The following is a 230,686-nucleotide window of genomic DNA, read 5'->3' on the forward strand; positions in this document are numbered from 1 at the left end:
GCGTACGAGTGAGGCGCCTGTCGAGTTCGTCGTGCGTCGACCTGGGTTCGCGCCGAAAGCCGTCTCAGGAAGAGAAGTTTTTTTCAGTGCTAGCTCCGCGTCCTCGGGCGACGCCGCGCGGAGGGTGGCGTCAAGCCACTTGTAAAAGATTTCTGGGTGCCACAGTACTCGTCGGCCGATACTTACCGGCCTTGGCAACTCACCTAAGCTAACGAAAATTTCGACTTGTCGAACGGAGCAGCCGATGGCTTCTGCGACGTCCTGTTTGCTCAATGGTTTAAACGGCGTGATGTTTTGGGTCATGTTGTTCGCTGAAGTGGATTGTAGGTTTGGTTCGCATTGGGGTTCCTTTCTGAACGTGGATGAATGTGAGATAGCCCGAGGGCTAGTTTGTTAGCGCTAGAGTTCAGCGCTGAAATTCATAGGGTCGCGACGGTGTGTCGAGGCACGTAGCGTGACCTGAAAGCCGCAGACGATTTCAGCGCTGAAATCTTTGATAGCTGTGAGTCGGCCTTAGTTCGTCCGCATGGTAGAAGCGGTCAAACGGGGATTCCTTCACGCGGATGATAGAGCTGTCGGCGCCGGGGCCCCTGCGAAGTACTTCGTCTAGAACCCTATCGGTGCAAGGCAAAATTTCTACTCTCTCGAAGCTGCCGTCCTTCATGCGGTCGGGCCAACCAAACCAATAATTTTCTTCTTGAGGTTCTATCGGGTGGAAGGCCCAGATTGGACCAGCGGCACCGACTGCAATGCAAGCTCCATTAAGTTGTGGTCTGGTTTGCACGTAGTGTTTGTATAGGCTTGTGAGCGTTTCGTAGTCCGAGAGCGCGCTATATGCAGCCGCCCTTTCTTGCCTGTCGGCGAGGCTTTCATTGACTTCTCGCCAAACCTCTATGGAGAAAGTCTCCTCAGATAGGAATGGAGCCTCGAGCGTGAGGCATTGGAGGCGGTCGCCGTAGTCATGGCCAAACACTAGGTGCCATAAAATTTCGTACTCTAATTTCATTGAATTCCTTCGAGTGTGCATGTTGAATGGTTAGAGCGTTATCAGTAATGGTCACTCGTTCGGGTGGGAGGGCACAGGCTGAAATTCCAAACGGTTTGTTCGATTTCAGCGCTGAAATTCCCCCCCCCAGTTGAGTTGCCCGGGTGGAGTTGAGTAAGACGTTCTGAGGCACATTGCAGCACCGTCATCCCAAGCTAAGGCCAATTTACAATCGTCATTTCAGCGCTGAAATCGTACGGAGCACGCAAACGCGGGCTCCGGGCATATCTGGCGGTGTACGTGTGTCGGTGTGACGTGGTGTCTACTGGTGCAATCCTGGAACAGCGGACGCATCCATTTCCGTTGTAAGCGAGGAAGTGAACTGCATGCTCGGATTTCAGCGCTGAAATGTCCTGGGTTTTGTGTCCCAGTGTCTGGTCGACTAAGTCGAGTGAGGTGGGACTCAATCCCGAGTAAAGAGCGGTTGAAGGTGTTCTTGGCTGATGAATCGCCGGGGCTGAAAATCGCTGCCGCAAAGCTCGAGTCATTAAGGTCGACAGTGCCAGCCGCTCGCCATGTGCGCTATTTTTCATGGCATCGACTGCTACATTTGCGCTTTGCTCTGAGTTTGCTTTTAGGACGGAGGCAATTTCAGCGCTGAAATTGTGCTTAGCTTTGATGGTGTTCTCTCCTAGCCGCAGCTCTATCTCAGACCGTCTATGACTTGCAGTGCGAGCACCCGCAGTAAGCGAGAAACGCAGCCGCTGTTTGCGACCCTCACACCATGCTGTTTCAATCAAATAGCAGGGAAGTAGATGGTCTTTGCAAAGTGCTTCGCTGCCTCGTATGAGCACGCAGGTGAAGAGGTTTTCGATGGCGAGAGCAGTACAGGGGGCAACAGGCTGCGGACGAAATGGAACTGCGGGTCGTTTTCGCCGTCTTCAAAGTGTCCTAATAAGACCAGTGCGCTGCCGACGCCGCCGAGGAATACTCGCTCGTCTGGTGCATATCCGACACTGTGCCCGAGAAACGTTCCCTGTTCATCTAGCCCTAGGTTGAACGAGTGTCCTTGAGACAGGATTGGAGAAACCTCCAAAGCATGCAACGCGCAGCCCAATTGGTAACCGCTAGAGGTGGCGAATATCTCTTCGTCGTCGTTGTACAGGCTCGCTACAAGAGCGCGAGAGGAGTTGCGGGACATACTCAGTTTGATGTGATTCACGTTCATATTGTTCCTTTGTTTGTTCTAAATTTTTAGTTAAGTGGGGGGCCAATTGCATCGGCTAGAACAGCGGATGCAGAGGAATTAAAATGCGTGGGGTAATGGTGCTGGCCCGTACTGGATGCGCTGACGAGCACGGCAAGTGAGCACCGTCTACGCGGTCTGGTCAAGGTGAGGACCAGCGTAAGGCGGTCACGCGTTGGTTCTAGTTGGGGATTTCAGCGCTGAAATTGTACGGCGCTTGAAGTAGGTGGTTCTGCAAAGGGGAGCTCTTTGTTCATTTGGAGCGATACGTAGCGTCGCATGATACAGCTAATTTTTCGACGAAGAGGTGCACGCATTGCAACTCAGCTGCTGTCACAGAGTGGACGCTTCGAGTGGGAACGGCGACATTTCAGCGCTGAAATCGCAATCGTTCCTTCGCTGAATTTAAGCTTGGCCTGTTTCCTGGGCGTGGTCCAGGAACGTTGACGCTGCCTCTGCGCCAGTGACGCAGTACCCGTCATCCATGCATCCTGTAATCTCCCCCAGGGCCAGAGCCCATCGGTCGTGGAATCGTTCCATGTCGCTCGTCTCAAGATTTTCCAAGAATTCGTGGAATGCTTTTTTGGAGGAGAACACAGTTTTGACCCATGTGTCGCTATCAATGCAACCTGCCTCGGCGGCTGCGCTCAGCGCGTCGAGCACCTCCCAGTGCTGATATTCGCCTTTGAATTTGATGAATTTTTTCTTCGTTTCGTCGAAACCCATGCCTCGGACCAGTGGAGTCAGGGCACGCAGTTTTGGGGTGTAAGGGGTGATTGTTGGCATATTGATTCCTTAGATGAATGTAGTAATTTGTTGTGCCCGCGCTCGTTCGCAGGGCGTGTTTTTTCCTGGCGGGCACGCCGCCAGATTGCGATAGTTAAGCGCCTGTTTTGGCGCTACGCCGTCGGTAAAGCATCAAATTGTTAAAGAGCGAAAAAGCAAATTGGGAATCGAATACAGCGGGCGCAACTTGGCTGCTGTTTTTAAAAGTAGGTGCTCAGGGCAAGCCTGGCTATGTGATGTGGTCAGCGTGTAGCTGATTCCTGAATAATGCCGTATGGAAATTCTATTGTCAAGGGGTAAGGAAAGCATTTTCCAGTGTGGAATCCACCGGCGTGGGCCACAGCTGCTGTGTCGATGTCGGAGAGGGGCGCAAAGTCCCGACTTGCGTCGCGAAGTAAGGGTTTTTTGGCCAGAATTGAAAATTCACCATTATTCTCATGATGGTGAAAATCCATTCCCACTTAAACGCTGTCGTATCCGTTTCTGAGATAGAACGTGTCCTTTCGCTGGGGAGGAGTATTAGCCATATTGTCGTCGTCGAGTGCACTGCATCGCGTCGTCAAGCTGTGGAAACCACGACCCAAGGTTGTATCTGGTGACACCAACACCGCTGCACTCATGACTTGGAGGCAGGGCTCTAACGCATGCCAACAAAGGCGATGGCCTTCGTTCTCACCGCTGTTGCTAGTGTACAATTAGACCCAACTTCAAGGCCGGTATTCCGGCTTTTTTCATTCTAGGCGAAACCGATAAACTGGTACCGCCAACCGTCTTTTAGAGATTGTGGAAATGGCAACTAAACTTACTCTCGAAGCGCTCGAATCATGGCTGTGGGAATCCGCAAATATCCTGCGCGGTTCCATCGACTCATCGGATTTCAAGAACTACATCTTCGGCCTGTTGTTCCTGAAGCGCTTCAACGACGTATTCGACGAGCGGGTCACCCAGTTGATGCAGCACGACGGCCTGAGCGGCAAGGAAGCAGAGGAAGAGGTCGTAGACAAGTGGGGGCACTTCCCACTGAGCGCCCGCTGGCCTGACCTGATTGCCCGTACAGAGAACATCGGTGAGGCGCTGGACAAAGCCTTCGCCACCATCGAGGCAAACAACCCTGAACTGCAACATGTGCTCACCGCCACCCAGTACGGCGATAAGCGCGTGCTGTCGGACGCCACCTTGCAGCGCCTGCTGCGACACTTTAACCAGTACAGGCTGGGTAATGCCGACCTGTACAAAGCCGACATGCTGGGTGACGCTTACGAGTACCTCATCAAGCAGTTCGCCGACGACGCTGGCAAGAAGGGCGGCGAGTTCTACACGCCCAAGGCGGTCGTGCAACTGGTCGTGGAACTAATTGACCCGCGACCGGGGCATGCCGTGTATGACCCGACCTGTGGCAGCGGGGGCATGCTGGTGGAGAGTGCGCACCACATCGCAAACCTGCCGGACGGCACTATCATGGGTAAGCCGAATGTACTGCTGTTTGGTCAGGAAAAGAACCTCGGCACTTGGGCCATCGCCAAACTGAATCTCTACCTGCACAACATGCGGGCCGAAATTGAACGGGGCGACACGCTGGTCGAACCCAAGCACCTTGATGGCGATTACCTGAAGACCTTTGACCGAGTGATTGCCAATCCGCCGTTCTCCGCCAAGTCATGGTGGTCACCGTTGGAACTAGCCAACGAAGCGGAGCAAGAAGGCGACAAGAAGGCCAAGGCCCCCAACTACAAGCAGGTCAACGACCCATATGGTCGCTTTCTCTATGGCATCCCACCACGTGGGTATGCCGACCTCGCCTTCGCCCAGCACATGCTAGCTAGCTTAAAGGCTGACGGACGCATGGGCATCATCCTGCCGCATGGGGTGTTGTTTCGTAGTGGTGAAGAAGGGAAAATTCGTGAGGGACTGCTGTTCGGTACCGACGCCTCCTGTGGCAACCAGCCTGGCGACCTAATTGAAGCCATCGTCGGGCTGCCGTCGGCGCTGTTCTATAACACGGGCATTCCAGCCTGCGTACTAATTCTGAATAAACAGAAGCCGACAGCCCTCAAGGGTAAGGTAATCATCATTGACGCCAGCCGCGAATACCTTGAAGGCAAGGTGCAAAACAGCCTGCGCACCGAAGACATTACTCACATTGTCAGCACGCACAAGGCGGCGTACGAGAGGCAGACCGAGGTGGACAACTACTGCCGTGTGGTTTCGTTGGGCGAAATCCGCAGTAAAGACGGCAACCTCAACATTGCACGCTACATCGACAATGGCGAGATGGAAGAAATTGTCGATGTGAATGGTACCTTGACGCAACTGGCGGCGCTGGCCGAGGAAGAAGCACAAATTGACGCGCGACTTAACAGCTATCTGGTGGAGTTAGGGCTGCTGGAGGCAGAGGTATGAGCGTTGTGAGCAAGAAGGGTTACAAGGAAACGACGATTGGGTGGATACCATCCGAATGGAGTTTCTTATCTATGAGTGAAATTGCTCAAGAGTCAATCTTGCGTAATGGCGAAAATTCATCTCTTCCTGTAATTCTTTGTTCCAAGCACGTTGGATTTGTTCGCTCACTTGACTACTTTAAAAAGAAAGTATTCAGTGAGGACACAAGCAATTACAAAGTAGTGAAGCGTAACTGGATTGCCTATCCGTCTAACCATATCGAGGAAGGCTCAATCGGCCTTCAGTCTATTTGTGACGCCGGGATTGTTAGCCCCATCTACACAGTCTTTTCCCTCAACGATAAGGTTGACCCGACTTACATTTATCTCCTGCTAAAAACCGAAGTGTATCGACGACAGTATGTTGCTGCAATGAATGGTTCCGTTGATAGACGCGGGAGCCTTCGATGGTCGCAATTCTCTCAAATCAAGGTACCGGTCCCGCCACTCTTGGAGCAAAAGAGAATCGCTGCCATCATCACGACAGTGAACGACAAACTGAGCGTAATTGCCCGCCAAATTGAAGCTACTCAAGCCCTGAAGCGGAGCCTGATGCAAACTCTATTCAGGCGGGGCGTTGGCACGCAAGACGCTGCTGGTCGCTGGGTGCAGCACACCGAGTTCAAGGAAAGCGAACTGGGAACAATTCCTATGGGGTGGAAGGTCGGCAATGTTGCCGATTATATTTCTGCGCTGCGGTCTGGAGTTAGTGTCAACGCGGAAGACAGAGAGTGTAACGCAGATGAAATTGGGGTTTTAAAAGTTAGCGCTGTATCGCGGGGGAATTTCATCCCTCGTAATCACAAAGCTGTTCCGCCCAAAGAAGTGAGCCGGGTAGCAGAACCTGTTCTTGGCGGGCGCATCATTATTAGTCGTGCTAACACTCCAGCATTGGTAGGGGAATCGGCGTTTGTCGAGACTGCTCACCCTGAGCTGTTCCTTCCCGATAAGCTCTGGCAATCCGAGCCGTCCGATAAGCCGCATTCCGTCAAGTGGCTAGGATTCTACCTTCAAAGTCCATTCGTCCGCGAGGAAATCAGCAGGGCTGCCACGGGAACTAGTGGAAGTATGAAAAATATCGCAAAGCCAGCATTCCTTCGTATTCCGATGCCATTGATTCCATTGGGCGAGCAAGAGCATATTGCCGAGATTTTGTCTGAGGTCACTTCCAAGGTAAGGAACTTGCTTAACCAGCAAGCACACTACCAGAAACTCAAGCGTGGCCTGATGCAGAAACTACTGACTGGTGAGTGGCGAGTGGCACTGGATTCGCACCACGATATTGCCATTGCTGCTTGACTAATAAAATCAAGAGAACGTGCAGAGAGGACGAATTCATGGGGGTTGCAGAAAAAGCAGGGGTCGAACTTCCGGCGATTGAATCGCTGGTTAGATTGGGCTACACAAATCTGCCGGGCACCAAGGTTGAGGTTGAACAACGACATCTCGCACCGGTACTCGAAACCGTTCTCCGACCTAGACTTCTGGCTCTGAACCCATGGCTGCGAGCTGCTCCCGGCGGCGTCAATGCTGCTCTCCTTGAGCTACGCAGAAGGGTGAACGACGACCTTCTTCCCGCGAACAGAAGGTTCTGGGCGCAGGCTGTGCACCGCTCCGACATCCAAGTGAAGGATGCCGACGGCAAGCTGCGCAGCGTGCGTTTCTTCGACTCGACGTCGGTAACCAACAATGACTTTCATGTGGTTGACCAGTACGTTGGCAAGAACGCCGACGGCGATGTGTTCCGCCCCGACCTGCTGTTATTCATCAACGGTCTGCCGCTGGCCATCATCGAATGTAAGGCTAGCCATCACCGGCTGGATGAGGCACTTGCACAACTGGACGGTTACCAAGCCAGCTTCCCAGCGCAGTTCGTATTCAACCAAGTCTGTGTGGGCCTCAACCGACGGCAGGGCCTGTATGGTGCCATCCTCACTAAGCCCGCCTTCTATGCGAGATACAGGTTGCAGGAAGCTGAACTGGAGGCGATGGTCAGCGTGCTGGGTTCCGACCCACGCGAGCAAGACCAGTTGCTGTGGGCACTGTTCGAGCCGACACGCTTTCTCGAACTGATTACTCACTTCGTGCTGTTTGAAACCCGAGACGGTAAGACGGTGAAGAAGCTGCCTCGTTATCAGCAGTGGCGAGCAGTGCGTAAGACCATCTCTCGACTTACGGCACCCAAGCCCATGGGTGGTGTGGTGTGGCACACGCAAGGCAGCGGCAAGTCGCTGACCATGGCGCTGCTGGCACGAATGCTGAGGGCTGACAGCACTGGTCTGAATAACCCAACCGTGCTGGTGCTCACCGACCGTAAAGACCTCGATAAACAAATCTTTGACACCTTCCACGCAGTGGGTATAAACGCCATTCAGGCGGTGTCGGTCGATGGACTGGTCAAATTGCTTGGTAACGATTATGGTAGTGTATTCACCAGCACCGTCCAGAAGTTCCAAGAGAGCGAACAACCAGGTGATGCTCTCCCTCCCACAGCAGATGAAGAAGACGACACTTTGCAGGCGACTCGGCATAGGCGGGTACGTGAGGGGAAGGACTTCTTCATGGTGGCAGAGCGCAATCTTCACTTTAGCCAGTGTGATGCCGATGGCGTGATACTCGATGCAAAGTGGGAAGAAGTCAGCCGGGAGAAGGTCAACTTCCGGGTACTGAGCGCCAAACCCAACTTCTACGTGTTGGTCGATGAGGCGCACCGCAGTCAATATGACTTCCTTGCCGCCTTCATGCGTGCCAGCCTGCCTCACGCCAAATTCATCGCCTTCACCGGGACACCGCTGCTGAACGACGACAAGCACACATTGGCGGAATTTGGCGGCGACGCTTACATCGACGAGTACCGGCTGCATGAAGCGGTTGCTGACGGTGCGACTCTCCCCATCAAATACCAAGACGCTTGGGTGGCGCTGGCTCCCAACGCCAAGCTCGACCAGGCCTTCAAAGACCAGTTCTCCGAAGAGAGTGAAGCCAGACAACAGGCACTGAAGAAGGAACTACTGGCCAGATGGCGGCAGGCAGGCGACCGTATGGAACAGGTGGCGACGCACCTGGTAGAGCACTTCGTCGCCAACGTGCAGGCCAAAGGTCTGAAGGCCATGCTGGTGTGCGATGGTCGTGATATGGCTGTGCGCTACAAGGACTTGCTCGATGACTTGATGAAGGAGCGCAAGGCCAGCGGACTGCCAACCTTCGAGAGCCGGGTAGTCATCTCGCTCGCCAGCGTGACCGCATCGCGCACAGGCTTATCGGTGCAGGAGGAGGCTGCCGAATACAATCTTGGCCCTGAGCAGATTCAGACCATCGAAGAACGCATCAAGAGCGAACTTAAGGCTGGCAAACAGCCGGTCGCACTACCAGCAGAGCAGGTTGCGAACTTCGTCAGCAAGCTGTTCCCGCTACCGTATGGTGAAGAAGGAAAGGGGCGGGATGGTCAGCCGCATGCAAACAACGTCGGCCTCATCATCGTGTCCGATATGTTGTTGACGGGCTGGGACGCGCCGATTGTCGGCACCATGTACCTTGACAAGCCGTTGAAGGAACACACGCTGTTGCAGGCGATTGCGCGGGTCAATCGCACTATGGCTGGTAAGAATGCTGGCTACATTGTCGATTACCACGGCGTGGTGGAGCACCTCGACCACGCCCTTAAGATTTACGGAGGCGAGGTGCAAGCAGCGCAAATCTGGGAAGGCGTCGAAAGTGAACTGCCAAAGCTGCAAGCAACACTCGACCGCATCCTCAAGCTGCTGCCGAAGAAGCACGACCCGGTCAGGCAACGTGAGGATTACAAGGACGACGCCGAGCGCTTCCTTGACCCTACCAGCAGGCTGGATGCGGTGGAGGACTTCTTGGAATTGGCCAAGCAGTTCAACCGCAGCATAGACATCATCCTTCCCGATGTGCGCGGCGTGCCCTTCAAGCCCTACTTCACACTGTTTGCAGAAATCCGTCTGATGCTGCGTGATAAGCTGCCCGGCAACACCTACCTGGAGCGCATCACCAAGCTGGAATCGGTGCTGTTGCAGCAGTTACTGGACGAGTACATCGCCGCCAGCCCTGCCAAAAGTCTACTGGGCAAAGAAGTGTCTATTTTGGATGCCAGCGACATGGCCCGGTTGAAGAAACTGGCCAGTCTCGGCAGCCAGGCGCTGGTCATGAAGAACCAGTTGAAGCACACTATTGTCACTGGTAGAGACAAAGACCCTGCCTTCTTTGACAAGCTGGCTGAGGAACTGGAGAAGCTGCTGGCGGAAGAAGCTGCTGGCCGTATCAGTCAGGCCCAATTTTTGGAACAACTCGACCTGTTCGGTCAGCGTATCAAGGACAAGGACAACACAGGCTTCGACCACCCGGCACACTCGGCGGTGTATCACTACTTGGCCGCATTGCTGTCGGAGGAAACCGCCAGAGTGGCAACGACTAAACTCTTCGAAAATATCAGCCTGAGTAGCGCGATGGCAGCGGGTAATTGGAAACAGATGCATGACCTGCACCCGGAAATTCGCGACCTGCTACGGAAGTTGCTGATGCCGTTGGCGGGCTGGGAGCGCTCGGTTGCCAGAGACCACGCCGCCCGAATCTTGGACATTCTCCTTAAGAACTGACTATGCCTCGCTTGCAGTACGGTCTAACCACCATCGACTGGCGATTCCAGCCGGAGGCCAATTTGAAACGGCACTATGTGACCGTGGAGCGAGGACGTCCGGTGCTGTTACGTGGGCCAGTGGTGGGAGAGCTGGAACAGGAAGCCCTCGTGCGTCGTCGCGCACGCTGGATTCGGGACAAACTGGCCACGGTGAACCTGACGCAGGCCAATGAAGACATAGTGACGGGGAGCCGTCTGCGCTATTGTGGTCGCACCTACTTCACCGAGGTGCGCCACGTGTCGGGCCTTATCAAGCCACGCCTGACCTTTACTGCGTCTCGCTTCATTGTCGAGAACCCGTGCGGCATTAGTATTCAGCCTGCTGCCCTAGAGCCCGTGCTGGAATCTTTCTACCGCGACCGCGCACATGAAAAGCTGCTGGTGCGGGTACGCCATTGGGAACGGCAGACTGAACTGAAGGCGCGGGCTGCTCGTGTCCGCCACTTCCAGAGCCGCTGGGCTAGTTGCAATGCACAGAACGTATTGGAGTTTCACCCACGTGTGATGGAGTTACCCACGAGCGTTCAGGACTACGTGATACTGCACGAACTCTGCCATACCGTGGAGAAGAATCACACGAAGGCGTTCTGGGCCTTGGTGGCGCGGCACATGCCAGACTGGGGGCTACAGCATGAAGTGCTGGAGCGGGCCGTGTTTGGGGGAGCAGTTTGACTGGGGGGGGAAGAACCAATATAAATCGTTTTCTTCGTTCCCGTTATCAATAGAATCAGCTGGGAATCGCTCCGTTGTCTGGAGGTGCGGAATTGGGTGCTCTTCACTGTCGTGTTACTGTCTGAGCCGTCGGCTTGGTTTTCACCATTATCTGCATAATGGTGAAAAGTGCATATCCTATCAAGAGTTAATAAAGTTCATGATTGAGGAAATTTCGTCTGCCGTGGTAATGAACCATTCGTGACCAGGAGCATCTTCCTTCCATCGCCCTCTGGCCTTTAGCACGGCATGAATTGCATCTTCAACTTGAGAAACTCGTTTTACCTGCCAGCGTGCCAATATCTCAGGCATCTCGAAAAATCCAGCCCCTTTACATTGACCGAACACTCGAGTCTCAACATTGGACGCGGTGGTGAGTCCAATCTTTATGGGGAAGGCGCTATTGAGTTTTTTGATGGCGGGGAAAGTGAAAGCATATATCCACCCATCGAACTCAATGTCGGGCTGCTCCTCCACTGCATCATCTTCATCTTCTACCGCCTCTAACGTAATCTCTGAATCCGATTTGAGACGGTACATGCCGGACTTGCCGAGCCATACAAAAGGGGATTCTGGTCCACGCTTGGCCCTCAACGATGTGAAGAAGCGAAGAGCAGTGCCCACTTGATGCATTTTTCCCTCTGTGTCGCGCGCTGGATAAAGCATTCCCATTTGTTCATCGGCTAGGTAACGATTAAGAACTCGATTGATAACAAGGTTGAGTTTGAACGGTTCTCCGGTAAGTGCTTCGGGTTCTTGAGCCAGTTCGGGCAAGACATGGTAACGGGCGAAGCGGTAGCAAAAAGAGGCGTTTGATTCAAATGGGATTGGTAAGCTTTTCATTATCACTTAGTCTGTTATCCATGACACACGATGAAGGAGGTGTGGGGCGAGAAAAGTTCAGTGTGGAAGCCGTCCCCTTTCCGTATCACTTAGGTAGGCCTCCATAGGGTGGTCAAATGATTCGGCGACAGTGTGTATTGCTTTGATTTTGTGAAACTCGATAGAAGAACAGACAAAGGCGAGATAAGCATTTTTCCCAAATTTTTCGTCGAAAGTCATTGCCTCCTCGAAACCATTTAGCTCAAATTCTTTGTCACTGATTTTGCAGAATTCTGGAAACAAGACTAGATTCGTTCCTTGCTCACCCGTTTGCACAGATGGGAAAACAAGACCATGCACAACCGCAGAAAACTTAAGTCGTAAAAATTCGAAAGCAACCTGAGTTGATAAGTAAAGTAGTTCATCACTACGACCCTTTGGCCTCGACATCTTTCGGACCAGCGAACGTATAAAGGTTTGTAGATTAATGCTGTCGCGATAACCCGACTCTAACAACGATAGCTTAGGTCCCTCAATCTTTTCCAACTTCGTCAGGTCAAGAAGCCGCAGCGTTCGGGTGGGAGTAAACGCCGCACTCGCGACTATATCACCAGTGATTGACCGGATTTCGCTCAGGCAGGTATCCCGTTCGAATGCGCAGTACAGTGCTGGAATACCGTGGGGCGTCATTCGCTGGCTGCCGACCCGCTCCTTTGGGGCTAGGCCAAATTCGGCAATGGGCCTTTCCATCATCCTATTACCACTATCGCTATTGGGCGCAAGGCGCGCTCGGTACAAGTATTCACCTTTGTTAACAGTCCGAACGCATTCTTCTTTCAACGTGTTATCGGAGTTGGATAGGAATCCGAATATTTTTTCTAAAAAATCACCGGCGCGGGGGTTAAAGAAACGGTAGGAATGACGAATATCATCGACATACGATTCCCAGCGCGCCTCGTAAAGATTTTTTTCAAGTGTACCGTCATCATAATAGAAATGTCGGTCTTCTCCGCTGTCATTCTTGATGTAACGTGGCGGGACAAATGCGATTAGGTCATCAAAATACTTCTCCTCGTATAGTTCCATCCAATCACCCAGAACTCTATCGATAGCCTCAATATCTATCATGTCGGAGCCACAATGGTAGAGCATACCTGACTCAAATGAAGTAAGGTCGTCTTCCATTGCCACGTTTTCGTCTACAAGCTTTAAGATGTGCTCGAACAAAACGCGATTTTCCACCGAAGGCTGCGCGCTTTTACAATAGCCGCACTCGTTATTGGTTCCGTGCGCTTGGATAAAAACTTTTAAGGGCGATGGTGTCACGCATTCAATGCAAATCATGTTTGAATTTTTTATTAGGGTTAGTGTGAGTAACTTTAAAGGAGACGAGTGTAAGTGATGCTAAAGAATTCGATAGATAGGAATACGCATACTGCGATAAAATTATAGAAAAGTCTAGAAAAAAGTTGCACTGTAGCTTGCGCCAGTCTGACCTGACGTAAAATACTTTCAAGTTCTGCTTGCGGTCTCGGTTGAAATTTCCGAAACCTCGGAACATGGGGAGTCATGAGACTTTATGAGCGGTTCAAAATAGGTCGACTTGTCCTAAGTGGTCTGATGTTTTGGTTGTAGTGTCTGGCATCCTCTCTTCTTTCGCAGCCTTCGGTGCTGGTCGCGCTTGCAGAAGTTCAGCGGGATAGAGCTGGACGAGTGCTCGCGCAAATTCCGGATTTTCGGAGCTCAACCAGTCGTCGTAGTCCTCGGGACGAAGGATGGCGACACCACGCTTTTCCTTATCTGAGTGGAACCGCTTCAACAGAGGATGGTCGTTTGCGTTAAGGGTAAAGTGAGTGAAGGTGTTTTTGACAGTGCCGTCCTTCTCTTCCCAAGTCCGCCACATACCAGGCAATGCGAACGGCTCACCACTAGCCAGTTCGATGGCCCATCTTTCATGCTTGCCTGTCTCCCAGTTCGGCTCAAACACTGTCAACGCGGGAACGATGCAAAGCTGTTGTTGAAGCCAAAAGCGTTTGTAGTTCACCTTACCGGTGACTTCTTCGAACCGGGCATTCATTGTCTCCATCGGAATGCGTGGTGGGCCGGGAGGTTCTTTTCCTTGGGCCTTTGCTTTCTCAACTGCCCGAGCGTACTTTGCTTGGTCTTCATCAGTGAGCTTCTTGAAGGGGCGATGGTCTTGCGGGACGAAGGCGTAGGTGCCTACCATTCCCTTTCGTCGCCCTTGGTCATCATGAATGATAAACGGCGCCTTGTTGTCTCGATAGATTTCGTCACGCCAGTCGTCGTTGACCTCGATGGGAGTGCGGAACCAATCGAAGGCCATCTGGCGGCTAACCGTTATGTAGTTGACGCACATGTGACTCTCCTAGCTAAGTAACTAACGAAAAGGACTATTTCGCAGTGCACCTGACTGTCTGTCAGTGGAAATTCCTTGAACGCGTTTCTAGTTCACCGAGAAGGTGAGAGCAATCGACAAGGCGCTTAGCAATTAAGTTGCGGACGCCTTGTTTCGACTGCCACACACCGTACACGCCTAGCAGCTGGGAGGTCATCAACTCACGCCGTTGGTTTTCGATGAGAGTCGGCCAAACAATGGTGTTGATGGTTCCGAATTCGTCTTCAAGTGTCAAGAAAATCACGCCGTTGGCCGTTTCCGGGCGCTGGCGGACTGTGACGATTCCACATCCACGTGCGAGCTGGCCGTCTTGGAAAGTGTTCAGTACATCAGAGGGAGTGAACCTCATCTTGTAGAGCTTTTCGCGAAGCAGTGCAAGAGGGTGACGTCCGAGCGTTAAACCAATGTGCCGATAGTCGGCTACGATATCCTCGCCTTCTGTCGGCGCCGCCAATTCAAGCATCGGCTCAGCAATTCCTGCTTCTTTTAAAAGCCCCCTGTCTGGAACGCTGGCTGCCGCATTCCACATCGCCGTGCGGCGATTGCCGGTGAGTGAGGCTAACGCGTTTGCAGAAGCGAGTGCTTTCATATGCGCAGCTGTAAGGTCTGCGCGCATTGCCAAGTCTCTCGCGTTTTCGAAGCGTCGCGCGGCTCGGGCTTCCTCAATACGCCAAGCGGCTTCGCGCTCCATGCCCTTGATATTATTTAGCCCCAATCGGACAGCAGGTAACGCTGTATCGGAATGCTCTAGAGTGGCCTCCCAGGCGCTTGAAGATACATCGACCGGCCTGACCTCCACTCGGTGTCGCCGCGCGTCCTGTACGAGCGATGAGGGGCTATAGAACCCCATGGGCTGGCTATTGAGCAATGCGGTTAGGAATTCGGCGGGGTGGTGGCACTTGAGCCAGCTGCTGGCGTAGGCGAGTAGGGCGAACGAATGGGCATGTGATTCGGGGAAACCATATTCTGCGAACCCTCGAATTTGGCCGACTATGGATGTGGCAAACTCTGTGGTGTATCCACGCGCGGCCATGCCGCTCATCAATTGCTCTTCGAACTGCTCAAGGCCGCCTTTTCGCTTCCAGGCCGCCATCGCCCGGCGTAGACGGTCCGCTTCACCTGGCGTAAACCCTGCGCCAACCATGGCGATAGACATCACTTGCTCTTGGAATATTGGAACACCCAGCGTTCGCTTTAGTACCGCCTCGATTTGGGGGCTCGGGTAAGCCACCGGTTCCTCACCGCGACGGCGCCGGAGATATGGATGAATCATCCCCCCCTGAATAGGTCCAGGTCGGATGATGGCTACCTCAATGACCAAGTCGTAGAACTCACGCGGCTGCATGCGTGGCAGCATCGACATCTGCGCGCGGGATTCAATCTGGAACACGCCCACCGTATCGGCCTTGGAAATCATGGCGTAGGTTGCTGGGTCTTCATGAGGGATGTCGCCTAGCTCGAAACGTTCCCCGCGTTGCTGGGAAATCAGTTCTAGGGTACGCGACAAGCAAGATAGCATTCCCAGCGCGAGAATGTCTATCTTCAGCAAGCCGATGGCGTCGATGTCGTCCTTGTCCCACTGGATTACAGTGCGCTCCGCCATCGCGGCGTTTTCAATCGGAACCAATCTGGATAAGGGCCCACGAGAAATTATAAAGCCACCTGGGTGCTGCGAAAGATGGCGCGGAAACCGCATCATTCGTTCAGCGATGTATCCCCATTTTTCAGCGACTGGCGAGTTTGGGTCGAACCCGCAAGTGAGCAGACGTTGCTGGAGGTCAGATTGCCCGCCCCAGCCGTGAGAAGACTTAGCCACTTTGTCGACTACGGATAGGTCGACACCCAGCACACGGCCGACATCTCGAACTACACTGCGAGGCCGATATGAGATGACGACGGCTGTCAATGCTGCACGAGTCCGCCCGTATTTCCGATAGATGTATTGAATGACCTCTTCCCGTCTCTGATGTTCGAAATCCACGTCAATGTCCGGCGGTTCATCTCGTTCTCGTGAGATGAACCGCTCGAACAGGAGCGTTCCGCGCGACGGGTCGACCTCGGTAATTCCCAGGCAGTAGCACACCGCACTGTTTGCCGCAGAGCCTCGCCCTTGGCATAGAATTTTTTGCGAACGAGCGAATCGAACGATGTCGAACACGGTCAAGAAGTAGGGCTCGTATTTCATTTCCGCGATAAGCTCAAGTTCATACTCCAGCTGCGCATGAACGTTGTGCGGAATCGCCTTGGGGTAACGCCAGTGCGCCCCGATATATGCCTGCTCTCGTAGGTAGTCGGTAGCGGTCCTGCCTTCCGGCACAATCTCGCCAGGGTACTCGTATTTGAGTTCGTCCAAAGAGAACGTGCACGACTGAGCAACACGTATCGTTTCATCCAACGCTTGACGCGGGTACAAATTCCCCAAGCGCAGCCGGGACCTGAGATGTGCTTCGGCATTTGATGCAAGGCGATATCCACACTGAGAGATTGGCGTGTTGTGACGTATGGCTGTCATCGTGTCCTGCACTACCTTCATCGACCTGACATGCATCATCACATCGCCAGTCGCGACAATAGGAAGACTGAACTCGGAAGATATAGCCTCAGTCATTGTCCGGTGTCTATCATCTTCTGCGCGATAGTGGAGGGTCAGCGCTATACGTGCCCGACCAGGCGCACTGCGGACTAGCCATTCAGCTTGGCGCTCGACTTCTTCATACGGTGCTTTGTATTTCGGGCACAAAATAAGGTGGCAGTCTGGGAGACCTTTCAGGTGTGCGAGCGCGACTTCAGGGCTAGCAATGTCCCTTGGCCGGACAAGGTAATTGCCTTTGGTCGCGCGTGTGCGTGCGACGGTGATTAGCTCGCTCAGATTCCCATATCCGTTTCTGTTCATCGCCAAGAACAGCACCGTGAATGCAGGTGAGCCATCCTCGGGCGTCACCAACATCCGGCTGCCAATTATCAGATGCAGGTTGTGCTCTTTCGCTTCCACATGCGCTTTTACCACACCGGCCAGAGAACATTCATCGGTGATGGCTAGAGCCGTGTAGCCCAGCTGCGCAGCACGTTGAACCAAAAGTTCAGGCGGCGAGGCGCCACGTAGAAAAGAAAAGTGCGTGACGCACTGAAGTTCCGCGTATTCCGGCAAAGTGCTCTGTGGTTTTTTGTCGTTCATCTTCAGAACATTCCGTGCAGGTGCCAGCGCCCGTTAGGGACGCGCTCCAAATAAATCCAATAGCAGGACGAGTCTGACGCCTGCGCGATGTAATAGTCGCGAGCTGCCAACTGGTCGTTCCACCATCCCGCTTCGATTCGTTCCGGCCCTTTCAAAATTTTTAACGGCGAGTTATAAAACGGGCGGTCGCCACGAACCAAGAGCTCAATCGGTTTGTCGAGCAACCAGAATGGCCGTTCAAATAATTCGTCGATTTCGTTAGGTTTCACGGTCTTCTCCGTGGCAGGCACCCAAGTATTTGATGCCTCAGGACGATGGTCGTGGGTCTCTGCTGGTACGAGAACATTTTCAGGGCCGAGACGTGCGCTGAGAAGCTCAAGCAATCGCTTGAAGTCGGCCGGGCTTCCGCTAGGCTCGGGGAACAGGTCTTCCGTGGGCGGCACCATTTCGGCAAGTAGCCGAACCTCAAGTCGCACGGCGATAACTGGAGCGACGAGCTCGACCCGACCAAGTCGCTCTTTTAGCAGGCGCATCATATGGTCGATTCGCCAAGTAGGTTCGCCCAGTCGGATTTCCACCTCTGTGGGGGGTATCGCTTCGCGTCCCCTCTCGTGCTCAAGCATCAAGGCGAAAGCGCTAACGGCGTGCTGCTTCGCTGCCAACCATCCTACAAACTGCTGTAGGAGGCCCGTGGCACCGTCTAGGAGGGCGTCTGCATGTTCGACACGGTCGAACGTCTCAATGCGCGCCACGAAGGTCTCAGGTACCACTACCCACCGAAACATCTCAGGCGCCAGGCCATAGGCTCGGTCCAATTCGTCCAGAACTCGCTTGCTCATGCGACGCTGAATACCCTGTCGCGGCAGGCGCCGCAGTGCCGCCAAATTCGTTGCCCCGATGCCCTCTAACCATTCAAGGTGTTCGACTGCTGCGGGCAGGTATTCGCAGGGAATGCGGTCTAACTGGCGCTCCAAAGAACTCATCTTTACAGTGCGGCGTAAGGTCAACTGCCGCTTGGCCAGGCGCAGACGAGCAAGCAACCAAGCCCCCATCGCAGTAGGCGCTGTACCTAGACGCACTGTTAGGCCTAAAGCCTGAGTACTCGCTCGAATCTGTCGGCTGATGGCCGAGCGGCCTCGGAAGAGGCGCAAACTAGCGGTCACATCGAGCAGGAGGCTGAAGTCCGCTTCGTGAGTAACCTCTGGTGTGAATTGAAGCAGGGCCAGCGCGACAGCATTCAGTGCGATTTCTTCTCGGTGTAGGTCTCGCTCAAGAATGGTTGTGGACGGCGCCACCGTAGATACGCCACCTGGACGCATACCCACCCGTACCCCCGATGCAAAAGCCTCGCGCGATACAGAAATTACCTTGCCCTTCTCAACGACAGCATATGGCGCAGGTTCACACCAGCGCGGCCTGACGCACTCGAGCGGTAATAGTGGAAGGTGTACGCTGAACCAGAACCGCATTTTGGTCATCCAAGAATCGTTGACGCGCTGGCATGTGGGCCAGTTGAACAAATAAAGGCTCGTCGTGGTGAGGGCCACGACGTTTGATAATTTCCACTGAAATCCCGCCAGCGGCAGGGCGTAGGGTTAACCTAAGCGAGGCAGGTGATGCGTCCGCAGCTGCACTTAGAGGACGTAAAAGCCAGAATGTTGTATCGGTGGCCTGCGCCGCAAGATTAAGACGCCGTAGCGACTCGTTACGGATATTTTTCTGCCACAGCATCACAGCGCCGCAACTGCCATTCCGTAAAATTTGCTCTGTGGACCACAGTGCATCAGCGGTTACAGGCGCTCTGACCCATAGCAGGTTCGGGCATGTCAGGTCTAAGAATTTGCACGCCGCTGAGTTAGGCAAGTAGGGAGGCTGGATTAGCGCAACCCGCCTTGTTCTCGAAAGCGCGGCTAACGCAGGTTGGAGAAGGTGCATTTCTCCGATGCCAGATTGCTGCAACAGCAGCTCTACCATTGTTGACTGCGGCCATCCCCCTTCAGGTAGCTCCAAATCCAATTTAACGTGCCCTGAGGGCGAGGACAGAGTACGACTGCGACTTAGCTCGCTCGCGCGCCACACATGGCGTAGCGCGGCCTCAGCTGCTTGCTGTGCGACGGCGGACTGTTCAAACGGCGGGGAAATCATAATTTATTTGTAATAATCGAGGAAAATACTGTATGTATAAACAGTATATGGCCCGAAGCGCAATTTGCACAAGGATGATTTGTTTGTGCTTTGATAATTCCGTGGTCTAGATGGGGACTCGTGCGAACGAGAAGGTCCGCGAGGAGCGAAGAATCCCACCCGTGTTCTAACGCTGTCTGTACGGCGCTCTTACTTTTGCTTGCTCGTGCACGGTACAGTCGCCCAGCTATAGGTCATGCAAGGTGGATATTGTTGCTGGAATGGCATCCTGAATCGAATGCTTTTCCTACTATGTTGAGGATGAATCAAACTGTCTTCGTTAGAGACAGCGACCACCGTCTAAATCGTCTGCGTCCGAGCCATCTAGAACTGCACCCGCGACTGTGGAAGAAAGATTGTATAACCGGCACCGGTCTCAGGAGACCCATGTGGAAGCGCCCCAGCAATCTGGGGCGCTTGTTGTTGGCGGGGGAAGTCTGCTTTTACCTAAGCAATTTCAACAAAGAGAACGAGCTTCCTCCAGTGGTCTGCCGTCTTTACCCCCAGAGACTTGACGCCATTGCACTTGCACTTCAGGTTGACTTTAATCTTCATTTCTTGCTCCTTTTCGCGCGGTTAAGCTTAATTTTGAGTTTGAATTTCGCCATTTTTACGATGGAGATGAAGACGGCCAGACCACCTAGGAAACCTCCGTCGACCATGCTGAAAATTGCCAAAGCAGGTAAATCGGTTGAGCCCCCACAGACTAACCTTGCGCGAGAATATTGTCCAGAGCCACATAAATTTCATAGTTAGTAGTGTACTTGATAGAATGGAACGATTCATTTCATGCTCGAGCTGCGCAAGCTGACTCCGGAGAAAACATGGCAATTTTAGAAGGTATCCAAATTCAAAATTTTCGCAGTCTGCGAAATGTGACCTTGGGGAAGACGTTTGACAACCAGGCCCGTGCCTTACCTCGTCTGATGGCGGTAATTGGCGCGAACGGGGCAGGGAAATCCAGCCTGATGGATGCGCTCGGATTCATCGGCGACTGTTTGCAGGAGGGGGTTCAGGCCGCATGTGATAAACCACATCGCGGTGGCGTAGAGCGCCTGAAGACGCAAGGCAGCTCTGAGCCAATAAAATTTGAAATCCGCTATCGGCAGAATTCGGATGCGCGTCCTATAAGCTATTCCCTTCATATCGATACCGACAAGCACGGCCGAGCGGTCGTCGCCTACGAGCGATTGCGACAGCGGAGGAAAGGGCAGAGTTCAGGGCAGCCCCACTCATTCCTGACGATTGAAAATGGCATAGGTACAGCTTGGGCGGGCGAGTCCTCCGAACAGGCCGAAGGAACACGGCACGAATCTGTAAAGATGGGTGACAGGCAGGTGCTAGGCATTGCGACGTTGGGGACATTGGCTGACCACCCAAGGATAAGTGCCTTTCGGTCCTTCCTGTCGGGGTGGTATCTGTCCTATTTTGTCCCCCAACTGGCCCGCTCGCAGCCAATGTCAGGCGCAGATTCCCATTTAAATCGAACGGGCGAAAATCTCGCGAAATATTTGCAATTTATTTCTCGAGAGCATCCTACAAGCTTTCAGCAGATGCTCGATAGGATTGCAAAGAAAATTCCAGGGTTGTCCGATATCAAAGCAATACAAGCGCCGGACAAGCGGCTGCTACTGGCATTTCATAGTCAAGGATACGCAGAGCCCTTTTATCAGCAGGACATGTCTGATGGAACCCTGAAGATGCTGGCATACCTTCTCCTCATGGAGGACCCGGACCCTGCGCCACTGGTTGGCATTGAGGAGCCGGAGAATGGATTGCACCATCAACTTCTAGCTGACTTGGCGAGGGAATTTAAGGAATTTGCTAGGAAGGCAAAAGGCCCTCAGGTACTGATAACTACTCATGCCCCAAATTTTGTTGATGCGCTAACTCCAAACGAAGTTTGGATTCTCGACAAAGATACAGACGGGTTTAGTAAGTTGTTCTGCGCAGGCGAAATCGCAGGAGTGAAAGAGATGTTCGATGAAGGAATTCCTCTTGGAAGCCTCTGGTACAGCAATCACTTCGGTGTGGGAAATCCATGACCTATCGCCTGGAGGTCTTAGTGGAGGGGGGCTCAGACGTTCCTACAGTTCGCGAACTGTTGACGCGAAAGTTCGAGCTTGAAGAAGATGTTGACTTTCGCATTCATCCCCATAAAGGTCGCGGCAAGCTGCCAAGAGATATCTTGGGGAAACCTGACCCCAAACATCAAGCACTGCTTGACCAATTGCCAGCAAAACTAAGGGGGCTTTCATACCTCGGAGACGAGGCGTGTGTAGTCGTTCTCCTTGATGCTGACGATAGTCCTTGTGATGAGTTCCGAGAAGAGCTGAACGTCTTTTTAGCGAGGCTGCCTCGAAAGCCGAAGAACGTAGTTTTTCATTTGGCAGTAGAGGAAACCGAAAGCTGGTTCTTGGCCGACCCACGTGCTGTAGAACGCGCATACCCCAAGGCAAAGCTCCAAAAAGCTCGCCAAGTCAGGCCGGATGCTGTTGTGGGCGCCTGGGAAGTTTTAGCAGATTGTATCGGGGTTAACAAAAATGACGTAACGGGCACCGACAAATACAGTTGGGCAGAAAAAATTGCTCCGTACATTGACTTTGAGAACCCTGCTTCGCCAAGTTTGCGCAGCTTTGTCGAAGCGCTAATACCCTATGTTCTAAAGGAAGAATAAGCGGGAAGGTCGCGGTCACTATGGCTTCTCTGAGGGGCCATTGGATGGTGTCGTTAAAGCGTGACATCTGGTAACGCCATCGCAATTAGATGTCATTTTCCTCAAACGGCTGAGCACTCGCAGTCGAGGGATGTGGCTTGGTGGGAGAGCTAACTGAGCAAAGATACAGCAGCTGCTACTCTATGACTTTCGATAGGAGGAGCTTGCTATGTCGGATGACCTCAAAAACCGTGGTGTCCAGGACCGCTCACGTATCAATGTTCATGAAGACCACGAAGTCCGGTACTGGACGCAAGAGCTGGGAGTCAGCAAGGAAGAGCTTGAACGTGCTGTGAAGACTGCGGGCGTGATGGCAGCAGACGTTCGAAAACACTTGGGCAAATAATGCAGCCATGGTCAGCCTATTTCGGCGGGTCCGCGTGGACCAGCCAATGACTGAGACGTCGACCTATCGCTGAGCAACACGCTGGATTGCGGCTCGAGTTTTGAAAAGGCAGCGCTTACAGCACCCAGCGAACGTCCGCTTTCGTCGTCTAATTTTTCAAGCGGGCCTTGTGCGATAGGTTTGGCGCAATCACTACTTGCAACGTACATCCGAAAGGCGCGTCGCCATGGGCAGCTGGCAGAAAGAGTGCATTTGATACTCCACATTTGAAGCAATGTTTATACATGTCAAGTGATGAGGGCTTTCCTCCAAATTCAGCCTGCACCTCAAGGCTCAGTGTTTCAAAGTACTTGTTGAATTCGGCAACCGACGCGATGGCTTCCGCCTCAGAAATACCGCTATGAACCCACCCGCATTGAGGGCATTTGAAGTTACCCAAAATTTTCATACAACTCCAGTCATCACATTAAAGGGCTCCCGTCAGTCGCGAGGGAGGTACGCGCGTAAGCTCAAATTCCATTATTCCTTTCTAGGCTTGCGCCAAGAATTTTTCGAGCCGCTTGGAATTGCGGATACAGAAATCCTCCCGATGCATCGCAAAATACGGTTTGCTTTTCAAGATGCGAACCAACGAGCGACTGCCCACTGAGCACGTCATCGATGATTGCATACGGCGCTGGAGCAAGTAGACGCGTACCGCGCCACTTGTGCGCATCGAGCCACGCTTCAATCTCAACAAGCCTGTATGTATCCTCGTCTCGGGGCGTACACCAGACTTCGTGCAAGTTGTCTGCCACGAAGCTCAGGCCAGTGGCTGCAAACGTGGCACATAGCTGCTCCTTGTCTAGGTGCAGCGTCCACGATGAACTGATTACATACCGAGGATGAAATTCATCATCCAGTTGGCGCAGATTTTCTACAGCATGTCGATGAAAAATCTGCTGCCATACCTCGTCTGCATCGACGGTTCCATCATTCGCCAACACTGCTAATACATCCGTTGTGTTCAGCGTGCGATGCACGCAAAGCACGTCATCAATGTCAAGAAACACTAGAGGCCGCCGGTCAGCAATCGACGCACCTCCCGTAACCGTATTCTTCATGTTGGCAATATCGAATGTGGTCATTTTATTTCGCCTTACGGTTGATTTTTCTTAGCACTCGAGATGTCGGTTCTGGTAGCGCGGAGTGCTCTCTAGCGAAGCCTTCTAGCTCGCTGAAGCGCGAAGGGCGTGCGACTAGCCTGTGGGGGTCTTCCGGCAGGAATTCCAGGCCGATGGATTCTAGATACAATCCGAATGATTCGTCGCCGCGCCACACCATATCCAAAATTTCCGACAGCCTTATCGGGCTGATTAGAAGCGGGCGACCATACATACGGCAGATAAGGAGATATCCCCTAACCACGTCTATAACCCGATTCACACTTGCTCCTTTTTCCCAGCCCAAGCCCAGCCGAGCTTCTCGGCAGTTCGGCGAATCGTCCATTCCATTTCTGCCGATGTGCCCCAACCAGATTTGAGTAGACGGTTGAGGAATTGCTCAAGAATTTCTTGCTCCGACAGGTGCGAATATTTACTGCTGCGGTTTCGTGTGCATTTGCCTGCGAGCTGTTCCGCCAGGTCCTCGCAAACGCTAAAACGAATAGCCGTCTCGACAGTGTCCCTCTTCTCGGCGTACTTACCGGACTGCGAATCTCGAACGACTGCCAACTTGGGTTGTAGACCTGCAACCGATGCTAAGCTTGCGTCGCGCGGGAAGTCGTCGGGCACTTCAGTCGGATTGCTATCGATGGTCATGACAACCTGCCGGAGCGGAATGCCTCATATACGGATGCTGGCGCAGTCTGGCCATTACGCATTAATGCGGCGGGATTAGTTAATCGCGTTTGCGCGACAAACCATGGCCACACATCATCTGGCACGTCGTCAACGAATATGAAAGGTCCTTCCGCGCCGCCGGAGTAGACGGTAATTGCCGGAGAGGGCGTCTGCCCCCTACCTATCGATGGGTCGCAATGCAATAAAGCGCGTTGGATGGTGGCATATAGGTTTTCCGGCCATACATTCTCGTTCATCGGTAGTACCATGCCTAGCACTGGTCCGGTAACGATGAGCTTGTATGTTTCGTTAGGTCCGGATAGGGTAACGACACTGAGCGGGCTTTTGTCCCTGCTCACGCGTGACGTTGAAGCAATCCGAATTTCTAACTCCGTGAGCTTCCCCACTTCAGCGCTCAGTTCTGAAGCGAACTCAGCGAACGCGGCTGCAACCATCGCGAACCCGGATTGCGACCACGGCAGATGGCCGGTCAAGAACCTGTAGTCCGACGCTTCCTGCATGTGCAGCGTCGCAGCCAGACCGCCTGGGGCGGCTTCCAAAGTAATGCTGATATTTCCTTTGTTATCAGCTTGATAGGCAACATCTGCGTGCAGCATAGGGATTCTCCAGTTGGTACTCGTTAATATCGACTGAATTGACGGTCACTGTTCCGCCAGTCGCTCTAAAGGAGGACTTTTATTCAGTCTAGATGAGCGCCGATTTTAATCCTAAAAAGCGTGTTGTAAAACGTATTGGCCCTTAAAAATTGATTTTAAAAGTATCTGGCGGATGTGGATTTAATTTTGCAATTTCACGCGTATGACGGAATAGAAAAAAAGTATATATGGAGAAAGGCGTGTGCAGCAAACCTGAGAATGGCCCGTATTTATATGAGTATTTAGCCATACAGATGTGGCCAATAAGACGGGCTAAAACGGTCCTTGTACGCGAGGGTTGAGGCAGGATTGAATAACATGTCGTTAAAGACGTTCGAGAAAAATCGCCGGGTGGTTGTTGTCACTTTTCCACAATCTCAGGCGCTGATTGCGGAGGTGGGGCTCCGAATTGCCGCCGCTCGCCAGTTACGGCACTCACAGGGACGCTGTACGAGGTAGCAGGACTAAATATTCTGTATGTAGGTCGAGTTGAGCGAGGGGACCCGTGTCCTGGTATCGACCCAATCGAGGCCATCGCCACAACCCTGGTCGTTTCACCGTCTGAAGTTTTGGCCATTTGAACGACAACTTTCTATGCTGCTGCGGTACTCCTGGGTTCATGCTCCTAACGTCCCAATAGTTCTTTACACCTCATCCAAATTATCGACCGACAAATCTACTACGTAACGTGCGATTGCGGCAGCGGATAGTTTCCATGTGGTAAACTTTGCTTGGTACAATATTTCTCCCCACAAATCATCGAGGTCATCTTGAGCAACAAACTCGTCGTTTCCGCAGTACGCATAATTCACAGCCTGAACAAAGACATTGCAGGCAACCTTCTTTCTGGTCAGGATGTTCGTGTTGCCCAATATGTAAAAATCCAAGCAGCGGTGAGCGAAGCCTTAGTACAAAAACTCCATTCTGGAGGCGATTTCAAGGCCGAGCAGAACTTGGAAAACGCACTGAAGGCAGTCGATGGCCAGCTGGATGCCATGACACCAATTAATCCAGAGCTCGTTGCTGAGGCGACGGCGAAGTGGAAGGAGCGAGGTGTAGATTTCACCTCCGTTTTGGCCACTGTTCCTGAATAATCAAGTAGCGTTTGACCGCCTGCGAAGGCGGTTTCTTTTTTTTGTCCGCGAGTTGCTGATGCCATCAAGAGGGGAGCGTGTGTGAAACGGAGAGAGCGTGATTTCATCGCATTGTTTAACGCACTTTGGTACCAAGATTTCCCCGTCATCCCAGGACATGAGGACTTGGGAAAGCGCGCAGTTTGGACGACGCACATTGCGTCCGCAGTAAAAAAATGTAGTGACCTCATGGGACTGTTTACGTGCTTCGAGAGCGGAGGCAGAACCGATGCCGTGATTCAGGATGCAAGCCGAACTGTATGGGTGAAAGTCGAGTGGGAATGGCAGCAGCCCAAGCAAGAAACGGTGAACGAAATTCAGAAATTGGCTGACGCGAGTGAACAAGCGGACGTATCTATCTTCATCGGGTACAGCAAGTCAGAGCATCATGCCGAAAATCTCGCGAAGATTCTCGAGACTTGGAAAGGAGTCAATAAGCCCCTCATTGCCATTCTAGTGACGTATTCGTTTCACGGCCGCAGACGGCACTTCGACTATCTGCAAAGCCACTACATCAAGAATGGCCGCCATGTAAAAGTTCGACGTCAGCCTGCGTTGCCATGGCATGTGAAAGGCACAAAATGGGCGGCGCTTTCGACCTCGGCTTCAATCACACCCGCTCCTCCGGATGATGGTGAATAGATTTCTTTCTCGCGTCAACAAAGGAAGGAATCGCGTGTTCATCCAAGCCCGCAACCTCACCCCGATTTCATGAAATGCAGCACTGAGAGCACATGAAAAACCACCCCATGTGGGGTGGTCTGAATTACTGTGCTGGTGTCGATTCCTCAGCTTCGACTGCGGCTGCCTGCTTCGTAATCTTGGCAGCTTCGAATGCGATGATAAGCAATGTACCAGTCGGTTTGCCTTCACGCGACAAATAATAGTCAGCCTTCAGCTTTCCGGTGACCTTGACGAATTCGCCTTTGGCCAATCCTGGGTCCTCATCTTTCATTAATCTCACGGTGTAAAAACAGGGCGAGTCATCTTTGCCGCGCTGGCTCTCGCATGCCCTAAACTCATAGTAGCCCTTACCACTTACCTTACTCACCTTGCGCTCTGGTGCCGTTGCTACGTTTGCAAATGCCTGCATTGTTTTGTCCTTTTTCTAGAAAGAGGAGTCTGCAAAATTGCGCTCCTAAAACGTATAGCAACAATTTGGAGAGCGCCTAATTCACAGATTTGACCGTGGTGCGGACCACGGCCCTAAATTCAACGGGCGCCGATAAGGTAGATTGTTACCCTCGAACCATTGGCGATGAGATGACTTATTTGGCAAGTTCGATTTGAATGCCGGAAGGCCGATAGGCAACATTTGAAGCACGACGTAGCCCATGCAAAAATCAGCTTGTCCGGTGGGCGTATCGCCAGCTCGATACACCTCAAAAATGTCGTCGCCAACATGCACTAGTCTAATGTTGTTCGCGCTCTCCGTTAGAACGTTGTCCTTCGTGGCATCGACAACATCCATCAGTTTGGCACGCATCCGTTTTAGGTAGCCCGTGTCGGAAAAATGAATCGAGACGCGCTTCAAACCGGCTTGTTCCAGTGGGATGCGATGCGCACTCGCGATTGTGCTGAGCACCTTCCCCATTTTGTGCAGAAGCCCCACTAGCCGCGCCATTCTTGATGAACCGCGCTCACTTGTGTCGACTTCAATCCAAGTAAGTCCATCATCTTCTGTCGCTATCGCATCGGGCAAGAGGGTGACCTTTTTGCTCCTCAATTTTAGGTCTGCGTCACTTCCTTGCTTCGGCGATGGCGTGACCTCAAGCACACCTCGACTCTGATGTTTAGTCACGCTTCCTTTTCCGGCACTAAGCATTCGCATAATCTCGCTTTCGGTGAATGCTTGGATTCCTCTCGCCTCGAAGCTGAGTGTCACAAAATTAATCCACAGGGTATGGGTCGGATTTGTGAGTGCCGAGGCCCTTCCAATGGACGACGTTGCTTGAAGTCCCGTTGACCTGAGATATGCAGCGCCCACGCTAGTCAACGCATAGAACGTCTGATGATGTTCACTCAAGAATTTTTTAATCGCGCCACGTCTCAGAAGCAATATGAGGGAACGCCTTGCCGCCTTCTGCGCCGCTGTATATGGGCGCTCGGCGAAGCAGTTTGTCGCGACATCCAACGTTCTAATAATACGAAAGCGCTCGAAGCACCTTAGGGTCTCGATGGCTGTTCGCTCGACTATGCCCAAGGGTTTGGAAGGCTTCGTGTTGGGCGAGGGTGCACCGCCCCTTGTCTTGCTGTGGCATCTGCGCGATGTGCCGCCGATTTCCGGTTTGGAATGGCTTGCTGGCGCAGCACTATCTACAACCGCATTGACCGCTGTGTCGCTGCAAGTGACCACCTGAGTGTACGGGTGGGCAATAGTGTGCTTTGGAGGACTGCGCTTTGCAGTGAGCATCAATTCCGCGCGTGTGGGAAAGTGTTCTTTCGAAGTGGTGCTAGTGTTCAAGGATGGGTGTTTCATCAAGCCTTTCGTCGCAAATTGTATTCGAAGGAGGGCGCCCCGCCGGTTCCTCCCGCGCGATTCGTCCGTTTCGTCGTATAGCAACTCTGCCTCCAATGGAACGTGACCCTAGGGGGACAGGCGCGGCATGTAGTCTGTGCTTCCAATGCATTGATGTACGGCGTGATGCGGGCAGGGGGCAAATGTGCTTTCCCCTTATCCCACCTCGCTCGCTAGGGCGAGCGCCATCTCTGTTCTCGTCGCTACGTTCACCGAAGAGAATGTGCTCTCCGTCCGGCTTCGCCGGGGCGCAACCCCGCCGCCGACCCATACCGTTCGGGCTATGCCGCTGTACTTTCATGGGTTCGTCGGCACGCAGCCGTTCCTCCACATGCCTCTCGTCTTGGCTACCCCAAATTGCGAAAACGAATGTGCTCCCGTCGCAATTCGTGGCCCCGCGCCAATTGCCTCGCACGCGTGCTCGAGCAAATTCAATGCGGCATGGCATCCGCGTCGGCGGGGTTGCGCCCCGCCTCAGCCGTCCCCAACCGCGAGCAACTGCCCCCTCTTTGCCGTGCCTCGATGGCATCTGCGCCTCATACACGCGAATAGCCGACTCACTAGGCCCACTCCTGAACGTCGTGTAACGCCTCCTGCTACAGCCGTCGAGCTGAATGTCTTGTGCCATCGGGCAGGGCGTTTAGGTGCTTCGCATGTGTGCTGACCGATGGTGAGGGTGTCCTCATCTGTTGACGCTGACGACCATCTTTCTGTTTCGACTGTGTCGTGCGGCACCTAAGTCGTTCTAGATGTTGCTATACGTATTTTCAACTTAGATGGGGTAGCAAATGCAAATAAGAAAGCGAGGAAATTGGGTGCATCTTTTGGAGTCCACTTACCACCGCCTTAATCCAAATAGCGGTACAGGCGGGCGGAGTACAGTGAAAATCGTACATAAGTTCCCTGCGAACTCGTTGGAGATACCGCTTGAAGTGATGGAGTCGCTAACTGATGAGGAAATCGAGAGGGTGATGCTTGTGGCGATACGTCCCGCGCGTGAGCGTGAGCTGCAACGCGTAGAAAACGAAAAGGCAAATCGAGTTGCTGAGGCTATGCATCGTATCGACCCGAACTGGCGAATCGACGCTGCTATTCAACCGTTGGTGGAAGCCATATCCAACGTGGCAGAAAAAGGGCCAGACCTGGACATGTCGAAGCTGTCCGATATTTTCCGTCATTGCATAGAACTCTGCACGACAATATCTTCGACGAGCGAAGACCCGACGAAAATAACATCAGGTTTACTGACGATTTTTTCTGCGTCGATGGCACGGGTTGCTAAGCATATTGGCGAGGAAGCATTTCCCGCAGCTGGCCAAGGCAACGTGAAAGAAACTGAGATGTACAAGGCATGGATGGACACCGGCGGCGCAAGGCAAACTCTTCAGATTGCGATGCAAAAGAAGCAGTACGTCCAAACACGCAGTGGAGATGGCGCAAAGGTTAAAAAGTGAGATGGCAGAAATGAGGTGAGAGAGGCCGCTCGATTTACAAAAATCTCTTGGAGCATGCTGGCTACATGTTCCTTCAAATCTTCACTAGTTCGGTTACTTTGGGAAGGTGGTTCCGACAGGTAGAAATCGGCTGATGCACCTAAGGTTGGAGTACGGATGAATGACAATAGCTTGCAGATAAGTTAAAGTCTAGTCAATGCTCTCCGGGGATTTTTCCCTAGATGAGCGCGTAAAAAGCACTCTACTATGTCCCTACATGTTGGGAGGTTCGGATGGATGAACACAAGAGAAAGCTAGGCATCCTGATGCACACGACTTGGTGCAAACGGACAGCAAATGGAAGCAGCGGAAGAGTCAGGACACCGACACGTCTTGGTACGATGAGATTGATGGAGCTGGGACCGTTGTTGCGAAGTACGTTGTGAAGGATTCTACCTCAATATACCCACCTAACGGCCGGAGCATTACCTTCGAAAAAATTAGCTGAGGCGCGGAGCCGTTCGCCTTTCCTTCCAACAGGCCTGATACTCGGGTCCAACCTAAAGCGGCGCCAGATTTAGCCCAAAACTATGAACTTTGCCACACGTAGTAAGCCCACATCGGGCCTGCCTTCTTTTCAGATTCGACATCTAACCGAAGTTGAGATTGAAGCGGTCGTTTTAAGCGCTGGAGGACAGCGTGCCCATCCGGACGCAGATAAACGGAAATTTCGAGGTGCTGATTTTGTGCTGGGTTCGAACGTCATTGAGCTGAAGATTCTTGAGGATGAGGGGCTGGACAAGCCTGAGAGACAGCAGAAGCTCGCGAAGCTCTTCCGCGAAAAATTTCCTTGTCGCCCCACAATCGTGTTGGACCGAGGCATCTTGGACCTGCAAGGCCAGCGCTCTTACGACCGAATCATTGAAGGTCCCATCAAGACGGCCGTTAGCTCCGCTCGACAACAACTGCAACAGTCTAGGAAAGAACTCAATTCTAAGGGTACCGTACTATGGGTCATAAACAACGGGTATTCGTCATTGAGCCACGATGCCGTGTTGGAATTGGTAGCCAAGCGCACGAGGAATGACACCAGCGACATTGATGCTGTCATCGTTTCTGGCGCTTACTTTTTCAGCGATACTTTCGAAAGTTTTTTTCTTTGGCCCATCGACTATGTTCCCATAAATCTAGACAAATCTTTTGAGCATTACGACGCACTGAAGCAGGCGTGGGATGTTTTCGCAATGAAGCGCATGAATGCCCTCGTGCGAGACCCAGTAGGTGCGAAAGATACGAAAGGCCCCGTTGTCGACCTTTCTTTTTGTTTGGATGGCGTCACCTACGTGATGCCGACGCCACCCATTGGAAGGACATCTGATTTCTTCGCCAATGGTCGTCCGCGTATCAACTCCACTGGCATCATGACATCGCCCAAAGTAGCTACAGTCTTTGCTGGACTTAATTTTACTGAGTGGCAAAATTTCAATAAGCGTCATCCCAACGTCGTATCACCAAGTTACGCCGATTGGAATGCAGTGGAGGATGAGGCTAGGGCTAGCTCGGACTTGAAGCCCTTTGTGACCCCGGCGGTAAAGCACGCCGATTGGCTCGAGTGGGCGCGGAAGCAACCGAGAGAAAAGTCGCTATGTGTGCATCAATACGCCAATGACCTTTTTCAGAGAAAAATCGAGGCGATTATAGTGGGGGCGCGCGAGCGAACTGAGGGCTCCATTCTTCCTACAAGGTACATGCTTCTCATCACTGAGGAAATTGGCCAAGACCTAGCATTCGATGTTTCTCAGCTGGCCGAAGTCTTCACTGGTGCTGATGGAGAGGAATACGTTAAGGAGGTTTGGGCGAACAGGCGGATGTTTTTCCACCAAGCACTCGGCGTTGCGGCAGCTGAGGCAGTCTCGCGTGACATCGAATACGTATTCTGGAACAAAGATAGGACATATGTGTGGCAATAATTCAGTGGACACTACATAACCAATGGAGGGGATGATGTTCAGAGATAAAAGTGACGATGAGTTAGAGAGAATGCGGAAGCGCTATGAGCGGAATCCAAAGTCTCTTGAATTTTTGCCACGAGATTCAGGGCCGCTAGGTGTTGCGCTCTTTTCGGCCCTGCTCTTGCTCGGAACAGCATTTGGCACGAATATTGTCTATCAATACCTTCAAACTTTTCTTGAACAACTTCCAGCCGACTCTCCGACACTTTCTGCTTTCATCCTTGGATGTTCATGCGTTTTTGCCGGGAGGGTAATGTGTAGCCTGAAAAGGGAGTTTCTCTTTGTGTACGCGTGGGTCGAGATTGGTTTTGCATTTGGTGCGGGCACTATCGCGTGGAACCAATATGCTGCTCACGCAGGTGTACAGGAAACAGTTCTGGTTTCGGTATTCGGTGCCATTTATGTGGCGGTGCGCGGGTTCGATAATCGGAAAACTGCTATTGACAATGCAAAAATAGACCTGACAACACCTGCCGGGGGAACTGAAATTCCGCCAGCAGCGACGAATTCGAAATGACTGAGATAGGTTTTCTGTGAGATGCATCGAGGTCCACTACTGAACGAATTGCGCCTCTGCCGTCATCACGAGAAAATCTTGGTTTGGAGAGGTCGAAGGCTATTCCAGCTGCCAAAAATCCTCAGCGGCAGTTGATAGATGTGTATCCAGAGCTTCCCAAGCGAAACCTGCATTCCTGACGATGAGCCCGATGACTTCTACCAACCGCTTCATACTGCCCAGGGTTACGGCGATGTCCTTCCACTTAATGCCAAGCTCCGAAATGTCGACAGGCCTGTATTGGTCCACACGTAACCTCACCTCTGTGTGAGCGGAGACTTTGTCGCGAATGGTCAAAAAGCCTTTTGCAACTTCGGAATTCGATAGCGTTTTCCAGCTCTCCATTAGCTCGACACACAACGACTCGAACTGGGAACGCAGCTTACTTTCTTCCCACGCTTCAAACAATGCGAGCGCTTCTAGAACTTGAGGGTCCGTTTCCTCTTCGACCGACGGGGAAGTGCACTTGGCGAATTTTTCTCGAAGCTCGTTCCGAAGTTGCTCGCCCTGAATTGCTGAGATGATTTTGAGTATGCTTGGGGTGGAGTCGTGCTTGTCAAAACAGAGTTTGGCGATGTCCTGGGCGCACGACAAGAACAAAGACTGCCGGAGGATATTAAACCCTCGACTTTGCTTATAGGAGCCGCGCGCGCGAACGACCTCTTCGTTGAAGAGCATGGGGGCGAGTAGGGCATACTTCTCTCGAAGTTTGATGAATTCGTCGAGCAGGTGGCTGGCGTGAGCTTCCAGTTTTTACGATTTGGGCGGCAATCGGATTCATGTCTTGGCGATGTTAGAGAGGTTAGTAGACGAACCAGCGCTTTGGGAACCGTTCTTTCCATTCAATACACGTGAAGGAGCATAGAAAGCGCTATGCTCCTTGTTGTTTCTATGCGACGCTCATAACAAAGCCGTGAACTCACTCACGGTTCAGGTCCCTCAGGCGACCCTTCGCTTGCAGTTCTCGCGCCTTCTCCATGCCAAAGTCCTCAGCGGCTTCCCAAAAATCAGCGTCTATAACATCTAAGTGGTTTTTTTCTCGCGCCTTCCGGGCTTCGCGTCGCTCTGCAATGTCTTTTTTCGTGACTGACTTCGTCGAGCGTGATAGCGCTGAGATAGCGTCGAATAACTTATCCTTCACTTCGGCCGTCAGCGGCAGTGAATAAACGAACTGTTCGGCCTTCCCATCCCAGGTGCCCAACCGTGCGAGCTTCCTGAAATGAGTAACAGGCAGCAGTTGGGAAACGGAAAATTGAAGGTTGAATTTGTCGACCACCATTTTGTGCAACTTGCCATTCGAGGTTTGTTCGATTAGCACTGCGAACTCTTTCGCTGTAAGAGCAAGAAATTTCTCTCTGTCTTCCTGAAGTTTAAGGGCCTGCTCGTGGCTCTCTACAAGTTCAGCAATGGTGACCTTTTGCAGGAATGTGAGGATACCCATTTTGCTCTGTTCGTCCAGCCAGCCAAAACGCAATCCCCGCGCTGTCTGGGAAAAACTTCTTCTCGTCAGTGCCGCCTGTTGAATCATATCAGCTAGAGCGGGCAGCAAGCCCACGACCGATTCTTTCAGTTCGATGTGTAGGGTTTCGTTAGTGTCTGATAACGAATAGTGTTCATTGATGTTCATGCAAAAGCTCCTTTTTTGATGGGTTTGGTGTAGTCATGAGAGTCAAATCGTGTAAGGGGTTGTCGGCGACGGCTCCGTAGTTCGTATAGCAATTGCCTCTTTAGGTTTTATCCCCTAGCGCCTCTTTGTGGATTTTTCTTCCTTATCAATCATCCTGTTGCTTTCTAGCGTCGTTTAAATTCGCTCTCTACCCTACTTGTCACTTGTGACGCTGCGTGCCGTGTTGGCATAGCGGCCACTCAATAAATTTTCACATGGATAAACTTTTAGACGTAGACGAACTGGCGCAGCTCTTAGGCCGCAGTGCCGGAACCATAAAGAAGGACTTGAAGAGAAACCCAGGTGCGGTTCCCCCACGACTGCATTTGCCTGGCACCCGATTGCTACGCTGGAGACCGGTAGACGTAGAGCGTTGGCTAGCCGAGCATGTATTGGAGGGAGACCAGCAATGAGCTTCGACCCGCATGCTTTTGCTGAATACCTTGCATCGTTGGGACGTTTCAAGCAGGAAGGCAATTTACTGTATGAGTGGACACGCACTCATTGGAATGTGCTGAACGACGATGACTCAGAGCGAATGGCATATCACTGGCTGGTCGCTAATCAACGCGAGTACGCAGCGCCAAAGAACGCTGCGAGTGCCGTGGGCTCTGCGAAGCACTGGTGCGAACCGCTGGAAGGTTTGACCGAGGAGATGGTCGTGCCATGTAAGAATTGCTACGTCCGGATAAAAAACGGTGAGCTGCACCTACAAGATGCTGACCCAGCAATGGGGGTACGTCATGTTCTCTCGTGTGAATTCCGGCCGTCTGCGGAAAGTTCCACTCGTTTCAACCGGTTCATCGAGACCGTCTTGCCAGACCCCGAAGTGCGCGGCCGTGTACAAGAATATATCGGCTATACGCTGACCACGGATACTCGGCACCAGCGGGCGCAATTTTGGCTTGGTAATGGCGCAAATGGAAAGGGCGTTTTAGCCAACGTAGTGCAGGCGTTGCACGCTCGCCCCGAGGCCGTGCGTCTCGATGAGCTCGATGGGTTCGGCATGTCGGGGCTGATTAGCGCGAGCCTAATTTATGCGGATGAGGTCCCGCAAGGTGGCGTGCAGGAACAGATACTCAAATCAGCTATTGCTGGAGAGCGAATCTACGTCAATAGGAAGTTCAAGGCGCCGGTGAGCGCGCGCATTCGTGGGAAGTGGCTTGTGCTTGGAAATCACCTTCCTGCTATACGTGACCATTCGGTAGGCTTCTGGCGGAGATGGGATGTGGTTCCCTTTAACGTCACAATCGATGAAGCAAATCGAGACCCGCTTCTTGCAGAGCACATCATTAAGCACGAGCTCACCGGTGTTTTAAGTTGGGCTCTTGATGGTCTCGTTCGGCTTCAGCGGAGAGGAGGGTTTGACCCCGTCCTTCCACCAGCCATGGCAGAGCTCATTTACGAAGTGAAGGCCGAGTCCAACGTGGTCCAAGCTTGGTGTAATGATTGCGGAATTGGGAAAAGGGCAGGTATGCAAACTCTGAAGAGTGATGTGTACGAACACTTTAAGCTTTGGTGCGAGCGCAATGGTTGTCGCCCAGACGGCGGTGCGAGCTTTTGGAAGAAGCTCAAAGCAATTTTGAATTTAGACTTCGTGAACGAGAGGACTAGGGTGGACGGGAAGCCTGTCAGATATTGTGAGGTCGCCCTTAATAATGCGAACGATGCCGAGTGAACGTAGAAGAACCAAAGCGCCTTTCGGGCGCTTTTTTTGTGCATGCTGCACATTCTTGCCTTGAGTAAGCTCCAAAGCCCGACACAATATTTCATAAGTAATCGCTGGGCTTTCGGAGTGTGTCGGGTGTGTCGAGCAAATTCCAAAACTAGTTTTCTAAAGGTTTTCTCTTCTGTTCCATACTTTCAAAATTACCCGACACACCCGACACACATTGGTGTTTTCGTTCAAAAAAAAATGATATTCGTGTGTCATGGTAAAAGCAGGGCACCCGACACACCTGACACACCTGACACACTGTAACTAGAGTATTTCTTGCTGAGTACCATAGTGATTTCGGGGGACGGACAGCGTATAGGGCGGCCCGTCCTGACCTACAGTTGAGGCTATCCTTACGCCGCGTTCCTGCCAAAAAGCAGTATCACGTTTGATGCAGGAGCTGCATTGACCACCTCCGCGACCGACAGGCCAGTACCTGCCTTGAGGCGGCGGCGCCCGCGATGCGTTGAGGCCTTGTCCTCGTGGGCGAATGCCTCATCAAGCTTGTGAGCCATATGTGTGGTGCACAAATGCGCATATCGGAGGAGCATTCTTACGTCTCGATGCCCACTAAATTTTTGCAGGTCGATGAGCGAGAATTTGGTTGTCTCTGCCACGCGGGTAATCGCTTCATGACGAAGGTCGTGAATATGCAGGTCCTCAATTCCTGCGCGCGCCACGATTCGTGTCCACGCTTTGCGCAACGCATCTTCTGAAAGCCCAAAAACTTGGTCTGCTGCTTTCGGCAAGTCCTTCAACATTTCCACCAATCGCGCCCGCAGGGCGAGCGAACGTGGACGGCCATTTTTGGTTTCTGCCAGATATGCAGAGCGTGCGTCGAAGTCGACGTCCGTCCATTGAAGTGCGAGGGCTTCGCCACGTCGCGCAGCGGTCATCACCTGGAATTGGATGAAGGTCTCGAAGAGAGGGATGTGCACGTAATCTAATTCTGCCTGAATGCGCGCCGTATTGAGCGCCTCCTTCAGGTGATTTTTCCGGGCGTACACGGTATTCAGCGAGGCGGCCACGATGCGCTCGTGCGCCACGAGTTCGTCCACACGGAGGCAGATAGAGCGAAGCGCGTCTTCCTCTTGTGCGGACGCGACTAGTGCGGCCTCCTCCTGCGGCTTCAGACGACGGTTCCGCTCATTGAAGTATTTTGGGCGGCGAACCGCATCCATTGGGTTTTCGGAGAGCCGATACTTCCAGATTTTCGTCGCCACAGTAAACACCGAGCGCAAGACGTCTATTTCGCGGTCGATAGTTGCAGGCGCGACTTCTTCAAGGCGCTCTGCCACATAGCTCTCGATATCCTCCGTCTGGATGGACGCGAACGGCTTACGCATCCATTCGATGGACGTGGTGGTTTTGCGCATCACATTGGCTTTGCGAGCTTTCGATGCGCCTGAGTTCGCGCCATCAGATAACGGGGTTACGTCTCCGCCGTTCAAGTCCGCGAGCCAGCCCTGGAATTTGTACTTTTCCACTTTGTCCCAGCCCTTTTTGCGTGGACCTTCTTCTTTCATATAGCGTTTGAGAAGGTCTTCGAACGTAATTCGGTGAGCCTTCGTGTAGTCCTCGAACAGACCGTTCTTGCGTTCCGCTTGAATGCGGTGCAAAGCGGTTTCCGCGTCGGCGAAAGACGAAAACGTTTGTTGAAATGTGGGGTGGCCCTTTTCGCGGATGCGTACGAGGAACGCGTCCTCAAGCTGACCGGCTATGGGCTTGAATCCCTGTGCACGAAGTTCAGCCGCGTAATGCTTCAATTCCGCCTTGTTGTTAAAGCGGAATTCGCGGTAGAGGTTGGCGCGGTGTTTTACTGAGATGGTGAATCGGCTACGGTTTTCGATGTTTGCCATGGACGTGACTTTCCTATTGTGGTTAGACCAAATGGAAATCACGATTTGCAACCGTGCCCGCTCTAATGCGCGGATGAGCTGAATACCTAAACTCGGTGTGCATTGGCACACGTTTGGTATTCACGGGTGTATTTTAATGCGCCTCGGCAACTTCGTCCAGAATTTTTCCTTATAAAATAAGGTCATTCTGGTCAGAGCGGAGGGCGTCAAACTCGCGGACTCTACGTCCCGAACGCAGCGCTCTACCGGGCTGAGCCACACCCCGACTCACAGCGTTATTACAGCAGATTTTGACGGGACCTTCAACCGCGAGCCATCATCTGGCCCAATGGTTTTGCCGAAAAGGAGACGTGCAATCTCCGGCAACAGATGCTTGGGAATAAGAACCAGGCTAGCATCCAGGGCGTCGGCCAGCGCTTCGCAGATGTTGAGTCTGGAATCTACCTTTCCGCTGAGTACATTGCTGACTTGAGGTACGCTCATGGCCGTCAGCTTGGCAAGGTACTGCAGGGTTTTTCCCAACTGGCCGCGTCGTCGCTGTAGTCACCGCCGGAGCGGAAATGATCGATTTCGGAGGGGAGCGCGTTGCATGCAGCACTGATCGTCGTGCTGCCGCTGTGTCTGTATTATCCCTTGCGCGGTACGCGCGCCCTTGGCGCGAGCTTAGGACTAGGGCGCTTTAGCGAAGGCCGTCAACTACCCGCAGCGACCGGTGCTGCGCTACCGGCGGCCACCTGCGCCGCCGACGCCGAGCGGCCATGGCTGATCAAGGACACCGCCACCACCGCGATCACCGCCGGTATCGCGATGGCCATGAAGTTCTGCTCCAGCGGCAGCGCCATGCCGACCAGGGTGCCGATGGCGATCGGCGCCAGGATCGCGCCGCTGCGGCCCACGCCCGAGGCCCAGCCGATGCCGGTCGAACGGATCGCCATCGGGTAGAACTGGCCCGCGTAGGCGTAGGTGACGATCTGCGTGCCGATGGTCGAGGCGCCGGCCAGGCCCACCAGCACGAACAGCACCTCGGTCGGCACCTTGTAGCCTAGCAGGGTGATCGACAGCGCCGCCAGCGCGTACATTCCGATCAGCACATATTTGATGTGGAAGCGGTCCGCCAGCCAGCCGCCGCCGACCGCGCCGATCACCGCGCCGAAATTCAGCACCAGCACGAACGTCAGCGCCGAGCCGAGGCTGTAGCCGGCGCCGGCCATCAGCTTGGTCAGCCAAGAGCTGAGCGCGTACACCATGAACAGGCACATAAAGAAAGCCACCCAGAACATCACCGTGCTGAAGCCGCGTCCTTCCTGGAACAGCTTGCCGATCGGCGCGCCGCCCGCCTGGTCCTTCACCGGCAGGGCGAAACGGTCGCCGGCGTCGGCGCGGTAGCCCGGCGACATGCGCGTGACGATTGCCTTGAGTTCATCCAGGCGCTGTTCGCGGATCAGGAAGGGCATCGACTCGGGCAGGCTTTTCATCATGAAGGGGATCAGCAGCACCGGCAGGCCGGCGGCGAGGAACACCGATTGCCAGCCATAGCTCTCGAGCAGGCCTTTGCCCAGCAGCGCGGCGAGCATGCCGCCCACCGCATAGCCGCTGAACATCAGGGTGACCATCGTCGCGCGGATTTTCTTGGGCGAGTATTCGGTCATCTGCGCCACCACGTTGGGCATCACGCCGCCGATGCCCAGGCCGGCGAGGAAACGCATCGCGCTGAAGGTGTACGGGTCGCTGGTCAATCCCGCCGCCGCCGTGAAGACGCTGAACAGGGCGATGCAGATGGCGATGGCCTTGCGGCGCCCGATCCTGTCGGCGATGGTGCCGAGGAAGATCGCGCCGAACATCATGCCGAACAGCGCGGAGCTGACCATGAAGCCGGCGTTTTGCGCGGTCACGCCCATGCCTTTCATGATCGAGGGCAGGGCGATGCCGGCCACCGCCAGGTCGTAGCCGTCGCAGATGATGATCAGCGCGCACCAGAACAACACGCTGCGGTGGAAGCGGTTGAAGGTGGCGTCGTCGGCTAGTTTATGGACGTCGATGTGTCGCATGATGGTTGTCTCTTTCTTGGTTTATTTTTTTGTGGTGTGAAGGACGGCATGGGCGAGCATGCCGATCATGATTCCCCAGAACGCCGAGCCGAGGCCCAGGAAGGTCATGCCGGAAGCGGTTGCAAGGAAAGTGATGATGGCGGCTTCGCGGTGCTCGTCCGCCGCCATGATGCCGCCAAGGTTGTTGGTGATCGCGCCGAGCAGCGCCAGGCCGGCCAGCACCGCCACCAGTTCCTTCGGCAGCGCGGCGAACAGCATGACGATGGAGCCGCCGAACAGGCCCGCGATCAGATAGAACGCGCCGTTGGAGATGCCGGCGACGTAGCGTTTCGATGGATCCTCGTGCGCGTCGCATCCCGTGCACATGGCGGCGGTGATGGCGGCGATGGCGATGGTGATGCCGCCGAAGCAGGCCACCGCCAGCGAAGCCACGCTGTTGGTGGTCATGATGGGGCGGACCTTGCATTCATTATCACTGTAGCCGGAGGAGCGCAGCAGCGCCATGCCTGGCAGGTATTGGCCGGTCAGGGTGGTCAGCACCAGCGGCAGCGCGAGGCTGAAGGTGCTGGCCCAAGACCATTCGGGCGCGATGAACTGCGGCGTGACCAGTTGCAGGCGCACGCCGGAGAAATCGGTTTGCCCGCCCATCCCCGCCATCGCGGCGCCGGCGGCGAGCAGCAGCACGATGGCGTAGCGCGGCGCGAAGCGTTTGAAGAGCAGATAGGCGGCGATCATGCCGCAGCTAAGCACCGGCAGCGAGCCGATGGCCTTGAAGGCGTTCAGGCCGAAGGGCAGCAGGATGCCGGCCATCATGCCGCTGGCGATGCCTTTGGGGATGGCCGCCATCACCCGGTCGACCTGGCCGGACAGGCCGATCGCCAGCAGGATCACGGCGGCGGTGATGTAGGCGCCGATCGCCTCGTGGATCGACAGGCCCGGGAACAGGGTGATCAGCAGCGCCGTGCCCGGCGCTGACCAGGCGGTGATGACCGGGATCTTCAAGCTCCAGCTGAGGTAGATGCCGGAGACGGCGGCGCCGATCGAGATCGCCCATACCCAGGACGCGAACATGTCGTTGCTCAGATTTGCCGCCTGTCCGGCCTGGTAGAAGATCGCCAGCGGTCCGGCGTAGGAGACCAGCACCGCGAGAAAACCGGCGGCGACGGCCGATGCCGACCAGTCGCGCGGTCCCACCGTCATTTGCGTGCCTCGGATATTGCTCACTGTTATCACCTTGCCATTGCTGAGTGACTTCAGATTAAACAGCATCCCCCTGGGCGTCCAACACCGATTGAGTATCCGCCCGATACCTCAAAGGTATTCCATTGATGAATGATCGCCTTGCCGCACGGCGTTGCAACTTGTGGCCGGATTCCAACGTTGACGATTTTGGCAGGTTTCTTGCTTGTTAAAAATTACAAGATGGTTAATATATAAAAATGCATCATTCTGGGGCACGTCCTTACTGACTGGAGAAGCGCAGGCATGAAGATCACTCAAAAAATAATGTGCAGTTCCATCGCCGCCGCTTTGGCCGCGCTGGCCGGTCCGGTGGGCGCGCAGCAGGTGCCGGTCAAGCAGTCCGACGAAATCGAGGTGGTCACTGTCACCGCGCAAAAGCGCAAGGAAGATCCGGCCAAGGTGGCGATGAGTATTTCGGCCGTCACCGGCAAGCAGCTGCAGGAAGAGCACATCCGCGACATCACCGACCTGACGCGCGTGGTGCCCAACATCTCCTTCACGGCCGCCAGCGGCAACGGCGGCGCCGGGCCGGGCACCTCCAACATCGAGATCCGGGGCATCAGCTCCACGGCCGGCGCGGCGACGGTCGGCGTCTATCTGGGCGATACGCCTGTCACCGTCGGCAACGTCTACACGATGGGGAACGTCGAGCCGAGATTCTTCGATATCGACCGGGTGGAGGTGCTGCGCGGCCCGCAAGTGACCTTGTACGGCGCCAGCTCGATGGGCGGCACCATCAAGTTCGTGCCGAACGAGCCGGATCTGAAGGAGCGCGAGTTCACCACCTACACCGAGTATTCGCACACCAAGGACGGCAGCCCAAGCTACTCGGCCAATGTGGTCGGCAATATCCCGCTGATCGCCGACGAGCTGGCGCTGCGCATCGGCGTGCAGGCGCAGCACACGGGCGGTTACATCAATCAGGTGGACGGCGGCGGCGCGGTGCTGGCCAAGGACATCAACAAATACAGCGACCAGGAACTGCGGCTGGGGCTGAAGTGGAAGCCGACGCGCGCGTTGACGATCACGCCGTCGATCTACTATCAGCGCCTGGATGCGAAGGACATCTCCGCCTTCAACATCGAGCTGCCGAACTATCAGGCGCAGAAGCAGGTGCGCGAGCCTTCCATCGACAAGCTGTTCACGCCCAGCGTGACCGTCAACTGGGATCTGGGCGCGGTCGATCTGACGTCGGCCACCAGCTATTTTTCGCGCAAGTTCGACCGCACGCAGAACGGCTCGGCCTATAACAGCTATTCGCTGTCGACCTTCCTGACCTCGACCGAGGATGGCGGCAAGGCGCCGCCGGAGCTGATCGAGGCCATCGCGGCGCTGCCGTCGGCCGTGTATCTGAACAACCAGGTGCGGCAGGTGTCGCAGGAGTTCCGCCTGGCTTCGCGTCCGTACGATGCGGCGGTGTCGCCGTGGACCTGGCTGGCGGGGACGTACTTCTCGCGCCAGCATACCAACATCACCGAGAACGATCCGATCTTCGGCGTGACCGACACGTTCCGGCAGTTTGGTTTCGACATTTACGATCCCGAGTTGCTGCCCGACGTGCGCCCGGGCTCCTTCCCGAACGATAACTCGTTCGCCGGCGCCTTCCACTACAAGGAAAAGCAGTCGTCGATATTCGGCGAGGTCAATTACTACTTCAAGCCGACGGTGCACGCGACGGTCGGCGCGCGCTACCTGCGCGCCAGCTCGAATCTGGAACAGCGCAACGGCAACTACCTGGCCGGCGCGGGCAACAACAGCGGCGCGAGCCTGAAGTCGACCGCGTTCACGCCGAAGTATGCGTTGACGTGGGAAGTCGATCCGCGCCATACGCTGTACACCAGCGTATCGAAGGGCTTCCGTCTTGGCGGATCGAACATCTTCGTGCCGCCGACCACCTGCGGCCCGGACCTGGAGTTGAACGGCCTGACCGAGGGACCGCCGAACTACGCGTCGGACAGCCTGTGGAACTACGAGGTGGGCAGCAAGTCGCGCTTCCTCAACAACCGCTTGACGATCAACGCCGACGTCTTCTACATCAAGTGGAAGAACATCCAGCAGGGGGTTTATCTGCCGACGTGCGCGTACACGTATAACGCCAACGCCGGCGACGCCACCAGCAAGGGCTTCGAATTCGACATCAAGGCCAAGCCGATCGCCGGGCTGACCTTGAGCGCCTCGGGTGGCTACGTCAAGGCGGAGCTGTCGAACGACCAGGGCATACAGAACGGTGTGGTCGGCGCGGTGGCGGGCGCCCAGATCCAGGGCGTGCCGAAATATAACGCGGCGATCAATGCGCGCTACAACTTCGCGCTGGGCGAGCGCAGCGCGTTCGTCATGGGCGGCGTGCAGTGGGTCGGATCGAGCAAGGGTTCGCTCAATCCGGAGCTGACCGATTACGAGCGTCCGGCGTATCACACGGCCGACTTCAGCGCCGGCATGGGCTTCGACCGGTACAACGTCAGCGTGTTCGTGAAGAACGCGTTCGACAACGACAAGGTGATCCAGCATCCGCAGGTGGCGTCGATCGTGCAGGGCTATCGTCTGATGCCGCGCGCGATCGGTGTCAGTTTGGCGGCGAAGTTTTAATCGAGACTTGGCGTGTGGTGTCGTGGTACTGCCAAAGCACGTTCACGATTTTCCACTCGCTGCGCTGATTCTTATACAGGTGCATATAGTCGATCCACTCGTCGGCGGTAAGCTTGACGGTTGCCACACGCTGGTCGACATCGAGGATCTTGATGTCGACCCGTGGCTGTGGCGGGAATTTCGTGCCGTCCTTGTTATAGGTCCTGGCCACCTTGACCATGGTGTCGAAATCGGTGTTCATGACGAATTCAGAACCATCGGCCGCCTTCCAATACGTGCGCTTGGCGAGTTTGGGGTCGAGGGCGCGCTCCATGCGTGACGGATCGGGGGTGTGCTGCGACTCGATATAGTCGCGCACCGCGCGTTCGATCAACTGGTTATCGGTGGCGTCCGCGGCCTGTGCCAGCAATGGCGATACCGCGAACAGCAGGAATATCAAAGAGCGTTTCATGGGCAGCCTTGTGTGGGAGGTAACACCAGGATGAAAACATAAAACCCGGCGCCAGGCAATCGGCATGTCCGCCGGCCGCCGCCGCGAGGTTTTAAGCGATAATCCCGTCTTTGAATTTACGCTCAGGGGCAGCATATGACCGTCACGATTTATCACAATACCGCTTGCGGGACTTCCCGCAAAACGCTGGAGGCGATCCGCGCCGCAGGCATCGAGCCGGAGATTGTCGATTACGTCAAAAACCCGCCGTCGCGCGCCGCGCTGAAGGCGATGATCGCCAAGGCCGGGCTGACCGCGCGCCAGGCGATGCGCGACAAGGGGGATTTGTATGGGGAGTTGGGGTTGGCGGATGCATCGCTGTCCGACGATGCGCTGCTCGACGCGATGATCGCGCATCCGATTCTGATCAATCGTCCGTTTGTGGTGACGGAGAAGGGCGTGCGCTTGTGCAGGCCGTCGGAGTTGGTGCAGGAGCTGCTTTGATGACGTAATTGGCGGCTCCATGGCGGATTACGCTGCGCTAATCCGCACTACGTGACTCGTGGGGGTATCCGCCATCGGGGCCAGGCGTGTAACCACGGAGACACGTAGGGCGGATTAGGCGGAACGCCGTAATCCGCCAAGCGCCGCCAGCGGCCCATCCGGCGCCGCCGACGCGGCGCTTAATGCGTGCGGTTGACCGAGAAATCGGCCAGCTGCAGCAGCGATTCCTTGTAGACGCTGTCCGGCAGGTCGGCGATCGCTTCGGCGGCGCGCTGGGCGGCCGTTTCGGCTTGCTGGCGCGTGTAGTCGAGCGCGCCGCTGCTGGTGATGGCGGCCAGGATGGTGTCGAAGTGCTGCTCATCGCCCTGCTCGATGCAGGTGCGAACCAATTCGCGCTGCTCCGGCGTGCCGTTTTCCATCAGATAGATCAGCGGCAAGGTAGGCTTGCCTTCGCGCAGGTCGTCGCCGACGTTCTTGCCGATTTCGCTGGCGTCGCCGGCGTAATCCAGCACGTCGTCGATCAGTTGGAAGGCCGTGCCCAGCGAGCGGCCGTATTCGCCGGCGGCGGCGATTTGCGCGTCGTTGGCGCCGGCGATCAAGGCGCCCAGCTCGGCCGCCGCTTCGAACAGCTTGGCCGTCTTGGAGCGGATCACCTGCAAATAACGCTCCTGGCTGACGTCCGGGTCGTGCATGTTAAGCAACTGCAACACTTCGCCCTCGGCGATGACGTTGGTGGCGTCCGACAAAATCTGCATGACGCGCATGTTGTTCAGGCCCACCATCATTTGGAACGAACGCGAGTACAGGAAGTCGCCCACCAGCACCGAGGCGGCGTTGCCGAACAGCGCGTTGGCGGTGGCGCGGCCACGGCGCAGCGACGATTCGTCGACGACGTCGTCGTGCAGCAGGGTCGCGGTGTGGATGAATTCGACGACGGCGGCCAGCTCGTGGTGCCCGGTGCCCTTGTAGGAATAGGCGTTCGCCACCAGCAGTACCAGGACCGGGCGGATGCGCTTGCCGCCGGCGCTGATGATGTATTCAGCGATCTGATTGACGAGGCTGACCTCGGAATGCAGCTTGCGGCGGATCACCGAATTGACCGCGTCCATGTCGGCGGCGATCGAGTGGGCGATATTGTTTTGTGTTGCGGTGTGGGTGGCGGCAGACAAGACGAACCTGTGCAGTGGACTATTGGTGCCGAGATTATACGACATGCCCCAGTCCACAGGGGTGCCGCCCCTTGTTTGTGGCAACTCGTTTGTTAATTAGCTAACACCTGGATGCCGCCCATCATCATGCAAGCTTGTCGACATACCACGCCATCGGCCATTTGTGAATAGTTTTTGACGCGAATTGGCATCCCATGTATAATCAGCGGTTCCCCGATCACCATGCATGTTGTCCCGTTGGCGACGGAGGGAATTTTCTTAACATTTGATGAGGTTTCAAATCATGTACGCGGTCATAAAAACCGGTGGCAAACAATACAAAGTTGTCGCTGGCGAAAAACTTAAAGTAGAACAGATACCGGCAGACATTGGTTCCGAACTCACCATCGATCAGGTCCTCGCCGTTGGCGAAGGCGAAAGCATCAAGTTTGGTGCTCCCCTGGTTGAGGGTGCAAAGGTACTGGTTACTGTTGTGGCACACGGTCGTCACGATAAAGTGAAGATTTTCAAGATGCGTCGTCGTAAGCACTACCAGAAGCATCAAGGCCATCGCCAAAATTACACCGAAATCCAAATCGTATCGATCAACGGTTAATTCCGTTTGCCCGAGAATTAGTATCCAAGGAGTCTTAAATGGCACACAAAAAAGGCGGCGGCACAACGCGTAACGGTCGTGACTCAGAGTCAAAGCGTCTGGGCGTAAAAGTCTACGGCGGTCAATCGATCAATGCTGGCGGCATCATCATTCGTCAACGCGGCACCCCGGTGCGCGCTGGTGAAGGTGTTGGCATGGGCAAAGACCACACCCTGTTCGCCCTGGTGGACGGCAAGGTCAAGTTCGTTGTCAAGGGCGAAGGTTCGAAGCAATTCGTGACCGTCGTACCAAACGCTCCAGCAGCTGCAGTACCAGCGTAAATCACGCTCACGGCCAGGCGCCCGCGCCCGGCTGTCCCCTTTGTAAGGCGCGAGCCTTCAATCGAAAGGCTCTGCCCACGGTAGAGCCTTTTTAGTTTTATGGCGGTACATCATGAAGTTTATCGACGAAGCAAAAATTGAAGTGATCGGTGGTGACGGCGGCAATGGTTGTGCCTCGTTTTGCCGTGAAAAATTCCGCCCGTTCGGCGGCCCTGACGGCGGCGACGGCGGCAAGGGTGGCTCGATTTGGGCCGTAGCGGACCGTAACATCAACACCTTGGTCGATTTCCGCTTCTCCAAGATGCACCGCGGCAAAGACGGCGAAGCCGGCCGTGGCGCCGATTGCTACGGCAAGGGCGCGGACGACATCCACCTGCGCATGCCGGTCGGCACCCTGATCATCGACGACGCCTCCGGCGAAATCCTGGCCGATCTGACCGAACACGGCCAGATGGAACTGCTGGCCAAGGGCGGCGAGGGCGGCTGGGGCAACATCCACTTCAAGACCTCGACCAACCGCGCACCGCGTCAAAAGACCGAGGGCAAGGAAGGCGAACGCCGCGAAATCCGCCTGGAACTGAAGGTGCTGGCCGACGTCGGCCTGCTGGGCATGCCGAACGCCGGCAAGTCGACCTTTATTTCGGCCGTGTCGAACGCCCGTCCGAAGATCGCCGACTACCCGTTCACCACCCTGCACCCGAACCTGGGCGTGGTGCGCGTCTCGCACGAGAAGAGCTTTGTGATCGCCGACATTCCCGGCTTGATCGAAGGCGCTTCCGAGGGCGCCGGCCTGGGTCACCAGTTCCTGCGCCACCTGCAGCGTACCGGCCTGCTGCTGCACATCGTCGACCTGGCGCCGTTCGAGACCAACGTCGATCCGGTCAAGGAAGCCAAGGCCCTGGTCAACGAACTGAAAAAGTACGACGAGTCGCTGGTCGACAAGCCGCGCTGGCTGGTGCTCAACAAGCTCGATATGGTGCCGGAAGAGGACCGCAAGAAAACCGTCAAGGATTTCGTCAAGAAGTTCGGCTGGAAGGGTCCCGTGTTCGAGATCTCCGCGCTGAGCCACGACGGCACCCAGGAACTGGTCAACGCGATCCAGATGCACCTTGAAGAGAAGCGCCATTCCGAACAACGTTCGGAAGAAACGCAGATGACGGAGGAAGCGCGCGGCATTTCCTCGATCGATCCGGACGATCCCCGTTTCAAAATTCTCGATTAAGCACGACTAGTCCTCGATAAAAATCCGCATCACCGGCATAATCAGCTATTCGCTGCTTATGCTTTCCACAACAGCGCCGTCCCGCATCCCGGGACGGGCGTCTGCCGCGGCAAGAACGGGTCATCCACCCGGCCCTTCACAGCACACAGCAATGTAGGTCCTGGCTCGCGCCGGGGATCCGGACTCGCGTCCCGCATGTAACAAGACTGTTAAGAGACTGTCGCACCCATGAATTCCGTCATACAAAAAGCCACGCGCATCATCATCAAGGTAGGATCGTCTTTAGTCACCAACGACGGCCGCGGCCTCGATCACGCCGCCATCGCGCGCTGGGCCGCGCAGATCGCCGCCCTGCGCGCCATGGGCAAGCAGGTGGTGCTGGTCAGCTCCGGCGCCATCGCCGAGGGCATGCTGCGTTTGGGCTTCGAGCAGCGCCCCACCGATATCCACGAACTGCAGGCCTGCGCCGCCGTCGGCCAGATGGGGCTCGCGCAGATCTACGAGACCAGCTTCCGCGCGCACGAGCTGCGCACCGCGCAGGTGCTGCTCACGCACGCCGACCTGGCCGACCGCGAACGCTATCTGAACGCGCGTTCCACCCTGACCACGTTGCTGCGCCTGGGCGTGGTCCCGATCATCAACGAGAACGACACCGTCGTCACCGACGAAATCAAATTCGGCGACAACGATACCTTGGGCGCGCTGGTGGCGAACCTGATCGAGGCCGACGCGCTGATCATCCTGACCGACCAGAAGGGGTTGTACAGCGCCGATCCGCGCAAGGACCCGGCGGCGGTGCTGATCCAGCAAGGCCGCGCGGGCGACCTGGCGCTGGAGGCGATGGCCGGTGGCGCCGGCAGCAGTTTGGGACGCGGCGGCATGCTGACCAAGATCCTGGCGGCCAAGCGGGCCGCCAAGTCGGGCGCGCACACGGTGATCGCTTATGGGCGCGAGGATAATGTGCTGGAGCGCTTGGCCGGAGGCGAGTCGATCGGCACCGAGCTGGCGGCGCAGACCGGGCATCTGACGGCGCGCAAGCAGTGGATGGCCGATCATCTGCACACGGCGGGGCAGGTGGTGCTCGATGCCGGCGCGGTGCAGAAACTGACCGGCGAGGGCAAGTCGCTGCTGCCGATCGGCGTGGTGGAGGTGAAGGGGGAGTTCGGACGCGGCGCGGTGATCACGTGCGTCAACGAGAGCGGTTTGCCGGTGGCGCGCGGGCTGTCCAATTACACCAGCGCGGAGACGCGGCGCATCATGCGCAAGCCGTCGAGCGAGATCGAATCCATTCTCGGTTTCGTCGAGGGGCGTGAGCTGGTGCATCGGGATAATCTGGTATTGGTGTGACTGCGTTTCGCGTGGTTGGCGGCTCGTGGCCGATTACGGCGTTCCGCCTAATCCGCCCTACGTGTTTTATAGCCCGTCCGGCATCGGCGTCTTCTGGCGATAGTCGCACAGGTCTTGCTGGATGCAGTTCCAGCATTCCGGCTTGCGCGCCTTGCAGGTGTAGCGGCCGTGCAGGATCAGCCAATGGTGCGCGTCCTGCAAGAATTCCTTCGGCACGAACCGCAGCAGCTTCTGCTCGACGATGTCGACGTTCTTGCCCGGCGCCAGGCCGGTGCGGTTGGAGACGCGGAAGATGTGCGTGTCCACCGCCATCGTCAGTTCGCCGAACGCGGTGTTCATCACCACGTTGGCGGTCTTGCGGCCCACGCCCGGCAAAGCCTCCAGCGATTCGCGGTCGCGCGGCACCTCGCCGCCGTGCTGCTCCAGCAGGATCTTGCAGGTGGCGATGACGTTCTTCGCCTTGGTCTTGTACAGGCCTATGGTCTGGATATAGGACTTCAGTTCCTCCTCGCCCAATTCAAGGATCTTCGCCGGCGTGTTTGCGACCGGATACAGCTTGCGCGTGGCCTTGTTGACGCCGACGTCGGTGGCCTGCGCCGACAACAGCACGGCGATCAGCAGCTCAAACGGCGTTGTGTATTCAAGTTCGGTCTTGGGACTGGGATTGGCGGCGCGGAAGCGCTCGAACATTTCTTGGCGTTTGGCTGGATTCATTCAGGCGGGTTTCCATCTACAGGCTTGGCGTCGGCGGCCGCGCGCGCGGCTTCCTCTTTTTTCAGGCGCGCGCGTTCCATCGCGGCGGCGATGATGGCGCGCTTGCGTTCCTTCTCGGCGGCGTCGGCGTCGGTGGCCGGGTCGAGCGCTTCGACCGCCGCCATCTTGGTGCTGGCCTTCGCGGCCAGGCGCGCGTCGTTCTCGTCCTTCTCGCGCTTGAGGCGCATGGCGCGGAAGTCATGCCGCTCACGGGCGGCGTCGGCGTCCGCCTGGCTCCATGCGGCCCAGCCGGAGGTTTCGGTGACCGGATACATGACGATGCAATCGACCGGGCAGGGATGGACGCACAAGTCGCAGCCGGTGCACAGGTCCGGCACGACCGTGTGCATCAACTTGGCCGCGCCGACGATGGCGTCGACCGGGCAGGCCTGGATGCACAGGGTGCAGCCGATGCACAGCGCTTCGTCGATGTAGGCGACCGCGCGCGGGCGCTCAACGCCGTTGACGGGATTGAGCGGGATGACCTTGCGTCCGGTGACGGCCGACAGCCGCACGATGCCTTCGGCGCCGCCGGGCGGGCATTGGTTGATGTCGGCCGCGCCGGCGGCGATCGCCTCGGCGTACGGACGGCAGCCGTCATAGCCGCACTTGGTGCATTGCGTCTGCGGCAGAGCGTCTTCGACGCGGTCGGCGAGTGTTTTGTTGGTGGGCACGGCGGTGAGGGGCGCGGGAAAGCGATAACTAAAGCGCCATTATCCGATATCTGCGCCGGGCGGGCCGAAAAACCTTAGCGCCGGCGCTGTCTCGGCAAAAAAAATCCCCGCGCCGGGCGGGGATCTTGTTGGGGCTATTTCTTAACCGTGTTTTTTGATGAACTCGGTGATCTTCGGGCAGACCATTTCGCGCCAGCGGCGGCCCGAGAAGATGCCGTAGTGGCCGGCCCCAGGGGCGACGTAGTCCTGCTGCATCTCGGCCGGGATGCCGGTGCACAGGTCGTGCGCCGCTTGCGTCTGGCCGGCGCCGGAGATATCGTCCAGCTCGCCTTCGACGGTGAACAGCGCGACCGTGGTGATATCCTGTGGACGCACCAGCTTGCCGCCGACCTTCCACGTGCCCATCGGCAGCGAGAAGTCCTGGAACACCGTCTTGATCGTGTCCAGATAGTATTCGGCGGGCATGTCGAGCACCGCGTTGTATTCGTCGTAGAACTTGCGGTGGCTTTCCGCCGGCTCGTCGTCGCCTTCCACCAGATGGCTGTAGAACTCGCGGTGGCTCTGCGCGTGGCGTCCCGGATTCATGGCGATGAAGCCGGCGTGCTGCAGGAAGCCCGGGTAGACCTTGCGGCCAAAACCGGGATAATTCGGCGGCACCGAGTAAATGACGGTGTTCTCGAACCACGAGAACTTCTTCTCGGTGGCGAGGTTGTTGACCGCCGTCGGCGAGCGGCGCGGGTCGATCGGGCCGCCCATCATCGTCATCGTTTTCGGCAGCTTCGGATCCTTGTCGGTGGCCATCAGCGCGATGGCCGCCAGCACCGGCACCGTCGGCTGGCATACGGAGATCACATGCAGGTCCGGGCCCAGCAGGCGGATGAAGTCCTGCACGTAGTAGATGTAGTCGTCCAGATGGAACGCGCCCTCCGACACCGGCACCATGCGGGCGTCGGTCCAGTCGGTGATGTAGACGTCGTGGTCGACCAGCAGCCCGCGCACGGTGTCGCGCAGCAGGGTGGAGTGGTGGCCCGACAGCGGCGCCACCAGCAGCACGGTCGGCTGCTTCAGCGCCGTGGTGCGCTTGTCGTCCAGGTCTTTCTTGAAGTGGATCAGGCGGCAAAAGGCTTTATTGACAACCACCTGTTCGATGATGCCGATCGTCTCGCCATTGATGACGGTCGAGTCGATCTCGAACGCCGGCTTTTCGTAGTCCTTGCCGAGCCTGTACATCAGCTCGTAACCGGCGGCGATCCGTTGCGAAAACGGCGTGTGCGCCAGCGGCGAAACCGGATTGGTCAGGATTTTAGCGGTCGCGTCCGCCCATTGCATCAGGGGCGAAAGGAGCGTGCGTTGCATTTCGTGCAGTTGGTAGAGCATAGGTCTTCCCGGTCAAAGCATGGTGCGGTGCACCAATACATCTCATCATAAGCCAATTATAGAGTATTTGTTCGTGGCGCTAAGCATTTCTAAATACCCGGGGGAAAGCGCAGTGGTCGTGCGCGCTATGCCCTTGGTTTGATAATAGTACCGCTGAACCCATAAAAAAAGCAGCGTTTCCGCTGCTTTTGTGTAGGACACACCCCTACGCACCACCTTGCCGTTGTTTCCGTGGCGCGGAACCGGCGTTTCAGCGGCTTTAATCGAAGACCGGCGTCTCCACGCCCAGCACCTTGTGCAGTTTCGGCGACGTCGTGGTGTACTGCATGTGGATCTTTTTGTCCGGGAAGATGTACGGCGCGGCGCCGAAGGCGGCCAGCGCGGCTTCGTGGAAGCCCGACAAAATCAGCTTTTTCTTGCCAGGATAGGTGTTGATGTCGCCCACCGCGAAGATGCCCGGGACGTTGGTCTCGAACTTCTCGGTGTTTTGCACCTTCAGCTGGCGGCGCTCGATGTCCAGGCCCCATTCGGCGATCGGGCCCAGTTTCGGCGACAGGCCGAAGAACACCAGCAGCATGTCCAGCGGCACGCGGCGGGTCACGCCGTCGGCGCCGGTGACCTTGAGCTCGCTCAATTTGTCGTCTTTCGACTCGAAACCGGTGGCCTGGCCAATGATGAGCTGCATCTCGTAGTCGTCGCACAAGGCTTTCATCTTGGCGACCGACGCCGGCGCGGCGCGGAAATCTTCGCGGCGATGCAGCAAAACGACCGATTCGGCCTTGCCGACGAAGTTCAGCGCCCAGTCCAGCGCGGAGTCGCCGCCGCCGCAGATGACGATGTTCTTGCCTTCGAAAATGGCCGGGTCCTTGACCTTGTAGTGCAGCTGCGAGCCTTCGAACACTTCGATGCCGTCGACCTTCAGGGTGCGCGCCTGGAACGAGCCGACGCCGGCGGCGATGAAGATGGTCTTGGTGGTGAAACGGGTGCCGGCGCTGGTTTCAACGTCGAAACGGCCGTCGTCGCGGCGCTCGACCTTGGTCACTTCCTGGCCCAGGTGGAAGGTCGGCTCGAACGGCTCGATCTGCTTGAGCAGGTTGTCGGTCAGTTCCTGGCCGGTGCACGACGGCACGGCCGGGATGTCGTAGATCGGCTTGTCCGGATACAGTTCCACGCACTGTCCGCCCACCGCGCCCAGCGAATCGATCACGTGGGCTTTGATTTCCAGCAGACCCAGTTCAAAGACCTGGAACAGGCCGACCGGGCCGGCGCCAATGATGACGGCATCGGCTTCGATGACGCCTGGAGGGGTGACAGTGCTATTCATTCGTATATTCCTGTGATTTCAATGGTGGTTGGGCGAACACAAGGCTGTGCGGCGCTCGCTTCCGGCGCCGTGGATGACGCTGCCCGGTGCTGCCCGGCCAGACGGAGGCGTCTTAGCGTACCAGCAGGTGCAGTTTTTCCTTGACGTCCTTGAACTCGTCGGCTTCCGGCAGCGGCGCGATGGTCTTGGTGATCGAAGGCCAGTGGCGGGCGAGATCGACGTTGATCTTGATGAACTGCTGCTGGTCGCCGGGGACGTCTTCCTCGGCGAAAATGGCGTTGACCGGGCATTCGGCCACGCACACGGCGCAGTCGATGCACTCGTCCGGATCGATGGCGAGGAAGTTCGGGCCTTGGCGGAAACAATCTACCGGGCAAACATCGACGCAGTCCGTATAACGGCAGCTGATGCAAGATTCGGTGACAACGTGGGTCATAACAGTCCTATCAATGTTGGTGTGCAGCGGCGTCGGCGGCGGTGGGATGGCCCGGCTAACCTCAGCAAAGCACTGTATTTTAAGGTAATTCGCTATTTCTCACAAATTGCGCTTATATACAATACATATAAGCAAATGCGTAGGCGCCGTTGTGGACTAGCGTGACGCCGGGCCAACTGGCATCATGTCGGCTTTGTGGATTTATTGAGGAAGCCGCATGGCGGACATTAACATCGTTCAGGAACACAACCTTGCGCCGGAGCAGGCCCGGGCGGCGGCGCAACAGGTGGCCGACAAGCTGGCCGAACAATTCGAGCTGGAATGCCGCTGGGACGGCGATGTGCTGCGTTTCGAGCGCAGCGGCGTCGACGGCACCCTGACCCTGGAGCCGACCCAGGCGCGCCTGGAGATCGCCCTCGGCTTCCTGTTCAGCGCGTTCTCGTCGCAGATCGAGGGCAAGGTGGTCGACAAGATGCGCAAGGTGTTCGCGCCGGTTTGAACGCAAAAAAGCCCCGTCAGGGGCTTTTTTTTAGGCCGGGACAAACGGCCGCGCTTATTTCAGGTCTTCGATCAGGTCGATGTACTGCTGCTTGGCCTCGTCGGCGCTGGTGCCCTTGAGCGCGGCCCAGGCGTCGAACTTGGCGCGGCCGACCATGTCGGTGAAACCCGGACGCTCGCCGGTGGCGTCGCCCGCCGACGCCTGCTTGAACAGCGCGTAGATTTTCAGCAGGGTCATGTTGTCGGGACGTTCCGGCAGGTTCTTCGAGTCCGCCTGGGCTTGTTCGAATTGCTCTTGTAAGCTCATTTACATCTCCTTGGTATGGTGGCTGGTGGGTACGCGCCATCATAACCGGGGCCGGGCCGAAAGCCGCTAGAGGGCTTCCTCAAAAACAGCCGCCCAAAACAGAACGGCGGCCATGGCAGGTCGGGGACCTGGCCATGGGCCGCCGTTTCCGGTGCCCTCGCGGACACGAACACAGCCTGCTTAGCGCAAGAATTACTTCTTCTTGGTCGGGTTGACAGCCGACTTCAGGGTTGCGCCAGCCGAGAATTTCGGGGTCTTCGACGCGGCGATCTTGATCGCTTCGCCGGTTGCAGGGTTGCGGCCTTTGCGTGCGGCGCGTTTGGCGACGGAGAAGGTGCCGAAGCCGGTGATGCCAACCGTGTCGCCTTTTTTCAGACGCTCAGTCACGATCGCGATCAGAGTGTTCACCGCACCATTGGCGGCAGCAGCAGACATCTCCGTGCGTTTCGCAAATTCTGCAATCAATTCGCCTTTTTTCATTACTACCTCCTTGGTTATTAGAGCGCGCAGATTAGCATAAATATTGTCAAATGTAATGGTTTCTGTAGGAAGTAGGCCTTACAGTAGTTGCCGTGCCACGCTGCGGCGCAATAAAACCCTTGTATTTAAAGGGCTTACGCGATCCTGACAGACCCGCATCCGGTGAAAAAAAGGTTTATGATGGAGCGACTAAGGACGTGAACATGAGCTTTTCGGACGAGACACTGATAGCCTACACGGTCGGCGAACTGGACGACGCGACCCGTCACGCCGTCGAGGACGCCATGCGACGCGACAGCAGCATCGCCCGCCGCGTGGCCCGTTTGCGCGCCGCGCGCGACGGCGTGTTCGCCGAACTGTCGCCGGCGAGCGCGACGATGCGCTCGCAGCAGGCCAAAGTGGTGCAACTGGCGGCGGTGCGGGCGCAGCGCGTCGCCACCCAGCAGGCCGCGCGCAAGGCGGTCAGGCGGCATCTGGGCTGGCGCGAGTGGAGCGCGCTGGGCGCGGTGCTGGTGGTGGGGCTGGCGCTCGGCAAGTTCGGCCTGGCGCAGTGGCAGCCGGCCTTCCTGGCCGATCCGGCCAAGGCGCCGACCACGGTCGTCAGCCGCAACGGCATGCTGGTGGCGCAGGGCCGGCTCGATGTCGTGCTGAGCCAGCAGATGGGCGGCGCCGCGCCGTCCGAGGGCGACGTGCGGGTCGGGCTGAGTTTTCTGTCGAACGAGGGCGGCTATTGCCGCACCTTCACGGTGGTGGGACTGAGCCAGGATCTGGTGGGGGTGGCCTGCCGCGCCAGCGCGGAATGGCGGATACCGGTGATGGTGCAGAACGTGCGGCCGTCGGCGCAGATGACCGCGTACCGGATGGCGGGGACGGAGATGCCGGCGGCGGTGCTGGAGGCGATCGACCAGCGCATCGTCGGCGGCATGCTCGACACGCGCGCAGAGCTCGAGGCGCTGCGGCGCAATTGGCAGCGCTAAACGTTTAAACGTTTAGCGTTTAAACGCCCAGCAGTTCGACGTCGAAAATCAGGGTCGCGTTTGGCGGAATCACGCCGCCGGCGCCGCGCGAGCCGTAGCCCAGTTCCGCCGGGATGATCAACTGGCGCGCGCCGCCGATCTTCATGCCTTGCACGCCTTCATCCCAACCGCGGATGACCATGCCGGCGCCCAGGGCGAATTCGAACGGGTCGTTGCGGTCTTTGCTCGAGTCGAATTTCGGACCCTTGGTGCCGTCGTCGTTGCGCAGCCAGCCGGTGTAATGGACGGTGACGTTCTGGCCGGCTTTGGCTTCATCGCCTTCGCCAACGGTCAGTTCGATGTACTGCAGGCCCGATTCGGTCGTGATGGTGGTCATGGTTATTCCTTCTAGATTCGTTGAACACAGCCGGCAATTGTAGCAGGGCGCTGTGGTTCAGCCGCCGCGCTTCATTACGGATAGGAATAATTGTCCGCTTTTACCTTGTGACGGCCCGGTTTGCACGTAAAATAAACGTTTAGTCCTTCTAAGCGATTTCTTCATGCTCCGCCGTGTCCGCCGTTTGGTTTTATCCTGTGTTTGCGCCGCGATTGCCATCGGCAGCGCGCAGGCCAATGTTGTCGTTGTGCTCAACTCGCGTGATGCTACCGTGCAGTTGCTGGACCAGGCGACTTTCAAGGACCTGTCCACCTTCCCGGTCGGCAAAGAGCCGCACCACCTGATGGCGACGCCGGACAACAAGTCGCTGATCGTCGCCAGCTCGGTCGGCAACGAATTGATCTTCCTCGATCCGAAGAGCGGCCAGATCCAGCGCACCGTCAAGGACATCCTCGACCCTTACCAGATCGGTTTTTCGCCGGACCAGAAATGGTTCGTGTCGGCCTCGCTGCGGCTGGACCGCGTCGACCTGTACCGCTACGACGGCGCCAACATGACCTTGAGCAAGCGCATCCCGCTGGCCAAGCTGCCGAGCCACATGGCCTTCAACGCCGCCAGCAACATGGTCTTCATCACGCAGCAGGGCAGCGACCAGGTCAGCGCCATCGACCTCGTCACGCAGACCGTCAAGTGGACGCTGCCGGTCGGTAAGCTGCCGGCCGGTATCGCGATGACGCCGGACGACAAGTATCTGCTGGTGGGCATCATGGGCAGCGACTACGTCGAGGTGATCGACTGGAGGGCGCAGAAAACCGTCAAGCGCATCAAGACCGGGCAGGGCGCGCACAACTTCCGTTCGGCCGGCGACGGCCGCTACACGTATGTGTCGAACCGTGTTTCCAATTCGATCAACATCATTGATCAGAAGACATTGGAAAACGTCGGCATGATCAACGTGCCGGGCGGTCCGGACTGCATGGAAGTGACGGCCGACGGCAAGACCATGTGGGTCACCTTGCGCTGGATCAAAAAGGTGGCGGTGATCGACCTGGCCACGCGCAAGCTGGTCAAGACGATCCCGGTGGGGCGCTCGCCGCACGGCGTCTTCTTCAACAACTCCGCCCAGCGCTAATGAAACGCCCCACCGCGAGGGTCAGTGCCGACATTCGGACAAGAGCTCGTGTCCGAATGTCGGCACTGACCCCGGGGTGGGGGTGGGTGGTCGCGCTGGCGGTAGGGACGGCCGTTCCGGCCTTCGCGGCGGCGCCGGGCGCTTGCAAGGGCACGATTTATCTGACCTTCGATACCGGCAGCCAGTCGCAGGCCGATCTGATCGCCGATACGCTCAAGCGCCACGGTATCAAGGCCACTTTTTTTCTCGCCAACGAGAAAACCGTGCGCGGCGACTATTCGCTCGATCCGTCGTGGTCGGCATACTGGAAGGCGCGCGTGGCCGAGGGCCATGCGGTCGGCTCGCACACCTTCGATCACGACGTGCTGGTCAAGGACGGCGGCGCCGGCTTCAAGGTCAAGCCCGGTTTCGGCGCGTCCGCCGGCAAGATCCGCACGCTGACGCCGGCTCAATATTGCGAGGAAATCAAGCGCGTCGACCAGCGCTTCGTCGAGCTGACCGGCAAGCACCTCGATCCGATCTGGCGCGCGCCGGCCGGACGCACCTCGCCCGGCACGCTGGCGGCGGCCAAGTCTTGCGGCTATGCGCATGTCGGCTGGGCGCCGGCCGGCTTCTCGGGCGATGAGCTGCCGAGCGCGGCCTACCCGAATGCGGTATTGTTGCAAAAGTCGCTGAGGGATTTGCGCGACGGCGATATTTTTGTCGCGCACATGGGCATCTGGTCGCGCAAGGACCCTTGGGCGCCGGCCAACCTGGAGCCTTTGATCAGCGGCCTGGAGCAAAAAGGCTTTTGCTTCGCCACCTTGCGCGAGCACCCCGATTACGTGACCACTTTTAAACAGCATTCCAAACATCCATGATTCAACACTTTTCTGACTGGCTGGGCCTGGCACAGGGCTGGTTGTTCGAGACGGTGATCCAGCCCTTGGTGTTCCAGCTCGGTTTCGGCGAATTCGTCGAGGAAGCCTTCGAGGGCACCGAATGGCTGCTGATCGGCGTGCTGGAATTGACCCTGCTGTTCCTGGTGCTGCGCCCGCTCGAGGCGATGATTCCGGTCCACAAGTTCAACGATCCGCGCGCGCGCTGGAACGACTTCATCTATACGGTGCTGCACCGGATCGGCCTGTTCCCGGTGCTGATCTTTTTCACGCTCGATCCGCTGCTCGACAGCGTGGCCGGCATGCTGCGCTTCGAAAGCTTCCAGCCGCTCAACCTCGAGTCGCTGTTGCCGGGGATTTCCCCGCTGGGCGCCTTCCTGGTCTACTTCGTCGTGCTCGATTTCTTCGACTATTGGTACCACCGCGCCTCGCACCACTTCAACTGGTGGTGGGCGCTGCACGGCCTGCACCACAGCCAGCAGAACATGAACCTGTGGAGCGACAACCGCAACCACATGCTCGACGACATGATGCGCGACGTCTATATGGGCGTGCTGGCGCTGGGCATCGGCGTCGAACCGTCGCAATACGTGATGCTGGTGTCGGTGTCGCGCATCCTGCAAAGCCTGCAGCATGCCAATGTGCGCATCCACTTCGGCAAGGTCGGCGAGTGGTTGCTGGTGTCGCCGCGCTACCACCGCATGCACCACGCGATCGGCGTCGGCCACGAGTCGAACGGCCAGGGCACCCTGGGCGGCTGCAATTTCGCCGTGCTGCTGCCGATCTGGGACATCATCTTCCGCACCGCCAATTTCACGCCGCAATTCGTCGCCACCGGCATCCGCGACCAGTTGCCGCAGACCGAAGTGGGCGGCGCCGTCAAGCCGGGCCGCGAATACGGCCGGGGCTTCTTCTCGCAGCACTGGCTGGCGCTCAAGCGCATGGTCGAGTACGCGCGCAAGGACACCGTCTGATGGCCGGCGGATTCTCTGCGGTGGTGCGCGCCTGGGGCCGCGCCTTCGCCTCGCAATGGCACGGCAAGCTGCTGTTGATGAGTCTGGCGCCCTTCCTGCTGGCGGTCGGCGTGTGGGCGGTGCTGCTGTATCTGGGCCTGCAGCCGCTGATCGATTTCGTCCACGCGACGTTCTCGCAATATGGTGTGTTCAGCTACAGCGGTAGCTTCCTGAGCTCGTTCGGCCTTGGCGCTTTGAAAACAGTCGTTGTGCCGTTGATAGCGATGCTGCTGCTCTTGCCGCTGATGATACTGACGGCGCTGATCTTCATCGGCGTCATCGCCATGCCGGTGATCCTGCGCCACATCGGCGCCCGCAACTATCCGCAGCTGGAGCAGCGCAACGGCGGCAGCCTGATCGGCAGCGTCGGCGTGGCGCTGGGCGGCATGGGGGCCTTCATCGGTTTGTGGATACTGACGTTGCCGCTGTACGTGTTCCCGCCGCTGGCCGTGTTCGTGCAGGCGCTGTTGTGGGGCTGGCTGACCAGCCGCATGATGGTCTACGACGTGCTGGCCGACTACGCCAGCGCCGACGAGCGCCGCCAGCTGCTGGCCGAGCACCGCTGGCCGCTGATCGCCATCGGCGTCGTTTCCGGCGTGGCCGGGGCGCTGCCGGGCGCGATCTGGCTGGGCGGCGTGATGGCGGTGGTATTCTTCCCCTTCCTGGCAGCCGCGTCGATCTGGCTGTATGTGCTGGTGTTTATCTTCACCGCGTTGTGGTTCGCCTATTATTGCCTCGAAGCGCTGGCGCGCATGCGCGCCGCCGAGGCCGTGAAGACCGAGCCGGCGCCGGCGGAATTTTGAGAGAACGGAACTAATATGGCGATCGGACTCATCATCATCGGCGACGAAATCCTGTCCGGCAGGCGCGTCGACCAGCATTTTCCGAAAGTGGTGCAGATGCTGGCCGCGCGCGGCCTGCAGCTGGCGTGGGCGGAAATCCTGGCCGACGACCCGGCCCGCATCACGGCCACGCTCAAGCGCACCTTCGCCAGCGACGACATCGTGTTTTGCTGCGGCGGCATCGGCGCCACGCCGGACGACCACACCCGGCTGGCCGCCGCCGACGCGCTGGGGCTGCCGCTGGTGCTGCACGAACAGGGCAAGATCAACATCCAGCAGCGCATCGTGCAGATGGGGCAGGAGGCCGGCCACGAGGTCGATTTGAACTCGGCCGAGAACCTGCACCGCCTCAAGATGGCCGAGTTCGCACAGGGCGCGGCGCTGATCCCCAACCCGTACAACAACATCGCCGGCTTCGCGCTGCACAAGCATTACTTCGTGCCGGGCTTTCCGGTGATGGCCTGGCCGATGATCGAATGGGTGCTCGACCACCACTACGCCGACCTGTTCAACCGCGAGCCGCACCTGGAGCAGTCGGTGCTGGTGTTCGAGACGGCGGAGTCGGCGCTGACGCCGCTGATGGTGGAGATCGAGGCGCGCTATCCGAGGGTGAAGGTGTTCAGCCTGCCGAGCGTGGGCGACGCCAACACCCGCCGCCACATCGAGCTCGGCGTCAAAGGCGAGCCGGCCCAGACGCTCACGGCGTTCGCGCACATGTGCGCTGAGCTCAAGAAGCTCGAGGTGGAGTTCAACAACATTTAATGCGCGCCGGTATCGGGTGATGTCGCGCCGCTATCGCTCGATAGCGCTTCGACATCGCCCCGGCGACGTACCCTTGTCACGCGCTTGTCACTTAGCGGCCCCAAGCACTCACGGCGTTACTCCATAGGGGAGAAACGCCGTTGTTTTTTTGCGAAAAATAAACTACGGTTGCAAATTATTGTGCGTCATCACCGGTCGCCACCACGCCGATGTGGTGCAATGGTGGCTAGTAGGTTTTACTGAAACAGCTGACCGGTTTGAATCATATGTTAAGCAATCGTCGTTTCCGCCGGCCCCTCGTTCGAGCAGTGCGCAAGTTGCGCGCAGGCGCGGCAGCATTAGGCTATCGTCGCACCCGGCATCTCCATGTCGTGCCGCCCCTTACCCCCGAAGAAAGCGAAGCGCATCTGGCGCAGGCGCAGATGGACGCGCCGCCGCCGGGCCAGCCGACCAAGAGCAAGCGTTCGCGCAACGCCCTGATCGTCGTGCTGCTGGTCGGCGCCTCGTTCGCCGTGTGGTGGGGCGTGCACGAGAGCCGCACCTCGACCATGCAGGCGCGCATCTTCACCGACCTGGCCAACAAGATGACGTACAAGGTGCAGCCGGGGCCGAGCAATTCGATCCGCTTCCCGCACGACAGCCCGTACGACGAGCGGCTCGGCTACGCCAGCCTGCCGGACTACCTGGCCAAGCTGCGCACGCGCGACTACCAGGTCAGCGCGCAGGCGCGCATTTCGCCGAAGATGGCGGAACTGGCCGACATGGGCATCTTCGCCACCTACCACGAGAAGACCAAGACCGGCCTGACGATCTACGATTGCCGCGCGCAGGAGCTGTTCGCGGCCAGCTATCCGGAACGCATCTACAACAAGTTCGAGCAGGCGCCGATGGCGCTGGTCTACAGCCTGCTGTACATCGAGAACCGTGAGCTGCTCGACAACAAGTACCCGAAACGCAACCCTGCCGTCGAATGGGACCGCCTGGGCAAGGCCGTCATCGAGAAGAGCGTCAACGCCGTGGCCGGCGGCCATCGCGCGGCCGGCGGCAGCACCTTGGCCACGCAGATCGAGAAGTACCGCCACTCGCCGGAGGGCCGCACCGGCTCGATGAAGGACAAGTTGCAGCAGATGGTCTCGGCCAGCCTGCGCTCCTACCAGGACGGACCGGACACGACCAAGGCGCGCCGCCGCATCGTCATCGACTACCTGAACACGGTGCCGCTGTCGGCCAAACCCGGCTACGGCGAGGTCAACGGCATCGGCGACGGCATGTGGGTCTGGTACGGCCGCGAGTTCGCCGAAGTCAACCGCCTGCTCAGTGGTAATCTCGACAATCCCGATCCGGAGACCGCGCTGGTCTACAAGGAAGCGCTCAGCCTGATGATCGCGCAGCGCCGCCCGAGCCACTACCTGGGCGACGGCGCCGACGACCTCGAAGTGCTGGCCGACAGCCACCTGCGCGTGCTGGCGCAGGAGGGCGTGATCACGGCGGCGATGCGCGACGTCGCGCTCAAGCAGCCGCTGCATCCGGCCAAGGGCAACGGCCTGCAAGCGGCGCCGGAGATGACCTTCGTCACGCGCAAGGCCTCGAACGCGATCCGCAACCACCTGGCCAACCTGCTGGGCGACAACCGCATGTACAACCTCGACCGCCTGGACCTGAACGTGGTCAGCACGCTCGACGCGCAGGCGCAGAAGGCGGTGACGCAGGTGTTGCGCGACCTGCGCGACCCCGAGCGCGCCGCCGCCGCCGGCCTGACCGGCAAGGGCATGTTGGGCAACGGCGATCCGGCCAACGTGGTGTACAGCTTCACGTTGCTGGAAAAAGGCGCGGACAACAACCTGCTGCGCCTGCAGACCGACAATTACGACCAGCCGCTCGACATCAACGAGGGCGCCAAGCTCGACCTGGGTTCGACGGCCAAGCTGCGCACGCTGGTGACCTACCTGGACATCGTCGACCAGCTCAACAAGAAGTACAAGGGCATGAACGCCGAAACGCTGAGCATGATCCCGGTCGATCCGCAGGACAAGCTGTCGCGCTGGGCGATCGAGTACCTGACGGCGCATCCGGTCGGCAGCGCCGAGCGCGAGATCACGCCGATGCTCAACGCGGCCATGGAGCGCAAGTACTCGGGCAATCCGGGCGAGGGTTTCTTCACCGGCGGCGGCCTGCATTACTTCGGCAACTTCTCCAAGGAAGACAACGGCAAGATCTTCACCGTGACCGAGGCGCTGCGCCGCTCGACCAACCTGGTGTTCGTGCGCCTGATGCGCGACGTCGCCAAGTTCTACATGTTCCAGACGCCGGGCTCGTCGGCCTCGCTGCTGGCCGACGCCGACGATCCGCGCCGCGCCGTCTACCTGGCGCGCTTCGCCGACAAGGAAGGCAAGGAGTTCCTGAACCGCTTCTACGCCAAGTACAGGGGCAAGCCGGCGGCCGACCTGGACAAGATCCTGCTGGCCAATATCCGCAGCACGCCGACCCGGCTGGCGGTGATCCACCGCACCGTGTATCCGACCGCCAGCGTCAAACAGTTCGGCGACTTCCTGCACGAGTATCTGCCGTCGCAGAACGAGGTGTCCGACGAGCGCGTCGAGAAGCTGTACGACCAGTACGCGATCGACAAGTGGTCGCTGCCGGATCGCGGCTACCTGGCCAGCATCCACCCGCTGGAACTGTGGATGGCCGCGTACATGCGCCTGCATCCGAAGGCGACCCTGTCGCAGATGACGGCGGCCAGCGAGAAGGAGCGCCAGGAAGTCTATTCGTGGCTGTTCAAGACGCACCGCAAGCACGCGCAGGACCGCCGCATCGCCGGCCTGATCGAGGTCGAAGGCTTCATGGAAATCCACAAGCAGTGGAAGAAGATGGGCTATCCGTTCGAATCGCTGGTGCCGTCGTACGCGACGACCTTGGGCGCGTCGGCCGACCGTCCGGCGGCGCTGGCGGAGATGATGGGGATTATCGTCAACGGCGGCGTGCGCAAGAGCAGCCAGCGGATCTCGTCGCTGCACTTCGCCAAGGGGACGCCGTATGAGACCGTGGTGAGCAAGGCTCCCGCCACCACCAACGAGCAGGTGCTGTCGCCGGAAGTGGCGCGGGTGGTCGCCGACGCGATCCGTGGCGTGGTGTCGGACGGCACGGCCAAGCGGGCGCGCATGGCGTTTGTGCAGTCCGACGGCACGGTGCTGCATGTGGGCGGCAAGACCGGCACGGGCGACCAGCGCTTCGACGTGTATGGCGGCGGCGGACGGTTGATCGAATCGCGCTATGTGAACCGGTCGGCGACGTTCGTGTTCAATATCGGCGAGCGTTTCTTCGGCAGCATGACGGCGTATGTGCACGGGCCGGAATCGAAGAATTACGATTTCACCAGCGCGTTGCCGGTGCAGTTGCTGGTGGTGCTTGCGCCGAGCTTGATGCCGCTGATCGAGCCGAATCCGGTGGCCGCGCCGGGTGCGGTGCCACCGCCGGTGGTGGTCAAGACGGGCGGAGTGCCCGTAACCGCGGCGGCGCGACCATTGCAAGCCTGCGGCGGTTAGTGAGTAAGGTAACGCGTGCATGACACGTGTTCCACGTAGGGCGGATTAGGCGGAACGCCGTAATCCGCCCTACGTGATCCCCGGCGGATCGTCCGCCAACGGCCGCCGGCGCCATCCCCACGTCCCCGCCCGTCCCCGTATTCCGCTTGCATAATCGCTCATTTGTTGGCATGGTGTCAGCCCATGAAACCAATGCGCCACCACATGTCCAAAATCCTCAAGTTCACGCAATTCTCGGTGCGGGACTTGTTTGTCGCCTCGGCCCCCACCATCGCGCTGATCGTCGGCGTCTGCCTGCTGGCCTACTGGCTGGTCGACCCCGCGCCGCCACGCAGCGTGCGCCTGGCCACCGGCCAGGAAAACAGCGCCTACGAGGAATTCGGCAAGAAATACGCGGCCGCCCTCGCCAAGCACGGCGTCAAAGTCACCCTGGTCCCCTCGGCCGGCTCCGGCGAAAACCTGCGCCGCCTGCGCGCCGGCGAAGTCGACATCGCCTTCGTCCAAAGCGGCTCCACCAACGAGGAGGCGGCCGAGCGCGAAGGCCTGTCGTCGCTGGGCAGCCTGTTCGTCGAGCCGCTGTGGCTGTTCCTGCGCGAGACCAAGGGCCAGCCGCCAATCACCCAGCTCAGCCAGTTAAAAGGCAAGAAAATCAACTTCGGCCCCAAAGGCGCCGGCGCGCCGCGCCTGTTCCGCCAGGTGCTGTCGCTGAACGGGCTGGAGAAGGAGGACGTCGAACGCTACTCCCTGGCCAACACGCCCGCCACGGTGGAGCTGCTGGAAGGCCGCATCGACGGCCTGGTGTTCACCTCGGCGCCCGAGGCGCCGCTGATCCAGATGTTGCTGCAAACGCCGGGTATCAAGCTGTTCAACTTCAGCCAGGCCGAGGCCTACGCGCGCAAGCTGCCGTTCCTCACGCATGTGGTGCTGCCACAGGGCATCGTCGATCTGGGCCGGGACATCCCCAGGGAGGATTACAACCTCATCGCGCCGACCGCCACCCTGGTGGCGCGCGACGACCTGCATCCGGCGCTGGTCGATTTGTTCGTGCAGGCGGCCAGCGGCATCCACAACGGCGCCGGCTGGTTCCAGCAGCAGGGGCAGTTCCCGTCGGCCAAGTACAGCGAGATTCCGGTCGATGCCGAGGCCGCCAAGTTCTACAAGAACGGCCCGCCGCTGCTGCAGCGTTACATGACGTTCTGGCTGGCCAACTTCTTCGACCGCATGTGGGTGGTGGTGCTGGCGCTGAGCGCCTTGATCATTCCGCTGTCGCGGATTATTCCGCCGCTGTATGTGTGGCGGATACGTTCGCGCGTCTACCGTTGGTACGGGCAGTTGCGCACGGTGGAGCAGCAGGTCGAGAGCGCGCCGGAGGAGACGCGGATGCAGGTGTACGAGGCGCAGCTCAAGCGGCTCGACGAGATCGAGGAGCTGGTCAACCAGATCTCGATTCCGCTGTCGTTCGCCGATGGCTTGTACGGCTTGCGCAGCCACATACAGTTCGTGCGCAAGCGGATACAGTTTTTGATGGGCGAGGGCGCGCCGGCGGCGACGCAGGCGGTGCCCGTTTAATCCAGTTACAAAGTTACGCGCCCGTCCACGGCAGGCCGGCCTTGCACCAGCCGCCGATGTTCCTGCGGTGACCGTGCTCGTCCTTGTCGCCCTCGAAGCCTTCCAGGATGTCGTAGCAGTGCTGGTAGCCGTGCTCGGTGGCCAGCTTGGCCGCACCACGCGAGCGCACGCCCGAGCGGCACAGGAACAACAACACCTGATCCTTGCGCGCCACCGAGTTCAATTGCTCGATGAATTCATGATTGGCGATGCCGCCCGGATAAATACTCCACTGTACCGCACCATGTTGGGCTTCCGGAATGGCCACCCGGCCGACCCAGTCGCGCTCGGCATTGGTGCGCACATCCACGATCTTGACGGCGTTGTCGGCGCCGATCAGCTCGTAGGCCTCCTGCGGCGTGACCGCGCCGGCATACGGCCAGTCCTTGCTGCGCCCACGGGCCACGGCCAGGATCTCGTCTATTTTGCTCATGGGATGTCCCTCCAAATAAGATTGAGTTTATTATAGGCGTCCTGTGCACGTCGGAGACAATGGCGCACCAAAGCCGTGCAATTTTCCACTGAAAATGAAAATTGCACGAAGATGGTGCGGTTTGGTAAGTTTGCACCAAGTTGGTGCCGCATTGATCCGGTGTAAATAGTGGCGTTTTGGTGCTCCGCCCCGTTTTAGTCACTTTTGTCGGCGAGTTCCAAGACGCTATGAACATATCGTTATGAGTTTCAGGCTGGCATAGATACTGCTTATAGAGAGCGCACCAGTTATACACATTCCTTTAGGAGATACGCATGGCAATGACAGCCGCAGAAGTCTTGAAAATGGTCCAGGAAAACGAAGTCAAATTCGTTGATTTCCGTTTCGCCGATACCCGTGGTAAAGAACAGCACGTCACCGTGCCCGTGTCGCACTTCGACATGGACAAGTTCGAATCGGGTCACGCATTCGACGGTTCCTCGATCGCCGGCTGGAAGGGCATTGAAGCATCGGACATGATTCTGCTGCCAGATCCAAACACCGCGAACATCGATCCGTTCATGGAAGAGACCACGCTGTTCATGCAGTGCGACGTTATCGAACCGTCGGACGGCAAGGGCTACGACCGCGACCCGCGCTCGATCGCCAAGCGCGCTGAAGCCTACCTGAAATCGTCGGGCATGGGCGACACCGCCTACTTCGGTCCGGAACCAGAATTCTTCATCTTCGACAGCGTGCGCTGGAAGATCGACATGTCGGGCTGCTTCGTCAAGATCGATTCCGACGAAGCATCGTGGACCACCGACAAGGAAATCGAAGGCGGCAACAGCGGCCATCGTCCTACCGTCAAGGGCGGCTACTTCCCGGTCCCACCGGTCGACAGCTTCCAGGACATGCGTTCGGAAATGTGCCTGATCCTCGAATCGCTGGGCATCCCGGTCGAAGTGCACCACCATGAAGTGGCCGGCGCCGGCCAGAACGAAATCGGCACCAAATTCTCGACCCTGGTCGAGCGCGCCGACTGGACCCAGAACCTGAAATATGTGGTCTGGAACGTGGCCCACAGCTACGGCAAAACCGCCACCTTCATGCCGAAACCTATCGTTGGCGACAACGGTTCGGGCATGCACGTGCACCAGTCGATCTGGAAAGACGGCGTCAACCTGTTCGCCGGCGACGGCTATGCCGGCCTGTCGGAAACCGCGCTGTATTACATCGGCGGCATCATCAAGCACGCCAAGGCGCTGAACGCGATCACCAACCCGGGCACCAACTCGTACAAGCGTCTGGTTCCGGGCTTCGAAGCGCCGGTGAAACTGGCCTACTCGGCCCGTAACCGTTCGGCTTCGATCCGTATTCCACACGTGGCCAATCCAAAAGGCCGCCGCATCGAAACCCGTTTCCCTGATCCACTGGCAAACGTGTACCTGTGCTTCGCCGCGCTGCTGATGGCCGGTCTGGACGGTATCGCCAACAAGATCCATCCGGGCGAAGCCGCATCGAAAGATCTGTACCACCTGCCGCCGGAAGAAGACGCGCTGATCCCGACCGTGTGCTCGTCGCTGGAAGAGGCGCTGGACAACCTGAACAAAGACCGCGAGTTCCTGACCCGTGGCGGCGTGTTCAGCGATTCGATGATCGACGCTTACATCGAACTGAAAATGCAGGACGTCCAGCGCATGCGCATGACGACCCACCCGGCCGAGTTCGACATGTACTACTCGCTGTAATTGCAACGCATCGGCTTGCCGATGCTTGTAGTGAAGCAAAAAACGCGGGGGGAGCCATGGCTTTCCCCGCGTTTTTGTTTGGATGTTGTATATTCAGGATGGAGCTTTCCACCCATGGATTACGGATGACAATGAGTTTTAAACGATGCGGTTACGTCAATGTTGGCGCGACGGTTGTGCTGGCAACCGCGCTGGCCCTGGCGGCCTGCGGCGCCGCGCGGGCGCAGGGAGTGATCTACAAATGCACGCCGCCCAACGGCAGCACCGAATACACCGACGTTTATCGCGGTAACTATTGCAAGGCGATGGACTTGCCGGGCCTGGCGATCCCGGCGCCGGCCAAGCGGCAGGCCGCGCCGCCGCGCGTGGCCGGGTCGGCGCCGACACCGGCCGCCACGCCGGGCGATTTTCCGCGCGTCGACGGCGCCGAGCAGCGCGCGCGCGACGCCGACCGCCGCGCGATACTGGAAGACGAGCTGAAAAACGAAACGCAGAAGCTGACGGAGTTGCGCAGGGAGTTCAACGGCGGCGAGCCGGAACGGCGCGGCGACGAACGCAACTACGCGAAATACCAGGAACGGGTGGCCGCCATGCGAGACAGCATCAGCCGCTCGGAAAAGAATGTCGAAGCCTTGAAACGTGAGATCGCGAATATCCGATGAGCCTAGTGAGTAATATCGCCGCCCGCGCCGTGGCCGCCATGAACCGTCCACCGGCGCTGGCCGGCCTCGAACTGCTGGCCTCGGCCGTGGTGATGCTCGACGGCGAGGGCCATATCGCCTACGCCAACGCGGCCGCCGAGAACCTGCTGGAAAGTTCCTTGAAGGCGCTGTCGCGCCAAAAGCTGACGTCGCAGTTCCTCAACCCCGAGGAGCTCGACCACATCTGCGCCCAGGCGCGCGAGCACAAGTTCGCCGACCTGCGCCAGGATTTGACCCTGGAGCGGGCCGGACGCGATCCGCTGCACGTGCACAGCATCGTCTCGGCGCTCGAGGACCCGGTCGACCATATCCTGATCGAACTGCGCGAGCACCTGCAGCACCTCAAGCTCGACCGCGAGGAGCGCATCCTCGACCAGAGCCAGGTCAACAAGGAGCTGATCCGCAACCTGGCGCACGAGATCAAGAACCCGCTGGGCGGCATCCGGGGCGCCGCGCAACTGCTGGAGATGGAACTGCCGGCGTTGCACGCGGTGCAGCTGCGCGAATATACGCAGGTGATCATCAAGGAGGCCGACCGCCTGCAAACGCTGGTCGACCGCCTGCTGGCGCCGCACCGCCGGCCGCACATCGTCGGCGACGTCAACATCCACGAAGTGCTCGAGCGCGTGCGCAGCCTGATGCTGGCCGAATTCCCGTCCGGCCTGACGATCCTGCGCGACTACGACGCCTCCATCCCCGAGTTCCGGGGCGACAAGGAGCAGTTGATCCAGACGGTGCTCAACATCGCCCACAACGCCGCGCAAGCGCTCGCTTCACAAATCGAAGCGGGCGACGCGCAGATTATTTTGAAGACCCGCGTGGCGCGTCAGATGACCCTGGCCAAGGTCCGCTACGGGCTGGCATTAGACTTGCATATCATTGACAATGGACCGGGCATCGCACCCCAGATCCGCGACCGTATTTTCTACCCGCTGGTGTCGGGCAGGGAGGGTGGCAGCGGCCTCGGGTTGACCTTGGCGCAGACCTTCGTGCAGCAGCACATGGGCGTGATCGAGTGCGAGAGCCGGCCTGGATATACGGATTTCCGTATCCTGCTGCCGTTGCCATAAGCCGAGGCAAGCAGGGGCGGTGCCGAGTCCCTTGATTGACGATCCATATTGCGGGATAACATAAACACATGAAGCCAATCTGGATAGTAGACGACGACGAATCGATCCGCTGGGTACTGGAAAAAGCGCTGGCACGGGAAAACCTGGCCACCAAGAGTTTTGCCAACGCGCGCGACGCCATCGCCGCGCTGGAGTTCGAGACGCCGCAGGTGCTGGTGTCCGACATCCGCATGCCGGGCGACTCCGGCCTCGACCTGCTGCAACTGGTGAAGTCGCGCTTCCCGGGGCTGCCGGTCATCATCATCACCGCCTTCTCGGACCTGGACTCGGCCGTCGCCGCGTTCCAGGGCGGCGCCTTCGAATACCTGGCCAAGCCGTTCGACATCGACAAGGCCGTCGAGCTGATCCGCCGCGCGCTCGACGAGAGCCTGCGCGAGACCAGCGTCGAATCGGGGCCGTCGGAGACGCCGGAAATCCTCGGCCAGGCGCCGGCGATGCAGGAAGTGTTCCGCGCCATCGGTCGCCTGTCGCAATCGAACGTGACGGTCCTGATCACCGGCGAATCGGGCTCGGGCAAGGAGCTGGTGGCGCGCGCGCTGCACAAGCACAGCCCGCGCGCGCAGCAGCCGTTCATCGCGCTCAACACGGCGGCGATCCCCAAGGATTTGCTCGAATCCGAACTGTTCGGCCACGAGCGCGGCGCCTTCACCGGCGCGCAAACGACGCGGCGCGGCCGTTTCGAGCAGGCCGAGAACGGCACCCTGTTCCTCGACGAGATCGGCGACATGCCGTTCGACCTGCAAACGCGCTTGTTGCGGGTGCTGTCGGACGGCCACTTCTACCGGGTCGGCGGGCACCAGCCGCTCAAGGCCAACGTGCGCGTGATCACCGCGACGCACCAAAATCTGGAGCAGCGGGTGCGCGAAGGATTGTTCCGCGAGGATTTGTATCACCGCCTTAATGTGATACGCCTGCGTTTGCCCAGTTTGAGGGAGCGGCGCGAGGATATCCCTATTTTGGTGCGCCACTTCTTGGTGCAAAGCGCCAAGCAGCTGGGCGTGGAGGCCAAGCGGATGAGCGACGCCACGGTGCAGTTCCTCAGCAGCCTGGATCTGCCGGGCAACGTGCGCCAGCTGGAAAACCTGTGCAACTGGATCACGGTGATGGCGCCGGGGCAGACGGTCGAAGTCAAGGACCTGCCGCTGGAGCTGACGCAGGAGCAGGGCGGCGGCGGTGGCACCGCCCTGGGTACCGGCGTGGGCCTGCCGGCGCCGGCGGAAAGCTATGGCGCGATCCAGCATCATGGCACGGTGGTGCCGGTGGCGACGGCGGACACGGGCGGTGCGCACGGATTGGCCGGCTCGCCGGACGCCTGGCTCAGTCTGTTGGAAGTGCAGGCCGCCTCGATGCTCAGCGGCGGACAACAGGAAGTGATGGCGGTGCTGGGGCGGCAATTCGAATCGGCGCTGATCCGCACCGCGCTCAAGCACACGCACGGCCGCAAGAACGACGCCGCCGTGCGCCTGGGCATCGGCCGCAACACCATCACGCGCAAGATCGCCGAACTCGGCATCGACGGTGCCAAGGACGATTAGCGAAGCAACTCTTCGGTTGTTTAAGGTAAGCTCTTGGCTGACGAAGCCAAGGGCTTTTTTTTTATGGAAACCGTATGTTGATTAATTGTGTGGCCTATCAGGACGGCCAGAAGCTGGACGACATCCCGGTCGAGGAAATCAGCGATTACATGGAGCGGCCCGAGACGTTCGTCTGGGTCGCACTGCGCGACGCCGAGCCGGACGAGCTCAAGACGATGCAGCACGAGTTCGGCCTGCACGAGCTGGCCGTCGAGGACGCCAGCCGGGGCCACCAGCGCCCGAAGATCGAGGAATACGGCGACTCGCTGTTCGTGGTGGTCAAGACCATCGAATGCCGCGACGGCGAAGTGGCCGTCGGCGAGGTCGATATGTTCGTCGGCCAGAACTACATCCTGTCCTCGCGCGACGCCGAGAGTCAGCAGGGCTTCCTGGGGGTGCGCGCGCGCGCCGAGAAGGAGCCGCATATGTTGCGCCTGGGTCCGGCGTTCGTGCTGTACGCGCTGATGGACGCGGTGGTCGACCGCTATTTCCCGGTGCTCGACATGCTGGAGACGGAGCTGGAAAAAATCGAGGAGCTGATCTTCAGCCGCGGCAAACAGCGCGACAACATCGAGCGCCTGTACGAGCTCAAAAGCAAGGTCACCACGGTGCGCCACGTGGTCGCGCCGCTGATGGAGGCGGTCGGACGGCTGCACGGCGGCCGCGTGCCGTCGATGTGCATGGACACCCAGGAATACTTCCGCGACGTGCATGACCATTTGCACCGCATCATCGCCTCGCTCGATACCATCCGCGACACCATCGGCACCGCGATCCAGGTCAACCTGTCGATGACGGCCATCGAGGAGAGCGAAGTGAACAAGCGGCTGGCGGCGTGGGCGGCGATCTTCGCCATCTGCACCGCCTTCGCCGGCGTGTGGGGCATGAACTTCAAGTTCATGCCGGAGCTGGAGTGGAAGTACGGCTACCCGTTCGCGCTGACGGTGATGATCTCGGTCTGCGTCTACCTGTACCGGCGCTTCAGGAAGGCCGGCTGGCTGTAGCCGCGCAGCGGTCATTCCCGCAGGGCGAAAAAAAACCACCCCGTGGCGCGTGCGCCACGGGGTGGTTTTTTGTTTTACGACTTCAGGTTAGAAGTTGTAGGTGGCGCGCACGTACAGGGTGCGGCCCGTTGGATCCGTGTAGCGTGGATCGTAACCAGCCTGGAAGGCGGTGGTCTGGTACGACAGCGGCGGCTCGCGGTCGAACAGGTTGCGCACGCCGGCGGTCAGGGTCAGGCCCTTGATCGCTTCCCACGAACCGTAACCGTCGAACGTGGTGTACGACGAAACGTGGTTCTCAGGATCCTGGTCGATATAGCCCGACTTGTAGTGCGCGGTCAAACCGGCGCCGAACTTGCCCGAGCTCCAGTTCACGTTGGCGCTGTTCTGCCAGCGGAAGACCACGCTGTCACCCGAGAATTCGCCCAGTCGGTTGCGCATCGTGTCGCCGACGAAGTTCTGGTACTCATACTTGTGCACCCAGGTGCCGTTGTACGAGAAGTTGAACAGGCCGTAGTTGGTGGTGCGCAGCTTGTAGGCGGCGGCCAGGTCGACACCGTTGGTGTTCATGTCGCCCAGGTTCTGCGTGCGCAGGTCCAGGTAGCCGCAGGTGATCGGGTTGGGGCACTGCGAACCATCGACCGCCAGGTCGCCGGCCGGATTGCGCTTGTAGTACGGCGCGAAGGTGACCGGATCGCTCAGCACGTCGTTGTCCTGCAGGTTGCCGATTTGCTGGGTCAGGCGGATCGACCAGTAGTCGGCCGACAGGGTCACGTTGTTGACCGGTTCCCACACCAGACCGACGGTGCCGGTCTTCGAACGCTCGGGGTTCAGGTTCTTGTTACCACCGTTGAGCACCTGGAACTGCTGGCCGCAGTTGGCCGCTGCCGACTTGCCAGGGATCGGATTGCCGCCCGGGCAGTTGATCGGATCGTCCATGGTGTTGACGGCGTTGGTGTACGAGTTGGCGGCGTTGATCTCATACAGCGACGGCGCGCGGAAACCCTTCGAGTACGAACCGCGCATCAGCAGCGACGTCAGCGGACGGTAGACGAACGAGAACTTCGGATTGGTGGTGTGGCCGAAGTCGCTGTATTTGTCGTAACGGAAGGCGGCGGTCAGGTCCAGGTTCTTCAGCACCGGCACGTTCAGCTCGGAGTAGAAGGCCGACACGCTGCGCTTGCCTTCGTTCAGGGTCAGCGGATCGATACCGGTGGAGGCGATCACTTTTTCCGCGAACTCGGTGTTGGCCGCGCTACGGAATTGCTGGTGTTCGTACTGGGCGCCAACGGCCAGGCCAGCCTGGTGGCCGGTGTTGAGCCAGTCGCCGACTTCACGGCTCAGCTTGATGTCCGCGCCCTTGCTGATGCCTTGCGCGTTCATGATGTTGCCGCTCAGCGCTGCGCTGTTCAGCAGCGCCGTGCCGGCCGCGCTCTGGTCGCCGAAGACGTTGATCACGCCGTCGAGTACGCCGCGCGAGATGATGCCGCCGTCGCTGTAGCCGTTCAGGTTTTGCTTGACCTTGTTCTTGTTGTACGACAGCGCGGTCTCGTAGTCCCAACCGGCGACGACGCCTTTGAGGTTCACCACCAGGCGTTCCTGGCGGTTGATGTTCTCGTCGGCGCGCGAGCCGTTCGGCAGGTCGCGCCAGCGCGCGTGCACGAAGCCCGGCTGAACGCCGTCGGTGATCGAGCCGCCGGTGTCCATGAAGTTCGGGTCCAGCGGAATGCTGTTAGGGACGGTGCCGTTGCCCGGGAAGTAAGGGTTCGGGGTGCCGTCCGGACGGTTGCGGTTGATGTACAGGCCGCCGTACGGCACCGGGGCGATCGCGCTTTGTACCTTGCTCTGGGTGGTCAGGTATTCCACGCCCAGTTCATGGCTGTCGGTCAGCTTGAAGGTGCCGCGGATCAGGCCCGTGGTGCGCTCGCTCTTCGGCACGTAGTCGACGAAGGCCGAGGTGGTCATCTGGCAGGCGCCGTTGCTGCCTGGTACCAGGTTCGGGGCGCTGGTGCAGCCTGGACCGGCCGGGTTGCCGCTGGCGTCGGCCTGGTAGTAGTTGGCCGGGCTGGTCGATGCCGACAGGCCGCCGGCGTAGCGGCGGTTGAAGTCGCGCTGGGTTCCGCCGATCGGGTTTTGGCCCTGGTGGTCGACCATCGCGAAGATGTTGAAGCGATCCTGCTCGAGGTCGCCGAAGCCGTAGCCGATGTTGGCGTTGCGGCTGGTGCCGCCGTCCTTGCGCGGGCTGTCCGCGCCGACGGTGACGGTGCCGCCTTGCCAGTCTTTTTTGGTGATGAAGTTGATCACGCCGCCGACCGCGTCGGAGCCGTACAGCGACGAGGCGCCGTCGCGCAGCACTTCGACGCGCTCGAGCGCGGCGAATGGAATCATGTTCAGGTCGGGCGCCGAGCTGTCGAAGGCGTTGTTCGCCAGGCGGCGGCCGTTCAGCAGGATCAGGGTCTTGTTGGCGCCGATGCCGCGCAGGTCGGCGAACGAGGCGCCGCCGGTGCCGGAGCCGACGACCTGGCTGGTGCCGGTGCTCGACTGCGATACGCTCAGATTGGCCAGTACCTGTTCGACGGTGGTGATACCTTCTTTTTTCAGGTCGGCCATCTTCACGACGGTCACGGGCACGGCGGTCTCAGCGTCGATACGCTTGATAGCCGAACCGGTAATTTCCACGCGCTGGATCGGCGCGTCTGGTGCTTGTTGAGCGATTGCCGGTTGTGCCAGCACGAACGCGGCACCGCCGGCAAACATCAGCCGCAGCGAACGCGAAATAACGGTTTCCATCATCATTGCTTCAACTCCTAAGAGATCTTATTGCTTCTTTATCATTAAACGACCCGGGCTGAATAATCCATGGGTAAATTATTCAGGGTTGCCATCAGACCACCCGAAGGGCGCAGGGTCAATTGTCTCTCTGTAACAAGTTTGACATAAACAACACTTCCTACGGTTTTTGCATGAAAAAGCACGTTTTTTACACAAAAATACAAAGTTTTTTAAAAATAATGGCAAATTTGTGCTAGAGCTCGTTAAAAACTTCACCCGTTTTCATGCGCGCGAATGGCGGTACAATCAATAGCCTGTCCACTGGGGGGATGCGATGACGGAAGAACCGCGGGAGGAGCTGCCGGAGGCGCTGGCCGAGGCCACATTGCGCGCCATCACGGCGTCGACCTCGCGCGCGCGCGGCGACGATTTCCTGCGCCTGATGGTGCGCGAGCTGGCGCTGGCGCTCGACGTGCGCTACGTCATCGCCGGCCGCCTGATCGCCATGGCCGACGGCCACGAGGGCATCCGCACGCTGGCGCTGTGGGGCGGCGGCGACTACCTGCCGGCGATGGAATACAGCCTGCGCCACACGCCTTGCCAGGACGTGGCCGACCAGAGCATTTGCTTCCACGCCTGCGGCATCCAGGCCGACTACCCAAGGGACACCTTGCTGGTCGATATGCAGGCCGAGAGCTATATCGGCATCCCGATGATCGACACCGAGGGCAAGACGCTGGGCATCCTGTCGGCCATCGACACGCGCCCCATTTCCGAGGACAAGCGCCTGCTGGCGCTGTCGCTGCTGTCGATCTTCGCCACCCGCTGCGCGGCCGAACTGCAGCACCAGGAGCGCGAGCGCACGCTCGAACAAACGGTGCAACAGCGCAGCGAAGCCTTGCTGGCGGCGCAGGCCATCCTGGTCGAGCAAGAAAAGATGGCGGCGCTGGGCGCGATGGTGGCCGGCGTGGCGCACGAGGTCAATACGCCGATCGGCGTGGCGGTGACGGCGTCGTCCAGCCTGAGCTCTTATGCCGAGGAGTTGGTCAAATGCGTCAGCGGCGAGCGCGTCAGCCGTTCCGAACTGGTGGCCACGGCCCAGCGGCTGCGCGAGGCGGCCCTGCTGGTCGAGCGCAACCTGGCGCGCGCCGCCGATTTGATCGGCAACTTCAAGCAGTTGGCGGTCGACCAGGGCAGCACCCATGTGGTGGAGATGGGCTTGCGCGACCACGCGCTCAGCGTGGTGTCGGCGCACGGGCCGGAGTTGCGCAAGGTCGGCATCCAGGTCGGCGTCGAGATCGCTGGCGACCTGCGGGTGCGGCTGGATGCCGGGCGCTGGTCGCAGGTGCTGTCGAACCTGTTGATGAACGCGGCCAAGCACGGCTATCCGAACGGCGGCCCCGGCAAGGTCGTGCTGAGCGGACGCGACGAACTGGAGGAGGGCGCGCGCTGGCTGCTGCTGGAGTTCGCCGACGACGGTGTCGGCCTGACGGCGGAGGTGCGCGAGCGCCTGTTCGAACCGTTCTTCACCACCAAGCGCGGGCAGGGCGGATCCGGCCTGGGCATGCACATCGTCTACACCATCGTGCACCAGATGGGCGGGCAGGTGGCGGTGTCGCCCGGCACGCCGGGCTGCCGCATCACCATCCGCCTGCCGGTCGGGGCGTAGCCTTTCCTAAGACTTGCCGTTATCGGCGGCCATCGACAAGGCCACAGCCTCCGCCACCTTGATGCCGTCGACGCCGGCCGAGAGGATGCCGCCGGCATAACCGGCGCCTTCGCCGGCCGGGAACAGGCCGCGCGTGTTCAGGCTTTGCAAGGTGTCGTCGCGGCGCTTGATGCGGATCGGCGACGAGGTGCGCGTTTCCAGTCCGGTCAGCACGGCGTCGTGCTTGAAGTAGCCGCGCACCTGCTTGTCGAACGCCGGGAAGGCTTCGCGCAGCGCGGTGACGGCGAATTCCGGCAGGATTTGCGCCAGGTCGGTCAGGTGCACGCCCGGCTTGTACGACGGCACCACCGCGCCGAACTCGGTCGAGGCGCGGCCGGCGACGAAGTCGCCCATCAACTGGCCCGGTGCGTTGTAGGTGCCGCCGCCCAATTCAAACGCTTTTTCCTCCAGCCGGCGCTGGAATTCGATGCCGGCCAGCGGGTGGCCCGGATAATCGACCTCCGGCGAGATGCTCACCACGATGGCGCTGTTGGCGTTGCGCTCGTTGCGCGAATACTGGCTCATGCCGTTGGTGACCACGCGGCCCGGTTCGGACGCGGCCGCCACCACGGTGCCGCCCGGGCACATGCAGAAGCTGTAGACGGCGCGGCCGTTGGAGGCGTGGTGCACCAGCTTGTAGTCGGCCGCGCCCAGGATCGGATGGCCGGCGTTGGGGCCGAAGCGGCAGGTGTCGATCAGCGACTGCGGGTGCTCGACCCGGAAGCCGATCGAGAACGGTTTGGCCTCGATGTAGACGCCGCGCTCGTACAACATCTCGAAGGTGTCGCGCGCGCTGTGGCCGATCGCCAGCACCACGTGGTTGGTGACGATCTTCTCGCCGCTCTCGAGGGTCAGGCCGCGCACCTGGCCGCCCTGGTCGCCCAGCTGCTCGATCTCGATGTCGACCACCTTGTTGCCGAAGCGGTATTCGCCGCCCATGGCCTCGATGTTGGCGCGCATCTGCTCGACCATCTTGACCAGGCGGAAGGTGCCGATGTGGGGCTTGCTGACGTAGATGATCTCCTCCGGCGCGCCGGCCTTGACGAACTCGGTGAGCACCTTGCGGCCGTAGTGCTTCGGGTCCTTGATCTGGCTGTAGAGCTTGCCGTCCGAGAAGGTGCCGGCGCCGCCTTCGCCGAACTGCACGTTGGACTCGGGGTTCAGTTCGCGCTTGCGCCAGAAGCCGAAGGTATCGACGGTGCGCTCGCGCACCTGCTTGCCGCGTTCGAGGATGATGGGCCGCAAGCCCATCTGGGCCAGGATCAACGCGGCGAACAGGCCGCACGGCCCGGTGCCGATGACCACCGGGCGCGGGTTCTTGTCGTGGCCGGCCAACTGCTCGCCGGCGGCGACGTATTTATACGAGGTGTCCGGCGAGGGCATCAGGTGGGCGTCGTGCTTGAGGCGCTTGAGCAGCGCCGCTTCGTCGCGGACGTCGACGTCGAGCGAGTAGATCAGCACGATCGCGGTTTTCTTGCGCGCGTCGTAGCTGCGTTTGAACACGGTGAAGCCGAGCAGGTCGGCGGCGGGGATGTCGAGGCGCGCCAGGATGGCGGCCGGCAGGTCGTCCCCGGTGTGGTTCAGCGGGAGCTTGACTTCATTTAAACGCAGCATGATGGATTCCTGAGAGGGCGCTGTCTAGGCGCCATGGCCGTCGGACCGGCATGGGCCGGCCCGTGAAAGGCCGTATTTTACCAATATTGCCGCCCGGACGCAGCTTTCCGCCGGCGGCGCGCCTTTTGAAATGCGGTCTATCGGGCTTGCGAAAAATATAAAACGCCGCGATGGCATTTATAGAATATTAAGTTCAGCCGCCGGGGGCCGCGCGGGATGCCGCCGCGCCGGCCGACACCGGCGTCATTTAATTCGCCGCCGGGCGTGGCCGGCGCGGGATAATATCGGCCTATTCTCCCTCGCGGTTTTATTTCGGGATGTTTTATTCCCTGAATTATTCGGCCTTTATTATTTACCACCAAGTCGCCAATAACCGCCCCGGAGCCCGGTGCGAGCAAGAATTATCGCCCCCCGCCGGCACCGGGCCGCATTGCCCACCACACAGTATTGCATTTAAGAAATGGTTTGTGCGCCGGCAACTGATGTGTTTGTTGTTAAAAGACGACTTGCACCAGATTGGGTAGCGCCCGGGTTTTATACGGCACAAGCCTCAGTTCGCTTGGTGTGGTGTGCCAACCGGTAGCGAAATCGTCATTTCGGTACATCTGCCATGCCCCGTTTTCGATGTTCTTTGTTTTGTGGATGAAGCGGCGGACCTTTATTTTCTGCGGTTCGTTCTTGACGACAATGAGTTTTGATGCAAATCCCGGAGGCAACGTTACTTCCGAGCAGAAAGCATCGCCATGTTGTCTTTTTGTTGTTTTTCCGCGCTGATACTATTGTCGTTAAACAAACTAAAAATGCTTCATTGGAAACATTTCTCCCGATTACGGTGCATGTTGTTGTCAACAAGAGACAACTAAAAAAGTGTCGAATTGATATGGGTTTGGGGCGATGTCGACCCGCCCAAACCGGCGCCCCAAATTGGTGCGCGCCGAATTGGCGCCGCCGCCGCCGGGCGGGCCGGCCGTCAGGTTTATTGACAATGGTCGAGCTGCTATGTTTTTATGAATGGCGGCAAAGTCCTGGATTATTTCGCCCATGATCCATTCCCGGACGTTGTCACCGGCAGTGCAAAGGTTTTGAAAGAGCAGGGCAGCAATCGGTGGTTTTATCAAAGTCTCCGATGAGCTTATAAAAGAAAAGGGTCGTTTTACTCGTCGTTCAAAAGATGCAGTGAGACGTCTAATAAACACACCAAGGGAATTGAATATAATGATCAAGGAAACAGTACTGTCTCGCTCGATCCGCGTGATGTTCGTCAGCGGCCTCGCGCTGGGTATGCATGCCGCCAGCGCGCAGGAAGCGGCGCCCGAGGCGATGCAAAAGGTGGAAGTGACCGGCTCGCGCATCCCGACCCTGAACACCGACGGCGTCAGCCCGATGGTCGTGCTTGGCGCGAAGGACATCAAGCTCGACGGCGTGCGCAACGTGGAGAGCCTGCTCAACAACCTGCCGCAGGTGTTCGCATCGCAATCGGGTAACGTCGTCAACGGCGCCACCGGTACCGCCACCGTCAACTTGCGCGGCCTGGGCGACAACCGCACGCTGGTGCTGGTCGACGGCCGCCGCATGCCGGCCGGCTCGCCAGGGACGTCGGCTGCCGACTTGAATCAAATTCCTACCGCGCTGATCAAGCGCGTTGAAGTGATGACCGGCGGCGCCGGCGCCGTCTACGGCGCGGACGCCGTGGCCGGTGTGGTCAACTTCATCATGATCGACAATTTCGAAGGCGTGCAGGTCGAGTTGAACGGCAGTGGCTACAACCACCAGCAAAACAACCCGCGCGGCGTGGCCGACATCGTCGCCGGCCGTGCCGCCACCAATCCGAGCCAGTTCGCCGTGCCCGACAACAAGAGCTTCGACGGCCGCTCCAAGGACGCCTCCCTGCTGATCGGTGGTAACTTCGCCGACGGCAAGGGTAACGCCACCCTGTTCTTCAGCTACAAGAAGGACGACGCCCTGCTGCAGTCCGAGCGCGACTTCACCGCCTGCTCGCTGGCCTCGTCGGCCGCCGGCTTCTCCTGCGGCGGCTCCAGCACCAATGCCACCGGCCGCTTCACCAACACCAAGACCGGCACCGTCTACACCACCACCGCGTCGGGCGATCCACGCCTGTACAACACCGCGCTGGACGCCTACAACTTCGGCCCGATCAACCACCTGCAGCGTCCCGACGAGCGCTATGGCGTGGCCGCCTCGGCACGCTACGACGTGACCGACAAGCTGCGCGTGTACAGCAACTTCGCCTTCCACGACGATAAGAGCGACGCGCAGATCGCCCCTGGCGGCCTGTTCGGCAACGTCTACAACGTCCGCTACGACAATCCGTTCCTGACCCCGGCCATGCGCAACGCCATGAGCCTGTTCGCACCCGGCGATGAGACCGACGTCGTCATCCAGCGCCGCAACGTTGAAGGCGGCGGCCGCAATGCCCTGTTCACCAACACTTCGTACCGCATGCTGTTCGGCGCCAAGGGCGAAGTCGGTAAATGGTCCTACGATGTGTACGCGCAAACGTCGAAAGTGCGTTTCGCCGGCAGCTCGGACAACTACTTCTCGAAAGAGCGCGGCGCCAAGGCGCTTGACGTGCGCAACGTCGGCGGCGTGGCCACCTGCGCGGCCACCGTGGCCGGCACCGATCCGGGTTGCGTACCGTACAACCCGTGGACTGTGGGCGGCGTCACGCCGGAGATGCTGGCTTACATCCAGATCCCTGGCCAGCAGTTCGGCTACACCAAGCAGCAAATCCAGAGCGGCACCATCGGCGCCGACCTGGGTGAGTACGGCCTGCGCGTCCCGACCTCGCAAAATGGCGTGGGCGTGTCGTTCGGCGTGGAACGCCGTGTCGAGGAAATCCAGTTGAACCCGGACGGTCCTTCGCAGAACTTTGACCTCGACGGCGCCGGTGGTCCGGTGTCGCCGGTGCGCGGCCGCTATGTGGTGAAAGACATCTTCGGCGAGGTGCGCCTGCCGTTGCTGGAAGACCGCTCGTTCGCCAAGAAGCTCGAGACCAATCTGTCGTTCCGCCACACCGATATCGACACCGGCGTGACCGCCAACACCTACGGCCTGGGCCTGTTGTGGCAGCCGACGGACATGATCTCGGTACGCGCCTCGCATCAAAAAGCCGTGCGCGCGCCGAACATCATCGAGCTGTTCTCGCCGGCGGGTAACAACCTGTACGACAACGACGCCGATCCATGCGCGGGCACGACGCCGACCGCCACGCTGGCGCAGTGCGCCCGCACCGGGGTTACCGCGGCCCAGTACGGCAATATCCAGGACAGCCCGGCCGGCCAGTACAACTACTTGGCGGGCGGCAACCCTGCGCTGCGTCCTGAAACCTCGAAGTCCAACACCGTCGGCCTGGTCATCGCCCCGTTGCGTAACCTGACCGTGACCGTGGATTACTTCGACATCAAGGTCAACGACACCATCAGCAACGTCAGCCCGTCGACGACCCTGGAAAAGTGCCTGGACTCCGGCAATCCGACCTACTGCTCGCAGATCACCCGCGACCGTCTGGGCACCCTGTGGCTGTTGCCTGAGGCATCGATCGTTGGCACCAACACCAACATCGGCAGCCTGCACACCCGTGGCCTGGATCTGGGCTTCAGCTACGACCAGAAGGTCGGCGCCTATGGCCGCATGGGCTTGGTCATGAACGGCACCTACCTGAAGAACTACGAAGTGGAAGAGTTGCCGGGCGACGGTTCCTTCGATTGCGCGGGCCTGTACAACGGCGCCGGCAAGTGCGGCCAGGCACGTCCGAAATGGCGTCACAAGCTGCGTCTGAACTGGAACACCCCATGGTCGACCGATTTGGCCGTGACTTGGCGCTACTTCAAGGCTGTCGATCTGGAAACCACCAGCGACAACCCTCTGCTGAGCGGTACCGCACGTCCGGTCGAGGCCGAACTGGGCGCACGCAGCTACATCGACCTGGCCGGCACCTACGCGCTGACCAAGAAGATCACCTTGAGCGCGGGCATCAACAACCTGTTCGACAAGGATCCTCCGCTGACCTCGCTGGCCGGTACCGGCGTGGGTAACGGTAATACGTTCCCATCGATGTACGACGCGCTGGGCCGCAAGATCTTCCTGAACATGACCGCCCGCTTCTAATCGGCGCCATGTAAGCAAAAAGGGCGGACCCTCGGGTCCGCCCTTTTTTTCATCCCGGCCGGCTTAGAGGCCGAAGCCGCCTTCTTGCCGGCGGAAGTCCTGCACGCCGCGCGCCAGCGCGGTGATCAGCTCGCGCTCGGCCGGCGACAGGTGCGGATGCCAGATGTCGAAGATCAGCACCACGCGCAACTGCTCGCTGTTGTTCCATGCCTCGTGCTCGATGGTGTCGTCGAACACCCAGGCCTGGCCCGGCACCCACTGGCGCGTCTCGTTGGCCACGCGGAAGCCGCAGCCGGGCGGCACGATCAGCGGCAAATGCGTCACCAGGCGCGCGTTGCTGACGCCGACGTGGGCCGGAATGCGCGTTTTCGGTTTGAGCAGCGAGAACATGGCGCTCGGCGTGCGGCCGGGCTGGTCCGGCTGCGGCGCCCCGCCCAGCAGCGCCATCGTGCGCGGACACTTTTCCACGTTGCCGGCCACCGGCGCGCCGTCTCGCAGCAGGTGGTAGGCGCTCCAGCGCGGCGAGTTGTTCAGTTCGGCGAACTGGTTGTGCGGCACGTCGTCCGCGTACGTCAGGTAGGGCACGAAGTCCTGCTCGGCCGCCAGCACTTGCAGAAATTCGTCGCGGATCGCGTCGGTGCCCGCTTCGATCGCGTCGAGCCAGGGGAAGTCGCCGCGCGGCAGGAACGGCTGCGGTAGCAGGCCGGGGTAGTGGTACACCATCGACTGCGAATCGTAGCGGCGCTTGCGCCCGACCATGATGTCGATCGATTCGCGGAAGCGGCGCAGGTCCTCGCCCGCGTGGCGCCGGTATTGCTGGTCGAGGAAGTTGTCGAGGAAGCGGCCGAAGCCGGCCTGGTAGGTGTCGACATACTGGAGGGCGTGTTCGACGGCGGTGCGCATGCCCGGTTCGAGTTGGGCCAGCGGCGGCGCCACCTGCGCCACCGCGCCGTACACCGAGGCCGACTTGTGGGTGTCGCCCTGGCGCTCGAGCAGGTTGGCACGCAGGATCAGCGCCACCATGTGCGACGGGTCGGCCACCAGCGCGTTGTGGATCGCGGTCTCCTCGGCCGCCTCGTCCTTTTGCGCCTGGCACGCCAGCGCCAGGTTGATCCAGTTTTGCGGATCGTCCTGGTCTGCGCGCACCAGCCGCTCGAAGGCCCGGCGCGCGGTCGCGTGGTCGCCATGGCGGAAGGCGCGCTTGCCGAGCGACGACAAGGCCAGCGGATGGGCCGGCGCCAGCTCCAGCAGGCGCGCCCACAGGCGGGCCGCGTCCTCCTCCTTGCCGGCTTTGGTGGCCTGGATGGCGGCGGCCTCCAGGATCGCGATTTCGGGTTCGGCCATGGGCGGTGTCTTCTCTTTTTTATCGATCGAGGCTGGCGGTCGCCAGACGGAAAATTATAGCTTGCCGGCGGCGCCGCGACCGCAAAAAAAAACGCAAAAAAACCCGCATGGCCCGGCGGCGCATGCGGGTTGGCCGGCGGCGGCGCTGCTACTTCAGGCGCGCGGCGATGGCGGCGACGCGCGCGCCGTAGGCCTTGGCGGTGTCGAGATCGCCTTGCGGGATTTCATCGACGCCGGCGTCCGACGGCGACTGCGCCATGGCGCCGACCGAGCCGCCGATGTTGTTCAAGTCGGTGCGCTGGGCCGCCTTGGTGTTGGATGGCAGCATGCCCAGGCTGACCCAGATGCCGCCATGCTGCGAGGCCAGCGTGTTCAGGTAGACCAGGGTGTTTTGCTTGTCGCCGCTGAAGCTGGCGCTGTTGGTGAAGCCGCCGAAGACCTTGTCCTTCCAGCCGCTGCCGAACCAGACCTTGGAGCTGGCGTCGGCGAATTTCTTGAACTGCCAGCTCGGGCCGCCCATATAGGTCGGCGTGCCGAAGAGGATGGCGTCGGCCGCGGCCAGTTTCTCCCAGGCGCCGTCGGGCAGGTTGCCCTCGGCGTCGATGGCCAGCAATTCACCACCGGCACCTTCACTGACGTACTCGGCGACACGTTTGGTATGTCCATAACCGGAGTGATAGACGATGACGATTTTGCTCATGTGGCCCCTTCAATGGAAAGTTAAACGGAAGCCATAGATTAGTCGAGCGGGGGCGTTTGGACAATACTAACCCAAAGGTAGGGACGGGCCCGTTACATCCCGCCCCAGATCGCGCTCAGCGCGCCGACCGCCGCCAGCGCCGCCGTCTCGGTGCGCAGGATGCGCGGCCCCATCGCCAGCGGCAGCGCGCCGTGGCGCAGCGCCATGTCCTCCTCCTGCTCGCTCAGGCCGCCCTCGGGGCCGATCACCAGGGTGACCGCCTGCGGTCCCTGGTGGCGCGCCCAGTCCGGCAGCGACTGCCGCGCGCGCGGCGTCAGGATGATGCGGCGGTGCATGTCCTGCTGGGTGATCCATTGCTTGTAGTCCTGTAGCGGCGCCAACTGGGCCAGGCGGTTGCGGCCGCTCTGCTCGGACGCCGATTCGATGATGCCGCGCCAGTGTCCCATCTTTTTCTCCGCGCGCTCGGCCGACAGCCGCACCACGCAGCGCTGCGCCGCCAGCGGCTGGAAGCCCGACACGCCCAGTTCGATGGCTTTTTCGATGATCCAGTCCATCTTGGTGCCCTCCGGCAACGCCTGCGCGAGGGTGATGGCGAACGGCAACTCGACGTCGCGCGCATGGTGGGCCTTGATCTCGACGGTGGCGCTGCGGCGCTCGATGTGGGTCAAGGTCGCGCTGTATTCGCCCCCATCGCCGTTGAACAGCGTGACCAGCTCGCCCTGGGCCAGCCGCAGCACCTGGATGTGATGGGCCACGGTGTCGGGCAGGGTGAGGAGTTGGCCGACGGCCAGCGGCTGGGAAATGTGAAAGCGGGGCATGCGGAAATCCGGTCGGTGGTGATCGACAATTTTAATCGCTGCGCTGGCGTCCGGGTGACTTACTTATGGTTATAACCTGCAGTTACAAAATCGGCGCGATCATGGTGCGGGCGGGCGCGATATGTGTGCAGCGGTCGCGTTCGCGGCAAAAATCCGCACCAAGATGGGAAGCGGTTTTGACCGACGTTTTCATAAAGCGGTAAAAATTCGGTTAAATCCCAAACGCAAAAATTCTATATCGATATTACAAATTTTAACGGTATTAAAAATGTAACCAATGCTTGTTCTGGGTGGAATATGTGGCTCCATCGTAAATCAATATTCTTGGATAATGTATACAATTATTTTTGTTTTGCCTGTTTTTTAGTCAATTCGTTGTTTTATTGCATAATGAAAGCCGCTTCATTGACAGTGTAATTCTGTACATGGTTTTATCACCCCGGCAGGCCATAAATACTTATGGGCTGTAATTATTGGTAACCAGATCTCCATCAGAGAGACAACGGGCAATGGTGCCCAAAAGGCAAATCTTCTAAATCGGGAAAATACATGTTCAGGAAAACAGTCTTAGTAAATGCGCTGTCGATCGCCTTCGGCACGGCGGCCTTGACCGTTGCGGTGGTGCCGCCGGTGATGGCGCAGTCGAACGCTTCGGGTAACATCTTCGGCCAAGTCGAATCGCCGTCGGGCGCCTCGGTCGTGGCGGAGAACAAGCAAACCGGCTTGAAGCGGACGGCGCTGCCGGAGGCGGGCGGCCGCTACCAGTTCACGGCGCTGCCGGTGGGCCGCTACACGGTCCAGTTGGTGCGCGACGGCAACGTGGTCGGCAGCAATGAAGTCGAGGTGCAAATCGGCCAGGGCGTCAACGCTTCCTTCACCAGCGCCGTGCAGGCGGTGCAGGTGACGGGCCGCCGCAGCCGCATCGACATTTCCAACACCAACAGCGGCGTTTCCTTCACCGCCAGCGAGCTGGCCAAGCTGCCGATCACGCCGTCGGTGGCTTCGATCATCCAGCTGGCGCCCAATACCACCCGCGGCGACTCGCGCTACGGCGACGGCAACGCGCCGAGCTTCGGCGGTTCGGCGGCGTCGGAAAACGCCTTCTACATCAACGGCTTCCCCGTCACCAACGTGCTGTTCCAGGTCGGCACCTCCGAACTGCCGTTCGGCGCCATCGGCGGCGCGCAAATCCTCACCGGCGGCTTCGGCGCCGAATTCGGCCGTTCGACCGGCGGCGTGGTCAACATCTCGACCAAGAGCGGCACCAACACCTGGGAAGCGGGCGGCAGCGTCAGCATCGAGCCGAACTCGCTGCGGTCGACCGAGAAGAGCGTTTATTACGGCAACAACGGTTTGCCGACCGACGGCAAGCTGTACCGGTACAACGCGGACAACACCCGCGACAGCACCATCGCCAACGTCTACGTCAGCGGCCCGATCATCAAGGACACGCTGTTCTTGTACGCCAATATCGAGCGCACCAAGACCGACATCGACAATACCCGCGCCAATGCCGACAGCACGGCCCTGAACACCGGCTGGGAAGAGCGCCGCGACACCATCAACCGGGGCCTCGTCAAGGTCGACTGGAACATCAACGACAACCACCGCCTGGAAGGCACCTACATCAACGACGATCCGAAATCGGACCGCAAGTACTACCGTTACGACTACGCCAACCAGACGCACGGCGCGGACCAGACCGGCGGCGCGCACTATGAAAGCTACGGCCCGACGCCGGTGGCCGCCAAGGTCGGCGCCGAGATCAAGATCCTCAACTACACCGGCAACCTGTCCGACGACGTGACACTGACGGCCATGGTCGGCAAGAGCCTGACCGAGCACGTGTACGATCCGGTCGGTTACAACCCGACCCTATTCCAGGTGACGGCGCCGGCCATCGCGCGCATCCCCGGCTTCAGCTACAACAGTCCGCAGACGACCACCGGCAACATTCTGGCCCCCGGCGCGTTCGACGAGCAGAAGGTAATGAACCTGAACCTGCAGTACAAGGTGGGCGACCATACCATCCGCGTCGGCGCCGACCAGAACAAGATCAGCTCGAAGGCCGGCAACAGCCGCGCCGGCGGCGGCACCTGGGTGTATGGCTTCGCCACCAACCCGAACTCGCCGATCAACTCGGCCATCCCGGCGCCGGCCACCAACGGCGGCTTCGGCAGCCAGGGCTACTATGTCAGCCGCGCGCTGTCGTCGGGCGTGTCGACGCCGTCGGTCGACCAGGACGCCCAATACATCGAGGACACCTGGCAAGCGACGTCCAAGCTCATCATCAAGGCCGGCCTGCGCAACGAGCAGTTCACCAACTACAACGGCGACGGCCAGCCTTACGTGTCGATGCGCCACCAGCTGGCGCCACGCTTCGGCGCCACCTGGGACGCGTTCGGCGATTCGTCGCTCAAGGTGTTCGCCAACGCCGGCCGCTACCACCTGCAAATGCCGACCAACGTCGCCGTGCGCGCGGCCGGCGCCTCGCTCAACACGTCCGAATACTTCACCTATTCGGGCGTCGACGCGGCCACCGGCGCGCCGACCGGCCTGCGGCCGCTCGGTGCGCTGTACTCGGCCAACAACGAGTTCGGCCAGTCGAAGGATCCGCGCGGCGTCGCCGCCCAGAACATGGACTCGCTGTACCAGGACGAGCTGATCCTCGGCTTCGAGCGCGCCTATTCGCCCAGCCTGAACTTCGGCGCCAAGGTCACCTACCGCAAGCTGAAATCGACCATCGACGACTTCTGCGACCAGCGCCCGTTCGACAAGTACGCGGCCGACCACGGCATCGAGAACAACTTCGTGTTCAATTGCGCGCTGTTCAATCCGGGCAAGGACAACGACTTCCTGGTCGATTACGCCGGCGACGGTTCCAAGCTGACGCCGGTGCACCTGACGGCGGCCGAGCTGGGCTATCCGGAGGTCAAGCGCAGCTACGCGGCGCTGGACCTGTTCGCCGAGCACCCGCTGCGCAACGGCTGGTACGGCAAGATCAACTACACCTTGTCGCGCAACAGCGGCAACACCGAAGGCCAGACCCGTTCCGATTCGGGCCAGGCGGACGTGTCGACGACGGCGGTGTTCGATTATCCGGAACTGACCCTGAACTCGGACGGCCTGCTGCCGAACGACCGCAAGCACCAGATCAAGGCCTACGGCTTCTATCAGTTCACCGACCAGTTCATGGTCGGCGGCAACCTGCTGGTGGCGTCCGGCCGTCCGAAGAACTGCATCGGCAACCTGCCGCAGTCCTACTATGACGCCGGCAACGACGCCACCGGTTACGGTTCGGAGTTCTTCTTCTGCAACAACCAGGCGGCGCCGCGCGGCAGCCGCGGCCGCATGCCGTGGGACGCGCGCCTGGACCTGAACGTGGCCTACACGCCGACGTTCCTGAAGGGACTGGTCCTGCGGGCCGACGTCTTCAACGTGTTCGACCGCCGCGCCGCCCAGAACCAGACCGAGTCGTACAACACCGGCCTGGGCCAGAACGCCCTGTACGGCAACGTGATCAGCTACACCGCGCCGCGCTCGGTCAAGCTGACCGCCGAGTACAGCTACAAGTTCTAAACGGTTACTTATTAACCTGATAATGCCGCCCGGTTTCGACCGGGCGGCATTTGTCGTTTGGGCGTTGCAAATCCGCCAATTTTAGGCCGCCGGGGTGGGCTCTGGTAGAATACTGCGTTCAGCAGCACGGCAGTTGGCAGCTCCAGGATTCCAAACCTCCCGCACTTACTTACACCATGAACACTACGCTCCCGCACACCCAAATGGCTAACGCGATCCGCGCGCTGGCAATGGACGCCGTCCAGAAGGCCAATTCCGGCCACCCAGGCATGCCGATGGGCATGGCCGAGATCGCCGTTGCGCTGTGGAGTGGCCATTACAGCCACAACCCGGCCAACCCGAAATGGGCCAACCGCGACCGTTTCCTGTTGTCGAACGGCCACGGCTCGATGCTGCACTACGCGCTGCTGCACCTGAGCGGTTACGCGGTGACGATGGACGACATCAAGTCGTTCCGCCAGATGCACTCGAAAACCCCGGGCCACCCGGAAGTGGACGTCACGCCGGGCGTGGAAACGACCACCGGGCCGCTGGGCCAGGGCTTGGCCAACGCGGTCGGCATGGCGCTGTCCGAGTATCTGCTGGCGAGCGAATTCAACAAGCCGGGCTTCGAGGTCGTCGACCATTACACCTACGCCTTCGTCGGCGACGGCTGCCTGATGGAAGGCATCTCCCACGAAGTGTGCGCGCTGGCCGGCACCCTGGGCCTGAACAAGCTGATCGCGCTGTACGACGACAACGGCATCTCCATCGACGGCAAGGTCGAAGGCTGGTTCACCGACGACACCCCGGGCCGCTTCGAAGCGTACGGCTGGAACGTCATCCGCGCCGTCGACGGCCATGACGTGGGCGCCGTGTCGGCCGCGATCGCCGCCGCCAAGACGTCGGACAAGCCGACGCTGATCTGCTGCAAGACCATCATCGGCAAGGGGTCGCCGAACCTGCAGGGCGGCGACAAGGTCCACGGCGCCGCGCTGGGCGACAAGGAAATCGCCGCCGTGCGCGAACACCTGGTCTGGACGTCGGTGCCGTTCGAGATTCCGGCCGAGCTGTACACGGCGTGGGACGCGAAAGCGGCCGGCGCCAAGGTCGAGTCCGAATGGAACGCGAAGTTCGCCGAGTACACCGCCAAGTTCCCGGCCGAAGCGGCCGAACTGGTCCGCCGCATGAACGGCGAACTGCCGGCCGCCTTCGACGGCGCGCTGGCCGCCGCCATCGCCGCGTGCGTGGACAAGAAGGAAAACATCGCCACCCGCAAGGCCAGCCAGAACGCCATCCAGGCGCTGGCGCCGGTGCTGCCGGAATTCCTGGGCGGCTCGGCCGACCTGACCAGCTCGAACCTGACCAACTGGAAGGAATCGATCGCCGTCCGTTCGGGCAAGCCGGGCAACCACGTCAACTACGGCGTGCGCGAATTCGGCATGAGCGCGATCATGAACGGCATCACCTTGCACGGCGGTTTCATCCCGTTCGGCGCGACCTTCCTGACGTTCTCCGACTACAGCCGCAACGCGCTGCGCATGGCCGCGCTGATGAAGCTGCGTTCGATCTTCGTGTTCACCCACGATTCGATCGGCCTGGGCGAAGACGGCCCGACACACCAGTCGGTCGAGCACATCTCGTCGATGCGCCTGATCCCCAACCTGGACAACTGGCGTCCGTGCGACACCGTCGAATCGGCGGTGGCGTGGGGCGAGGCGGTCAAGCGCAAGAACGGTCCGTCGACCCTGATCTTCTCGCGCCAGAACCTGCCGTACCAAGAGCGCAGCGCCGAGCAGATCGCCGACGTCGCCCGTGGCGGCTACGTGCTGAGCGAAGCGGCCGACGCCAAAGTGACCCTGATCGCCACCGGTTCGGAAGTCGAGCTGGCCGTGGCCGCCGCCTCCGCGCTCAAGGCCGAGGGCATCGTCGCGCGCGTGGTGTCGATGCCGTCGACCGACGTGTTCGACCGCCAGGACGCCGCCTACAAGGCGGCCGTGTTGACCAAAGGCATACCGCGTGTGGCCATCGAAGCCGGCGTGACCGATTTCTGGTACAAATATGTCGGCCTGGAAGGCGCCGTGGTCGGCATCGACACCTTCGGCGAGTCGGCTCCGGCGGGCGTGCTGTTCAAGCATTTCGGCTTCACGGTGGAAAACGTCGTGGCGAAAGTCAAACTGGTCATTGCATAATCTATAATTGCAGACCGGACTACCTTATTTTTTTAATCAGGAGCAGAGTATGACGATCAAAGTTGCAATCAACGGCTACGGCCGTATCGGCCGCAATGTGTTGCGCGCTTTCTACGAAGGTGGCAAGAAGCAAGACATCCAGATCGTGGCGATCAACGACCTGGGCGACGCCAAGTCGAACGCCCACCTGACCCGCTACGACACCGCCCACGGCAAGTTCCCTGGCACGGTGGAAGTCGACGGCGACAACATGATCGTCAACGGCGACGTGATCCGCGTGTTCGCGCAGCGCAATCCGGCTGAAATCCCATGGGGCGACCTGGGCGTGGACGTGGTGCTCGAGTGCACCGGCTTCTTCACCACCAAAGAAAAGGCCTCGGCCCACCTGAAGGGCGGCGCCAAGAAAGTCATCATCTCGGCACCGGGCGGCAAGGACGTCGACGCCACCATCGTGTACGGCGTCAACCAGAACGTGCTGAAGTCGACCGACACCGTGATCTCGAACGCTTCGTGCACCACCAACTGCCTGGCCCCGTTGGTCAAGCCGCTGAACGACGCCATCGGCCTGGAAACCGGCCTGATGACCACCGTGCACGCCTACACCAACGACCAGGTGCTGTCGGACGTGATGCACGAAGACCTGCGCCGCGCCCGTTCGGCCACGATGAGCATGATCCCGACCAAGACCGGCGCCGCCGCCGCAGTCGGCCTGGTGCTGCCGGAACTGAACGGCAAGCTGGACGGCTTCGCGATCCGCGTGCCGACCATCAACGTTTCGCTGGTCGACCTGTCGTTCATCGCCAAGCGCGACACGACCGTGGAAGAAGTCAACGCGCTGATGAAGGCCGCCTCCGAAGGCGCGCTGAAGGAAGTGCTGACCTATCAGACCGAACCGCTGGTCTCGATCGACTTCAACCACAACCCGGCGTCGTCGAACTTCGACTCGACCCTGACCAAAGTGTCGGGCCGCCTGGTCAAAGTATCGTCGTGGTACGACAACGAGTGGGGCTTCTCGAACCGCATGCTGGACACCACCGTTGCGCTGATGACCGCGAAGTAATTCGATTCATCCAATAAAAAGCCCTCCCGGCGCGAGCCGGGAGGGCTTTTTTTATGGCGGCGACAGGGGCGTCAGTAGAACTTGTACTCCGCCGTCAGGCGCACCGAGCGGCGGCTGACGTCCTGGTTGTCCTGCGGGATCACGCCGCCCGCCGCGTTAAAGGCGCGCAAATCCACCGGCGGACGGTTGTTGGTGAGGTTGCGCACGAACAGCGACACCGTCAGGTCCTTGACGCCGGTATAGCTGAGGTTCCAGTCGAGCCTCTTGTAGGCCTTGATTTGGCACTCGTCGGCGCTCCATTTGCGCGCGGCGCACCCCGCCAGCGTGTAGGTGTCGTCGAAATAGTCGTCGTTGAGCGCGGTCTTGCTCTGGTAGGTCAGGCGCAGGCTGTTGCTGAAGTCGCCTGTTTTGAGCGCGGCGTTGAAGTTGGCCATGGTCTTCGAGTAGCCGTAGCGGCCCGCCAGGTTGTCGCCGTAGTCGTTCAGCGCCGAGCTGAAGTACTTCAGGTCCAGCAGGCGGGTCGCGTTGGCGCCCAGGTCCAGGCGGCCGATGCCGGTGTTGAAGCGCGTGTTGGCCGACAGGTCGACGCCGCTGGTCTTGGTGCGGGCGACGTTCAGGAACGAGCCCGTGGTCGAGACCAGGCGGCCGGCGGTCACGCCGTATTTGGCCTGCTCGGCGGCGGTGAAGGTCTTGTCGGCCGACAGCGGCTCGCGGTTGACGACGCCGGCGGGCTGGTCGGCTTCCGATGCCAGCAGCTCGTCGGTGCTCTTGTTGCCGATCTCGTCCTTTCGCTCGATCTTCCAGTAGTCCAGCGAGATGTTGGTGCCGTTGACCGGTTCGAGCACGAAGCCGACCGTGCCCATGTGGGTCGTTTCCGGTTTCAGGTTGGGGTTGTTGCGCACGATGCTGGGCACGCCGGCGGCGCACTCGCTGCCTTCGACGGTGTCGGCGCGGGCCAGCAGCAGCGCCTTGTTCGGATCGCTGGCCGGCAGCGCGGCCGACTGGTTGCGCAGGTCGCTGCCGAGCTCTTGGGCCTTGCCGCAGCGCTTGGGATCGGCCACGCTGGGGCTGAAGGCGAATTTGCTCGACTGCGCGCTTTCGGTCAGGTTGGGCGCGCGGAAGCCGGACTCGGCCGTGCCGCGGAACATCAGCGCCGACGTTGCTTTCCACGTCGCCGCCAGCTTCGGCGAGGCGTGTGCCTTGAAGCCGGGGAATTTGTCGACGCGGGCCGCGCCGGTGATGTCGACGGTGGACGTGACCGGTAGGTTGATCTCCGTGAACGCCGCCTCGGTGGTGCGCGAGGCGTCGGCGGTGGCCACGCCGTAGCCGACGACGTCGCCGGCCAGCAGGTTGGCGGTGGGGCTGATCCTGAAGCTCTCGCGCCGCACCTCGACGCCGGCGGCCATGCCGATGGCGCGCCCGCCGATCTTGCCCACTTCGCCGCTGATCTTGGCGTCGGCGAAGTACTGGGTGATCTTGCCGTCGTAGCCCTGGGCCGGGAACAAGGTGTTGAGCACCTCCGGCGAGTTGACCTGGCCGATCTTGTAGCCGTGGTTGAAGAAGTTCGGATCGAGCACGCTGCCGGTGTCGGGATCGAAGTTGTTGTAGTCGCCCACTTCCTTCTTGAAGCCGCTGTCGCTGAGCGAGCCGTAAGTGCGGTCCTTGGTCTTGCTGCCCATGACGCCGGCCGCCGTTTCCCAGTCATAGCTGTTCCACGTGCCTTTCAGGCCGCCCAGCACGCGGTACTGGTCGCTGTCGGTCTCGCGGTAGGCCGGCGCGTCGGCCCAGCGGTAGCGGAACTCGACGTCCTCGCCGGTGGTGTTGAGCGGATGGCTCGCCGGCAGGTATTGGTAGATGAAGCTGCGGCCGTTGCCGGTGGCCGGATCGCCCCAGATCGCGTTGGCGGTGGTCGAGCCGTAGGTGCCGAAGGCGTTGGTGTAGTTGGTCTTGGTGTGCGAGTAGAGCGCCTCGGCGAAGGCCTCGGTGCCGCCGCCCAGGTTCAGTTTGCCCGACAGCAGGCTGTTGACGCGGTCCGACTTCGGCACCGCCTCGAAGCGGCTGAAGCGGTCGTACACGCACAGGCCGGCGCTGTTGACGGTGGCGCAACCGGGCACGGCGCCCTGGCCGATCAGGTTGCCGGGGTAGGAGTAGGTCGAGGGCGCGCCGCGGTTGCCGAACATCAGGCCGCTATTTGGCGCGACGGCCGAGAATTTGTCGCCATAGGCGGGATTGATGTCGTCGACCACATCGCGCCAGATCACCTCGCCGCGCTTGAACACCTCGATGTTGGCCAGCACATTGAACTTGTCCTTGTCGAAATCGCCGAAGCCGGCGGTGATGCTGGCGGTCTTGGTCTTGAACTGCTGGTTCTTGAGCGACTGGTCGTAGCTGGCGCGCGCCTGCACGCCCTGGTAGTCGGAACGGGTGATGATGTTGATGACGCCGGCGACGGCGTCGGAGCCGTAGATCGAGGAGCCGCCGTTGCGCAGCACTTCGATGCGTTCGATGGCGTCGAGCGGCAGCGAATCGAGGTTGGTGAACACTTCGTTGTAGTCGGCCAGCGCGTACGGGGCGACGCGGCGCGAGTTCAGCAGCACCAGGGTCGACTGCTTGCCCAGGTTGCGCAGCGAGACGGCCGAGGCGCCGCCGGCGAAGGAGTTGGAGCCGCCGATGTCGGACAGCGCGCCGTTCGAGGCGGTCAGCGTTTCGAGCGCCTCCTTGACCGAGTTCACGCCGAGGCGGGCGATTTCTTCGCGGCGCATGATTTGCACCGGGGTCGAGGTTTCGGTATCGATACGTTTTAAGTTGGAACCGGTGATGATGACTTTTTCCAACGATTTCGCGTCGCCGTCCTGCGCCAGAACCACGTGGGACGAGGCCAGTGTCAGGGCGACCGCGACCACCCCCGCTTTCAATGCTATTTTTGCCATTCAAACTCCCGAGAATTATACTGTTCGGCCTGATTGCCGTATTTTCGATGCCGAAGGCGTCGCTTCGGCTCATTTAGTATAGTTGTCGGAATTCCCCAAATTTTCAGTACTGAACTAAAATACAACACTTTCTTCCTTACCGATGCGTAATGTTCGGCGGGGGCGGAACGTAAAAAAGCCTTCCCGGCGCGAACCGGGAAGGCTAGCTCTGAATGACTGTGACGGCGGATTACAAGGTCACGCGCAGGCCCAGGTAGTAGCGGCGGCCGATCGGATCGTAGGTCGAGGCGTCGGTTTCGGTGCCGGTGGTGCTGCCCGGCAGGCCGCTGATGATCGGCGGCGCCTTGGCGTCGAAGGCGTTGTTGATGCCCAGGTACAGCTGGATCGACTTTTTCAGGTCATAGGTGAACTGGAAGTCGTTGTAGGTGCGCGAACCGACGCCCACCGAACCCGGGGCGATTTCCAGACTCTTGAGGAACTGGTCGTCCAGCGCCACCGGGCCGTTGTAGGTCGCCGTCCAGGTCGCGCCCAGATTGCCCCACTTGTAGGCGGTGTTGAGCACGGCCTTGTTGCGCGGCGCGTTGATCTGGGTCGACGTGACCTCGCCGACGTCGTCGTTGCGGTCAGCATCCGGCGTGGCCTTGTTCCACAGTTCGCGCAGGCGGGTGTAGGCCAGCTGCGTGCTCAGGCGGCCCGGACCGACCTTGTCCGACCACGAGACCGTCATGTCGACGCCCTCGGTGCCCAAGCCGCCGCTGTTGGTGACGGCGGTGTCGCTCAGGTCGATCGAGCCGGCGCTGAGGTTGCCCACCCGTGCCGGACGGCGCGTGATGAATTTGCAGAACGCGGGGTTGCCCTGGTTATAGCACTGGGACAGCGCGTACTGGCGTTCGGTCGCCACGATGGCGTCGGCGATCTTGATCTTGAAGTAGTCGGCGGTGAACGTGAACTTGCTCAGCGCCGGGATCGAGCGCGGCGTGAACACCAGGCCAACGGTGCTCGAACGGCCTTTTTCCGCCTTCAGGTTGGGATTGCCGCTGTTGTAGCCGCTGATGCCTTGCTCGTCGGCCTGGGTCAGCGTGAAGACGCCGCCGTTGGCCGCGATATTGGCGGCCACGCCCGGCGCCGCGCGGCAGTTGATCGCCAGCGCCGAGGTTTGCGTCGCCGTCACGCCCGTGCAGGGATCGACCAGTCCGCTCGGGAAGTCTTGCGACGGCGCCTGGTACAGCTCGTTGATATTGGGCGCGCGGGTCGACAGGGCGCGGGTGCCGCGCAGTTTGAAGTCGGAGGTGACGGCCCATTCGGCGCCGGCGTTCCAGCTGTTGGTGCTGCCGACGGTCGAGTAGTCGCCATGGCGGAACGTGGCCAGCAGGCTCAGTTCCTTGGCGAACGGCAGGTCCTTGAGCACCGGAATGCGCGTCTCGGCGAACGCTTCGCGCACGTTGTACTTGCCGAAGGTCGGCGGAATCGCGTTGCCGGCGTTCTGGCCGGTCTGCGTCAACGGATCGGGCACCGAGCTCGACTCTTCGCTGCGCCATTCGAAGCCGGCCGCAAAGCCGATCTTACCGGCCGGCAGTTGCCACAAATCGCCGCTGATCGTGCCGCCCGCCAGTTTCTGCGTGACCGCCGTTTGCAGCGAGCCCGGCGCGGTGACGTACTTCAGCGCCGCTGGCGTGATCGTGTTGAAGCCGAAAATGTTGATCGGCACGCAGCCTTCGGCCACCGCGTTGGCGTCGGCGCACACCGGCGCGCCGCCGTTGGCGCCGGGAATGGCCTGGAGCGCGTTGCGCAGGTTCGGGACGTTGACCTGGCCGGCCGAGTTCTGCGATTCCTTGGTCTTGCCGTAGCTGACGTAGGTTTCGTAGTTCCATTCTTTGATCGTGCCCTTGACGCCGGTCGCCAGGCGGAAGGTGTCGCGGTCGACGCTCGACTGGCGCGGGCCGAATTCGGACAGGCGGCGCGTGAAGAAGTAGTCGGGGATGCCGTCGCCATCGGTGTCGCTGATGCGGTCGTACAAGTACTGCGGCACCAACGGATTTTTCACGAGCACGCCATTGACCATCGCGCCGGCCGGCGCTTGGCCGTTGGATTTGTAAACGTCGTCCGAGCCCAGCGGGAAGGACTCGATATTGGTCGATACCTTGGTTGCCGCGTAGGTGCCTTCGAAGAAGGCGCTGTGGTTTTCACTGAGGGCGCGGGTGCCGTTCAGCGCGAACAGGTAGCGCTCGGTCGGCACGGCGATGGCGCGCAGCGCCGAGCGGTTGTAGCCGGTGGCGCCGACGCCGTTGACGCCGTTGGTGCTCCACGGGATCACGTTGCCGTTGGCGTCGTAGGTGAAGTCTTCGGCGTCGCCATAGAAGTGGCCCTGCGGCGCGTAGCCCGAGTAGTTCGGTTTCCTCGGCACGAACGCCAGGTCGCCACGGCCCTTGACGATCGACGAGGTCTGGTCGATGGCCGAGGCGGCGCGGTTGCGGGAGTACACGGCGCCTTGCTTCGAGTAGCCGAAGTGGCCCATCAGGTTGCTGGCGCCGTCGGCGCTGGTGGTGCCGAAGGTCAGCGACACTTTGCGCTTGCTGTCGTCGCCTTCGCGGCTTTCACCGGTCTGGGCGTCGATCAGCAGACCCTCGAAGTTTTTCTTCAGGATGATGTTGACCACGCCGGCCACCGCGTCCGAACCGTAGGTCGCCGACGCGCCGCCGGTCAACAGCTCGACGCGTTCGATGAAGTCGGTCGGGATGGTGTTCAGGTCGACCGCGGTCTCGCCGGGCACGCCGGAGACGAAACGGCGTCCGTTGACCAGCACCAGGGTGCGGTCATCGCCCAGATTGCGCAGGTTGACGGTGGAGACGCCGCCGCCCGAGGTCAGGAAGTTGGAGTTGGTACGGCTCAGCGAAGGCGTACCCATGGTCGGGTTCTTTTGCAGTAGTTCCTGCAGGTTGACGGCGCCGGAGGCGGCGATGTCGGCCGAGCTCAGGATCTGCAGCGGGGACGGCGAATCGGCGTTCGGCGACGAGATGCGCGAACCGGTGATTTGCACTTTCTGGATCGGTTCCGATGCGGCTTCTTGTGCATGGGCGGCTTGCATGCCTAACGCCAGACCGGTGACGCAGATCATGCGCACCGAACGGGATAGTGTTGTCTCTTTCATCATTTGCAACTCCCTGAGTATTTTGTATGGTCTATGCCAATTGTCGAAACAATATTTTTTCGACCAGCCACTGTACTCAGTCGTTGTTGTCGCTGTAAACACAAACAGACAATAGAATCAAAAAACCAACAATATCATAATGCTAGTGACACCGCACCGTTGTGGTGCGGCCACAAACCCCTCATAACGGTTGACTTTGGCAAACATCCTTACAGCGATACGCGCAGTCCCACATAAAAACGGCGGCCGATGGCGTCGTAGGTCGAGGCATCGGTTTCGGTGCCGGTCTGGTTGCCGGGCAGGCCGCTGATGATGGGCGGCGGATTGGCGTTGAACAGATTGTCGATGCCCAGGTAGAACTGCACCGACTTGCGCACGTCATAGGTGAACTGGACATCGTTATAAGTGCGCGAGCCGACGCCGACCATGCCCGGCGCGATGCTCAGGCTTTTGAGGAACTGGTCGTCCAGCGACACCGGTCCGGTGTAGGTGGTGGTCCAGTTGGCGCCGTAGGGTCCCCATTTGTAGGCCAGGCCCAGGGTTGCGCGGTTGCGCGGCGCGTTGACGTTGTTGGCCGTGACCTCGGCGACATCGTGGTTTTTGTCGGCGTCCGGCGTCGCCTGCTGCCACAGCTCGCGCAGCCAGGTGTGGGCCAGGCGCGCGCTCAGATTGCCCGGTCCCACCCGGCCTGCCCACGAGGCGGTCAGGTCTATGCCTTCGGTGCCGAAACCGCCGCTGTTGGTGGCCGCGATGTCGCTGTAGCGGATCGAGCCGGCGCTGTTGTTGCCGACGGCGGCGGGGCGGCGCGTGATGAAGGAGCAAAACGCCGGATTGTTCAGGTTGTAACACTGGTCCAGCGCGTATTGACGGTCGGTCGAGACGATGGCGTCGGCGATCTTGATCTTGAAGTAGTCGAGCGTGAACACCGTCCGGCTCAGCAGCGGAATCGAGCGCGGCGTGACGACCAGGCCGACCGTGGTCGAGCGGCCGGTCTCGGCCTCCAGGTTGGGATTGCCCCGGTTGTAGCCGCTGATGCCTTGCTGGTCGGCCTGGTTTAACGTGAAGATGCCGCCATTTGCGGCCATGTTGGCGGCAACTCCGGGGGCGTTGCGGCAATTGACAGCCAGCGGGCTGGTGCCGGCGGAGGACACGCCCTCGCACGGATCGACCAATCCGGTGGGGAAATCCTGGCTGGGCGCCTGGTACAGCTCGTTGATGTTGGGGGCCCGGGTCGATTGCGCCCGGGTCGCCCGCAGCTTGAGGTCCGGCGTCACCGTCCACTCCAGGCCGGCGTTCCAGCTGTTGGTGGCGCCTACGGTCGAATAATCGCCGTGGCGGAAGGTGGCCAGCGCGCTGAGCTCGCGCACCCAGTGGCGTTCCTTGAGCAAGGGCACGCGCGTCTCGACAAACACCTCGCGCACCGTGAACTGGCCGAAAGTGGGCGGCGTGGCGTTGCCGGCGTTCAGGCCGGACTGGGTCAGCGGATCGGGAATGGCGCTCGATTCCTCCGAGCGCCACTCGAAGCCGGCGGCGATGCCGATGCGGCCGGCCGCCAGGCCCGGCACTTCGCCGGTGACGGAGCCGCCGACCATGCGCTGGGTGATGGTGGTGAGCAGCGAGCCGGGCGCCGTCACATACTTGAGCGCCGCGGGGGTGATGCTGTTGTAGCCGAACAGGTTGATCGGCACGCAGCCTTCCTGGCGGGCGTTGACGTCGCGGCACATGGGCGTGCCATCGACGTCCGGTATCGCCTCCAGCGCGTTGCGCAAACTCATGACATTGACCTGGCCGGTGGAGCTTTGGGCTTCCTTGGTCTTGCCGTAGGTCAGATAGGTTTCGTAGTTCCAGTCCCGCACAGTGCCCTTGAGCCCGGTGGACAGGCGGAAGGTGTCCCGGTCCGCATTGGACCGGCGCGGGCCGAATTCCGACAACCTGCGGGTGAAGAAATAGTCGGGCACGCCGTCGCCGTCGGTGTCGCTGACGCGGTCGTACAAGTATTGCGGCACCAGCGGGTTGCGCACCAGCGCCCCGTTGACCAGCGAGGCGGCGGGCACCTGGCCGTTGGCCTTGTAGACATCGTCCGACCCCAGCGCGAACGGTTCGATATTGCTGTTGACGGTGGTGGACGCGTAGGTGCCCTCGAAAAAGGCGCTGTGGTCGGGATTGAAGGCCCAGTTGCCGTTGGTGGCGAACAGATAACGCTCTATCGGCACGGCGATCAGCCGGTATTCGGAGCGGTTGAAACCGGTGGCGCCGGCGCCGGTGCCGGGCGCGCCATTTTGATTCCAAGGGATAATGTTGTTATTCGCATCATAGGTGAAATCCTCGGTGTCGCCGAAGAACTGGCCTTGCGGCGCGTAGCCGGAGAAGTTGGGGCGGCGGGTGACGAAGGCCAGATCGGGACGGTTCTGTGTGATCCGCGAGAACTGGTCGACGGCCGAGCGTTCGCGGTCGCGCGAGTACACCGGGTCCTGTTTCGAGTAGCCGAAATGGCCCATCAGGTTACTGGCGCCGTCGCTGCTGGTGATACCGAAAGTTAATCCGAGTTTCTTGCGGAAATCGTCGCCTTCTTCGCTGCGGCCCACCAGCGAGTCGAGCAGCACACCGTTAAAATTTTTCTTCAAGATAATATTCACCACGCCGGCCACGGCGTCCGAGCCGTAGGTCGCGGATGCGCCTCCCGTTAATAATTCGACCCGCTCGATGAAATCCGTTGGAATAGTGTTGAGGTCGACAGCGCTATCGCCGGGGACGCCGGAAACAAAACGGCGTCCATTAACCAATACCAATGTTCGTGAATCGCCGAGATTCCGCAAATTAATCGTTGTGACCCCGGCACTCGATGTCAGGAAATTGGAATTGGTTCTGCTGACGGTGGGCGTTCCCATGGTCGGGTTTTTCTGAAGTAACTCCTGCAGATTGGTCGCGCCGGAGGCCGCGATATCGGCCGAGCTTAATATTTGCAATGGCGACGGCGATTCGGCGGCGGGCGAGGCGATACGGGAACCGGTAATCAGCACTTTCTGCATCGGTTCAGCAGATTGCTGAGCATCGGCGATGGTCGCGCCGAATATCAAACCGCCGGCGCAGATCATGCGGACCGAACGGGCGAGTAATCTTTCTCTTGTCATTATCCGACTCCTTTTTGATTATATGGGTAGGTCCAAACGGATGTCACCATCAGGTAGACAGAAGAGGTAGCCGAAGAGTTCCCGCGCCACGCAAGCTCGTTTTTGGCTTTTACATGCCAATTTCCAGCATGATTAACGGCGGGAATGCCCATTGGAACAAAAAAAAGACGAAAAAAAGCCGGGACGCGTCCCGGCGGTGGCCAATCGGGGGCTGGTCTCCCCGTGTTTATTTCTGTGGCTTATTTATAAATACCGGAGCCAACAAGCATGTCATCGACCTTTTCCACATAGCCGGCCTTGGATTCAACCGCCTTGGTCACGGGATTGGGCCATTTGAAATCGACCCAGCCGCTGCCCTTGGTCTTGGCCAGTTCCACCATTTCCTTGATCATCGGCTTGCCCTCATTATCCTTGAGCCCGATTAAAGGTTTGCCCACCATCTTGGGATTATTACCGTGGGCTAAAGCGACGCCATTCAAATCATAAACGTAGACATATAAATCGCGGTCATGGAAATTGGCGTTGGCCGGATCGGAAATGGCGACAAAGGCTTTTTCCTTGCCGTCCGATTTAATCAGCGCGACCGCCCGTTTGACCATGGCGACGGCTTCTTCCTTGCTTCCTTTGTCGGCGGCAATAGCGGTCGTGGACATCGCCAGCAGGCTGAATGCCACTGCGCCCAATAATGTTTTCATGTCAATTCTCCAGGTTAAGTGAGACAGCAGCGTGGCGCGGATTCGAGGTTGCGCTCTCATTATTCTGACTGTACATAGTACTTCACTTAATCCAGAGTCACGTTGTTACTCGGCAACGTTTTCTCCAAAGATCAGGTGCCATAGGGATAACACGTGGGGAACGTGGGCGGCCATCAATGCCGGGTCGACCCGGGCCAGATCCTGGCCCTGCAGACGCAGCTGGTGCTGCAGCTTGCGTAACTGCCGGTAGGCGTCGCCGACCTTGGCGGCCAGGTCGGCGGGGATCAAGCCGAGCTCGCCAAACATCTTCAGCAAGGTGATATTGCCAATATTGATAGTCAGTTCGGGATAGGTCGAGGCGTGTTGCAGCACCAGGTACTGGACGATGAATTCGATGTCGATCATGCCGCCCGGGTCCTGTTTCAGGTCGAACAGCTGGCTGTTGTTCGGCTTGGCGTCCACCATCCGCTTGCGCATGGCCACCACTTCGCTGCGCAGCGGGCCGTCCGCCGGACGCTCCTTGCGCAGCACCACCTCGCGGATCTGCTCGAAGCGTTCGCCGATGGCGGCGTCGCCGGCGCAGAAGCGCGCGCGCGTCAGCGCCTGGTGCTCCCACACCCAGGCGGCGCCGTTCTGGTACTTCTCGAACGAGGCCACGCTCGACACCATCATGCCGCTGGCGCCGTCCGGGCGCAGCGCCGTGTCGATGTCGAACAGCGTGCCGGCCGGGGTTTGTGATGTCATCCAGGTAATAAAACGCTGCGCCAGCTTGGCGTACTGGGCCGGGGCGTCCTGGTCCGTGTCGTCGTACAGGAAGATCACGTCCAGGTCGGAGACGTAGCCCAGTTCCTTGCCGCCCAGCTTGCCATAGGCGATGACGGCGAATTGCGGCACTTCGCGGTGGCGGGTGGCGATGGTCTGCCAGATCGCCTTGATGGCGGCCTCGACAATCTTGTCGGCCAGCGCCGACAGGTGGTCGGCCAGCTTTTCCACCGTCAGGTCGCCGGCCAGGTCCTGCGCCAGCAGGTGGAACAGCTGGGCGTGGTGGATTTCGCGCAGGATGTCCATCTGGCGCTCGGTGTCGCCCGGCGCGGCGGCCAGCTGCGATTCCAGTTCCTGCGCCAGGATGGCGGGGTCGAACATGGCGTTGCGCACGCGGTCGTCCAGCAGTTCGTCGAGCAGGATGGGGTGCAGGCTGAGGAATTGCGCGGCCCAGCCGCTGGCGTGCACCATGCGGATCACCCGCGCCAGCGTGTGCGGATACTCGGTCAGCAGCGACAGGTAGGCCGAGCGGCGCGCCACCGCCTCGAGGAAGTCGAGCAGGCGGCCCAGGGTGGCCAGCTGGTTGCCGCCGCTCGACTCGGCCGAGCACTGGATAATCAAGGGCAGCGCCGCGTTGACCAGGGCCAGCAGCCGGTTGCGGCTGGCCTCCGGCAAGGATTGCAGGCGCGGCGCCTGCCAGGTGGCGACCAGGCGCTTGGTCGCCACCTCGGGGGCGTCGAAGCCGAGTTCGGCGAAGCGGGCGATCATGGCGTCGCGGTTGTCGGGATCGGCGCATTCGTTGCTCGACTGCGGATTGATGTCGTTGTCGCCGCCGCTGGTCTTGTCCGAGAACATTTCGTCGAATTGCCCGGCGACGAAGTGGCGGTGCGCCTCCAACTGGGTGAGCAAGGTGGCCGCGTCGGGCAGGCCCATCATCCGCGCCACCAGCAACTGGTCGGCCTCGTTGGCCGGCAGGGTGTGGGTTTGAGCGTCGTCCAGATATTGCAGGCGGTGTTCCAGATTGCGCAGGAAGGTGTAGGAAGCCAGCAGTTGATAGACGATGGCGTGGCTTAGCAGGCCTTTTTCAGCGATGATGCGCAAGGTGGTGCGGGTCGAACGGTCGCGCAGCGCGGCGTCGCGGCCGCCCCGTATCAGCTGGAACACTTGCGCCAGGAATTCGATTTCGCGGATGCCGCCCCGGCCCAGCTTGACGTTGTTGCTGCGGTCCGGGTGCAGCCGCTCCTGACGGTTGACCTCGGCGCGGATCTGCGCGTGCATGTTGCGGATGGCGTCGATGACGCCGAAGTCCAGGTAGCGGCGGAACACGAAGGGGCGCACGATGGCGTCCAGCGCGGCGATCTCCTCGGGTTTGCCGGTGACGGCGCGCGCCTTGACCCAGGCGTAGCGCTCCCATTCGCGGCCCTGGACGATCAGATATTGCTCCACCATATTGAAGCTGGCGGCCAGCGGACCGGAGCCGCCGTTGGGCCGCAAGGCCATATCAACGCGGAACGTGTAGCTATCTTCCGTGATCTCCGCGATGGCCGCGATCAGCTTCTTGCCCAGGCGGATGAAAAACTCGTGGTTGGACAGGCTGCGCTGGCCCGGCGCCACGACCACGGTGTCGCCGTCCTCCGGATAGACGAAGATCAGGTCGATGTCGGACGACACGTTGAGCTCGCGGCCGCCCTGTTTGCCCATCGCCAGCACGATCAACTCCTGCGGCTGGCCGGATTCGCGCCCGGTCGGGGTGCCGTGGGCGGCGGTCATCTCGGCGGCGAGTTCGCGCAGATGCTGCTGGATGGCGAAATCGGCCAAGCGGGTCATGGTCTCCACCACCTCGGCCAGATTGGCCCGGCCCTCCAGGTCGCGTCGGATCAGCCCGCACACCAGCAGGTTGCGCAACCGGCGCATGGCGCGCTGCAGCGGCAGGGGCGGGGCGCCCGCCGGCACGGCGGCCGCCTCCCTGGCCAGATACGCGTCCAGGTCGATCTGGGCCAGCGAAACCTGGGTGATTTCATCGGCTTTGGCGGCGCGGTCGGGCGCGGCGGCCAGCCAGCGTTGATAGAAGCGGGAGGCCGACGGGGTGACAAGCGGTGTGACTGTGGAGGTGACGGCGGTTGCGTTCATTGGCTGCGATTGTCCCGATACGAATAAGTTGGCCCCCGCCGGACACGTAAAACCGGCGCAACCAGGGCTAACAGGCGCTATGTTAGCGGTGCGATGCGGTAGAATGCGCAGGCTGGGAGCTTGAAAAAACCGAGTGTAGCGATTTTATTTGACGCATGGCCTGATTTATTAGCTTATTGATGCAAAAACAAGAAGAGGAGAGCGTGACAGACGAGGGGCCGTTGGCCGCCCGCTGGCATCGGCTTCGTGCGGCCTACCGCTTCTGCAATGTGGCCACCCACCATGTGCTGGGGTTCTCGGTCAAGCTGGTGTTGCTGCTGTATTTCGCCTTCACCATCCTGTTCCTGGTGCTGCGCTACGCGGTGCTGCCGAATATCGACCACTACAAGGGCGATATCGAGCGCGCCGCAAGCCGCGCGGCCGGCAACCCGGTCACGATTTCCCGCATTTACGCTTCCTGGAACGGCTTGCGCCCCAGCCTGTACCTGGGCGACGTGGTGCTGCACGACGGCCAGGGACGCCAGGCGCTGGCGCTGCCCGGCGTGTCGGCCACCTTGTCGTGGTGGACCGTGCTGGCCGGCGGCCCCCGTTTCGAATCGCTGGTGCTGACCCGTCCCGACCTTGACCTGCGACGCGAAGCCGACGGCCGCCTGTACGCGGCCGGCATGTATCTCGACCCCGACAAACCGAGCGACGGCAAGGCCGCCGACTGGCTGCTGTCGCAGCGCGAGATCGTCATCCGCGAGGGCCGCGTGCGCTGGACCGACAAGCAGCGCGCGGCGCCAACGCTGGCGCTGGAGGGCGTCACCGTCGTGCTGCGCAACAAGTGGCTGCGCCACCAGTTCGCGCTCAAGGCCACGCCGCCGGCCGCGCTGGCCGCGCCGCTCGACGTGCGCGCCGACTTCACCCATCCAGCTTTCGCCAGCCGCGTGTCCAATGTCTCGATGTGGAAGGGCGAGCTGTACGCCGACATCCGCGACACCGACGTCGCCGCCTGGAAAGCCTGGATCGACTTCCCGTTCGTGCTGACCCGGGGCGGCGGCTCGCTGCGCACTTGGCTCGGTTTCGACCAGTCGCGCCTGACCGCCGTGACCGCCGATGTCGGCCTGCGCGACGTCTCGGCGGTGCTGGGCAAAGATTTGCCGCTGCTCGACCTGCGCGAACTGACCGGCCGCATCGCCGCCCGCGAAGACAGTCCGCCGTTGGCGTCGCCGGTCGCCAAGGGCGCGGCAGGGCAAAAGTTCGGCGAGCGCGGCCACAGCATCGAGCTGACCAATCTGACCCTGACCACCAGCGACGGCCTGGTGATGGCGCCGACCTCGCTGTCGGAAACCTTTGTCGCGGCCACCGCCTCCAGGCCGCAAAAATTCCAGTTGCGCGCGCCGCAGCTGGACCTGCGCACGGTGGCCGGCCTGGCCGAGCGCCTGCCGCTGACCGCCGGCCGGCGCAAGCTGCTGGCCGACGCCGCCCCGCGCGGCCTGCTGCGCAATTTTTCGGCCGAATGGACCGGCGCCTTCCCGGCGGTGCAGTCGTACCGGGTCAAGGGCGACCTGGTGGGCGTGGGACTGCAGCCGCAGCCGCCGCGTCCGGCGCAGCCGAAGACGGGCAAGACGCCGGCCACCGCCGCCGTGCCCGGCGTTCCCGGTTTCGACAACCTGACCGGCGCGATCGACGCCACCGACAAGGGCGGCCGCTTCAGCCTGGATTCGCAGCAGTTGGTATTGCAGATGCCGGACCAGTTCAGCGACGCGGCCATGCCGTTCGACAGCCTGAACCTGAAGGCGCGCTGGTCGTTCGAGCCGGACAACCAATTGCTGCTGCAGATCGACGAGATGGCCTTCGTACAGCAGGGGCTGAGCGGCACCTTGAGCGGCACGCACACGATGCCGCTGGCCGGCAAGGGCATGGGCAAGGCCGATCTGACCGGCACCCTGAACAACTTCGAACTCAACCGCATCGACCGGTACCTGCCGATGCAGACGCCGCACGACCTGCGCGCCTGGCTGACCGGCGCGCTCGAAGGCGGCGTCGCCAGCGACGTCAGCGTGCGCCTGCGCGGCGACCTGGCGCATTTCCCCTTCCACGGCGAGCACGCTTCGCAAGGCGAGTTCCGCGTCGCCGGCAAGCTGACCGAGGGCAAGCTGAATTATTCGCCGAATCATTATCTGCAAGACGGCAAGGTGCTGGGCAAGGACGGCAAGCCGCTGCCGCTGTGGCCGCAGGCCGAGCACATCAAGGGCAGCTTCGTGTTCGACCGCGCCCGCATGGAAATCCACGGCGACACGGCCACCACCGGCGGCGCCGCGCTGACCAGGGTCAAGGCGGTGATTCCCGATCTGACCATCCACGATTCGATGCTGGAGATCGACGGCAACGCCGCCGCGACTATGCAGGAATTCCTCAAATATGTCGCCAACAGCCCGGTATTGGGCTGGATCTCGCACTTCACCGAGGACACCCAGGCCAGCGGCAACGCCACCCTGGCGCTCAAACTGCAATTGCCGCTGTCGCACATGATCGACGCCAAGGTGCAGGGCGCCTTGCAGCTCAATAACAACGACATCACCCTGATGAACGATTTGCCGCCGGTGCAGGCGGCGCAGGGCAAGATCGAATTCAACGAGCACGGCGTCAACCTGAACCAGGTGTCGGGCATCTTCCTGGACGGGCCGATTTCGATCACCGGCGGCAGCCAGCGCGACAACGCCATCGTCATCAAGCTGGGCGGCATGCTGACGGCCGACGGTTTCCGCAAGACCTACACGATGCCGGTGATGCAGCGCCTCGGCAGCCATTTCTCCGGCGCCACGCGCTACAACGGCACGGTGACGGTGCGCGACCACCAGCTGACGGTCGCGGTCGATTCGAACCTGGCCGGGCTGGGGCTGGACTTGCCGGCGCCGCTCAACAAGGCGGCGCCGGACGCGATGCCGCTGCGCTTCCTGCTGACCAGCGGGCTGACGCCGGACGCCAACAACGCGCTGCACGACGAAATCCGCATCGCCTTGGGCACCAGCATCGCGGCGCGCTACCAGCGCCAGAAGATCGCCAAGACTCCGTGGAAACTGGTGCGCGGCGGCATCGGCGTCAACACCCCCGCGCCGGAACCCGACAGCGGCCTGGCGGTCAACATCAGCCTGCCGGCATTGAACGTCGATTCCTGGCTGGACTTCGGCAACGCCGTGGCCGGCCAGCATGAGCCATCGGGCGCGGAGGGCGGGGCCCCGGCCGACGCCACCGACTTCGCCCAATACGTGGTGCCGGACACCATCGCCGCCCGCAGCAGCGAACTGGTCATCGGCGACCGCAAGCTGGAGAACGTCGTCGTCGGCGTCAGCCGCCAGAAAACGGTGTGGCAGGCCAGCATCGATTCCACGCAGGCCAACGGCTACCTGACCTGGAGCGAACCGTCCACCGGCCACGGCCTGGGCAAGGTGACGGCGCGCCTGTCGTCGCTGGTGATCCCGGCGTCGGCGTCGAATGAGGTGCAGGACCTGCTGTCGGACGGCAAGAGCGCGGCCGCGTCCATCCCGGCGCTCGATGTGGTGGTCGAACGCCTCGAACTGTTCAACAAACCGCTGGGACAACTGGAGCTACAGGCCAGCAACGCGCAATTGCCGAGCGAGAAGGCGCGCGAATGGCGCATCAACAAGCTGTCGTTGACCAACGCCGACGGCGAGCTGACCGGCACCGGCAAATGGGTCACGCGCGAGGGGGCGCACAACACCAGCCTCCACTTCAAGCTGGACATCGCCGACGCCGGAAAATTGCTGGACCGCTTCGGCTTCGTCGGCACGCTCAGGAACGGCAAGGGCTCGCTCGGCGGCGACATCGCCTGGAAGGGCTTGCCGTATTCGCTGGACCTGCCGAGCCTGGAAGGCCAGATCACGATGAACGTGGAAAAAGGCCAGTTCCTCAAGCAGGACCCGGGCGCGGCCAAACTGCTGGGTGTGCTGAGCCTGCAAGCCTTGCCGCGCCTGCTCAAACTCGATTTCCACGACGTCTTCTCCGAGGGCCTGGCGTTCGACGGCATCACCGCCAATGCCAGCATCCATCAAGGCATCGCCAAGACCGACAACTTGAAAATGCACGGCGTGGCCGCTACGGTGTTGATGGACGGAACCGCCGACATCGCCAACGAGACCGCCAACCTGCACGTGGTCGTCATTCCCGAGGTCAACCTGGGCACGGCGCCGCTGGTCTACGCGCTGGCCGTCAACCCGGTCATCGGCCTCGGCAGCTTCCTCGCCCAGCTTTTCCTCAGCGCACCGGTGATGCGGGCGCTGACCTATCATATGCAGGTGACGGGGCCGTGGAAGGCGCCCGTGGTCACCAAGCTCGACGGGGCCAGGGCGGAGCCGCCGCAGGCCGCCAAGGGCGCGCATTAACTCTCCGTTCATCCACGATTGGAACCGCCATGACTAAAGTCGCCGCAGTACAAATGATTTCCTCGCCGTCCGTGACGGAGAACATCGCCACCGCGCGCCGGCTGGTGACGCAGGCCGCCGACGGCGGCGCCACCCTGGTGCTGCTGCCCGAGTACTGGGCCATCATGGGCCTGAGCGACAGCGACAAGGTGGCCGTGGCCGAGCCGCTGGGGCAGGGGCCGATCCAGGACTTCATGTCCTCGCTGGCGCGCGAACTGGAGATCTGGCTGATCGGCGGCACCTTGCCGCTGGCGTCCGACGATCCGGAAAAAGTCGTCAACACCACCCTGGTCTACAACGCCCGGGGCGAGCACGTCGGCCGCTACGACAAGATCCACCTGTTCGGCTTCACCAAGGGCACGGAGTCGTACAACGAATCGAAAACCATCGTGCCGGGCAAGAACGTCGGCGTGGTCGAGGCGCCGTTCGGCAAGGTCGGCATGTCGGTCTGCTACGACCTGCGCTTCCCCGAGCTGTACCGCGCGATGGGACCGGTCTCGCTGATCGTCGTGCCGGCCGCGTTCACCTACACCACCGGCCAGGCCCACTGGGAAATCCTGCTGCGCGCGCGCGCCATCGAAAACCAGTGCTATGTGCTGGCGGCGGCGCAGGGCGGCACGCATCCGAACGGCCGCCGCACCTGGGGCCACAGCATGCTGATCGACCCGTGGGGCGCGGTCAAGGACGTGCTGGCCGAGGGCGAGGGCGTGGTCAAGGGCGACATCGATCCACTGTTCATCGAAGGCGTGCGCCAGAGCCTGCCCGCGCTGAAGCACCGCACCATGTGAACCCCATACAATTGCGCAATAATTCGAACCGGAGCACCATCATGAAGCCTTTTGAACCCAACCTGTCCACCCTGGCCGTCGCGCGCGATATCCTGCTGACGCCGTTCGGACTGGACGAGGCCAAGCTGCTCAAGACGCTGGGCGCGATGTTCACGCACAAGGTCGACTATGCCGACCTGTATTTCCAGTTCACCAAGAACGAGGGCTGGAGCCTGGAGGAGGGCATCGTCAAGACCGGCAGCTTCTCGATCGACCAGGGCGTCGGCGTGCGCGCCATTTCCGGCGACAAGACCGCCTTCGCCTACTCCGACGAGATTTCCGAAGCGGCGCTGATGGACGCGGCCACCGCGACCCGCACCATCGCCCGCGCCGGCGCCGGCAAGATCAAGGTGGCCGGCGCGATGACGCCGACCGGTGGCCGCTCGCTGTACATGCCCAACGATCCGCTGGCTTCGCTGGACGCGACCGCCAAGGTCAAGCTGCTCGAGCGCATCGAGAAGATGGCGCGCGCCAAGGACCCGCGCGTGGTGCAGGTCATGGCGGGCCTGGCCGGCGAATACGACGTGGTGCTGGTGGTGCGCAGCGACGGCGTGCTGGCGGCCGACATCCGTCCGCTGGTGCGGGTGTCGCTGACGGTCATCGTCGAGCAGAACGGCCGGCGCGAGATGGGTTCGTCTGGTGGGGGCGGGCGCTACGATTACGCTTACTTCAGCGACACCTTGCTGGACTTCTACGCCACCGAGGCGGTCAAGTCGGCGGTCGTCAACCTGGACGCGCGTCCGGCGCCGGCCGGCCCGATGACGGTCGTGCTGGGGCCGGGCTGGCCCGGCATCCTGCTGCACGAGGCCATCGGCCACGGCCTTGAGGGCGACTTCAACCGCAAGGGTTCGTCGACCTTCTCCGGCCGCATCGGCGAGCGCGTCGCCGCCAAGGGCGTGACGGTGGTGGACGACGGCACCCTGGCCGATCGCCGCGGTTCGCTGAACATCGACGACGAAGGCAATCCGACCCAGTGCACCACGCTGATCGAGGACGGCATCCTGAAAGGCTACATCCAGGACACGATGAACGCGCGCCTGATGAAGATGCCTGTGACGGGCAACGCGCGGCGCGAATCGTTCGCGCACCTGCCGATGCCGCGCATGACCAACACCTACATGCTGGGCGGCGACAAGGACCCCGGGGAAATCCTGGCGTCGGTCAAGAACGGTTTGTACGCGGTCAATTTCGGCGGCGGCCAGGTCGACATCACCAACGGCAAGTTCGTGTTCTCGGCCAGCGAGGCGTATATGGTGGAGAACGGCAAGATCACGTATCCGGTCAAGGGCGCGACCCTGATCGGCAACGGCCCGGAGGTGTTGAACCGGGTCTCGATGATCGGCAACGACATGCGGCTGGACCCGGGTGTGGGCGTGTGCGGCAAGGAAGGCCAGAGCGTGCCGGTCGGCGTGGGCCAGCCGACCTTGCGCATCGACGGCGTCACGGTGGGCGGCACCGCGTAGTAAGAATCAAGAGAGCCCGGGCCGGCCAGGCCGGCCCGGGACATCACGTAGGGCGGATGACATCATCCGCCAAAGCCAACGGCCCGACGCCGCAGGCCCGGCTTAAAACCGTACTTAGAATTTATACGTGGCCTTCACATAAAACGTCCGCCCCAACGGATCGGTGTAACGCGGATCGTAACCACTCTGGAACGTCGTCCCCTGGTTGGTATAAGGCGGATTGGTATCGAACAGATTCTTGATCCCCACCGTCAAATCCGTATTCCTGATGCCCGCATAACTGGCCGACAGCGAATACGTCGAATACGCGCGCACCTTGTGATAATAAGCCTCCGCCACATCGTTCTGATCGACATAGCCGCTCATATACTTGTTGGCGAAGCTCGCGCTCCACGGACCCTTCTTCCAGTTGATCGCCGCATTGTGCTTCCAGCGGAACACCGGTGAATTCTCCGCATACACGCCGACGTTTTCAACATACGCGCCGCCCGGCTCGTTCTGATATTCGTAGCTGTGCACCCAGGTGCCGTCGATCACGAAGCTGAAATCGCCGGCCGCCGTGCGCGGCAGTTTCCAGCGCAGGCTGGCGTCGATGCCCGAGGTGTGCACCTCGCCCAGGTTGTCCAGCACCGCGTTCACATACTGCAAGGTCTTGCCGTCGGCCGAGTACACGAAGTAGCTGGCGTACTTGTCGTAGTTGTCGAAGATGGTGGTTTCCGACACCGTGCCGATCTTGTCCTTGATCTTGATATTGAAATAGTCGAGCGACATGCTGACGGCGTTGGTCGGTTCGAACACCGCGCCGATGCTGAAGGTCTTCGACTTTTCCGGCTTCAGGTCGATGTTGCCGCCGCTGCGGATGTACTGCTGCTGGTTGCACGCCAGATTCGGATTGGCGCCCGACACAGCCGTGCCGCCCGGGCACAGCACCGGATCGTCATACGAATTGCTGGTGAAGGTCGACGTGGCCGGGCCGTGCAGGTCGTACAGGGTAGGCGCGCGGAAGCCGGTGTTGTACGAGGTGCGCAGCATCAGTTGCTTGACCGGCTGCCAGCGCAGGCCGATCTTCGGATTGAAGCTGCCGCCGACGTCGTTGTAGTGGTCGTAGCGCGCGGCCATCGACAGCTCGACGTCCTTGGCCAGCGGTACGCTCAGCTCCGAGTACAGCGCGGCGATGTTGCGCTGGCCGGCCTGGTCCTGGGCATCGGCGTAGCCCGAGCTCGACGCCTGCGAGGCCAGCTCGGTGTTGACATCGTAGGTGGCCTTGTCGTGGCGGAACTCGGTGCCGATGGCGAAACCGACCGCGCCCGCCGGCAGGCGGAAGATTTCCCGGCTGACCTTGGCGTCGACGCCGGCGCTGGTCATCTTGGCCGACAGGTATTCGCCGCGCAACTGCGCCGCGTCGATGTAAGCCTGGCCCTCGGCCGATTGCTCGCCGAACGGATTCAGCACGCCGCTGAGCACGCCCGCCTGCATCAGCGAGTCGTTGGTGTAGCCGCCGATGAAGGCGCTGCTGGCCTTGCTGACGGCCCAGGTCAGGCCGACGTTGTAGTCCCAGCCGGCCACCAGGCCTTCCGAGCCGAGCACCAGGCGGTCGGAGATGCTGGTGTCGTAGCCCATGCGGTTGCCGGCCGCGACGGTGCGCCAGTTGACGCTGAGGTCCTCGCCGGTCAGGCCGGCGACGGCCGGCACGCCGGCGCTGCCGCCCGGGTAGTAGGGGCTGGCCGAGGTCAAGGTCAGGCCCGTCAGCGGCGATGGCGCGATGGCGCTGGTGTTGGTGCTGCGGCTGTGCAGGTATTCCACCGTGGCGAGGTTGTCGCCGCCCAGCTTGAAGGTGGCCTTGCCGAGGAAGGATTCCTGCTGCGTCTTCGGAATCGCCTGGATGTATTGGGTGGTGTCGGTGCGGCAGGTGCCGTTGGCGGCGTTGGCAATTAAGCCTTTGCCGACGCAGCCGCCGGCGTAGTACGGATTGCCGGTGATGCTGTTGTCGGAGAAGAAGTTGCCGGGCTGCGAGGTGCCGCTGCTGTTGTTGACGCCGCGGTCGGGACGCACGCTGGTGCTGGCGAAGTCGCGGTCGGCGGCGGCCAATGCGGTCTGCTTGTGGAGGTCGACCACGCCGAAGAAGTTGTAGCCGTCCTTGTTGAGGTCGCCGAAGCCGCCCGACAGGTTCAGGCGCGATTCGCCGCCGGCGCCGCCGGCCTGCGGCTGGAAGCGCTCGACGCTGACGGTCAGGCCTTGCACTTCGCGCTTGGTGATGAAGTTGATCACGCCGCCGATGGCGTCGGTGCCGTAGATGGCCGAGGCGCCGTCGCGCAACACTTCGACCCGTTCCAGCGCCGACAGCGGAATGATGTTGAGGTCGACGCTGGAGCCGTTGAACGGGTGGCTGGCGATGCGGCGCCCGTTCAGCAGTACCAGGGTCTTGTTGGCGCCCAGGCCGCGCAGGTCGGCGCTGGCGACGCCGCCGGTGCCGGAGCCGACCGACTGGCTGCTGCCGGTCGAGCTCTGGTTCATCGAAATGGTGTTCAGCACTTCGGCCGCCGTCGTCAGGCCCTGCTTGACGAAGTCGCTGGCCTTGATGGTGGTGATCGGCAGCGCCGTTTCCGAGGCCAGGCGCTTGATGCTGGAACCGGTCACTTCGACGCGCTGGATGCCGGCGTCGTCGCCGTCGGATTGGATTTGCGCGTGGGCTTGCGTGGACACCGCAAGGCCGCCGGCGAACATCAGGCGCAGCGTTCGGGACATCGCTCTTTCAATGATCATTATTATTTACTCCTGCTATTGGGATGGGTGGGTTTTCATCTGCGGCCCTGTCCGGGCTCTTGGCACGGGCGGGGCGAGCCATCAAAACATTGGGCGTGGCAAGCGGACAATGACCATCCGATAACAGTGCTGATAACCAACAGTGGCAAACGCTCACATCTGTAAAGAGGGATTTGTGCGCAAAGGACCAAGGCCGGCACTGGCGCGCGCGGCGCGGCGATTACAATTGGTCATAACCGATAAGATGTAAAGACAAGCCGCAAGGTGTAAATCTTTGTAGGGGTGACGTTGAGGCTAGTCAAGAAATAGCTTGCCAAGCCTTGCGCGTTGGCGTTATAGTCATTCCACGATATTTACCCAATACCTGTCGAACACGTTCATGACCCACTTCTTCTTTACCGGCTACTTTTACTTTAGCGATTCCAACCCCAAGGCGGTGGAGTAGCGGCCGGTGCACGTAGAAGTAAAAACGAGTTCCCGCAAATCCTGAAAAAACCGCCTGATGAGGCGGTTTTTTTTTACCCCGACATTTTGAATATTTGGAGAACAGCATGCCCCGTACCGACGATCTGCGCATCCGCGAGATGAAGGAATTGGTTCCACCTTCCCACCTGATCCGCGAATTCGCCTGCAGCGAGGCGGCCGAGCACACCGCCGCCAACGCCCGCATCGCGCTGCACCGCATCCTGCACGGCCAGGACGACCGCCTGATGGTGGTCATCGGACCGTGCTCGATCCACGATCCGAAGGCGGCCATGGAATACGCCAAGCGCCTGATCCAGCTGCGCCGCGAACTGGCCGGCGACCTGGAGATCGTCATGCGCGTGTACTTCGAGAAGCCGCGCACCACCGTCGGCTGGAAGGGCATGATCAACGATCCGTACATGGACAGCAGCTTCCGCATCAACGACGGCCTGCGCATGGCGCGCGAACTGTTGCGCGACATCAACGAGCTGGGCCTGCCGGCCGGCACCGAATACCTCGACGTCATCAGTCCGCAATACATCGCCGACCTGATCAGCTGGGGCGCGATCGGCGCCCGCACCACCGAGTCGCAGGTGCACCGCGAGCTGGCGTCCGGCCTGTCCTGTCCGGTCGGCTTCAAGAACGGCACCGACGGCAACGTCAAGATCGCCGTCGAGGCGATCAAGGCCGCCTCGCAACCGCACCATTTCCTGTCGGTCACCAAGGGCGGCCACTCGGCCATCGTCTCGACGTCCGGCAACGAGGATTGCCACATCATCCTGCGCGGCGGCAAGGCGCCCAACTACGACGCCGCCAGCGTGGAGGAGGCCTGCAAGGCGATCGCCGCGCAGGGCCTGGCCGCGCGCCTGATGATCGACGCCTCGCACGCCAACAGCTCGAAGAAGCCGGAGAACCAGGTGCCGGTGTGCGCCGACATCGCCCAACAAGTCGCCGGCGGCGACAGCCGCATCGTCGGCGTGATGGTCGAGTCGCACCTCGTTGCGGGCCGCCAGGATCTGGTGCCGGGGAAAGAACTGACCTACGGCCAGTCGGTGACCGACGGCTGCATCGATTGGGACAGCAGCGTGCAGGTGTTGCAGGGCCTGGCCGCCGCCGTGCGCCAGCGCCGTCTTGCCACTCAGGCAGCGGAAGCTGCTTCGAAGTAAAACTGTAGAAGCTACGCCTCGGCAACACAAACGGCCCCAGTCGCCATATGGGGCCGTTTGTTTTTGCATCTCACTATCAATGCTGTTGTAAGAACCCCGAATCGAGCCCAAGATCGGTTGACACTTAATTCCGTGGCATGTTTTTATACTAACCACGCTAGGTGTCGATGGACACCTTCCTTAACTAAACCAATCGGTACCAATGATGATCGCGATCCGTTGCCACCTTGGCTGCGGGCGTTGGACAGACACGCCAATCGCGGGGAGGATTAGCGGAACGCTGTAATCGGCCATCTACGAGCCGTCGTTGACGCATGCATGGCCGATTACGCTGCGCTAATCCGCCCTACGTGATTTAGACGAGCGCTTCAGTTCGCGGCATTGCCTGGACCGGTGTTTTCCAAAACTATTGCGGAGGTGGGCCATGATGCAGGAAACAGTGTTGTGCCGTTCGTTGCGCTTGATGTTTACAGGGGGCGCGTGTTGCGCGCTCGGCCTGCTGGCCCTGCCGGCGCCGGTCCTCGCGCAGGAGGCGGCGGCCGGCGACCCGGTCATGCCGCGCGTGGAGATCACCGGCTCGTCGATCAAGCGCATCGCCAGGGAGGGGGCGTTGCCGGTGCAGGTGCTCAGCGCGGCCGACATCAAGCAAAGCGGCGCCACCTCGGCAACCGAACTGATCCAGATGCAGCCGTCGATGCAGGGCTTCGTGCCGGCGTCGAGCTCGGTCAACGGCGGCGGCGCCGGCGTCACCACCGCCGCGCTGCACTCGCTGCCGTCGAAGTACACGCTGGTGCTGCTGGACGGCCAACGCATGGCGCCGAGCGCGCTCGGCTCGAGCCAGGGCGGCGGCTACGCGGTCAACATCGAGAGCATCCCGCTCGAGGCGGTCGAACGGGTCGAGATCCTGGCCGACGGCGCCTCGGCGCTGTACGGCTCGGACGCCATCGCCGGCGTGGTCAACTTCATCCTGAAAAAAGACCTGACCAAGGGCGAGATGACCGCCACCTACGGCCAGCCGAAAAAATCCGGCGGCTCGTGGTCGAGCGCCGGCATCACCAAGGGCTGGGGCGACCTGGAGAAGGACCGCTGGAACATCCTGGCCTCGTACAGCCACGAGGAACAAGAACGGCTGACGGCGCTGCAGCGCGACTTCTCGGCGCGCGGCGCCTTCTTCCGCTTCGGCAGCGGCGGGCGCCAGTATTACTTCGACCAGCGCACCGGCAACACCGAGCCGGCCAACATCACCTTCAACGTGCGCCCGCGCGGCTCGGCCGACACGGTCGAGACCAGCGGCGTGGCGATCAATCCCTACCTGGCCGCCAACGGCAATTGCGGCAGTGCGCTGGCCGGGCCGCAGGGCACGCAATGCCGCTTCAACTACGGCGCGACGGTGGAGAACATTCCCGGCTCGCACCGCGACAGCGGCCTGCTCAAAGGCACCTTGAAGCTCAACGATTCGACCACGGTGTGGGGCGAGCTGGTGCTGTCGAGCTATGCGATGATCGCGCAATACGCGCCGTCGGCGCAGCCGATGGGCGTCAACACCACCGACCGCTTCCCGCAGTTGTATTCCCGCTATGTGCAGCCCTACCTGGACGCCAACAACCTGGAAAACCCCAGCGGCGAGGCGACCCTGGGCTACCGCTCGGTGCTGATCGGCGGGCGCGCCGACAAGTACCAGACCGACGCCCGCCACTTCGCCGCCGGCATCGACGGCAACCACTTCGGCTGGACCTGGAACGCCAGCCTAATCCTGTCGAAGACCAAGCTCAAGGATGTGGCCGCCGGCGGCTATTCCGACTACGACAAGCTGGCCGCGCTGGTCGCCTCCGGCGCCTACGATCCGGTGACCGGTATCGGCGCCGAACAGCTGCGCGGCGCGCTGGTCAACGGCACCGTGTTCTCGAAGACCGACTCCAAGCTCGACACCTTGCACGGCGCGGCCCAGCACGACATGTTCAGCCTGCCGGGCGGCATGTCCATCGTCTCGCTGGGCGGCGACTTTTCGAAGACGCGCTACCAGACCGATTACCATCCGACCATCCTGTCCGGCTCCGGCTATTCGACGCAGCCGGCGTCGGCCAACTACCCGGTCGGCGGCAGCTACGGCCAGGTGCCGTTCGACGCCAAGCGCGACAACTGGGGCGTGTTCACCGAGATGCTGCTGCCGGCCACCAAGACGCTGGAGGCGACCGTGGCCGCCCGTTACGACAGCTACGACAAAACCCACAGCGGCTACATCTTCGAGCGGCTGGCCGACGCCAGCGGCCTGCGCCAGCGCCTGCCCGGCGGCGACGTCGGCAACGACTTCAGCAAGGCCACCTACAAGGTCAGCGCGCGCTGGACGCCGGTCGACACGGTGCTGCTGCGCGCCTCCTACGGCACCGGCTTCAAGGCGCCCAACATCAACGACATCGCCGGCTCGCCGACCTTCTTCGGCAGCACGGCCGGCAGCTATTCCTGCCCGTTCCCCGGGTCGCGCGGCTGCCAGGTGGGCTCGGCGCAGTACGACCTGTTGACCGGCCCCAACGGCGCCAGCGGCGCCGACGGATTGCAGCCGGAGAAGTCCAAGCAATGGACCGTCGGCGGGCGGGTCGAGCCGCTGGCCGGCCTGTCGCTGGGGATGGATTTGTGGAACGTGCAGATCCGCAACCAGGTGTTGTCGGCGGGCGTGCCGGAGCAGGTGGGGTTCGCCAATCCGCAGGCGTACCAGCGGCTGTTCGTCAATCCGTATCCGGACCCGGCCGGCTACACCACCATCGGCTACATCCTGGCGCCGATCAATGGCGGCGTGGCCAACTACCGGGGCATCGACTGGGACTTCACCTACCGCCTGCGCTCGCGCATCGGCGACCTGCGGGCGGGCTGGACCGGCACGTATATGCTCAAGCAGAACTACACCACCACGGCCGGCGGCGAGGTGCAGTCGGACCTGGGCCGCTTCGGGCCGGACAACGCGGTGGTGTTCCGCCTGCAGAGTCATTTGAATCTGAGTCTGGTCACGGGCAAGCTGACCAACACCTTGACGGCGCATTACCGCTCGGGCTACCACGACCAGCCGTATCCGATCGACACGGCGATCTTCGCCGTCAATCCGGATGGGAGCATCGGCGATTCGGTGGCGTTCGAGGGCTTGCGCACGGCGTCGTACACGACGTTCGATTGGCAAGGGAAATATGATTTTGGCGCGTTCAGCTTGACGGCAGGGATCAAGAATTTGTTCGACCGCGATCCGCCGTTGACGTTGCAGAACGCCGGGGGCGGCAACCAGCTTGGCTATGACGCGCGCTACAGCGATCCGCGCGGGCGCTCGTTCTACATCACCGGCAATTACCGGTTCTGACGCGGTGTTGGGGGAGCGTGGCGGATTACGCTGCGCTAATCCGCCCTACGTGCCTCCTCGTGACGCGGGCGTAAATGGCCCACGGAGACACGTAGGGCGGATTAGGCGGCACGCCGTAATCCGCCACGCTCCGCCAGCGACGCAAAAAAAGGACTCCGAAGAGTCCTTTTGGTCATTCCACCGTGGGGTTAGAACTTGTAGTTGCCCGTCAGGTAGAAGGTGCGGCCCAGCGGGTCGGTGTAGCGCCCGTCGTAGCCGGACTGGTTGCCGCCGCCGGCGTTGCGCATGGTGAACGGCGGGTCGATGTCGGCCAGGTTCTTGATGCCGGCCGTCAGCGAGAACTGCTTGGTCAGCTGCGCCTTGGTCTGCCAGTCGAACGTGGTGTACGAACTGACGCGGCGCGTCAGCGGCACGTAGCCGCCGAGCGAGCCGTCGGCCAGGATTTCACGCACCACCGAGTTGTCCTCGTTGTATTCCTGGTCGGTGTAGCCCGAATGGTAGTTGGCCGTCAGCGAGTGGATGAACATATTGGTGCGCAGCGACGCGGTCAGCTTCGAGATCACGCGGAACGTGACGTCGGCATACGAGTTGAAGCGGCCGATGTTCTTCTCCACGCCGGTGCCGGGATTGTCCTGCTCGGCCTTTGTCATGAAGGTGCCGGTCCACTGCAGCGCCACCTTGCCCAGCGCGGTGCTGGTGCGGTAGGTGTGGTCCCAGTCGATGCCCTGGTAGTGCGCGGTCGACAGGTTGAACGGCGTGAGCGCCGCCACCAGCACGTCCTGCTTCTGGATCGGGTCGAAGTAGCTGCGCAGCAGGCTGTCGTACACGGTCGGATTCTCGAACACCAGGTTTTCCGACAGCGTGGCGATCTGGTTGGTCAGCTTGACGTCCCAGAAGTCGAAGCCGAGCGACAGGCTGGGGATCGGCTCGAGGCGGAAGCCGAGCGTCGCTTGCTTCGATTCCTCCGGCAGCAGCGCGCCTTCGCCGGTGGCGGCGTTGCCGCCGCTGAGCAGGCCGTATTCGGCCGGGCCGTGGCACAGGCGGAAGCGCGGATCGGTCGGCGAGGTGATCGGGCAGTTATGGAACTGCGACGAGCCGCCGTTGACCAGCGGCTTGACGATGTCGGTCAGCACCGGCGCCTTGAAGCCGGTGCCGTAGGAGGCGCGCACCAGCAGCATGTCGACCGGATTCCAGCGCAGCGCCAGTTTGTAGGTCGCCTTGCTGGCGGTCTTGCCCTGCTTGCCCGAGCCGAGCAGGTTGCCGTCGGTGTCGAAGTTCTTGTCGTTGGTGACGGCGCCGAAATCGTCGTAGCGGGTCGACGCGGTCAGGTCCATGTTTTTGAGCACCGGCAGCAGCAACTCGCCATACGCGCCCCAGTTCTTGCGGCTGGCGTCGACCGGCAGCGCGCCGGAGGTGCCGCCGACGATCGCGTCGTCGAAGTCGGGCTGCTGCTTGTTCGGGCCCTGGTTGTACGGGCTCGGCGCCTCCGAATATTTCTGGCGGGTGAAGTCGGCGCCGACGGCCAGTTGGGCCGCGCCGGCCGGCATCTTGAACAGTTCGGTCGTCACGCTGGCCTGCACCTGGTCGAGCGTCGACTTGGTCGCGCCTAACTCGATGCCCAGCACGGCCGGCGCCAGGATGCCTTGCGAGGTGCCCGGCGGCGCGAACGGATCGAACTGGCCGGATGTGACGAGGGCGTCGAAGGCGTTCAGGCTCATGTAGCCGCCGGCGGCGGTGTCGGTCTGCTTGTTTTCCGAGTGCGTGAACGCGGCGCGGTAATCGAAGCCCTTGACGGCGCCTTCGACGCCGAAGGCGAGGTGCTTGGCGACGGTTTTGTAGTTGTCGGCGCGGCCGCCGGCGTCGACCAGGCGCAGACTCATCGTCGCGCTGTCGACGGTGGCGCCGGCCGGCACGCCGACGCGCGCCAGGTACGGCGCGATCGAGCGCGCGTACAGCGCGCTGTCGAGCGGCACGCCCAACGGCTGGGCCGGCGGCGCGTACTGGGCGGTGTTGGTGAACGACGAACCGAGCGCCTCGGCGAAGAAGTTGGCGCTGTCGTTGATCTTGTAGTTGAGCGAGGCGAACACGCTGTCGCGCTTGATGGCCGGGGTGTTTTGTACGGTGGCGGCGTAGTCGAACTGGCAGCGGGTCGGGCTGATGCGGAACACATTGCTGCCGTTGCAGGCGCCGGTGGCCAGCAGGTTGGGGCTGAACAGCACGCTGCCGGCCGATTGGTCCGGGTTGGTGTACTGGACGGTGGCGGTGCCGGGCATCGAGTTCGAGCTCAACTGGTAGAGGCTGTAGTTCTTGCCGTTCGACGAGAACGGGATCACGCCGCTCTTGGAGAAGTCGCGGTCGCGCGCCCACGAGGCCTTGGTCTCGTCGTGCGAAGCCGACACCAGCACGTTGAAGCCGTCCTTTTCGATGTCGCCCCAGCCCTTGGAGATCGACGCGGTCTGGGTGCGTCCGCCGCGGCTGCGCGGCTGGCTGTAGGAACCCTCGATGATGGCGTCGGTCTGGTTTTTCTTGAGGATGAAGTTGACCACGCCGGCGATCGCGTCCGAGCCGTACAGCGTGTTGGCGCCGTCGGTCAGGATCTCGACGCGCTCGACCGCCGCCAGCGGGATGCTGGCCAGGTTGACGGTGGAGCCGGAGGTGGCCGGCGCCAGGCGGCGCCCGTTGAGCAGCACCAGGGTGTAGCCTTCGCCGATCGAGTGGATCGACGCCGATTGCAGGCCGCCGCCGCCGCCGTTGACCGACATCGACGAGGTGGTGAATCCTTGCATCGACGGCAGGGTGGCGATCAGGTCGGCGACGCTGGCCGCGCCGCTTTGTTCGATCTGCGCCTTCGACAGCGTCTGCACCGGCAGCGCGCCCTCGGCGGTGATGCGTTTGATGCTCGAGCCGGTGATCTCGACGCGCTGGACCGGCGCGTCTTCGGTTTGCGCCACGGCCGCCTGCATGCCCAGCGCCAGGCCTCCGGCGCAAATCAGACGTACCGAACGTGACAGAACTGTTTCAACCATCATTGTGTGACTCCCAATTTAAAACGGCAAACACGGGTGTGAGATGTTGTGTCGGCGGTCTGTCCGCCCCGGAAAGGCCTTTAACGTTCTTTCCATAGTGCTATCAAAGCACCCGGCGCGTTTTGGTGTCAATGCGGCGGCTGGGCACCGTTTGACGTATCGGCGCGATGCGCCGGCGGCCGCGCGCGCGCCAAAGCGGCGCGTCAAAACGCTCTAATTTGGTGGGGCGCGGCCGCGCGTGTCGTGAAAATTGGTTTGCTATCAAAAAAGAAGTGAATATCCGGACCCCACGCCCGCGGGGCGTGCGGGACCTTGTGCGGAGTTCGTCATGGTAAATTTGCCTTGATACGGGCGGTCGCGTTACATTTTTGCCACATCCGCCGCAGCGCGTTGCCGACACCCAATGAAAACGGCCCGGTCGACGTATTGACCGGGCCGTGGGGCGCGCCGCGCGTGGCGGCGGCCGGGCTTGGAACAGGGCAGGGAACCCTGGTTTAGAACCGGTAGGTGCCGGTCAGGTAGAAGGTGCGGCCCAGCGGATCGGCGTAGCGGCCGTCGTAGCCCACCTGGTTGCCGCCGCCCGAGTTGCGCACCGAGAACGGTGGGTTCTCGTCGAGCAGGTTGCGGATGCCGGCGGTGATCGTCAGGTTCTTCACATAGTCGAGCTTGATCTGGTAGTCGGCCGTGGTGTACGAACGCACGTCGCGCTCCATCGCCGCCACGCCGCCGATGCTGCCGTCGGCGTTGACCACGCGCACGGCGGCGTCGTCCTCGCTGATCGGCTTGTCATGGTAGCCGGAACGGTAGTTGACGGTGATCGAGTTGCTCAGCTTGTCCGAAGTCTTGAGCGCGAACACCAGCTTCGACACCACGCGGAACACCACGTCGTCGTAGGAGTTGAAGCGGCCGATCGATTTCTCGAGGCCGACGCCCGGCACGTCCTGCTCGGCCTTGAGCATGTAGGTACCGGTCCAGTTGACGCTGGCGCGGCCGATCGGGGTGTTGCCGCGCAGGGTGCTGTCCCAGTCGATGCCACGGAAGTGCGACGACGCCAGGTTCAGCGGCGAGCGCACGGCCACCAGCACGTTGCTCTTCTGGATAGGGTCGGCGTAGACCGCGATCCATTGGTTGGCCAGCACCGGGTTGGTGAACAGCTGGTCCTGCGAGAAGGTGCGGATCTGGTTCTTCAGCTTGACGTCCCACATGTCCAGGCCGAACGAGATGGCGGTGGTCGGCTCCAGGCGGAAGCCGAGCGTGGCCTGCTTGGACGTTTCCGCCTGCAGCGAGCCGGCGCCGGTGGCCGGGTTGCCGCGGTCGAGCAGGCCGTATTCCGACGAGCCCGGACGGCAGTAGACCGCGCGCGGGTCCGGCGCCTTGACCGGGCAGGCGAAGGCGTTCGACGAGCCGGCGTTCTTGAGCGGGTCGGCGATGTTGTTCATCGTCGGCGCCTTGAAGCCGGTGCCGTAGGAGCCGCGCAGCAGCAGCGACTGGGTCGGCGTGTAGCGCGCGGCCAGCTTGTAGGTGGCCTTGGCGACGTCCTCGCCGACCTTGCCCGACGGCGACGGGTTGCCGCTCGAATCGTAGCTGATGTTTTTCTTGTCGACCGCGTCATAGCTGTCGTAGCGCACGGCGGTGGTCACTTCCAGGCCCTTCATGACCGGCATCAGCAACTCGGCGAAACTACCCCAGTTGTTGCGGCTGGCGTCGAGCGGCTGCGAGCCGGTGCCGCCGCCGATCGTCACGTCGGTCCAGCCCGGATTGCCGGGGCCGGGGCCGATGTTGATGCGCGATGGATTGTCCTTGTAGCTTTGCTTGGTGAAGTCGGCGCCCACGCCCAGCGAGGCCGAACCGCCCGGCAGGGTGAACACTTCACGCGAGGCTTGCGCGCTGACCACGTCGATCTTCGACTTGACCACGCCCAGCTCCTGCTGCAGCACGGCCGGGGCCAGGGTGCTGGCGGCGCCCGGGTTGGAGACGAACGGGTTGTAGGCGCCGGTGCGCACCAGTTCCTCGAACTTGTCGCCGCTCATGTAGCCGGCCACCGCCGTGTCGATCTGCTTGTTCTGCGAGTGGGTGTAGGCCGCGCCCATGTCCCAGCCGGCCAGCGTGGTGTCCACGCCGACCACGAAGTGGGCGGCGTCGGTGCGGTATTCGTCGGTGCGGCCGCCGGCGTCGGCGCCGCGGTAGTACAGCAGCGCGTCGGTGACGTCGTTGGCGTTGATGCCCTGGCCGGCCAGCAGCGGCACGACCGAGCTGTTATACGCGCCCAGGTAGCTGTTGTTGACGGTCTTGACGCCCGACACCGGGTCGGTGCTGAACACGGTCAGCGGCTGCGCGGCCGGCGCGTAGCGCGCGGTGTTGGTGAACTTCGACAGCACCAGTTCGCTGAACATGGTGGTGTCCTTGCCCAGCTTCATGCTGCCGTTGGCGAACACGCTGTCGCGCTTCAACTGCGGCAGCAGCTGCACGGTCGCGGCGTAGTCGAAGCGGCAGGCGCCGCCGCGCGAGAAGGTGTTGGCCTGGGTGCAGCCGCCCTTGTTGAGCAGATCGGTGTTGAGGACGACGTCGTCGTTGGGGGTGATCACTTCGACGTTGGCCGGGGTCGAGTTGATACTGGTCTGCCAGGTCGCGTACTGCTTACCGTTGTTGGTGAACTTTTGCACGCCCGAGTTGCCGAAGCTGCGCTGGTTGGCGTTGAGCGCCTTTTGCTCGTCGTGGCTGTACGACAGCTGGATGTTGTAGCCGTCGGTGTCGAGGTCGCCGAAGCCCTTGGAGATCGAGAAATTGGTGGTGTGGCCGCCCGCTTTTTCCGGCGCGGTCAAGGTGCCGTCGATGATCAGGTCGCGCTGGTTCTTTTTCAGGATGAAGTTGATGACGCCGGCGATGGCGTCCGAGCCGTACAGGGTCGAGGCGCCGTCGGTCAGGATCTCGACGCGCTCGACGGCGGCCAGCGGGATGCTGGCCAGGTTGACGGCGCTGCCGGTGCCGTACGGCGCCATGCGGCGGCCGTTGAGCAGCACCAGCGTGTATTGGGTGCCGAGCGCGTGCACCGAAGCGGTCTGCACGCCGCCGCCGTTGCCGTTGACCGAGGCGGAGGAGGTGATGAAGCCTTGCATCGACGGCAGTTGGGCGACCAGGTCGGCAACGTTGTTGACGCCGCTCTGGTCGATATCGGCGCGGGTCAGCGTCTGTACCGGCAGCGAACCTTCCTTGGCGATGCGTTTGATCGACGAGCCGGTGATTTCCACCCGGGTCATGGTGTCGGTCGACGCATCCGGGGTTTGGGCCACGGCGGCCTGCATGCCCAGGACCAGGCCGCCGGCGCACATCAGACGCACGGAGCGTGCCAATACTGTTTCAACCATCATATGTTGCTCTCCCAATTTTAAAACGCTGAACACTTGTTATCGGCGAGCCGCCGGCGAAGAAAACGCTCTTCATCCGTGCATCAGATCACCCGGCGCGATTTACTGTCAATGTGCAAAGCCGGGTAAAAAAGCACCACTGTGCTTCAATTCAACCCCGGGTCCCGTGCGCCAATCCGGGGAGGAAAGCGCTCTAATTTGGTGCATTGTCGATTGGAATGTGTTGAAAGTTTGATTTGCTTTTAAAAATGAAGCGAATATCCGGCGCCCGCTCCTTTCCACGCAACATGTTTGTGCAAAATTAAGGGCTATGAATATGGATTAATGTTTTTACATGGCGTTACATTTATGCCACAAACCCCGGCCGGACATGAAAAAACCCGGACGCGCCAGTCGGCGGGTCCGGGTCGCCGCCAGCCCCGGGGGGGGCGTGCATAGCACTGACGCTTAGAAGGTGTAGCTGCCGCGCAGGTAGATCGCACGGCCGACCGCGTCGGTGTAGCGCGGATCGTAGCCCTTCTGGAACAAGGTGCCCTGGTTCGAGAACGGCGGGTCCTTGTCGAGCAGGTTCTTGATGCCGGCCGTCAGGCTCACGCCCTTGAAGCCGGTGTAGGTGCCGGACAGGTTCCACAGGCTGTACGACGGCACCTTGTTGAGGAACTCGTCGTCGATGTCCAGGTTCTGGTCGGTGTAGCCGGACTTGAACGACTGCGCCAACGTCGCGGCCCACACGCCCTGGCGCCAGTTCAGCGCGGCGTTGTGCTTCCAGCGGAACACCGGATTGTTGGCGGCGTAGCGGCCGACGTTCTGGGTGTATGGACCGCCGCGTTCGTCCTGGTACTCATACTTGTGGACGTAGGTGCCGTCGACCGTCAACGTGAAGGTGCCGTACGGGGTGGAACCGGAACGCATCGTCAGGCTGACGTCGAGGCCGTCGGTGTTGACCTTGCCCAGGTTTTCCTTCAAGTCCAGAATCGCGAACGGCGAGCCGTCCGGATTGCGCAGGAAGCGGTCCTGGTACTTGGCGTAGTCGCCGTAGATGGCTTCCTCCGGCAGCGCGTTGATCTTGTCCTTGAGCTTGATGTTCCAGTAGTCGACCGACAAGGTCGCTTGCGGGATAGGCTCGATCACCACGCCGAAGGCGAAGGTTTTCGATTTTTCCGGGCTCAGGTTCTGGTTGCCGCCCTGCAGTTTGAACTGTTGCAGGTCGCAGTCGCGCAGCGGGTTGGCGATCGGGTTGTTCGCCAGCACGCCGCCCGGGCACAGGATCGGGTCGTTGTACGAGTTGTTGGTGTCGTTCTTCGACTGCGGCGCGTTTTTCTCGAACAGGGTCGGGGCGCGGAAGCCGGTCGAGGCCGAACCGCGCAGCACGATTTGCTTGGTCGGTTGGTAGCGCACGCCCAGTTTCGGGTTGGTGGTGTTGCCGACGTCGCTGTAGTCGTCGAAACGGGCGGCCAGCTGCACTTCCAGGTCCTGGATCAGCGGCAGGTTGACTTCGCCGAACACGGCCTTGATGGTGCGCGCGCCGGAGGTCGACTGCGAGCCGGACAGGCCCGAGCTGGTCGCCTGGCCGGCGATGTCGCGGTTGACGGTGAAGTCGGCCTCTTCGCGGCGCAGTTCGCCGCCGATGGCCACCGCCAGCTTGCCGCCCGGCAGGTCCATCAGCTCGCGGCTGGCCTTGGCGTCGATGCCGGTGTTGCGCGTCTTGCCTTTTTGGACCTGGCCGCGCAGCGCGGTGCTGTCGAGATAGGCCTTGCCGGCGGCGTCCTGCTTGCCGAACGGATTGAGGATGCCGTTGGCGACGCCGGCGGCGAAGCTCTCGTCGCGCACATAGCCGCCGGTGAAGTATTCGGCCGAACGGCTTTCCGACAGGTTGAAGCCGGTTTTGTAGTCCCAGCCGGCCAGCAAGCCTTCGACCGAGAACACCAGGCGATCGGCCGCGCCCTTGGAATTGATTTCACGCTGGCCGGCTTCGGTCGGACGCCAGTTGACCGACAGCGGCTGCCCGGACAGGCCCGGCATGGCCGGCACGCCGCCCGAGTTGCCCGGGTAGTATTTGCTGGTGGTCGGCAGCAGCAGGCCGGTCTGCGGCGGCGGCGCCGTGTGCGAGACGACGTCGTTTTCCGAGTGCAGGTACTCGATCGAGGCCAGGTGGTCGTTGTTGAGCTTGAAGGTGGCCTTGCCGAAGAAGGCGGTTTGCTTCTGCTCGGGCAGGTCGTCGATCTGGCGCGTGTAATCCTGGCGGCAGGTGCCGTTGCTGGCGCGCGGCACCGACAGCGGCGCGTCGCAGCCGGTGGCGAAGCCGGGGTTGCCGGTGACGCTGGAACCCGGGTCGAAATAGTTGCCGGGGAAGGTGGTGCCGGAGGTCAGGTCCAGGCCACGGGACGGAATCACGCCGGTCTTGGAGAACTCGCGCTGCTGCGACGTCAGGATGTCGATCTTGTGGTGGTCGAACACGCCGAAGACGTTGTAGCCGTCTTTTTCCAGGTCGCCGAAGCCGCTGGAGATGTTGACGCGCTTCTCGTCGGCGCCGGGCGCGCGCGGCAGCACCGCCTCGGCCGTGATGGTGGTGGCGTTGACCGAGCGTTTGGTGATGAAGTTGATCACGCCGCCGATGGCGTCGGTGCCGTAGATGGCCGAGGCGCCGTCGCGCAGCACTTCGACGCGTTCGAGGGCCGAGACCGGAATGATGTTGAGGTCGACGCTGGCGCCGTCGTACGGATGGTTGGCGATGCGCCGGCCGTTGAGCAGCACCAGGGTTTTATCGCCGCCCAGGCCGCGCAAGTCGGCGCTGGCCGCGCCGCCGGTCGGCAGGCCGCTGCTGTTGCCGCCCACGACGTTGCCGGCGCCGAAGCTCGAACTGTTCGACGGGATGCGGTCCAACACTTCCTGGGCCGTGGTCAGGCCTTGCTTGACGAAGTCGTCGGCCTTGAACACGGACAGCGGGTTGGCCGTCTCCGACACCAGGCGCTTGATCGAGGAGCCCGTTACTTCGACGCGCTGCATCGGCTGGTCGGCGGTTTGCGCCAGCGCTTGACCGACCGGCGCGATCAGTCCCAGGCCCAGCAGGCCGCCGGCGCAGACGAGGCGTACGGATCGTGCCAATGTTGTTTCAACCATCATTCTGTTGTTCTCCCAATTCTTTTATGTCGACGGCCACGCGGTGGCCGGTGTTTTTTGTCGGCAGATGCCAGTGGGAAAAACGTGACGTTTTCCCCGTTCCCCATCAGATCACCACGCGATATCGCCTGTCAACGTAGAAAGTTTTGCGTATCCCGTTAAAACGCCGGATTTCATGCGAGCAGGGCCAGCGCCAATTTGGCGCCAAAAAACGTTCTAATTTGGTGCGGAGGGGGAAACGGTGCTGCGAAACATAGACGAATTGGCAAAAAAGAAGCGAATGTATTGGGCGGTGTCGTTGCGGCGCCACAGCATGGTGCACGACCGGAAGTCATAATTTTCTGACAGGAAAGATACTCGGCGTTACATTTTTGCGACAAAAAAAGGGCGGCGCCGCAGCGCCGCCCCTCGGGGTCACTTCAACCGGCCGTCAGGCGGTTAGAAGAACTTGTAGCTCGCGCCGACCTTCATGTAGCGGCCGATGGCGCCGGAAGCGTCCATCGGGTTGTAGCTCATGCCGCCGTAGGTCTGTGGATCCAGCGGCGCGACCTTGTCGAGCACGTTGTTCATCGACGCGAACAGGGTCAGCTGCTTGTTGACCGCGTAGCGGGTCGACAGGTCCAGGGTGGTGAACGAGGAGATCTCGCACTTGGCGTTTGGCGCGTTGGCGCCGCCCACCAGCGTGTTGGCGCACAACGAGGCGGCGTCGGCCGTGTTGCGCATTTTTTCACGGTAGTTGACGTTGCCCGTCACGTTCAGGTTGCCCAGATCCCACGAAGCCATCAGGTTGATCTTGTTCTTCGGGGTGCCGGCGCAGTTCGACGTGTCGCAGTTGCCGTGGGTGCCGGCGTATTGGTAGGTCTTGGTGGCCGACTCGGCGCGCAGCCACGAGGCCACGTGGGTCCAGGTCAGGCCGACGACCGCGCGGCCGTAGGCGCCCAGGCGCAAGCGTTGCTTGACGTCCAGGTCGACGCCGCTGACCTTGGTGTAGCTCGAGTTGCGGTACGGCGCCTGCGTCAGCACCAGGGTGCCGGTGTTCGGGATGGCGGCGCCGTTGACGATCAGGTTGTTGTCGTTACGCACGGCCGTTGGCAGCGCGGCGGCCTGGTCGTATGGCAGCGAGTTGATCTCGTTGCTGCGCTTGATGGTCCAGCCGTCGAGCGACAGGCTGGTGCCGTCCAGCGGATCCCAGACCAGGCCCAGGGTCTTGCCTTTGGACTCTTCCGGCTTGAGGTTCGGATCGCCGACCTTGACGGCGGCCACGGTCAGGGCGCAGTCGGTCGCGGTGGCGCCGCCGGCGGCCGGCACGCCGCCCGGGCAACGGACCGGATCGCGCACCGGCGCCGAGCCGGTCGATTGCGAGGTGGCGTTGCCTTCGGCCGCGCCCGGTGCGCGGAAGCCTTCGGTGTAGGTGCCGCGCAGCGCGAAGCTCTTGACCGGGGTCCACTTGATGCCGGCCTTCGGCGTCGACGAGCTGAAGTTGTCGTATTTGTCGTAACGCATGGCGGCCGACAGTTCGACCGTCTTGATCACCGGCGCCAGGATCTCGGCGTAGATCGCCTTGACCTTGGTGTCGCCGAAGGCGGCCACGTAGCTCGAGTTGATGGTGCCGTCTTCCGAGCCCGACAGCGACGGGTTCGACAGTTGTTCCTTGCGGTATTCGCCGCCGATGGCCAGGCCCATGTTGCCGCCTGGCAGGGCGAACAGTTCACGCGACGCCTTGAAGTCGATGATGTCGAGCTTGGTGGTCGACTTCGACGTGGCGTTCACGCGCAGCGCCGCGTACAGCGAGGCCGGGTTGCGGGAGGCCTGGTCGCCGATGTAGTACGGGAAGTACTGCGAGGTCGGGTCGCCCAGCGCCGAGCGCAGCACCCTCATGTTGAGCATGTTGGTGTATTCCAGGTCCAGGGTCGACTCGGAATGGGTGTAGCCGGTGTCGTAGTCCCAGCCCATGGCCGAGCCCTTGACGCCGATGACGGCGCGGGTGAACTCGTTGTTGGCGTGGCGGGTGCTCGGGCCGACGTCGAACGCCGAGTAGCGCAGGCGGGTGGCCACGCCGTACGGGTTTTGCGGGTGGGTCGCGCCCAGCAGCGCGATGTTGCCGTAGTTGATGAAGCCCAGCGGGTTGGCCGCGTTCGGCGGGAAGGCCACGGTCGGCGTGACCGACGGCGGGGTCAAGGTGAACGAGGTGTTGCGCTTGGAGTAGCCGGCTTCGGCGTAGGCCTGGGTGTCGTCGTTGATCTGCCAGGTGCCGCGGGTGTACAGGTTGGTCGATTCGATCTGCGGCTGCATGTCGCGGAATTGGTCCTGGTGCCACAGGCAACCGCCGCCGGAGCCGGTCTGGTCCTTGGTGGCCGACAGGGTCGAGCAGCCCGGCAGCGAAACGTAGTTGTTGTTGGCCGGGTTGCGGATCGAGCCGGTCGGGCTGGCGCTGGCGGTGTTGACGCCGGAGATGTAGCCGGCCGCGAACTGGGTGCCGACCGGGTAGCCGTACGGACGCAGGTCCGACTTGCCGATCCAGGCGCGGTCCTTGCGGTCGCTGTTTTTGATGCTGTCGGACTGGAAGTACTCGGCGTTGAAGACGACGTTGTACTTGTCGCTGTCGAGGTTGCCCTTGCCGTAGGTCAGCGAGGCCTTGTTCTGCTTGCCGTCGTCGTAGCGCGACCAGCCGGTGTCGCCCTTGATCGTCAGGCCTTCGACGTCCTTGCGCAGGATGATGTTGACCACGCCGGCGATGGCGTCGGCGCCGTAGGTCGACGAAGCGCCGTCCTTGAGGATCTCGATGCGTTCGACGATCTGCATCGGAATGGTCGACAGGTCGGTGAAGCTTTTCTGGCCGTCGTCGGCGCGCGCGAACGGCGCCATGCGGCGGCCGTTGAGCAGCACCAGGGTCGAGGTGGCGCCCAGGCCGCGCAGCGAGATCGCCGTCGAGCCGGCCGCGAAGCCGTTGCCGAAGCCGGTCGGCAGGGAGCCGGCGCCGTCGGCGGTCAGCGTTTGCAGGTATTCGGACACGGTGCCCTTGCCCGATTTCAGCAAATCCTCGCTGGTGATCACTTGCACCGGCGACGCCGTCTCGGCGGTCGCGCGCTTGATGCTCGAACCGGTGATCTCAACGCGCTGGATCGGCGCGTCGGTCGTTTGCGCCATGGCCGGCGCGGACATCAAACCGGCGGCGGCGATACCACCCGAGAAAATAAGGCGTACTGAACGGGACAATACTGTTTCCATCATCATGCTGACACTCTCCAACTGAACTGGGACTACCCTGAAATGAGCCGCCGGCCATGCGGCCGATCGCGACATGTCGGCGCTCTCGTGCGAGAAATTTTCTTTCCTCTATTATTTATAAGAGCATCGGGCTTGCCGGGGTGTCAACGTGGCCTATTGGCATCAAAATTGTTTCGCCGGCCCTTCCCGCTGCTGCGTCGCATCGCCTCCAAAGTGATAGTCGGTATCGAAAATGCGCCAATTCGCAGCTAAGTTCGACTAACCCACGCTAAGTATTTGGTTTTTAGCTAACAATGAAAACGTTAATAAAATTCCGGGAAGGATGGTTTTTGCCGGAAATTAAACTGTAACAAACCTGTCATGTGTTACTTTTAGACGACAGAATGCGGATTTCCAATTGAATGTTTGTTCAGTCGAGGCTGCTTATAATTCGGTCGGACAGCGGCTGTCGCGGCCACCGATACTTACCGCCGCCGCCCGGCGTAGTCAGCGGCTGCCGGATCGGGTATAACTGCCCGGATGGAAAATTGGATTGCGTAACGTCGGCATGGGGAGAGGCGCGGGATGGGGGCTTTTGTGGTGCGCCGCGTATGGCAGATGCTGCCGACGATGCTGGGCGTGGTGTTGCTGGTGTTTATGCTGTTTAACTGGGTCGGCGGCGATCCGGCCTATCTATTGGCCGGCAAGATGGCCAACGCCGAGGCCATCGCCAACATCCGCCACCAGCTCGGGGTCGACCAGTCCTACCCGATGCAACTGTGGATTTTCATCCGGCAGATCGTCACCTTCGATTTCGGCCTGAGCTGGGCGACCGGCGAGCCGGTGTCGCACATCATCGCCACGCGGCTGGGGCCGTCGCTGACGGTGCTCATTCCCCTGACGTTGCTGGAAACCCTGATCGGCATCGCGCTGGCGCTGGCGGTCGCCTTCGTGCGCGGCTCGCTGACCGACCGCGCGGTGATGATCGCCTGCACCGTCGGCATGTCGATCAGCATCCTGGTGTACATCATCGTGTTGCAGTACGGCCTGGCGTACAAGCTCGGGCTGTTCCCGGTGCAGGGCTGGGGCCAGGGCTTGCGCGAGAACCTGCTGCGCTACGCGGCGTTGCCGATCCTGATCGGACTGGCGGTGTCGATCGCCCCGACCTTGCGGCTGTACCGCAGCTTCGTGCTCGACGAGGTCGGCCAGGATTATGTGCGCACGGCGCGCGCCAAGGGGCTGGGCGAGCGGCGCGTGATGTGGGTGCACGTGCTGCGCAACGCCGCCATTCCCATCGTCACGCATGTGATGGCCAGCCTGCCGGCGTTGCTGATCGGCGCCTTCCTGCTGGAGCGCTTCTTCGGCATCCCCGGCATAGGACGCGAGGTGATCCTCGCGGTCGAGCGCAGCGACTTTCCTGTCATTAAGGCCATCACCGTGTACGTGGCGGTGGCGACCATGGTGTTCAACCTGCTGACGGATTTGATGTACCAGGCGCTCGATCCCCGGGTGAAGCTCGCATGACGGCCGCGATCCTGGCGGGACCGCCGGCCGGACTGTGGACCCTGGCGTGGCGGCGGCTGCGCGCGGACCGTGTGGCGATGCTGTCGCTGGCGGTGGTGGCGGCGTTCCTGCTGATGCTGGTGTTGTCTGCCGGCGGCCTGATCGCCGCCGACTGGGAGGACGAGGTCGGCGTCAATTACGCGCCACCGGGCTTTGTCGGCGCCAAGGTTGCCGGCGTGGCCGCCGCGCCCGCCGCGGAGCAACGGGCCGCGTTGCCGGACAATCCCTTCGATCCGCTGGCCGACGACATCCGCGTATTGAAGGCGCAACTGGCCGCGCGCGCCCAGGCGGCGCCGCAGGGCGAGGCCGCCGGCCGCCGCGCCACCTTGCCGTTCGGCGGCGATAAATGGGGACACGACATCATCAAGAAAACCATCAAGGGCGGCGAGACGTCGATCGTGGTCGGCCTGGCGGCGGCCGCGCTGGCGGTCGGCATCGGCACTTTGTTCGGCGCGCTGTCGGGCTACTGGGGCGGCGTGGTGGACGACGTCTTCAACTGGTTCTACAGCATCTTCACCGCCATCCCGTCGGTGCTGATGATACTGGCGGTGGCCGCCGTGCTGCAGCAGCGCGGCGTGGCCACCATCGTGCTGATCCTCGGGCTGACCGGCTGGACCGGTCCGTACCGGCTGATCCGCGCCGAGTACATCAAGCACAAGGGGCGCGAATACGTGCTGGCCGCCGACGCCATCGGCGCCTCGCACTGGCGCAAGATGTTTTCGCACATTTTCCCTAATGTCAGCCATGTGGCGCTGGTGCAGCTGTCGATCCTGGTGGTCGGCTTTATCAAGGCCGAGGTCATTCTGAGCTTCCTGGGCTTCGGCGTGCCGGTCGGCGTGGTGTCGTGGGGCAGCATGCTGAACGAGGCGCAAAATGAATTGATCCTCGGTCGATGGTGGCAACTGACGGCCGCAGCCATCGCCATGGCCTTGCTGGTGACGGCGTTCTCGCTGCTGACCGACGCGCTGCGCGACGCCCTCGATCCGAAGGTGAAATGATGGCCGACGATATCCTTCTCGATGTGCGCGCGTTGCGGATCGGCTTCCGGGTCGACCGCCACACCACGGTCGAAGCCGTCAAGGGCGTGTCGTTCACCGTGCCGCGCAACGGCACGGTGGCGCTGGTGGGCGAGTCGGGCAGCGGCAAGTCGGTCAGCTCGCTGGCGGTGATGGGACTGCTAGCGCCGGACACCACCGTCATCGGGCCGGCCAGCAGCATCCGCTTCGACGGCCGCGAGTTGCTGTCGCTGCCGGCGGCGCAGCGGCGGGCGCTGTGCGGCAAGGAGATCGCGATGATCTTCCAGGAGCCGATGTCGTCGCTCAATCCGGTGTTCACGGTGGGGGCGCAGATCGGCGAGGTGCTGCGCCTGCATCTGGGCATGGGGCGGGCGCAGGCGCGCCGCCGCACGCTGGCGTTGCTCGACGAGGTGGGCATACCCGATCCGGCGGTGAAAATCGACGCCTATCCCGGCCAGCTGTCCGGCGGCCAGCAACAGCGCGTGATGATCGCCATGGCGATCGCCTGCGAACCGAAACTGCTGATCGCCGACGAGCCGACCACGGCGCTCGACGTGACGATCCAGAAGCAGATCATGGAGCTGATCGCCAATTTGCAGAAGCGCCGCGCGATGGCGGTGTTGCTGATCACGCACGACCTGGGGCTGGTGGCGGAGATCGCCGACCAGGTGGTCGTCATGCGCCATGGCGAGGTGCGCGAGGCCGGCGCGGCGCGGCAGGTGCTGGATGAACCGGCGGACGCCTATACGAAGGCGCTGTTGCATTGCCGGCCGAGGCTGGACCAGCGGCCCTGGCGTTTGCCGGTGATCGCCGATTATATGAAGGAGGCCGAGGCCGGCGAGCGCCAGCGCGTTGATGGCGGCGACATCGCCGAGGGGCAGGGCGTCACTTTATTGCATCCGCTCGAGCGCGAGCGCGGCTACCGGCCGGACGATGAGCCGGTGCTGGTGGTGAACAATCTGAGCAAAAGCTTTTATCTGCGCGAGGGCTGGTTCGGCAAGCGCGAGTTCAAGGCGGTCGACAATGTGTCGTTCACCCTGGCGCGCGGCAGGACCTTGGGCGTGGTGGGGGAATCCGGCTCCGGCAAGACGACGGTCGGCCTGACCTTGCTGCGGCTGCACCAGGCGACCGGCGGCAGCGCCATGTTCGAGGGGCGCGACTTGCTGTCCATGACGGCGCGCGAGTTCCAGGCCTACAAGCGGCGCATCCAGATCATTTTCCAGAATCCGTACGCGTCGCTGAACCCGCGCTTTACCGTCGGCCAGATATTGCTGGAGCCGATGCGCATCCACCGCATCGGCGCCGACGACCGCGAGCGGACCGCCGCCGCCTATGCGTTGCTGGAGAAGGTCGGCATGCCGGCATCCGCGTTCCAGCGCTATCCGCACGAATTTTCCGGCGGCCAGCGGCAACGGATCGCCATCGCGCGCTGCCTGACGCTGAAGCCGGAGATACTGGTGTGCGACGAGTCGGTGTCGGCGCTGGATGTGTCGGTGCAGGCCCAGGTGCTCAACCTGTTGCAGGACCTGCAAGACGAGTTCGGGCTGTCGTACATCTTTATCTCGCATGACCTGTCGGTGGTGAAATATATCGCCGACCAGGTGATGGTGATGCGGCAGGGCGCGGTGGTGGAGATGGCCGGTTCCGACGAGCTGTATCGCGATCCCAAGCACCCCTACACGCGGACCTTGCTGGCGTCCATCGCCGGGCGGGCGTGAGGGGCCGCCGAGGGCGCGCGCAGGGAACGGTTAAGCGATTTTTAAGTTAAGATATACGGATGCCGAATTTAATCCAACTACTGCAAGAATATGGCGTACTGATCGTGTTTGCGATCGTGCTGATCGAGCAGATCGGCATGCCGATTCCTGCTTACCCGATCCTGATCGTCGCCGGCGCCTTGTCCGTCGATGGCGACTTCAGCTGGCCCGCCGTGCTGGCGGCGGCCATCTGCGCCTGCTTGATCAGCGACGGTTTCTGGTTCCGCATGGGGCGCTTCTACGGCAAGCGCATCCTCAAGCTGCTGTGCAGGATTTCGCTCTCCCCCGATTATTGCGTCAGCCAGACCGAGGACAGCTTTACCAAGTGGGGGCCGAAGATGCTGATCGTGGCCAAGTTCATTCCCGGTTTTAACACCATCGCCTCGCCGCTGGCCGGGGCCATGGGCACGCGCTATCAGGTTTTTCTCGGCTATAGCGTGCTGGGTGGGGCATTGTGGAGCGGCACCGGCATCGCGATCGGCGCGTTCTTCCATGCCAGTATCGATTCGGTGTTGACCACCTTGAGCGATCTGGGCTCGACGGCGCTGATGGTGTTGGCGGCGCTGCTGGCGCTGTTTGTCGCGTATAAGTATGTGGAGCGCAAGCGTTTCCGGCAGTCGGTGCAGATCGACCGGGTGACGGTGGACGATTTCAAGCAGTTGCTGGAGGAGGGCCATGAGCCGGTGCTGGTCGATGCGCGCAGCGTGACGGCGCAGATGCTGGAGCCGGCGATTCCGGGCGCGTTGTTGTTCAAGGGCGGCGAGCCGAGCACGGAGATCATCGCGCTTGATAAGCGCCGGCATATTGTTGTGTATTGCAGTTGCCCCAACGATGTGACGGCGGCGCAGGTGGCCAAGGAGTTGAAGGCGCACGGGTTCACGCTGGCGCGGCCGTTGCATGGCGGCCTCGATGCGTGGAACGCGCGGTTCGGCACGCGCGAGCCGGCGGCCAACGAAACGATCGATACGGCGCCGGCGGCGTAGCCGGACAATGTATCGGCGGATCGCGGCCGATTACGGCGTGCCGCCTGATCCGCCCTACGTGTCTCGGTGGTGTCTCGGGGTACGCCTAACTGTGGGTACACGTGTTCCACGTAGGGCGGATTAGCGCAGCGTAATCCGCCATGAGGCGCCAACGACGCAACCCGACGGCGCGCCGCGCCGGGTAGTCATACTACTCAAACTAAATTCTGAAAAGTAATTTCCTGTGGCAAACGATACTTAACTGTACTAAAACTACAAACTCCGCTTGCCTGGAATAGTGAAAATACCTTAAGCTTAGGCCTCAACTATTTTCGACCGACCATGACAGCCCAGTCCCTTCAATCGCCATCCTCCCCGACCACCGACTACACCGGCGGCCCGCGTCTGCTAGCGGATATCGGCGGCACCAATGCGCGCTTCGCACTGGAGACCGCGCCGGGCAAGATCGAGGCGATCGAAGTGCTGCCTTGCGCCGCCTACCCGACCATCGCCGATGCGCTGGTCGCCTACCTCGGCTCGCCGGCCGTGGCCGGCAAGGGCGTCACCGGGATCCGCAATGGCGCCATCGCCATCGCCAACCCGGTGACCAGCGACATGGTGCGCATGACCAACCACCACTGGCAGTTCTCGATCGAGGCGCTGCGCCGCGAAGTGAACTTCGACATCCTGGTGGTCGTCAACGACTTCACCGCGCTGGCCAGTTCGCTGCCGCAACTGTCGGCGGCGCAAAAACACCAGGTCGGCGGCGGCGTGGCCGTGCCCGGCACGCCGCTGGGCCTGATCGGCGCCGGCACCGGCCTGGGCGTCTCGGGCCTGATCCCGGGCAAGGACGGCTGGACCGCGCTGCTGAGCGAGGGCGGCCACGTCAGCTTCTCGCCGGTCAACGCCAAAGAAGTGGCGATCCTGCAATTCGCCTGGAAGGAATTCGAACACGTGTCCGCGGAGCGCCTGATGTCCGGCGCCGGTATCGAGCTGATCTACCGTGCGCTGGCCGACCAGCAGGGCGTCACCGCCGAGCCGTTGAGCGCGGCCGACATCTCCACCCGCGCGCTGGCCGGCGAATGCCCGCTGTGCGACGACGTCATCGAGACCTTCTGCCGCATGCTGGGCACCATCGCCAGCAACATCGCCATCACCCTGGGCGCGCAGGGCGGTATCTATATAGGCGGCGGGATCGTGCCGCGCCTGGGCGAACGTTTCGATAAATCCGGCTTCCGCGCGCGCTTCGAACAGAAGGGCCGCTTCAACAAATACCTGTGCCAGGTGCCCACCTGGGTCATCACCGCCGAGTACCCGGCCTTTGTTGGCGTATCCGCAATCTTGTCGGAACGGCTTGCCGCCGCGTAAGGCAAGTTACACTTCGATGTGGCCGAAACGCGCGTTTTGCGCTTTTATCAGGTACAATTCGGCTTGTAGGATGAAACGTCATTGATTGGTTTCGCATGTTTTCGCCCGAAAATCGCGTTTCGCAGTCGCGTTTCACGTAGAAAAGCGGCGGCCTCGGTCGTCGTCGGCATGCCCCTCTCTCCCGCCCGGCGCGTATCGCCCGGGCTCGGAAAACAGCTTCAGCGAGTACTCCGGCAGGCGGCATTTTGAATGCGGCCAGTGCCTCACTGAATGTGATTGATTTCTTTCTTTGCATGACAATGCAACCACAAGATTGCTATGGATACAGCTGAGGCTAAAAGAGTCCTCGAAACCGCCTTGCTATGCGCCCATGAGCCATTGTCGATCCACAGTCTGAAGAAGCTGTATGTCGATGTCGATGACCAGGGCAGGCCGCGCGGTCCCGGAGTAGGTTCCGATACGATCAAGGAATTGCTGGAAGAACTGCGGCTCGATTGGGCCGGCAAGGGCATCGAAGTGGTCAGCCTGTCGACCGGCTGGCGCTTCCAGAGCCGCCCTGAGATGAAGCTGTACCTGGACCGGATGAATCCGGAAAAACCGCCCAAATATTCGCGGGCGACGCTGGAAACCCTGGCGATCATCGCGTACCGGCAGCCGGTCACGCGGGGCGATATCGAAGAGATACGCGGCGTCGCCGTCAATTCACAGACGATCAAAATGCTGGAAGACCGCGGCTGGGTGGACGCCATCGGTTACCGCGACGTCGTGGGCCGCCCGGCGTTGCTGGGGACGACCAAGCAGTTTTTGGATGATTTGGGATTGAATTCGCTGTCCCAGCTGCCGCCGTTGCAGCAATTGAGCGATGTGCAGGGCGGCGGTCCGGATATGGAGGCGCTGGAGGCGGCCCTGCAAGAGAACTTTGACAAAGCCGCGCACAGCGAAAGCGTCGCGCAACAACGAGATGGTACGGATAGCGAGTTGCAAGTGGCCGACGAAGCAGTAGACGCCGCGACTAGCCCGGAAGCCGGCCAGCAAGCAATCAATCACGACCATGCGCCAGATTTAACGGTTGACGCTGAGCACAACCAAGAAACGAATAATGAACAAATCTAATACCCCCGAGACAGTCAACGACGCCACCGCAGAAGTGGTCGCCAAGCCAAAACGCCGCACCAAAGCACAGATCGAAGCCGACGCGGTCGCCTCCGGCGCCGCCGAGGCCGCGCCTGCCGCCAAGGCCAAGCGCAAGCCGAAGGCTGAAGCCGCCGTTGAAGCCGCCGCGCCCGTCGCCGCCGCTGCAGTTGCCGCTCCTGCCGCCGACGCTTCCGTGCCGGTGAAAAAGCCGCGCGCCAAACCGGTCGCCAAGGCTGTCGTCGACGCTGTCCAGGCTGTTGAATCGGCGCCGCAAGCCGCGCCGGTTGAAGAAGCGGCCAAAGCGCCGGCCAAGGCGCCACGCGCCAAGAAGCCGGTCGCCGCCGTAACGGCTTCGGCCGAATCGTCCGCGCCAGCCGTGGCAGTGGAAGCGCAAGCCGCTCCTGCCGCAGCCGGTTCGGGTGCGGAGGGGCAGCCAGCCGCCCAGCGCGAGCGCAGCGACCGTGGCCCGCGCGGTCCACGCGGTCCGCGCCAGATGCGCGAGCAACGCGCGCTGCGCGAGGCGACGATGCCACGTCCGGAGCCGGTGGTCGCGGCCGAAGGCGAAGCGGCGCCGGCAGAAGAGGGCGCCGAGCCGAACGGCAAGCCGCGCAACGGGCGTGGTCCGCGTCCTGACGGCCAGCAGCGCAACGGCAAGGGCGGCCGCGGCGGCAAGGGACCGAAGCCGCAGCGCGTCCATGGCGCCTTCGGCAATGCCGGCAAGGCCTATGATGCCGACGCCGCATTCTCGTACGTCACTTCCGACGCCTTCGACAGCGAGGAAACCGGCAAGGGCCGCAACGCGCCGAAAGCCGTGCGCCGCGACCTGACGTCGGACGACGACGCGCCGAAACTGCACAAGGTGCTGGCCGAAGCCGGTCTCGGTTCGCGCCGCGACATGGAAGAGCTGATCGTTGCCGGCCGCGTGTCGGTCAACGGCGAGCCGGCCCACATCGGCCAGCGCATCCTGCCCGCCGATGCCGTGCGTATCAACGGCAAATTGCTCCAGCGCCGCGTCAGCAAGAAGCCGCCTCGCGTGCTGGTGTACCACAAGCCGGCCGGCGAGATCGTCAGCCATGACGATCCGGACGGACGTCCATCGGTGTTCGACCGCCTGCCGACGATGAAGGCCGGCAAGTGGCTGGCCATCGGCCGCCTCGACTTCAACACCGAAGGCTTGCTGCTGTTCACGACTTCCGGTGACCTGGCCAACCGCCTGATGCACCCGCGCTACAGCATCGACCGCGAATACGCGGTGCGTACCCTGGGCGTGCTGGAAGAGGGCATGCGCCAGAAACTGCTGGCCGGCGTCGAGCTGGAGGACGGCCTGGCGCAGTTCTCCAAGATCGCCGACGGCGGCGGCGAGGGCATCAACAAGTGGTACCGCGTGATCATCGGCGAAGGCCGTAACCGTGAAGTGCGCCGCATGTTCGAGGCGATCGGCCTGACCGTGTCGCGCCTGATCCGTACCCGCTACGGCGCGATGACCCTGCCAAGCAGCTTGAAGCGCGGCCGTTGGGAAGAGATGGAAGAAAACACCGTGCGCGACCTGCTGGCCGCCTACGGCGTCGACAAAAAAGGCAGCGATGCGCCGGCGGCTGCCGCGCCGCGCGGCAAAGGCCCGCAGCAAGCCAAGCCGACCGGCCAGAACAAAGGTCCGGAAAAGCGTCCGCAGCGCGGCCGCGCCGACTTCGACGACCGCGACGATGACGACGACGAGGATGATGGCGACGAGCCGAACTTCAACCGCGCCGATGTCAGCAACGACAACGCGATGCCTTTCGCCAAGCAGCAGCGCGGTCCGCGTTTCGGTAACCAGGGCCGTCCGGGCAATGGCGCCGGTGGTGCCGGCGGTCCCAACGGCGGCGGCAATGGCCGTGGCGCGCAGGGCTCGGGTCGTCCGGGCGGCAATGGCCAAGGCCAGGGTGGCGGCCAGGGCCGTCCAGGCGGCGCGCAAGGTTCGGGCCGTCCGGGTGGTCGTCCGCAGGGTATCGGCGGTTACGCCGGTGGCCGTCCGCTGGGCGAAGGCCCGGCGCGCAGCGCAGGTGGGGGTCAGGGCCGTCCGCAAGGCCAGGGCCGTCCGCAGGGTCAGGGTGGTCAAGGCGGCCAGGGCGGTATGGGCGGCGGCCAGTCGGCCAAAGGTCCGAGCCGTGGTCCGCGCCAGCCCGATCCGTTGCAGACGACTTTCGGCTTCGGCAACGCCGGCGCGCCGCGCCGCAACCAGCCGCCACGCGGTGGTGCGATCGACCATGGCATGCCGCGTCGCCGCAAGGGTTAATCCCGGCCCGGCTGCCAAACAGGCCGCTTGTTTTCTGGTCCATTGACCTTATTTGTGTTATGCGCCGATTGCGGCGCAGACCAGATAAGGTTATAATAACCAGCCTAGTAAAAGTTCTTCGCGGGTAGCTCCCAAGAATCCTTTCATCTGGCTAGGTATTACAAGAAGATGGGCAGATGCCCATTTTTTTTTTGTTAAAGCGTTTTGTACGGCCTGTTTTGAATAATTGCAAACAGGCCTTGATTTGGAGAATTTCTTGCAGCTGCCGGAACTAATTGAAAAGACCGTCATGGGTCTGGGCTACGAGCTGGTTGATGTCGAACGGGCCGAGCGCGGAGTCTTGCGCGTGTTTATCGATTTCAGCGCAGCCGACGCGGAAGAAAAAGGCCCGATCACCGTGGAGGATTGCGCCACGGTCAGCCACCAGCTGTCGCACGTGCTGACAGTCGAGAACGTCAATTACGAACGCCTCGAAATCTCGTCGCCGGGTCTGGATCGTCCGGTGCGCAAGCTGGAAGACTTCGTGCGTTTTGCCGGTTACGAGGTAATCGTCAAGCTGCGCACCGCAATGCCGGGTACGAACAACCGGAAATCGTTCCAGGGCGTTCTGCAAGAACCCCAGGGCGATAATTTGTCGTTGGAATTTGATAGCAATGATGGTCCGGCGCTGTTGGAGTTTACGCTCGCCGACGTGGATAAGGCACGCTTGGTGCCGCAGGTGGATTTTAAGGGACGCAAAGCATGAGTCGCGAAGTTTTGTTATTGGTAGACGCGCTGGCGCGTGAAAAAAACGTCGATAAAGATGTCGTTTTCGGCGCGCTGGAATTCGCGTTGGCGCAAGCCACGAAGAAACGCTATGAAGGTGAAGTCGATATCCGCGTTTCGATCGACCGCGAGTCGGGTGAGTTCGAATCCTTCCGCCGCTGGCACGTCGTGCCCGACGAGGCGGGCCTGCAACTGCCGGACCAGGAAATCCTGCACTTCGAAGCCAAGGAACAGATTCCGGACATCGAAGTGGACGACCACATCGAAGAACCGATCGAGTCCGTCGAATTCGGCCGCCGCTTCGCGCAAGACACCAAACAGGTGGTCCTGCAGCGTGTGCGCGACGCCGAGCGCGAACAGATCCTGGTCGACTTCCTCGAACGCGGCGATTCGCTCGTGACCGGCACCATCAAGCGCATGGAACGCGGCGACGCGATCGTCGAGTCGGGCAAGATCGAAGCCCGCCTGCCACGCGACCAGATGATTCCGAAGGAAAACCTGCGTATCGGCGACCGCGTCCGCGCCTTCATCCTGCGTATCGACCGCAATATGCGCGGCCCGCAAGTGATCCTGTCGCGCACCGCGCCGGACTTCATCATGAAGCTGTTCGAGCTGGAAGTGCCGGAAATCGAGCAAGGCATGCTGGAAATTAAATCGGCCGCCCGCGACGCCGGCGTGCGCGCCAAGATCGCCGTCTACACGGCCGACAAGCGCATCGACCCGATCGGCACCTGCGTCGGCATGCGCGGTTCGCGCGTACAGGCCGTCACCGGCGAGCTCGGCGGCGAACGCGTCGACATCGTGCTGTGGTCGGAAGACCCGGCCCAGTTCGTCATCGGCGCATTGGCTCCGGCCAACGTGTCGTCGATCATGGTCGATGAAGAGAAGCACGCGATGGACGTCGTTGTCGACGAGGAAAACCTGGCGATCGCGATCGGCCGTTCCGGCCAGAACGTGCGCCTCGCTTCCGACCTGACCGGCTGGAAGATCAACATCATGACGGCCGAGGAATCGGCCGACAAGGCAGCCCAGGAAACCGCGGCGGTGCGCGCACTGTTCATGGAAAAACTGGACGTCGACCAGGAAGTCGCCGACATCCTGGTGGAAGAGGGCTTTGCCAGCCTGGAAGAAATCGCTTACGTGCCGATCTCCGAAATGCTGGAAATCGAATCGTTTGACGAAGATACCGTCAACGAACTGCGCACCCGCGCCCGTGACGCCCTGGTCACCGAAGCGATCGCTTCGGAAGAAGGCCTGGAAGGCATGGACGAGGCGCTGGTCGGTCTGGAAGGCATGGACCGCATCACCGCCGGCAAGCTGGGCCTGGCTGGTATCAAGACTGTCGATGCATTTGCTGCACTGGCCTACGACGAATTTGGCGCCATCCTGGCCCTGTCCGCCGACCGTGCACGCGCACTGATTACAAGTGAATTTGAAGATGTGACCGACGATGAGATGAAGTTGGTTGACTCGAAGTACGACGATCGTGCCAAAGGCCTCCAGGCCAAGGCATGGAGTCTTGCCGAATCTGCAAAGGCATAATTTGAGTATCTTTATCATCTCCGCGACACATAGAAAAGAGGACTGAATGGCGAGTAACAACGTAGCCCAATTTGCCACCGAACTGAAGATGCCTGCAGATTTGCTGCTGACGCAGCTGCGTTCTGCCGGCGTCGAAAAAAGTTCGACGTCAGATCCATTGTCGAAAGATGATAAGGATAAGCTGCTTGATCACTTGCGTCGTACCCACGGCGCATCGGCTGATACCGAGAAGAAGAAGATCACGCTGACGCGCAAAGAAACCACTGAAATCAAGCAGGCCGACGCCAATGGCAAGGCCCGCACGATTCAGGTCGCTGTGAAGAAGGTTCGCACCTTCGTCCAGCGCGACGAGCCGGTCGCCGCTCCCGCCCCCGCCCCCGTGGCGCCGGTGGTGGACGCGGCCGAGGTGGCCCGTCGTGAAGAGGACGCCCGCAAGCAGGCCGAACTGATCGCGCGCCAGGAAGCCGAGCTGCGCGAGAAGCAAGACCGCCTGGCCAAGCTGGACGCCGAGAAGGAAGCCCAGGCCAAAGCCACGGCCGCCGCCGAAGCCGAAGCGAAGAAGGAAGCCGACGCCGAAGCGAAGAAAGCCGCCGCCAAGGCAGCCGCCGCCGCGACCAACGCCGGCGCCGCCGCAGCTGCGCCAAGCGCCAGCGATGCCGCCGCCGAAGAGAAGAAAAAAGCCGCGGCGGACGAGGCCAAGAAGAAGGCCGCCGCCGCCGCCAAGGAAGCCGCCGAGAAAGCCGAAGCCACCGACCGCGCCCGCAAGGCCGTGGCGGACGAGGTCGCCCAGATCAAGGCCATGATGAACGCGCCACGCCGCGCCATCAAGGCTCCCGAACCTGTGCCGGTTCCCGTCAAGGCCAAGGTTGCCGAAGGCACCCTGCACAAGCCTGCGACCGGCGCCGTTGCCAAGCCTGGCGACAAGCCGGGCGACAAGAAGCCGGTCACCGCCGACAAGAAGTCGATCAAGTCGGCCAATGTCTCGTCGACCTGGTCGGACGACGCCAAGAAACGCGGCGCGCCGGGCAACACCGCCAACAAGGGCCGTGGCAACACCGGTTCGGGCGGCCGTGACGGCTGGCGCAGTGGTGGCAAGAGTGGCGGCCGTCGTGGCTCGCACTCGGACGACCGCGAAACCAACTTCCAGGCGCCGACCGAGGCGGTCATCAAGGACGTGTACGTCCCTGAAACCATCACCGTGGCCGAACTGGCGCACAAGATGTCCGTCAAGGCATCCGAGGTCATCAAGCAGCTGATGAAGCTGGGCCAGATGTGCACCATCAACCAGGTGCTGGATCAGGAAACCGCGATGATCCTGGTCGAGGAGATGGGCCACAAAGCCTTCGCCGCCGAACAGGACGATCCGGAAGCGCTGCTGGCAGACCAGGGTGAGCACGCTCACTTCGAGTCCGTCTCGCGCGCACCGGTGGTGACCGTCATGGGTCACGTCGACCACGGTAAGACCTCGCTGCTGGATTACATCCGCCGCGCCAAAGTGGCGTCGGGCGAAGCCGGCGGCATTACCCAGCACATCGGCGCATACCACGTGGACACCCCGCGCGGCATGATCACCTTCCTCGATACCCCGGGTCACGAAGCCTTTACGGCGATGCGTGCCCGTGGCGCGAAAGCGACCGACATCGTGATTCTGGTGGTGGCGGCCGACGACGGCGTGATGCCGCAAACGAAGGAAGCGATCGCCCACGCGAAAGCGGCCGGCGTGCCCCTGGTTGTCGCGATCAACAAGATCGACAAACCGGGCGGCAACGTCGACCGTGTGACGCAGGAACTGGTCGCCGAACAAGTGGTGCCGGAAGAATACGGTGGCGAATCGCCATTCGTGCCGGTCTCGGCCAAAACCGGCGCCGGTATCGATGCGCTGCTGGAACAGGTTCTGTTGCAGGCCGAGGTTCTGGAACTGAAAGCCCCGGTCGACGCGCCAGCGCGTGGTCTGGTGGTCGAAGGCCGTCTGGACAAGGGCAAGGGCCCGGTCGCGACGATCCTGGTGCAGTCCGGTACCCTGAAGCGCGGCGACGTGATTCTGGCGGGCTCCTCGTATGGCCGCGTTCGCGCGATGCTGGACGAGAACGGCAAGCCGATCAACGAAGCGGGTCCTTCGATCCCGGTCGAAATCCAGGGTCTGACGGAAGTGCCGCAAGCCGGTGAAGAAGTAATGGTCATGGCTGACGAGCGTAAAGCCCGTGAGATCGGTCTGTTCCGTCAAGGTAAGTTCCGCGACGTGAAACTGGCCAAGCAGCAAGCCGCGAAGCTGGAAAACATGTTCGACCAGATGGCCGAAGGCGAAGTCAAAAACCTGCCGATGATCATCAAGACCGACGTGCAAGGTTCGCAGGAAGCACTGGTCAGCTCGTTGCAGAAGTTGTCGACGTCGGAAGTGCGCGTACAAGTCGTGCACGCCGCGGTCGGTGGCATCACCGAGTCGGACGTCAACCTGGCGGTGGCCTCGAAAGCGGTCATCATCGGCTTCAACGCCCGTGCCGACGCACAGGCGCGCAAGCTGGCCGAGTCGAACGGCGTGGACATTCGCTACTACAACATCATTTACGATGCGATCGACGAGATCAAGGCGGCGTTGTCGGGCATGTTGGCGCCGGAGAAGCGCGAAACCGTTATCGGTCAGGTCGAGATTCGCCAGGTTATCCTGGTCTCGAAAGTCGGCGCGGTTGCCGGTTGCCTGGTCACCGATGGCGTGGTCAAGCGCGCCTCGTCGGTACGCCTGCTGCGCAACAACATCGTAGTGTGGACCGGCGAGATCGACTCGCTCAAACGCTTCAAGGACGACGCGAAAGAAGTGCGCGCCGGTCTGGAGTGCGGCCTGTCGCTGAAGAACTACAACGACATCCAGGTTGGCGACACCCTGGAAGTGTTCGAAGTTCAGGAAATCGCCCGTACGCTGTAATCGTTACGGACAGTAGGACTAGGTAGAGTGGACGGGGGCAACAGCCCCCGTCCACTTGCCGTTTATGGAAAGCAGTACCGAATCATGGCAAAACACAGTAAAACCATCCCGCAGCGCGGTCAGCGCGTCGCGGACCAGATCCAGCGCGATCTGTCCGAAATCATCGCCTACGAGTTGAAAGACCCACGGGTCGGCATGATCACCATCACCGAAGTGCAGGTCACGCCGGACTATGCGCACGCGAAGATCTTCTTCACGATGCTCAAGGACAGCCCGGAGCAGGTCAAGCAGACCGTCGAAGGCCTGTCGGCGGCCGCCGGCTACATGCGCGGCCAGCTAGGCAAGCGCTTGCACATCCACACCTTGCCGGCGCTGCACTTCGTGCACGACACGTCGACCTCGCGCGGCATGGAATTGTCGCTGCTGATCGACCAGGCCAACGCCACGCGTTCGCTGGACGACGACGAAGCCAAACCGGCCGACGAGAAAAAAGACGGCGCCGAATAAGCCTTTTCGGCCCCATCCATGAAGCAAAATCATCCTAAAAAAGTCCGCGACCTGGTCGACGGCGTGCTGTTGCTCGACAAGCCGGTCGGCTTCTCGAGCAACGATGCACTGATCAAAGCCAAGCGCGTGCTCAACGCCAAGAAGGCCGGCCACACCGGCACGCTGGACCCGTTCGCCACCGGCTTGCTGCCGTTGTGCTTTGGCGAGGCGACCAAGTTTTCGCAGGACTTGCTGGAAGCGGACAAGACCTACGAGACCACGGTGCACCTGGGCGTGACCACCGACACCGGCGACACAGAGGGCGAGGTCATCGACACGCGCGACGTCAACGTCACACTGGATCAGATCCACGCGGTGCTGGAAAAGTTCCGTGGCCCGATCGCGCAAGTGCCGCCGATGTACTCGGCGTTGAAGCGCGACGGCAAGCCGCTGTACGAATACGCGCGCGCCGGCATCACCCTGGAGCGCGAGGCGCGCAACGTCGTCATCCACAAGCTGGAGCTGGTGTCGTACGAAGCGCCGTTGCTGAAGTTGACGGTCACGTGCAGCAAGGGCACGTACATCCGCGTGCTGGGCCAGGACATCGGCGAAGCGCTCGGCTGCGGTGCGCATTTGAACGCGCTGCGCCGCACGCAGGTCGGCCCGCTGACGATGGACAACATGATCACCTTGGAAGCGCTGACCGCGCACGCAGAACCGTTGAGTCTGCTGGCCCCGGTCGACGCCTTGCTGGCCAGTTTCCCGGCGGTGCAATTGAATGCCGAGTTGGCCAAACGCTTCCTTAACGGCCAGCGGCTGGCGCTGGGCAAGGAGCCGGTCACGGTGCCGGCGGAGCAGGGCAGGGTGCGCGTCTACCTTGACGACAAGCTGCTCGGCACCGCGATGCTGGGTGAATACAGCATCCTCGCGCCGGAGCGGCTGATCGCCTTCACCGCGCCAGAGGCGTCCATCTAAAACACGTAGGGCGGATTAGCGCGCAGCGCGTAATCCGCCGAGCGCCGCCGACGGCCCAAAGATGGCGGATTACGGCGTGCCGCCTAATCCGCCCTACGTGATCCCTCGATTCATCCATGCCGCCGGCCGAGAGTGTAAGCACCACAAAGCAACTCTTTGAAAATACTCGATTTTTTTAAGGAGTTGCAACGCAACATGCTATACTACGCGGTTCCAGAAATTGGCTAAGCAGTTGTAGCCCACGAACATCCCGGAATACCCCCCGTACAGTTTGTACGCACCCGCAGTTTTTCAGCAAATATAACGACCATGTCTACTACAAAACGCGCAATTCGCAACATCGCCATTATCGCCCACGTTGACCACGGCAAAACCACCCTCGTGGATCAGCTGCTGCGCCAGTCCGGCACCTTCCGTGAAAACCAAGCGGTCGATAACCGCGTCATGGACTCGAACGACCTCGAAAAGGAACGCGGCATTACGATTCTGTCGAAGAACTGCGCGGTTGAGTACGAAGGCACCCACATCAACATCGTCGACACCCCGGGCCACGCCGACTTCGGCGGCGAAGTGGAGCGCGTGCTGTCGATGGTCGACTCCGTTCTGCTGCTGATCGACGCGCAGGAAGGCCCGATGCCACAGACCCGCTTCGTGACCCGCAAGGCACTGGCGCTGGGCCTGAAGCCTATCGTCGTCGTCAACAAGGTCGACCGTCCGGGCGCACGTCCTGAATGGGCGATCAACCAGACCTTCGAACTGTTCGACAAACTGGGCGCGAACGATGAGCAGCTGGACTTCCCTATCGTCTACGCCTCGGGCCTGAACGGCTACGCCGGCCTGACCGAAGACGTCCGCTCCGGCGACATGAAGCCGCTGTTCGACGCCATCCTGGAACACGTTCCAGTGCGCGACGACAATCCGGAAGGCCCGCTGCAGATGCAAATCACGTCGCTGGACTACTCGTCCTACGTCGGCAAGATCGGCATTGGCCGCGTCAACCGTGGCACCGTCAAGGTCGGCCAGGACGTCCTGGTCATCAATGGCCCAGGCGCCACCCCGATCAAGGGCCGCATCAACCAGGTGCTGAACTTCAAGGGCCTGGAGCGCGTGCTGGTGGACGAAGCCGTCGCCGGCGACATCTGCCTGATCAACGGTATCGATGAAATCGGCATCGGTTCGACGCTGTGCGCGGTCGATACCCCTGACCCGCTGCCAATGCTGACCGTCGACGAGCCGACGCTGACCATGAACTTCATGGTCAACAACTCGCCACTGGCCGGCCGCGAAGGCAAGTTCGTGACCTCGCGCCAGCTGCGCGACCGTCTGGACAAGGAACTGAAAGCCAACGTCGCGCTGCGCGTGGCGCCAACCGACGACGACACGATCTTCGAAGTATCGGGCCGCGGCGAGCTGCACCTGACCATCCTGATCGAAAACATGCGTCGCGAAGGTTTCGAGATGGCCGTGTCGCGTCCGCGCGTGGTGTTCAAAATGGTCGATGGCGTGCGCCACGAGCCGTTCGAGCAACTGTCGGTCGACGTTGAAGAAGCCAACCAGGGCGGCGTCATGGAAGAACTGGGCCGTCGTCGTGGCGACCTGCAAAACATGGAATCGGACGGCAAAGGCCGTGTGCGTCTGGAATACCGTATTCCTGCGCGCGGCCTGATCGGCTTCCAGGGCGAGTTCATGACCCTGACCCGTGGTACCGGCTTGATGAGCCACGTGTTCGACGCCTACGCTCCGGTCGACAACACCAAGGGCGAACTGGGCGGCCGTCGCAACGGCGTGCTGATCTCGCAGGACGACGGCGCCGCCGTGGCCTACGCCATCTGGAAACTGCAGGATCGCGGCCGTATGTTCGTGGTCCACAACGACCCGGTGTACGAAGGCATGATCATCGGTATCCACTCGCGCGACAACGATCTGGTCGTCAACCCGATCAAGGGCAAGCAGCTGACCAACGTGCGTTCGTCGGGTACCGACGAAGCGGTGCGCCTGGTGCCGCCGGTTCAGATGTCGCTGGAATACGCCGTTGAATTCATCGACGACGACGAACTGGTGGAGATCACCCCGAAATCGATCCGTCTGCGCAAGCGCTTCCTGAAAGAGCACGAGCGTAAAAAAGCATCGCGCGAATCCTGATCGGTTTCGTCGCTTGACAAGAAAACCCCGGCCTCCACGGAGCCTCCGGGGTTTTTTTTCGTGGCAGCGGATTCAATTGCCTTTTTACCAGTGCTGGAGTAATTTGACGCATGGCAGCATAAATCAGTATTGAGGAGCCTCAAGGTGAGTGACGAAAAGTTGAATCCGTGGTCAGGCTGGCCGACCAATCCCTTCGCTCTCGCCCGGCAGGCGACCGACTATTGGGTCGATGCCTTCCAGCGTAGCGTGCTGTTCATGGACGTGCTGCGCCAGCGCGGCGACGAGCGCAATCTCCGCACAGAAGAGACCGCTCCGCACGTGCTCAGTTTTGCTTTCGAAGTCATTATGGACGGCCGCGACTTCGAGCGTCCCGTCAACTACGGCCTGTGCTATATCGCGCCGCCGGACGGCGTGGCCCCCGATCCATCGAAGCGTCCGTTCATCGTGTTCGATCCGCGCGCCGGCCACGGCCCCGGCATCGGCGGCATGAAGCAGGACAGCGAGATCGGCGTCGTGCTCAAGGCCGGCCATCCCTGCTATTTCGTCGGCTTCCTGCCCCATCCGGAGCCCGGCCAGACCATCGAGGACGTGTGCCGGGCCGAGGCGAAATTCATCGCCCATGTGGCCCAATTGCATCCGCAGGCCGACGGCAAACCGGCGCTGATCGGCAATTGCCAGGCCGGCTGGCAAATCATGATGACGGCCGCGCTGCAGCCGGACCTGGTCGGTCCGCTGGTGCTGGCCGGGGCGCCGCTGTCGTACTGGGCCGGCGTGCGCGGCAAGAACCCGATGCGCTACCTGGGCGGCGCGCTCGGCGGGACGTGGACGACCACCTTGGCGGGCGACCTCGGCAACGGCATTTTCGACGGCGCGCAACTGGTCGAGAATTTCGAGAAGATGAACCCGTCGAACACGATGTGGAGCAAGAACTACAACGTTTATTCGAAGATCGACACCGAGGCGGCGCGCTTCCTGGAGTTCGAGCGCTGGTGGGGCAATCCGGTGCTGCTCAACGCCGGCGAAATGCAATACATCGCCGACTCGCTGTTCGTCGGTAACCGCCTGAGCGACGCCGCACTGCTCGACAGCGAAGGCCGCCGCATCGACCTGCGCAACATCAAGTCGCCGATCGTCGTGTTTTGCTCGTGGGGCGACGACATCACGCCGCCGCAGCAGGCGCTCGGCTGGGTGCTGGACCTGTACGAGGACGACGCCGCGCTGGTCGCCGGCGGCCAGACCATCATCTACTCGATGCACCAGAGCATAGGACACCTGGGCATCTTCGTCTCGGCCTCGGTGGCCAACAAGGAGCACGAGGAATTCACGGCCGCGATGGACATGATCGACATCATGCCGCCGGGTTTGTACGAAGCGGTGTTCCTCGACAAGGACGAGGAGATGCTGCAGGCCGAGATCGCGGCGGGCGACATGATGGGCGGCGACTTCGTCATGCGTTTCGAACGGCGCGGCCTGGACGCGCTGCGCGCGCTGGGCGGCAACGACGCCGAGGACGATCGCCGTTTCGCGACCGTCGCGCGGGTGTCGGAAATCAACCAGGGCCTGTACCGCCAGTTTGTCAGCCCGATCGTCAAGAGCATGGTGACGGAAGAGAGCGCCGAACGGCTGCGCGAGTCGCACCCGTTGCGCTTGCGCTACACGGCGTTCTCCAGCAAAAACAAACTGCTCGACGGCATCCCGGCGTTGGCCGAGAAGGTCAGGGCGCAGCGCCGTCCGGTGGACAAGGACAACGTCTTCCTGCGGATGCAGGAACACATGTCGAAGCAGATCGTCGCCACGCTGGACGCCTATCGCGACGCCCGCGACGAGGCGACGGAGAAGTTCTTCCTCAATGTGTATGGCTCGCCGGTGTTGCAGGCGCTGGTGGGCTTGCGCTCCGACGCGGGCGCGCCGCGCCGCATTGGCCGCGACCTGGCGCATGAGGCGGCGCTGAACGCGTTCCGCGCGGCGGCCGCGACCAAGACGGCCGAGGGCGGGGCGACGGAGGCGATCATACGCGGCCTGCTGTACATCTATCGCAGTCCGGAGATGAGCGCCGCCGACGAGCGCGCGTTCGCGACGATACGCCAGCTGCGCTTGCGCACGTCGGACGACGAGGAGTTGAGTGTGACGCAATTCAAGACCATCGTGCGCGAGCAGTATCTGATGTTGCAGGTCGATGAGGAGGCGGCGATGCGCGACCTGCCGCTGTTGCTGCCGGACGAGCCGGAAGCGCGCGCGGCGGCCCTGGGCATCGTGCGGCAAGTGGCGGGCGCTACCGGTACCCTGGTCGGCGACGGCGCCGTGCGGCTGGAGCGCGTGGCGGAGATGTTCGGCCCGCAGGCGCCGAAGCTGGCCGTGGTGCGCAAGAAGAAAAAGGAAGCGTAAGCCGAGAAACCACGGAGACACGTAGGGCGGATTAGGCGGCACGCCGTAATCCGCCAACGCATGCGCTGTCGAAACGCACGCATTGGCGGATTACGCTGCGCTAATCCGCCCTACGTGTTTCCGAGGTGTTTTTAAGGTATGACCGAGGTGTTTTAACAGAGGTACCCCGAGGCCGTTACGCGGTGGTCCGCAACTCCTTGCGCATAAACACGCTCATCGGATCGTCCAGATAATCGCCGAACGCGCCGCAGCGTCGGAAACCTTGCCGCTCGTACAGCCCCATCGCCTCCGGCTGCGACGGCCCGGTCTCCAGCACCATCTGCGCGCAACCGGCTTCCACCGCGGCCTTTTCCAGCAAGCTCAGCAAGCCTCGCCCGGTGCCCTTGCCGCGCCCGGCGGGGTCCACATACAATCGCTTGATCTCGCCATATTCCGGCGACAGCACGATCGCGCAGCAACCGACGATCTTGCCGGCGGCACCGCCCTCGCGCGCCACGGCAAACTTCACATGCGGCTCCATCAACGACGGCAAATCCAGCGCGTAGACCAGTTCCGGCGGGTACAGCGAAAGTTGATACGCGTCGAGATCGGCGATCAGGGAGATGACTTCAGGCTGGTTCGGGGTTTCAAAGGCGATATGCATGGGATGATCGGTCATTTTGTTGGACGGTAAATCCAGTATAATGGATAACATGGATATAAACAAATTAATTGCGGGCCGTGTGCTGGCCCTGCGCGAGGCGCGCCAACTGTCGTTGACGGCCCTGGCCGAACTGAGCGGTGTGAGCCGTTCCAACATTTCCCTGATCGAACGGGGCGAGAGCAGCGCCACCGCCACCGTGCTCGACAAGCTGGCCGGCGCCCTCGGCGTGACACTGGCCTCGCTGTTCGAGGCCGGCGACAGCTCGGCCGCGCCGTCGCCGCTACGCCGCGCCGCGGAGCAGCAAGTGTGGACCGACCCGGCCTCCGGCTACGTGCGGCGGCACTTGTCGCCGGCGGCGCGCTCGCCGTTGCAACTGGTCGAGGTGGTGTTCCCGCCCGGCCAGCGCGTCGTCTATGAGCGCATGGCGCGGGCGTCGGACATCCACCATCAGATGTGGATGCTCGAAGGCGTCATGGATATCTCGTGCGGCGAGCAGCAATGGCGTCTGGAAGCGGGCGATTGCGTGGCGATGCGCGAAGATCAGCAGATCATCTACGCCAATCCCGGCAGCCGGCCGGCGCGCTATCTGGTCGGTTTGGTGACCTTGCCCTTCACCGCGCCGGCTTAGTCTTTCGACGCTGCGGAAATGGTCTTGCTCACCTTGCCGGTGTCATCAAGCATTTGAATTTCGGCGATGCCAGCGGCGCTGACCTGCAGCTTCATGCGCACCCGGCCCTGGGCATCCTTGAGTTGCAGCGACGAGTCCTGGTTGCGCGTTTTGCCCAGCCATACGCGGTTGGTCCCCAGGCGGCCTTGCTCGGTCAGTTTTTGCCAGTACGCGCGCCGCTCGTCGGCCGGCAGTTTGCCGGCCTCTTCCCGGAAGCCGCGCTGGTCCTCGAACGATGTCACTTTGAAATACGGAACGTCGTTGATGATGAGGGCGGTCTGGTGATCCGTCGCGCTGTCGGTATTCAGTAATTGGAGCGCCTGGTCCTGGCGGAAACGGTCGAAGGTCAGCGACAGGCCCGACGAGATTTTGCCGTCCGGTCCGATGGCGCCTTTCTGTATCAGGCCGCCGTTCTCGGTGCCTTCCTCGTTCACGAAGAGCATGCCGGCAAAGCTGCCCCGATCGGGCCGCGCGCCTTCCTTGCCCTGCATGAAATCGCCGGGGAACTGCGCCCGGTTGGAAAGGACGATGCGCTTGGTGCCGTCCGGCTCGACGATGTTGATGCGGCCGACGGTGATCTCGTCGAAGTGCTCATGTTTGGGCGGCTGTTTGGCGCCGCTCAACAGGAATACGGCCGCCAGGGCGCTGGCCATCGTCGTGGCTCCCGCAAAGAAGGTTCGGATTTGTGACACAAGGTGCTCCTTTTCTCGTTAGTTGACCGGCTTTTCCGTGCCGGCGGCCGCTTTGCGCATCCGCCATCCGACGATGAGCGTTAGCCCGCCGCAAACGGCGAGCACGGCGCCCAGATACTGCAAAATCTTGTTTGCTTTCGACCGGACGCGGCGGATATTGACTTGCTCGAACTTGCGTCTGCCGTTGCCCGCCGATTCGAAAAACACGGTGCCGCGATCCCCCCAGAATTCGACGGTGGACACCCGTACCCGCTCCGTCTTGAACTCGGCCAGCCGCCGCGCGCGTTCGGCGCCGTCGATGGTGTTGGCCTCCAATTGCAACGCCAGGGTGGCTTCGAACTGCTCGAAGATGTTTTCCGACTCCCCGTCCAGGATCACGCCCTGGGACACGTAGCGATACTGATCGTTGGGGAAGAAGATGCCGTCATTGGCCGCCAGCATCAGGGCGAAGCCGAGGGCGCCGGCGGCGGCCGCGCCGTACCAGTATTTCCTGGTGTCGTGAACCTTGCGCGTGGTGGCCCCGTTCAAAAAAAGGCCGACTTCGGGAACGTGGCGCAGCGAGGTCTGCAAGACCTTCTTGTCGATATCGGCCAGGAAGTGCGCCGCGTCCAGTTCCAGGGCCTTGAGAATCGCGCTGAACATGTCGGCGGAGGGTTGCGATTTATCGTTCTCGAGCTTGGACAAATACGATTGTTCGATGCCGATCGCCTCGGCGAACTGCGGTTGGGTGAGGTTTTTTTCCGTTCTGATCCGTTTGAGCTTCTCGCCAAAATTCATCGACCTGACCTTTTCCTGTGTGGGGGGGGGACACGCGCCACGGTGCGCAGCGTCTGAGTTGTATTCTTGTGGATTCCACAACGAATAAGAAGCTGAATATAGCGGAATATCGATGAATATTGCAAATTCGGCCACATGTGGCCCCCTGTCGATGGCGCCGGGAGTGCCGGTCTTCGCCGGAGGTTTCGCTGTATAATGACGACCCTCATCCGTTTCCCGTAGCAGCCGCCATGACTATCATCGATCAGCCGACCACCGATACAGCCGCAGCGCCCGGCGTCAAGCCGAGCCGCCGCCTGTCGGTCGCGCCGATGATGGACTGGACCGACCGCCACTGCCGCGTGTTCCACCGCCACATCAGCCGCCACACCTGGCTGTACACGGAGATGGTCACCACCGGCGCGCTGGTCTATGGCGACGTCGAACGCCACCTGCGCTTCAACGACGAAGAGCATCCGGTCGCGCTGCAACTGGGCGGCAGCGATCCGGCCGACCTGGCCACCAGCGCCAAACTGGGCGAAAAATGGGGCTACGACGAGATCAACCTGAACTGCGGTTGTCCGTCCGAGCGCGTGCAGAAGGGCGCCTTCGGCGCCTGCCTGATGGCCGAGCCGCAACTGGTGGCCGATTGCGTCAAGGCCATGCGCGACGCCGTCAGCATCGACGTCACCGTCAAGCACCGGATCGGCATCGACCAGACCGAAAGCTACGACTTCGTCCGCGATTTCGTCGGCACCGTGGCCGACGCCGGTTGCAAAACCTTCATCGTCCATGCCCGCAACGCCATCCTCAAGGGCTTGTCGCCGAAGGAAAACCGCGAGGTCCCGCCGCTGAAATACGACTACGCCTACCGCCTCAAACGCGACTTTCCTGACTTCGAAATTATCATCAACGGCGGCATCAAAACCGAGGCCGAGATCGACGAGCACCTGCGCCATCTGGACGGCGTCATGCTGGGCCGCGAGGCGTACCACAACCCGTTTGTGATGGCCACGTTCGACCAGCGCTACTACGGCGACGACAGCGCCAGCAAGTCACGCGAGCAAATTCTCGAGGTGATGATTCCCTACATCCAGGCTCAACTGGCGCAGCACGGCGCCAAGGGCCTCAAACTCAACAGCATCACCCGCCACATGCTGGGTCTGATGACCGGATTGCCGGGCGCGCGCGCCTTCCGCCAAGTGTTGTCCGATTCCAAAAAGCTCGCCGCCGGCGACGCCAATCTCCTTCTCGAAGCAGCCGCCCGGCTGCGCAGCGCCGCCTGAATCCCTACAGGCGGGGCCGGATTTCCTACAATTCGGCCCTTGATGCGATGAAACTGTTGGTATTTCCACGCAGAAATTTAAGATGAGTAAAGTAGTGGCATTTTTTTCTTGCTTTGAGGAAAAATTTGCATCTATAATTCATCAAATACCACACATTTCCAACGCCATCCGACCGCATGTTGCTGCGCAAAAACTACACCCAAGGCTTTGTGTAGCGCTAAGTTTTGCATTCGCAGTCATTGTTTGCTAATGTCATGTTTTATTGATGTGCGGCAATGAGTGTGCGGATAGTGTTCTCGTACCAACGAGGCAGTTCAGGGCAAATTCTTATCAACAGTGTCACTTACGAAGAGACGAAATGAATTTAGCAAAAATGAAAGTCGGAACGCGCCTGGGCCTCGGATTCGCCCTGGTACTGCTGTTCCTGATCGCCGTGACCACGGTCGGCATCTTCCGCATGGCACAGATCCAGGACCGCCTGGACCACGTCATTAGCGTCAACAACGTCGTCTCGCGCCTGGTGATCGACATGCGCGCCAACGTCAACGACCGCATCAGCTCGCTGCGCGTGCTGACCCTGATGACCGACCCGGCCGACATGGAACCGGAACTGAACCGCGTCAAGGAACTGGCCGGCAAGTACACCGAAGCACAGAACAAGTTGAGCGCCAAATTCGCGATCGAAGCCATCCCTGAAGAAAAAGCCCTGCTGGCCACCATCAAGGAACAGGAAGGCCTGGCCATGCCGGCGATCGCCAAGGCGACCGAACTGTGGTTGGCAAGCAATGCCGAAGGCGCGACCCGCGTGCTGATCAAGGAAATCCGTCCTGCCCAGAAAAAATGGATGGCCGCGCTGGACCAACTGGCCACGCTGGAAGACAAGCTGAACGCCGACATGCAGGTCGACGCCGCCAAGGGCTTCTCGAGCGGGCGCACCTTCATGATCATCATGGGCCTGCTGGCGGTCGGTATCTCGATCGTCGCCGCGCTGGTCATCACCCGTGGCCTGCTCAAGCAGTTGGGCGGCGAGCCGGACTACACCGCCTCGATCGCCAGCAGCATCGCCAACGGCGACCTGGCCGTCGCCATCGACACCAGCGGCAACGACAAGGACAGCCTGCTGTTCGAAATGAAGGAAATGCGCAACAGCCTGGTGGACATCGTCGGCCAGGTCCGTTCGGGCACCGAAACCATCGGCACCGCCTCGCGCGAGATCGCCGCTGGCAACATCGACCTGTCGGCCCGCACCGAGATGCAGGCCAGCTCGCTGGAAAAAACCGCCTCGGCGATGGAAGAGTTGACCTCGACCGTGAAACAGAACGCCGACAACGCCCGTGAAGCCAACCAGTTGGCGTCGGTGGCGTCGGACGTGGCGATCAAGGGCGGCAAGGTGGTGTCGGAAGTGGTCAACACCATGAGCTCGATCGACGCGTCGGCCAAGAAGATCGTCGACATCATCGGCGTGATCGACGGTATCGCTTTCCAGACCAACATCCTGGCGCTGAACGCCGCCGTCGAGGCGGCCCGTGCCGGCGAACAGGGCCGCGGCTTCGCCGTGGTGGCGTCGGAAGTGCGCAACCTGGCCCAGCGTTCCGCTGGCGCCGCCAAGGAAATCAAGATGCTGATCGACGATTCGGTCGAGAAGGTCGGCGCCGGCACCAAGCTGGTCGGCCAGGCCGGCGTGACGATGGATGAGGTGGTCGCCTCGGTGCGCCGCGTGACCGACATCATGAGCGAGATCGCCAACGCCAGCCAGGAACAAAGCGCCGGCATCGAACAGGTCAACCTGTCCATCATCGAGATGGACAGCATGACCCAGCAAAACGCCGCGCTGGTGGAAGAATCCGCCGCCGCAGCACAAAGCTTGCAAGACCAGGCCTCCGAGTTGTCCCGGGTGGTCAGCATCTTCAAGCTGGTGGAAGGCGAGGAGCGCGTTGCCGCTCCGGTATTTACGCCAGCCCCGAAGGCAGTGGTCAAGCCGATCACCGCCGCCCGCGCTCCTGTGAAGAAACTGGCCGCCAAGCCAACCGCAGCGATCGCCAAACCGAAGAAGGTCGTCAACGCCGCGAGCAGCAACGGCGCCGACGAGTGGGAAGAGTTCTAAGCTTGCCTCGGCCTGCTGTCGCCCATTGCGACACGTGTGCGGGCCTTGGCGTCTATCTAATCAGTGTCTAAAAATAATTGTTGGGAAATACAAATGAACAAGTTTTCGATCATCGCCGCCGTCGTTCTGTCCGCCGTTTCCGCCGTCACCATCGCCGCCGAAGTGCCGGCCTCGGTCGACGCCAAGAACTGCAAGGCCGAATACCCGAAGGCATCGCTGATGAATGAAGAGCAGGGCGACGTCAAGATGGCGTTCCTGGTCGGCGCCGACGGCAACGTCGTCGAGTCGAAGCTGGAAAAGTCGAGCGGTTTCAAGAACCTCGACAAAGCGGCGCTGAAAGCGCTGAGCGGTTGCAAGTTCAAGCCGGGCACCAAGGACGGCGCGGTAGCACAGACCTGGACCAAGGTCGACTATAGCTGGAAGCTGTAACACCTGTCTCAAGTGGCCATGCCGGGGCGCATGGCCGATTGCCGAATCCATCCACTAGGGGAAATCAGATGTCTACAAATAAGCGTTGGTTGAGTGTGGTTGCAGCAGTGCTCGTGTCGAGCGTTCCAGCGGCGTTCGCCGCCGAAGTGCCGGCCAGTTTCGATGCCAAGAGCTGCAAGGCCGAATATCCGAAAGCGTCGCTGATGAACGAAGAGCAGGGCACGGTATCGATGTCGTTCCTGGTCAAGGCCGACGGCTCGGTGTCCGATTCCAAGCTCGACAAGACGAGCGGCTTCAAGAACCTGGACAAGGCCGCCATCAAGGCGCTGAGCGCCTGCAAATTCAAGCCGGGCACCAAGGACGGCGCGCCGGCCGAAACCTGGACCAAGGTCGACTACGCCTGGAAGCTGGACTAAGCATAGTCCCGCAGGGCAATACCAAAGGGAGCCGCATTCGGCTCCTTTTTTTTCGCCCGTACTATTACGTGTAACAAGCTGTAATCTGGCTGCGGACGCGCTAAACTTCCTTATATAGTACGATTCTGGAACAAGGAGATTTGCCATGAAGATTATCTTTGCCGTGGTCGGCGCGTTGGCGGCGCTTACCGGGTGCGCAGTGCAGCAGCCGTATTACACCACCGCCCAGGTACAGGATCCCTACCAGTGGCGCACCGTATCCGTGACGCCGTCGAACCGCGCCCCGGGCAGCGCGCCGACGACCGTCTACACGACCGAGGAACTGCCGGCGCCGAGCTCGCGCGTGGTTTACGCCCAGCCGACCACCACCACCACCTATGTCGTCGCGCCGCCGGTCTACTACGCGCCGGCGCCCGTGTATTACCAGCCGGCGCCATCGTATTACTACCCACCGGTCTCGATCGGCCTGGACTTTTCGTTCGGCCGCTATTGGGGCGGGCATCGCGGACGCGGTGGTTGGGGGCGTGGCGGCTATCGCCGTTGATCGCCGGTTGCTGATTCAACCGCGGACACAAAAATCCCGCCATGCCTCATCGGGCCTGGCGGGATTTTTACGTCCGTCCGGGAATTTATGCCGTGCCTGGTCGCCGGCGTATCGGGGTATTAGCGCAGCACGTAGACCGATGCCTGGCCCAGTGCGTTACCCTCAACCAACACATAAGTCGAAGCGCATGCAAGACTGAGCAGGAAAGCGCCGTATGCGAAATGGAGATAGCGTGCCATGACAGACTCCCGGATTTTGGGTGAGGGTTGTTGATGTCTCCAGAATAGTCTTAAGGCTACATTAAGAACATCAGCAAAATGTCCGACAGCGTGTAGGACAACACGCCGTCTCTATCTTTTTGCCAACTTCTTATTTAATTTTCCACAATACGACCGGGCCGGCCGGGGCGGTGTCGGCGGCATTGGAGATTTCGAGCCAGCGCTGCAGGCCTTCCGGCTGCTTGAGGTGGATGCCCATACCGTCGATCAGGCCGACTTGATCGAGCATCTTGGCGTCGATCTTGGCCTTGGAGACGGTGGGCGCGCCCATGACCATGCGGTCGTAGGCTTTGCGCGCCTTGTTTTCCCATTTGTGCAGGCTGCTGTCCTCGAAGCGATTGGCTTCGAAGTAGACGGTCAGCGAGCCGTCCGGGTTGCCGTAGCCGACGATGCCCGAGCCACTGCGGATGGCGCTGTTGCTGCCGGGGTCGAACAGTTCCGAGGGAACGAACACGCCGGCGCGGCCGTCGATGTCCGGACGGCCGACGGGCGTGTCTTTGCTATAGGTACTGACTTCTGAGAGGGATTTTGGTTCAGACATGGCTGCGCTGTAGGTGAGACTTAGATGACGTAATTCGGGGAGCGAAGTGAACGCTGGTTGGTGCCGAAAGGCATACTTATTGTAGCGTCAATCTAGTGCCATTGGGCAATGGCTTGCAAAATATTCTGGCAATGAGGGAATGGATTTCGTAGGGCGGTTTAGGCGGCACGCCGTAATCGGCCAATGCATGAGCTGTCACGACGCATGCAGTGGCCGATTACGCTGCGCTAATCCGCCCTACGTGATTTAGAGGGATTTGCTGGGCATGCGGATGGCGTCGAAGAAGAAGCCTTTCCAGTGTACTACGAGGCGATTTCGGGATTTGATGTAGACCTCTGTGCAACTCACGTAGACAGCGGTCACGGGATTGGGCAGTCCCAATTTTTTTGCGCTCGCGTGCGCTTGGTCGCGAAAGAATTTGTTTGTTTCTGCCTTGGTCACCTCAAAGCTTGGCGAATCACACACACGAGCACCAAGCTGAACTTTATCGCGATTGATCGTGATGATTTGACCTACTAACTCCTCCGCCTCCTGGTCGTCTATAGAGGTGATGTCGGAGGAGTCGAGCGCGGCGGTCAGCTTCCACCTGCCAATAACGGAGGTGTCCTGCTGCTCCCCTGCGTGCAAGAGCTGGGTGGATGAGCAAATTAAAGCCAGCACCGTGACACTAGTGCGGAGAGGAGGATTTAAACGAAGATTGAGCATTTTTCACTCCCAGGTTTACTTGTTCGATGTCGATTCGGCCTGAGCGGCGACGCGAAATGGTGCGCTCTCCTCTGCTCTGCGCTTGATTAAGCCGGGGGCGATGACGAACTTGCCTCCCACACGCACCCGTATCATCGTTGATATGTTCGAGGCAGCGCCTGCAAAGTCTTTCCTGTTGAGATACTTGTAGGTGTCTAGTGAGCCGCTGACTCCGGCGTTGTAGGTGAGGCTGGCGATAGCGTCAAATTGTTCCTGATTCAGTTCAGTGACTACACAGCGCTTCACACCTTGCTCGGCCTCGGCCACGCGACGTTCGAACTCAATCTCAACTGAAGTGACGCTAACCTTCTTCCCAAGCTCTTCCTCGCTGCAGACGCCCCTGTGCGCGAGGATGCCCGCGCCCCATGTGCAATGGCCTTTGTTTTTCCCCATGTCGTTGTAATACTTGTAGACGGCCCGTTCGGTAGAGCGCATCCTGGCTTTAGCCGCAAGACTCATGCGCATGTGCGCGTTGGGTTTGGCAGTGGAATTTGAGGAAGGCATATTAGACTTTCCAAGTGGATTGAAAATCTAATTTACATCCCTCCCAGCCTTTGACCTTGAGTGGCATCACGGCTGGCGTCGAGGCAGGGCATGCGAGCCTTAAGCCAAGGTCAGTTCAAGATGCTTTCCAAGCGCACGAATTGCTTGTTCAATACTTTCGAGCTTTGATGTGTGCCGCACGTCGATAAGACGGGTAACGTTCTGCGGAATCGTCCCCATTCGGCGGGCCAGCTCGGACGTGCCGACGTTCTGAGCCAGCATTTCATTTAACAGGAGAACCTTGGCGGAAATGTTGGCCGGCAGGGGAATAAGGCGCTCGCCGCGCCGGGCTTTGGAAGCGGCGGGGATTGGGCGTTTGTTCTGCAGATAGAACTCGATAGAAGAGATTAGGACTTCTTCTGCCATCGACATCGCTTCGGCAGCATCGTCACCTTGAGTGATCGCCTCGGGAATGTCGCGAAACTTGACGACGTAGCCGCCGTCATCGACATCCGCTTCAAAAACGGCAGGGTATTGCATGCGAACTCCTTTTCCGCGTAGCGGTGATCACTTGCTTGTTTGCTGTACTGGGCGAGAGGCGGTTCCACGGCGCGTCCTTACTTCAATTTGAGCTGCTTCTTTACGCTCTCCACCAGGCCGGTTTTCAACTCCTTGGCCGGGTGCCTTGGTAAGTGACTCATCTCGCCGTTGCAGTAGACTCTGAGGTGATTCGTTCGTTCCTCAAAAGTCGCGCCTCGTTCCTTGAGCCATTTCACAAACTCGCTTTGCTTCACGAGGCCCCCGCTGTCGTTGCGCCATCTACAAGTTAAGCACGAATGCTTAATTCGTCAAGCATTTTTAATACAAGTATTGATGTTCGGCAGGCCCGGGCCTTAGGGTATAGAGCGGGGAGGGAACGGATAGGGGCCCCTTTTTTAGCTGGAGCATGCACAACGAAAAAAGCCCAGTCAGAGACCGGGCTTTTCACTTAATTCTTTGGGGTGGCTGATGGGGCTCGAACCCACGACAACAGGAATCACAATCCTGGACTCTACCAACTGAGCTACAGCCACCACTGTCTTACTTCGGCTATCCAGCTATTCGCTGAACAGGTGCCGAATTATACAAGCCTGATTTGAATCCTGCAAATCTAAATGCAAAGTTTCCCGTGAAAGATGGAGTTTTGCTCAGACATCAACTTTCTCGACCGGCGGACGCAAGCCCAGCAGCTTGTCGAAGGCGGGCGCCAAGGCGCCGACATCGGCCGTGGTGTAGCCGCGCAGGGTGGGCTCGCCGTCTGCGGCTAAGCGCAGCAGGCCGGCCGCCTCCAGCAGGCGCACCAGCTGGCGCGCCACGGCGTCACCGGTGTCGATCAACATCACATCGGTGCGCGCGTGATCGTGCAGCACGCGTTCGATGCCGGTCTTGATGAAGGGATAGTGCGTGCAGCCCAGCACCAGCGTATCGGCGCCCTGGTCCAGCAGCGGGGCGACATAGCGCTCCAGCATGGCGCCGATGGCCGGCGTCTCCAGGTCGCCCTGTTCGATCAGGTCTACCAGCCCGACGGCCGGTTGCAGCAGGAACTCGGTATTGCTCGCGGCGGAGATCTGCTCGCGCAGTTGCAGGAACTTTTCACCCTTGAGCGTGCGCGCCGTCGCCAGCACGCCGACCTTGCCGTTGCGCGTCGCCGCGACGGCCGGCTTGAGGCCAGGCTCGACGCCGACCACCGGCAAATCCGGATAGCGCGCGCGCACCGCCTTGATGGCGGCCACGGTGGCGGTGTTGCATGCCACCACCAGCGCCTTGGCGCCTTGCTCCAGCAGGAAATCCGTCACGGCCAGCGCGCGGTCGACGACAAACTGTTCGGTCTTGTCTCCATACGGCGCGTGGCCGGAATCGGCGAAGTACATCAGGTGTTCGTGCGGCAGCTGCGCGCGGATATGGCGCAGCACCGACAGCCCGCCCACGCCGGAATCGAAAACGCCGATGGGCGCTTCAGCCGATGTTTTGGCCGAAGCGTTGGCCGAAGCCTCGGCCGAACGGGGGCGGGCGCTGGTCATCAGGCGGTGACGACCGGGATGTTCAACTGCTCGATCTTGGCTTTCCATTCCGCTGGGCCGGTGTTGTGCACCGAGGTGCCTGCCGCGTCGACGGCCACCGTGACCGGCATGTCGACCACGTCGAACTCGTAGATCGCTTCCATGCCCATGTCGGCGAAGCCCAGCACCTTGGCGCCCTTGATCGCCTTGGAGACCAGGTAGGCCGAGCCGCCGACCGCCATCAGGTAGGCCGACTGGTGCTTCTTGATCGATTCGATGGCGACCGGACCGCGCTCGGCCTTGCCGATCATCGCGATCAGGCCGGTTTGCTCGAGCATCATGTCGGTGAACTTGTCCATGCGGGTGGCGGTGGTCGGGCCGGCCGGGCCGACGACTTCGTCACGCACCGGATCGACCGGGCCGACGTAGTAGATCACGCGGTTTTTGAAGTCGACCGGCAATGGCTCGCCCTTGGCCAACATGTCCTGGATGCGCTTGTGCGCGGCGTCGCGGCCGGTCAGCATTTTGCCGTTCAGCAGCAGGGTCTGGCCCGGCTTCCACGAGGCGACTTCTTCCTTGGTCAGGGTGTTGAGGTCGACGCGCTTCGATTTTTCGGTGTCCGGCGCCCACGAGACGTCCGGCCAGGTCGACAGCGGAGGCGGCGTCATGTAGGCCGGGCCCGAGCCGTCCAGCACGAAGTGGCCGTGGCGGGTGGCCGCGCAGTTCGGGATCATCGCCACCGGCTTGGAGGCCGCGTGGGTCGGGTGCATCATGATTTTAACGTCCAGCACGGTCGTCAGGCCGCCCAGGCCCTGCGCGCCGATGCCCAGCGAGTTGATCTTGTCGCACAGTTCGATGCGCAGCTCTTCCAGCTTGTTCTGCGGGCCGCGCTGTTTCAGCTCGAACATGTCGATGTCTTCCATCAGCACTTCCTTGGCCATCAGCATGGCCTTCTCGGCGGTGCCGCCGATGCCGATGCCCAGCATGCCCGGCGGGCACCAGCCGGCGCCCATGGTCGGCACGGTCTTCATGACCCAGTCGATCAGCGAATCGGACGGGTTCATCATGATCATCTTGGATTTGTTTTCCGAGCCGCCGCCCTTGGCCGCGACCTTGACGTCGACCGTATTGCCTTCGACCAGTTCCATATGGACCACGGCTGGCGTATTGTCCTTGGTGTTCTTGCGGTCGAAATGCGGATCGGCGACGATGGAGGCGCGCAGCTTGTTGTCATCGAAGTTGTACGCGCGGCGCACGCCTTCGTTGACGGCGTCGGTGACGGTGCCGCTGAAGCCCTCGAAGCGCACGCCCATGCCTATTTTCAGGAAGACGTTGACGATGCCGGTGTCCTGGCAGATCGGACGCTTGCCTTCCGCGCACATGCGCGAGTTCGTCAGGATCTGCGCGATCGCGTCCTTGGCCGCCGGGCTCTGCTCGTGCTCGTAGGCGCGCGCCAGGTGCTCGATGTAGTCGGCGGGATGGTAGTAGCTGATGTACTGGAGCGCGGCGGCAACGGATTCGATCAGGTCTTCTTGCTTTATGATGGTCATGATGTTCTCGCGAGGGAAGGATGGTGCTTAGTGGACTTAGTGGGTCTTGGAATCTTGGTGCGTCATCGACGTCAGGCGGTCGGTGTAGGCGATGGCCAGCGCGGACAGCAGGAAAGCGACGTGGATCACGGTTTGCGCGATCAACACTTTCTCGGAGTACGAGGCGGCATTGATAAAGGTCTTCAGCAAATGGATGGACGAGATGCCGATAATCGCCATGGCCAGCTTGGTTTTGAGCACGGAGGCGTTCACGTGCGACAGCCACTCGGGCTGGTCGGGATGGTCTTCCAGGTTCATGCGCGACACAAAGGTCTCGTAGCCGCCGATGATGACCATCACCAACAGGTTGGAAATCATGACCACGTCGATCAGGCCCAGCACGACCAGCATGATGGTGGTTTCGTTCAGCTTGGTCGGCACCGCGCCGCCACCCGGCACCGCCACGGCCTGGAAGATGTGCTGCAGCGCCGCCTCGTTGCCCATGGCCGCGCCGATCAGGTCTTTCAGTTCGACCCAGAAGTGGAACACGTACACGCACTGCGCCAGGATCAGGCCCAGATACAGCGGCAGCTGGAGCCAGCGCGACATGAAGATAAACGCTGGCAGGGGGCGCAGCTTGGGTTTAGGATCGGTCATTAAGGCAGTACTCCTGAAAATAAGGCAGACTAGATAAAGGTTGCCGACATTTTACACGTGCTGCTCAGCTACCGCACCGCCCGTGTTGCGGCGCAACGCCGAAGCGTAATGCTGTAGAAATGTTGGTAAAATTGTACAGCGCAGCATCGATCATGGCGGCTAGCAGTCTGTAAGGGCTCAGTAAGCGACAAAGTTTATGTTGGTGAAAAACATTACAACAATGGAGACATGTATGAGCAGCACTACCACACAACAAGGTCCACAGGAATCCCGCATCTTCACGCCACCGGCGGAGTTTGTCGCCCAAGCCACGGTCGGCGGAATGGAAGCGTACAACGCGCTGTGCGCCGAAGCGGAGGCCGACTACGAAGGCTTCTGGGCGCGCCTGGCGAAAGAACATCTGGTCTGGCAAAAGCCGTTCACCAAAACCCTCAACGAAGACAACGCCCCGTTCTACAAATGGTTCGAGGACGGCCACCTGAACGTCTCGTACAACTGCCTCGACCGCAACCTACAGAACGGCAACGCCGACAAGACCGCCATCATCTTCGAGGCGGACGACGGCATGTCGACCAACGTCAGCTACCGCGAGTTGCATGAAAAAGTCTGCAAATTCGCCAACGGCCTCAAATCGCGCGGCATCAAAAAGGGCGATCGCGTCATTATTTACATGTCGATGTCGGTCGAAGGCGTGGCCGCCATGCAAGCATGCGCCCGCATCGGCGCCACGCACTCGGTCGTGTTCGGCGGCTTCTCGGCCAAATCGCTGCAGGAGCGCATCATCGACGCCGGCGCGGTGGCCGTCATCACCGCCGACGAGCAACTGCGCGGCGGCAAGCACCTGCCATTGAAAGCCATCGTCGACGAAGCGCTGGCGCTGGGCGGCTGCGACACCATCAAGGACGTCATCGTCTACCGCCGCACGGGCGGCACGATCGCCTTCAAGGAAGGACGCGACACCTGGCTGCACGAACTGGTCGCCAACCAGCCGGCCGAATGCGAACCGGAATGGGTCGACGCCGAGCACCCGCTGTTCATCCTCTACACGTCCGGCTCGACCGGCACGCCTAAAGGCGTGCAGCACTCGAGCGGCGGCTACCTGCTGTGGGCCGCGCTGACGATGAAATGGAGCTTCGACATCAAGCCGAGCGACGTCTACTGGTGCACCGCAGACATCGGCTGGGTGACCGGCCACAGCTACATCGCCTACGGCCCGACGGCGGTCGGCGCCACGCAAGTGGTGTTCGAAGGCATCCCGACCTTCCCGAACGCGGGCCGTTTCTGGGACACCATCGCCAAGCACAAGGTCAGCATCTTCTACACGGCGCCGACGGCGATCCGCTCGCTGATCAAGGCGTCCGACGTCGACCCGAAAGTACACCCGAAAAACTACGACCTGACGTCGCTGCGCCTGCTGGGCACCGTGGGCGAGCCGATCAATCCGGAAGCCTGGATGTGGTATTACACGCAAGTGGGCGGCGAAAAATGCCCGATCGTCGACACCTTCTGGCAAACGGAAACGGGCGGCCACATGATCACGCCGCTGCCGGGCGCCACCCCGATGGTACCGGGCTCGTGCACCTTGCCGCTGCCGGGCATCATGACCGCGATCGTCGACGAAGCCGGTGTCGACGTCCCGAACGGGCAGGGCGGCATCCTGGTGGTCAAGCGTCCATGGCCGTCGATGATCCGGACCATCTGGAACAATCCAGAGCGCTTCAAGACCAGCTACTTCCCGGAAGAGCTGGGCGGCAAGATGTATCTGGCCGGCGACGGCGCCATCCGCAACAAGGACACCGGCTACTTCACCATCACCGGCCGCATCGACGACGTGCTGAATGTCTCGGGCCACCGCATGGGCACGATGGAAATCGAATCGGCGCTGGTGGCCAACCCGCTGGTGGCGGAAGCGGCGGTGGTGGGCAAGCCGGACGACACCACGGGCGAATCGATTTGCGCGTTCGTCGTGCTCAAGCAAGCGCGTCCGACCGGCGACGAAGCCAAGAAACTGGCGCTGGAGCTGCGCAACTGGGTCGCCAAGGAGATCGGCCCGATCGCCAAGCCGAAGGAAATCCGTTTCGGCGACAACCTGCCGAAGACGCGCTCGGGCAAGATCATGCGGCGCCTGCTGCGTGTGCTGGCCAAGGGCGAGACGATCACGCAGGACGTCTCCACCCTGGAAAACCCGGCCATCCTCGAGCAGCTCAAGGAATCGTCCTGATCGGTTGAGTGGCGCGCGCCGGCGAGTGCCGGCCGCGCCGCCGGCTCAGCGAGGCGCCAGCATCCTGTCCACGCGTTCGGACAGCGCATCGATATTAAACGGCTTGGTCATCACCTCGACGCCCTCGTCGAGCTGGCCGCCGCCGAACACGGCCGTTTGCGCATACCCGGTCAAAAACAGCACGCGCATGGCGGGCCGGTTCACCCGGCCGGCCTCCGCCATCTGGCGCCCGTTCATCCCGCCGGGCAAGCCCACATCGGTGATCAGCAAATCCACATGCACGTCCGACAGCAGCAGCTCCAGGCCGGTGGCGCTATCGGCCGCCTCGATCACCTTATAGCCCATATCCTCCAGAATATCGACGATCAGCAGGCGGACGCTCGGTTCGTCGTCGACCACCAGCACGGTCTCGTGTGTGCCATGGTGGACCGGCAGCGACGGCAGCGACGGCGCCGGCACCGGCTCGGCCACACTATCGTGGCGGGGCAGATAGATGCACACGGTCGTACCGCGCCCCACCTCCGAATAGATACGCACCAGGCCACCGGACTGCTTGGCGAAGCCATAGACCATCGACAAGCCCAGGCCGGTGCCCTCGCCGGGCTGCTTGGTGGTAAAGAAGGGCTCGAACACCCTGCTCATCACCTCCGGCGCGATGCCGATGCCGGAATCGGTCACGCTCAGCGACAGATACTCGCCCTCGGGCATTTGCTGCGCGGCGGCGGCCTTCAGGTTCAGGCGTTGGTTGGCGGTCGCGATACGGATATGGCCGCCGTCGGGCATCGCATCGCGCGCGTTGATGCACAGGTTCAGCAGCGAATTCTCCAGTTGGGACGCATCGACCAGCGCGGTCCACAGGTCGGCCGCCTCGATGACCTCGATGGCCACGGCCGGGCCGACGGTACGGCGCAGCAAATCCTCCATGCCCAGGACCAGGCGGTTGACGTCGGTCGGTTTCGGATCGAGGGTCTGCTGGCGGGAAAAAGCGAGCAAGCGATGGGTCAACGACGACGCGCGCTTGGCCGCATCGCTGGCGACATCGATATAGCGGGCGATATCGCCGAAGCGTCCCTGGCTGGCGCGCAACTCCAGCATCTCCAGGCTGCCGGTAATCCCGGCCAACAAATTATTAAAGTCATGGGCCAGGCCGCCGGTGAGTTGTCCCACGGCCTCCATTTTCTGGGCCTGGCGCAGGGCATCCTCGGCCGAGCGAAGCGCCTCGGCGTTCTCGCGCTCAGAAGTGAAATCGCGGCCGACGGCATAGATGCTATCGGCGTCCGGCTGGGTGGACCACGAGATCCAGCGGTAGCTGCCGTCCTTATGGCGATAACGGTTATCGAAGCGGGTATGGTAGCCGCCATCGGCCAGGAACTGCACGGCGTCGAGGGTACGGTCGATATCGTCGGGATGGATCAGTTTCAGCAGACTAACGCCGACCAGATCGGCCTCGTCCCAGCCCAGTACATCTTTCCACGCCGGATTAACGCTCTTGATCTGGCCGTCGAAGCCGCAGCGCAGCATGATATCGGCGGACAGCTCCCACAGGCGGTTGCGGTCTCGGGTGGTTTCATCGACGGTGCGTTCCAGCGTCTCCTGGGCGCGGTGGATCGCGATCTCCCTGCGCACCTGCTCGGTGATCTCGATACCCTGATTGAACAGGCCGACGATGGTGCCGTCCTCGCCGGTGATAGGCGCGGCGGAAAAGTTCCAGATGGTTTGTTCCATCTGGCCGTTACGCAAGATCATCAGCTCGACGTTGGAGCTGGAGAAGCCGATGCCGGTCTTCATGGCTTCGTAAAATTGCGGAGCGACCTCGTCCCAGACACTGCCCCACACCTCGGCCACGGGTTTGCCGAGGGCGGCGGGGTGGCGGTCGGCCAGCGAGGGGGCGTAGGCGTCGTTGTACAGCATGCACAGGTCGGGGCCCCACAGGATGGTGCCGAGGATGGGCGAGTTCAGGCAGGCGGACACGACCGAGCGCAGCGATTGCGGCCAGATGTGGGGATCGCCCAGGCATGACGTGGACCAATCGTGGCTGCGCATACGAGCGCCCATTTCGCCGCCGTTGTCCATGAATGAAAGCGAAGTCGTCATAGTGGTCTTTTGGTGAGGCTTTTTTAGCTGTCCGGGGTGGACTGGTGGACGGTTTTTGGGTGTTGTCGGTGGTATTGGTGTGTTTGTTTGGGGCTTTGGTGCTTTTGCCGGGGCGCGGTTGGGGGCCAGGCGGAGGGATATCGGGTCGCCGCCACGGGGTTAGCAGGCCGTTTAGTGGCTGCGTGGGGGACGCGGGTTATTGTAGCGCAGGAAGGGGCGGGGTTGGTTGCATGTGGGAGGGGAAATAAAGTTGGTGGTATGGGGAATGTTTGCTATAATTCGCGGCTTCTCCGAGAGGGGAAGGAATGCAGGAGAGGTGGATGAGCGGTTGAAGTCGCACGCCTGGAAAGCGTGTATAGGGTCAAACCTATCGGGGGTTCGAATCCCCCTCTCTCCGCCAAGAATAGAAATGTGAAAAAGGCCACCCTCGGGTGGCCTTTTTGCATTTCTTTCGTGGCGGAGAGAAGGAGGGCGCCTGCGCGCCCTCCGAGGGGGATTCGAAGGCCTCGCCCGTGCACGGGCGTGCCGCTCCGAATCGGCTGACTGCCGCCGCGTAAGCGGTGGCGCGCCGGGAGGCGCTGCGCGGAGCGCAAAAAATTCCTGTCAACACTATTTCTCGCCCCCATTTGTCCGAAGGTCGTACCTGACCTCGTTGCGTCTACGCCGGACAAGTCTGTTACGGTTCGATGCTAAATGCTACGCTGGCGCCGGCGCGTTTTCTTTGAGTGTCGATAGTAATGCCTTGCCAACACATTCAAACATTGCGATATCGTTTTCAATTTGAGTCGGACCGTCTGACTGCCTATGATTAAGAGCATGCGCTATTGAATTCCTGCGCTCAAAAAAGCTTTCCAAGCCGGATATTAATTTGCCGTGAGCTTTTCCAGGTTCAGATTCACCAAAAAAATCCAATATCGGATGTTTGAAGCTCATTTTTTGACATACATCTTTCAAGTCGCTAATCGCAAATAAACTATTTAGCATAGTGGGGCGCATATTGTTTTCATTGTGAATCAAATCCGTATAAATGTCTTTGGTAAGGTCACCTTTGCAAAAATCATGAATTAGGGAAAACTTGACTTGTGCTGCGGCTATTGTGGATTCGCGGCCGGAGTTATTCCGCATATCAAATTGAACTTTTGAAAGTCCGTCCATGATACGCTTCCAAGCCGTCGAGGCAATTTTTTGGGGAAGCCGTTCAAAGGAGTCGACACTTTGAACAACGACACGGGCATATTCTCTAGCCATCTCACGGATGAATTGTTCGAAAGTTGCTGCTAGTAGGAGCGTAGCGGAATTCGAGGCAGCAATACGCACCTTCGCGTGTAAGTTATTTTGGCTCGACACGGTGACCAACGTACGCAGCGCGCCAAGTTCTCTGCAATAATCGTCGGAGATAATCTCAAATGCAATCTCCATATTTACCCCGGCTTCAATATATTTCGCATCAGGGCAATCCGTTCCTTGACCGCTTTCGCAGTATTGCCATATCCTGTTAAAACTAAAAAATGGGCAGCGTCGTTTAGCGCAACATTAAATCTTTCTTGGACAAACAGTTTGTCGGACTTTATAGCCTCACGACAATCCCATAAATCATTTATGGCGACCATTGACGCATCGTAGATTGCGGCAGAGACACGTTTCCGTTTTCTTTCGTCTGCTGGCAAAACAAAAGGATTCTCGTCAAACAAGAAATATAAAAATGTGAATCGTTCTATAAATTCCCGTTGGAGCGCGGCGCCGTCTTCATCGCTCACGCTTTTTGCCATTGCTCTATCAAGCATTAACTTCATCGATCCGCGAATATTTTCCTCTTCTCTAAGCGCGAAATAACGAAGAACCAGCTGACAATCTCCCATAGTAGAATATAAAATGTTCTTTTGCCTATCCGGATTTTCGTAATAGTCGTTTGGGTCGCTTTCTGTATAGGGCGGGATATCGAATACTTTAGTAAAAAGTTCAAATCTTGTCAGTTGCAGGATTACCTTCTTAAAGTAACCGGCGTGCACAGAATTCCTGATTTCCTGTGAGTTAAGCTTAGTACCGCCGGTATTTAGTCTGTCAAATATAAATCTGCGAATGTCAGTTATAGTCAAGCTTCCGTGAGTTTTTTCGGTTTCGCTTTCGAGTAATAAAACAATTGCAGACAAACTTGCCCTGTCTAATGAACGTTTTATGCGGGGAGGGCAGCGAGAGTAGCGTAGCCCGTTCAGCGGCGATAGGACAGAGAGACCGGTCAGCGAAAATTCACCGGCAATAAATTCCCGAACTGCGTTCAGCCGTTGTTGGCCATCCATTACTTCATATCGAGCGGCATCATTTTCGTATAAAAAAACAGGTGGTACTGGAATGTTTAATAGTAGAGACTCTACGAGCCGAGACTTTTGCGAGACACTCCAGCGGAGTCTGCGTTGATATTCAGGACGGAGATTTAATACTTCACCCTTATCGATCAAGTCCCTCAATTGTGGAAGAAAAAAGTTGTTCGTCTGATATATGATGCGAAACGCATTTTTTGCAAAAAATTCCTCTGGATCCTGCTTTGGATCGGATAACGGAGTTTCTACATCATCCTCTGCGTCATCCATAACAATTTCTGTCTTCATGTGATGTCCCTATAGTATCTTGACTCAATCGATTTGGTGCTTTCAACGCCAACCGCTTTAATAATAAAATTCCAATTCATCTAATGCAGCACTGACTTTATGAACACATCACAGTATCTGAGACTACAGATTTATAAACAAGTTTTCCACTGAGACAATTAAAGTATCTGCTATACGTTCTATCCGTCCAACGATAAATTCGACGTGGCGCGTTCAATGCGACTCATGTAGGAGCAGATCCGCACCGATGCGCAAAGCCCTCCTGCGAGAAACCGGCCTCCTTGCGCATAAACTTCACCCTGTTACCAAATTTTTCTCTTCGCGCATTCACGCCAAGAATTTGGCCTAGTGTACACTTGTCAGCGGCGCTCTAATCGTGACATCTATGTTTTTCGTGAGGTTATTTGGATGGTAAAATTGTCGACTGGTCTATTCGGTTTGCTCAGTTCGGTTGCTGTCTGATCGTGGGATGGCTTTTACCAGAGGGCTAGGCCAATCAGTTCACCGGATTTTTCATCCAGTTCGCCATTAAGTCCACCACCTTTTTTTCCTGGCCTATGAAGCCATGGTAATGCATGGCCTCGCAAACGTCGCCGCTGGGATTGACTCCCCCGGTAACCATTACCAATTTTTTGACGGAGGTGTTTTTCAAACCCTTCATGATCCAGTCCAAATCGTAAGGCTGACAGATCGGGCAGGCGTCGCTGGCGTGATGTACTACCAGCACTGGGAGCTTGAGCGCGGCCAGATTTTGCGACGGCACCGCGCCCTGTTTCTTGTAGGCGGTCACGCTGGAGGTCAGCACTAGGCCGGCGATACCGGCGTCGGCAGTGCTGCCAATGGCGACATAAGTGGCCGAGATGGTGCCGCGACTGGTGCCAACCAACCAGATCGGCGCCGGACTCTTGCTGCGCACGAACTCCAGCGCGGCGCGCACATCGGCGAGGTGTTTTTCGTTGACGCGGTCGCTGTAGTCCAGCGCCGGCGTATCGCTGGGCAGTCCGAAGATGGCGACGTTGAAGCCGTCCGCGAGGAACAGCGCCACGCTGCGCGCGAGGAAGTTGCGGCTGGTCGGCTTGCCGTCCACTACTTTGCCGTAGCCGCCATTCCCGCCTGTGAACAGGAACACCGTCGCCTTGGCGCCTTCCTGCGCTTCCCAGTAGACACTGGTTTCAACGTCGGGGCGCGTGGGCACCTTGAAGGTCTGCCCATCCGCTTGCGCCGCAAAGCTGCAAACCAGCAGCGCCCAACCAGCCAACCAGCGGATTATCGTCATCGTATTCTCGGAGAAAAAATACGAAAATACCATAGTCTTCCATGCAGAGCGAATGTCCCACTCTTGCTCATCAGGTGGTGTTCACGGCGTTGGTTGCATTTCGCTCATGTGCGCTAAGTAACGGAGTGAATCCCGTCATCGTGCAATCCTTCACGCACCATTATTTAAAGGAGGATGTCATGAGCGATGATCTGACCAAAGCCGGTGTGCAAGACCGCGCCCGCATCAATGTCAACGAGGTGCACGAAGTTACCTACTGGACCAATGAGCTAGGTGTAACCAAGGACCGGCTGCAACAGTTGGTCAAGGAAGTTGGACCCAGCGCCAAGGCCGTCCGGGAGAAGCTGGCCGCCGGATAGCCTATCTGGCAAACTCGATTCGGCAGGGCGCTGGCGGCGTACGAATAGGCTAGCCCAGCCGATGGCGACAGATCTAAATCGTCCGTTCGACTGCCGCCTGATCGATGGCTATCCCAGTCATTCTGAAGGCGATGGACAATCCCCCTCAGGCTTGAGGCGTTTCCTTTTTTATCGCCCACATACTGAGGAATTTGGCCGCCAGATAATGCACCCCAGTCCAGACTAGTAAGCAAAAGGTCAATCCTACGGGGCCTGGCATGCAAATGAATCCACGGCACGCGTCGAGCCTGATTCCAATCTCGTCGAGGGCAAGCGCCGGCCCCATGGCGGCGATCTCCAGGTACAGCCAATCCAATTCGAACGCTTTCCAGGTCAGGAAGAGATGCGTTGTGAGCAAGAGAATAAAGAGTGCCCATTTCAGCGTTGCGGTCGGTGTGAGCAAGGAAGTGTGGGCGTCGTTCATGGCTCTCTCATCGAATGGAATCGGTATTCGAGGATAGCCCGGGAGCGCGGCTGGAGTTTTGCCCTGGCGCAATTAGTTGCACCTGCCGTTCAGCTTACGCTACAGTGCTGTTGGGCCTCGGGGCACAGCGTTAGCGAATCTCGTACAGCGCCTCGACAATCCACGACAGATCGATACCGGGCTCGTCCCGATAAGTGCGGAAGAATGACATCGCCCAGGCAGGATCGAGCCGGGTATTCCAGCGAGCAAATTCGGCTTCCGAGTGCGTGGATAGGAAGGCGGCGCAGACCGAGTTTTCCGCGTCGGCGAACGTGCGGGCAGGGTCCCAATACATGCAGAATTGAACTGCAAGAACGAGTTTTCTCATGGCGCCACCCTCCGGTGCATTCCAACCGAATGCGCTTATGCTTAAACAATTTATACGTCGAAGCAGAAGCAACGGATTCAAGCGAAGTTGAACTGGGAGCAGAAATGAAGGTGAGCGCGCTGTTGGCAGGATGGCTGGTAATGACCGTTACCACGCATGCACTCGCGGCGAAGCCAGTCAACCTATGCCCGCCCACGAGATCCGGCGCCGAATGGTCGGCGCAATGCTTCACAGGAAAGGGCGGCGAGCGCAAAGTGAAGCCGCGGTATTTGAAACGCATAAACGCCAACCGCCACGGCATGGCCGTTATCACCATCGACGACCCGCGCGAGATGGTTGCCGTCAATCGCCGAGGCGTTGTGGTGGTACCGAATATCCGTCACACCGGCGATTTCGACTACCCGACGGCGGACCGTGGGATCGGGCGTTTTGCTGTCAATGTGGCCGGCGACGATACGCATCCAGTGCTGAAATGCGGCTACTTCAAGGCCGAACAGTTTCGTATCGTAGTGCCCGCACAGTACGATCAGTGCGCCCCCTTTCGCGAGGGAGAAGGAGAGGCCTGCACGGAATGCGTCAGTTATTGCACCGATCAGGATTGCCACGACAGAGTCTTGGTAGGCGGCAAGGGCGTGGTTCTGGCGCCGAATGGCGACATTTTGCGCACCTACACCCCGCCGGGTCTCGACAAGGCTTGCGGTGCCGGCCAGCGGGCGGAGACGCGTGCCGCTCACGGCGGCGGCACGCTATTCCTTAACTGTAAATCGACTGCGGATTCGCCATCGAAGATGTGACAGGACGGAACTGCAGGGCTGCGTCACCCCGCAGTCATCCGCTGATCGAGCTCCCAATGCTGAGAGGTTTGAGTTCCCGTTAATTTGCTCGCATTGCTACGTGCGAAGGCGAAGTAGCCGATGATTGCCACGAGCAACGCAACGAGGACATAAATGGAGATCTTGTTCATGGCGAAATTCCTTTCCGGCGAAGAAGGCGATTCATCCGTGCTGCGAGTTCAAGATACCATCGTTTTTGCGCCGTACGTTTCATTGCTAAAAGATCCGGCCTCCTTCCGAGGCGTTGGTTTCAACAGGAAATGCGCCAACGCCGGCAGCAACACCAACGCTCCCACCATATTCCACAAGAACATAAACGCCAGCAGTATCCCCATGTCCGCCTGGAACTTGATCGGCGAGAAGATCCACGTCGCCACCGCGATCGCCAGGGTGATCCCGGTCAGCAGCACCACCCGCCCGGTGAACTCCAGCGCGTGGTGGAAGGCGTCGGACAGGTTCGCGCCGCCGCGCATCCGCGCCAGCACCACGCTCAGCACATACAGCGCATAGTCGACGCCGATACCCACCCCCAGCGCGATGACCGGCAGAGTGGCCACCTTCACGCCCATGCCGAGCCACACCATCAGCACCTCGCACAGAATCGAGGTCAGCACCAGCGGCAGCACCGCCACCACCACCGCGCGCCAGGAGCGGAAGGTCGCGTAGCACAGCAAGGTCACCGCGCCGTAGACCCAGAACAGCATCTCGCGCATGGCTTTCTTAACGACGATGTTGGTCGCCGCCTCGATGCCGGCGCTGCCGGCCGCGAGCAGGAACCTGGCCTCCGGCGTGCCGTGTTGCGCGGAGAATTGCTCGACCAGTCCGACCACGCCGCTCAAGGTCGCGGCCTTGTGATCCTTCAGATACACGTACAGCGACAGCATCGAGCAGCTCTGGTTGAACAGTTCGCGCGGCGCGCGCGTTTGCACCGCGCCCAGCGCGCTCTGGTTCGGCGTCAGGTTGTACCACTTGAAGTTGCCTTCGTTGTAGCCGGTCGCGGCCAGCTTGCTGAGCAGGGCCATGGAATTGGTCGCTTCCACGCCGGGCAGTTGCTCCAGTTGCCAGGCCAGCGCGTCGACCTTGGCCAGGGTGTCGTACTGCGTGCACTGGTCGGCGCCGGTTTTGATCATGACCACCAGCACGTCCGCACTGGCGGCATAGTTGCTGACCATGAAGGCGTTGTCGCGGTTGTAGCGCGAATCGGCCCGCAGTTCCGGCGCGCCGGGATCGAGGTCGCCCACCTGCAGTTGCAGGCTGACCGCGAAGCCGAGCACGGCCAGTATGCCGCTGACAAGCAAAGTGAGCGTGGCCCAGCGGCGCTGGGTGAAGCGGTCAAGAAACACCCACAGCCGTGGCTTTGGGGAGTCCTGCGCGCCCGCCTGCAGGCTGCGCTCGGCCGCCTTGAGGCTGACGCCGGTATACGACAGCAGGATCGGCAGCAACACCAGGTTGGTGAAGATCAGCACGGCCACGCCGATGCTGGCGATCACCGCCAAGTCCTGGATCACCTTGATCGGAATCATCGTCAGCACCATGAAGCCGACAGCGTCGCACAGCAGCGCCGCCATGCCGGCCGCGAACAGTCGCCGGAAGGTGTAGCGCGCGGCCACGACCTTATGCGTGCCGCGTCCGACATCCTGCATGATGCCGTTCATCTTTTGTGCGCCGTGGCTCATGCCGATGGCAAACACCAGGAAGGGCACCAGCACCGAATACGGATCGAGCTCATAGCCAAGCGTGGCGAGCAGGCCGAACTGCCACAGCACCGCGACGAGCGAGCACAGCATCACCAGCATGGTGCTGCGCCAGCAGCGCGTGTACCAGTACAGCACGGCGGTGGCGATGCCGATCGCGACGACGAAGAACACCAGCACCTGTTGCAGCCCGTCGATCAGGTCGCCCATGATCTTGGTGAAGCCGGTGATGTGGATCTGCACGCCTTGCTGCTGGTACTTGGCGCGGATGGTTTCCAGTTGCTGCGAGAAGGCGTGGTAATCGAGCGCCTTGCCGGTCTGCGGATTGATGTCGAGCAGCGGCACGAACAGCACGCTTGACTGGTAGTTGGCGGCGACGATCTGGCCGATCTCGCCCGAGCGCGCGACGTTGGCGCGCAGCACATCGATGCTTGCGGCCGAGCCGTCGTAGTCGCCGGGGATCACGGTGCCGCCGTCGAGGCCATCCTCGGTCACGGCCGTCCAGCGCGTGTTAGCGGTCCACAGCGACTTCATGTACGGACGGTCGACCCCGGGCAGCAGGTAGATCTCGTCGTTCATCTTCTGCAGGGTGGCCAGGTAGGCCGGCGTGAAGATGTCGCCCCGGGGCACGGCGACGGCGATCCGCAACGCGTTGCCCAGGCCGCTCAAATCGCTCTTGTTCTCCAGATAGTTGACCACGTACGGATGGCTGGTCGGGATCATCTTTTCGAAGCTGGCGTTGAGCGTCAGGCGGGTCGCCTGGAAGCCCAGCAGTGCCGTGATCAGCAAGCACAGCAGCACGATCAGCGGCCGGTGGTTGAACAGCGCCCGCTCGGCCAGGTTGCCCGAGCGCCTGTCGAAGTCGCGCAGCGCCCGGATCACCGGTTGCTGCTGCATGTCGTTGTCAATGTTCATGAATTCAATTGGTGGTGAGTAGCTGCTGGCGCTTGAGGCCGCGCAGGCCGGCGACGACCAGGTGCTTGTCATCGGCCTGGACCAGCGCGGCCGCCGGGGAGGGCTGTGGATTGGGCTGGCGCGTGAAGGTGCGGCCATGGTCGCCGCTGAGCAGCACGTCGCCGCCCTGGCTCAGCAGCGCCAGGGTGCCGTCGGCCAGCTCGACGCCGGCGCTGAAGGTTTGCTGCGAGCCGGTCTCGATCTGCTTCCAGCTGTTGCCCTGGTCGCCGGACCAATAGGCCGTGCCGCGCAAGCCGAAGACGACGACCTCGCCGCCGCGCGCCGTCACCAGCCCGAAGTAGCTGCCCTTGTAGGGCGAGGCCAGCGCCGTGAAGCTGGCGCCGCTGTCGAGCGAACGGAACAGGCTGCCCTGTTCGCCGACCAGGTAGAGCGCGCCGCCGCCCGCGCGCATGCCGTACAGATGCAGGCTCTTGGGATTGGGCACGCGGCCCTGCCACGGCGTCCAGGTTTTGCCGGCGTCGGTGGTGCGGAACAGCAGGTTGTAGGCGCCAAGAATGTAGCCGGTGCTGGCGTCCTGGAAGTACAGGTCGAGAAAGGGTTTGTCCGGACCATCCGCGCGCAGGTGCTCGGCGGCCGTCTTCTCCTGCGGCGTGGTGGCGGCGCGCAGCGCGAGCTCGGCAGCCTGGATGCCGTCCAGCTGCTTTTGCCAGCTCAGGCCGCCATCGACCGTGTGCAGCACCACGCCCAGGTGGCCCACCGCCCAGCCGCTGCGTTCGTTGGCGAACTGCACGGCCGTCAGGCTCACCTGCACCGGCGTGCGCACCTGGCGCCAGCTGCCGCCCTGATCGTCGGACAGCAGCACGATGCCGCGTTCGCCCACAGCCACCAGGCGCTTGCCGGCGCGCGTCACCGCCAGCATGGCCGCCGTGCCGGACTTGGCGGCGATGACGGACGGCTGGGTCAGCGCGTCCGGCAGCGCCGCCGAAGAAGATGAAGCGGCGGCCTGCGCAAAGGCCGCTGCCGGCGCGAGGGAACCCAGCAGCAACGCCGCCAGCACGTGATTCCGCGTCCTCATCAGCGAGCACCCTGGTTGGCCAATTCCTCCGGCCCGAAGTAGCTCAGCGGCAGCCGCGGGATGGCCTTGTACTGGTTCGGCGTTTCGTTGGCGGAGGCGTTGAGCAGGTAGGCGCCGGTCTGCACGTTATAGACGCCCCACATGACGTTGGCGAGTAGGGCCGGCAGATCCGGCGCCAGCAAGGTCAGCGCGTAGTTGCTGCGCCAGATCTGGCCCTGGGCATCGTAGCCGTCGATCTGGATGATTTGCCAGGTGTCCTCGTCCAGGTAGTAGCGGCGCTTGCTCACCACGTGGCGCTTGCCGGGGGCGACGGTCGCCTCCACCTCCCACACCCGGTGCAGTTCCCAGCGCACCAGGTCGGGATTGAGGAATTGCGGGCCCATCAGATCGGCGATCTTGGCGGACGCCGCGCGGTTGTTGTTATACGGGATGTACATCTCCTTCTTGCCGATCAGCTTGAGCTGGTGGTGGTCGATCGGCCCGAACAGCATGAACGCCTCGTCCACGAAGCCGATGCCGGAGGCGACCGAGTCCGGAGTGTCGTAGGCCACCGACGGCGCGCGGCGCACGCGGCGCTGGCCCACCAGGTACTGCCACAACGCGCGCGGGGCGGCGGCGTTCAGGCCGTCGTGCGCGAGGATGCCTTCCCCCGCCTTGGAGGCCGGTGCGCGCGTGATCAGGCGGCCGTACTGGTAGATGCCGTCCATCTTGTCCAGGCTGCCTTCCTTGAAGTAGTAGGGACGGGTCAAGGTTTGCTCGGCCTCGTTGGCCAGGGTGCGCTTGCCGTCCGGCGGCACGATCCAGGTGCGGCTGGCGTAGATGGCGGTGTCGCCGACCCAGGCTAGGCGGTGGTTCCAGATCGCCTCGTAGCCGGTCTTGGGAATCGGGAACGGAATGCCGCCGTAGGCGCCGTCGACCCCGTAACCATCGTCGACGGTCTTGGCGCCGGTCGCGTTCTTGAAGGTGTTGTCGTAGACCCAGGACGGCGCGCCGCCGGTGCGGTGGGTGGGGTAGACGTCGAGCCGGTAGGTCGGATATTTCTTCAGCATGGCGACGGTGCCGGCCGACAGCTTGGCGGCGTACTGGTCGACGTTCTTGCCGGTGATGCTCAGCACCGGTTTTTCCGACGCGAACGGATCGGCGCGGGCGTCGCCCGGTTTGTAGCCCGGAGCGACCTTGCTGTAGACGCCTTCCCACGCGGGAATGGTGCCGTCCTTGTTGGCGGCCTTCTCGGCGCCGAACGGCGTCAGCGTGGTCTTTAGCGCGGCGGCTTCCTCGGCGGTGGCGGCGTGCGACTGGCCGGCGACGAAGGCGAGGGCGATCGCGCAGGCGAGCATGTTCAATTGTGGTTTCATGATGTGTTCCTGATCTTAGAATGCGCGTTTGAAGTTGAACGAGATGTAGTTGCGGTCCTTGAGCGGCTGGGCATAGCTCAGCATCGGCGCGTTGGCGGCGGGATTGTTCGTCAAGAAGGTGCCGCTGCGGCCCAGGAAGCGCACATAGCTGATGCCGAACTTCCAATCCTGCTGGTAGCTGCCGCTCAGGCCGATACTCAGGTCGCCGCCATGCTCGGCGCCGCCGTTGAAGTTGAAGACGGTCGACGAGCGGCCGTCGAGGTTGTAGCCGATGCCGATCGGCACCGTCAGGTCGAGCCCACTGAGCACCTGGTAATACGCCGGCTCGAAGGCGATGCGGATGGCGCTGGCGTCGCGCGTCGTGTTGACGTCGAGCGAGCCCTGGTGGGTGACGCTGAGGCGGCGGTTCCAGGCCAGCTCGCCAAGCAGCGCGCCGCCTTCGAACAGGCTGTTGGTCGGCATCACGTACACGGCGGACAGGTTGACGTGGGCGCTGTTGCCCACCGCGTAGGCCGGGTTGTCGGTGTTGTTGGCGATGATGCCGACGCCGCGCGCCGACAGGAAGTTCGGCGTCGGGCCGCTCACCAGCGGGTTGTTGCGCCGTATCGAGCCCTCGATCGCCACGTTGACGCCGCCCAGCACGGTGCTGGCGCTGGCGCCATAGGTCTTGATGCCTTCCGCATACACGGCCTGCACGGTGGCGGGCGCGCCGGGCGGGAAGGTGGGCGAGAAGCCCAGATAGTAATTGGCGCCCTTGTCGTGGTAGCGCGCCGCGTACAGGCCGAACTCGATGTCCAGGCCGACCGGGGCGATGCGCAGCTGCACGCCGCCCTGGCCGGAATCCTTGGCCTTCATGTCGGGCTGGGTGATGAAGGCGGGCGCGCCCGAGCCGACCGGCGCCACGAGGAAGGCGGTGGAGCCGGCGCCGGCCGCGTCGTACGCGCTCAGGTAGCTGCCCACGCCGGGAATGATGCTCGGCTTCCAGTCCAGCTGGTAGTAGGCGCCGAGCGAGACGGTGGGCGCCAGTTGCAGCTGGCCGGAGATCTGGTTGACCGGCCGCAGGATTTCCTTGAATTGGGCGCCGGGCACCGACAGCAGCTTGACCAGGTCGACCGGGCCTTGCGCGGCGGCGATGCCGTTGGCGCCGAAGAACAGGCTCTCGCCGTATTGCAGCGTGTGGCGGCCGGCGCGCAGGTTGCCGGAGAGGCCGCCGACGGTGCCCTTGACGTAGACGAAGGCGTCCAGCAGCTCCGCCTTGCGTCCGTGCAGTTTGCGCGTGCCTTCGGTGAATTCGTTGTTGGCGACGCCGGCCAGACCGGCCGCGTTAGACGACGGCGATGCGTTGTCGTTGCGCCGGTTGTAGACCGTGTCGTACCAGGCGGCGCCGGAGGCGCGCATGCCCATGTTGTGGATGCTGATGTCGAGCTCGGTCAGCCAGTCGACACGGTTCGATACGATGCCTTTTTTACGGAAGTTCTGGTTGCCGTCGTCCAGGTTCAGTCCGGTGAAGTCGCCGGGACCGGCGGCCGCGTAGCCGCCGGCCAGCAAGCCCGGATCGGCATCCTTGAGGCGATAGGCGGTGCTGTACTTGATGGTGTTGTTCCAGCTGACCTTGATGTCGGAGCCGGTGTCGAATTCATAGGCCAGTGCCGACTGGCAGGGCAGGGCGGCGGCCACGGCCAGCGCCATCGTCAGGGCGCCGGACTTGCGCGAAGTGCGCCGTGTTTGTTGTGTCGGTTTCATGTCTCCCCCAGGGGTATTTATAGGTATTGTTGGATTGCGTGTTTGCTTAGATGCTTCAGATGAATGTCGACATCAGCCCTCCGTCAACGGGGATGTTCACGCCGCTGACCCAGCGCGAGGCGTCCGACATCAGGAAGGCCACCACTGGGGCGACCTCGTCGGTGTAGGCGGGGCGTTTCATGCGGTTGGCGTTGCGTTCCACCACGTCCTGGCCAAGCATGGTGACGAAGTCGCCGAGGATGGGCGTGAAGACCGGGCCGGGCGAGACGCAGTTCATGCGGATCGAACGTTCCAGGAACCAGCGCTGGGATTGGACGAAGGTCCAGACCAGCAGGGCTTCCTTGAAGTATTGGTAGCAGGTTTCCTGGGGGACGGGGTGGTCGCGCAACCAGGCTTGGGCGTTCTCGTAGCCCTGGACGTTGGCCAGTTCGCGGTGGAGTTCGAGGCGTTGTGGCCATTCTGCGCCCAGGGCGGAGGCGATGTTGATGATGGCGCTGCCGGCGGGCATGCGGTCGAGGACTTTTTCGGACAGGTGGCGCAGGCCGAGGTAGTTGACGCGGGCGACCAGGTCGCCGTTGGCGGTGCCGGGGACGCCGGCGATGTTGCAGAGGGCGTCGATTTGTGGCGGCAACTGTGTTACTGCGGCGTCGATTGATGCCGGGTCGCTTAGGTCGGCTTGGATGTATTGGTCGAGGGTGAGGCCCGGGGGATTGCGGTCGATGCCGATGACCTTGGCGCCGCCGGCCCTGGCCAGGCGGACGACCTCGGCGCCGATGCCGGAACAGGCGCCGGTGATGACGATGGTTTTGTTGGGGAAGTTCATCTTTTTTCCGTTGGCGATGGTTGGGGCGGTGGCGGAGCTTGGCGGATTACGCGCTGCGCGCTAATCCGCCCTACGTGTCTCCGTGTTACGCGCGCTTTGCTTGTCTTCTTTTAGAAGGGGTAGCGCGGGGCGTTGCTTTTGATTGTTAGCCATTGCCATTGCGAGAATTCGTCCCAGTCGGCGGGGCCGCCGTGGCGGGCGCCGTTGCCGGAGGTGCCGCTGCCGCCAAACGGTACGTGCGCTTCGGCCAGCACCGTCTGGTCGTTGATGTGGGCGTGGCCGCAGGGAACGCGGTTGACGATGTGCAGCGCGCGCGTGAGCGATGGCGAGATGACGCCCAGCGCCAGGCAGCCTTCGGTGAGCGAGGCCAGCGCGATGGCTTCCTCGTCGGTGTCGAAGACGGTTATCGAAGCCACCGGCCCGAACAGTTCTTCCTGGAAGCAGCGCATGCCGGGCTTGACGCCGGTCAGCACGGTGGCGGGATAGAAGGTGCCGTCGGGTTGGCCGCCGGCCAGTAGTTTTGCGCCGGCCGCGATCGAGTCCTGGACGATGCCGTGCAGCCGCTGGACCTGGCGCGCGTTGATCAGCGGGCCGAGGGCGACCTGGCCGCTCATCGGATCGCCCACCGGCAGGTGTTTGGCCTTCTCCAGCAGCCGCTCGGTGACGGCGGCGGCGATGCCGCGCTGGAGCAGGATGCGGCCGGACGCCATGCAGATCTGGCCTTGATGCAGATAGGCGCCCCAGGCGACGTTGGAGGCGGCCAGGTCGGGGTCGGCATCGTCCAGGATGACCAGCGAGTTCTTGCCGCCCAGTTCCAGCGCGACTTTCTTGAGCGTTTTGCCGGCCAGCTCGGCCACCCGGCGTCCGACCTGGGTCGAGCCGGTGAACGAGATCATGGCGACGTGGGGATCGAGGCACAGCGCCTCGCCCGCCTCGGCGCCGCCCGGCAGCACGTGCAGCACGCCAGGCGGCAGGCCGGCCTGCTCGAAGATGCGGGCGATGATGACGCCGCCGCTGACCGGGGTTTGCAGGTCCGGCTTGTGCAGCACGGCGTTGCCGACCGCCAGCGCCGGCGCGACCGAACGCAGCGACAGGATCAGCGGGAAGTTGAACGGCGAGATGATGCCGACCACGCCATGCGGCAGGCGCCGGGCGATGCTCAGTTGCCCGGTAGGGGAGGCCAGCAACTGGCCGGTCGGCTGCGTCAGCATCGCGGCCGCCTCGTGCATGTAGACGATCGCTTCGCGCACTTCCAGATCGGCCTTGGGCATGATGCCGCCGGTTTCGCGCGCGATCCAGGTCGCCAGCTCGGCGTGGTGTTGTTCGAACAGCGCGGCGGCCTTGCGGAAGATGGCGGCGCGGGCCTTGTAGTCGGTGGCGGCCCAGGCGCGCTGGGCGGCGCGGGCGGCGATGGCGGCGCGCGCCACGTCCTGCGCGTTGGCCTTGCCCGTGGTGCCGAGCTGCTGGCCGGTGGCCGGCTCGGTGATGGGATGCGTGCCGCCGTCGGCCGCGATCCAGTCGCCGTTGAAGATTTTTCCGGTCCAGAGCGTGTCGTTCAAAAATGCGGGCGCAGCGGTGCTATCCATGAGGTCTCCTATGGCTTGTAACGGGGTGTTGAGTGCGCCGCATCCTCTGAGGGATGTTTTGCCGGCATGACGTTGCGCGGTGGTGGGGCTGGCCGCTCGTCCAGAACTTAGTATCGATGAAGCCTGTCGGGAGCGCTCTGCAATGTCCGGTGCAAGGCCTTCGAATTTGCTTATCGGGGGTGTGTTTGCGCGCAGCCGGCCTGCGTGGCGGCGAAGCGCCGGATCGTGGCCATCAACTCCAGCGCGCCCGGCGACGCGTGGCTGTCGCTGCGCTGGGTGATGCCGATGGTGCGGCTGGTGTGCGGCACTTCCACATCGAGCACGGTCAGCAGGCCGGCCTCGATTTCGTAGCTCAGTTGCTGGGGCGAGATCGCGGTGACGGCGTCGCTGTGCATCAGCATGCCGCGCAGGATGGCCAGGTCGCTGGTTTCGACGGCCGCGCGCGGCACGGCCAGCCCCAGCGACTGGAAGGACAGGTCGAACAGCGCGCGCGCCGGCGTGGACTGGTTGGCCAGCACCCAGCGGGCGGAGACCAGGTCGGCCATGCCGAGGCCTGTTTGTTTGGTCAACGGATGGCCGCTGCGCACCACCAGCGACATCCGGTCGTCCAGCAGGGCTTCGCCGCTCAAGTCGTTCGCATAGTCGGCCGGCCGCAGCGCGCCCAGCACGAAGTCGATGTCGCCGGCGCGCAGCTGCGCGGCCAGCTGGTCGAACGGTCCTTCGACGGTGGAGAAGCGCAGGCCCGGATGGCGCAGCAGCACGTCGCTGATGGCGCGCGGCAGGATGGCGGTGCGCCCCAGCGGCAGCGCGCCGATCACCACCTTGCCTTCGGTGTTGCCGCGCAGCGCGGCGAGGTCGGTGTCGATGTGGCGCAGTTCGGCCAGCGCGCGCTTGACGCGAAACACCAGGATGTCGCCGGCCTCGGTGGGCTTCATGCCTTTGGACGAGCGTTCGAACAGGTTGGTGCCCAGGCTCGCCTCGAGGTCGTTGACGAAGCCGCTGACGGCCGGCTGGCTGATGCCGAGCGTCTTGGCCACCGTCGGCATGTGGCCGGATTCCGCCAGCCTGACCAGGCAAAGCAGGCGGCGCTCGTTGAACATCGCCATGGGCACCCGGGGGCGCGCGAGGGCGTCGCAGCCTTGTTCGAATTCGTTCACTACGCGGCGCGCGCGGAACAGCACCAGGTTGCCGAAGGCGGTGCGCAGCATGCCGCTGGTCTTGCGCTCGAACAGATCGACCCCCAAGGTCGTTTCCAGCTGGCGCACCGACCGGGTGACGGCCGATTGCGCCCGGTACAGCGCGTCGGCGGCCTTGGTCACGCTGCCCATGTCGGCCACGGCGAGAAAGGCGCGCAGGTGGCGCAGGCTGACTAATTGGGACATGGCTGGGAGCGCGTTCATCAAAAGTCGGGTGGAGGTTCCAATGTCTTAAATGTATACATCGGGATTGGTAATGTCGAGTAATAAATTGCTATTTACTGCGCCTGTACCCGTAAAATGCTGAAAAACACGCGGATGCGATAAGGTAATTAGATTGTCCGGAACGTCAAATGTATACATTTGCTTGGACGGGACGGGCATAATCGTCTCATCGGCATCCGCGCCCCGCATGTAGCAGTCAACGTGGAGTAGGCATGACAAAAATGAGCGGCGGTCTCCCGACCTCCCAGGAACAGGCGGTCATCGATTTGCGCGAGATGATACTCAACGGCGAACTGGCTCCCGGCCAGCGCGTGACAGAGACGGCGTTGACGGAGGCGCTGCGCACCTCGCGCACGCCGGTGCGCTACGCCCTCACAGCGCTGTCGCAGGAGGGCCTGTTGAGCAGCTTGGGTAAGCGCGGCTACGTGGTCAGCACCTTCCATGTCGACGACGTGCTGGGCGCGATCGACGTGCGCGCGGCGCTCGAGGGCCTGGCCGCGCGCACCCTGGCCGAGCGGGGGCTGTGCCCCGAGCTGCGGCGCGAGTTGCTCGCCTGTCTGGCCGACGGCGACGCGTTGTTCGCCAAGGGCCATCTGGTCGCCGGTGACGCCGCGCGCTACTCGGAGATGAACCGGCGCTTCCACGATTTGATCACCCGCGCGAGCGGCAACCATGCGCTGGTGGACCTGTTGGCCTTCAACCGCCGCGTGCCGTTTTCCGCCGCCGGCGCGTTCGCCTTCGACCATGCCGAACTTCCGCAGCAATACAAAGTGCTGAACTTCGCGCACATGCAGCATCACGCCATCGTGCAGGCGCTGGAGCAGGGCGACGGCACCCGGGTCGAGGCGCTGATGCGCGAACACACCCAGGCAGCGAAACACAGTCTGCATATCGCGGGCGAGAGCCTGTTCGCCGGCGCGGAGGAGGCGCCATGAGCCAGCAGGAGCGGATCGTATTGCAGTTGCGCGAATTGATACTCAATGGCGGACTGGCGCCGGGGGAGCGCGTGCTGGAGGTGGCGCTGGCCGAGACGCTGCAGGCGTCGCGCACGCCGGTGCGGCGCGCGATCAAGATTTTAGAGGGCGAGGGCCTGCTGGTTTCGAACGGCGCGCGTGGCTACCAGGTCAGGCAGTTCTCGTTCCGCGACGTGGTCAACGCGATCGAAGTGCGCGGCGTGCTCGAAGGACTGGCGGCGCAAGCTGCCGCTCGGCGCGGACTTTCGCCCGAGGCTTTCGCGCGGCTCGAAGAGTGCATCGAAATCGGCCGCGCGCTGGCCGGAAAAAGCGCGATGACGGCCGGCGACGAGGAAGTCTTCGCCAACATGAATTTAACCTTCCACGACACCGTGATCGACGCGGCCTGCAACCGTTCCCTGAAGCATGCGCTGGCCTTCAACGACCGCTTGCCGTTCGCCGCCGCCGGCGCGGTGGCCATCAACGTCAGCGCGGACGCCAGGGAGGCGCAGATGGCGTTGCTGGTCAGCGCGCAGCGCGACCACGTGATGATCCATCAGGCGCTGCGCCAGCGCCAGGGCGCCAGGGCCGGTGCGCTGGTGCGCGAGCACGCGTATGTGGCCGTCGAACATATGCGGTTGGTGCTGGCCGCGCGCGGCGTGGAAGATGATGCGGACGCGGGTTCGGATGCAATAAGCAGATTCGATGGTTGTGGCAACTGATTGGGCTAGCTGCCGTTTGAGCGGCGTTTGAAAATGGATGAAAGGCAGGTTGTATCGAAAAAACGATTTTGACAATCACGGAGAACAAAGCATGGAAACGACGCAGCACAATGAAGAGCGCCTGGTCGAGCGCGAGATCGAAGGCGAGATCGCCACCATCACCCTGAACCGCCCGCACAAGCGCAACGCGCTAAGCCTGGCGATGGTGGCCCAGTTGCGCAGCTGCGTCGAGACCTTGCCGCCCACCGTCAAGGTGGTGATCCTGGCCGGCGCCGGCCCGCACTTTTCGGCAGGCCTGGACCTGGCCTCGTTGAGCGAGGCCACGCCGGCCGAGGGCATGCAGCAATCGATGATGTGGTACGAGGCCTTCGGCAAGATACAGTTCGGCCGGGTGCCGGTGGTCTGCGTGCTGCAAGGCGCGGTCGTCGGCGGCGGCCTGGAACTGGCGTCGGTGGCCCATGTGCGGGTGGCCGAGGAAAGCGCCTATTTCGGTTTGCCGGAGGGCCAGCGCGGTATTTTCCTCGGTGGTGGCGGTTCGGTGCGGGTGACCAAGCTGATTGGCTTTTCGCGCGTGACCGAGATGATGTTGACCGGCCATGTGCTGACCGCCGCCGAGGGCTTCGCGGTAGGACTGGCGCATTACGTCACGCCGGCCGGAGAGGGCATGCGCAAGGCGCGTGAGCTGGCCGGCAAGATCGCGGGCAACGCGCCGCTGTCGAACTTCGCCATCCTGAACGCCTTGCCGCTGATCGCCGAGCAGCCGATGGCGCACGGCCTGCTGACCGAGGCGCTGATGGCGACCATCACGCAGTCGGCGCCGGAGGCGAAGGAGCGGGTCAACGCCTTCCTGGAGAAACGCGCGGACAAGATCGCGCCGGAGGGCAAGGCATGAACGCCGTCGCCGCCGCGGCCACTCCCGCTTTTCGCGCACTGTCGCTTGGGCCCTATGCGGGCAAGGTCGAGCGGCGCTCCGACGGCGCCGTGCTGCTGCGCTCGGACGAACCGCTCGGTCCGGCCGCCGCGCGCTACACCGAGCCGCTGGTGCGCTGGGCGCGCGAACGGCCGCACTTGTCCTACCTGGCGCAGCGCGGCGCCGATGGCGAATGGCGCCATCTGAGCTATGCCGACGCGCTGGAGAAGGTGCGCAGCATCGGGCAGGCGCTGTTGCGGCGCGGCCTGGGGCCTGATCGTCCGCTGCTGATCCTGTCCGAGAACGATATCGAATCCGCGCTGCTGTCGCTGGCGGCTGCCCACGTCGGGGTGCCGTTCGTGCCGTTGTCGCCGGCCTACTCGCTGCTGTCCAGGGATGGCGAGCGCCTGCGCCACGCATTGGAGCTGCTGACGCCGGGACTGGTGTTCGCCGCCGACGCGGCGCGCTATGGACGCGCGATCGAGGCATGCGTCGATCCCGCCATGGAACTGGTGTTCACCCAGGGCGGTCTGGCCGGCCGTTCCTGCACCGCTTTCGACGAGCTGCTGGCCACCGTGGCCGGGCCGCAGGTCGAGCAGGCGCACCAGGCGATCGGGCCGGACACCATCGTCAAGTTCCTGTTCACGTCCGGCTCGACCAAGCTGCCCAAGGCCGTCATCAACACCCACGGCATGATGTGCGCCAACCAGCAAATGCACGCGCAGTGCTATCCCTTCCTGGACGAGCGGCCGCCGGTGCTGCTCGACTGGATGCCCTGGCACCACACCGCGGGCGGCAATCTGATCTCCGGCATGGTGATGTTCTGCGGCGGCACCTTGTACCTCGACGACGGCAAGCCGACGCCGGACGACTTCGCGAAAACGGTGCGCAACCTGCGCGAGATCGCGCCCACCATCTACTTCACCGTGCCCAAGGGGCTGGAGATGCTGGTGCGGGCGATGCAGGACGACAGCGCCCTGCGCGATCATTTTTTCAGCCGGCTGAGTTTGATCTTTCCGGCCGGCGCGGCCTTGTCGGCGCCGCTGAAGGCGGCGGTGGACCGGTTGGCGGTGGAAGCCTGCGGCGCCCGCATCGCCATGACGATGGGCCTGGGCATGACCGAGACCGCGCCGTTCGCGCTGTCGGCCCACCTGCCGGACTGGCAGGCGGGGTTGATCGGTTTGCCCGCCCCTGGTGTCACCGTCAAGCTGGCGCCGGTCGGCGACAAGCTCGAAGTGCGTTATCGCGGCCCCAACGTCACGCCGGGTTACTGGCGCCAGCCCGAGCTTACGCGCGAAGCCTTCGACGACGAGGGATATTTTTGCAGCGGCGACGCGGCCCGTTTCATCGACGAGGCGAAGCCGGAACGCGGGCTGCGTTTCGACGGCCGCATCGCCGAGGACTTCAAGCTTATTAGCGGCACCTGGGCCAATGTCGGCAGCCTGCGCGGGGGCGTGATCGCCGCCGGCGCGCCCTACATCCAGGACGCCGTCATCACCGGGCATGACCGCGACACCCTGGGCATGCTGGTGTTCCTGCTGCCGGCCGCCCACACCGCGATGACGGCGCCTGCCAGGCGCGTGTGGCTGCAGGCGCTGCTGGACAAGCTAGCGGCGCAAGCCACCGGCAGCTCTCAACGCATCATGCACGCCATGGAGATGGAAGAGCCGGCCTCGATGGATCTGGGCGAGTGCACCGACAAGGGCTCGATCAACCAGCGCACGGTGCTCAAGCTGCGCGCGCAGCTGGTCGAATTGCTGTACGCGCCGCCGGGCGACCCGCGCGTGCTGCACGCATCCCTCACCAAGCACAAGGAGACCGTATGATCAACCTCGATGACATCGTCGCCATCGACATGCACATCCACGCCACCGTCTCGACGCGCAACGCGCCGGACCCGGTGGCCACCGCCTTCGACGCCGCCATGGCCAAGTACTTCAAGGAGCAGACCGCCCGCCTGACGATCGCCGAGACGGCCGCCTACTACCGCGAACGCAAAATGCTGGCCGTGATCTTTTCGGTCGACACCGAGCGCGCCAACGGCCAGGTGCGGATCGCCAACGAGGAGGTGGCCGAGGAGGCCGCAGCCCATCCCGACGTGCTGATTCCGTTCGCCAGCGTCGATCCGCTGCGCGGCAAGATGGGCGCGCGCGAGGTGCGGCGCCTGATCGAGGACTATGGTGTGCGCGGGTTCAAATTCCATCCGTCGGCGCAGGAGTTCTATCCGAACGACCGCGCCGCCTACGAGGTGTACGAGGCCATCGCGCAGGCCGGGCTGCCGGCGATTTTCCACAGCGGCCAGACCGGCGTGGGCGCGGGCATGGCGGGCGGCGGCGGGGTGCGGCTCAAGTATTCCGATCCGATGTTCCTGGATGACGTGGCGGTCGACTTTCCGATGATGCCGATCGTGATCGCGCACCCGTCGTTTCCGTGGCAGGAGAACGCGCTGGCGGTGGCCACCCACAAGCCGCAGGTGTATATCGACCTGTCGGGCTGGTCGCCGAAGTACTTCTCGCCGCTGCTTGTGCAGTACGCGAACGGTCTGCTGAAAAAGAAGATGTTGTTCGGTTCCGATTTTCCGGCGCTGACGCCGGAGCGCTGGATGTCCGACTTCGAGCAGATCGGCATCAAGGACGAGGTGCGGCCGCTGATCCTCAAGGAAAACGCGATCCGCTTGCTGGGACTGGACCGCCATCCGGTCTACGGCCGTTACCAGCGGCTGCAACCACCGGCCGGCGCCGACTGCTGCTGATCCTCCCATCATCCCGAAAGGTACGACATGCAATTACAAGACACGGCCGCCCTGGTCACGGGCGGCGCATCGGGCCTCGGCGAGGCCACGGTGCGGCATCTGGCGCGCCAGGGAGCGCGGGTGGCGATCCTGGATATCGACCGCGAACGCGCCGAGGCGCTGGCCAAACTGGTGGGCGGCCTCGCGTTGCATTGCGACGTTACCGATCCGGCCAGCGCCGCCGGCGCCATCGCTGCCGCGCGCGAGCGGCACGGCGTGGCGCGGGTGCTGGTCAACTGCGCCGGCGGCGGCAAACCGAAGCGGGTGGTGGGCAAGGACGGGCCGATGCCGCTGGAGGATTTCGTCAAGGTGGTCAACCTCAACCTGTTCGGCGGCTTCAACATGGTGCGCCTGGCAGCCGCCGACATGATCGCCGCGCCGCCCTTGGACGGCGAACGCGGGGTGCTGCTGTTCACCGCCTCGGCGGCGGCGTTCGAGGGGCAGGTGGGACAGTCGGCCTACGCCGCGTCCAAGGGCGCGCTGGTGGCGCTGACCTTGCAGCTGGCGCGCGAGTTCGCCCAGTTCGGCGTGCGCGCGATGACGGTCGCTCCCGGGATCTTCGAAACGCCGCTGATGGCCAACGTCGGCCCGGAGGTGATGCGGGCGCTGATCGATAGCTCGGTCTATCCCAAACGACTGGGGCATCCGGATGAATTCGCCGAGTTGGTGGGCCATGTCATCGGCAACCGTTTCCTGAACGGCGAGGTGATACGCCTCGATGGCGCAGTGCGGCTGGCGCCGCGTTGATGCAGGCTTTGTAGCAGAGTGCTTTACCAACCAAGGAGGAGACATGGAAAACAATCGTGGTGTGGTGTACATGGGGCAGGGCCAGGTGCGGGTACAGGAAATCGCCTATCCGAAGATGGAGGATCCGCGCGGCAGGAAGATCGAGCATGGCGTGATCCTGCGCGTGGTGTCGACCAACATCTGCGGCTCGGACCAGCACATGGTGCGCGGCCGCACCACGGCCTCCGTCGGCCTGGTGCTCGGTCATGAGATCACCGGCGAGGTGCTGGAGGTGGGGCGCGACGTCGAGACCTTGGGCAAGGGCGATCTGGTGTCGGTGCCGTTCAATGTGGCCTGCGGACGTTGCCGCACTTGCAAAGAGCAGCACACCGGCGTTTGCCTCAACGTCAATCCGGCGCGCGCCGGCGGCGCCTATGGCTATGTCGACATGGGCGACTGGATCGGCGGCCAGGCGCAATACGTGCTGGTGCCGTATGCCGATTTCAACCTGCTCAAGTTCCCGGACCGCGACCGGGCGATGGCCAAGATCCGCGACCTGACTTGTTTGTCCGATATCCTGCCGACCGGCTACCACGGCGCCGTCACCGCCGGCGTGGGGCCGGGCAGCACCGTGTACATCGCCGGCGCCGGTCCGGTGGGCATGGCGGCGGCGGCCTCCGCGCGGCTGCTGGGCGCGGCCGTCACCATCGTCGGCGACGTCAATCCCGCCCGCCTGGCGCATGCCAGGGCGGTGGGCTTCGAGACGGTCGACCTGTCGCTGGACGCCAGCCTGGCCGACCAGATCGCGGCGATCCTCGGCACGCCGGAAGTCGACAGCGCGGTCGATTGCGTCGGCTTCGAGGCGCGCGGGCATGGGCATGCCGGCGCCGCGCACGAGGCGCCGGCCACGGTGCTCAACGCGTTGATGGAGGTGACGCGCGCGGCCGGCAAGATAGGCATTCCCGGCCTGTACGTCACCGACGATCCCGGCGCGCCGGACGCCGGCTCGCGCCATGGCAGCCTGCAGATCCGCTTCGGCCTCGGTTGGGCCAAGTCGCACAGCTTCCACACGGGCCAGACCCCGGTGATGAAGTACAACCGCGCGCTGATGCAGGCCATCCTGTGGGACCGTATCAATGTCGCCGAGGTGGTCAACGTCCAGGTGATCGGGCTGGAGGATGCGCCACAGGCCTATAACGAATTCGACGCCGGCGTGGCGAAGAAATTCGTGCTCGATCCGCACGGACTGATCGCCGCCTGACGATGAAAACGATCTATTTACTTTGCGGTTTGCTTTGCGACGAGGAGGCGTGGGCGGCGCAGGCCGGGGCGCTGGCGCGCGATTTCGACGTGCGCGTCGTCAGCTTCACGCGGCAGGATAGCCTGAATGCGATGGCCGGGCACGTGCTGGCCGATGCGCCCGAGCGCTTCGCGCTGGCCGGCCATTCGATGGGCGGGAGGGTGGCGCTGGAGGTGTATCGCCAAGCGCCCGGGCGTGTGGAGCGGCTGGCGTTGCTCGACACCGGTTACGAGGCGCCGCAGCCGGATGAAGCGGCCCGGCGCGCGGTGCTGGTCGACCGGGCCCGGGCCGAGGGCATCGACGCCATCGCCGCCGAGTGGGCGTTGCCGATGCTGGCGCCGCGCCACCGCTTCGACGCGGAGCTGGTGGCCGAGATACTGGAAATGGTCGGACGGATGTCGCCCGAGATCTACGTGGCGCAGACCCGCGCGCTGCTGACGCGGCCCGACGCGGCGGACGTGCTGGCGCGGGTCGACTGTCCGGCGCTGGTGCTGTGCGGACGGCAGGACGGCTGGAGTCCGCCGGAACGGCACGAGCGCATGGCCGCGCTGATGGCGCGGCCGCCCATCCTGCGGCTGATCGACGCCTGCGGCCACATGTCGATGATGGAGCAGCCGGAGGCGGTGCTGGGCGCGCTGCGCGACTGGCTGGTGCTGCCATGACCGCAAGGACCGTCCCACGCGGCGACGAAGCCGCGATCAAAAGCGACTGCGCCGATTTGATCGTCCGCTACGCCTACCTGAACGACGAGCGCCGCTTCGACGAACTGGCCGCGCTGTTCACCGAGGACGCCGTGTTGTTCCGGCCATCGGCGCCGGAGCAGCCGATCGAGGGCCGCCAGGCCATTCTGGCCGCGTTGCGCAAGCGGCCGCCGGAAACCACGACCTTCCATGTCACCAGCGATGTGCAGGTGGAGGTGGACAGCGCGACGACGGCGCGCTGCCGCTCGCGCATCCTGATGATGAGCGGGACACGTTCGCCGGAAGGCGGCGCGCCGACCGATGTGCGGGCGCCGGTGCCGGGCGTGTTCGTCGACGTTCTGCGGCTGACGGCGGACGGCTGGCGCTTCGCGTCGCGGCGCGGTTCGCTGTGGCTGCCGGCCTGACACGCGGCGCAATCAAGATTCAATCACAAGGACCATCATGGCAAAAATTATCGGCGGCATCGGGACTTCGCACGTGCCCACCATCGGCCTCGCGTACGACCGCAAACGCCAGAACGATCCGGCCTGGGCGCCGCTGTTCGAGGGCTACGAGCCGGTCGCCAAATGGCTGGAGCAGCGCAAGCCGGACGTGCTGCTGTTTTTCTACAACGACCACGCCAACAGCTTTTTCTTCGACTGCTATCCGACCTTCGCGATCGGCGTGTCGCCCGAATTCGACATGGCCGACGAGGGCGCGGGCCGGCGCCCGCTGCCCGGCATCAAAGGGAACGCCGCGCTGGCGGCGCACGTGACCGATTGCCTCGTCAACGAGGAATTCGACATGGCGGTGTTCCAGGACCGGGCGCTCGATCACGGCTGCAATTCGCCGCTGGGCTTGATGTGGCCGCACGAGCCGGCGTGGCCGGGCGCCATCCTGCCGATCGCGATCAACGTCTTGCAGTATCCGCTGCCGACGGCGCTGCGCTGCTACAAGTTGGGCAAGGCGGTGCGGCGGGCGGTCGAGTCCTTCCCGCAGGACCTGAAGGTGGTGGTGGTCGGCACCGGCGGCCTGTCGCACCAGATCCATGGCGAGCGCACAGGTTTTAACGACACCGAATGGGACGAGGAATTCCTGCGTCTGTTCGTCGATGCGCCCGAGGCGCTGACGGCGTTGACCCACGCGGAACTGGTGCGCCGTGGCGGCGCCGAAAGCGCCGAAGTGATCATGTGGCTGGCGATGCGCGGCGCGCTGACCGACACGATACGCTGCGTGCACCAGAATCACTACCTCGCCACCACCACCAATATGGCGGTGGCCATCTACGAGCAGGAGGAGGCCGGCGGCCCGCCGGCCACGCCGGCGCGCGGGCGCTCCAACGAGCAGCTGGCCGGCATCGAGGAGATCGACGGCACTTATCCGTTCGATGTGGCGCATAGCGTCAAGGCGCTGGACTTGAACCGCTTCTTCTGGCGCCACCGCGAACCGTTGTTCCGCGAACTGGTGGCGCGCGATCTTGAAGCGGCCTTCGACGAATCGCGATTGAGCGAGGAGGAGCGGGAGCTGGTGCGGCGGCGCGATTGGCTTGGCCTGGTGCGGTATGGGGTGAGCTTTTTCGTGCTGGAGAAGTTCGCGCGGGTGCAGAAGATGTCGAACCTGCAGGTGTACGCCAGCATGCGCGGGGAGACGCTGGAGGCGTTCCTGCAAACCCGCAGGGTGCCCGCCTCGGCGTGAGGCGGCGGCGGGCGAGGGCCGGGCCGGCTCCAAGATTGCGCTATCATTTGCCGGGCAAAATGTGTTAATGTTGCCGCTCCATAGTAAATGATTGCGCAAACATGTCTCTGAGAAAGATCAAGGGCTTACGCTGGTGGATGATCAGTCTGATCATGCTGGGTGCGGTCATCAACTATCTGACGCGTAGCACGCTGGCCGTGGCCGCGCCGACCTTGCTCACCGAGCTGGGCATCACCACCAAGGAATACTCGTACATCACTGCCGCGTTCCAGGGCACCATCATGCTGCAACCCTTGTGCGGCTACATCCTCGACGTGATCGGCCTCAAATGGGGATTCGCGATGTTCGCCGCCGCCTGGTCGGTGATCTGCATGATGCACGGCATGGCCACCAACTGGCAGACGCTGGCGGCGCTGCGCGCCCTGCTGGGGCTGGCGGAGGGCTCGGCCAATCCCGCCGGCATGAAGGCCGTGTCCGAGTGGTTCCCGGCCAAGGAGCGGGGCCTGGCCGGCGGCATCTTCAATATCGGCGCCTCGTTCGGCTCCATGCTGGCGCCGCCGCTGGTGGTATGGGCCATCCTGTATTACAACTGGCAGTCCGCCTTCGTGATCACCGGCGCGCTGGGGCTGGTGTGGGTGGCGGCCTGGCTGCTGCTGTACGACGCCCCGGCCCGCCATCGCCGCCTGTCGGCCGCCGAGAAGGAGCACATCGCCGCCGGCCAGGAAAAGCACCTGGAAGGCGACGGCAAGCGCCCGTCCATCGTCAGCATCCTGAAGATGCGCAATTTCTGGGGCATCGCGCTGCCGCGCTTCCTGGCCGATCCGGCCTGGGGTACGCTGTCGTTCTGGGTGCCGCTGTATCTGACGACGGTGCGCCACTTCGACCTGGCGCAGATCGCGATGTTCGCCTGGCTGCCGTTCCTGGCCGCCGACCTGGGCTGCATGTTCGGGCCGGTGGTGGTGCTGGCGCTGCAAAAGCGCGGCGTGCGCCTGATTAATGCGCGGCGCGGCGCCTTCACGCTGGGCGCCTGCATGATGATGGGCGTCGCGTTCGTCGGCTACGTCGACAGTCCCTACGCCGCCATCGCCTTGCTCAGCCTGGCCGGCTTCGCGCACCAGACCTTGTCCGTCACCGTCATCACGATGTCGTCCGACCTGTTCCGCCGCAACGAGGTGGCCACCGTGGCCGGCATGTGCGGCACTTTCGGCAACCTGGGCCTGCTGATTTTCTCGTTGCTGATCGGCGGCTTGATGGCCACCGTCGGCTACACGCCGTTTTTTGTCAGCCTGGCCGTGCTCGACCTGGTCGCCGCTGTGCTGCTGTGGACGCTGGTGCGCGAACCGGCGGCAATTGTAGAACCCCTTATCATCAAACCAGCATGATCCAGAATCCCATTTTGCCCGGCTTCAATCCCGATCCGTCCATCGTGCGGGTGGGGGACGACTATTACATCGCCACGTCCACCTTTGAATGGTATCCGGGCGTGCAGATCCACCATTCGCGCGACCTGGTCAACTGGCGCCTGCTGTGCCGTCCGCTGACGCGCGCCAGCCAGCTCAACATGCTGGGCGCGCCGGACTCCTGCGGCGTGTGGGCGCCTTGCCTGACCTATGCGGATGGCTTGTTCTGGCTGATCTATACCGACGTCAAGCGTTACGGCCGCACCTCCACCGGCGGCGCGGCGGGCAGCGCTTCGCTGCGCGACTTTCACAATTATCTGGTCACCAGTCCGGCCATCGACGGTCCGTGGTCCGATCCGGTGCATCTGAACAGCAGCGGCTTCGATCCGTCGCTGTTTCATGACGACGACGGCCGCAAGTATCTGCTGAACCAGCTGTGGGACCACCGGCCGGGCGGCAACCGCTTCGCCGGCATCGTGGCGCAGGAATATTCGGTGGCGGAGGGGCGCTTGATCGGCCGCCGCGAGAACATCTTCAAAGGCACGGCGCACGGGCTGACCGAGGCGCCGCACTTGTACAAGCGCGACGGCTATTACTATCTGCTGACCGCCGAGGGCGGCACCGGCTGGAACCATGGCGTGACCATGGCGCGGGCGCGCGATCTGCACGGGCCGTATGAATTGCATCCCGATCAGACCATCCTCAGTTCGCGTCACCGGCCCGATGCCTTGCTGCAGCGGGCCGGCCACGCCGATCTGGTGGAGACGCCGGATGGCCAGACTTATATGGTGTATCTGTGCGGCAGGCCGCTGCGCAATCGCGGCACCTGCACGCTGGGACGCGAGACCGCGATCCAGCCGGTGGTGTGGGGCGCGGATGGCTGGCTGCGCACCGTGGACGGGCAGGGTACGGCGCAGCTTGAGGCCGCCGCACCGGGCTTGCCGCCGCATCCCTGGCCGGTCGAGCCGGTCCGTGAAGAATTCGATGCGCCGCGCTTGCCGTTGGCCTTCCAGTGGCTACGCACGCCCTGGCCGGAGGAGCTGTTCAGCCTGACCGAGCGGCCCGGCCATTTGCGTTTGTACGGCCGCGAGAGCCTGGGCAGCCAGTTCCGCCAGGCGCTGGTGGCGCGGCGCCAGCAGTCCCATTGCTATAGCGCCTCCACCGTGGTCGATTTCGAGCCGGAGCATTACCAGCAGCAGGCGGGGCTGGTCTGCTATTACGGCGGCGCCAAGTTCCACTATCTGTACATCACGCATGACGAGGCGGTCGGCAAGCATTTGCGCGTGATGAGCAGCCTGCCCAACCATGTGCAGACGGACACCTTCACGGCGCCGGTCGCGCTGCCTTCGGACGGGCCTGTGGCGTTGCGGGTGGAGGTGGACGAGGAGCGGCTGTACTTCGGCTACCGGATCGCGGACGGTGACTGGCAGTGGCTGACCCAGCAGTTCGATGCCAGCATTTTGTCGGACGAGGCCAACGCGCCCGGGCAACCCAACTTCACCGGGGCGTTTGTCGGCATGGGGTGCCAGGACATGGCCGGCACGGGCTTGCACGCGGACTTCGACTACTTCGAGTATCGCGAGCGGGCGTACTGCATCGATTCGATGCGGCTGCCGGGAGCTTGAATCTCGACAATGAACGACAACAAGAACGCCAGCGTCCACGCTGGCGTTTTTCATTGAAACCAGAAACGCCGTTGCGCGGTGTGATAGGCCAGCCCGCCGGCCAGCGTCAGCCGCCACTCGGTTCCCGCGCCCGGCAGGCTGCGCAACGCCAGCCTGGCTTCGATCCGCGCGGCCCGCTCGCGCATGCCGGCGAATCCCCAGTGATCGCGGCGGCCGCCGGCGGCCAGCACCTCCGGCGCGATGCCGACGCCGTCGTCGGCGATGTCGAGCCGCAGTTCGGCCGCGCCGTAGTGCAGCCGCACCTCGATGCGGCCGGCGGCGGCGTGGCGGTAGGCGTTGGCGATGGCCTCGCCGGCGATCGCCACCACTTCCTCGTGCACGATCGGATGCAGCGCGCGCGCCGTGCCGCTCACGAGCAGACGCGGCGGCGGGGCGTCCGGCGGCCGCGCCTGCGCCCCCGCCAACACCAGCGCCTCGGCCAGCCCCTGCGCGCCGACGTCGTGGCCGCGCAGGTCGCGTACGCGCTCGCGGCCCTCGTGCAGCACGTCGTCCGCGTGCAGCAGCGCTTTTTCTATCAGCTCGCGCGCCGGTTCCGGCGGCGGCAGGCGCATCGCCGCCGCGTGTACTTGCAGGATCAGGCCCTGCACCGATTGCAGCAGCGTGTCGTGCAGCTCGCGGGCGATGCGTTCGCGTTCGTGGATGCGCTCTTCCAGCCGTCCGGCCAGGCGCCGGGCGAGCAGGCGCGTGCGCCAGCGGTACAGCAGCCACGCCGCCGTCAGCAGCGCCAGCGCGCACAGGCTCCTGAACCACCACGTCTCGGTCGCCATGGGCGCGATGCTGAACTCCAGCGTGACCGGTTCCGCCGGCCAGCGCTCGTCGCCGCCGCTGGCCATCACCTGGACGCGGTAGGCGCCCGGTCCGACGTTGCTGTAGTAGGCGGTGCGCCGTTGACCGGCCTCGCGCCAGACGCGGTCGACGCCCTCGAGCCGGTAGCGGAAGCGCACCCGCTCGGGCATGGCCAACGCCAACGCCGTGTAGTCGACTTGCAGCGCGTCGGTGCCGGGCGGCAGCTGCATGCCCGCCAGCGCCGGCCGGGCCTGGCCCGGCGCGCCGATGGCGCGGATCTGCGCCGGCGGCGGCCCTGGCGGCGGACCGCGCGCCGGATCGAGCCGGAACACGCCGGTCGTCGTCGTCAGCCATAAATGGCGGTCGGCGGCGAGGATCAGCGACGGCGTCGGCAGCAGCACCGGGGCGCTGCCCTCGAGGCCGTCGAGGCTGTCGAGCCGCTCGTAGCGCACGCGGTAGGCCGGTGTCGCGCGCAGCCGGGCGATCTCCGCCGCCGGCACGCGGAACAGGCCTGCGGCGGCGTTGAGCCACAGGTCGCCGTCGTCCAGCTCGACAATGCCGGAGATGCCTTCGAAGGACTGGCCGTCGACGCCGCCCACGCCGACAAACCTGGCGCCGTGGCGCAGCGCCAGGCCGTTCTCGCCGCCGGCCCACACATGGTCGCCGCTCAGGTGCAGCGCCATGACCATGCCGACGCCGACGCCGTTCTCGGGACCGTAGCGGCGCCACAGCCCGTCCTCCAATTGCAGCAGGCGGCCGCCCGGGTAGCCCAGCCACAGGCCGGCCGCGTCTGTGTGCGCCATGGCGCGCGGCGTGTCGTCCGGCAGGCCGGCCATGCCGTGCCTGCGTTCCCAGGCCCCGTCCGGCGCGCGCCGGTACAGGCCGCGCTGCGCCAGCGCCACCCACAGCCCGCCGGCGCGGTCGCGCGCCATGCTGTTGATCGCCACGCCGGCCACGCCCGGCGGCAGCGCGACCGGGCGGATGTCGTCGCCGCGTTTGCGCCACAGGCCGCCGTAGCCGCCGGTCCACAACACGCCGTCCGGGTCGCGGTAGGAGCAGCTGACGACGTTGTGCCAGGGCAGCGGCGAAGCCGGCCACAACGGCGTGGCGGGCGGCGCGCCGCGCCGGGGACGGCGACGTGGTAGCGTCCCACCCAAGCGCCGCCGTTGTCGTCGGCCGCCAGCGCGTGGGTGCCGGGGTTGTGCGCCAGCGCCACCCGGGCCACCCGCTTGGCGCGAAAACGGTCGATGCCGTTCGAGGTCGACGCCCAGATATTGCCCTCCCGGTCCTCGAACAGGGCGGCCACGCCGCTGCCGCTCAGGCCTTGCCGCGGCCCGCTGGCGGCGCTCGCGCCCGCCGTGTGGTATTCCAGGCCCTCCTGACGGCCCACCCACAGGTCGCCGGCGCGGTCGAACAGCATGCTGCTGGCGTCGCCGCCCACGTGCCAGCGGCGCGGCCGGGCGCCGTTGGCCGGCGCGGTCAAGCGGTTGAGCCGGTTGTGCAGGCCGTCCCAGCTCCAGATGCTGCCGTCGGGGACGTCGAACAGCACGCCGGTGCCGGTGCCGGGCACAGACTTGACGAAGCGGGTGGCGCCGGGGGCGAGCGAGTAGACCCCCTCGTTGCCCTGGGCCCAGAGGATGCCCTGGCGGTCGCGCATCAGCGTCTTGTAGCCGGTGCGCGGCAGCAGCCAGACCGGATCGGCCGCCAGCCAGCGGCCGCGCTCCAGGCGGAACATGCCGGCGCTGGTGGCGGCCCACATGCGGCCGCCGCCGTCCTGTTCCAGGCCCCACACCGCGCTGTGCGCGGGCAGGCCGTCGCGTTGGTCGTAATGGCGCAGGCGGCCCTGATCGAGCACGCTGGCGCCGCCGAAGCGGTAGCCGATCCACAAGGCGCCCGACGGCACGGCGTTGAGGATGCCGATGCCGTTGGCCGGCAGCGGCGCGCCGGGGGGCACGTAACGCTCGAAGCGCACGCCGTCGAACCGGAACAGGCCGGTGGCGCCGCCCAGCCACAGCCAGCCGTCGGCGGTTTGCGCGATGGTGAGGACCATCTGCGGCGCGCCGTCGCGCGCGGTCCAGCTGGCGTGGTGCAGGTCGATGGCGGTGGCGCACGCCGGCGCCGCCGCGGCCAGCCCGAGCAGGCCGGCCAGCAGGTGGGCCAGGTGGCGGGCCAGGAGGCGGGCCAGAGCGGCGGCCGCGAAGCGGCAAATCCGCGCGGCGGCCATGGGAGAAGGGTGTGCCATTTTCACAATACTATAGCAAACCCGCCGCCCGACTCCCTAGTCGATGAACGATACCAGCGCCGGCACCACCTGTTCCGGGGCCTCGTCGATCAGCCAGTGGCCGGAGCCCTTGATGATCACGCTTTGCACATTGGTGGCGTAGAGTTTGGCCTGGTTGCCGACGAAGGCGCCGGCCGACTTCTCGCCGCCGATGGCCAGCACCGGCATGGTCAGCTTGGTCTTGCTCATCGGACCGAAATCGGCGGCGTCCTGTTCGAATCCGCTGAAGTAGGAGAAGCCGGCGCGCATGCCGTCCGGTTGCGCGTAGGCGGCCGCGTACAGCTTGCGGTCGGCCTCCTTGATCGACTTGCCCTTGTCGGCCGAGAAGTCGTTCCAGAAATGCTCGAAGTAAATCCGTTCGCGGCCCTTGACCAGGGCCAGCGGCGTGTCGCCGTAGAAATGGAAGTGCCACACCGCCTGCGCCGGGAAGGCGGTGCGCCAGTCGCCGACGCCGGGCACGAAGGCATCCATGACGACCAGGCGGCTGGTATCGGCCGGGAACTGGGCGGCGTAGCCGTAGGCCACCATCATGCCGATGTCGTGGCCGACCACCGCCGCCGGCCCGCTGCTGACGGACTTGACCAGTTCGTGGATGTCGACCGCCATGGTTTTCTTGTCGTAGCCGCCGGCCGGCTTGTCCGAGCCGCCGGCGCCGCGCAGGTCCGGCACGATGACCGTGTGCTTCTTGACCAGCTCGCGCATCGCCGGCCCCCACATGTGGCCCGTTTGCGCGTAGCCGTGCAGCAGGACCACCGGTGTGCCCTGGCCGCCGATCTTGTAGTGCAGGCGCACGCCGTTGACGGTGGCGTACTTGTCGCTGAAGCCGGGCACCGGCGTGTCGATCGGCTCGGCGGCCTGGGCCGCGTGGGCGGCGAAGATCAGCATGGCGGCGGCGCCGCGCAGGCCGTGGCGGGTGAGGGGGAAGAGGCGGTTCATGGTTGGACTCCTGGAATGCCGACGGACTCGTGATGCCGGCGGCGGGTTGCGATGGATGCCGTGCCGGCATGCGTCGCCACGGCTCAAACCGTACAGGGTAGGCCGGCGCGCGCCGGCGGCCTATACCCGAAAGGGTAGCGCGCCGCCACTGGCCCGTTCGCCGCTTTCCCTGTAGGATTCGGACGGTGGATGACGGCGAATGGTGCGACGGAGGGGGCGATGGACGAGGTTCTGGCAGCACCGGTAAGGGTAATGGTGGTCGATGACCATCCCTTGATGCGCGACGGCATCGCGGCGATGATCGCCTGCCATCGCGGCCTGTCGCTGGTGGCCGAAGCCGAGGACGGCCGCCAGGCCATCGAACTGTACGCGCGGCACGCGCCGGACGTGGTGCTGATGGATTTGCAGATGCCGGTCATGAGCGGCACCGAGGCGATCGGCGCCATCCTGCGGGCCGATCCGGCGGCGCGCATCATCGCGCTGACCACTTACAGCGGCGACGCCCAGGTGATGCGCGCGCTGCGCCAGGGGGCGGTGTCCTACCTGCTGAAAAACACCGCGCGCACCGAGCTGCTCGAATGCGTCCTCAACGTCCACGCCGGCGGACGGCCGATGTCGGCCGACGTGGCGCGCCAGCTCGGCGTGTTCCGCCATCCGGGCGACGCGTTGACCGCGCGCGAGGTCGAAGTGCTGCGCCTGGTGGCGAACGGTAATTCGAACCGGCGCGCGGCGCTGCTGCTGGGCGTGACCGAGGACACGGTCAAGGCCCACATGAAAAACATCCTGGCCAAACTGGCGGCCAACGACCGCACCCATGCGGTCACGATCGCGCTCAACAGGGGCATCCTCGGCGTGTGAGCGGGCGGCGCGGCCAATATCATTCGGCCGCTTGGTGATTTTCGCAATTGCGGCAGCTCCGCGCTGCTTGCAGAATATATGAAAATACTATCTTTACGAGACACTTCAATGATCATCCCCCATCGGCGGGCCCTCGCCGTCGTCGCGCTCGCCTGCGCCGCTCAGGCAGGCGCAGCCGTGCCGTCCACCGAACTCAATATTTACAGCGGGCGGCCGCTTGGTTCCCTGCAGGCCGCCGCCGCCGATTTCGAATCGCAAAAAACGCTGGAGGGCGCCAAGGTAGTCATTTCGCAGGCGAACAAGTCGCCGAACGGCAGCGTGAGCGTCGGCAAGTCCGGCATGAAGAAGGCCGATGACGCGCTGACCCTGCAATGGAAGGATACCTGGTACGCCAGCCTGCGCATCGACGGCGGCAAGCAGCCGCTCGACCTGCGTCCCTACATGGCCAAGGGTGTGCTGGCGCTGGACGTCAATGTCAAGGAATTGAGCAACGGCGGCATCAACTTCAAGGTCGGTTGCGGCGAGAATTGCGAGCGCGCCGTGCCCTACGTGGTGCAAGGGCGCGAGGCGGCCGGCAAGGGCTGGCGGCATCTGGTGTTTGCGATGAGCTGCTTCGCGCGCGAGGGCGACGATTTCAGCAAGGTGGCGCGGCCGTTCGCGCTCGAGGGCACCGGCACCGGCGAGGTGGCCGTCGCCAACGTCAAGATCCTCAAGAGCGGCAAGCCGAACGCCAGCTGCCCCGACTACCGCACCGTGTCGGTCACGCCGGATAAACTGAACGAATCGTGGGCGATCGGCTGGTGGACCGGGCGCCACGAGGCGAAGCTGAAAGAGGTCCAGGCGATGGGCAAGAAGAGCCAGATCGTCTTTATCGGCGACTCCATCACCCAAGGCTGGGAAAAGGACGGCGCGCCGGTCTGGGCCCGCCACTACAAGCCGATGAACGGCCTGGCGCTGGGCTTCGGCGGCGACCGCACAGAGAACGTGCTGTGGCGCCTGCAGCACGGCGAGGTCGATGGCATCGCGCCCAAGGTCGCGGTGCTGATGTTCGGCACCAATAACACCGGCCACCGTCAGGAGGACCCGAAGACCACGGCCGCCGGCATCAAGCGCAATATCGAGGAACTGCAGCGCCGCCTGCCGGACACCAAGATCCTGCTGCTGGCGATCTTCCCGCGCGGCGAGAAGCCGAACGACCTGCTGCGCGAGATTAACAACAAGGTCAACGCCATCATCGCCGGCTACGCCGACAACAGGAAGGTCTTCTTCGCCGATCTCAATCAGCAGTTCCTGGCGCCGGACGGCACGCTGTCGACCGACATCATGCCGGACCTGCTGCATCCGAACGAAAAAGGCTATGAGATTTGGGCCAAGGCGCTGGAGCCGGAGCTGAAAAAGCTGATGCCGGCGGGTGAAAATTCCGGCGGAAGTTCGGGTGTGCCCTATGCCTGGCAGCCGGTGGCCATCGGCGGCAGCGGTTTCGTCTCCGGCATCATCACCAGCAAAACCGAGAAGGGCCTGATTTACCTGCGCACCGACGTCGGCGGCGCCTATCGCTGGGACGCGCCGAACAAGCGCTGGATCGCCCTGATGGACTGGGTGTCCGACCGCGAGACCGGCATGCTGGGCGTGGAGTCGATCGCCATCGATCCGACCACGCCGGGCCGGGTGTATATGTCGACCGGCATCGAGTATCTGAACGGCGGCGCCAGCGCGATCCTGAAATCCAGCGACTACGGCAAGACCTTCACCAAGATCGACGTCACCAACCAGTTCAAGGTGCACGGCAACGGCATGGGGCGCGGCAACGGCGAGAAGCTGCAGGTCGATCCGGCCAATGGCAAGATCCTGTACATCGGCACACGCGCCAACGGCATGTTCAAGAGCGTGGACGAGGGCATGACCTGGGGCCGTCTCGATGGCCTGGACGTGACCACCACGCCGGTCAACAAGAACGGCGTGAGCCTGGTCGTCCTCGATCCGTCGAGCGTGAAGGATGGCGCCACGCAGCGCCTGTTCGCCGGCGTCTCGCGCTTCGGCAAGGACGGCGCGAATATGTACGTGTCCGACGACGCCGGCAAGACCTTTGCCGCCATTGCGGGCGGACCCTCGAAGCTGATGCCGCACCGCGCGGTTCTGGCCGACGGCAAGCTGGTGGTGACGTTCGCCAAGGGCGCCGGTCCGTGGGGCGATGTCGCCCACGGCGAGGGCCTGGAGGAGGGCGGCGTGTGGCAGTACGATATCGCCGCGAAGAAGTGGACCGATATTTCGCCGCCGCTGAACCGCGCCTACGCCGGCATCACCGTCGATCCGGGCAACCCCAAGCGCATGGTGGTCACCACCATCAGCTACTACCGCAACCACACCAACGCGATCCGCGACCAGTTCTTCGAGACGCTGGACGGCGGCAAGAGCTGGAAGAGCATCGTCGACCAGGGCGCGAAGATCGACGCCAATGGCGTGAGCTGGATCGCCGGCAGCTTCATACACTGGGCGGCCAGCGTGGAATTCGATCCCTTCGACACGAAAAAACTGATGGTCGTCTCCGGCAACGGCATCTTCAATTCGACCGATATCAACGCCTCGCCGGCGATCTGGAAGTTCGAGGACGAGGGGCTGGAGGAATCGGTGCCGCTCAACCTGGTCAGCATTCCCGGCGGCCCGGTGATTTCGGCGATCGGCGACTATGACGGCTTCCGCCACACCGATCCGACCAAATACTCGCCGATCCACACGCCGACCATGGGTACGACCTGGGGGCTGGATTTCGCGGCGAAGAATCCGAACGTGGTGGCCCGCGCCGGCAGCGCTATCTACCTTTCCAACGACATGGGCGTGAGCTGGAAGAAGACCGCGTCCATGAACGGCACAAAAGGCCAATTGGCCCTGAGCGCGGACGGCAAGGTGATCGTGCACAGTCCCGAGAAATCGGACACCAGCTACGTCAGCACCAACGGCGGCGACAGCTGGACTCCGGTCAAGGGCCTGGGCGGCGCCCGTCCGGTGGCCGATCCGGTCGACGCGAACAAGTTTTACGCCATCGGCGGCGACCATGTGCTGGTGAGCACCGACGGCGGCGCCAGTTTCGCCCCCGCCGGCGCGCTGGCGTCGGCCAAGCGCACGCGCGCGGTGCTGCGGGCGGCGCCGGGCCGCGAGGGCGATATCTGGGTACCGCAGTACGACGGCGGCCTGGCCCGTTCCACCGATTCCGGCAAGAGCTTCAGCAACCTGCCCGGTGTCGGCTACGCGGCGGCGGTGGGCTTCGGCAAGGCCGCGCCGGGCGCGAATTACCCAGCCGTCTACATCTGGGGCACCGTCGGCGGCGTGCGCGGCGTGTTCCGCTCCACCGACACGGGAGCCACATGGCTGCGCATTAATGACGATGATCATCAATACGGCGGCCCGGGCGATGCCCAATTCGTTATCGGTGACATCAACACTTTTGGCATCGTTTTCATGAGTACGGCGGGCCGGGGCATTGTATTTGGGAAACCTACCCCTATGACAGGAGAAAAATAGCCGAATAGATGGTGACATTTACGGACGGGAACGTCTTTTTCATCTAAATCGTGACGGAATCATGCCACAATACAAATCGCATCCCCGAGAGGGTGCGATGAGACGTGCCGTTCCCGATTGAGGTAGTTGAATATGCAGATGAAGTCCCACCGTATTGCGCTGTTATTTAACGCAAACAAGATTTTTGACCGCGAAGTCATCGCCGGTATTGCCGCGCATTTGAGCAGTACCCGCGCGTCCTGGGATCTGTTCCTGGAGGAAGACTTCCGCTTGCGCCTGCCGGGCATCGAACATTGGCAGGGCGACGGCATCATCGCCGACTTCGACGATCCGGCCGTGGCCGCCGCGCTGTCGCGCACCCGCATCCCGGTGGTGGCCGTGGGCGGCTCCTACGCCAGCGAAACCAACTATCCGACCGGCGTGCCCTACGTCGCGACCGACAACTTCAAACTGATTAAACTTGCCCACGATCATCTAATCGAGGCCGGGCTGCGCCATTTCGCCATGTTCAGCCTGCCCGAGGCGCAGGAAAACCGCTGGGCGCAGGAGCGCGAGACGGCGTTCCGCAAGCTGATGGTCGAGGACAAGATGGAGCCGCAGATCTATCGCGGCCTGGGTACCAGCGCCGCCTCGTGGGACGAGGCGGTCGAACAGCAGATCAAATGGCTGCACAGCCTGCCCAAGCCGGTCGGCATCATCGCCGTCACCGACGCCCGCGCGCGCCAGTTGCTACAGGCCTGCATCATGGCCAATATCGAGGTGCCGGAGCAGGTGGCGCTGATCGGCATCGACAACGATCCGCTGGCGCGCATGCTCACCCGCATCCCACTCAGTTCCGTGATCCAGGGCGCCCAGGAGATGGGCCGCACCGCCGCCCACCTGCTGGACCAGATGCTGCACGGGGTGCGCTTGCAGGGCACGCGCGTGATGGTGCCGCCGGTCGGCATCAACGTCCAGACCTCCACCCGCCACGAAGCGCCCAAGCATCCGCACGTGATGCGCGCGCGCCATTTCATCCGCCAATACGCCTGCCAGGGCATCAAGACGCACCAGGTGGCCGAATATGTCGGCATTTCGCGCTCGTCGCTGGAGTCGTACTTCCGTCAGGAGCTCGATTGCAGCGTGCACGATGTGATCCTGCGCTTCAAACTGGACGCGGCCACCGAGCGCCTGGCGCGCGGCGACAGCAGCATCGCCGAAGTGGCGCTGACCTGCGGCTTCACCTCCGTCCAGTACATGCACGCGGTGTTCAAGCGGGAGCTGGGCTGCACGCCGCGTGCCTACCAGGACCGCATGCTCAAATGCCCCGAGGCGGCGGCCGCGCCGGAGGGCGCTCAACCCGCCTTGCGCAGCGTCGCCTGAACCCGCACCCCGCGGCGGATCGCGGTTCGGGTTTAACGTATTTGACCAATATACGCGTAAATCATGACCGTGCTTGGTGGTTTTCGTAATTGCCCCCACCCCTGAATAAGGTGAAAATCTCCCACGCAGTTTGCTAGCCTGCCTGGAGAGAGAGACCTTGGAAAATAATATAAATTCGATGCTGCCGGACGATGTGAGCCGCGCAGTGCTGGTGGGACGTGTATGGCGCAGTGGCGTCATCAACGGACCATGTGTGGTCGCCGTACGCAACGGCGAGGTGTTCGACATCACCGGCCACGCCCCGACCATGTCCGATTTGCTGGAGCGCGACGACGCGCTGGAAGTGGCCCGTTCCGCTCCCGGCGAATCGCTCGGCCCCGTGCAGGCCTTGCTGGAGAACGCGCTGTCCGCCGCCGCCGACGACGGCATCCCGCGCCTGCTGGCGCCATGCGACCTGCAGGCGATCAAGGCCTGCGGCGTGACCTTCGCGGTCAGCCTGCTGGAACGCGTGATCGAAGAGCAGGCCGCCGGCGATCCGTCGCGCGCCAACGCCCTGCGCGCGGAAATCCAGACCATCATCGGTTCCGACCTGTCGGCCATCCGTCCGGGTTCGCCGGAAGCGGCCAAGCTGAAGTCGGACCTGATCGAGCGCGGCCTGTGGTCGCCCTACATGGAAGTTGGTATCGGCCCGGACGCCGAGGTGTTCTCCAAGTCGCAGCCGATGTCCGCTGTTGGCGTGGGCGCCGACGTCGGCCTGCACCCTGATTCGAAGTGGAACAACCCGGAGCCGGAGATCGTCCTGGCCGTCAACAGCCAGGCCAAGGTGCTCGGCGCCACCCTGGGCAACGACGTCAACCTGCGCGACATCGAAGGCCGCAGCGCGCTGCTGCTGGGTAAAGCCAAGGACAACAACGGTTCGTGCTCGATCGGCCCGTTCATCCGCCTGTTCGACGAACACTTCACCATCGACACCATCCGCAACGCGGAAGTGAGCATGCTGATCGAAGGCCAGGACGACGACTTCCGTCTGGCCGGCGCCAGCCGCATGCGCGAAATCAGCCGCGATCCGCTGGACCTGGTCGGCCAGGTGTGCGGCCGCCATCACCAGTACCCGGACGGCTTCATGCTGTTCCTGGGCACGATGTTCTCGCCGATCAAAGACCGCGACGCCGTCGGCGGCGGTTTCACCCACCACCTGGGTGACCGCGTCAGCATCTCGACGCCTTCGCTGGGCGCGCTGGTCAACCACGTGCAGCGCAGCGACCAGATCGCGCCGTGGACCTACGGCGTGCGCGCGCTGATGAACCGTGCGCGCGCTTCCGCTCCAGTGGCCGCAAAACCGGCCGCGCAGACCAAACGCGAGCAGGCGATCTATCCCAGCCTGGCCGGCAAGCGCGTGGTCGTCACCGGCGGCGGCAGCGGCATCGGCGCCGGCATCGTCGAGGCGTACGCGCGCCAGGGCGCCCGCGTGACCTTCCTCGATATCGCGGAAGCCGATTCGCGCGCGCTGGAGGCGACCTTGTCGACCCTGGCGGTGCCGCCGAAGTACCTGCACTGCGACCTGACCAACCTCGACGTGCTGGCCAAGACCTTCGCCGACATCGGCACCGTCGATATCCTGATCAACAACGCCGCCAACGACGACCGCCACAACCTGGCCGACGTCACGCCGGCATACTGGGAAGGTCGCATGGCGGTCAACCTGCGCCACCAATATTTCTGCGCCAAGGCCGTGGCGCAGGGCATGCGCGAGCAGGGCGGCGGCGTGATCCTGAACTTCGGTTCGATCTCGTGGCACCTGGCGCTGCCGGACCTGACCCTGTACATGATGGCCAAAGCCGCCATCGAAGGCATGACCCGAGGCCTTGCGCGCGATCTGGGACCTGATAATATCCGTGTCAATTGCATTATTCCCGGTGGCGTCCGTACGCCGCGCCAGGAAGCGCTGTGGCACACCCCGGACGAGGAAGCTCGCATCCTGGCCGGCCAGTGCCTGAAAAAGCGCGTGCAAGTGGACGACGTGGCGGCCATAACGCTGTTCCTTTCCTCGGACAGCGCCTCGGCGTGCTCCGGTCGTGAATACTTCGTCGATGCCGGCTGGTACGGCGCATAAGCAGCACAGGGACGCTTAAAGAAAATGAGCAATGACATGAACAACCAGCAGCCACGCCGCTACCGCTCGCAAGACTGGTTCGACAATCCAGACCATATCGACATGACCGCGCTCTATCTCGAGCGCTTCATGAACTACGGGATCACGCCGGAAGAGCTGCGCTCGGGCCGGCCGATCATCGGCATCGCGCAAAGCGGCAGCGACATCAGCCCGTGCAACCGCATCCACCTGGAATTGGCCAAGCGCGTGCGCGACGGCATCCGCGATGCGGGCGGTATCGCGATGGAGTTCCCGCTGCATCCGATCTTCGAGAACTGCCGTCGTCCGACGGCGGCGATCGACCGCAACCTGGCTTATATGGGCCTGGTCGAGATCCTGCACGGCTATCCGATCGATGCGGTGGTGCTGACCACCGGCTGCGACAAGACCACGCCGTCGCAGATCATGGCCGCATCGACGGTGGATATTCCCGCCATCGTGCTGTCCGGCGGCCCGATGCTGGACGGCTGGTTCGAAGGCGAGCTGGCAGGTTCCGGCGCGGCGATCTGGAAAGGCCGCCGCCAACTGGCCGCCGGCACCATCGACAATGAGAAATTCCTGCAGATCGCCGCCGCTTCGGCGCCGTCGGCGGGACACTGCAACACCATGGGCACGGCATCGACGATGAACGCCATCGCCGAGGCGCTGGGCATGTCGCTGACCGGTTGCTCGGCGATTCCGGCGCCGTACCGCGAGCGCGGCCAGATGGCGTATGAAACCGGCCGCCGCATCGTCGAGATGGCAAAGCTGGACATCAAGCCGTCTTCGATCCTGAACCGCGACGCCTTCCTGGACGCGATCGTGGTCAACGCCGCCATCGGCGGTTCGACCAACGCGCAGCAGCACATCGTCGCGATGGCGCGCCACGCCGGCGTCGAGCTGCATTCGAGCGACTGGATGGAATACGGCCACAAAGTGCCGCTGTTGTTGAACATGCAGCCGGCGGGTAAATTCCTGGGCGAGCGTTTCCACCGCGCGGGCGGCGTGCCGGCCGTGATGTGGGAGCTGGAGCAGCAGGGCATGTTGCGCTCGGAGCGCGCCACCGTCACCGGCCGCACCATGCGCGACAACCTGGCCGGTAAAGAGACGCAGGACCGGGAAGTGATCTTCCCGTTCAACGCGCCGCTGAAAGAAGATGCGGGCTTCTTCGTCTTGAAGGGCAACCTGTTCGACTTCGCGATCATGAAGACCAGCGTGATTTCGCCGGCCTTCCGCGAGCGTTATCTGAGCAAGCCGGGGCAGGAAAACGTGTTCGAGTCGCGCGCCGTGGTGTTCGACGGTTCGACCGACTATCACAACCGTATCAACGATCCGGCGCTGAACATCGACGAGGATTGCATCCTCGTGATTCGCGGCGCCGGCCCGGTGGGCTGGCCTGGCTCGGCCGAGGTGGTGAACATGCAACCGCCCGATGCGCTGGTCAAGCGCGGTGTCAACTGGCTGCCTACCTTGGGCGACGGACGCCAGTCCGGCACCTCGGACAGCCCGTCGATCCTGAACGCGTCGCCGGAAAGCGCCGTCGGCGGCGGCCTGGCGTGGCTGCGTACCGGTGATATGATCCGCGTCGATCTGAACGCCGGTACTTGCGACGCGCTGGTGCCGCAGGCCGAGTGGGAAGAACGCAAGAAGGGCGCGCTGCCGGCCATTCCGGCCAGCCAGACGCCCTGGCAGGAGATTTATCGCAGCACCGTGGGCCAAATGGAAAACGGCGCTTGCATGGAACTGGCTGTACCATACCGGGGCGTGGTGGATAATCCGGCCCGGCATAATCATTAAACGTGACGCCGTTGGCGACGCATGGCGGATTACGGCTTTGCCTAATCCGCCCTACGAAAATCTGTAAAAATGGGCATAGACCTGTACGGTAACGAGCTGGAAAAATGTAGGGCCTGTGTCAGGCAAAACGGCATTCGAATCAGGAGACGGAATAAATGAAGAAATTACTGAGTGCGGCCGCCATCGCGGTCATGATGGTGTGCGCCGGCGGCAACGCCATGGCGGACGCCAAGAATCCTAAAATCGGCTTTTCCATCGACGACCTGCGCCTCGAGCGTTGGGCGCGCGATCGCGACTACTTCGTCGCCGCCGCTGAAAAGCAGGGCGCCAAAGTCTTCGTGCAGTCGGCCGACGCCAGCGAGCAGCGCCAGATCGCCCAGATCGAGAACCTGATCTCGCGCGGCGTCGACGTGCTGGTCATCGTTCCCTACAACGCCACGGTGCTGAATAACGCCGTCAAAGAGGCGAAGAAGGCCAAGATCAAGGTCATCTCGTACGATCGCCTGATCCTCAACGCCGACATCGACGCCTACATCTCCTTCGACAACAAGATGGTCGGCGAGATGCAGGCGCAGGGCGTGGTGGCCGTCAAACCAAAGGGTAACTACTACCTGCTGGGCGGCGCGCCAACCGACAACAACGCCAAGATGCTGCGCGAAGGCCAGCTGAAGGTATTGCAGCCGCTGATCGACAAGGGCGACATCAAAGTCGTCGGCAAGCAGTGGGTCAAGGACTGGAATCCGGCCGAGGCGATGTCCATCGTCGAAAACGCGCTGACCGCCAACGGCAACAAGCTCGATGCGGTGGTCGCCTCCAACGACGCCACCGCCGGCGGCGCGATCCAGGCGCTGGCTTCGCAAAAGCTGGACGGCAAAGTGGCCGTCTCCGGCCAGGACGCCGATCTGGCCGGCGTGCGCCGCGTCATCGCCGGCACCCAGACCATGACCGTCTACAAGCCGCTCAAGCTGATCGCCACCGAGGCGGCCAAGCTGTCGGTCCAGTTGGTGCGCGGCGAAAAGCCGGGCTTCAATTCGCAGTATCAAAACGGCTTCAAACAAGTCGATACGCTGCTGCTGAAGCCAACCATGCTGACCAAGGCGAATATGGATGTTGTCGTGGCCGACGGCTTCTATACCAAGGCCCAACTCGCGGCTGCGAAGTAATCGCCGCTTCATGAAGACCGGGGCGTCGTCTTAAGACGCCTCGCCGTGCGTTCGCACTGTCTTTCGCCACGCCCTGTTCCGCGCTGTGTAGCGGCTTGCGCGTGGCGAGTTCCACCACCTCTGCGAGAACCAGTATGTCCGGCTATTTGCTAGAAATGAAGGGCATCGTCAAAAAATTTGGCGGTGTTCCGGCGCTCGACGGCATCGACCTGCAAGTGCGGGCCGGTGAGTGCATCGGCTTGTGCGGCGAGAATGGCGCCGGCAAGTCGACCCTGATGAAAGTGCTGTCCGCCGTCTACCCGCACGGCACCTGGGACGGCGAGATCCACTTCGACGGCAAGCCGCTGCGGGCGCAGTCGATCCGCGAAAGCGAAGCCGCCGGCGTCGTCATCATCCACCAGGAACTGATGCTGGTGCCCGAGCTGTCCGTCACCGAGAATCTGTTCCTCGGCAACGAGATCACGCTGCCGGGCGGCCGCATGGATTATTCGGCTATGAACCAGCGCGCCGAGGCGCTGCTGAAGGAATTGAACCTGACCGACGTCAACGTGGTGCTGCCGGTGTCGAACTACGGCGGCGGCCACCAGCAGTTGATCGAGATCGCCAAGGCGCTGAACAAAAACGCGCGCCTGTTGATCCTGGACGAGCCGTCGTCGTCGCTGACGACCTCCGAGATCCAGGTGCTGCTCAATATCATCCGCGGCCTGAAGGCCAAGGGCGTGGCCTGCGTCTACATCTCGCACAAACTCGACGAGGTCGAGGCGATCTGCGACACCATCGTCGTCATCCGCGACGGCCAGCACATCGCCACCACGCCGATGGACAAGATGGACGTCAAGCAGATCATCGCGCAGATGGTCGGCCGCGAAATGAACCAGCTGTATCCGACGCTGGAGCGCACGCCGAGCGAGGAAATCGTGTTCGAGGCGCGCAACGTGATTTGCTACGACGTCGAGAAGCCGGAACGCAGGAAGGTCGACAACGTCTCCTTCGCGCTGCGCAAGGGCGAGATCCTCGGCATCGCGGGCCTGGTCGGCGCCGGCCGCACGGAGCTGGTGTCGGCGCTGTTCGGCGCCTATCCGGGCCGTTCGGAAGCCGAGGTATGGCTCAACGGCGCCAGGATCGATACCAGCACGCCGCTCAAGGCGATCCGCGCCGGCCTGGCGCTGGTGCCGGAGGACCGCAAGCAGCACGGCATCGTGCGCGACCTGGACGTCGGCCAGAACATCACCTTGTCGGTGCTGGGGCGCTTCTCGAAGTTCACCCGCATCGACCGCGAGGCGGAACTGAAGGTGGTCAGCGAGGAGATCGCGCGGCTGGCGCTGAAGACGGCCAGCCCGTTCCTGTCGATCACGTCGCTCTCGGGCGGCAACCAGCAGAAGGCGGTGCTGTCGAAGATGCTGCTGACGCGCCCCAAGGTGCTGATCCTCGACGAGCCGACGCGCGGCGTCGACGTCGGCGCCAAGTTCGAAATCTACAAGTTGATGCTGGAACTGGCCAGCCAGGGCGTCTCCATCATCATGGTGTCGTCCGAACTGGCCGAAGTACTGGGCGTGTCCGACCGCGTGCTGGTCATGGGCGAGGGCAAGCTGCGCGGCGATTTCGTCAACCAGAACCTGACCCAGGAAACGCTGCTGTCGGCGGCACTCGATCATTCGTGATGACTTACCTTTGAAATCCATGAAAACCTTAAATCTCAAACAGCTCTTCACGCAGTACAAGATCCTGGCGCTGCTGATCGCCATCGCCATCATCTGGGCCTTCTTCAGCTGGAAGACGGAGGGCGGCTTCATCTCGCCGCGCAACCTGTCCAACCTGATGCGCCAGATGGCCGTCACCGGCATCGTCGCCTGCGGCATGGCCTTCGTCATCATCGCCGGCGAGATCGACCTGTCGGTCGGCTCGCTGCTCGGCCTTCTGGGCGGGGTGGCGGCGGTGCTCGACGTCACGCACCACATGCCGCTGCCGGCCACCATCGCGGTGGTGCTGGCCTGTGGCCTGGTGCTTGGCCTGTTCAACGGCTATCTGACGGCGTACAAGCACATACCGTCCTTCATCGTCGGCCTGGGCGGCATGCTGGCCTACCGCGGCATCGTGCTGGGCGTGACCGACGGCGTGACGGTGGCGCCGGTGTCCGAGCCGCTGGTCAACCTGGGCCAGGGCTACCTGTTGCCGCAAATGGGCGTGGTGCTGGGCGTCGGACTGTTCATCCTCGGCGCGGTGCTGACCTGGCGCCAGCGCGCCAGCCTGGCGCGCCACGGCCTGCCGGTGCCGCCGATGTGGCGCGACGCTTTGCGCCTTGCAGCAATTGGTGCGGTGCTTTTCGCTTTCGTGCGTACCCTGAACAGCTACGAGGGCATCCCGCTGCCGGTCTTGCTGCTGCTGGTTTTGCTCGGTGTGTTCAGCTATGTTGCGACGCAAACCGTGTTCGGTCGCCGCATTTACGCGGTGGGCAGCAACATGGAGGCGACCCGCCTGTCGGGCGTCAACGTGCAGGCCGTGAAGCTGTGGATCTTCGGGATCATGGGCCTGATGTGCGCGCTGGCTGGCTTGATCAACACGGCCCGTCTGGCGGCGGGTTCGCCGTCGGCCGGCACCTCGGGCGAGCTCGATGCGATCGCGGCCTGTTTCATCGGCGGCACCTCGATGCGCGGAGGCTCGGGCACCGTGTACGGCGCCTTGATCGGCGCGCTGGTGATGGCCAGCCTGGATAACGGCATGTCGATGCTGGACGTCGACACCTACTGGCAGATGATCGTCAAGGGCTGCATCCTGACGTTGGCGGTGTGGGTCGACGTGGCGACGCGCTCGGGCCGTCGTTGAATTTGAATGGCCAAGCTGAATAGCTGAGTCCGGTTTCACCAACGCGGCCCGCAACGACGGGCCGCGTTGTCGTTTACGCCCGTTGTTTTTCTGAGGGGTTGTGTGTGAGTTTGTCGAAAGTACGCGACGCTTGCGGATTATCATTCCGCCGCTTGGTGAATTTCGCAATTGCCACACTTTTGCGTAACTTGCAAAATGTTTGCACATCATCGTGTGGCCCCGGCACTCCGCCAGTAAAGCCAGAACGAAAAAAAATATTAAAGAGCGAGACGTCCCAATGAAGATCAAACAACCGCGCCTTGTGGCGCCTGCGGGTGTCGTTCGCCCCGCGTTCGGAATCACCCACCCCAGGCTAGTCCCAAGTGCCGCTGAAAAGCACCAATAACAAATAGCCTAAGAGCTATGAAAAAATCGTATACCTTTTGGAGAGCGTAACATGAAACAGTTTAAAAAGACAGCGATCGCACTGGGCCTGGCCCAGATGGCGATGATGGCCAGCGGTGCTTCGCACGCGCAGACCGCCCAGGCGCCGGCCGCCCAATCCGACACTCCGGCGCCAGCCGCGGCGCCGGTGGCCGTGGTCATCACCGGCCAGCGCGCGGCGCTGCAGTCGGCCCAGAAGATCAAGCAGAACGCCGACGAGGTGGTCGACTCGATCTCCGCCGACGATATCGGCAAGCTGCCGGACCGCTCGGTCACCGAGGTGCTGCAGCGCGTCTCGGGCGTGACCATCGACCGCGCCATGTCGCGCGCCGACCCGGATCACTTCTCGGTCGAAGGCTCGGGCGTGTCCGTGCGTGGCTTGAGCTACGTGCGTTCGGAACTCAATGGCCGCGATTCGTTCTCCGCCAACGGTGGCCGCTCGCTCAACTTCGAAGACGTGCCGCCAGAGCTGATGGCCGGCGTCGACATCTACAAGAACCCGTCGGCGGAACAGGTGGAGGGCGCCATCGGTGGCCTGATCAACCTGCGCACCGCGATGCCGTTCGATTACAAAGGCTTCAAGGCCTCCATCAGCGGCTCGGAGACGTATTCCGAACTGCGCAAGGGCAAAGCTTCGCCATCGGGTTCCGGCATGGTCTCGAACCGCTGGAAAACCCCGTTCGGTGAAGTCGGCGCCCTGATCGACCTGGCCTACTCGGAATCGGCCACCCGCACCGACGCGATCCAGGTCGAGCCGTACTACCCGCGCACCGATATCGAGCCGGGCCGCACCGTCTACGTGCCGAAGGGCGCGCAATGGCGTTCGCTGAACTTCGACCGCACCCGCGAAGGCGCGTACGGCGCGTTGCAATGGAAGCCTAACAGCGAGATCACCACCGGCCTGACCTACTTCAAGTCGAAGTACAAGATGACCTGGGACGAGCAGGCGATCTTCGCCCAATCGAGCCCTTACAACATCCAGGTCGCGAACGGCAAGTACGCCGACAACGGCACCTTCATCAGCGGCACGCTGAGCGATCCGGCCGACGGCGGCATCAACTTCAACAACGACACCCGTACCGCGTGGCGCAAGTCCGACACCACCGACGTGTCGTGGAACATGCGCTGGCGCCCGAACGATCGCTGGACCATCACCACCGATCTGCAGCGCATCCGCGCCAACACCGAGAGCGTCGATTCGACCGTGGCCACCGGCCTGAGAATGCCGAAGGAACAGCTGGACCTGTCGGGCAGCCTGCCGAACATCATCTTCGACGCAGCCGACCGCGCCAACCTGGCCAATCCGAACAACTACTACTGGGCGTTCACGATGGAGCACCTGGATCGCGCCAAGGCCGATTCGGATGCCGGCAAGATCGATCTGAAATATGACTTCGACCACCCGATCTTCCGCGACATCAAGTTCGGTGCGCGCATGACCAACCGTGATTCGGTCACCGAGAACTCCAACCCAAGCTACAACTGGGCCGCCGTCACCCAGCCGTGGCAGGGCGAGATCAGTGGTCTGGCCTACCTGGGCGACCCGCGTTTCTCGGGCAATACCTCGACCCACGCCTTCGATAACTTCTTCAACGGTAAAATGAGCGTGCCGGCCGTGGTGTTCCCGAACTCCTCGCTGTCCCAGGGCTATCCATCGAGCTACGCGACGCTGCACTCCTACCACGATATCCTGTGCGCGGAGAAGAACGCCACCCTGGCCGCCGCCGGCCAGCAGACCAACACCTGCACGCCGTGGAAGGCAGCCACCTTCGGCGGCGACCCGGCCGGTCTCAACTCGCAAAGCGAGAAGACCAAGGCGCTGTACACGCAAACCCGTTTCGGCTTCGATGACCTGAAGTTCCCGATCGACGGTAACATCGGCCTGCGCTATGTGAAGACCGATTCCACCGCCAGCGGCTACACGGTGTTCAACTCGACCGCGCCTAGCAACCCGGCGATCCCGGTGTTCAACAGCTTCTCCCGCGCGGACACCTTCGAGAACTCGTACCACAATTGGCTGCCTAGCCTGAACCTGCGCATGAAGGCCAGCGACACGCTGCAGTTCCGCTTCGCCTACGCCGGCGCGATGTCGCGTCCGGACCCATCGCAGCTGCAGGGTTACACGACCTTGAGCCAGAGCGCCGACGTCGCCGCCAACGGCACCGTCAACAGCATCACCTATTCCGGTGAAGCCAAGGGCAATCCGAACCTGCGTCCGATCACCGCCAAGCAGCTCGACCTGACCGCCGAGTGGTACTTCTCTCCGGTTGGTTCGTTCACGCTGGCCGTGTTCAACAAGCGCCTGAAGGATGTCATCGTCAACCAGACCACCGCGTTCCAGCTGAACGACGTCGCCGGTCGGGCCTACAACTTCATCACCACGGCGCCGGTCAACGGCGCCAAGGGCCGCGCGCGCGGTTTCGAGCTGGCCTACCAGCAGTACTTCGACAAGCTGCCTGGCGCCTGGTCGGGCCTGGGCCTGCAGGGTAACTTCACCTTCGTCGACAGCGAGCGCACCCTGTACAACGGCGTGTTCCAGCAGTACTGCACCGGCAGCGGCGGTGGCGCGGCCAACCTGAACCTGAACCTGAACGGTTGCGACACCAACGGCACCACCTTCGGCAATCTGCCGCTGGAAAACCTGTCCCGTCGTTCGTACAACATCGCCCTGATGTACGACAAGGGCCCATGGTCGGCGCGCCTGGCCTACAACTGGCGTTCGAAGAGCCTGCAGGCGGTCAACGTGAACGGCACCCAGGGTACCGACGGCACGGACACCAATCCGGCCAGCGCCACCTTCGGCCAGCGTAACGTCGCCTGGGGTCTGCCGACTTGGGCGGACGACTACGGCCAGGCCGATGCCTCGGTGTCGTACAAGATCAACGAGCGTATTCAGATCGGTCTGGAAGCCCAGAACATCACCGACTCCAAGTACAAGGTCCTGATGCAGCAAAACATCGGTATGATGGGCCGCGCATGGTTCTCGTCCGGTCCGCGCTACACCGCTCGCCTGAGCTACAACTTCGACTAAGGAAGCTACACTGCATGAAGATTACCGCCCGCCAGCTTGTAAGCTCTTTTGGTTTTGTTATGTTGGCCGCAGCTGGCGCGGCGGCCGCGCCTATCCCGGAACTGGTGCAAAAGGATGGCCGTCACGCCTTGATGGTGGACGGCGCGCCTTTTGTCATGTTCGGGGGGCAGGCGCAGAATTCGAGTAACTATCCGCTTGCACTGAACAAGGTGTGGGCGGCGATCAAGGACATGAACGCCAACACGCTCGAGATCCCGGTCGCATGGGAACAGATCGAACAGGTGGAAGGCAAGTTCGATTTCAGCTACGTCGACACCCTGGTGGCCGAGGCGCGCAAGAACAAGGTGCGCCTGGTGCTGCTGTGGTTCGGCACCTGGAAAAACACCGGCGCCAATTACGCGCCGGAGTGGGTCAAGTTCAACAACGCCCGCTTCCCGCGCATGCTGGACAAGGAAGGCAAACCGATTTACTGCCTGTCGCCGCAAGGCGAGGAGACGCTCAAGGCCGACAAGAAGGCGTTCGTCGCGCTGATGACGCACATCAAAAAGATCGACGAGGCGCACCGCACCGTCATCATGATGCAGGTCCAGAACGAAGTGGGCACCTATGGCTTCGCGCGCGACTACGGTCCGAAGGCCGAAGCGCAGTTCAACCAGCCGGTGCCCGAAGCGGTGTTGAAACGTAAAAAATCGCCGGTGGCGCTTGCCGCCAGCGGCACCTGGAAGCAGGTCTACGGCGACTACGCCGACGAGTACTTCCACGCGTATTCGATCGCCAGCTACATCGGCGACATCGCCAAGGCCGGACGCGCGGTGTATAACCTGCCGATGTATGTCAATAACTCGATCCGCGATTCGCTCGAAGAGCCGGTCAAGCCGTGGAACAAGAACTTCGCCAGCGGCGGCCCGACCTTCGACGTGATCGACATCTACAAGGCCGCCGCGCCGGCGATCGATTTCGCCGCGCCGGATATCTACAGCCCTGATTCCAGGAAGTTCGCCGCCACGCTCGACAAGTTCCAGCGTCCGGACAACGCGCTGGCCGTGCCGGAGATGAGCAACGCCGCCGAATACGTGCGCTACGCCTATCTGGTGCTTGGCCGCGGCGCGATCAACTTCTCGCCGTTCGGCATCGACTACGCGGACTACAGCAATTTCCCGCTCGGTCACAAGGCCACCGACAAGACCATGGTTGAACCGTATGGCAAAATCTATTCGGCCTTCCGGCCGATGGAGCGCCAGTGGTCCAAGTGGGCCTTCGAGGGCCGCACCTACGGCGTGGCCGAGGGCGACGACCGTGCGCCGCAGACCATCGCGATGAAGGGTTGGAAGGGCACGATCTCGTTCCGCGAATGGCAGTTCGGCGAACGTGAGTATTTCAAGGAAGTGAAGGATCTGCCGGCAGGCACCGAGAAGCCCAACGGTGGCGTGGCGATCGCACAGATCGCCGACAATGAGTTCATCATCGTCGGCCAGCATGCGCGCGTGAAGATCGACCACGCGGACGGCAAACCAACCATGTGGGCGCGCGTCGAGGAAGGGTATTATGATCCATCCGGTAAATGGGTCATGGAGCGCAACTGGAACGGCGACCAGACGGACTACGGCCTCAATCTGACCGGCAAGCCGGTGGTGTTGAAGGTCAAAGTCGGTACGTACTGAGTAAAAAAAACAGGAGATAGAGAAGATGCGATTCAAAGCGATAGTACCGGCGGCTTCGTGCCTGGCGGTGATGATGTCCGGCCAGGCCCTGGCCGGTACGTTTGAGAAAACCTCCACCGGCGTGGTGGTCAAGCCCGATTCGGGCGCCAAGGAAGTGCGCCTGGAAGTCATGAGCGACAACATCATCCACGTCGTCAAGACCGACAAGGAAGGCAAGGAGCTGACCCCATCGCTGATGACGGTGGCCGCACCTGTTAGCGGTATCTTCAGTGTCACCGCGCAGGGCAAGGACAAGGTCACGCTCAAGGCCAAGAAAATCTCGGTGGCGGTGTCGCTGGCGACCGGCCAGGTGCAGTTCTTCAACGCGGCCGGCAAGGCTTTCCTGAGCCAGGCCTCGGAAAGCATGTCGCCCGTCGATGTCGGCGGCAAGCCGTTCATGGCGGTCAAGCAGGGCTTCAACCATGGCACCAAGGACGCGTACTACGGCTTGGGCCAGCACCAGAACGGCCAGATGAACCTGAACGGCGAAGACGTGCTGCTGATGCAGCACAATATGGTCATCGCGGTGCCGTTCATCGTCTCGGACAAGAACTACGGCGTTTTGTGGGATAACAATTCGATTTCGCGCTTCGGCGACGCCAAGCCATATGGCTTCCTGAGCCGCGACCTGAAACTGGCCGATGCCGAAGGCAAGGCCGGCGGCCTGACCGCGCGCTACTACGTCGACGACAAACTGGTGCTGACGCGCCAGGAAAAAGACATCGATTTCCAGTACCTGAAGGACGTGGCCGAGAACTGGCCGAAGGAACTGGGCGATCCCAAGAAGGCCAAAGGCGTCAAGGTGGTGTGGGAGGGCACGCTCACGTCCGACAAGGCCGGCGTGCACAAGATGCAGATGTATTCGTCGGACTACGCGAAGCTGACCATGGACGGCAAGGAAGTCATGGACGTGTGGCGCCAGAGCTGGAATCCGTGGTACCACAACTTCGAGCAGAAGTTCGAAGCGGGCAAACCGGTCAAGCTGCACCTGGAATGGAAACCGTCGGGCGGCATGATCGCCATGACCCACAACGATCCGCTGCCGGCGCCTGAACGCCACTCGTTGACCTTCTCGTCGGAAGTCGCGCAGAGCATCAACTACTACGTCGTCAACGGCGAGACCAGCATCGACAACGTCATCGCCGGCTACCGTCATCTGACGGGCCAGGCGCCGATGATGCCGAAGTGGTCCTACGGCCTGTGGCAGTCGCGCCAGCGTTACGAGACGCAGGAGCAGCTGCTCGGCGTGTTGAAGGAGTACCGCAAGCAGGGCTGGCCGGTCGACGCCATGGTGCAGGACTGGTTCTACTGGCCGCAGGACGGCTGGGGTTCGCACGACTTCGACAAACAGCGCTTCCCGGACCCTAAAGGCTTGGTGGACGAGGTCCACAAGAACAACGCCCGCATCATGATTTCGATCTGGGGCAAGTTCTACGACAACACCGCCAACTACAAGGAGCTGGCGTCGAAAGGCTACATGTGGACCAAGAACGTCGAAAACGGCGATCTTGACTGGGTTGGCCCTGGCTACAAGAACAGCCACTACGATCCGTACACCAAAGGCGCGCGCGAGATGTACTATCGCCAGATGAAGTCCAAGCTGGTCGACCTGGGCTTCGACGCCTGGTGGATGGACAACACCGAGCCCGACGTGCTGTCGAACACCCGCCTGGAAGATTTCAAGAAACTGATCGGACCGACCGTTTACGGCGCCGGCGAAATCACCTTCAACCCGTATAGCCTGGTGCATACCGAGGGCTTCTACCAGGGCCTGAAGAACGACCAGCCGGAGAAGCGCCAGTTCATCCTGTCGCGTTCCGGTTTCGCGGGCATCCAGCGCAACGCCACCGCCCTGTGGAGCGGCGATACCGTCGGCCGCTGGAACAATCTGTACGATCAGATCTCGGCCGGCGTGAGCATCTCGATGTCGGGTATCCCGAACTGGACGCACGATATCGGCGGCTACGCGCAGGAAGAGCGCTTCCAGGACGGCGCCACCGGCACCGCCCAGGAGAATCGCGCCGTAGCGGCGGTCAAAGCCAAGCCGGAGGACATGAAGGAATGGCGCGAGCTGAATCTGCGCTGGTGGCAGTTCGGCGCGTTGTCGCCGCTGTTCCGCTCCCACGGCGAAGTGGTCAAGCGCGAGATCCACGAGATTTCGCCTGAAGGCTCGCCGATGCGCGACTCGATGGTCTGGTACGACAAACTGCGTTACCGCATGATGCCGTACATTTACTCGACCGCCGCGACCACCCACCACGAATCGGGCACCATCATGCGCGGTCTGGTGATGGACTTCCCCAAGGACGACGCGGTCAAGAACATCGCCGACCAGTACCTGTTCGGCCACAATCTGATGGTCGCTCCGGTGTACGTCTACGGTGCGCGCGAGCGTAGCGTCTACATGCCTAAAGGCGCCAACTGGTATGACTTCTATACCGGCGAAGTGCACAAGGGTGGCACCCGCAAGTCGATCAATGCGCCCGAAACCCGCATGCCGCTGCTGGTGAAAGCCGGCGCGATCCTGCCGATGGGTCCCGTGACTCAGTACGTCGACGAGAAGCCGGATGCGCCGATCACGCTGAACATCTACACCGGCGCGGATGGTAAATTCAGCCTGTACGAGGATGACGGCGTGTCGAATGCCTACATGCGCAACGAGTTCACGCGCATTCCGCTGAGCTACAACGACAAGACCGGCACCGTCACCATCGGCGAGCGCGTTGGCCAGTACAAGGGCATGGTCGCCAAGCGCGAGTTCAAGGTACGCTTCATCAAGCCTGGCGTTTCGAGCTCGGACAACTTCGACGCTGCCGACAAGACGGTCAGCTACGAAGGCAAGGCGGTCACCGTCAAGCGCTGATTTCCGCACTGACGATGGTTCCTCGATGACGGCGGGGGCGGTGCATGCCGCCTCCGCCGTTTTTGCTTCGCTCCACAAGAAAATATTCATGAAAACTTTGCTGCGCTCCTCGCTCTTTCTTTCTTCGGTTTGCTTCTCCGCTTCCTTTGCGATTGCGGCGACGGCGGCGCCGGACCTGACGCTGCGCTACAAACAGCCGGCGCCCGATACGCCGCAAGGGTGGGAGCGCGAAGCGCTTCCGATCGGTAACGGCCGTATCGGCGCGATGATCTTCGGCCAGTTGGCGCGAGAGCGCATCCAGTTCAATGACATCACGCTGTGGACAGGCGACGACAAGGTGATGGGTTCCTACCAACCGTTCGGCGACGTGTATGTGAACCTGCCGGGACACGACCAGTCCACCACCGACTATTCGCGCCGGCTCGATATCGGCCAGAGCCTGCACAGCGTCAGCTACACGCACAAGGGCGTGAAGTTCAAGCGCGAAGCCTTCGCCAGCTATCCGGCGCAGGTGATCGCGGTGCGGCTGACCGCCGACAAACGCGGCCAGTACACCGGCTCGATCGAACTGACCGACATGCATGACGCGCAGATCAACGCGCTGGGCAACCGCATCGTCGCCACCGGATCGCTGCGCGGCAAGGGCGATGCATCGTCGAACGCGATGGACTACGCCAGCCAGGTGCAGGTGCAAAACGAGGGCGGCGCCATCGCCATCGACGGCAACAAGATCACCTTCACCGGCTGCGACGCCGTGACCTTGATACTCGGCGCCGGCACCAGCTATGTGCTCGATGCGGAGAAGAAGTTCCAGGGCGAGCACCCGCTGGCGCGGGTATCGGCCCAGGTGGGCGCGGCGACGCGTCCGTGGCCGGCGCTGCTGGCGGAACACCGCAAGGACTTCCAGACGCAGTTCAACCGCGTGAGCGTGGACTTCGGCGCGGCCACGGCGGCGCGGCGCGCGCTGCCGACCGATCAGCGCATCGAGACTTATACAAGCGAGGGCAGGGACCCGGAGCTGGAGGCGCAGTTCTTCCAGTATGGCCGCTACCTGCTGATCTCCAGCTCGCGCGGCTCGCTGCCGGCCAATCTGCAAGGGCTGTGGAACAACAACCCGAACCCGCCGTGGAGATCGGACTACCACACCAACATCAACGTCCAGATGAACTACTGGCCGGCGGAACCGGCCAACCTGTCTGAACACGCGCTGCCTTTCCTGAACTTCGTGCAGGGCGTGGCGCCGGTGTATCGCCAACTGATCGCCGACACGGCGGCCAAGGCGATCGCCGACCCTTCCTCCGTGGTGATGGCCGCGCCGGACCTGAGCGGCCAGGCGGTACAGAAGGAGGAAACCTTCGTCAGCGCCGCCGGCAAGCCGGTGCGCGGCTGGACCTTGCGCACCGAGTCCAATCCGTTCGGCGCCATGGGCTATATCTGGAACAAGACCGGCAACGCGTGGTATGCACAGCACTTCTGGGAACACTACGCCTACACGCAGGACAAGACGTACCTGCGCGATGTCGCGTATCCGGTGATGAAGGAGGCGGTCGCATTTTGGCAGGACTATCTGAAGGTGCTGCCCGACGGCCGCCTGGTCGCGCCGCTGGGATGGTCGCCGGAGCATGGACCGATCGAGGATGGCGTGACCTATGATCAGGCCATCATCTGGGACTTGTTCAACAATACCGTCGATGCGGCGGAGGTTTTGGGCGATACCGGGTTCCGCGATGAGATAGCGAGTTTGCGCGACAAGCTGGCCGCGCCGCGCGTCGGCAGCTGGGGCCAGCTGCTGGAGTGGATGGAGGAGAAGAAGAATGATCCGGTGCTGGACAAGCCGGGCGACACGCACCGTCATGTGTCGCATTTGTTCGGCGTGTTCCCGGGACGTCAGATCTCGCCGACCAGGACGCCTGAACTGGCCGCCGCCGCCCGCAAATCGCTGGAGAGCCGTGGCGACGCCGGCACCGGCTGGTCGATGGCGTGGAAGACGGCCTACTGGGCACGCCTGCTCGACGGCGACCACGCGTACAAGATGTTGCGCGGGCAGTTGGCGAAACCCGGCGCGCGCGCCGCCCAGCAGAGCGGCCAGGGCACGGAATCGAACAACGCCGGCGGTACTTACGCCAATATGTTCGATGCGCATCCGCCGTTCCAGATCGACGGTAACTTCGGCGCCACCGCCGCGATCTGCGAAATGCTGCTGCAGTCGCAGACGGGCGAGCTGCATTTGCTGCCGGCGCTGCCGTCGGCTTGGCCCACCGGCTCGATCAAGGGCTTGCGCGCGCGCGGCGGCTACGAGGTTGATCTGGCATGGAAGAACGGCAAGCTGGCCTCGGCCACGATACGCCGCACGGCGGGCGAGGGCGCCGGCAAGGTACGCTACGGCGACAAGGTCGTACCGCTCAACCTCAAGGTCGGGGAGAGCAAACGTCTGGGAGAAAAACTATGATGCGACAGGTCCTTGGAACGCTGCTGCTGGCATTGAGCGGACTGGCTTTTGCGGAAGGTACGCAAGTAAGGTATTTGAGCGGTACCGACAAGGACCATCGTGTCGACTGGGAGTTCATGGTCAACGGTGGACGCAATAGCGGAACATGGAAGACCATACCGGTGCCGTCGAACTGGGAGATGGAGGGCTTCGGCACCTACCGCTACTTCAACGACTGGGAAAAAGACCCGGCGCCCGACACCACCGGTATCTACCGCCATAAGTTCGAGGTGCCGGCCAACTGGCAGGGCAAGCAAATCGATATCGTGTTCGGCGCCTCGATGACCGATACGCTGGTGAAGATCAATGGACAGCCTGCGGGCGCGGTGCACCAGGGGGGCTTCTACGAGTTCCGTTACGATATCTCGAAGTTGCTGAAACCGGGGCAGAGCAACCAGCTGGAGGTGACGGTCAACCGCTATTCTGCCAATAAATCGGTCAACCGCGCCGAGCGCAGCTCCGACTACTGGCTGTTCAGCGGGATTTACCGGCCGGTGTGGCTGGAAGCCAAACCGCTGGACAATATCGATCGCATCAGCCTCGATGCGCGCCATAACGGCGCTTTCAGTGCGGACGTTTTCCTCGCGGGCCAGCCGGATGGCAAAGTCGTAGCCCGCGTGACCACCCTGGATGGCAAGGCACTGGGCAAGGAGATGGCCGCGCAAGTCGTCAACGGCAAGGCGCAGCTGAAGGGGAATGTCGCCAAGGTGACGCCTTGGTCGGCGGAGAATCCGCAGCGTTACAAGGTCAATTTCCAGCTCGTCAGCGGCAAGAAGGTGGTGCATGAGGTGAGCAAGACCATCGGCTTCCGCACCATCGAACTGCGCCCGCGCGATGGCGTGTATGTCAATGGCTACAAGGTGCGCTTCAAGGGATCGAACCGGCACACGATCTGGCCGACCTCGGGCCGCGCCAGCAGCAAGGCGCTGAGCTACCAGGACGCGAAGCTGATGAAGGAGATGAACATGAACGCGGTGCGGATGTCCCACTATCCGCCGGACCC

166 protein-coding genes, 2 tRNA genes and 2 pseudogenes (1 of these 170 running past the window's edge) are annotated in these 230,686 nt (G+C 61.8%); 92 read left to right on the forward strand and 78 right to left on the reverse strand.

All coding sequences use genetic code 11. From position 1 onward, the window contains the following. Positions 1-478: 478 nt before the first annotated feature. The 3 genes from AC07P1_RS12100 to AC07P1_RS12110 form a co-directional block, all read right to left on the reverse strand. Positions 479-1,006, reverse strand: a complete 528-nt coding sequence (locus tag AC07P1_RS12100; RefSeq protein WP_494696052.1) for a hypothetical protein — start codon at positions 1,004-1,006, stop codon at positions 479-481. 775 nt (positions 1,007-1,781) lie between these two features. Continuing rightward, positions 1,782-2,213 (reverse strand): hypothetical protein, encoded by a 432-nt coding sequence (locus AC07P1_RS12105; protein ID WP_494696053.1) that lies wholly within the window; start codon positions 2,211-2,213, stop codon positions 1,782-1,784. Positions 2,214-2,636: 423 nt separating this feature from the next. Then, on the reverse strand, positions 2,637-3,017 hold the full coding sequence (locus AC07P1_RS12110) for a hypothetical protein (RefSeq protein WP_494696054.1): 381 nt from the start codon (positions 3,015-3,017) through the stop codon (positions 2,637-2,639). 789 nt (positions 3,018-3,806) lie between these two features. Between AC07P1_RS12110 and AC07P1_RS12115 the strand changes: the two genes are divergently transcribed. From AC07P1_RS12115 to AC07P1_RS12130, 4 genes are read left to right on the forward strand one after another with little or no spacing between them, the layout of a single operon-like run. Next, positions 3,807-5,417 (forward strand): type I restriction-modification system subunit M, encoded by a 1,611-nt coding sequence (locus AC07P1_RS12115; protein ID WP_494696055.1) that lies wholly within the window; start codon positions 3,807-3,809, stop codon positions 5,415-5,417. Further along, positions 5,414-6,754 (forward strand): restriction endonuclease subunit S, encoded by a 1,341-nt coding sequence (locus AC07P1_RS12120; RefSeq protein ID WP_494696056.1) that lies wholly within the window; start codon positions 5,414-5,416, stop codon positions 6,752-6,754. Before AC07P1_RS12115 ends, AC07P1_RS12120 begins: the two co-directional genes overlap by 4 nt. A gap of 38 nt (positions 6,755-6,792) precedes the next feature. Beyond that, on the forward strand, positions 6,793-10,074 hold the full coding sequence (locus AC07P1_RS12125; protein WP_494696057.1) for a type I restriction endonuclease subunit R: 3,282 nt from the start codon (positions 6,793-6,795) through the stop codon (positions 10,072-10,074). Between the two features lie 2 nt (positions 10,075-10,076). Then, a complete protein-coding gene (locus AC07P1_RS12130; protein ID WP_494696058.1) occupies positions 10,077-10,787 on the forward strand; it encodes a YgjP family zinc-dependent metalloprotease in 711 nt (236 codons plus the stop codon). Positions 10,788-10,967: 180 nt separating this feature from the next. On the opposite strand, the gene AC07P1_RS12135 is transcribed toward AC07P1_RS12130, so the two are convergent. The 6 genes from AC07P1_RS12135 to imuA form a co-directional block, all read right to left on the reverse strand. Then, positions 10,968-11,669, reverse strand: a complete 702-nt coding sequence (locus AC07P1_RS12135; protein WP_494696059.1) for a GIY-YIG nuclease family protein — start codon at positions 11,667-11,669, stop codon at positions 10,968-10,970. Between the two features lie 57 nt (positions 11,670-11,726). Further along, a complete protein-coding gene (locus AC07P1_RS12140; protein WP_494696060.1) occupies positions 11,727-12,992 on the reverse strand; it encodes an RES family NAD+ phosphorylase in 1,266 nt (421 codons plus the stop codon). Between the two features lie 244 nt (positions 12,993-13,236). After that, positions 13,237-14,025, reverse strand: coding sequence for an SOS response-associated peptidase family protein (locus tag AC07P1_RS12145; protein ID WP_494696061.1), 789 nt, complete (start codon positions 14,023-14,025; stop codon positions 13,237-13,239). Between the two features lie 61 nt (positions 14,026-14,086). After that, a complete protein-coding gene (locus tag AC07P1_RS12150; protein WP_494696062.1) occupies positions 14,087-17,239 on the reverse strand; it encodes an error-prone DNA polymerase in 3,153 nt (1,050 codons plus the stop codon). A 2-nt stretch (positions 17,240-17,241) separates the two neighbouring features. Further along, positions 17,242-18,717: a Y-family DNA polymerase gene (locus AC07P1_RS12155; protein ID WP_494696063.1), complete on the reverse strand. Its 1,476-nt coding sequence runs from the start codon at positions 18,715-18,717 to the stop codon at positions 17,242-17,244. Continuing rightward, positions 18,641-19,384 (reverse strand): translesion DNA synthesis-associated protein ImuA, encoded by a 744-nt coding sequence (imuA, locus tag AC07P1_RS12160; protein ID WP_494696064.1) that lies wholly within the window; start codon positions 19,382-19,384, stop codon positions 18,641-18,643. The genes AC07P1_RS12155 and imuA overlap by 77 nt, the downstream gene beginning before the upstream one ends. 863 nt (positions 19,385-20,247) lie before the next feature. Here imuA and AC07P1_RS12165 point away from each other — a divergent pair. From AC07P1_RS12165 to AC07P1_RS12175, 3 genes are all read left to right on the forward strand, one after another. After that, positions 20,248-21,468 (forward strand): AAA family ATPase, encoded by a 1,221-nt coding sequence (locus tag AC07P1_RS12165; protein ID WP_494696065.1) that lies wholly within the window; start codon positions 20,248-20,250, stop codon positions 21,466-21,468. Beyond that, positions 21,465-22,100 (forward strand): DUF4276 family protein, encoded by a 636-nt coding sequence (locus tag AC07P1_RS12170; RefSeq protein ID WP_494696066.1) that lies wholly within the window; start codon positions 21,465-21,467, stop codon positions 22,098-22,100. The genes AC07P1_RS12165 and AC07P1_RS12170 overlap by 4 nt, the downstream gene beginning before the upstream one ends. 208 nt (positions 22,101-22,308) lie before the next feature. Then, complete coding sequence (locus AC07P1_RS12175; RefSeq protein ID WP_494696067.1) at positions 22,309-22,485, forward strand: DUF3606 domain-containing protein; 177 nt, start codon at positions 22,309-22,311, stop codon at positions 22,483-22,485. Between the two features lie 148 nt (positions 22,486-22,633). Here AC07P1_RS12175 and AC07P1_RS12180 read toward each other — a convergent pair whose 3' ends face one another. The 4 genes from AC07P1_RS12180 to AC07P1_RS12195 all read right to left on the reverse strand — a co-directional run bounded on the left by AC07P1_RS12180 (position 22,634) and on the right by AC07P1_RS12195 (position 24,922). After that, positions 22,634-22,933 carry a hypothetical protein gene (locus tag AC07P1_RS12180; RefSeq protein WP_494696068.1) on the reverse strand — a complete coding sequence of 100 codons (300 nt, stop codon included), beginning with the start codon at positions 22,931-22,933 and terminating at the stop codon, positions 22,634-22,636. Positions 22,934-22,994: 61 nt separating this feature from the next. Then, a complete protein-coding gene (locus AC07P1_RS12185; RefSeq protein WP_494696069.1) occupies positions 22,995-23,612 on the reverse strand; it encodes an HAD domain-containing protein in 618 nt (205 codons plus the stop codon). Between the two features lie 294 nt (positions 23,613-23,906). Next, positions 23,907-24,284 carry a hypothetical protein gene (locus AC07P1_RS12190; protein WP_494696070.1) on the reverse strand — a complete coding sequence of 126 codons (378 nt, stop codon included), beginning with the start codon at positions 24,282-24,284 and terminating at the stop codon, positions 23,907-23,909. Then, positions 24,281-24,922: a hypothetical protein gene (locus AC07P1_RS12195; RefSeq protein WP_494696071.1), complete on the reverse strand. Its 642-nt coding sequence runs from the start codon at positions 24,920-24,922 to the stop codon at positions 24,281-24,283. Before AC07P1_RS12195 ends, AC07P1_RS12190 begins: the two co-directional genes overlap by 4 nt. Positions 24,923-25,731: 809 nt before the next feature. Here AC07P1_RS12195 and AC07P1_RS12200 point away from each other — a divergent pair. Together AC07P1_RS12200 and AC07P1_RS12205 are read left to right on the forward strand one after the other, a co-directional pair. Further along, positions 25,732-26,055, forward strand: a complete 324-nt coding sequence (locus tag AC07P1_RS12200) for a hypothetical protein (protein ID WP_494696072.1) — start codon at positions 25,732-25,734, stop codon at positions 26,053-26,055. A gap of 81 nt (positions 26,056-26,136) precedes the next feature. After that, positions 26,137-26,736, forward strand: a complete 600-nt coding sequence (locus AC07P1_RS12205; RefSeq protein WP_494696073.1) for a hypothetical protein — start codon at positions 26,137-26,139, stop codon at positions 26,734-26,736. A gap of 124 nt (positions 26,737-26,860) precedes the next feature. On the opposite strand, the gene AC07P1_RS12210 is transcribed toward AC07P1_RS12205, so the two are convergent. Next, on the reverse strand, positions 26,861-27,187 hold the full coding sequence (locus AC07P1_RS12210) for a single stranded DNA-binding domain-containing protein (protein ID WP_494696074.1): 327 nt from the start codon (positions 27,185-27,187) through the stop codon (positions 26,861-26,863). 81 nt (positions 27,188-27,268) lie between these two features. After that, positions 27,269-28,573 (reverse strand): hypothetical protein, encoded by a 1,305-nt coding sequence (locus tag AC07P1_RS12215; protein ID WP_494696075.1) that lies wholly within the window; start codon positions 28,571-28,573, stop codon positions 27,269-27,271. 920 nt (positions 28,574-29,493) lie between these two features. Here AC07P1_RS12215 and AC07P1_RS12220 point away from each other — a divergent pair. The 3 genes from AC07P1_RS12220 to AC07P1_RS12230 all read left to right on the forward strand — a co-directional run bounded on the left by AC07P1_RS12220 (position 29,494) and on the right by AC07P1_RS12230 (position 32,574). After that, a complete protein-coding gene (locus AC07P1_RS12220; protein ID WP_494696076.1) occupies positions 29,494-30,066 on the forward strand; it encodes a hypothetical protein in 573 nt (190 codons plus the stop codon). A gap of 569 nt (positions 30,067-30,635) precedes the next feature. Next, a complete protein-coding gene (locus AC07P1_RS12225; RefSeq protein WP_494696077.1) occupies positions 30,636-32,015 on the forward strand; it encodes a hypothetical protein in 1,380 nt (459 codons plus the stop codon). Between the two features lie 34 nt (positions 32,016-32,049). Continuing rightward, positions 32,050-32,574: a hypothetical protein gene (locus tag AC07P1_RS12230; RefSeq protein ID WP_494696078.1), complete on the forward strand. Its 525-nt coding sequence runs from the start codon at positions 32,050-32,052 to the stop codon at positions 32,572-32,574. 99 nt (positions 32,575-32,673) lie between these two features. Here AC07P1_RS12230 and AC07P1_RS12235 read toward each other — a convergent pair whose 3' ends face one another. Together AC07P1_RS12235 and AC07P1_RS12240 are read right to left on the reverse strand one after the other, a co-directional pair. After that, positions 32,674-33,363 carry an AbiU2 domain-containing protein gene (locus tag AC07P1_RS12235; protein ID WP_494696456.1) on the reverse strand — a complete coding sequence of 230 codons (690 nt, stop codon included), beginning with the start codon at positions 33,361-33,363 and terminating at the stop codon, positions 32,674-32,676. Between the two features lie 169 nt (positions 33,364-33,532). Further along, positions 33,533-34,240: a hypothetical protein gene (locus tag AC07P1_RS12240; protein ID WP_494696079.1), complete on the reverse strand. Its 708-nt coding sequence runs from the start codon at positions 34,238-34,240 to the stop codon at positions 33,533-33,535. A 448-nt stretch (positions 34,241-34,688) separates the two neighbouring features. Here AC07P1_RS12240 and AC07P1_RS12245 point away from each other — a divergent pair, with 448 nt between their 5' ends. Continuing rightward, positions 34,689-35,957, forward strand: a complete 1,269-nt coding sequence (locus AC07P1_RS12245; RefSeq protein WP_494696080.1) for a DNA primase family protein — start codon at positions 34,689-34,691, stop codon at positions 35,955-35,957. A gap of 392 nt (positions 35,958-36,349) precedes the next feature. Here AC07P1_RS12245 and AC07P1_RS12250 read toward each other — a convergent pair whose 3' ends face one another. From AC07P1_RS12250 to AC07P1_RS12265, 4 genes and pseudogenes are all read right to left on the reverse strand, one after another. Continuing rightward, positions 36,350-37,855: a site-specific integrase gene (locus AC07P1_RS12250; RefSeq protein ID WP_494696081.1), complete on the reverse strand. Its 1,506-nt coding sequence runs from the start codon at positions 37,853-37,855 to the stop codon at positions 36,350-36,352. Positions 37,856-38,122: 267 nt separating this feature from the next. Further along, a pseudogene (locus AC07P1_RS12255) lies at positions 38,123-38,386 on the reverse strand (helix-turn-helix domain-containing protein); the annotation flags it as partial. A gap of 161 nt (positions 38,387-38,547) precedes the next feature. Beyond that, positions 38,548-39,903 (reverse strand): MFS transporter, encoded by a 1,356-nt coding sequence (locus AC07P1_RS12260; RefSeq protein WP_494696082.1) that lies wholly within the window; start codon positions 39,901-39,903, stop codon positions 38,548-38,550. Between the two features lie 21 nt (positions 39,904-39,924). Next, positions 39,925-41,103 carry a benzoate/H(+) symporter BenE family transporter gene (locus AC07P1_RS12265; protein WP_494696457.1) on the reverse strand — a complete coding sequence of 393 codons (1,179 nt, stop codon included), beginning with the start codon at positions 41,101-41,103 and terminating at the stop codon, positions 39,925-39,927. A gap of 285 nt (positions 41,104-41,388) precedes the next feature. On the opposite strand from AC07P1_RS12265, the gene AC07P1_RS12270 reads away from it, so the two are divergent. Then, positions 41,389-43,731: a TonB-dependent receptor gene (locus AC07P1_RS12270; protein WP_494696083.1), complete on the forward strand. Its 2,343-nt coding sequence runs from the start codon at positions 41,389-41,391 to the stop codon at positions 43,729-43,731. Here the strand turns inward: AC07P1_RS12270 and AC07P1_RS12275 are convergent. Then, on the reverse strand, positions 43,709-44,182 hold the full coding sequence (locus AC07P1_RS12275) for a nuclear transport factor 2 family protein (protein WP_494696084.1): 474 nt from the start codon (positions 44,180-44,182) through the stop codon (positions 43,709-43,711). The two genes, AC07P1_RS12270 and AC07P1_RS12275, sit on opposite strands and share 23 nt — an antisense overlap. A gap of 135 nt (positions 44,183-44,317) precedes the next feature. On the opposite strand from AC07P1_RS12275, the pseudogene arsC reads away from it, so the two are divergent. Continuing rightward, positions 44,318-44,662: pseudogene (gene arsC / locus AC07P1_RS12280) on the forward strand (arsenate reductase (glutaredoxin)); the annotation flags it as partial. Between the two features lie 182 nt (positions 44,663-44,844). Here arsC and ispB read toward each other — a convergent pair. Beyond that, complete coding sequence (ispB, locus tag AC07P1_RS12285; protein ID WP_494696458.1) at positions 44,845-45,834, reverse strand: octaprenyl diphosphate synthase; 990 nt, start codon at positions 45,832-45,834, stop codon at positions 44,845-44,847. A 283-nt stretch (positions 45,835-46,117) separates the two neighbouring features. Here ispB and rplU point away from each other — a divergent pair, with 283 nt between their 5' ends. The 4 genes from rplU to proB all read left to right on the forward strand — a co-directional run bounded on the left by rplU (position 46,118) and on the right by proB (position 49,318). Further along, on the forward strand, positions 46,118-46,429 hold the full coding sequence (rplU, locus tag AC07P1_RS12290) for a 50S ribosomal protein L21 (protein WP_008445658.1): 312 nt from the start codon (positions 46,118-46,120) through the stop codon (positions 46,427-46,429). Between the two features lie 38 nt (positions 46,430-46,467). Then, entirely contained in the window at positions 46,468-46,749 is a 282-nt protein-coding gene (rpmA, locus tag AC07P1_RS12295; RefSeq protein ID WP_090316164.1) for a 50S ribosomal protein L27, read from the forward strand. Positions 46,750-46,861: 112 nt separating this feature from the next. Beyond that, entirely contained in the window at positions 46,862-47,971 is a 1,110-nt protein-coding gene (obgE, locus tag AC07P1_RS12300) for a GTPase ObgE (protein WP_090316161.1), read from the forward strand. 228 nt (positions 47,972-48,199) lie between these two features. Continuing rightward, complete coding sequence (gene proB, locus AC07P1_RS12305) at positions 48,200-49,318, forward strand: glutamate 5-kinase (protein WP_315211817.1); 1,119 nt, start codon at positions 48,200-48,202, stop codon at positions 49,316-49,318. Positions 49,319-49,384: 66 nt separating this feature from the next. On the opposite strand, the gene nth is transcribed toward proB, so the two are convergent. The 5 genes from nth to fdxA form a co-directional block, all read right to left on the reverse strand. Next, the gene (nth, locus tag AC07P1_RS12310; RefSeq protein WP_494696085.1) at positions 49,385-50,032 is read right to left on the reverse strand and encodes an endonuclease III; all 648 of its coding nucleotides are present in this window, start codon (positions 50,030-50,032) and stop codon (positions 49,385-49,387) included. After that, entirely contained in the window at positions 50,029-50,745 is a 717-nt protein-coding gene (gene rsxB, locus AC07P1_RS12315) for an electron transport complex subunit RsxB (protein ID WP_494696086.1), read from the reverse strand. Before rsxB ends, nth begins: the two co-directional genes overlap by 4 nt. Positions 50,746-50,886: 141 nt before the next feature. Then, positions 50,887-52,122, reverse strand: coding sequence for a polyhydroxyalkanoate depolymerase (locus tag AC07P1_RS12320; protein ID WP_494696087.1), 1,236 nt, complete (start codon positions 52,120-52,122; stop codon positions 50,887-50,889). A gap of 259 nt (positions 52,123-52,381) precedes the next feature. Beyond that, positions 52,382-53,446 (reverse strand): NAD(P)/FAD-dependent oxidoreductase, encoded by a 1,065-nt coding sequence (locus tag AC07P1_RS12325; protein WP_090316145.1) that lies wholly within the window; start codon positions 53,444-53,446, stop codon positions 52,382-52,384. A 112-nt stretch (positions 53,447-53,558) separates the two neighbouring features. Next, positions 53,559-53,882 (reverse strand): ferredoxin FdxA, encoded by a 324-nt coding sequence (gene fdxA, locus AC07P1_RS12330; RefSeq protein ID WP_090316142.1) that lies wholly within the window; start codon positions 53,880-53,882, stop codon positions 53,559-53,561. A gap of 217 nt (positions 53,883-54,099) precedes the next feature. Between fdxA and AC07P1_RS12335 the strand changes: the two genes are divergently transcribed. Then, positions 54,100-54,381, forward strand: coding sequence for a polyhydroxyalkanoic acid system family protein (locus AC07P1_RS12335; RefSeq protein ID WP_494696088.1), 282 nt, complete (start codon positions 54,100-54,102; stop codon positions 54,379-54,381). A gap of 54 nt (positions 54,382-54,435) precedes the next feature. Here AC07P1_RS12335 and AC07P1_RS12340 read toward each other — a convergent pair whose 3' ends face one another. Together AC07P1_RS12340 and AC07P1_RS12345 are read right to left on the reverse strand one after the other, a co-directional pair. Beyond that, a complete protein-coding gene (locus AC07P1_RS12340) occupies positions 54,436-54,687 on the reverse strand; it encodes an acyl-CoA-binding protein (protein WP_494696089.1) in 252 nt (83 codons plus the stop codon). 192 nt (positions 54,688-54,879) lie between these two features. After that, positions 54,880-55,167, reverse strand: coding sequence for an HU family DNA-binding protein (locus tag AC07P1_RS12345; protein WP_090316135.1), 288 nt, complete (start codon positions 55,165-55,167; stop codon positions 54,880-54,882). A 203-nt stretch (positions 55,168-55,370) separates the two neighbouring features. Here AC07P1_RS12345 and AC07P1_RS12350 point away from each other — a divergent pair, with 203 nt between their 5' ends. After that, positions 55,371-56,144: a hypothetical protein gene (locus AC07P1_RS12350; protein WP_494696090.1), complete on the forward strand. Its 774-nt coding sequence runs from the start codon at positions 55,371-55,373 to the stop codon at positions 56,142-56,144. 19 nt (positions 56,145-56,163) lie between these two features. Here AC07P1_RS12350 and AC07P1_RS12355 read toward each other — a convergent pair whose 3' ends face one another. Further along, positions 56,164-56,520 (reverse strand): FKBP-type peptidyl-prolyl cis-trans isomerase, encoded by a 357-nt coding sequence (locus tag AC07P1_RS12355; protein ID WP_363502130.1) that lies wholly within the window; start codon positions 56,518-56,520, stop codon positions 56,164-56,166. A gap of 163 nt (positions 56,521-56,683) precedes the next feature. Between AC07P1_RS12355 and AC07P1_RS12360 the strand changes: the two genes are divergently transcribed. From AC07P1_RS12360 to AC07P1_RS12390, 7 genes are all read left to right on the forward strand, one after another. Beyond that, positions 56,684-57,652 (forward strand): YVTN family beta-propeller repeat protein, encoded by a 969-nt coding sequence (locus AC07P1_RS12360; RefSeq protein ID WP_494696091.1) that lies wholly within the window; start codon positions 56,684-56,686, stop codon positions 57,650-57,652. A 56-nt stretch (positions 57,653-57,708) separates the two neighbouring features. Next, positions 57,709-58,512 carry a polysaccharide deacetylase family protein gene (locus tag AC07P1_RS12365; RefSeq protein ID WP_494696092.1) on the forward strand — a complete coding sequence of 268 codons (804 nt, stop codon included), beginning with the start codon at positions 57,709-57,711 and terminating at the stop codon, positions 58,510-58,512. Next, entirely contained in the window at positions 58,509-59,504 is a 996-nt protein-coding gene (locus tag AC07P1_RS12370; RefSeq protein WP_494696093.1) for a sterol desaturase family protein, read from the forward strand. Before AC07P1_RS12365 ends, AC07P1_RS12370 begins: the two co-directional genes overlap by 4 nt. Then, complete coding sequence (locus AC07P1_RS12375) at positions 59,504-60,346, forward strand: EI24 domain-containing protein (RefSeq protein ID WP_494696094.1); 843 nt, start codon at positions 59,504-59,506, stop codon at positions 60,344-60,346. Before AC07P1_RS12370 ends, AC07P1_RS12375 begins: the two co-directional genes overlap by 1 nt. Positions 60,347-60,361: 15 nt before the next feature. Beyond that, a complete protein-coding gene (locus AC07P1_RS12380) occupies positions 60,362-61,147 on the forward strand; it encodes a competence/damage-inducible protein A (protein WP_494696095.1) in 786 nt (261 codons plus the stop codon). A gap of 422 nt (positions 61,148-61,569) precedes the next feature. Then, positions 61,570-64,692, forward strand: coding sequence for a transglycosylase domain-containing protein (locus tag AC07P1_RS12385; RefSeq protein ID WP_494696459.1), 3,123 nt, complete (start codon positions 61,570-61,572; stop codon positions 64,690-64,692). A gap of 204 nt (positions 64,693-64,896) precedes the next feature. Further along, positions 64,897-66,261, forward strand: coding sequence for a TAXI family TRAP transporter solute-binding subunit (locus AC07P1_RS12390; protein ID WP_494696460.1), 1,365 nt, complete (start codon positions 64,897-64,899; stop codon positions 66,259-66,261). Positions 66,262-66,274: 13 nt separating this feature from the next. Here AC07P1_RS12390 and AC07P1_RS12395 read toward each other — a convergent pair whose 3' ends face one another. Further along, a complete protein-coding gene (locus tag AC07P1_RS12395) occupies positions 66,275-66,733 on the reverse strand; it encodes a rhodanese-like domain-containing protein (RefSeq protein WP_494696096.1) in 459 nt (152 codons plus the stop codon). Between the two features lie 314 nt (positions 66,734-67,047). Here AC07P1_RS12395 and glnA point away from each other — a divergent pair, with 314 nt between their 5' ends. From glnA to corA, 5 genes are all read left to right on the forward strand, one after another. Beyond that, positions 67,048-68,463, forward strand: a complete 1,416-nt coding sequence (glnA, locus tag AC07P1_RS12400; RefSeq protein ID WP_090316110.1) for a type I glutamate--ammonia ligase — start codon at positions 67,048-67,050, stop codon at positions 68,461-68,463. Positions 68,464-68,594: 131 nt separating this feature from the next. After that, entirely contained in the window at positions 68,595-69,125 is a 531-nt protein-coding gene (locus tag AC07P1_RS12405; RefSeq protein WP_494696097.1) for a DUF4124 domain-containing protein, read from the forward strand. Beyond that, positions 69,122-70,234 carry a nitrogen regulation protein NR(II) gene (gene glnL / locus AC07P1_RS12410; protein ID WP_494696098.1) on the forward strand — a complete coding sequence of 371 codons (1,113 nt, stop codon included), beginning with the start codon at positions 69,122-69,124 and terminating at the stop codon, positions 70,232-70,234. Before AC07P1_RS12405 ends, glnL begins: the two co-directional genes overlap by 4 nt. A 68-nt stretch (positions 70,235-70,302) precedes the next feature. Beyond that, on the forward strand, positions 70,303-71,829 hold the full coding sequence (gene ntrC / locus AC07P1_RS12415; protein WP_494696099.1) for a nitrogen regulation protein NR(I): 1,527 nt from the start codon (positions 70,303-70,305) through the stop codon (positions 71,827-71,829). A 74-nt stretch (positions 71,830-71,903) separates the two neighbouring features. Next, positions 71,904-72,872 carry a magnesium/cobalt transporter CorA gene (gene corA / locus AC07P1_RS12420; protein ID WP_494696100.1) on the forward strand — a complete coding sequence of 323 codons (969 nt, stop codon included), beginning with the start codon at positions 71,904-71,906 and terminating at the stop codon, positions 72,870-72,872. An 87-nt stretch (positions 72,873-72,959) separates the two neighbouring features. Here corA and AC07P1_RS12425 read toward each other — a convergent pair whose 3' ends face one another. Next, a complete protein-coding gene (locus tag AC07P1_RS12425; RefSeq protein ID WP_494696101.1) occupies positions 72,960-75,665 on the reverse strand; it encodes a TonB-dependent receptor in 2,706 nt (901 codons plus the stop codon). A gap of 310 nt (positions 75,666-75,975) precedes the next feature. Here AC07P1_RS12425 and AC07P1_RS12430 point away from each other — a divergent pair, with 310 nt between their 5' ends. Beyond that, on the forward strand, positions 75,976-77,310 hold the full coding sequence (locus AC07P1_RS12430; protein ID WP_494696102.1) for an ATP-binding protein: 1,335 nt from the start codon (positions 75,976-75,978) through the stop codon (positions 77,308-77,310). 6 nt (positions 77,311-77,316) lie between these two features. On the opposite strand, the gene AC07P1_RS12435 is transcribed toward AC07P1_RS12430, so the two are convergent. Further along, positions 77,317-78,963, reverse strand: coding sequence for an NAD(P)/FAD-dependent oxidoreductase (locus tag AC07P1_RS12435; protein WP_494696103.1), 1,647 nt, complete (start codon positions 78,961-78,963; stop codon positions 77,317-77,319). Between the two features lie 845 nt (positions 78,964-79,808). Continuing rightward, complete coding sequence (locus tag AC07P1_RS12440; protein WP_494696104.1) at positions 79,809-80,081, reverse strand: hypothetical protein; 273 nt, start codon at positions 80,079-80,081, stop codon at positions 79,809-79,811. Between the two features lie 97 nt (positions 80,082-80,178). Between AC07P1_RS12440 and AC07P1_RS12445 the strand changes: the two genes are divergently transcribed. Next, positions 80,179-83,091, forward strand: a complete 2,913-nt coding sequence (locus AC07P1_RS12445) for a TonB-dependent receptor plug domain-containing protein (protein ID WP_494696105.1) — start codon at positions 80,179-80,181, stop codon at positions 83,089-83,091. A 63-nt stretch (positions 83,092-83,154) separates the two neighbouring features. Here the strand turns inward: AC07P1_RS12445 and AC07P1_RS12450 are convergent, their stop codons facing one another. The 3 genes from AC07P1_RS12450 to AC07P1_RS12460 form a co-directional block, all read right to left on the reverse strand. Further along, on the reverse strand, positions 83,155-84,435 hold the full coding sequence (locus tag AC07P1_RS12450) for an aspartyl/asparaginyl beta-hydroxylase domain-containing protein (protein WP_494696106.1): 1,281 nt from the start codon (positions 84,433-84,435) through the stop codon (positions 83,155-83,157). A gap of 148 nt (positions 84,436-84,583) precedes the next feature. After that, entirely contained in the window at positions 84,584-85,135 is a 552-nt protein-coding gene (locus tag AC07P1_RS12455; protein ID WP_494696107.1) for a flavodoxin family protein, read from the reverse strand. Positions 85,136-85,227: 92 nt separating this feature from the next. Next, positions 85,228-85,953 carry a 16S rRNA (uracil(1498)-N(3))-methyltransferase gene (locus AC07P1_RS12460; protein WP_494696108.1) on the reverse strand — a complete coding sequence of 242 codons (726 nt, stop codon included), beginning with the start codon at positions 85,951-85,953 and terminating at the stop codon, positions 85,228-85,230. Between the two features lie 549 nt (positions 85,954-86,502). Here AC07P1_RS12460 and AC07P1_RS12465 point away from each other — a divergent pair. From AC07P1_RS12465 to gap, 3 genes are all read left to right on the forward strand, one after another. Beyond that, positions 86,503-89,532, forward strand: a complete 3,030-nt coding sequence (locus AC07P1_RS12465; RefSeq protein ID WP_494696109.1) for a TonB-dependent receptor — start codon at positions 86,503-86,505, stop codon at positions 89,530-89,532. Between the two features lie 203 nt (positions 89,533-89,735). Then, a complete protein-coding gene (gene tkt, locus AC07P1_RS12470) occupies positions 89,736-91,703 on the forward strand; it encodes a transketolase (RefSeq protein ID WP_494696110.1) in 1,968 nt (655 codons plus the stop codon). A 49-nt stretch (positions 91,704-91,752) separates the two neighbouring features. Continuing rightward, positions 91,753-92,763 (forward strand): type I glyceraldehyde-3-phosphate dehydrogenase, encoded by a 1,011-nt coding sequence (gene gap / locus AC07P1_RS12475; RefSeq protein ID WP_315223063.1) that lies wholly within the window; start codon positions 91,753-91,755, stop codon positions 92,761-92,763. 71 nt (positions 92,764-92,834) lie between these two features. Here gap and AC07P1_RS12480 read toward each other — a convergent pair whose 3' ends face one another. The 5 genes from AC07P1_RS12480 to glnE all read right to left on the reverse strand — a co-directional run bounded on the left by AC07P1_RS12480 (position 92,835) and on the right by glnE (position 105,559). Beyond that, complete coding sequence (locus AC07P1_RS12480) at positions 92,835-95,693, reverse strand: TonB-dependent receptor plug domain-containing protein (RefSeq protein WP_494696111.1); 2,859 nt, start codon at positions 95,691-95,693, stop codon at positions 92,835-92,837. A gap of 229 nt (positions 95,694-95,922) precedes the next feature. Then, positions 95,923-98,844 (reverse strand): TonB-dependent receptor plug domain-containing protein, encoded by a 2,922-nt coding sequence (locus AC07P1_RS12485; protein ID WP_494696112.1) that lies wholly within the window; start codon positions 98,842-98,844, stop codon positions 95,923-95,925. A 206-nt stretch (positions 98,845-99,050) separates the two neighbouring features. Further along, positions 99,051-101,972, reverse strand: a complete 2,922-nt coding sequence (locus AC07P1_RS12490) for a TonB-dependent receptor domain-containing protein (protein ID WP_494696113.1) — start codon at positions 101,970-101,972, stop codon at positions 99,051-99,053. Positions 101,973-102,211: 239 nt separating this feature from the next. Further along, positions 102,212-102,667, reverse strand: a complete 456-nt coding sequence (locus AC07P1_RS12495) for a cache domain-containing protein (protein WP_494696114.1) — start codon at positions 102,665-102,667, stop codon at positions 102,212-102,214. 105 nt (positions 102,668-102,772) lie between these two features. Next, entirely contained in the window at positions 102,773-105,559 is a 2,787-nt protein-coding gene (gene glnE / locus AC07P1_RS12500) for a bifunctional [glutamate--ammonia ligase]-adenylyl-L-tyrosine phosphorylase/[glutamate--ammonia-ligase] adenylyltransferase (protein WP_494696115.1), read from the reverse strand. 179 nt (positions 105,560-105,738) lie between these two features. On the opposite strand from glnE, the gene AC07P1_RS12505 reads away from it, so the two are divergent. Genes AC07P1_RS12505 through tldD form a run of 3 tightly spaced genes read left to right on the forward strand, consistent with a single transcriptional unit; the run spans position 105,739 to position 112,276 of the window. After that, positions 105,739-109,947, forward strand: coding sequence for a YhdP family protein (locus tag AC07P1_RS12505; RefSeq protein WP_494696116.1), 4,209 nt, complete (start codon positions 105,739-105,741; stop codon positions 109,945-109,947). Positions 109,948-109,976: 29 nt separating this feature from the next. Continuing rightward, entirely contained in the window at positions 109,977-110,774 is a 798-nt protein-coding gene (locus tag AC07P1_RS12510; RefSeq protein WP_494696117.1) for a carbon-nitrogen hydrolase family protein, read from the forward strand. A gap of 41 nt (positions 110,775-110,815) precedes the next feature. Beyond that, complete coding sequence (tldD, locus tag AC07P1_RS12515) at positions 110,816-112,276, forward strand: metalloprotease TldD (protein WP_494696118.1); 1,461 nt, start codon at positions 110,816-110,818, stop codon at positions 112,274-112,276. A gap of 114 nt (positions 112,277-112,390) precedes the next feature. Here tldD and AC07P1_RS12520 read toward each other — a convergent pair whose 3' ends face one another. Beyond that, positions 112,391-115,021, reverse strand: a complete 2,631-nt coding sequence (locus tag AC07P1_RS12520; RefSeq protein WP_494696119.1) for a TonB-dependent receptor — start codon at positions 115,019-115,021, stop codon at positions 112,391-112,393. Positions 115,022-115,337: 316 nt separating this feature from the next. After that, positions 115,338-115,592 carry a hypothetical protein gene (locus AC07P1_RS12525; protein WP_494696120.1) on the reverse strand — a complete coding sequence of 85 codons (255 nt, stop codon included), beginning with the start codon at positions 115,590-115,592 and terminating at the stop codon, positions 115,338-115,340. Between AC07P1_RS12525 and aroG the strand changes: the two genes are divergently transcribed. Together aroG and AC07P1_RS12535 are read left to right on the forward strand one after the other, a co-directional pair. After that, a complete protein-coding gene (gene aroG, locus AC07P1_RS12530; RefSeq protein WP_494696121.1) occupies positions 115,591-116,670 on the forward strand; it encodes a 3-deoxy-7-phosphoheptulonate synthase AroG in 1,080 nt (359 codons plus the stop codon). The genes AC07P1_RS12525 and aroG overlap by 2 nt on opposite strands. A 424-nt stretch (positions 116,671-117,094) precedes the next feature. After that, on the forward strand, positions 117,095-120,013 hold the full coding sequence (locus tag AC07P1_RS12535) for a TonB-dependent receptor domain-containing protein (RefSeq protein ID WP_494696122.1): 2,919 nt from the start codon (positions 117,095-117,097) through the stop codon (positions 120,011-120,013). 188 nt (positions 120,014-120,201) lie between these two features. Here the strand turns inward: AC07P1_RS12535 and AC07P1_RS12540 are convergent, their stop codons facing one another. From AC07P1_RS12540 to AC07P1_RS12555, 4 genes are all read right to left on the reverse strand, one after another. Continuing rightward, the gene (locus tag AC07P1_RS12540; RefSeq protein ID WP_494696123.1) at positions 120,202-123,042 is read right to left on the reverse strand and encodes a TonB-dependent receptor domain-containing protein; all 2,841 of its coding nucleotides are present in this window, start codon (positions 123,040-123,042) and stop codon (positions 120,202-120,204) included. A 491-nt stretch (positions 123,043-123,533) separates the two neighbouring features. Next, complete coding sequence (locus AC07P1_RS12545; protein ID WP_494696124.1) at positions 123,534-126,407, reverse strand: TonB-dependent receptor domain-containing protein; 2,874 nt, start codon at positions 126,405-126,407, stop codon at positions 123,534-123,536. Between the two features lie 444 nt (positions 126,408-126,851). Continuing rightward, positions 126,852-129,524: a TonB-dependent receptor gene (locus AC07P1_RS12550; RefSeq protein ID WP_494696461.1), complete on the reverse strand. Its 2,673-nt coding sequence runs from the start codon at positions 129,522-129,524 to the stop codon at positions 126,852-126,854. A 438-nt stretch (positions 129,525-129,962) separates the two neighbouring features. Then, complete coding sequence (locus AC07P1_RS12555; RefSeq protein ID WP_494696125.1) at positions 129,963-132,740, reverse strand: TonB-dependent receptor; 2,778 nt, start codon at positions 132,738-132,740, stop codon at positions 129,963-129,965. Between the two features lie 576 nt (positions 132,741-133,316). Between AC07P1_RS12555 and AC07P1_RS12560 the strand changes: the two genes are divergently transcribed. The 14 genes from AC07P1_RS12560 to AC07P1_RS12625 all read left to right on the forward strand — a co-directional run bounded on the left by AC07P1_RS12560 (position 133,317) and on the right by AC07P1_RS12625 (position 154,021). Then, positions 133,317-134,255, forward strand: a complete 939-nt coding sequence (locus tag AC07P1_RS12560) for an ABC transporter permease (RefSeq protein ID WP_494696126.1) — start codon at positions 133,317-133,319, stop codon at positions 134,253-134,255. Then, positions 134,252-135,292, forward strand: a complete 1,041-nt coding sequence (locus tag AC07P1_RS12565) for an ABC transporter permease (protein WP_494696127.1) — start codon at positions 134,252-134,254, stop codon at positions 135,290-135,292. Before AC07P1_RS12560 ends, AC07P1_RS12565 begins: the two co-directional genes overlap by 4 nt. Further along, the gene (locus tag AC07P1_RS12570) at positions 135,289-137,028 is read left to right on the forward strand and encodes an ABC transporter ATP-binding protein (protein ID WP_494696128.1); all 1,740 of its coding nucleotides are present in this window, start codon (positions 135,289-135,291) and stop codon (positions 137,026-137,028) included. Before AC07P1_RS12565 ends, AC07P1_RS12570 begins: the two co-directional genes overlap by 4 nt. A 59-nt stretch (positions 137,029-137,087) precedes the next feature. After that, positions 137,088-138,050, forward strand: a complete 963-nt coding sequence (locus tag AC07P1_RS12575) for a VTT domain-containing protein (RefSeq protein WP_494696129.1) — start codon at positions 137,088-137,090, stop codon at positions 138,048-138,050. A 321-nt stretch (positions 138,051-138,371) separates the two neighbouring features. After that, complete coding sequence (locus AC07P1_RS12580; RefSeq protein WP_494696130.1) at positions 138,372-139,397, forward strand: glucokinase; 1,026 nt, start codon at positions 138,372-138,374, stop codon at positions 139,395-139,397. Between the two features lie 318 nt (positions 139,398-139,715). After that, positions 139,716-140,510, forward strand: coding sequence for an SMC-Scp complex subunit ScpB (scpB, locus tag AC07P1_RS12585; protein WP_315221184.1), 795 nt, complete (start codon positions 139,716-139,718; stop codon positions 140,508-140,510). After that, complete coding sequence (locus tag AC07P1_RS12590; RefSeq protein WP_494696131.1) at positions 140,497-142,806, forward strand: pseudouridine synthase; 2,310 nt, start codon at positions 140,497-140,499, stop codon at positions 142,804-142,806. The genes scpB and AC07P1_RS12590 overlap by 14 nt, the downstream gene beginning before the upstream one ends. A 256-nt stretch (positions 142,807-143,062) precedes the next feature. Further along, the gene (rimP, locus tag AC07P1_RS12595) at positions 143,063-143,551 is read left to right on the forward strand and encodes a ribosome maturation factor RimP (RefSeq protein ID WP_315221180.1); all 489 of its coding nucleotides are present in this window, start codon (positions 143,063-143,065) and stop codon (positions 143,549-143,551) included. Further along, positions 143,548-145,113 carry a transcription termination factor NusA gene (nusA, locus tag AC07P1_RS12600; RefSeq protein WP_090316017.1) on the forward strand — a complete coding sequence of 522 codons (1,566 nt, stop codon included), beginning with the start codon at positions 143,548-143,550 and terminating at the stop codon, positions 145,111-145,113. The genes rimP and nusA overlap by 4 nt, the downstream gene beginning before the upstream one ends. A 46-nt stretch (positions 145,114-145,159) precedes the next feature. After that, positions 145,160-148,033, forward strand: coding sequence for a translation initiation factor IF-2 (infB, locus tag AC07P1_RS12605; RefSeq protein WP_494696132.1), 2,874 nt, complete (start codon positions 145,160-145,162; stop codon positions 148,031-148,033). Between the two features lie 84 nt (positions 148,034-148,117). After that, the gene (gene rbfA / locus AC07P1_RS12610; RefSeq protein WP_494696133.1) at positions 148,118-148,540 is read left to right on the forward strand and encodes a 30S ribosome-binding factor RbfA; all 423 of its coding nucleotides are present in this window, start codon (positions 148,118-148,120) and stop codon (positions 148,538-148,540) included. 18 nt (positions 148,541-148,558) lie between these two features. Then, a complete protein-coding gene (gene truB / locus AC07P1_RS12615; protein ID WP_494696134.1) occupies positions 148,559-149,494 on the forward strand; it encodes a tRNA pseudouridine(55) synthase TruB in 936 nt (311 codons plus the stop codon). A gap of 309 nt (positions 149,495-149,803) precedes the next feature. Further along, positions 149,804-151,636 (forward strand): translational GTPase TypA, encoded by a 1,833-nt coding sequence (gene typA / locus AC07P1_RS12620; RefSeq protein ID WP_494696135.1) that lies wholly within the window; start codon positions 149,804-149,806, stop codon positions 151,634-151,636. Positions 151,637-151,780: 144 nt separating this feature from the next. Next, positions 151,781-154,021, forward strand: coding sequence for a DUF3141 domain-containing protein (locus AC07P1_RS12625; protein WP_494696136.1), 2,241 nt, complete (start codon positions 151,781-151,783; stop codon positions 154,019-154,021). Positions 154,022-154,196: 175 nt separating this feature from the next. On the opposite strand, the gene AC07P1_RS12630 is transcribed toward AC07P1_RS12625, so the two are convergent. Further along, complete coding sequence (locus AC07P1_RS12630; protein ID WP_494696137.1) at positions 154,197-154,664, reverse strand: GNAT family N-acetyltransferase; 468 nt, start codon at positions 154,662-154,664, stop codon at positions 154,197-154,199. Between the two features lie 49 nt (positions 154,665-154,713). Between AC07P1_RS12630 and AC07P1_RS12635 the strand changes: the two genes are divergently transcribed. Continuing rightward, positions 154,714-155,292: a helix-turn-helix domain-containing protein gene (locus AC07P1_RS12635; RefSeq protein WP_494696138.1), complete on the forward strand. Its 579-nt coding sequence runs from the start codon at positions 154,714-154,716 to the stop codon at positions 155,290-155,292. Here AC07P1_RS12635 and AC07P1_RS12640 read toward each other — a convergent pair. Together AC07P1_RS12640 and AC07P1_RS12645 are read right to left on the reverse strand one after the other, a co-directional pair. Continuing rightward, positions 155,289-156,023: a hypothetical protein gene (locus AC07P1_RS12640; RefSeq protein ID WP_494696139.1), complete on the reverse strand. Its 735-nt coding sequence runs from the start codon at positions 156,021-156,023 to the stop codon at positions 155,289-155,291. The genes AC07P1_RS12635 and AC07P1_RS12640 overlap by 4 nt on opposite strands. Positions 156,024-156,041: 18 nt before the next feature. Further along, entirely contained in the window at positions 156,042-156,935 is an 894-nt protein-coding gene (locus AC07P1_RS12645) for a helix-turn-helix domain-containing protein (protein ID WP_494696140.1), read from the reverse strand. A 95-nt stretch (positions 156,936-157,030) separates the two neighbouring features. On the opposite strand from AC07P1_RS12645, the gene dusA reads away from it, so the two are divergent. From dusA to AC07P1_RS12670, 5 genes are all read left to right on the forward strand, one after another. After that, positions 157,031-158,065 (forward strand): tRNA dihydrouridine(20/20a) synthase DusA, encoded by a 1,035-nt coding sequence (gene dusA, locus AC07P1_RS12650; protein ID WP_494696141.1) that lies wholly within the window; start codon positions 157,031-157,033, stop codon positions 158,063-158,065. 358 nt (positions 158,066-158,423) lie between these two features. After that, positions 158,424-160,169, forward strand: a complete 1,746-nt coding sequence (locus AC07P1_RS12655; protein WP_494696142.1) for a methyl-accepting chemotaxis protein — start codon at positions 158,424-158,426, stop codon at positions 160,167-160,169. A gap of 93 nt (positions 160,170-160,262) precedes the next feature. Next, positions 160,263-160,598, forward strand: a complete 336-nt coding sequence (locus AC07P1_RS12660; RefSeq protein WP_471704580.1) for an energy transducer TonB — start codon at positions 160,263-160,265, stop codon at positions 160,596-160,598. Positions 160,599-160,666: 68 nt separating this feature from the next. Next, entirely contained in the window at positions 160,667-161,014 is a 348-nt protein-coding gene (locus AC07P1_RS12665; RefSeq protein WP_315221152.1) for a TonB family protein, read from the forward strand. A 145-nt stretch (positions 161,015-161,159) separates the two neighbouring features. Continuing rightward, positions 161,160-161,558 (forward strand): hypothetical protein, encoded by a 399-nt coding sequence (locus AC07P1_RS12670; protein WP_494696143.1) that lies wholly within the window; start codon positions 161,160-161,162, stop codon positions 161,556-161,558. Between the two features lie 369 nt (positions 161,559-161,927). On the opposite strand, the gene AC07P1_RS12675 is transcribed toward AC07P1_RS12670, so the two are convergent. The 9 genes from AC07P1_RS12675 to AC07P1_RS12715 form a co-directional block, all read right to left on the reverse strand. After that, complete coding sequence (locus AC07P1_RS12675; RefSeq protein ID WP_494696144.1) at positions 161,928-162,377, reverse strand: hypothetical protein; 450 nt, start codon at positions 162,375-162,377, stop codon at positions 161,928-161,930. Between the two features lie 246 nt (positions 162,378-162,623). Then, entirely contained in the window at positions 162,624-163,082 is a 459-nt protein-coding gene (locus AC07P1_RS12680; protein WP_494696145.1) for a hypothetical protein, read from the reverse strand. Between the two features lie 15 nt (positions 163,083-163,097). Then, a complete protein-coding gene (locus tag AC07P1_RS12685; protein ID WP_494696146.1) occupies positions 163,098-163,625 on the reverse strand; it encodes a lysozyme in 528 nt (175 codons plus the stop codon). Between the two features lie 99 nt (positions 163,626-163,724). Continuing rightward, positions 163,725-164,144 (reverse strand): type II toxin-antitoxin system HicB family antitoxin, encoded by a 420-nt coding sequence (locus AC07P1_RS12690; RefSeq protein ID WP_494696147.1) that lies wholly within the window; start codon positions 164,142-164,144, stop codon positions 163,725-163,727. 77 nt (positions 164,145-164,221) lie between these two features. Next, on the reverse strand, positions 164,222-164,398 hold the full coding sequence (locus AC07P1_RS12695; protein ID WP_494696148.1) for a type II toxin-antitoxin system HicA family toxin: 177 nt from the start codon (positions 164,396-164,398) through the stop codon (positions 164,222-164,224). A gap of 203 nt (positions 164,399-164,601) precedes the next feature. Continuing rightward, positions 164,602-164,677 (reverse strand) — tRNA-His (locus tag AC07P1_RS12700). Positions 164,678-164,791: 114 nt separating this feature from the next. Next, positions 164,792-165,664: a glutamate racemase gene (gene murI, locus AC07P1_RS12705; protein ID WP_494696149.1), complete on the reverse strand. Its 873-nt coding sequence runs from the start codon at positions 165,662-165,664 to the stop codon at positions 164,792-164,794. Next, positions 165,664-167,193 (reverse strand): fumarate hydratase, encoded by a 1,530-nt coding sequence (locus AC07P1_RS12710; RefSeq protein WP_090315975.1) that lies wholly within the window; start codon positions 167,191-167,193, stop codon positions 165,664-165,666. Before AC07P1_RS12710 ends, murI begins: the two co-directional genes overlap by 1 nt. 36 nt (positions 167,194-167,229) lie before the next feature. Next, positions 167,230-167,829, reverse strand: coding sequence for a TIGR00645 family protein (locus AC07P1_RS12715; protein ID WP_494696150.1), 600 nt, complete (start codon positions 167,827-167,829; stop codon positions 167,230-167,232). Positions 167,830-168,061: 232 nt separating this feature from the next. Here AC07P1_RS12715 and acs point away from each other — a divergent pair, with 232 nt between their 5' ends. Then, complete coding sequence (gene acs, locus AC07P1_RS12720; protein ID WP_494696151.1) at positions 168,062-170,050, forward strand: acetate--CoA ligase; 1,989 nt, start codon at positions 168,062-168,064, stop codon at positions 170,048-170,050. 45 nt (positions 170,051-170,095) lie between these two features. On the opposite strand, the gene AC07P1_RS12725 is transcribed toward acs, so the two are convergent. Further along, positions 170,096-172,144 (reverse strand): hybrid sensor histidine kinase/response regulator, encoded by a 2,049-nt coding sequence (locus AC07P1_RS12725; RefSeq protein ID WP_494696152.1) that lies wholly within the window; start codon positions 172,142-172,144, stop codon positions 170,096-170,098. Between the two features lie 310 nt (positions 172,145-172,454). On the opposite strand from AC07P1_RS12725, the gene AC07P1_RS12730 reads away from it, so the two are divergent. Then, positions 172,455-172,544, forward strand: a tRNA-Ser gene (locus tag AC07P1_RS12730). Positions 172,545-172,840: 296 nt separating this feature from the next. Here AC07P1_RS12730 and AC07P1_RS12735 read toward each other — a convergent pair. The 3 genes from AC07P1_RS12735 to AC07P1_RS12745 form a co-directional block, all read right to left on the reverse strand. Next, positions 172,841-173,563, reverse strand: a complete 723-nt coding sequence (locus tag AC07P1_RS12735; RefSeq protein WP_494696153.1) for a HEPN domain-containing protein — start codon at positions 173,561-173,563, stop codon at positions 172,841-172,843. Positions 173,564-173,565: 2 nt separating this feature from the next. Next, a complete protein-coding gene (locus tag AC07P1_RS12740; RefSeq protein WP_494696154.1) occupies positions 173,566-174,750 on the reverse strand; it encodes a GmrSD restriction endonuclease domain-containing protein in 1,185 nt (394 codons plus the stop codon). 496 nt (positions 174,751-175,246) lie between these two features. Continuing rightward, a complete protein-coding gene (locus AC07P1_RS12745) occupies positions 175,247-176,026 on the reverse strand; it encodes an alpha/beta hydrolase (RefSeq protein WP_494696155.1) in 780 nt (259 codons plus the stop codon). Positions 176,027-176,205: 179 nt separating this feature from the next. On the opposite strand from AC07P1_RS12745, the gene AC07P1_RS12750 reads away from it, so the two are divergent. Continuing rightward, positions 176,206-176,385, forward strand: coding sequence for a DUF3606 domain-containing protein (locus AC07P1_RS12750; protein WP_494696156.1), 180 nt, complete (start codon positions 176,206-176,208; stop codon positions 176,383-176,385). A 145-nt stretch (positions 176,386-176,530) separates the two neighbouring features. Here the strand turns inward: AC07P1_RS12750 and AC07P1_RS12755 are convergent, their stop codons facing one another. Together AC07P1_RS12755 and AC07P1_RS12760 are read right to left on the reverse strand one after the other, a co-directional pair. Beyond that, positions 176,531-176,848: a hypothetical protein gene (locus AC07P1_RS12755; RefSeq protein ID WP_494696157.1), complete on the reverse strand. Its 318-nt coding sequence runs from the start codon at positions 176,846-176,848 to the stop codon at positions 176,531-176,533. A gap of 130 nt (positions 176,849-176,978) precedes the next feature. After that, positions 176,979-177,215 (reverse strand): hypothetical protein, encoded by a 237-nt coding sequence (locus AC07P1_RS12760; RefSeq protein ID WP_494696158.1) that lies wholly within the window; start codon positions 177,213-177,215, stop codon positions 176,979-176,981. Positions 177,216-177,319: 104 nt separating this feature from the next. Here AC07P1_RS12760 and AC07P1_RS12765 point away from each other — a divergent pair, with 104 nt between their 5' ends. Continuing rightward, positions 177,320-178,009 (forward strand): hypothetical protein, encoded by a 690-nt coding sequence (locus AC07P1_RS12765; RefSeq protein WP_494696159.1) that lies wholly within the window; start codon positions 177,320-177,322, stop codon positions 178,007-178,009. A 23-nt stretch (positions 178,010-178,032) separates the two neighbouring features. Here the strand turns inward: AC07P1_RS12765 and AC07P1_RS12770 are convergent, their stop codons facing one another. From AC07P1_RS12770 to AC07P1_RS12805, 8 genes are all read right to left on the reverse strand, one after another. Continuing rightward, a complete protein-coding gene (locus AC07P1_RS12770; protein WP_494696160.1) occupies positions 178,033-178,179 on the reverse strand; it encodes a hypothetical protein in 147 nt (48 codons plus the stop codon). 48 nt (positions 178,180-178,227) lie between these two features. Further along, positions 178,228-180,657, reverse strand: coding sequence for an efflux RND transporter permease subunit (locus AC07P1_RS12775; protein ID WP_494696161.1), 2,430 nt, complete (start codon positions 180,655-180,657; stop codon positions 178,228-178,230). Between the two features lie 4 nt (positions 180,658-180,661). Further along, a complete protein-coding gene (locus AC07P1_RS12780; protein ID WP_494696162.1) occupies positions 180,662-181,732 on the reverse strand; it encodes a WD40/YVTN/BNR-like repeat-containing protein in 1,071 nt (356 codons plus the stop codon). Then, complete coding sequence (locus AC07P1_RS12785; protein WP_494696163.1) at positions 181,732-183,087, reverse strand: DUF1329 domain-containing protein; 1,356 nt, start codon at positions 183,085-183,087, stop codon at positions 181,732-181,734. Before AC07P1_RS12785 ends, AC07P1_RS12780 begins: the two co-directional genes overlap by 1 nt. 15 nt (positions 183,088-183,102) lie before the next feature. Further along, positions 183,103-184,830, reverse strand: a complete 1,728-nt coding sequence (locus tag AC07P1_RS12790) for a DUF1302 domain-containing protein (protein WP_494696164.1) — start codon at positions 184,828-184,830, stop codon at positions 183,103-183,105. A 55-nt stretch (positions 184,831-184,885) separates the two neighbouring features. After that, the gene (locus AC07P1_RS12795; protein WP_494696165.1) at positions 184,886-185,653 is read right to left on the reverse strand and encodes a coniferyl-alcohol dehydrogenase; all 768 of its coding nucleotides are present in this window, start codon (positions 185,651-185,653) and stop codon (positions 184,886-184,888) included. Between the two features lie 110 nt (positions 185,654-185,763). After that, on the reverse strand, positions 185,764-187,239 hold the full coding sequence (locus tag AC07P1_RS12800) for a benzaldehyde dehydrogenase (RefSeq protein WP_494696166.1): 1,476 nt from the start codon (positions 187,237-187,239) through the stop codon (positions 185,764-185,766). A gap of 170 nt (positions 187,240-187,409) precedes the next feature. Beyond that, positions 187,410-188,621: a LysR family transcriptional regulator gene (locus tag AC07P1_RS12805; protein WP_494696167.1), complete on the reverse strand. Its 1,212-nt coding sequence runs from the start codon at positions 188,619-188,621 to the stop codon at positions 187,410-187,412. Positions 188,622-188,872: 251 nt separating this feature from the next. On the opposite strand from AC07P1_RS12805, the gene AC07P1_RS12810 reads away from it, so the two are divergent. The 12 genes from AC07P1_RS12810 to AC07P1_RS12865 all read left to right on the forward strand — a co-directional run bounded on the left by AC07P1_RS12810 (position 188,873) and on the right by AC07P1_RS12865 (position 201,462). Beyond that, complete coding sequence (locus AC07P1_RS12810) at positions 188,873-189,595, forward strand: GntR family transcriptional regulator (RefSeq protein WP_494696168.1); 723 nt, start codon at positions 188,873-188,875, stop codon at positions 189,593-189,595. Further along, complete coding sequence (locus tag AC07P1_RS12815; protein ID WP_494696169.1) at positions 189,592-190,335, forward strand: GntR family transcriptional regulator; 744 nt, start codon at positions 189,592-189,594, stop codon at positions 190,333-190,335. Before AC07P1_RS12810 ends, AC07P1_RS12815 begins: the two co-directional genes overlap by 4 nt. A gap of 91 nt (positions 190,336-190,426) precedes the next feature. Beyond that, positions 190,427-191,227: a crotonase/enoyl-CoA hydratase family protein gene (locus tag AC07P1_RS12820; protein WP_363502278.1), complete on the forward strand. Its 801-nt coding sequence runs from the start codon at positions 190,427-190,429 to the stop codon at positions 191,225-191,227. Further along, a complete protein-coding gene (locus tag AC07P1_RS12825) occupies positions 191,224-193,071 on the forward strand; it encodes a feruloyl-CoA synthase (protein ID WP_494696170.1) in 1,848 nt (615 codons plus the stop codon). Before AC07P1_RS12820 ends, AC07P1_RS12825 begins: the two co-directional genes overlap by 4 nt. Beyond that, entirely contained in the window at positions 193,071-193,997 is a 927-nt protein-coding gene (locus AC07P1_RS12830) for an amidohydrolase family protein (RefSeq protein WP_494696462.1), read from the forward strand. The genes AC07P1_RS12825 and AC07P1_RS12830 overlap by 1 nt, the downstream gene beginning before the upstream one ends. 27 nt (positions 193,998-194,024) lie before the next feature. Continuing rightward, positions 194,025-194,783 (forward strand): SDR family NAD(P)-dependent oxidoreductase, encoded by a 759-nt coding sequence (locus tag AC07P1_RS12835; protein ID WP_494696171.1) that lies wholly within the window; start codon positions 194,025-194,027, stop codon positions 194,781-194,783. 43 nt (positions 194,784-194,826) lie between these two features. After that, positions 194,827-196,023 carry a formaldehyde dehydrogenase, glutathione-independent gene (gene fdhA / locus AC07P1_RS12840; RefSeq protein ID WP_494696172.1) on the forward strand — a complete coding sequence of 399 codons (1,197 nt, stop codon included), beginning with the start codon at positions 194,827-194,829 and terminating at the stop codon, positions 196,021-196,023. A 2-nt stretch (positions 196,024-196,025) separates the two neighbouring features. Then, positions 196,026-196,724 carry an alpha/beta fold hydrolase gene (locus AC07P1_RS12845; RefSeq protein WP_494696173.1) on the forward strand — a complete coding sequence of 233 codons (699 nt, stop codon included), beginning with the start codon at positions 196,026-196,028 and terminating at the stop codon, positions 196,722-196,724. Continuing rightward, positions 196,721-197,167 carry a nuclear transport factor 2 family protein gene (locus tag AC07P1_RS12850; RefSeq protein ID WP_494696174.1) on the forward strand — a complete coding sequence of 149 codons (447 nt, stop codon included), beginning with the start codon at positions 196,721-196,723 and terminating at the stop codon, positions 197,165-197,167. The genes AC07P1_RS12845 and AC07P1_RS12850 overlap by 4 nt, the downstream gene beginning before the upstream one ends. A 37-nt stretch (positions 197,168-197,204) precedes the next feature. Then, entirely contained in the window at positions 197,205-198,437 is a 1,233-nt protein-coding gene (locus tag AC07P1_RS12855) for a gallate dioxygenase (protein ID WP_494696175.1), read from the forward strand. 101 nt (positions 198,438-198,538) lie between these two features. Next, positions 198,539-199,819 carry an MFS transporter gene (locus tag AC07P1_RS12860; RefSeq protein ID WP_494696176.1) on the forward strand — a complete coding sequence of 427 codons (1,281 nt, stop codon included), beginning with the start codon at positions 198,539-198,541 and terminating at the stop codon, positions 199,817-199,819. After that, positions 199,816-201,462 carry a glycoside hydrolase family 43 protein gene (locus tag AC07P1_RS12865; protein ID WP_494696177.1) on the forward strand — a complete coding sequence of 549 codons (1,647 nt, stop codon included), beginning with the start codon at positions 199,816-199,818 and terminating at the stop codon, positions 201,460-201,462. Before AC07P1_RS12860 ends, AC07P1_RS12865 begins: the two co-directional genes overlap by 4 nt. A gap of 50 nt (positions 201,463-201,512) precedes the next feature. Here the strand turns inward: AC07P1_RS12865 and AC07P1_RS12870 are convergent, their stop codons facing one another. Genes AC07P1_RS12870 through AC07P1_RS12880 form a run of 3 tightly spaced genes read right to left on the reverse strand, consistent with a single transcriptional unit; the run spans position 201,513 to position 205,525 of the window. Then, complete coding sequence (locus AC07P1_RS12870; protein WP_494696463.1) at positions 201,513-202,997, reverse strand: ATP-binding protein; 1,485 nt, start codon at positions 202,995-202,997, stop codon at positions 201,513-201,515. Beyond that, positions 202,976-204,550 carry a ligand-binding sensor domain-containing protein gene (locus AC07P1_RS12875; RefSeq protein ID WP_494696178.1) on the reverse strand — a complete coding sequence of 525 codons (1,575 nt, stop codon included), beginning with the start codon at positions 204,548-204,550 and terminating at the stop codon, positions 202,976-202,978. The genes AC07P1_RS12870 and AC07P1_RS12875 overlap by 22 nt, the downstream gene beginning before the upstream one ends. Positions 204,551-204,586: 36 nt before the next feature. Beyond that, positions 204,587-205,525, reverse strand: a complete 939-nt coding sequence (locus AC07P1_RS12880; protein WP_494696179.1) for an alpha/beta fold hydrolase — start codon at positions 205,523-205,525, stop codon at positions 204,587-204,589. A 219-nt stretch (positions 205,526-205,744) separates the two neighbouring features. Between AC07P1_RS12880 and AC07P1_RS12885 the strand changes: the two genes are divergently transcribed. The 13 genes from AC07P1_RS12885 to AC07P1_RS12945 form a co-directional block, all read left to right on the forward strand. Then, on the forward strand, positions 205,745-206,383 hold the full coding sequence (locus tag AC07P1_RS12885; protein WP_494696180.1) for a response regulator: 639 nt from the start codon (positions 205,745-205,747) through the stop codon (positions 206,381-206,383). Positions 206,384-206,491: 108 nt separating this feature from the next. Continuing rightward, positions 206,492-209,902 (forward strand): GDSL-type esterase/lipase family protein, encoded by a 3,411-nt coding sequence (locus AC07P1_RS12890; protein WP_494696181.1) that lies wholly within the window; start codon positions 206,492-206,494, stop codon positions 209,900-209,902. Positions 209,903-210,040: 138 nt separating this feature from the next. Beyond that, positions 210,041-211,264 carry a XylR family transcriptional regulator gene (locus AC07P1_RS12895; protein ID WP_494696182.1) on the forward strand — a complete coding sequence of 408 codons (1,224 nt, stop codon included), beginning with the start codon at positions 210,041-210,043 and terminating at the stop codon, positions 211,262-211,264. 157 nt (positions 211,265-211,421) lie between these two features. Beyond that, positions 211,422-213,377 carry a D-xylose 1-dehydrogenase gene (gene xylB, locus AC07P1_RS12900; RefSeq protein ID WP_494696183.1) on the forward strand — a complete coding sequence of 652 codons (1,956 nt, stop codon included), beginning with the start codon at positions 211,422-211,424 and terminating at the stop codon, positions 213,375-213,377. 24 nt (positions 213,378-213,401) lie between these two features. Further along, positions 213,402-215,192, forward strand: a complete 1,791-nt coding sequence (locus AC07P1_RS12905; protein WP_494696184.1) for an IlvD/Edd family dehydratase — start codon at positions 213,402-213,404, stop codon at positions 215,190-215,192. A gap of 155 nt (positions 215,193-215,347) precedes the next feature. Beyond that, positions 215,348-216,355 carry a D-xylose ABC transporter substrate-binding protein gene (gene xylF, locus AC07P1_RS12910; protein WP_494696185.1) on the forward strand — a complete coding sequence of 336 codons (1,008 nt, stop codon included), beginning with the start codon at positions 215,348-215,350 and terminating at the stop codon, positions 216,353-216,355. 134 nt (positions 216,356-216,489) lie between these two features. Then, positions 216,490-218,016: a D-xylose ABC transporter ATP-binding protein gene (gene xylG, locus AC07P1_RS12915; RefSeq protein ID WP_494696186.1), complete on the forward strand. Its 1,527-nt coding sequence runs from the start codon at positions 216,490-216,492 to the stop codon at positions 218,014-218,016. A 19-nt stretch (positions 218,017-218,035) separates the two neighbouring features. After that, the gene (locus AC07P1_RS12920; protein WP_494696187.1) at positions 218,036-219,178 is read left to right on the forward strand and encodes a sugar ABC transporter permease; all 1,143 of its coding nucleotides are present in this window, start codon (positions 218,036-218,038) and stop codon (positions 219,176-219,178) included. 436 nt (positions 219,179-219,614) lie between these two features. Then, positions 219,615-222,632 carry a TonB-dependent receptor gene (locus tag AC07P1_RS12925; RefSeq protein ID WP_494696188.1) on the forward strand — a complete coding sequence of 1,006 codons (3,018 nt, stop codon included), beginning with the start codon at positions 219,615-219,617 and terminating at the stop codon, positions 222,630-222,632. A 59-nt stretch (positions 222,633-222,691) separates the two neighbouring features. Continuing rightward, on the forward strand, positions 222,692-224,293 hold the full coding sequence (locus AC07P1_RS12930) for a DUF5597 domain-containing protein (protein WP_494696189.1): 1,602 nt from the start codon (positions 222,692-222,694) through the stop codon (positions 224,291-224,293). A 25-nt stretch (positions 224,294-224,318) separates the two neighbouring features. Continuing rightward, positions 224,319-227,195 (forward strand): glycoside hydrolase family 31 protein, encoded by a 2,877-nt coding sequence (locus tag AC07P1_RS12935; protein WP_494696190.1) that lies wholly within the window; start codon positions 224,319-224,321, stop codon positions 227,193-227,195. A gap of 88 nt (positions 227,196-227,283) precedes the next feature. Further along, positions 227,284-229,644 carry a glycoside hydrolase family 95 protein gene (locus tag AC07P1_RS12940; protein ID WP_494696191.1) on the forward strand — a complete coding sequence of 787 codons (2,361 nt, stop codon included), beginning with the start codon at positions 227,284-227,286 and terminating at the stop codon, positions 229,642-229,644. Continuing rightward, positions 229,641-230,686 carry the 5' portion of a glycoside hydrolase family 2 TIM barrel-domain containing protein gene (locus tag AC07P1_RS12945; RefSeq protein WP_494696192.1) on the forward strand. It continues 1,729 nt past the right edge of the window, so only the first 1,046 of its 2,775 coding nucleotides appear in the window; it begins with the start codon at positions 229,641-229,643; its stop codon lies beyond the right edge, outside the window. Before AC07P1_RS12940 ends, AC07P1_RS12945 begins: the two co-directional genes overlap by 4 nt.

This window comes from Duganella sp. GW821-FHT07F09 (assembly GCF_059418705.1).

Excerpts from the sequence above, each read along its gene's own strand:
- AC07P1_RS12750 (WP_494696156.1), top strand. The coding sequence starts at position 176,206 with ATGAGCGATGATCTGACCAAAGCCGGTGTGCAAGACCGCGCCCGCATC.
- ntrC (WP_494696099.1), top strand. The coding sequence starts at position 70,303 with ATGAAGCCAATCTGGATAGTAGACGACGACGAATCGATCCGCTGGGTA.
- AC07P1_RS12275 (WP_494696084.1), bottom strand. The coding sequence starts at position 44,182 with ATGAAACGCTCTTTGATATTCCTGCTGTTCGCGGTATCGCCATTGCTG.
- AC07P1_RS12795 (WP_494696165.1), bottom strand. The coding sequence starts at position 185,653 with ATGAACTTCCCCAACAAAACCATCGTCATCACCGGCGCCTGTTCCGGC.
- AC07P1_RS12375 (WP_494696094.1), top strand. The coding sequence starts at position 59,504 with ATGGCCGGCGGATTCTCTGCGGTGGTGCGCGCCTGGGGCCGCGCCTTC.
- AC07P1_RS12805 (WP_494696167.1), bottom strand. The coding sequence starts at position 188,621 with ATGTCCCAATTAGTCAGCCTGCGCCACCTGCGCGCCTTTCTCGCCGTG.
- AC07P1_RS12535 (WP_494696122.1), top strand. The coding sequence starts at position 117,095 with ATGATGCAGGAAACAGTGTTGTGCCGTTCGTTGCGCTTGATGTTTACA.
- glnE (WP_494696115.1), bottom strand. The coding sequence starts at position 105,559 with ATGAACGCAACCGCCGTCACCTCCACAGTCACACCGCTTGTCACCCCG.
- AC07P1_RS12865 (WP_494696177.1), top strand. The coding sequence starts at position 199,816 with ATGATCCAGAATCCCATTTTGCCCGGCTTCAATCCCGATCCGTCCATC.
- AC07P1_RS12690 (WP_494696147.1), bottom strand. The coding sequence starts at position 164,144 with ATGCAATACCCTGCCGTTTTTGAAGCGGATGTCGATGACGGCGGCTAC.
- AC07P1_RS12685 (WP_494696146.1), bottom strand. The coding sequence starts at position 163,625 with ATGCCTTCCTCAAATTCCACTGCCAAACCCAACGCGCACATGCGCATG.
- AC07P1_RS12745 (WP_494696155.1), bottom strand. The coding sequence starts at position 176,026 with ATGACGATAATCCGCTGGTTGGCTGGTTGGGCGCTGCTGGTTTGCAGC.
- AC07P1_RS12815 (WP_494696169.1), top strand. The coding sequence starts at position 189,592 with ATGAGCCAGCAGGAGCGGATCGTATTGCAGTTGCGCGAATTGATACTC.
- AC07P1_RS12545 (WP_494696124.1), bottom strand. The coding sequence starts at position 126,407 with ATGATGGTTGAAACAGTATTGGCACGCTCCGTGCGTCTGATGTGCGCC.
- scpB (WP_315221184.1), top strand. The coding sequence starts at position 139,716 with ATGGATACAGCTGAGGCTAAAAGAGTCCTCGAAACCGCCTTGCTATGC.
- AC07P1_RS12110 (WP_494696054.1), bottom strand. The coding sequence starts at position 3,017 with ATGCCAACAATCACCCCTTACACCCCAAAACTGCGTGCCCTGACTCCA.
- AC07P1_RS12240 (WP_494696079.1), bottom strand. The coding sequence starts at position 34,240 with ATGAACATCAATGAACACTATTCGTTATCAGACACTAACGAAACCCTA.
- AC07P1_RS12785 (WP_494696163.1), bottom strand. The coding sequence starts at position 183,087 with ATGAAACCACAATTGAACATGCTCGCCTGCGCGATCGCCCTCGCCTTC.
- AC07P1_RS12465 (WP_494696109.1), top strand. The coding sequence starts at position 86,503 with ATGTTCAGGAAAACAGTCTTAGTAAATGCGCTGTCGATCGCCTTCGGC.
- AC07P1_RS12485 (WP_494696112.1), bottom strand. The coding sequence starts at position 98,844 with ATGATGAAAGAGACAACACTATCCCGTTCGGTGCGCATGATCTGCGTC.
- tkt (WP_494696110.1), top strand. The coding sequence starts at position 89,736 with ATGGCTAACGCGATCCGCGCGCTGGCAATGGACGCCGTCCAGAAGGCC.
- AC07P1_RS12880 (WP_494696179.1), bottom strand. The coding sequence starts at position 205,525 with ATGAACCGCCTCTTCCCCCTCACCCGCCACGGCCTGCGCGGCGCCGCC.
- glnL (WP_494696098.1), top strand. The coding sequence starts at position 69,122 with ATGAGCCTAGTGAGTAATATCGCCGCCCGCGCCGTGGCCGCCATGAAC.
- AC07P1_RS12130 (WP_494696058.1), top strand. The coding sequence starts at position 10,077 with ATGCCTCGCTTGCAGTACGGTCTAACCACCATCGACTGGCGATTCCAG.
- AC07P1_RS12790 (WP_494696164.1), bottom strand. The coding sequence starts at position 184,830 with ATGAAACCGACACAACAAACACGGCGCACTTCGCGCAAGTCCGGCGCC.
- AC07P1_RS12710 (WP_090315975.1), bottom strand. The coding sequence starts at position 167,193 with ATGACCATCATAAAGCAAGAAGACCTGATCGAATCCGTTGCCGCCGCG.
- AC07P1_RS12495 (WP_494696114.1), bottom strand. The coding sequence starts at position 102,667 with ATGAAAACATTATTGGGCGCAGTGGCATTCAGCCTGCTGGCGATGTCC.
- AC07P1_RS12855 (WP_494696175.1), top strand. The coding sequence starts at position 197,205 with ATGGCAAAAATTATCGGCGGCATCGGGACTTCGCACGTGCCCACCATC.
- AC07P1_RS12325 (WP_090316145.1), bottom strand. The coding sequence starts at position 53,446 with ATGAATAGCACTGTCACCCCTCCAGGCGTCATCGAAGCCGATGCCGTC.
- proB (WP_315211817.1), top strand. The coding sequence starts at position 48,200 with ATGAATTCCGTCATACAAAAAGCCACGCGCATCATCATCAAGGTAGGA.
- AC07P1_RS12920 (WP_494696187.1), top strand. The coding sequence starts at position 218,036 with ATGAAAACCTTAAATCTCAAACAGCTCTTCACGCAGTACAAGATCCTG.
- AC07P1_RS12380 (WP_494696095.1), top strand. The coding sequence starts at position 60,362 with ATGGCGATCGGACTCATCATCATCGGCGACGAAATCCTGTCCGGCAGG.
- AC07P1_RS12425 (WP_494696101.1), bottom strand. The coding sequence starts at position 75,665 with ATGATGATGGAAACCGTTATTTCGCGTTCGCTGCGGCTGATGTTTGCC.
- imuA (WP_494696064.1), bottom strand. The coding sequence starts at position 19,384 with ATGATTTCCCCGCCGTTTGAACAGTCCGCCGTCGCACAGCAAGCAGCT.
- AC07P1_RS12455 (WP_494696107.1), bottom strand. The coding sequence starts at position 85,135 with ATGAGCAAAATCGTCATCGTCTATCACTCCGGTTATGGACATACCAAA.
- AC07P1_RS12100 (WP_494696052.1), bottom strand. The coding sequence starts at position 1,006 with ATGAAATTAGAGTACGAAATTTTATGGCACCTAGTGTTTGGCCATGAC.
- infB (WP_494696132.1), top strand. The coding sequence starts at position 145,160 with ATGGCGAGTAACAACGTAGCCCAATTTGCCACCGAACTGAAGATGCCT.
- AC07P1_RS12570 (WP_494696128.1), top strand. The coding sequence starts at position 135,289 with ATGATGGCCGACGATATCCTTCTCGATGTGCGCGCGTTGCGGATCGGC.
- AC07P1_RS12245 (WP_494696080.1), top strand. The coding sequence starts at position 34,689 with ATGAGCTTCGACCCGCATGCTTTTGCTGAATACCTTGCATCGTTGGGA.
- AC07P1_RS12105 (WP_494696053.1), bottom strand. The coding sequence starts at position 2,213 with ATGAACGTGAATCACATCAAACTGAGTATGTCCCGCAACTCCTCTCGC.
- AC07P1_RS12155 (WP_494696063.1), bottom strand. The coding sequence starts at position 18,717 with ATGACCAAAATGCGGTTCTGGTTCAGCGTACACCTTCCACTATTACCG.
- AC07P1_RS12385 (WP_494696459.1), top strand. The coding sequence starts at position 61,570 with ATGGACGCGCCGCCGCCGGGCCAGCCGACCAAGAGCAAGCGTTCGCGC.
- AC07P1_RS12735 (WP_494696153.1), bottom strand. The coding sequence starts at position 173,563 with ATGGAGATTGCATTTGAGATTATCTCCGACGATTATTGCAGAGAACTT.
- rpmA (WP_090316164.1), top strand. The coding sequence starts at position 46,468 with ATGGCACACAAAAAAGGCGGCGGCACAACGCGTAACGGTCGTGACTCA.
- AC07P1_RS12355 (WP_363502130.1), bottom strand. The coding sequence starts at position 56,520 with ATGACCACCATCACGACCGAATCGGGCCTGCAGTACATCGAACTGACC.
- AC07P1_RS12260 (WP_494696082.1), bottom strand. The coding sequence starts at position 39,903 with ATGCGACACATCGACGTCCATAAACTAGCCGACGACGCCACCTTCAAC.
- AC07P1_RS12435 (WP_494696103.1), bottom strand. The coding sequence starts at position 78,963 with ATGCTGCGTTTAAATGAAGTCAAGCTCCCGCTGAACCACACCGGGGAC.
- AC07P1_RS12350 (WP_494696090.1), top strand. The coding sequence starts at position 55,371 with ATGAGCTTTTCGGACGAGACACTGATAGCCTACACGGTCGGCGAACTG.
- AC07P1_RS12510 (WP_494696117.1), top strand. The coding sequence starts at position 109,977 with ATGACTAAAGTCGCCGCAGTACAAATGATTTCCTCGCCGTCCGTGACG.
- AC07P1_RS12140 (WP_494696060.1), bottom strand. The coding sequence starts at position 12,992 with ATGATTTGCATTGAATGCGTGACACCATCGCCCTTAAAAGTTTTTATC.
- AC07P1_RS12365 (WP_494696092.1), top strand. The coding sequence starts at position 57,709 with ATGTCGGCACTGACCCCGGGGTGGGGGTGGGTGGTCGCGCTGGCGGTA.
- AC07P1_RS12360 (WP_494696091.1), top strand. The coding sequence starts at position 56,684 with ATGCTCCGCCGTGTCCGCCGTTTGGTTTTATCCTGTGTTTGCGCCGCG.
- AC07P1_RS12925 (WP_494696188.1), top strand. The coding sequence starts at position 219,615 with ATGAAACAGTTTAAAAAGACAGCGATCGCACTGGGCCTGGCCCAGATG.
- AC07P1_RS12895 (WP_494696182.1), top strand. The coding sequence starts at position 210,041 with ATGAAGTCCCACCGTATTGCGCTGTTATTTAACGCAAACAAGATTTTT.
- AC07P1_RS12335 (WP_494696088.1), top strand. The coding sequence starts at position 54,100 with ATGGCGGACATTAACATCGTTCAGGAACACAACCTTGCGCCGGAGCAG.
- AC07P1_RS12765 (WP_494696159.1), top strand. The coding sequence starts at position 177,320 with ATGAAGGTGAGCGCGCTGTTGGCAGGATGGCTGGTAATGACCGTTACC.
- AC07P1_RS12115 (WP_494696055.1), top strand. The coding sequence starts at position 3,807 with ATGGCAACTAAACTTACTCTCGAAGCGCTCGAATCATGGCTGTGGGAA.
- nusA (WP_090316017.1), top strand. The coding sequence starts at position 143,548 with ATGAGTCGCGAAGTTTTGTTATTGGTAGACGCGCTGGCGCGTGAAAAA.
- rbfA (WP_494696133.1), top strand. The coding sequence starts at position 148,118 with ATGGCAAAACACAGTAAAACCATCCCGCAGCGCGGTCAGCGCGTCGCG.
- AC07P1_RS12525 (WP_494696120.1), bottom strand. The coding sequence starts at position 115,592 with ATGCTGTTCTCCAAATATTCAAAATGTCGGGGTAAAAAAAAACCGCCT.
- AC07P1_RS12660 (WP_471704580.1), top strand. The coding sequence starts at position 160,263 with ATGAACAAGTTTTCGATCATCGCCGCCGTCGTTCTGTCCGCCGTTTCC.
- acs (WP_494696151.1), top strand. The coding sequence starts at position 168,062 with ATGAGCAGCACTACCACACAACAAGGTCCACAGGAATCCCGCATCTTC.
- AC07P1_RS12885 (WP_494696180.1), top strand. The coding sequence starts at position 205,745 with ATGGACGAGGTTCTGGCAGCACCGGTAAGGGTAATGGTGGTCGATGAC.
- AC07P1_RS12835 (WP_494696171.1), top strand. The coding sequence starts at position 194,025 with ATGCAATTACAAGACACGGCCGCCCTGGTCACGGGCGGCGCATCGGGC.
- AC07P1_RS12185 (WP_494696069.1), bottom strand. The coding sequence starts at position 23,612 with ATGACCACATTCGATATTGCCAACATGAAGAATACGGTTACGGGAGGT.
- AC07P1_RS12270 (WP_494696083.1), top strand. The coding sequence starts at position 41,389 with ATGAAGATCACTCAAAAAATAATGTGCAGTTCCATCGCCGCCGCTTTG.
- murI (WP_494696149.1), bottom strand. The coding sequence starts at position 165,664 with ATGACCAGCGCCCGCCCCCGTTCGGCCGAGGCTTCGGCCAACGCTTCG.
- AC07P1_RS12630 (WP_494696137.1), bottom strand. The coding sequence starts at position 154,664 with ATGCATATCGCCTTTGAAACCCCGAACCAGCCTGAAGTCATCTCCCTG.
- AC07P1_RS12150 (WP_494696062.1), bottom strand. The coding sequence starts at position 17,239 with ATGAACGACAAAAAACCACAGAGCACTTTGCCGGAATACGCGGAACTT.
- AC07P1_RS12125 (WP_494696057.1), top strand. The coding sequence starts at position 6,793 with ATGGGGGTTGCAGAAAAAGCAGGGGTCGAACTTCCGGCGATTGAATCG.
- AC07P1_RS12340 (WP_494696089.1), bottom strand. The coding sequence starts at position 54,687 with ATGAGCTTACAAGAGCAATTCGAACAAGCCCAGGCGGACTCGAAGAAC.
- tldD (WP_494696118.1), top strand. The coding sequence starts at position 110,816 with ATGAAGCCTTTTGAACCCAACCTGTCCACCCTGGCCGTCGCGCGCGAT.
- AC07P1_RS12845 (WP_494696173.1), top strand. The coding sequence starts at position 196,026 with ATGAAAACGATCTATTTACTTTGCGGTTTGCTTTGCGACGAGGAGGCG.
- AC07P1_RS12175 (WP_494696067.1), top strand. The coding sequence starts at position 22,309 with ATGTCGGATGACCTCAAAAACCGTGGTGTCCAGGACCGCTCACGTATC.
- AC07P1_RS12590 (WP_494696131.1), top strand. The coding sequence starts at position 140,497 with ATGAACAAATCTAATACCCCCGAGACAGTCAACGACGCCACCGCAGAA.
- AC07P1_RS12680 (WP_494696145.1), bottom strand. The coding sequence starts at position 163,082 with ATGCTCAATCTTCGTTTAAATCCTCCTCTCCGCACTAGTGTCACGGTG.
- AC07P1_RS12860 (WP_494696176.1), top strand. The coding sequence starts at position 198,539 with ATGTCTCTGAGAAAGATCAAGGGCTTACGCTGGTGGATGATCAGTCTG.
- AC07P1_RS12775 (WP_494696161.1), bottom strand. The coding sequence starts at position 180,657 with ATGAACATTGACAACGACATGCAGCAGCAACCGGTGATCCGGGCGCTG.
- AC07P1_RS12265 (WP_494696457.1), bottom strand. The coding sequence starts at position 41,103 with ATGACGGTGGGACCGCGCGACTGGTCGGCATCGGCCGTCGCCGCCGGT.
- AC07P1_RS12755 (WP_494696157.1), bottom strand. The coding sequence starts at position 176,848 with ATGAACGACGCCCACACTTCCTTGCTCACACCGACCGCAACGCTGAAA.
- AC07P1_RS12760 (WP_494696158.1), bottom strand. The coding sequence starts at position 177,215 with ATGAGAAAACTCGTTCTTGCAGTTCAATTCTGCATGTATTGGGACCCT.
- AC07P1_RS12905 (WP_494696184.1), top strand. The coding sequence starts at position 213,402 with ATGAGCAATGACATGAACAACCAGCAGCCACGCCGCTACCGCTCGCAA.
- AC07P1_RS12580 (WP_494696130.1), top strand. The coding sequence starts at position 138,372 with ATGACAGCCCAGTCCCTTCAATCGCCATCCTCCCCGACCACCGACTAC.
- AC07P1_RS12445 (WP_494696105.1), top strand. The coding sequence starts at position 80,179 with ATGATCAAGGAAACAGTACTGTCTCGCTCGATCCGCGTGATGTTCGTC.
- truB (WP_494696134.1), top strand. The coding sequence starts at position 148,559 with ATGAAGCAAAATCATCCTAAAAAAGTCCGCGACCTGGTCGACGGCGTG.
- rplU (WP_008445658.1), top strand. The coding sequence starts at position 46,118 with ATGTACGCGGTCATAAAAACCGGTGGCAAACAATACAAAGTTGTCGCT.
- AC07P1_RS12230 (WP_494696078.1), top strand. The coding sequence starts at position 32,050 with ATGTTCAGAGATAAAAGTGACGATGAGTTAGAGAGAATGCGGAAGCGC.
- nth (WP_494696085.1), bottom strand. The coding sequence starts at position 50,032 with ATGAATCCAGCCAAACGCCAAGAAATGTTCGAGCGCTTCCGCGCCGCC.
- AC07P1_RS12825 (WP_494696170.1), top strand. The coding sequence starts at position 191,224 with ATGAACGCCGTCGCCGCCGCGGCCACTCCCGCTTTTCGCGCACTGTCG.
- gap (WP_315223063.1), top strand. The coding sequence starts at position 91,753 with ATGACGATCAAAGTTGCAATCAACGGCTACGGCCGTATCGGCCGCAAT.
- AC07P1_RS12395 (WP_494696096.1), bottom strand. The coding sequence starts at position 66,733 with ATGAGCAAAATAGACGAGATCCTGGCCGTGGCCCGTGGGCGCAGCAAG.
- AC07P1_RS12810 (WP_494696168.1), top strand. The coding sequence starts at position 188,873 with ATGACAAAAATGAGCGGCGGTCTCCCGACCTCCCAGGAACAGGCGGTC.
- AC07P1_RS12120 (WP_494696056.1), top strand. The coding sequence starts at position 5,414 with ATGAGCGTTGTGAGCAAGAAGGGTTACAAGGAAACGACGATTGGGTGG.
- AC07P1_RS12655 (WP_494696142.1), top strand. The coding sequence starts at position 158,424 with ATGAATTTAGCAAAAATGAAAGTCGGAACGCGCCTGGGCCTCGGATTC.
- AC07P1_RS12635 (WP_494696138.1), top strand. The coding sequence starts at position 154,714 with ATGGATATAAACAAATTAATTGCGGGCCGTGTGCTGGCCCTGCGCGAG.
- AC07P1_RS12390 (WP_494696460.1), top strand. The coding sequence starts at position 64,897 with ATGTCCAAAATCCTCAAGTTCACGCAATTCTCGGTGCGGGACTTGTTT.
- AC07P1_RS12460 (WP_494696108.1), bottom strand. The coding sequence starts at position 85,953 with ATGCCCCGCTTTCACATTTCCCAGCCGCTGGCCGTCGGCCAACTCCTC.
- AC07P1_RS12565 (WP_494696127.1), top strand. The coding sequence starts at position 134,252 with ATGACGGCCGCGATCCTGGCGGGACCGCCGGCCGGACTGTGGACCCTG.
- corA (WP_494696100.1), top strand. The coding sequence starts at position 71,904 with ATGTTGATTAATTGTGTGGCCTATCAGGACGGCCAGAAGCTGGACGAC.
- AC07P1_RS12725 (WP_494696152.1), bottom strand. The coding sequence starts at position 172,144 with ATGACGACTTCGCTTTCATTCATGGACAACGGCGGCGAAATGGGCGCT.
- AC07P1_RS12195 (WP_494696071.1), bottom strand. The coding sequence starts at position 24,922 with ATGCTGCACGCAGATGTTGCCTATCAAGCTGATAACAAAGGAAATATC.
- AC07P1_RS12215 (WP_494696075.1), bottom strand. The coding sequence starts at position 28,573 with ATGAAACACCCATCCTTGAACACTAGCACCACTTCGAAAGAACACTTT.
- typA (WP_494696135.1), top strand. The coding sequence starts at position 149,804 with ATGTCTACTACAAAACGCGCAATTCGCAACATCGCCATTATCGCCCAC.
- AC07P1_RS12480 (WP_494696111.1), bottom strand. The coding sequence starts at position 95,693 with ATGGCAAAAATAGCATTGAAAGCGGGGGTGGTCGCGGTCGCCCTGACA.
- AC07P1_RS12850 (WP_494696174.1), top strand. The coding sequence starts at position 196,721 with ATGACCGCAAGGACCGTCCCACGCGGCGACGAAGCCGCGATCAAAAGC.
- AC07P1_RS12575 (WP_494696129.1), top strand. The coding sequence starts at position 137,088 with ATGCCGAATTTAATCCAACTACTGCAAGAATATGGCGTACTGATCGTG.
- AC07P1_RS12190 (WP_494696070.1), bottom strand. The coding sequence starts at position 24,284 with ATGACCATCGATAGCAATCCGACTGAAGTGCCCGACGACTTCCCGCGC.
- AC07P1_RS12450 (WP_494696106.1), bottom strand. The coding sequence starts at position 84,435 with ATGGCCGAACCCGAAATCGCGATCCTGGAGGCCGCCGCCATCCAGGCC.
- AC07P1_RS12540 (WP_494696123.1), bottom strand. The coding sequence starts at position 123,042 with ATGATGGTTGAAACAGTTCTGTCACGTTCGGTACGTCTGATTTGCGCC.
- AC07P1_RS12550 (WP_494696461.1), bottom strand. The coding sequence starts at position 129,524 with ATGGTTGAAACAACATTGGCACGATCCGTACGCCTCGTCTGCGCCGGC.
- AC07P1_RS12870 (WP_494696463.1), bottom strand. The coding sequence starts at position 202,997 with ATGGTCATGGCGCTGCACCTGAGCGGCGACCATGTGTGGGCCGGCGGC.
- xylF (WP_494696185.1), top strand. The coding sequence starts at position 215,348 with ATGAAGAAATTACTGAGTGCGGCCGCCATCGCGGTCATGATGGTGTGC.
- AC07P1_RS12875 (WP_494696178.1), bottom strand. The coding sequence starts at position 204,550 with ATGGCACACCCTTCTCCCATGGCCGCCGCGCGGATTTGCCGCTTCGCG.
- AC07P1_RS12320 (WP_494696087.1), bottom strand. The coding sequence starts at position 52,122 with ATGCTCTACCAACTGCACGAAATGCAACGCACGCTCCTTTCGCCCCTG.
- dusA (WP_494696141.1), top strand. The coding sequence starts at position 157,031 with ATGACTATCATCGATCAGCCGACCACCGATACAGCCGCAGCGCCCGGC.
- AC07P1_RS12165 (WP_494696065.1), top strand. The coding sequence starts at position 20,248 with ATGGCAATTTTAGAAGGTATCCAAATTCAAAATTTTCGCAGTCTGCGA.
- AC07P1_RS12505 (WP_494696116.1), top strand. The coding sequence starts at position 105,739 with ATGCAAAAACAAGAAGAGGAGAGCGTGACAGACGAGGGGCCGTTGGCC.
- AC07P1_RS12405 (WP_494696097.1), top strand. The coding sequence starts at position 68,595 with ATGAGTTTTAAACGATGCGGTTACGTCAATGTTGGCGCGACGGTTGTG.
- AC07P1_RS12170 (WP_494696066.1), top strand. The coding sequence starts at position 21,465 with ATGACCTATCGCCTGGAGGTCTTAGTGGAGGGGGGCTCAGACGTTCCT.
- AC07P1_RS12180 (WP_494696068.1), bottom strand. The coding sequence starts at position 22,933 with ATGAAAATTTTGGGTAACTTCAAATGCCCTCAATGCGGGTGGGTTCAT.
- AC07P1_RS12675 (WP_494696144.1), bottom strand. The coding sequence starts at position 162,377 with ATGTCTGAACCAAAATCCCTCTCAGAAGTCAGTACCTATAGCAAAGAC.
- AC07P1_RS12770 (WP_494696160.1), bottom strand. The coding sequence starts at position 178,179 with ATGAACAAGATCTCCATTTATGTCCTCGTTGCGTTGCTCGTGGCAATC.
- aroG (WP_494696121.1), top strand. The coding sequence starts at position 115,591 with ATGCCCCGTACCGACGATCTGCGCATCCGCGAGATGAAGGAATTGGTT.
- AC07P1_RS12740 (WP_494696154.1), bottom strand. The coding sequence starts at position 174,750 with ATGAAGACAGAAATTGTTATGGATGACGCAGAGGATGATGTAGAAACT.
- AC07P1_RS12800 (WP_494696166.1), bottom strand. The coding sequence starts at position 187,239 with ATGGATAGCACCGCTGCGCCCGCATTTTTGAACGACACGCTCTGGACC.
- glnA (WP_090316110.1), top strand. The coding sequence starts at position 67,048 with ATGGCAATGACAGCCGCAGAAGTCTTGAAAATGGTCCAGGAAAACGAA.
- AC07P1_RS12250 (WP_494696081.1), bottom strand. The coding sequence starts at position 37,855 with ATGGCAAACATCGAAAACCGTAGCCGATTCACCATCTCAGTAAAACAC.
- AC07P1_RS12930 (WP_494696189.1), top strand. The coding sequence starts at position 222,692 with ATGTTGGCCGCAGCTGGCGCGGCGGCCGCGCCTATCCCGGAACTGGTG.
- obgE (WP_090316161.1), top strand. The coding sequence starts at position 46,862 with ATGAAGTTTATCGACGAAGCAAAAATTGAAGTGATCGGTGGTGACGGC.
- AC07P1_RS12670 (WP_494696143.1), top strand. The coding sequence starts at position 161,160 with ATGAAGATTATCTTTGCCGTGGTCGGCGCGTTGGCGGCGCTTACCGGG.
- AC07P1_RS12560 (WP_494696126.1), top strand. The coding sequence starts at position 133,317 with ATGGGGGCTTTTGTGGTGCGCCGCGTATGGCAGATGCTGCCGACGATG.
- AC07P1_RS12225 (WP_494696077.1), top strand. The coding sequence starts at position 30,636 with ATGAACTTTGCCACACGTAGTAAGCCCACATCGGGCCTGCCTTCTTTT.
- AC07P1_RS12665 (WP_315221152.1), top strand. The coding sequence starts at position 160,667 with ATGTCTACAAATAAGCGTTGGTTGAGTGTGGTTGCAGCAGTGCTCGTG.
- AC07P1_RS12890 (WP_494696181.1), top strand. The coding sequence starts at position 206,492 with ATGATCATCCCCCATCGGCGGGCCCTCGCCGTCGTCGCGCTCGCCTGC.
- AC07P1_RS12210 (WP_494696074.1), bottom strand. The coding sequence starts at position 27,187 with ATGCAGGCATTTGCAAACGTAGCAACGGCACCAGAGCGCAAGGTGAGT.
- AC07P1_RS12430 (WP_494696102.1), top strand. The coding sequence starts at position 75,976 with ATGACGGAAGAACCGCGGGAGGAGCTGCCGGAGGCGCTGGCCGAGGCC.
- AC07P1_RS12715 (WP_494696150.1), bottom strand. The coding sequence starts at position 167,829 with ATGACCGATCCTAAACCCAAGCTGCGCCCCCTGCCAGCGTTTATCTTC.
- AC07P1_RS12935 (WP_494696190.1), top strand. The coding sequence starts at position 224,319 with ATGCGATTCAAAGCGATAGTACCGGCGGCTTCGTGCCTGGCGGTGATG.
- AC07P1_RS12370 (WP_494696093.1), top strand. The coding sequence starts at position 58,509 with ATGATTCAACACTTTTCTGACTGGCTGGGCCTGGCACAGGGCTGGTTG.
- AC07P1_RS12820 (WP_363502278.1), top strand. The coding sequence starts at position 190,427 with ATGGAAACGACGCAGCACAATGAAGAGCGCCTGGTCGAGCGCGAGATC.
- AC07P1_RS12780 (WP_494696162.1), bottom strand. The coding sequence starts at position 181,732 with ATGAGGACGCGGAATCACGTGCTGGCGGCGTTGCTGCTGGGTTCCCTC.
- fdhA (WP_494696172.1), top strand. The coding sequence starts at position 194,827 with ATGGAAAACAATCGTGGTGTGGTGTACATGGGGCAGGGCCAGGTGCGG.
- AC07P1_RS12145 (WP_494696061.1), bottom strand. The coding sequence starts at position 14,025 with ATGTGCGTCAACTACATAACGGTTAGCCGCCAGATGGCCTTCGATTGG.
- AC07P1_RS12520 (WP_494696119.1), bottom strand. The coding sequence starts at position 115,021 with ATGTCCCGAACGCTGCGCCTGATGTTCGCCGGCGGCCTTGCGGTGTCC.
- AC07P1_RS12490 (WP_494696113.1), bottom strand. The coding sequence starts at position 101,972 with ATGACAAGAGAAAGATTACTCGCCCGTTCGGTCCGCATGATCTGCGCC.
- AC07P1_RS12345 (WP_090316135.1), bottom strand. The coding sequence starts at position 55,167 with ATGAAAAAAGGCGAATTGATTGCAGAATTTGCGAAACGCACGGAGATG.
- AC07P1_RS12940 (WP_494696191.1), top strand. The coding sequence starts at position 227,284 with ATGAAAACTTTGCTGCGCTCCTCGCTCTTTCTTTCTTCGGTTTGCTTC.
- AC07P1_RS12135 (WP_494696059.1), bottom strand. The coding sequence starts at position 11,669 with ATGAAAAGCTTACCAATCCCATTTGAATCAAACGCCTCTTTTTGCTAC.
- fdxA (WP_090316142.1), bottom strand. The coding sequence starts at position 53,882 with ATGACCCACGTTGTCACCGAATCTTGCATCAGCTGCCGTTATACGGAC.
- xylG (WP_494696186.1), top strand. The coding sequence starts at position 216,490 with ATGTCCGGCTATTTGCTAGAAATGAAGGGCATCGTCAAAAAATTTGGC.